This window comes from Ralstonia mannitolilytica, assembly GCF_905397375.1.
In the GTDB taxonomy this organism is placed as follows: domain Bacteria; phylum Pseudomonadota; class Gammaproteobacteria; order Burkholderiales; family Burkholderiaceae; genus Ralstonia; species Ralstonia mannitolilytica.
The window spans coordinates 276,838-504,090 of the sequence record NZ_CAJPVG010000002.1 but is presented as its reverse complement, the minus strand read 5'-3'; the positions used below and the strand labels follow the sequence as shown (position 1 = coordinate 504,090).

208 protein-coding genes, 11 tRNA genes and 4 pseudogenes (2 of these 223 cut by a window edge) are annotated in these 227,253 nt (G+C 65.6%); 83 read left to right on the top strand and 140 right to left on the bottom strand.

What is annotated here, in order from left to right; all coding sequences use genetic code 11:
- The 4 genes from KHN96_RS08070 to KHN96_RS08055 form a co-directional block, all read left to right on the top strand.
- On the top strand, window positions 1–103 hold the 3' portion of the coding sequence (locus KHN96_RS08070; RefSeq protein ID WP_062739246.1) for a hypothetical protein. 452 nt of this gene lie to the left of the window's left edge; only the last 103 of its 555 coding nucleotides appear in the window; the start codon falls outside the window, past its left edge; its stop codon occupies window positions 101–103.
- Between the two features lie 213 nt (window positions 104–316).
- Window positions 317–577, top strand: a complete 261-nt coding sequence (locus KHN96_RS08065; protein ID WP_045786549.1) for a type B 50S ribosomal protein L31 — start codon at window positions 317–319, stop codon at window positions 575–577.
- Window positions 578–746: 169 nt separating this feature from the next.
- Entirely contained in the window at window positions 747–2,534 is a 1,788-nt protein-coding gene (locus KHN96_RS08060) for an ArnT family glycosyltransferase (RefSeq protein WP_062739247.1), read from the top strand.
- 7 nt (window positions 2,535–2,541) lie between these two features.
- The gene (locus tag KHN96_RS08055; protein ID WP_115043968.1) at window positions 2,542–3,888 is read left to right on the top strand and encodes an MATE family efflux transporter; all 1,347 of its coding nucleotides are present in this window, start codon (window positions 2,542–2,544) and stop codon (window positions 3,886–3,888) included.
- 105 nt (window positions 3,889–3,993) lie between these two features.
- Here KHN96_RS08055 and KHN96_RS08050 read toward each other — a convergent pair.
- The 4 genes from KHN96_RS08050 to gltX all read right to left on the bottom strand — a co-directional run bounded on the left by KHN96_RS08050 (window position 3,994) and on the right by gltX (window position 5,916).
- A tRNA-Asp gene (locus tag KHN96_RS08050) sits at window positions 3,994–4,070 on the bottom strand.
- Window positions 4,071–4,135: 65 nt separating this feature from the next.
- A tRNA-Glu gene (locus KHN96_RS08045) sits at window positions 4,136–4,211 on the bottom strand.
- Window positions 4,212–4,329: 118 nt separating this feature from the next.
- Window positions 4,330–4,405: transfer RNA gene (locus tag KHN96_RS08040), tRNA-Ala, on the bottom strand.
- Between the two features lie 113 nt (window positions 4,406–4,518).
- Window positions 4,519–5,916 carry a glutamate--tRNA ligase gene (gltX, locus tag KHN96_RS08035; protein ID WP_062739250.1) on the bottom strand — a complete coding sequence of 466 codons (1,398 nt, stop codon included), beginning with the start codon at window positions 5,914–5,916 and terminating at the stop codon, window positions 4,519–4,521.
- Window positions 5,917–6,095: 179 nt separating this feature from the next.
- On the opposite strand from gltX, the gene KHN96_RS08030 reads away from it, so the two are divergent.
- Window positions 6,096–7,052, top strand: coding sequence for a patatin-like phospholipase family protein (locus tag KHN96_RS08030; protein ID WP_045786545.1), 957 nt, complete (start codon window positions 6,096–6,098; stop codon window positions 7,050–7,052).
- 65 nt (window positions 7,053–7,117) lie between these two features.
- Here KHN96_RS08030 and KHN96_RS08025 read toward each other — a convergent pair whose 3' ends face one another.
- The 5 genes from KHN96_RS08025 to KHN96_RS08005 form a co-directional block, all read right to left on the bottom strand.
- A complete protein-coding gene (locus tag KHN96_RS08025; RefSeq protein ID WP_045786544.1) occupies window positions 7,118–7,762 on the bottom strand; it encodes a C40 family peptidase in 645 nt (214 codons plus the stop codon).
- Window positions 7,763–8,004: 242 nt separating this feature from the next.
- A complete protein-coding gene (locus KHN96_RS08020; RefSeq protein ID WP_045786543.1) occupies window positions 8,005–9,660 on the bottom strand; it encodes an ABC transporter ATP-binding protein in 1,656 nt (551 codons plus the stop codon).
- Entirely contained in the window at window positions 9,657–10,781 is a 1,125-nt protein-coding gene (locus KHN96_RS08015) for an ABC transporter permease (RefSeq protein ID WP_045786542.1), read from the bottom strand. Before KHN96_RS08015 ends, KHN96_RS08020 begins: the two co-directional genes overlap by 4 nt.
- 14 nt (window positions 10,782–10,795) lie before the next feature.
- Entirely contained in the window at window positions 10,796–11,848 is a 1,053-nt protein-coding gene (locus KHN96_RS08010) for a microcin C ABC transporter permease YejB (RefSeq protein WP_062739251.1), read from the bottom strand.
- Between the two features lie 16 nt (window positions 11,849–11,864).
- Window positions 11,865–13,739 carry an extracellular solute-binding protein gene (locus KHN96_RS08005; RefSeq protein ID WP_115043970.1) on the bottom strand — a complete coding sequence of 625 codons (1,875 nt, stop codon included), beginning with the start codon at window positions 13,737–13,739 and terminating at the stop codon, window positions 11,865–11,867.
- A gap of 293 nt (window positions 13,740–14,032) precedes the next feature.
- Here KHN96_RS08005 and fabI point away from each other — a divergent pair, with 293 nt between their 5' ends.
- Window positions 14,033–14,827 (top strand): enoyl-ACP reductase FabI, encoded by a 795-nt coding sequence (gene fabI / locus KHN96_RS08000; protein ID WP_045786539.1) that lies wholly within the window; start codon window positions 14,033–14,035, stop codon window positions 14,825–14,827.
- A 459-nt stretch (window positions 14,828–15,286) separates the two neighbouring features.
- On the opposite strand, the gene KHN96_RS07995 is transcribed toward fabI, so the two are convergent.
- The 6 genes from KHN96_RS07995 to cysS all read right to left on the bottom strand — a co-directional run bounded on the left by KHN96_RS07995 (window position 15,287) and on the right by cysS (window position 21,564).
- A tRNA-Ser gene (locus tag KHN96_RS07995) sits at window positions 15,287–15,380 on the bottom strand.
- A gap of 137 nt (window positions 15,381–15,517) precedes the next feature.
- Entirely contained in the window at window positions 15,518–16,768 is a 1,251-nt protein-coding gene (locus KHN96_RS07990) for an aspartate kinase (protein ID WP_045786538.1), read from the bottom strand.
- Window positions 16,769–16,864: 96 nt separating this feature from the next.
- Window positions 16,865–18,271 (bottom strand): tRNA lysidine(34) synthetase TilS, encoded by a 1,407-nt coding sequence (tilS, locus tag KHN96_RS07985; protein WP_062739253.1) that lies wholly within the window; start codon window positions 18,269–18,271, stop codon window positions 16,865–16,867.
- On the bottom strand, window positions 18,240–19,208 hold the full coding sequence (locus tag KHN96_RS07980) for an acetyl-CoA carboxylase carboxyltransferase subunit alpha (protein WP_045786536.1): 969 nt from the start codon (window positions 19,206–19,208) through the stop codon (window positions 18,240–18,242). Before KHN96_RS07980 ends, tilS begins: the two co-directional genes overlap by 32 nt.
- A gap of 86 nt (window positions 19,209–19,294) precedes the next feature.
- Window positions 19,295–20,176 (bottom strand): DNA-3-methyladenine glycosylase family protein, encoded by an 882-nt coding sequence (locus KHN96_RS07975; protein WP_045786535.1) that lies wholly within the window; start codon window positions 20,174–20,176, stop codon window positions 19,295–19,297.
- The gene (gene cysS / locus KHN96_RS07970; RefSeq protein ID WP_045786534.1) at window positions 20,173–21,564 is read right to left on the bottom strand and encodes a cysteine--tRNA ligase; all 1,392 of its coding nucleotides are present in this window, start codon (window positions 21,562–21,564) and stop codon (window positions 20,173–20,175) included. The genes KHN96_RS07975 and cysS overlap by 4 nt, the downstream gene beginning before the upstream one ends.
- A 252-nt stretch (window positions 21,565–21,816) precedes the next feature.
- On the opposite strand from cysS, the gene KHN96_RS07965 reads away from it, so the two are divergent.
- Genes KHN96_RS07965 through KHN96_RS07950 form a run of 4 tightly spaced genes read left to right on the top strand, consistent with a single transcriptional unit; the run spans window position 21,817 to window position 24,440 of the window.
- Window positions 21,817–22,479, top strand: a complete 663-nt coding sequence (locus tag KHN96_RS07965; RefSeq protein ID WP_045786533.1) for a tetratricopeptide repeat protein — start codon at window positions 21,817–21,819, stop codon at window positions 22,477–22,479.
- 41 nt (window positions 22,480–22,520) lie between these two features.
- Entirely contained in the window at window positions 22,521–23,093 is a 573-nt protein-coding gene (locus KHN96_RS07960) for a peptidylprolyl isomerase (RefSeq protein WP_045786532.1), read from the top strand.
- Between the two features lie 25 nt (window positions 23,094–23,118).
- Window positions 23,119–23,625, top strand: a complete 507-nt coding sequence (locus KHN96_RS07955) for a peptidylprolyl isomerase (RefSeq protein WP_045786531.1) — start codon at window positions 23,119–23,121, stop codon at window positions 23,623–23,625.
- Window positions 23,622–24,440 carry a UDP-2,3-diacylglucosamine diphosphatase gene (locus tag KHN96_RS07950; protein ID WP_062739254.1) on the top strand — a complete coding sequence of 273 codons (819 nt, stop codon included), beginning with the start codon at window positions 23,622–23,624 and terminating at the stop codon, window positions 24,438–24,440. Before KHN96_RS07955 ends, KHN96_RS07950 begins: the two co-directional genes overlap by 4 nt.
- Before the next feature lie 16 nt (window positions 24,441–24,456).
- On the opposite strand, the gene cysE is transcribed toward KHN96_RS07950, so the two are convergent.
- Window positions 24,457–25,203 (bottom strand): serine O-acetyltransferase, encoded by a 747-nt coding sequence (gene cysE, locus KHN96_RS07945; protein ID WP_115043972.1) that lies wholly within the window; start codon window positions 25,201–25,203, stop codon window positions 24,457–24,459.
- Between the two features lie 145 nt (window positions 25,204–25,348).
- Window positions 25,349–26,221, bottom strand: coding sequence for an RNA methyltransferase (locus KHN96_RS07940; RefSeq protein WP_045786528.1), 873 nt, complete (start codon window positions 26,219–26,221; stop codon window positions 25,349–25,351).
- Between the two features lie 122 nt (window positions 26,222–26,343).
- On the opposite strand from KHN96_RS07940, the gene KHN96_RS07935 reads away from it, so the two are divergent.
- Window positions 26,344–27,156 carry an inositol monophosphatase family protein gene (locus KHN96_RS07935; RefSeq protein ID WP_045786527.1) on the top strand — a complete coding sequence of 271 codons (813 nt, stop codon included), beginning with the start codon at window positions 26,344–26,346 and terminating at the stop codon, window positions 27,154–27,156.
- A gap of 342 nt (window positions 27,157–27,498) precedes the next feature.
- Window positions 27,499–28,200 carry an MOSC domain-containing protein gene (locus KHN96_RS07930; protein WP_045786526.1) on the top strand — a complete coding sequence of 234 codons (702 nt, stop codon included), beginning with the start codon at window positions 27,499–27,501 and terminating at the stop codon, window positions 28,198–28,200.
- Here the strand turns inward: KHN96_RS07930 and KHN96_RS07925 are convergent.
- Window positions 28,197–30,041 carry a methyl-accepting chemotaxis protein gene (locus KHN96_RS07925; RefSeq protein WP_062739255.1) on the bottom strand — a complete coding sequence of 615 codons (1,845 nt, stop codon included), beginning with the start codon at window positions 30,039–30,041 and terminating at the stop codon, window positions 28,197–28,199. The genes KHN96_RS07930 and KHN96_RS07925 overlap by 4 nt on opposite strands.
- 266 nt (window positions 30,042–30,307) lie before the next feature.
- Here KHN96_RS07925 and mutS point away from each other — a divergent pair, with 266 nt between their 5' ends.
- Entirely contained in the window at window positions 30,308–32,956 is a 2,649-nt protein-coding gene (gene mutS, locus KHN96_RS07920; protein ID WP_062739256.1) for a DNA mismatch repair protein MutS, read from the top strand.
- 53 nt (window positions 32,957–33,009) lie between these two features.
- Window positions 33,010–33,999: a metallophosphoesterase family protein gene (locus KHN96_RS07915; RefSeq protein WP_238587595.1), complete on the top strand. Its 990-nt coding sequence runs from the start codon at window positions 33,010–33,012 to the stop codon at window positions 33,997–33,999.
- 45 nt (window positions 34,000–34,044) lie between these two features.
- Here KHN96_RS07915 and KHN96_RS07910 read toward each other — a convergent pair whose 3' ends face one another.
- Entirely contained in the window at window positions 34,045–34,572 is a 528-nt protein-coding gene (locus KHN96_RS07910; protein ID WP_045786522.1) for an FKBP-type peptidyl-prolyl cis-trans isomerase, read from the bottom strand.
- 11 nt (window positions 34,573–34,583) lie between these two features.
- Between KHN96_RS07910 and KHN96_RS07905 the strand changes: the two genes are divergently transcribed.
- Window positions 34,584–35,825, top strand: coding sequence for a ribosomal protein uL16 3-hydroxylase (locus tag KHN96_RS07905; RefSeq protein ID WP_062739258.1), 1,242 nt, complete (start codon window positions 34,584–34,586; stop codon window positions 35,823–35,825).
- 227 nt (window positions 35,826–36,052) lie between these two features.
- Window positions 36,053–36,301, top strand: a complete 249-nt coding sequence (locus KHN96_RS22770; RefSeq protein WP_045786520.1) for a hypothetical protein — start codon at window positions 36,053–36,055, stop codon at window positions 36,299–36,301.
- 133 nt (window positions 36,302–36,434) lie between these two features.
- Here the strand turns inward: KHN96_RS22770 and KHN96_RS07895 are convergent, their stop codons facing one another.
- From KHN96_RS07895 to KHN96_RS07860, 8 genes are all read right to left on the bottom strand, one after another.
- Entirely contained in the window at window positions 36,435–37,220 is a 786-nt protein-coding gene (locus KHN96_RS07895) for an MBL fold metallo-hydrolase (RefSeq protein ID WP_062739259.1), read from the bottom strand.
- Between the two features lie 34 nt (window positions 37,221–37,254).
- Window positions 37,255–38,463, bottom strand: coding sequence for an outer membrane protein assembly factor BamC (gene bamC, locus KHN96_RS07890; RefSeq protein ID WP_062739260.1), 1,209 nt, complete (start codon window positions 38,461–38,463; stop codon window positions 37,255–37,257).
- A 61-nt stretch (window positions 38,464–38,524) separates the two neighbouring features.
- Window positions 38,525–39,409: a 4-hydroxy-tetrahydrodipicolinate synthase gene (gene dapA, locus KHN96_RS07885; RefSeq protein WP_045786517.1), complete on the bottom strand. Its 885-nt coding sequence runs from the start codon at window positions 39,407–39,409 to the stop codon at window positions 38,525–38,527.
- 118 nt (window positions 39,410–39,527) lie between these two features.
- A complete protein-coding gene (locus KHN96_RS07880; protein ID WP_045786516.1) occupies window positions 39,528–40,094 on the bottom strand; it encodes a class I SAM-dependent methyltransferase in 567 nt (188 codons plus the stop codon).
- Between the two features lie 10 nt (window positions 40,095–40,104).
- Entirely contained in the window at window positions 40,105–41,307 is a 1,203-nt protein-coding gene (locus KHN96_RS07875; RefSeq protein WP_045786515.1) for a tryptophan--tRNA ligase, read from the bottom strand.
- Between the two features lie 21 nt (window positions 41,308–41,328).
- The gene (locus KHN96_RS07870; RefSeq protein WP_045786514.1) at window positions 41,329–41,994 is read right to left on the bottom strand and encodes a site-2 protease family protein; all 666 of its coding nucleotides are present in this window, start codon (window positions 41,992–41,994) and stop codon (window positions 41,329–41,331) included.
- A gap of 56 nt (window positions 41,995–42,050) precedes the next feature.
- Window positions 42,051–42,674 (bottom strand): L-threonylcarbamoyladenylate synthase, encoded by a 624-nt coding sequence (locus tag KHN96_RS07865; protein WP_062739261.1) that lies wholly within the window; start codon window positions 42,672–42,674, stop codon window positions 42,051–42,053.
- A gap of 13 nt (window positions 42,675–42,687) precedes the next feature.
- Window positions 42,688–43,548: a 3',5'-nucleoside bisphosphate phosphatase gene (locus tag KHN96_RS07860; RefSeq protein ID WP_045786512.1), complete on the bottom strand. Its 861-nt coding sequence runs from the start codon at window positions 43,546–43,548 to the stop codon at window positions 42,688–42,690.
- Between the two features lie 148 nt (window positions 43,549–43,696).
- Here KHN96_RS07860 and KHN96_RS07855 point away from each other — a divergent pair, with 148 nt between their 5' ends.
- The 3 genes and pseudogenes from KHN96_RS07855 to KHN96_RS07845 all read left to right on the top strand — a co-directional run bounded on the left by KHN96_RS07855 (window position 43,697) and on the right by KHN96_RS07845 (window position 45,700).
- The gene (locus KHN96_RS07855) at window positions 43,697–44,776 is read left to right on the top strand and encodes an NAD(P)/FAD-dependent oxidoreductase (protein WP_104609826.1); all 1,080 of its coding nucleotides are present in this window, start codon (window positions 43,697–43,699) and stop codon (window positions 44,774–44,776) included.
- Window positions 44,773–45,315, top strand: coding sequence for a DUF4166 domain-containing protein (locus tag KHN96_RS07850; RefSeq protein WP_045786510.1), 543 nt, complete (start codon window positions 44,773–44,775; stop codon window positions 45,313–45,315). Before KHN96_RS07855 ends, KHN96_RS07850 begins: the two co-directional genes overlap by 4 nt.
- A pseudogene (locus tag KHN96_RS07845) lies at window positions 45,312–45,700 on the top strand (thiol-disulfide oxidoreductase DCC family protein). The gene KHN96_RS07850 and the pseudogene KHN96_RS07845 overlap by 4 nt, the downstream one beginning before the upstream one ends.
- Window positions 45,701–45,709: 9 nt before the next feature.
- Here the strand turns inward: KHN96_RS07845 and KHN96_RS07840 are convergent.
- Complete coding sequence (locus KHN96_RS07840) at window positions 45,710–46,627, bottom strand: alpha/beta fold hydrolase (protein ID WP_045786508.1); 918 nt, start codon at window positions 46,625–46,627, stop codon at window positions 45,710–45,712.
- A 79-nt stretch (window positions 46,628–46,706) separates the two neighbouring features.
- A complete protein-coding gene (locus KHN96_RS07835) occupies window positions 46,707–47,537 on the bottom strand; it encodes a ferritin-like domain-containing protein (protein ID WP_062739263.1) in 831 nt (276 codons plus the stop codon).
- Window positions 47,538–47,651: 114 nt separating this feature from the next.
- Here KHN96_RS07835 and KHN96_RS07830 point away from each other — a divergent pair, with 114 nt between their 5' ends.
- The 3 genes from KHN96_RS07830 (at window position 47,652) to KHN96_RS07820 (ending at window position 49,695) form a co-directional block, all read left to right on the top strand.
- Window positions 47,652–48,179 (top strand): gamma carbonic anhydrase family protein, encoded by a 528-nt coding sequence (locus KHN96_RS07830; RefSeq protein WP_045786506.1) that lies wholly within the window; start codon window positions 47,652–47,654, stop codon window positions 48,177–48,179.
- Entirely contained in the window at window positions 48,176–49,189 is a 1,014-nt protein-coding gene (hslO, locus tag KHN96_RS07825) for an Hsp33 family molecular chaperone HslO (protein ID WP_062739264.1), read from the top strand. The genes KHN96_RS07830 and hslO overlap by 4 nt, the downstream gene beginning before the upstream one ends.
- A 101-nt stretch (window positions 49,190–49,290) precedes the next feature.
- A complete protein-coding gene (locus KHN96_RS07820) occupies window positions 49,291–49,695 on the top strand; it encodes a hypothetical protein (protein WP_045786504.1) in 405 nt (134 codons plus the stop codon).
- A gap of 36 nt (window positions 49,696–49,731) precedes the next feature.
- Here the strand turns inward: KHN96_RS07820 and ftsB are convergent, their stop codons facing one another.
- From ftsB to KHN96_RS07750, 14 genes are all read right to left on the bottom strand, one after another.
- A complete protein-coding gene (ftsB, locus tag KHN96_RS07815) occupies window positions 49,732–50,067 on the bottom strand; it encodes a cell division protein FtsB (protein ID WP_045786503.1) in 336 nt (111 codons plus the stop codon).
- A gap of 91 nt (window positions 50,068–50,158) precedes the next feature.
- The gene (eno, locus tag KHN96_RS07810) at window positions 50,159–51,442 is read right to left on the bottom strand and encodes a phosphopyruvate hydratase (protein ID WP_045786502.1); all 1,284 of its coding nucleotides are present in this window, start codon (window positions 51,440–51,442) and stop codon (window positions 50,159–50,161) included.
- 56 nt (window positions 51,443–51,498) lie between these two features.
- On the bottom strand, window positions 51,499–51,789 hold the full coding sequence (locus tag KHN96_RS07805; RefSeq protein WP_062739265.1) for a DUF1330 domain-containing protein: 291 nt from the start codon (window positions 51,787–51,789) through the stop codon (window positions 51,499–51,501).
- A gap of 73 nt (window positions 51,790–51,862) precedes the next feature.
- Complete coding sequence (gene kdsA, locus KHN96_RS07800) at window positions 51,863–52,717, bottom strand: 3-deoxy-8-phosphooctulonate synthase (RefSeq protein WP_045786500.1); 855 nt, start codon at window positions 52,715–52,717, stop codon at window positions 51,863–51,865.
- A gap of 22 nt (window positions 52,718–52,739) precedes the next feature.
- Complete coding sequence (locus KHN96_RS07795) at window positions 52,740–54,404, bottom strand: CTP synthase (RefSeq protein WP_045786499.1); 1,665 nt, start codon at window positions 54,402–54,404, stop codon at window positions 52,740–52,742.
- Window positions 54,405–54,483: 79 nt separating this feature from the next.
- The gene (locus KHN96_RS07790; RefSeq protein ID WP_045786498.1) at window positions 54,484–55,305 is read right to left on the bottom strand and encodes an alpha/beta fold hydrolase; all 822 of its coding nucleotides are present in this window, start codon (window positions 55,303–55,305) and stop codon (window positions 54,484–54,486) included.
- Window positions 55,306–55,322: 17 nt separating this feature from the next.
- The gene (locus KHN96_RS07785; protein ID WP_045786497.1) at window positions 55,323–56,225 is read right to left on the bottom strand and encodes a proteasome-type protease; all 903 of its coding nucleotides are present in this window, start codon (window positions 56,223–56,225) and stop codon (window positions 55,323–55,325) included.
- Between the two features lie 97 nt (window positions 56,226–56,322).
- Window positions 56,323–57,159 (bottom strand): transglutaminase family protein, encoded by an 837-nt coding sequence (locus tag KHN96_RS07780; RefSeq protein ID WP_045787834.1) that lies wholly within the window; start codon window positions 57,157–57,159, stop codon window positions 56,323–56,325.
- A gap of 57 nt (window positions 57,160–57,216) precedes the next feature.
- Window positions 57,217–58,167: an alpha-E domain-containing protein gene (locus KHN96_RS07775; protein WP_062739266.1), complete on the bottom strand. Its 951-nt coding sequence runs from the start codon at window positions 58,165–58,167 to the stop codon at window positions 57,217–57,219.
- Window positions 58,168–58,213: 46 nt separating this feature from the next.
- Complete coding sequence (locus KHN96_RS07770; RefSeq protein ID WP_045786495.1) at window positions 58,214–59,698, bottom strand: circularly permuted type 2 ATP-grasp protein; 1,485 nt, start codon at window positions 59,696–59,698, stop codon at window positions 58,214–58,216.
- A 104-nt stretch (window positions 59,699–59,802) separates the two neighbouring features.
- The gene (locus tag KHN96_RS07765) at window positions 59,803–62,325 is read right to left on the bottom strand and encodes a DNA internalization-related competence protein ComEC/Rec2 (RefSeq protein WP_115043974.1); all 2,523 of its coding nucleotides are present in this window, start codon (window positions 62,323–62,325) and stop codon (window positions 59,803–59,805) included.
- Window positions 62,326–62,333: 8 nt separating this feature from the next.
- Window positions 62,334–63,146, bottom strand: a complete 813-nt coding sequence (locus tag KHN96_RS07760; protein ID WP_062739429.1) for a TatD family hydrolase — start codon at window positions 63,144–63,146, stop codon at window positions 62,334–62,336.
- Between the two features lie 84 nt (window positions 63,147–63,230).
- Window positions 63,231–63,959 (bottom strand): lipoprotein-releasing ABC transporter ATP-binding protein LolD, encoded by a 729-nt coding sequence (gene lolD, locus KHN96_RS07755; protein ID WP_045786493.1) that lies wholly within the window; start codon window positions 63,957–63,959, stop codon window positions 63,231–63,233.
- Complete coding sequence (locus KHN96_RS07750; protein ID WP_062739268.1) at window positions 63,952–65,202, bottom strand: lipoprotein-releasing ABC transporter permease subunit; 1,251 nt, start codon at window positions 65,200–65,202, stop codon at window positions 63,952–63,954. The genes lolD and KHN96_RS07750 overlap by 8 nt, the downstream gene beginning before the upstream one ends.
- Before the next feature lie 83 nt (window positions 65,203–65,285).
- On the opposite strand from KHN96_RS07750, the gene KHN96_RS07745 reads away from it, so the two are divergent.
- The 7 genes and pseudogenes from KHN96_RS07745 to KHN96_RS07710 all read left to right on the top strand — a co-directional run bounded on the left by KHN96_RS07745 (window position 65,286) and on the right by KHN96_RS07710 (window position 71,404).
- Window positions 65,286–66,353: a hypothetical protein gene (locus KHN96_RS07745; RefSeq protein ID WP_062739269.1), complete on the top strand. Its 1,068-nt coding sequence runs from the start codon at window positions 65,286–65,288 to the stop codon at window positions 66,351–66,353.
- 12 nt (window positions 66,354–66,365) lie between these two features.
- Window positions 66,366–68,060, top strand: a complete 1,695-nt coding sequence (recJ, locus tag KHN96_RS07740) for a single-stranded-DNA-specific exonuclease RecJ (protein WP_062739270.1) — start codon at window positions 66,366–66,368, stop codon at window positions 68,058–68,060.
- A 170-nt stretch (window positions 68,061–68,230) separates the two neighbouring features.
- Entirely contained in the window at window positions 68,231–68,557 is a 327-nt protein-coding gene (gene fdxA, locus KHN96_RS07735) for a ferredoxin FdxA (RefSeq protein WP_062739271.1), read from the top strand.
- Between the two features lie 87 nt (window positions 68,558–68,644).
- A tRNA-Asn gene (locus KHN96_RS07730) sits at window positions 68,645–68,720 on the top strand.
- Between the two features lie 87 nt (window positions 68,721–68,807).
- A tRNA-Leu gene (locus KHN96_RS07725) sits at window positions 68,808–68,898 on the top strand.
- Between the two features lie 154 nt (window positions 68,899–69,052).
- The gene (locus KHN96_RS07720) at window positions 69,053–70,078 is read left to right on the top strand and encodes a tyrosine-type recombinase/integrase (protein ID WP_062739272.1); all 1,026 of its coding nucleotides are present in this window, start codon (window positions 69,053–69,055) and stop codon (window positions 70,076–70,078) included.
- Window positions 70,079–70,283: 205 nt separating this feature from the next.
- Window positions 70,284–71,404, top strand: a pseudogene (locus tag KHN96_RS07710) (acyltransferase family protein).
- A gap of 3 nt (window positions 71,405–71,407) precedes the next feature.
- Here KHN96_RS07710 and KHN96_RS22765 read toward each other — a convergent pair.
- Both KHN96_RS22765 and KHN96_RS07700 read right to left on the bottom strand, forming a co-directional pair.
- On the bottom strand, window positions 71,408–71,620 hold the full coding sequence (locus tag KHN96_RS22765) for a hypothetical protein (protein WP_238587596.1): 213 nt from the start codon (window positions 71,618–71,620) through the stop codon (window positions 71,408–71,410).
- Between the two features lie 279 nt (window positions 71,621–71,899).
- Window positions 71,900–73,003: a YeiH family protein gene (locus KHN96_RS07700; RefSeq protein ID WP_045786488.1), complete on the bottom strand. Its 1,104-nt coding sequence runs from the start codon at window positions 73,001–73,003 to the stop codon at window positions 71,900–71,902.
- Window positions 73,004–73,095: 92 nt separating this feature from the next.
- On the opposite strand from KHN96_RS07700, the gene KHN96_RS07695 reads away from it, so the two are divergent.
- Both KHN96_RS07695 and KHN96_RS07690 read left to right on the top strand, forming a co-directional pair.
- Complete coding sequence (locus tag KHN96_RS07695; RefSeq protein ID WP_062739275.1) at window positions 73,096–74,028, top strand: LysR family transcriptional regulator; 933 nt, start codon at window positions 73,096–73,098, stop codon at window positions 74,026–74,028.
- 39 nt (window positions 74,029–74,067) lie between these two features.
- Window positions 74,068–74,143 (top strand) — tRNA-Lys (locus KHN96_RS07690).
- A gap of 131 nt (window positions 74,144–74,274) precedes the next feature.
- Here KHN96_RS07690 and KHN96_RS07685 read toward each other — a convergent pair.
- From KHN96_RS07685 to gudD, 5 genes and pseudogenes are all read right to left on the bottom strand, one after another.
- A pseudogene (locus KHN96_RS07685) lies at window positions 74,275–75,208 on the bottom strand (aldose 1-epimerase).
- Window positions 75,208–76,410 carry a porin gene (locus KHN96_RS07680; protein WP_062739277.1) on the bottom strand — a complete coding sequence of 401 codons (1,203 nt, stop codon included), beginning with the start codon at window positions 76,408–76,410 and terminating at the stop codon, window positions 75,208–75,210. The pseudogene KHN96_RS07685 and the gene KHN96_RS07680 overlap by 1 nt, the downstream one beginning before the upstream one ends.
- A 92-nt stretch (window positions 76,411–76,502) precedes the next feature.
- Window positions 76,503–78,917 carry a glycoside hydrolase family 31 protein gene (locus KHN96_RS07675; RefSeq protein ID WP_062739430.1) on the bottom strand — a complete coding sequence of 805 codons (2,415 nt, stop codon included), beginning with the start codon at window positions 78,915–78,917 and terminating at the stop codon, window positions 76,503–76,505.
- A gap of 5 nt (window positions 78,918–78,922) precedes the next feature.
- On the bottom strand, window positions 78,923–80,227 hold the full coding sequence (locus tag KHN96_RS07670; RefSeq protein ID WP_045786484.1) for an MFS transporter: 1,305 nt from the start codon (window positions 80,225–80,227) through the stop codon (window positions 78,923–78,925).
- Window positions 80,228–80,297: 70 nt separating this feature from the next.
- A complete protein-coding gene (gudD, locus tag KHN96_RS07665) occupies window positions 80,298–81,650 on the bottom strand; it encodes a glucarate dehydratase (RefSeq protein ID WP_062739431.1) in 1,353 nt (450 codons plus the stop codon).
- A gap of 109 nt (window positions 81,651–81,759) precedes the next feature.
- Here gudD and KHN96_RS07660 point away from each other — a divergent pair, with 109 nt between their 5' ends.
- The gene (locus KHN96_RS07660; protein ID WP_045786483.1) at window positions 81,760–82,515 is read left to right on the top strand and encodes a FadR/GntR family transcriptional regulator; all 756 of its coding nucleotides are present in this window, start codon (window positions 81,760–81,762) and stop codon (window positions 82,513–82,515) included.
- Window positions 82,516–82,805: 290 nt separating this feature from the next.
- Here KHN96_RS07660 and KHN96_RS07655 read toward each other — a convergent pair whose 3' ends face one another.
- The 10 genes from KHN96_RS07655 to uvrC form a co-directional block, all read right to left on the bottom strand.
- Window positions 82,806–83,057, bottom strand: coding sequence for a GlsB/YeaQ/YmgE family stress response membrane protein (locus KHN96_RS07655; RefSeq protein WP_062739278.1), 252 nt, complete (start codon window positions 83,055–83,057; stop codon window positions 82,806–82,808).
- A 43-nt stretch (window positions 83,058–83,100) separates the two neighbouring features.
- Window positions 83,101–83,808, bottom strand: a complete 708-nt coding sequence (locus tag KHN96_RS07650) for a response regulator transcription factor (protein ID WP_045786481.1) — start codon at window positions 83,806–83,808, stop codon at window positions 83,101–83,103.
- 411 nt (window positions 83,809–84,219) lie between these two features.
- A complete protein-coding gene (locus tag KHN96_RS07645) occupies window positions 84,220–86,553 on the bottom strand; it encodes a CHASE2 domain-containing protein (protein ID WP_115043980.1) in 2,334 nt (777 codons plus the stop codon).
- Entirely contained in the window at window positions 86,546–88,225 is a 1,680-nt protein-coding gene (locus KHN96_RS07640) for a FecR family protein (RefSeq protein ID WP_045786479.1), read from the bottom strand. Before KHN96_RS07640 ends, KHN96_RS07645 begins: the two co-directional genes overlap by 8 nt.
- On the bottom strand, window positions 88,209–88,922 hold the full coding sequence (locus tag KHN96_RS07635) for a response regulator transcription factor (RefSeq protein WP_062739280.1): 714 nt from the start codon (window positions 88,920–88,922) through the stop codon (window positions 88,209–88,211). Before KHN96_RS07635 ends, KHN96_RS07640 begins: the two co-directional genes overlap by 17 nt.
- A 511-nt stretch (window positions 88,923–89,433) precedes the next feature.
- Window positions 89,434–89,507 (bottom strand) — tRNA-Cys (locus tag KHN96_RS07630).
- 93 nt (window positions 89,508–89,600) lie between these two features.
- Window positions 89,601–89,676 (bottom strand) — tRNA-Gly (locus KHN96_RS07625).
- 53 nt (window positions 89,677–89,729) lie between these two features.
- Window positions 89,730–89,805: transfer RNA gene (locus KHN96_RS07620), tRNA-Gly, on the bottom strand.
- Window positions 89,806–89,941: 136 nt separating this feature from the next.
- Window positions 89,942–90,517 (bottom strand): CDP-diacylglycerol--glycerol-3-phosphate 3-phosphatidyltransferase, encoded by a 576-nt coding sequence (pgsA, locus tag KHN96_RS07615; protein WP_062739282.1) that lies wholly within the window; start codon window positions 90,515–90,517, stop codon window positions 89,942–89,944.
- Window positions 90,518–90,585: 68 nt separating this feature from the next.
- On the bottom strand, window positions 90,586–92,559 hold the full coding sequence (gene uvrC, locus KHN96_RS07610; protein WP_045786476.1) for an excinuclease ABC subunit UvrC: 1,974 nt from the start codon (window positions 92,557–92,559) through the stop codon (window positions 90,586–90,588).
- 89 nt (window positions 92,560–92,648) lie between these two features.
- Here uvrC and earP point away from each other — a divergent pair, with 89 nt between their 5' ends.
- Both earP and efp read left to right on the top strand, forming a co-directional pair.
- Window positions 92,649–93,839, top strand: coding sequence for an elongation factor P maturation arginine rhamnosyltransferase EarP (earP, locus tag KHN96_RS07605; protein WP_062739284.1), 1,191 nt, complete (start codon window positions 92,649–92,651; stop codon window positions 93,837–93,839).
- A 124-nt stretch (window positions 93,840–93,963) separates the two neighbouring features.
- On the top strand, window positions 93,964–94,533 hold the full coding sequence (gene efp, locus KHN96_RS07600) for an elongation factor P (protein WP_045787830.1): 570 nt from the start codon (window positions 93,964–93,966) through the stop codon (window positions 94,531–94,533).
- A 69-nt stretch (window positions 94,534–94,602) separates the two neighbouring features.
- Here the strand turns inward: efp and nagZ are convergent, their stop codons facing one another.
- The 22 genes from nagZ to KHN96_RS07490 all read right to left on the bottom strand — a co-directional run bounded on the left by nagZ (window position 94,603) and on the right by KHN96_RS07490 (window position 114,361).
- Complete coding sequence (nagZ, locus tag KHN96_RS07595; RefSeq protein WP_062739286.1) at window positions 94,603–95,652, bottom strand: beta-N-acetylhexosaminidase; 1,050 nt, start codon at window positions 95,650–95,652, stop codon at window positions 94,603–94,605.
- Window positions 95,649–96,089: a holo-ACP synthase gene (gene acpS, locus KHN96_RS07590; protein WP_062739288.1), complete on the bottom strand. Its 441-nt coding sequence runs from the start codon at window positions 96,087–96,089 to the stop codon at window positions 95,649–95,651. Before acpS ends, nagZ begins: the two co-directional genes overlap by 4 nt.
- The gene (pdxJ, locus tag KHN96_RS07585) at window positions 96,086–96,877 is read right to left on the bottom strand and encodes a pyridoxine 5'-phosphate synthase (protein WP_062739290.1); all 792 of its coding nucleotides are present in this window, start codon (window positions 96,875–96,877) and stop codon (window positions 96,086–96,088) included. Before pdxJ ends, acpS begins: the two co-directional genes overlap by 4 nt.
- Window positions 96,874–97,695, bottom strand: coding sequence for a DNA repair protein RecO (gene recO / locus KHN96_RS07580; RefSeq protein ID WP_062739292.1), 822 nt, complete (start codon window positions 97,693–97,695; stop codon window positions 96,874–96,876). The genes pdxJ and recO overlap by 4 nt, the downstream gene beginning before the upstream one ends.
- 36 nt (window positions 97,696–97,731) lie before the next feature.
- Window positions 97,732–98,670 (bottom strand): GTPase Era, encoded by a 939-nt coding sequence (era, locus tag KHN96_RS07575; RefSeq protein ID WP_115043982.1) that lies wholly within the window; start codon window positions 98,668–98,670, stop codon window positions 97,732–97,734.
- A gap of 8 nt (window positions 98,671–98,678) precedes the next feature.
- A complete protein-coding gene (gene rnc, locus KHN96_RS07570; RefSeq protein WP_045786469.1) occupies window positions 98,679–99,449 on the bottom strand; it encodes a ribonuclease III in 771 nt (256 codons plus the stop codon).
- A 1-nt stretch (window position 99,450) separates the two neighbouring features.
- Window positions 99,451–99,819: a DUF4845 domain-containing protein gene (locus KHN96_RS07565; protein ID WP_045786468.1), complete on the bottom strand. Its 369-nt coding sequence runs from the start codon at window positions 99,817–99,819 to the stop codon at window positions 99,451–99,453.
- 65 nt (window positions 99,820–99,884) lie between these two features.
- A complete protein-coding gene (lepB, locus tag KHN96_RS07560) occupies window positions 99,885–100,778 on the bottom strand; it encodes a signal peptidase I (protein WP_062739297.1) in 894 nt (297 codons plus the stop codon).
- A 56-nt stretch (window positions 100,779–100,834) separates the two neighbouring features.
- On the bottom strand, window positions 100,835–102,631 hold the full coding sequence (gene lepA / locus KHN96_RS07555; protein ID WP_045786466.1) for a translation elongation factor 4: 1,797 nt from the start codon (window positions 102,629–102,631) through the stop codon (window positions 100,835–100,837).
- A gap of 173 nt (window positions 102,632–102,804) precedes the next feature.
- The gene (locus tag KHN96_RS07550; RefSeq protein ID WP_045786465.1) at window positions 102,805–103,110 is read right to left on the bottom strand and encodes a glutaredoxin family protein; all 306 of its coding nucleotides are present in this window, start codon (window positions 103,108–103,110) and stop codon (window positions 102,805–102,807) included.
- Window positions 103,107–104,615: a DegQ family serine endoprotease gene (locus KHN96_RS07545; protein ID WP_045786464.1), complete on the bottom strand. Its 1,509-nt coding sequence runs from the start codon at window positions 104,613–104,615 to the stop codon at window positions 103,107–103,109. Before KHN96_RS07545 ends, KHN96_RS07550 begins: the two co-directional genes overlap by 4 nt.
- Window positions 104,616–104,694: 79 nt before the next feature.
- Entirely contained in the window at window positions 104,695–105,801 is a 1,107-nt protein-coding gene (locus KHN96_RS07540) for a MucB/RseB C-terminal domain-containing protein (protein WP_045787829.1), read from the bottom strand.
- Between the two features lie 11 nt (window positions 105,802–105,812).
- A complete protein-coding gene (locus tag KHN96_RS07535; RefSeq protein ID WP_045786463.1) occupies window positions 105,813–106,445 on the bottom strand; it encodes a sigma-E factor negative regulatory protein in 633 nt (210 codons plus the stop codon).
- 106 nt (window positions 106,446–106,551) lie between these two features.
- A complete protein-coding gene (rpoE, locus tag KHN96_RS07530) occupies window positions 106,552–107,151 on the bottom strand; it encodes an RNA polymerase sigma factor RpoE (RefSeq protein WP_211888715.1) in 600 nt (199 codons plus the stop codon).
- Between the two features lie 606 nt (window positions 107,152–107,757).
- Window positions 107,758–108,990, bottom strand: a complete 1,233-nt coding sequence (gene fabF, locus KHN96_RS07525; protein WP_045786462.1) for a beta-ketoacyl-ACP synthase II — start codon at window positions 108,988–108,990, stop codon at window positions 107,758–107,760.
- Window positions 108,991–109,103: 113 nt separating this feature from the next.
- Window positions 109,104–109,343 carry an acyl carrier protein gene (acpP, locus tag KHN96_RS07520; RefSeq protein WP_008644813.1) on the bottom strand — a complete coding sequence of 80 codons (240 nt, stop codon included), beginning with the start codon at window positions 109,341–109,343 and terminating at the stop codon, window positions 109,104–109,106.
- 187 nt (window positions 109,344–109,530) lie between these two features.
- On the bottom strand, window positions 109,531–110,280 hold the full coding sequence (gene fabG, locus KHN96_RS07515; protein ID WP_045786461.1) for a 3-oxoacyl-ACP reductase FabG: 750 nt from the start codon (window positions 110,278–110,280) through the stop codon (window positions 109,531–109,533).
- A 14-nt stretch (window positions 110,281–110,294) separates the two neighbouring features.
- Complete coding sequence (gene fabD, locus KHN96_RS07510; RefSeq protein ID WP_045786460.1) at window positions 110,295–111,224, bottom strand: ACP S-malonyltransferase; 930 nt, start codon at window positions 111,222–111,224, stop codon at window positions 110,295–110,297.
- Window positions 111,225–111,264: 40 nt separating this feature from the next.
- Window positions 111,265–112,245 carry a beta-ketoacyl-ACP synthase III gene (locus KHN96_RS07505; protein WP_045786459.1) on the bottom strand — a complete coding sequence of 327 codons (981 nt, stop codon included), beginning with the start codon at window positions 112,243–112,245 and terminating at the stop codon, window positions 111,265–111,267.
- Between the two features lie 37 nt (window positions 112,246–112,282).
- Window positions 112,283–113,344, bottom strand: a complete 1,062-nt coding sequence (plsX, locus tag KHN96_RS07500; protein WP_045786458.1) for a phosphate acyltransferase PlsX — start codon at window positions 113,342–113,344, stop codon at window positions 112,283–112,285.
- A gap of 188 nt (window positions 113,345–113,532) precedes the next feature.
- Window positions 113,533–113,712 carry a 50S ribosomal protein L32 gene (gene rpmF, locus KHN96_RS07495; protein WP_003268823.1) on the bottom strand — a complete coding sequence of 60 codons (180 nt, stop codon included), beginning with the start codon at window positions 113,710–113,712 and terminating at the stop codon, window positions 113,533–113,535.
- Window positions 113,713–113,824: 112 nt separating this feature from the next.
- On the bottom strand, window positions 113,825–114,361 hold the full coding sequence (locus KHN96_RS07490; RefSeq protein WP_062739302.1) for a YceD family protein: 537 nt from the start codon (window positions 114,359–114,361) through the stop codon (window positions 113,825–113,827).
- A gap of 181 nt (window positions 114,362–114,542) precedes the next feature.
- Here KHN96_RS07490 and KHN96_RS07485 point away from each other — a divergent pair, with 181 nt between their 5' ends.
- Both KHN96_RS07485 and KHN96_RS07480 read left to right on the top strand, forming a co-directional pair.
- Window positions 114,543–115,139 (top strand): Maf-like protein, encoded by a 597-nt coding sequence (locus tag KHN96_RS07485; protein WP_045786456.1) that lies wholly within the window; start codon window positions 114,543–114,545, stop codon window positions 115,137–115,139.
- 3 nt (window positions 115,140–115,142) lie between these two features.
- Window positions 115,143–115,874 carry an SAM-dependent methyltransferase gene (locus KHN96_RS07480; RefSeq protein WP_062739309.1) on the top strand — a complete coding sequence of 244 codons (732 nt, stop codon included), beginning with the start codon at window positions 115,143–115,145 and terminating at the stop codon, window positions 115,872–115,874.
- Here KHN96_RS07480 and KHN96_RS07475 read toward each other — a convergent pair whose 3' ends face one another.
- From KHN96_RS07475 to KHN96_RS07460, 4 genes are read right to left on the bottom strand one after another with little or no spacing between them, the layout of a single operon-like run.
- Window positions 115,875–116,987 carry a S49 family peptidase gene (locus KHN96_RS07475; RefSeq protein WP_062739311.1) on the bottom strand — a complete coding sequence of 371 codons (1,113 nt, stop codon included), beginning with the start codon at window positions 116,985–116,987 and terminating at the stop codon, window positions 115,875–115,877.
- Between the two features lie 38 nt (window positions 116,988–117,025).
- Window positions 117,026–117,427, bottom strand: a complete 402-nt coding sequence (locus KHN96_RS07470) for a Rieske (2Fe-2S) protein (RefSeq protein WP_045786453.1) — start codon at window positions 117,425–117,427, stop codon at window positions 117,026–117,028.
- Window positions 117,420–118,079 (bottom strand): HAD-IA family hydrolase, encoded by a 660-nt coding sequence (locus tag KHN96_RS07465; protein WP_045786452.1) that lies wholly within the window; start codon window positions 118,077–118,079, stop codon window positions 117,420–117,422. Before KHN96_RS07465 ends, KHN96_RS07470 begins: the two co-directional genes overlap by 8 nt.
- Complete coding sequence (locus KHN96_RS07460; RefSeq protein ID WP_062739318.1) at window positions 118,060–119,088, bottom strand: RluA family pseudouridine synthase; 1,029 nt, start codon at window positions 119,086–119,088, stop codon at window positions 118,060–118,062. Before KHN96_RS07460 ends, KHN96_RS07465 begins: the two co-directional genes overlap by 20 nt.
- Window positions 119,089–119,833: 745 nt before the next feature.
- Here KHN96_RS07460 and KHN96_RS07455 point away from each other — a divergent pair.
- The 5 genes from KHN96_RS07455 to KHN96_RS07435 all read left to right on the top strand — a co-directional run bounded on the left by KHN96_RS07455 (window position 119,834) and on the right by KHN96_RS07435 (window position 126,555).
- Window positions 119,834–122,851: an Rne/Rng family ribonuclease gene (locus tag KHN96_RS07455; RefSeq protein ID WP_115043984.1), complete on the top strand. Its 3,018-nt coding sequence runs from the start codon at window positions 119,834–119,836 to the stop codon at window positions 122,849–122,851.
- A 183-nt stretch (window positions 122,852–123,034) separates the two neighbouring features.
- Window positions 123,035–124,165 carry a GTP 3',8-cyclase MoaA gene (gene moaA, locus KHN96_RS07450; RefSeq protein ID WP_045786449.1) on the top strand — a complete coding sequence of 377 codons (1,131 nt, stop codon included), beginning with the start codon at window positions 123,035–123,037 and terminating at the stop codon, window positions 124,163–124,165.
- Window positions 124,166–124,184: 19 nt separating this feature from the next.
- Window positions 124,185–124,799: a molybdenum cofactor guanylyltransferase MobA gene (mobA, locus tag KHN96_RS07445; protein WP_045786448.1), complete on the top strand. Its 615-nt coding sequence runs from the start codon at window positions 124,185–124,187 to the stop codon at window positions 124,797–124,799.
- 42 nt (window positions 124,800–124,841) lie between these two features.
- On the top strand, window positions 124,842–126,122 hold the full coding sequence (moeA, locus tag KHN96_RS07440; RefSeq protein ID WP_062739322.1) for a molybdopterin molybdotransferase MoeA: 1,281 nt from the start codon (window positions 124,842–124,844) through the stop codon (window positions 126,120–126,122).
- Window positions 126,123–126,276: 154 nt separating this feature from the next.
- Entirely contained in the window at window positions 126,277–126,555 is a 279-nt protein-coding gene (locus KHN96_RS07435; protein WP_045786446.1) for a hypothetical protein, read from the top strand.
- Window positions 126,556–126,620: 65 nt separating this feature from the next.
- Here the strand turns inward: KHN96_RS07435 and KHN96_RS07430 are convergent, their stop codons facing one another.
- The 5 genes from KHN96_RS07430 to pncB all read right to left on the bottom strand — a co-directional run bounded on the left by KHN96_RS07430 (window position 126,621) and on the right by pncB (window position 132,677).
- Entirely contained in the window at window positions 126,621–128,093 is a 1,473-nt protein-coding gene (locus KHN96_RS07430; protein ID WP_045786445.1) for a DNA recombination protein RmuC, read from the bottom strand.
- A 12-nt stretch (window positions 128,094–128,105) separates the two neighbouring features.
- Entirely contained in the window at window positions 128,106–129,110 is a 1,005-nt protein-coding gene (locus tag KHN96_RS07425) for a 2-hydroxyacid dehydrogenase (protein ID WP_062739323.1), read from the bottom strand.
- A 19-nt stretch (window positions 129,111–129,129) separates the two neighbouring features.
- The gene (locus tag KHN96_RS07420; RefSeq protein ID WP_062739326.1) at window positions 129,130–130,539 is read right to left on the bottom strand and encodes a sodium:proton antiporter; all 1,410 of its coding nucleotides are present in this window, start codon (window positions 130,537–130,539) and stop codon (window positions 129,130–129,132) included.
- 159 nt (window positions 130,540–130,698) lie between these two features.
- Entirely contained in the window at window positions 130,699–131,418 is a 720-nt protein-coding gene (locus tag KHN96_RS07415) for a LutC/YkgG family protein (protein ID WP_045786442.1), read from the bottom strand.
- A gap of 89 nt (window positions 131,419–131,507) precedes the next feature.
- Window positions 131,508–132,677, bottom strand: a complete 1,170-nt coding sequence (pncB, locus tag KHN96_RS07410; protein WP_115043985.1) for a nicotinate phosphoribosyltransferase — start codon at window positions 132,675–132,677, stop codon at window positions 131,508–131,510.
- A 167-nt stretch (window positions 132,678–132,844) separates the two neighbouring features.
- On the opposite strand from pncB, the gene prfB reads away from it, so the two are divergent.
- From prfB to KHN96_RS07390, 4 genes are all read left to right on the top strand, one after another.
- Window positions 132,845–133,949 (top strand): peptide chain release factor 2 gene (gene prfB, locus KHN96_RS07405; protein WP_096745095.1). Its coding sequence is split into 2 segments (ribosomal slippage): window positions 132,845–132,925 and window positions 132,927–133,949, totalling 1,104 coding nucleotides; the frame shifts between segments, so codons are not numbered across the junction.
- 17 nt (window positions 133,950–133,966) lie between these two features.
- Window positions 133,967–134,707: an SDR family oxidoreductase gene (locus KHN96_RS07400; protein ID WP_045786440.1), complete on the top strand. Its 741-nt coding sequence runs from the start codon at window positions 133,967–133,969 to the stop codon at window positions 134,705–134,707.
- A 37-nt stretch (window positions 134,708–134,744) separates the two neighbouring features.
- Window positions 134,745–136,283 (top strand): lysine--tRNA ligase, encoded by a 1,539-nt coding sequence (lysS, locus tag KHN96_RS07395; protein ID WP_062739329.1) that lies wholly within the window; start codon window positions 134,745–134,747, stop codon window positions 136,281–136,283.
- 236 nt (window positions 136,284–136,519) lie between these two features.
- Window positions 136,520–137,266: an outer membrane lipoprotein gene (locus KHN96_RS07390; RefSeq protein ID WP_045786438.1), complete on the top strand. Its 747-nt coding sequence runs from the start codon at window positions 136,520–136,522 to the stop codon at window positions 137,264–137,266.
- 78 nt (window positions 137,267–137,344) lie between these two features.
- On the opposite strand, the gene iscX is transcribed toward KHN96_RS07390, so the two are convergent.
- The 9 genes from iscX to iscR form a co-directional block, all read right to left on the bottom strand.
- Window positions 137,345–137,542 carry a Fe-S cluster assembly protein IscX gene (gene iscX / locus KHN96_RS07385; RefSeq protein ID WP_062739331.1) on the bottom strand — a complete coding sequence of 66 codons (198 nt, stop codon included), beginning with the start codon at window positions 137,540–137,542 and terminating at the stop codon, window positions 137,345–137,347.
- 31 nt (window positions 137,543–137,573) lie between these two features.
- On the bottom strand, window positions 137,574–137,912 hold the full coding sequence (gene fdx / locus KHN96_RS07380; RefSeq protein ID WP_045786436.1) for an ISC system 2Fe-2S type ferredoxin: 339 nt from the start codon (window positions 137,910–137,912) through the stop codon (window positions 137,574–137,576).
- A gap of 46 nt (window positions 137,913–137,958) precedes the next feature.
- On the bottom strand, window positions 137,959–139,824 hold the full coding sequence (hscA, locus tag KHN96_RS07375; RefSeq protein ID WP_045786435.1) for a Fe-S protein assembly chaperone HscA: 1,866 nt from the start codon (window positions 139,822–139,824) through the stop codon (window positions 137,959–137,961).
- 68 nt (window positions 139,825–139,892) lie between these two features.
- Window positions 139,893–140,420: a Fe-S protein assembly co-chaperone HscB gene (gene hscB / locus KHN96_RS07370; RefSeq protein ID WP_062739334.1), complete on the bottom strand. Its 528-nt coding sequence runs from the start codon at window positions 140,418–140,420 to the stop codon at window positions 139,893–139,895.
- Window positions 140,421–140,451: 31 nt separating this feature from the next.
- Entirely contained in the window at window positions 140,452–140,664 is a 213-nt protein-coding gene (locus KHN96_RS07365) for a DUF3565 domain-containing protein (protein WP_062739336.1), read from the bottom strand.
- Between the two features lie 4 nt (window positions 140,665–140,668).
- A complete protein-coding gene (gene iscA, locus KHN96_RS07360; protein ID WP_045786432.1) occupies window positions 140,669–140,989 on the bottom strand; it encodes an iron-sulfur cluster assembly protein IscA in 321 nt (106 codons plus the stop codon).
- A 25-nt stretch (window positions 140,990–141,014) separates the two neighbouring features.
- Complete coding sequence (iscU, locus tag KHN96_RS07355; RefSeq protein ID WP_045786431.1) at window positions 141,015–141,419, bottom strand: Fe-S cluster assembly scaffold IscU; 405 nt, start codon at window positions 141,417–141,419, stop codon at window positions 141,015–141,017.
- 67 nt (window positions 141,420–141,486) lie between these two features.
- Window positions 141,487–142,704: an IscS subfamily cysteine desulfurase gene (locus KHN96_RS07350; protein ID WP_045786430.1), complete on the bottom strand. Its 1,218-nt coding sequence runs from the start codon at window positions 142,702–142,704 to the stop codon at window positions 141,487–141,489.
- Window positions 142,705–142,786: 82 nt separating this feature from the next.
- Window positions 142,787–143,374: a Fe-S cluster assembly transcriptional regulator IscR gene (iscR, locus tag KHN96_RS07345; RefSeq protein ID WP_045786429.1), complete on the bottom strand. Its 588-nt coding sequence runs from the start codon at window positions 143,372–143,374 to the stop codon at window positions 142,787–142,789.
- 425 nt (window positions 143,375–143,799) lie between these two features.
- Here iscR and KHN96_RS07340 point away from each other — a divergent pair, with 425 nt between their 5' ends.
- Genes KHN96_RS07340 through rbsK form a run of 5 tightly spaced genes read left to right on the top strand, consistent with a single transcriptional unit; the run spans window position 143,800 to window position 149,405 of the window.
- Complete coding sequence (locus KHN96_RS07340; protein ID WP_062739338.1) at window positions 143,800–144,759, top strand: sugar ABC transporter substrate-binding protein; 960 nt, start codon at window positions 143,800–143,802, stop codon at window positions 144,757–144,759.
- 24 nt (window positions 144,760–144,783) lie between these two features.
- Entirely contained in the window at window positions 144,784–146,352 is a 1,569-nt protein-coding gene (locus KHN96_RS07335) for a sugar ABC transporter ATP-binding protein (RefSeq protein WP_062739341.1), read from the top strand.
- On the top strand, window positions 146,342–147,346 hold the full coding sequence (locus KHN96_RS07330) for an ABC transporter permease (RefSeq protein ID WP_045786426.1): 1,005 nt from the start codon (window positions 146,342–146,344) through the stop codon (window positions 147,344–147,346). Before KHN96_RS07335 ends, KHN96_RS07330 begins: the two co-directional genes overlap by 11 nt.
- Before the next feature lie 18 nt (window positions 147,347–147,364).
- Window positions 147,365–148,405: a LacI family DNA-binding transcriptional regulator gene (locus KHN96_RS07325; RefSeq protein WP_045786425.1), complete on the top strand. Its 1,041-nt coding sequence runs from the start codon at window positions 147,365–147,367 to the stop codon at window positions 148,403–148,405.
- Between the two features lie 37 nt (window positions 148,406–148,442).
- On the top strand, window positions 148,443–149,405 hold the full coding sequence (rbsK, locus tag KHN96_RS07320) for a ribokinase (protein WP_045786424.1): 963 nt from the start codon (window positions 148,443–148,445) through the stop codon (window positions 149,403–149,405).
- A 207-nt stretch (window positions 149,406–149,612) separates the two neighbouring features.
- Here rbsK and KHN96_RS07315 read toward each other — a convergent pair whose 3' ends face one another.
- Window positions 149,613–151,697, bottom strand: a complete 2,085-nt coding sequence (locus KHN96_RS07315; protein WP_062739344.1) for a site-specific recombinase — start codon at window positions 151,695–151,697, stop codon at window positions 149,613–149,615.
- A 167-nt stretch (window positions 151,698–151,864) separates the two neighbouring features.
- Window positions 151,865–153,955 carry an excinuclease ABC subunit UvrB gene (uvrB, locus tag KHN96_RS07310; RefSeq protein ID WP_045786422.1) on the bottom strand — a complete coding sequence of 697 codons (2,091 nt, stop codon included), beginning with the start codon at window positions 153,953–153,955 and terminating at the stop codon, window positions 151,865–151,867.
- A gap of 335 nt (window positions 153,956–154,290) precedes the next feature.
- Between uvrB and KHN96_RS07305 the strand changes: the two genes are divergently transcribed.
- Both KHN96_RS07305 and KHN96_RS07300 read left to right on the top strand, forming a co-directional pair.
- On the top strand, window positions 154,291–155,487 hold the full coding sequence (locus KHN96_RS07305) for an amino acid aminotransferase (RefSeq protein WP_045786421.1): 1,197 nt from the start codon (window positions 154,291–154,293) through the stop codon (window positions 155,485–155,487).
- A gap of 206 nt (window positions 155,488–155,693) precedes the next feature.
- Window positions 155,694–156,965, top strand: a complete 1,272-nt coding sequence (locus KHN96_RS07300; RefSeq protein ID WP_115043987.1) for a polyhydroxyalkanoate depolymerase — start codon at window positions 155,694–155,696, stop codon at window positions 156,963–156,965.
- Window positions 156,966–157,022: 57 nt separating this feature from the next.
- On the opposite strand, the gene KHN96_RS07295 is transcribed toward KHN96_RS07300, so the two are convergent.
- Window positions 157,023–157,718: a TetR/AcrR family transcriptional regulator gene (locus KHN96_RS07295; RefSeq protein WP_045786419.1), complete on the bottom strand. Its 696-nt coding sequence runs from the start codon at window positions 157,716–157,718 to the stop codon at window positions 157,023–157,025.
- A 124-nt stretch (window positions 157,719–157,842) separates the two neighbouring features.
- Between KHN96_RS07295 and rsxB the strand changes: the two genes are divergently transcribed.
- Together rsxB and nth are read left to right on the top strand one after the other, a co-directional pair.
- Window positions 157,843–158,676 carry an electron transport complex subunit RsxB gene (rsxB, locus tag KHN96_RS07290; RefSeq protein ID WP_254171184.1) on the top strand — a complete coding sequence of 278 codons (834 nt, stop codon included), beginning with the start codon at window positions 157,843–157,845 and terminating at the stop codon, window positions 158,674–158,676.
- Between the two features lie 11 nt (window positions 158,677–158,687).
- The gene (nth, locus tag KHN96_RS07285) at window positions 158,688–159,332 is read left to right on the top strand and encodes an endonuclease III (RefSeq protein ID WP_045786418.1); all 645 of its coding nucleotides are present in this window, start codon (window positions 158,688–158,690) and stop codon (window positions 159,330–159,332) included.
- Window positions 159,333–159,382: 50 nt separating this feature from the next.
- On the opposite strand, the gene KHN96_RS07280 is transcribed toward nth, so the two are convergent.
- Window positions 159,383–159,970, bottom strand: a complete 588-nt coding sequence (locus KHN96_RS07280) for a malonic semialdehyde reductase (RefSeq protein WP_045786417.1) — start codon at window positions 159,968–159,970, stop codon at window positions 159,383–159,385.
- Window positions 159,971–160,049: 79 nt separating this feature from the next.
- Window positions 160,050–160,985: a DMT family transporter gene (locus KHN96_RS07275; protein WP_045787826.1), complete on the bottom strand. Its 936-nt coding sequence runs from the start codon at window positions 160,983–160,985 to the stop codon at window positions 160,050–160,052.
- 106 nt (window positions 160,986–161,091) lie between these two features.
- Between KHN96_RS07275 and KHN96_RS07270 the strand changes: the two genes are divergently transcribed.
- Window positions 161,092–161,526, top strand: coding sequence for a DUF1841 family protein (locus tag KHN96_RS07270; protein ID WP_045786416.1), 435 nt, complete (start codon window positions 161,092–161,094; stop codon window positions 161,524–161,526).
- Window positions 161,527–161,602: 76 nt separating this feature from the next.
- On the opposite strand, the gene KHN96_RS07265 is transcribed toward KHN96_RS07270, so the two are convergent.
- Entirely contained in the window at window positions 161,603–162,001 is a 399-nt protein-coding gene (locus KHN96_RS07265; RefSeq protein ID WP_045786415.1) for a c-type cytochrome, read from the bottom strand.
- 11 nt (window positions 162,002–162,012) lie between these two features.
- Window positions 162,013–162,360, bottom strand: coding sequence for a c-type cytochrome (locus tag KHN96_RS07260; RefSeq protein WP_045786414.1), 348 nt, complete (start codon window positions 162,358–162,360; stop codon window positions 162,013–162,015).
- Window positions 162,361–162,648: 288 nt separating this feature from the next.
- Here KHN96_RS07260 and KHN96_RS07255 point away from each other — a divergent pair, with 288 nt between their 5' ends.
- The 5 genes from KHN96_RS07255 (at window position 162,649) to KHN96_RS07235 (ending at window position 166,227) form a co-directional block, all read left to right on the top strand.
- Entirely contained in the window at window positions 162,649–163,530 is an 882-nt protein-coding gene (locus KHN96_RS07255) for an AAA family ATPase (RefSeq protein WP_062739349.1), read from the top strand.
- Window positions 163,531–163,543: 13 nt separating this feature from the next.
- Window positions 163,544–164,149: a GNAT family N-acetyltransferase gene (locus tag KHN96_RS07250; RefSeq protein WP_045786412.1), complete on the top strand. Its 606-nt coding sequence runs from the start codon at window positions 163,544–163,546 to the stop codon at window positions 164,147–164,149.
- Complete coding sequence (locus tag KHN96_RS07245; RefSeq protein WP_045786411.1) at window positions 164,146–164,472, top strand: DMT family transporter; 327 nt, start codon at window positions 164,146–164,148, stop codon at window positions 164,470–164,472. Before KHN96_RS07250 ends, KHN96_RS07245 begins: the two co-directional genes overlap by 4 nt.
- Before the next feature lie 30 nt (window positions 164,473–164,502).
- Window positions 164,503–165,678 carry a vWA domain-containing protein gene (locus KHN96_RS07240; RefSeq protein ID WP_045786410.1) on the top strand — a complete coding sequence of 392 codons (1,176 nt, stop codon included), beginning with the start codon at window positions 164,503–164,505 and terminating at the stop codon, window positions 165,676–165,678.
- 150 nt (window positions 165,679–165,828) lie between these two features.
- Window positions 165,829–166,227, top strand: coding sequence for a nuclear transport factor 2 family protein (locus tag KHN96_RS07235; RefSeq protein ID WP_062739350.1), 399 nt, complete (start codon window positions 165,829–165,831; stop codon window positions 166,225–166,227).
- 71 nt (window positions 166,228–166,298) lie between these two features.
- On the opposite strand, the gene KHN96_RS07230 is transcribed toward KHN96_RS07235, so the two are convergent.
- The 4 genes from KHN96_RS07230 to KHN96_RS07215 all read right to left on the bottom strand — a co-directional run bounded on the left by KHN96_RS07230 (window position 166,299) and on the right by KHN96_RS07215 (window position 169,097).
- On the bottom strand, window positions 166,299–167,174 hold the full coding sequence (locus KHN96_RS07230; protein WP_062739351.1) for a spermine/spermidine synthase domain-containing protein: 876 nt from the start codon (window positions 167,172–167,174) through the stop codon (window positions 166,299–166,301).
- Between the two features lie 8 nt (window positions 167,175–167,182).
- Window positions 167,183–167,941 carry a tetratricopeptide repeat protein gene (locus tag KHN96_RS07225; RefSeq protein WP_062739352.1) on the bottom strand — a complete coding sequence of 253 codons (759 nt, stop codon included), beginning with the start codon at window positions 167,939–167,941 and terminating at the stop codon, window positions 167,183–167,185.
- 129 nt (window positions 167,942–168,070) lie between these two features.
- Window positions 168,071–168,580 (bottom strand): DUF1993 domain-containing protein, encoded by a 510-nt coding sequence (locus KHN96_RS07220; RefSeq protein WP_062739353.1) that lies wholly within the window; start codon window positions 168,578–168,580, stop codon window positions 168,071–168,073.
- 46 nt (window positions 168,581–168,626) lie between these two features.
- On the bottom strand, window positions 168,627–169,097 hold the full coding sequence (locus KHN96_RS07215) for an Lrp/AsnC family transcriptional regulator (protein WP_045786405.1): 471 nt from the start codon (window positions 169,095–169,097) through the stop codon (window positions 168,627–168,629).
- Between the two features lie 142 nt (window positions 169,098–169,239).
- On the opposite strand from KHN96_RS07215, the gene KHN96_RS07210 reads away from it, so the two are divergent.
- A complete protein-coding gene (locus KHN96_RS07210) occupies window positions 169,240–170,727 on the top strand; it encodes an aminotransferase class V-fold PLP-dependent enzyme (protein WP_062739354.1) in 1,488 nt (495 codons plus the stop codon).
- 44 nt (window positions 170,728–170,771) lie between these two features.
- Here KHN96_RS07210 and KHN96_RS07205 read toward each other — a convergent pair whose 3' ends face one another.
- The 4 genes from KHN96_RS07205 to KHN96_RS07190 all read right to left on the bottom strand — a co-directional run bounded on the left by KHN96_RS07205 (window position 170,772) and on the right by KHN96_RS07190 (window position 176,218).
- A complete protein-coding gene (locus tag KHN96_RS07205) occupies window positions 170,772–171,215 on the bottom strand; it encodes a thioesterase family protein (protein ID WP_045786403.1) in 444 nt (147 codons plus the stop codon).
- An 875-nt stretch (window positions 171,216–172,090) separates the two neighbouring features.
- A complete protein-coding gene (locus KHN96_RS07200; RefSeq protein ID WP_045786402.1) occupies window positions 172,091–172,594 on the bottom strand; it encodes a DNA-deoxyinosine glycosylase in 504 nt (167 codons plus the stop codon).
- A 16-nt stretch (window positions 172,595–172,610) separates the two neighbouring features.
- A complete protein-coding gene (htpG, locus tag KHN96_RS07195) occupies window positions 172,611–174,533 on the bottom strand; it encodes a molecular chaperone HtpG (protein WP_062739356.1) in 1,923 nt (640 codons plus the stop codon).
- Window positions 174,534–174,745: 212 nt separating this feature from the next.
- Entirely contained in the window at window positions 174,746–176,218 is a 1,473-nt protein-coding gene (locus KHN96_RS07190) for an aminotransferase-like domain-containing protein (RefSeq protein WP_045786400.1), read from the bottom strand.
- Between the two features lie 116 nt (window positions 176,219–176,334).
- Between KHN96_RS07190 and KHN96_RS07185 the strand changes: the two genes are divergently transcribed.
- The 7 genes from KHN96_RS07185 (at window position 176,335) to KHN96_RS07155 (ending at window position 182,703) form a co-directional block, all read left to right on the top strand.
- Window positions 176,335–177,054 (top strand): alanyl-tRNA editing protein, encoded by a 720-nt coding sequence (locus KHN96_RS07185; RefSeq protein ID WP_062739357.1) that lies wholly within the window; start codon window positions 176,335–176,337, stop codon window positions 177,052–177,054.
- A 10-nt stretch (window positions 177,055–177,064) separates the two neighbouring features.
- Window positions 177,065–178,006 (top strand): DMT family transporter, encoded by a 942-nt coding sequence (locus tag KHN96_RS07180; RefSeq protein WP_062739359.1) that lies wholly within the window; start codon window positions 177,065–177,067, stop codon window positions 178,004–178,006.
- Window positions 178,007–178,052: 46 nt separating this feature from the next.
- Window positions 178,053–178,523 carry a RidA family protein gene (locus KHN96_RS07175; RefSeq protein ID WP_045786397.1) on the top strand — a complete coding sequence of 157 codons (471 nt, stop codon included), beginning with the start codon at window positions 178,053–178,055 and terminating at the stop codon, window positions 178,521–178,523.
- 109 nt (window positions 178,524–178,632) lie between these two features.
- Complete coding sequence (locus tag KHN96_RS07170; RefSeq protein WP_045786396.1) at window positions 178,633–179,823, top strand: aminotransferase-like domain-containing protein; 1,191 nt, start codon at window positions 178,633–178,635, stop codon at window positions 179,821–179,823.
- 35 nt (window positions 179,824–179,858) lie between these two features.
- The gene (locus KHN96_RS07165) at window positions 179,859–180,500 is read left to right on the top strand and encodes a glutathione S-transferase family protein (RefSeq protein WP_062739362.1); all 642 of its coding nucleotides are present in this window, start codon (window positions 179,859–179,861) and stop codon (window positions 180,498–180,500) included.
- Between the two features lie 92 nt (window positions 180,501–180,592).
- Window positions 180,593–181,879, top strand: a complete 1,287-nt coding sequence (locus tag KHN96_RS07160; RefSeq protein ID WP_045786394.1) for an MASE1 domain-containing protein — start codon at window positions 180,593–180,595, stop codon at window positions 181,877–181,879.
- 2 nt (window positions 181,880–181,881) lie between these two features.
- Window positions 181,882–182,703 carry an alpha/beta hydrolase gene (locus KHN96_RS07155; RefSeq protein WP_062739363.1) on the top strand — a complete coding sequence of 274 codons (822 nt, stop codon included), beginning with the start codon at window positions 181,882–181,884 and terminating at the stop codon, window positions 182,701–182,703.
- Here KHN96_RS07155 and KHN96_RS07150 read toward each other — a convergent pair whose 3' ends face one another.
- The 3 genes from KHN96_RS07150 to KHN96_RS07140 form a co-directional block, all read right to left on the bottom strand.
- Complete coding sequence (locus KHN96_RS07150) at window positions 182,704–185,862, bottom strand: efflux RND transporter permease subunit (protein ID WP_062739364.1); 3,159 nt, start codon at window positions 185,860–185,862, stop codon at window positions 182,704–182,706.
- A gap of 2 nt (window positions 185,863–185,864) precedes the next feature.
- Window positions 185,865–187,046 (bottom strand): efflux RND transporter periplasmic adaptor subunit, encoded by a 1,182-nt coding sequence (locus KHN96_RS07145; protein WP_082062979.1) that lies wholly within the window; start codon window positions 187,044–187,046, stop codon window positions 185,865–185,867.
- A gap of 166 nt (window positions 187,047–187,212) precedes the next feature.
- Window positions 187,213–189,570: a patatin-like phospholipase family protein gene (locus KHN96_RS07140; protein WP_062739365.1), complete on the bottom strand. Its 2,358-nt coding sequence runs from the start codon at window positions 189,568–189,570 to the stop codon at window positions 187,213–187,215.
- A gap of 273 nt (window positions 189,571–189,843) precedes the next feature.
- Between KHN96_RS07140 and KHN96_RS07135 the strand changes: the two genes are divergently transcribed.
- Complete coding sequence (locus KHN96_RS07135) at window positions 189,844–191,520, top strand: L-lactate permease (protein WP_045786389.1); 1,677 nt, start codon at window positions 189,844–189,846, stop codon at window positions 191,518–191,520.
- Between the two features lie 66 nt (window positions 191,521–191,586).
- On the opposite strand, the gene KHN96_RS07130 is transcribed toward KHN96_RS07135, so the two are convergent.
- From KHN96_RS07130 to KHN96_RS07095, 8 genes are all read right to left on the bottom strand, one after another.
- Window positions 191,587–192,906, bottom strand: coding sequence for an MFS transporter (locus tag KHN96_RS07130; protein WP_062739366.1), 1,320 nt, complete (start codon window positions 192,904–192,906; stop codon window positions 191,587–191,589).
- Between the two features lie 112 nt (window positions 192,907–193,018).
- A complete protein-coding gene (locus KHN96_RS07125; protein ID WP_045786387.1) occupies window positions 193,019–194,401 on the bottom strand; it encodes an amino acid permease in 1,383 nt (460 codons plus the stop codon).
- A 327-nt stretch (window positions 194,402–194,728) separates the two neighbouring features.
- Entirely contained in the window at window positions 194,729–195,259 is a 531-nt protein-coding gene (locus KHN96_RS07120) for a chromate transporter (RefSeq protein WP_045786386.1), read from the bottom strand.
- Window positions 195,256–195,816, bottom strand: coding sequence for a chromate transporter (locus KHN96_RS07115; RefSeq protein WP_062739367.1), 561 nt, complete (start codon window positions 195,814–195,816; stop codon window positions 195,256–195,258). Before KHN96_RS07115 ends, KHN96_RS07120 begins: the two co-directional genes overlap by 4 nt.
- Before the next feature lie 4 nt (window positions 195,817–195,820).
- Window positions 195,821–198,163 carry a DNA topoisomerase IV subunit A gene (gene parC / locus KHN96_RS07110; RefSeq protein WP_062739368.1) on the bottom strand — a complete coding sequence of 781 codons (2,343 nt, stop codon included), beginning with the start codon at window positions 198,161–198,163 and terminating at the stop codon, window positions 195,821–195,823.
- Between the two features lie 49 nt (window positions 198,164–198,212).
- Window positions 198,213–199,106, bottom strand: coding sequence for a lytic transglycosylase domain-containing protein (locus KHN96_RS07105; protein WP_062739369.1), 894 nt, complete (start codon window positions 199,104–199,106; stop codon window positions 198,213–198,215).
- 16 nt (window positions 199,107–199,122) lie between these two features.
- On the bottom strand, window positions 199,123–201,108 hold the full coding sequence (locus tag KHN96_RS07100) for a DNA topoisomerase IV subunit B (protein WP_062739370.1): 1,986 nt from the start codon (window positions 201,106–201,108) through the stop codon (window positions 199,123–199,125).
- Between the two features lie 158 nt (window positions 201,109–201,266).
- Window positions 201,267–203,177: an ATP-binding cassette domain-containing protein gene (locus KHN96_RS07095; protein WP_115043989.1), complete on the bottom strand. Its 1,911-nt coding sequence runs from the start codon at window positions 203,175–203,177 to the stop codon at window positions 201,267–201,269.
- Window positions 203,178–203,356: 179 nt separating this feature from the next.
- Here KHN96_RS07095 and KHN96_RS07090 point away from each other — a divergent pair, with 179 nt between their 5' ends.
- Complete coding sequence (locus tag KHN96_RS07090; protein WP_045786380.1) at window positions 203,357–203,563, top strand: hypothetical protein; 207 nt, start codon at window positions 203,357–203,359, stop codon at window positions 203,561–203,563.
- A gap of 472 nt (window positions 203,564–204,035) precedes the next feature.
- The gene (locus tag KHN96_RS07085; protein WP_062739372.1) at window positions 204,036–204,947 is read left to right on the top strand and encodes an amino acid ABC transporter substrate-binding protein; all 912 of its coding nucleotides are present in this window, start codon (window positions 204,036–204,038) and stop codon (window positions 204,945–204,947) included.
- 61 nt (window positions 204,948–205,008) lie between these two features.
- Here KHN96_RS07085 and kdoO read toward each other — a convergent pair whose 3' ends face one another.
- A complete protein-coding gene (gene kdoO, locus KHN96_RS07080; protein ID WP_115043991.1) occupies window positions 205,009–205,959 on the bottom strand; it encodes a Kdo hydroxylase KdoO in 951 nt (316 codons plus the stop codon).
- A 163-nt stretch (window positions 205,960–206,122) separates the two neighbouring features.
- Entirely contained in the window at window positions 206,123–206,338 is a 216-nt protein-coding gene (locus tag KHN96_RS07075) for a hypothetical protein (RefSeq protein WP_045786377.1), read from the bottom strand.
- Between the two features lie 223 nt (window positions 206,339–206,561).
- Here KHN96_RS07075 and KHN96_RS07070 point away from each other — a divergent pair.
- Both KHN96_RS07070 and KHN96_RS07065 read left to right on the top strand, forming a co-directional pair.
- Window positions 206,562–207,974 (top strand): annotated as a pseudogene (locus KHN96_RS07070) (chloride channel protein); the annotation flags it as partial.
- Window positions 207,975–208,053: 79 nt separating this feature from the next.
- Window positions 208,054–208,128 (top strand) — tRNA-Arg (locus tag KHN96_RS07065).
- A gap of 114 nt (window positions 208,129–208,242) precedes the next feature.
- Here KHN96_RS07065 and KHN96_RS07060 read toward each other — a convergent pair.
- Window positions 208,243–208,431 (bottom strand): hypothetical protein, encoded by a 189-nt coding sequence (locus KHN96_RS07060; protein WP_045786375.1) that lies wholly within the window; start codon window positions 208,429–208,431, stop codon window positions 208,243–208,245.
- 482 nt (window positions 208,432–208,913) lie between these two features.
- Between KHN96_RS07060 and KHN96_RS07055 the strand changes: the two genes are divergently transcribed.
- Complete coding sequence (locus tag KHN96_RS07055; RefSeq protein ID WP_062739375.1) at window positions 208,914–210,728, top strand: DEAD/DEAH box helicase; 1,815 nt, start codon at window positions 208,914–208,916, stop codon at window positions 210,726–210,728.
- Between the two features lie 99 nt (window positions 210,729–210,827).
- Here KHN96_RS07055 and KHN96_RS07050 read toward each other — a convergent pair whose 3' ends face one another.
- Both KHN96_RS07050 and egtD read right to left on the bottom strand, forming a co-directional pair.
- Window positions 210,828–212,126 (bottom strand): ergothioneine biosynthesis protein EgtB, encoded by a 1,299-nt coding sequence (locus KHN96_RS07050; protein WP_045786373.1) that lies wholly within the window; start codon window positions 212,124–212,126, stop codon window positions 210,828–210,830.
- Window positions 212,127–212,189: 63 nt separating this feature from the next.
- The gene (egtD, locus tag KHN96_RS07045; RefSeq protein WP_062739376.1) at window positions 212,190–213,236 is read right to left on the bottom strand and encodes an L-histidine N(alpha)-methyltransferase; all 1,047 of its coding nucleotides are present in this window, start codon (window positions 213,234–213,236) and stop codon (window positions 212,190–212,192) included.
- A 501-nt stretch (window positions 213,237–213,737) separates the two neighbouring features.
- On the opposite strand from egtD, the gene KHN96_RS07040 reads away from it, so the two are divergent.
- Window positions 213,738–214,430, top strand: coding sequence for a TerC family protein (locus tag KHN96_RS07040; protein WP_062739377.1), 693 nt, complete (start codon window positions 213,738–213,740; stop codon window positions 214,428–214,430).
- Here the strand turns inward: KHN96_RS07040 and KHN96_RS07035 are convergent.
- Window positions 214,427–215,428, bottom strand: a complete 1,002-nt coding sequence (locus KHN96_RS07035) for a threonine dehydratase (protein WP_062739433.1) — start codon at window positions 215,426–215,428, stop codon at window positions 214,427–214,429. The genes KHN96_RS07040 and KHN96_RS07035 overlap by 4 nt on opposite strands.
- A 203-nt stretch (window positions 215,429–215,631) precedes the next feature.
- Between KHN96_RS07035 and KHN96_RS07030 the strand changes: the two genes are divergently transcribed.
- Window positions 215,632–216,426, top strand: coding sequence for a thymidylate synthase (locus tag KHN96_RS07030; protein ID WP_045786370.1), 795 nt, complete (start codon window positions 215,632–215,634; stop codon window positions 216,424–216,426).
- Between the two features lie 4 nt (window positions 216,427–216,430).
- Window positions 216,431–216,934, top strand: coding sequence for a dihydrofolate reductase (locus KHN96_RS07025; protein WP_045786369.1), 504 nt, complete (start codon window positions 216,431–216,433; stop codon window positions 216,932–216,934).
- A 68-nt stretch (window positions 216,935–217,002) separates the two neighbouring features.
- Here the strand turns inward: KHN96_RS07025 and pmbA are convergent, their stop codons facing one another.
- On the bottom strand, window positions 217,003–218,376 hold the full coding sequence (gene pmbA, locus KHN96_RS07020) for a metalloprotease PmbA (RefSeq protein WP_045786368.1): 1,374 nt from the start codon (window positions 218,374–218,376) through the stop codon (window positions 217,003–217,005).
- Between the two features lie 81 nt (window positions 218,377–218,457).
- On the opposite strand from pmbA, the gene yjgA reads away from it, so the two are divergent.
- Both yjgA and mog read left to right on the top strand, forming a co-directional pair.
- Complete coding sequence (gene yjgA / locus KHN96_RS07015; protein ID WP_274520127.1) at window positions 218,458–219,072, top strand: ribosome biogenesis factor YjgA; 615 nt, start codon at window positions 218,458–218,460, stop codon at window positions 219,070–219,072.
- Entirely contained in the window at window positions 219,069–219,707 is a 639-nt protein-coding gene (gene mog, locus KHN96_RS07010; RefSeq protein WP_062739379.1) for a molybdopterin adenylyltransferase, read from the top strand. Before yjgA ends, mog begins: the two co-directional genes overlap by 4 nt.
- Here the strand turns inward: mog and orn are convergent.
- On the bottom strand, window positions 219,704–220,357 hold the full coding sequence (gene orn / locus KHN96_RS07005) for an oligoribonuclease (RefSeq protein WP_045786365.1): 654 nt from the start codon (window positions 220,355–220,357) through the stop codon (window positions 219,704–219,706). The genes mog and orn overlap by 4 nt on opposite strands.
- A 64-nt stretch (window positions 220,358–220,421) precedes the next feature.
- On the opposite strand from orn, the gene KHN96_RS07000 reads away from it, so the two are divergent.
- Genes KHN96_RS07000 through KHN96_RS06990 form a run of 3 tightly spaced genes read left to right on the top strand, consistent with a single transcriptional unit; the run spans window position 220,422 to window position 222,967 of the window.
- The gene (locus tag KHN96_RS07000) at window positions 220,422–221,678 is read left to right on the top strand and encodes a M48 family metallopeptidase (protein WP_062739380.1); all 1,257 of its coding nucleotides are present in this window, start codon (window positions 220,422–220,424) and stop codon (window positions 221,676–221,678) included.
- The gene (gene rsgA, locus KHN96_RS06995; protein ID WP_062739381.1) at window positions 221,675–222,622 is read left to right on the top strand and encodes a ribosome small subunit-dependent GTPase A; all 948 of its coding nucleotides are present in this window, start codon (window positions 221,675–221,677) and stop codon (window positions 222,620–222,622) included. Before KHN96_RS07000 ends, rsgA begins: the two co-directional genes overlap by 4 nt.
- A 30-nt stretch (window positions 222,623–222,652) precedes the next feature.
- Entirely contained in the window at window positions 222,653–222,967 is a 315-nt protein-coding gene (locus tag KHN96_RS06990; RefSeq protein WP_045786362.1) for a hypothetical protein, read from the top strand.
- 21 nt (window positions 222,968–222,988) lie between these two features.
- Here the strand turns inward: KHN96_RS06990 and KHN96_RS06985 are convergent, their stop codons facing one another.
- The 6 genes from KHN96_RS06985 to rpsP all read right to left on the bottom strand — a co-directional run bounded on the left by KHN96_RS06985 (window position 222,989) and on the right by rpsP (window position 227,042).
- Window positions 222,989–223,930 (bottom strand): CobD/CbiB family protein, encoded by a 942-nt coding sequence (locus tag KHN96_RS06985; protein WP_045786361.1) that lies wholly within the window; start codon window positions 223,928–223,930, stop codon window positions 222,989–222,991.
- A gap of 96 nt (window positions 223,931–224,026) precedes the next feature.
- Window positions 224,027–224,713, bottom strand: a complete 687-nt coding sequence (locus KHN96_RS06980) for a CoA pyrophosphatase (protein WP_062739434.1) — start codon at window positions 224,711–224,713, stop codon at window positions 224,027–224,029.
- 104 nt (window positions 224,714–224,817) lie between these two features.
- Entirely contained in the window at window positions 224,818–225,204 is a 387-nt protein-coding gene (gene rplS, locus KHN96_RS06975; protein ID WP_045786360.1) for a 50S ribosomal protein L19, read from the bottom strand.
- A gap of 71 nt (window positions 225,205–225,275) precedes the next feature.
- On the bottom strand, window positions 225,276–226,064 hold the full coding sequence (trmD, locus tag KHN96_RS06970; RefSeq protein WP_062739435.1) for a tRNA (guanosine(37)-N1)-methyltransferase TrmD: 789 nt from the start codon (window positions 226,062–226,064) through the stop codon (window positions 225,276–225,278).
- A 23-nt stretch (window positions 226,065–226,087) separates the two neighbouring features.
- Window positions 226,088–226,696, bottom strand: a complete 609-nt coding sequence (rimM, locus tag KHN96_RS06965) for a ribosome maturation factor RimM (RefSeq protein ID WP_373994655.1) — start codon at window positions 226,694–226,696, stop codon at window positions 226,088–226,090.
- A gap of 91 nt (window positions 226,697–226,787) precedes the next feature.
- Entirely contained in the window at window positions 226,788–227,042 is a 255-nt protein-coding gene (gene rpsP, locus KHN96_RS06960) for a 30S ribosomal protein S16 (protein ID WP_045786359.1), read from the bottom strand.
- Window positions 227,043–227,187: 145 nt separating this feature from the next.
- On the opposite strand from rpsP, the gene KHN96_RS06955 reads away from it, so the two are divergent.
- Window positions 227,188–227,253, top strand: partial view of a PQQ-dependent sugar dehydrogenase gene (locus KHN96_RS06955; protein ID WP_062739382.1) — the start only. It continues 1,008 nt past the right edge of the window; only the first 66 of its 1,074 coding nucleotides appear in the window; its start codon is at window positions 227,188–227,190; its stop codon lies off the right edge, out of view.

Here is a 227,253-nt window from a genome sequence, read left to right as displayed (position 1 = left end):
CTGGACGCGCAACCTCGACACCTCGTTGCGTGTGGGCGACATGCGGACCATCGATATGGACGGCCGCGGCGTCCTGACCATCGAGCGCCTGGCCGCGCCCTGACGGCGCCCGCGCGGAAATATGCGCATAACGTCACTGCAAGGCGTCGGGAAACGGCGGATTTTATGGCCGGCGCGTTGCCCAAGCCTTTGTTTCTCTGGCATAATCGCCGTTTCTCCACCCGGCAAGTGATTCGACGGCTGGCCGCTCGACGCTCCTCGCAATTGAGCGCCTGAAGCGCGCCGCGAATTGGCTACCTCAACCCCAGGGCCCATCATGAAAGAAGGCATTCACCCGAATTACCGCGAAGTCGTGTTCCAGGACATGTCCAGCGACTTCAAGTTCATCACCCGCTCGACCATCCAAACCAAGGAAACGATCACGCTGGACGGCAAGGAATACCCGCTGGCCAAGATCGAAGTCTCGTCCGAATCGCACCCGTTCTACACGGGCCAGCAAAAAGTTCTGGACACGGCCGGCCGCGTCGAAAAGTTCCGCCAGAAGTTCGGCAGCAAGGCAGGCAAGGCCGCCAAGTAATGCCGGTGCCGGAGACGGCTCACTGCATGACTCGTCTCCCTGGTCCGAAAAAGGCAGCTCCGGCTGCCTTTTTTGTTTCTTGGCACAATGTCGGGTTTTTGCGCCCGACCCTCTCTCGATCGGCACGCTGTTGTGCAACCGCGGCCGGGTCCGCCCGGTCTGACACCCGATGAACACCACCCGCGTCTCGCGCATCCGCCTGACTGCCGCCGCCACCCGCGAACTGCCGCGCTGGCTGCTGCTCGCCATCTGCGTGATCTACGGTTTGTCCGGACTTTTCTCGCGCGACCCGTGGAAGAACGAAGACGCCGCGGGCTTCGGCGCGATGTGGACACTGGCCACCGGCAACGCCCAGGACTGGCTGATGCCGAACATCGTCGGGCGCCCGGTCGTGCAGGCCGGACCACTGGTGTTCTGGATCGGCGGCGCGTTCATCCGCCTGTTCGGGCAATGGCTGGGCCCAGCCGATGCCTCGCGCCTGGCCACCGCGCTTTTCTTTTTCGTCACCTGCGCCTGCATCTGGTATGGCGCCTATCTGCTGGGCCGCCGCGCAGAAGTCCAACCGTTCGAATTCGTGTTCGGTGGTCAGCCCAACACCCGGGACTACGGCCGGACGCTGGCCGACGGTGCACTACTGATCTTCCTGGCCTGCGTCGGTCTGGCGCAGCGGGGCCATGAAACCACCCCGCTGGTCGGCGCGCTGTGCTTCGTGGCGGTTGCCATCTACGGGCTGATCCGGGCGCTGGACAAGCCGCTGTACGGCAGCGTGCTGTACGGCATTGGCGTCGGCTGCCTGTCGCTCGCGGGCGGGCCCCTCCTGCCGCTGACCATCACGATCGCCGTGCTGATCACCGCGCATGCCACACGGGCGCTGCCGCTGAGGCCGCTGCTGACCGTGGCGCTTCCCATTTCCATGGTGCTTGGGCTGTCGTGGCCAGCATTGGCCTACCTGCTGGCAAGCAACCCGAATGACGCCGTCAGCTTCGTCCGCGACTGGGCGCGCTTTGACCGCCATCAGTATGCGGGGCCGACCGGCCACTCGCTCGGCTTTATCGCGCGCAACCTGCCGCTGTTCGCGTGGCCGGTGTGGCCACTGGCCGCGTGGGCGTGGAAGAGCTGGGGCGGCATGCGGACCGCGCCGCATATCGCCCTGCCGCTGGCCGTCCTGGCGCCGCAGATCGTGCTGCTGCTCATGCAGCCGCAACCCGGCGACGACGCCTTTCTGCTGCTGATTCCGCCCATGGCGATCATGGCCACGTTTGCGCTCCCCACGCTCAAGCGCGCCGCGATCAGCGCCATCGACTGGTTTGCCCTGCTCGCCTTCACCATCCTGGGCGGCACCGTATGGCTGCTGTGGATCGCCAAGATGACGGGCTTCCCGCCGCAGCTTGCGCGCAACGTGTACCGCATCGTGCCGGGCTACCGCCCCGAGTTCAGCTGGACGGCCCTGGCGTGCGCACTGCTGGTGACCGCCGCGTGGGTACTCATCGTCGTCTGGCGGACCTCGCGCGCGCCCAAGGCCATCTGGCGCGCGGTCGTGATCTCGGCGGCCGGCACCACGCTGATGTGGGTGCTGATGATGACGCTGTGGCTGCCCACCATCAATTACGCCAAGACTTACCGCGACGTTGCACAGTCGGCCGCGCTGGCGCTGCCGCAAACCTACACATGCGTGCAACCGATCCGCATGGGCGACGCACAGCTCGCCTCGTTCGCCTACTTTGGCCATATCCGCTTTGGCAACCCCGAGGACAACTGCGACATCCTCCTGCGCCATGATCCGTACGACTACGGCGCGCCGGCGAGCATCTCCAATTACGAATGGCGGCTCATCTGGGAAGGCCGCCGCCCGGCCGACCGCGACGAGCACTTCCGCATGTACCGTCTGACCGAGGCCGCGGCCGCCACACATCCGCCACCCGCGCCGGCCACGCGCCGTCGCAAGCTGCGCCAATAACGTTCCGATGTTCTTTGCCGATGTCCGTCGCATCGTCGCGCTCGCCTGGCCGGTGCTGATCGGCCAACTGGCCGTGATCGCCTTCGGCGTGCTCGACACGGCCATGGCCGGGCGCGCATCGGCCGCGGACCTTGCGGCGATCGGGCTGGGCGGGTCGATCTACGTCACGGTCTACATCAGCCTGATGGGCGTGCTGCAAGCCCTGTCCCCCATCGCGGGGCAACTGTATGGCGCCCGCAAGCACGGAGAGATCGGCGAGGAAGTCCGCCAGGCCGCCTGGCTCGGGCTGGCCCTCTCAGCCGTCGGCATGCTGATCCTCTGGTTTCCCGCCCCGCTGCTGCATCTGGCGGACGCAACACCGGAGCTGGCCGAGAAAGCGACCGCCTACCTCCGCTACGAGGCGCTGGCGCTGCCGGCGGCGCTCGGCTTTCGCATTTACTCGGCGCTGAACAATGCCCTGTCGCGGCCGGTCATGGTGACGGTGCTGCAGTTGGCGGGGCTTGTGCTCAAGTTTCCGCTCAATGCGGTGTTCCTCTACGGTGGCCTCGGGCTACCGGCGATGGGCGGCCCCGGTTGCGCGCTCGCCTCGATGATCATCAGCTGGTTGTGGTTCATCGCCGCAGCGGTCATCCTGATACGCAATCCAGCGTACGCGCCGTTCTCGATCTTCACGCAGTACTCGCCGCCAAACCGCGCGCGGCTGTGGGCGCTGATCCGACTCGGTGTGCCGATGGGGCTCACCTACCTGATCGAGATCACGTCGTTCACCCTGATGGCGATCTTCATTGCACGGCTGGGTACCGTAGTCCTGGCCGGACACCAGATCGCGGCCAACCTCGGCGCGGTGGCATACATGGTGCCGCTGTCCCTGTCGATCGCCACATCGACGCTGGCCGCGCAATCGATTGGCGCACGGGATCGAGGGGTAGCGCGACGCATCTCATTGAACGGCATCAAGCTGGCCGTGCTCTGTGCAGCCGTCGTTGGTGTGGCGGTGCTCGTCCTGCGCTGGGAGCTCGTCGGGCTCTACACGCGCGACGCAGCCGTCCTCGCGATCGCGGTGCCGCTACTGCCCTTCATTGCGTTCTATCAGATGTTCGACGCGCTGCAGGTGATGGCCGCGTTCATCCTGCGCGCCTACAAGATCGCGCTGATCCCGACACTGATCTATGCGCTCTCGCTGTGGGGCGTCGGCCTGGGCGGCGGGTACGTGCTGGGCTTCGGGCTGCTGGGCGATGCGGCTGCCCAGTTGCAGGGCGCTGCGGGCTTCTGGGCTGCCAACGGATTGAGCTTGATGGTTGCCGGCGCCCTGCTTGTCGGCTATTTCAACCACGTCAGCCGCATCCACGATTAATGCGGCGCCTTTAATCGCGCTTTAAAACTCCAGGGACACTTCTGGGACATTGCGCGGAAGTGAAGCGCAAAAGAAAAAACCCGCTGCAAGCAGCGGGTTTTGATTTGGCGGAGTGGACGGGACTCGAACCCGCGACCCCCGGCGTGACAGGCCGGTATTCTAACCGACTGAACTACCACTCCTTGTCGGCTTGCTCGACCAGCTAGAGACTGGCTTTGCGATTGAGCTTCTGGTTAAGCTCTTGTTTTGGCGTCCCCTAGGGGATTCGAACCCCTGTACTCACCGTGAAAGGGTGATGTCCTAGGCCTCTAGACGAAGGGGACAGAAACTGTTTTGCAACGTTTTCTGTCTTACGCTGCGAAGTCCGCTACTATAACGAACTTTTTAGCGTTTTGGAAGCTTCTTTTCAAATTTATTTTTGAATCGAATCTTCCGGCATTTTGGTGGAGCTAAGCGGGATCGAACCGCTGACCTCTTGCATGCCATGCAAGCGCTCTCCCAGCTGAGCTATAGCCCCAAGTTATTGCTTTTTACCGCGTTTTCGCTTCGTGTTGCAGCGAAAACAAGAGTATAGGGGAAGTGTTCAGCGCTTGGCAATACCCTTTCGAAAAATTTTTTGCGCGGCCGGCATCACGCGGCCAGGCGGCGCAGAACGACATCGCGACCGAACAGTTCGAGCACGGCGTCGATGGGCGGCGTCTGCAGTTGCCCCGCCACCAGCAGGCGCACCGGCATGGCCAGCTTGGGCATCTTCCAGCCGTGTGCGGCAAGGACGTCCTTGAAGGCCGCCCCGATCGCCTCGCGCTTCCACTCAGGCAATGCACCGAGCTTCTCTGCAAGGGCGGCAATGCCCGGGCGGACGTCGCCAGTGAGGTGCTGCGCAGCGAGTTCCGGATCGACGCTCAGGTCGGTCCGGTAGAACAGCAGCGCGGTCTGCGCAACTTCGCGCAGCGTGTTGGCGCGATCCTTCACCAAGGCAATGACGTCGGCCAACACCGGACCACCGTCGACCTTGCCACCGAGCTCTTCGATGAACGGCTTCACGAGGCCGGCCAGGCGCGCGTTGTCGGCCTGCTTGATGTAGTGGTTGTTCAGCCAGGCGAGCTTTTCGGGATTGTATTGAGCGGGCGATTTGCCGAGGTGCTCCAGGTCGAACCATTCGACGAACTGCTCGCGCGAGAAGATCTCGGCGTCGCCGTGGGCCCAGCCGAGACGGGCGAGGTAGTTGACGATGGCTTCCGGCAGGTAGCCCGCATCGCGGTAGCCGGTGACGCTCATGGCGCCATGGCGCTTGCTCATCTTCTCGCCCTGCTCGTTCAGCACGGTCGGCAGGTGCGCGTAGACGGGCGGCGTACCGCCCAGCGCACGCAGGATATTGATCTGGCGCGGGGTGTTGTTGACGTGGTCGTCGCCGCGGATGACGTGCGTGATCTGCATGTCCATGTCGTCCACGACCACGCAGAAGTTGTACGTGGGCGTGCCATCGGGGCGCGCGATGACGAGGTCGTCCAGCTCGTCGTTGGAGATCTCGATGCGGCCCTTGACGGCGTCATCCCAGACCACGCTGCCGCCGATCGGGTTCTTGAAGCGGATCACCGGCTGCACGCCTGCGGGCGGCGTCGGCAGAACCTTGCCGGGTTCCGGGCGCCACGTGCCGTCGTAGCGCGGCTTCTCACCGCGCGCGCGCTGCGCCTCGCGCAGGGCGTCGAGCTCTTCGGTGCTCATGTAGCACGGATAGGCCATGTCCTGCTCGACCATCTGCGCAATGACCTCGCGGTAGCGATCCATGCGCTGCATCTGGTAGAACGGGCCCTCGTCGATGTCCAGGCCGAGCCAGTCCATCGCTTCGAGGATCACGTCGACGGCTTCCTGCGTGGAGCGTTCCACGTCGGTATCTTCGATGCGGAGGATGAAATCGCCGCGCATCTTGCGGGCAAACGCCCACGGATACAGTGCCGAGCGGATGTTGCCGAGGTGAATGAAACCGGTGGGGCTGGGAGCGAAACGAGTGCGGACGCGCTGGGTCATAGGAATGGCTGAACGAAGAGGGCCACGCAGTCGGATGACAGGCGGCCCTGTAAAACGGAAATTATAGCAACCGCGCCCCGCGCAGCTGCCCGGCCCGCCGCCGAACTTTGGCACAATGGCGGCCGGCTGCAGCGCCCCTGACGCGACTGCGCCGATCTCTCACCGCCCTGACCGTCCCCATGCAACGCCGCTTATTCCTGGGCGCCACCGGCGCCTCCATGCTGTCCGCGTGCACCGTCACCGGCTTTTCCTCGGGCAAGACCGAAACACCGGTCACACCGCCGACGGCCGTGCTGCCGCCCACGGCACAACCGGCCACCCTGCCCGTACGCATCGGGCTGGCTCTGGGAGGCGGCGCCGCGCGCGGTTTCGCGCACATCGGCGTCATCAAGATGCTCGAAGCGCAGGGCATCCAGATCGATTTTGTGACCGGCACCAGCGCCGGCAGCGTGGTCGCGGCGCTCTATGCGTCGGGCATGTCGGGGCTTGAGATGAACCGCATGGCGCTCAAGATGGACGAGGCCCTGATCGCCGACTGGGCGCTGCCGTTCGGCACCCGCTTCGGCGGATGGCTCAAGGGAGAAGCGCTGGAGAAGTACGTCAACCGCCTGGTCAAGCAGAAGGCCATCGAACAGATGCGCACGCCGCTGGGCATCGTTGCGACGGATCTGGCCAGCGGCAAACCGATCCTCTTTCGGCGCGGCAATACCGGCCAGGCCGTACGCGCGTCGTGCAGCATCCCGGGCGTGTTTCAGCCCGTGACCATCGGCGGACGGCAATACGTGGACGGCGGGCTCGTCGCCCCGGTGCCCGTGACGTACGTCAAGCAGATGGGCGCAACGTTCGTGATTGCGGTGAACATCTCGGCGGACCCGTCCAGCCAGGCTGTATCCGGCCAGGCCAGCATGCTGCTGCAGACCACCGCCATCATGGGCCAGAGCATCAACAAGGCCGAACTCGCACAGGCGGATGTGGTGATCACTCCATCGCTGCCGTTCGTGAAAGGCAGCGACTTTGCCGCACGCAACGAGGCCATCCTCGCGGGCGAGCAAGCCGCGCAGGCCGCCATGCCGCTGCTGCGCGAAAAGCTGCACCTCACGCAGACGACCGCGGCCTCTCCGTCGTCGCCGCATTGAGCCCACCCGCGGCGGGCAACAAAAAAGACCGCCTCGGCGGTCTTTTTTCTTCGACACGTGCCAGATCAGCCACCGTACATGGCCAGCGGCTTGCCAGCGGCGTTCGGATCGATGCGCTTGAGCTGCTCGACAAAGTTGTCCGCACCATCCTTGATGGAGCTCGCGTTGCCATCGATACGGCGCGCACCGTTGTAGCGCGTCACCCAGTACGAGGCCGTCATGTCATCAACGCGGATCTTGCTGCCGGTGGACGGCGCATGCACGAACTTGTTGTCACCGATGTAGATGCCGACGTGCGAGAAGGTGTGGCGCATGGTGTTGAAGAACACCAGATCGCCGGGGCGCAACTCGGCCATGTCGACACTGGTGCCGACGCGGCTCATCTCAACAGCGCGGCGTGGCAGCAGGAAACCGAAGGTGTCGTTGAAGACGTAGCGGACAAAGCCGCTGCAGTCGAGGCCCGATTCAGGCGTGTTGCCGCCGAAGCGATAACGCAGGCCGATCATGCCCAGCGCGTTCATGACGACGTCGCCGGTTTTGCTCATCACGTTGGAGATGAGGCCGGGCTTGGCATCGGACTTGGCGTCGGCGTGAACTTCCGTGTCCTTGAAGACCGTATCAGCCTGTACTGCATTCGACACGATCACGCCGCAGCCGATCACAACCCCTACCGCCAGGCGCGCCATGGAATGAAGTACGAAGTGCTGCATTGGTTCTCCCTCGGAAACTCGTTATGGTCGGCCACACATACGCCAACCGAAATGAGAACAGTCCGAATCCTGTTAAAAACAATCTCGCAGGATGATAAAAGTGACACTTTGACTTGTCAAAGGTCGTTACAAATTTCCCTGAATCCATAGACGAATCAGGTACTTACACATGACTTTCGATGCGCATTCTTACAAATAGGACGCCCCAAAACTGCACCGCTTTTGGGAGCGGACGGCCGTCCTTACGGGTTATCCCGAGCAGGAATGAGTGACGCGGCGGCCATGAGTTTGCAGGTATACGGATGCGAAGGTGACGCCAGAACCGCCTCCGTGTCGCCCTCTTCGACCACTTTTCCGTCCTTCATCACGATCACGCGATGTGACATCGCCCGGATCACGGCCAGGTCATGGCTGATGAAGAGATACGACAAGTTGTACTTTTTCTGAAGGGCGGACAGCAGCGAAAGCACCTGCTGCTGGATGGAGACATCGAGTGCGGAAGTCGGCTCATCGAGCACCAGTACCTGCGGCTTGAGGATCAGCACACGCGCGATAGCAATGCGCTGGCGCTGGCCGCCCGAGAATTCGTGTGGATACCGCCCGAGCGCCGTGCGGTCCAGGCCGACTTCCCGCAGGGCTTCGATCACGCGATGCCGACGGTCGGCGGCGTTGATATGCGGCTGATGCAGCGCGAGGCCCTCCCCCACGATCTCCTCGATCGTCATGCGCGGCGACAGCGAGCCATACGGATCCTGGAACACGACCTGCATGCGTGCACGGACGGCGCGGCGTTCATCGCGCGAAATGCGCAGCACCGAGTTGCCGAGGAAACGCAGATCGCCGCCCTTCGGCGCCTGCAGCCCGAGCAGCGTCTGGGCAAGCGTGGTCTTGCCCGAGCCGGATTCGCCCACGATGCCAAGCGTCTCGCCTTCGCGCAGCTGCAGCGACACCGCATCGACCGCGGTAAATGGGTCGGAGCGGAACCACCCGGCAAAGCCCGGTCGATGGCGTTCGTACGTGACCGTGAGCCTGTCGGCTTCGAGCAGGACCGGGGCAAGCGGCACCAGGGGCAGCACGTCGCGTTGCGGGCGGCTCTCGAGCAGGCGCACCGTGTAGGGATGCTGGGGCGCGCTGAACACGTCGGCCGTATTGCCGCTCTCGACGAGCACGCCGCGCTCCATCACCCCGACGCGCTCGGCAAAGGCGCGCACCATGTTGAGGTCGTGCGTGATCAGCATGATCGCCATGCCGAACTCGGCTTGCAGTTCGCGCAGCAATTGCAGGATCTGCATGCGCACAGTGACGTCCAGCGCGGTGGTCGGTTCGTCGGCCAGCAGCAGCTTGGGCGAGCATGCCAGCGCCATGGCGATCATCGCGCGCTGGCGCTGCCCGCCCGAGAGCTGGTGCGGAAACGCGTCGAAGCGGCGTGGCGCCTCGGTAATCCCGGTGCGCTCGAGCAGCGCAATCGCGCGGGCCTTGGCAGCGCGCTTGTCCAGGCCTTCGTGCAGTTCCAGCGTTTCGACGATCTGGTTGCCGATCGTGTACAGGGGGTTGAGCGCCGTCATGGGCTCCTGGAAGACCATGGCGACGTCGGCGCCGCGCAGGCCGCGCATCTCGCGCTCGCTGGCGGCGAGCAGGTCTCGACCCTCGAACAGGATGCGCCCGCTGTAGTGCGCATCGGCCAGCAGCCGCATGATCGACAGGGCGGTAACGGACTTGCCCGAGCCGGATTCCCCAACCAAGGCAAACCGCTCGCCCGCCTGCAGGTCGAGCGAAACGTGCTTGACGGCCTCAGTCGTCTCGCCGTGCTCGGATTCGAAGCGCACGCACAGATCGTCCAGCCGCAGCAGCGGGCCGTCGTACCGCGGCGCGGGGGAGCGCAGATCAACGCGGCTCATTTCACCCCCGCCGGCTTTTGGCGCGCACGCAGGTGCGCGAATGACAGGCGCGTGTCGAACGCATCGCGCAGCGCGTCGCCCATGAACGTCAGCAGCACGAGGGTTAGCACGAGCACCACGAAGGTCGACAGCGAGATCCACCACGCATCGAGGTTGGCCTTGCCTTGGGCGAGCAGTTCGCCGAGGCTCGGCGTCGACGGTGGCACGCCCAGGCCGAGAAAATCAAGGCTCGTGAGGGCGAGGATGGCCGCGCTCATGCGGAACGGCAGAAAGGTGATCACCGGCGTGAGGCTGTTGGGCATGATGTGGCGCCACATGATCTGCCAGTTGGACAGGCCCATGGCCCGCGCCGCCTTCACATAGTCCAGCGAGCGGTTGCGATAGAACTCGGCGCGCACGTAGTCCGACAAGCTCATCCAGCCGAACAACGACAGCAGGATGATCAGCAGGCCGAGGCTCGGTGTGAAGATCGACGCGAAGATGATCAAGAGGTACAGCTCTGGCATCGAGCTCCAGATCTCGATCAGACGTTGCGACACCAGATCGAAGCGCCCACCGAAAAAGCCCATGAGGGCGCCGGTGAGCGTGCCGATCAGCACCCCGAGCAGCGTGAGCGCCAGCCCGAACAGCACCGAGACGCGAAAGCCATAGAGCAGCCGCGCAAACACGTCGCGCCCCCGGTCATCGGTGCCGAGCCAGTTTTCGGCCGACGGCGGCGCCGGATTGGGCTCCTTCGAGAAGTAGTTCAGCGTCTCGTACGAATACGGATTGGGCGGATAGATCGCGAAGCTGCCGGGCTCCTTGAACTTCTCGCGGATGTAAGGATCGAGGTAATCCGTGGGCGTGGGGAAATCTCCGCCGAACGCCGTTTCGGGGTACGTCTTCACGATCGGGAAGTACCACTTGCCGTGGTACCGCACGACCAGCGGCCGGTCATTCGAAATGGCCTCGGCCGCCAGGCTGAGCACGAAGAGCACGACAAAGATGACGAGGCTCCAGTAGCCCAGCCGATGCTGCTTGAAGCGCCGCCATGCACGCTTGAGCGGCGACGGCGAATGGCGCACCGCATGCGGCGCGGCGACGTTGGACGGATGTGCGGAGGTACGCGAATACTGGGTCATGATGCTCTGTCCGCCTAGCGCCCCACCGAGCCGAAATGGATGCGCGGATCGACAAGCACGTAGCAAACGTCCGAGATCAACCGCGCTGCCAGCCCGATCAGCGTAAACAGGTACAGCGTGCCGAGCACCACCGGATAGTCGCGCCGGACCACGGCCTCGTACGACAACAAGCCCATACCGTCGAGCGAGAACAGCTGTTCGATCAGCAGCGACCCCGTGAAGAACGCGCCGATGAACGCGGTCGGAAACCCGGTCACCAACGGCAGCAGTGCGTTGCGGAAAATGTGCTTCCACAGCACACGCCGCTCCGACAGGCCCTTGCTGCGCGCCGTCAGCACGTACTGCTTGCGGATCTCTTCGAGAAATGCGTTCTTCGTCAGCATGGTGATGACGGCAAAGCTGCCCACTACCGACGCCGTCACCGGCAGCGCGATGTGCCACAGGTAGTCCGTCACCTTGCCGAGCAGGCTCAGCTGATCCCAGTTGTCGGACGTGATGCCGCGGATCGGAAACCACTGGAAGAACGTGCCGCCGCCAAACAGCACCAGCAGCAGCACACCGAGCACGAACCCGGGGATGGCATAGCCGACCAGCACGACGATGCTGGTCACGAGGTCAAACCGGCTGCCCGCCCGGACCGCCTTCGCAATGCCGAGCGGCACCGCGATCAGGTAGGTGAGAAAGAAGGTCCACAGGCCGATCGATATCGATACCGGCAGCTTGGATTTGATCAACTCCCACACGCTGCGGTGCTGGAAGTAGCTCTCGCCCAGGTCGAATCGCGCAAAGCGCCCGAGCATCAGGAAGTAACGCTCCACGGGGCTCTTGTCGAAGCCGTACAGCGCCCGGATTTCCTTGATCTTCTCGGCGTCCACGCCACGCCGGCCGCGATAATCGAACGCGCCGCCGCCGCTGGCCTCGCTGCCGCCGCCGCGCGCTTTCATCTCCATCATCATCTGCTCGACGGGGCCGCCGGGCACGAACTGGATCACCACGAATGTGAGCGTGATCACCCCGATCAACGTCGGGATCAAAAGCAGCAGCCGTTTGATCAGGTAGGCAAACATGGCGTCACCGATGCGGTCATTGGGAGGCTTCCGGCTTGCGCCACCAGGCCGTCAGCACCCAGGTTTCCGCCGAGTAGTAGTACGGCAGGCGCTCCGGATACATCAGGTTCTTGTTGTAGGCCACGCGGTGCGATGCCGAATACCAGTGCGGAATCACATAAGACCCATGCATCAGCACACGGTCGAGCGCGCGCGAGGCGATGACGAGTTCGTCGCGAGTCTGTGCGCGCAGCACGTCGTCGATCAAGGCATCCACCGCCGGCGATTTGAGGCCGATCACGTTGTCGGAGCCTTGCTCGTCCGCCGCCGCGGAACCGAACCGGTCCTTCAGCTCATTGCCCGGGCTCTGTGAGTCGGGAAAGCGCAGCGAGATCATGTCGAAATCGAACTCTTCGAGCCGCTTCTGGTAGAGGGCAAAGTCGGTCATGCGCTGGTTGACCTGGATGCCGAGCTTTTCGAGATTGCGCGCGTAGGCTGCCATCACGCGGCTCATGGCGCCACCGTCGTCCAGCATCTCGAAGACGAAGGGCTCGCCCTTGGCGTTGCGCAACGCGCCGTCGGTATATGTCCAGCCCGCCTGGGCCAGCAGGCGGCGCGCCTGGCGCAGGTTGTCGCGCAATGAGCGTGGGGGGTCGGTGGAGGGCGGCGGCGAGAGCACGCCAAACACCTCGGGTTCGAGCTTGCTGCGCAGCGGTTCCAGCAGTGCGAGCTCGCCCTTGCCGGGCATGCCCGTGATCGAATCCGAGGCCGCGAGCTCGCTGTTGGCGAAGTAGCTGTCCAGCCGTCGATATGCGCCGTAGAACAGCTGCCGGTTGAGCCACTCGAAGTCGAGCGCAAGCCCCAGCGCCTGGCGCACCCGCAGATCCTGGAATAGCGGCCGACGCAGGTTCATCACGAACCCCTGCATGCCGGCGCCATTGCGGTGCGGGAACTCGCTCTTGATCAGCTCGCCGTTGCGGAACTTCACGCCGACGTAGCTCTTGGCCCAGTTCTTGGCACGGTATTCGACCATGGCGTCGTATTCACCGGCCTTGAACGCTTCGAGGCGGGCGGTCTCGTCCTTGTACAGCTTGTACTGGATGCGCTCGAAGTTGAACGAGCCGCGACGTACGTTCAGGTCGCGGCCCCAGTAGTTCGGGTTGCGCCGGAATGTGATGCCGCGCGACGGATCGAATCGCTCGATCACGTACGGCCCGCTTGCAATGGGGTCCTGGAAGGTCAGCTTGTCGAACGGGACATCCTTGCCGCCATCCGGGTCCTCCGCCTTGCCGCTGCCCTTGCCCCATTTGGGCGAGAACACCGGCAAGCCGCCTACGATGAGCGGCAGCTCCTTGTTCTTGCGCTTGAACTCATAGCGGATGGTGGCGGCATCGACGACCGTCACCTTCGATACGTCGGCCGTCATGCTGCGGTAGGCGGGGCTCGCGCCCTTGCCCATCAACATGTCGTAGGAGTACTTGACGTCGGACGCGCGTACCGGGTCGCCGTTGGAGAACCGCGCCTTCGGGTTGAGATGGAACGTCACCGACAGCTCGTCCGGCGCGACGTTGACGTCGTCGGCGAGCAGGCCATAGCCGCTGGCCGTCTCGTCCCAGCTTGAAATGAGCAGGCTTTCGAACACCAGCTGGTTCAGGCCCGGCGCGGACGTCCCCTTGATCGTGAACGGATTGAACTTGTCAAAACTCGTGCGCCGGTCGGGGTTACCCAGCAGCAGCATCCCGCCAATGGGTGCCTTCGGATTCAGATAGGCGAAGTTCGAAAAGCCGGCCGGATATTTCAGGTCGCCGTATTCCGCATAACCGTGTGCCGCCCAGGTTGGCGCCGCGCATGTGGCCGCCAGCAGGCAAGCCAGTGCCATCCATCGTGTGTGTGCCGCAGCGCGCACGCTCATTGCGCCCCTTGCCCCCGTTGTCCTTGCATGCGTTGATCCGATTGATCGGTGTGTAAAACAGTGTTTTGGACGATTCTAACGCCCTGCCGAGGCAATCCCGTCAAATCGGCCGGCAGGATCGTCCCGCATTGACAAGGCGGGCACAGCGTATGCACTACCGCGCAAAAGCGCAGCGGTACGGAGCTTTCCGGTATGATCGCGCCGACCCAATCACGTCGCGCCCGCAATCACGCCCGCTCCATGCCGCCGTGGCGTATCGGCGCGACGTTGCCCCACATCTGCACGGAGAAACCATGGGATTCCTCGCTGGCAAGCGCATTCTGATCACCGGCCTTCTGTCCAACCGCTCGATCGCCTACGGCATCGCCAACGCCTGCAAGCGCGAAGGCGCCGAACTGGCCTTCACCTACGTCGGTGAGCGCTTCAAAGACCGCATTACCGAATTCGCCAACGAGTTCGGCAGCAAACTGGTGTACGACTGCGACGTCGGTAGCGACGAGCAGATCGCCAAGGTGTTCGAAGACCTCGGCAAGCACTGGGGCCACTTTGACGGCCTCGTACATTCGATCGGCTTTGCGCCGCGCGAAGCGATTGCCGGCGACTTCCTCGACGGCCTGTCGCGTGAGTCGTTCCGTATCGCGCACGACATCTCGGCGTACAGCTTTCCGGCGCTGGCCAAGGCCGCACTGCCGATGCTGTCGCCCAATGCGTCTCTGCTCGCCCTGACCTACCTGGGCGCCGAGCGCGTGGTCCCGAACTACAACACGATGGGGCTGGCAAAGGCATCGCTGGAGGCCGGCGTGCGCTATCTGGCCAATTCTCTGGGGCCGAAGGGCATCCGCGCCAACGGCATTTCGGCCGGCCCGATCAAGACGCTCGCGGCGTCTGGCATCAAGGATTTCGGCAAGCTGCTCAAGTACATGGAAGACGTCGCACCGCTGCGCCGCAACGTCACCATTGAAGAAGTCGGCAACGTGGCCGCTTTCCTGCTCTCCGATCTGTCCAGCGGCGTGACGGGCGAGATCACCTACGTCGACTGCGGCTTCAACGTGACCGCCGGTGTGCCGGAGAGCGTCGGCCAGGGCTGACGCTGAACGGGCGTGCGGCCCACCTCCGTGTCACCGCACGTGAACGCACGAGCCAACGGGACCCAATCGGGTCCCGTTTTTCGTGGATGGCGACAGCCCTCTCCCGTACATAGCCGCACGTCCTCCGGGGCCAAGCCCCTCTCCCCTCTGCCATCCGCGCAACGTCACCACGTCTCCCAACCGGGCAAATCGCTCCTGATACCGGAGGCGCTCGGCATGACCCATCGCACTGCGCTGCCGCCAGGCTCCGTTGCTCACGTATCGCGGTGGGTATGGGCAACGCTGAACGCGGCTGTCACCCGCCCGTGCAAACGTCGCCCACTGCATGCAGCCCCGGCGTCATGCCCTGCCTCGTGCCAAGCAGGAAACGGCCGGCGAATATGGTGGCTTGCTCGTAGGGCGCGCGCCAAAAAGAAAACCCCGGAAGACCGCGATCTTCCGGGGTTGTTCCGCCATTGCTGGCGGAGACGGAGGGATTCGAACCCTCGATCCAGGTTTTGGCCCGGATGCTCCCTTAGCAGGGGAGTGCCTTCGACCTCTCGGCCACGTCTCCCAAACTGTCCGTCGCACGAAGGAGCCCGCGCGACGAAGCGCGTATTCTAGCCACTTCACCCCACCCGGTCAACGACAACTGCATGACAGCGGTGGGGAGCAGCAGCTCCGGGTCGCCACCCGGCAATGCTCAGGCGATTACGCCTGGTCCAGCTCGAACGCCTTGTGCAGCGCGCGCACGGCCAACTCCATGTACTTCTCGTCGATCAGCACCGAGATCTTGATCTCCGAAGTCGAGATCATCTGGATGTTGATGCCCTCTTCCGACAGCGTGCGGAACATCTTGCTGGCGATGCCCACGTGCGAGCGCATGCCCACGCCCACCACCGACACCTTCGACACCTTCGGGTCGCCGGACACGCTCGCCGCGCCAATGTGGCCTTTCACGCTGTCGTTCAGGATCGCCAGGGCGCGCTGGTATTCGCCGCGCGGCACGGTGAAGGTGAAGTCCGTCTTGCCTTCCACCGACTGGTTCTGGATGATCATGTCGACGTCGATGTTGGCGTCGGCGACCGGACCCAGGATTTGATAAGCGATGCCGGGCTTGTCCGGCACACCGATCACGGTGATCTTGGCTTCGTCGCGGGCAAAGGCGATGCCGGAAATGGCGGCGGCTTCCATGTTCGAATCTTCCTCAAAAGTAATCAGCGTGCCCGAGTTCATCTCGACGTCGAGCGGCATCAGCGGGTCGGTCAGCGACGACAGCACGCGCGTCTTCACGCGGTACTTGCCGGCAAACTCCACCGAGCGAATCTGCAGCACCTTCGAGCCCAGGCTGGCCATTTCCAGCATCTCCTCGAAGGTGATCTTGTCCAGCCGGCGAGCGTCGTCCACCACGCGCGGATCAGTGGTGTAGACACCGTCGACGTCGGTGTAGATCAGGCATTCCTCGGCTTCGAGCGCGGCGGCAACCGCCACAGCCGAGGTATCGGAACCACCACGGCCGAGCGTGGTGATGTGGCCTTCGCTGTCGATGCCCTGGAAGCCGGTGATGACGACCACGCGGCCGGCATCGAGATCGGCGCGCACGCGCTGGTCGTCGATCGACTGGATGCGGGCCTTGGTGTAGGCCGAGTCGGTCCTGACCGGCACTTGCCAGCCGGTATAGCTGCGGGCGTCAATGCCTTCGGCATGCAGCGCGATGGCCAGCAGACCCACGCTCACCTGCTCGCCCGTGGAGGCAATCATGTCCAGTTCACGCGGGTCGGGCTGGGCCGAAATCTCTTTGGCCAGACCCAGCAGGCGGTTGGTTTCGCCGGACATGGCCGACGGAACGACCACGATCTGGTGACCGGCACGATGCCATTTGGCAACGCGCTTGGCGACGTTCTTGATGCGTTCAACTGAACCCATCGACGTGCCGCCGTATTTGTGAACGATGAGAGCCATCTTGGGAAGATCGAGAGGAGGCAGTGCGGTGCAAAAGCTTTTGAAAATACAGCAAACTGCATTGATCGGCAAGCAAATCGCGCGAAGCGATGTGTCCTATCCCCCACGTAGGCCTGCCGGCAGCCAGGCAATGTCCCACGCGACACCCCGCTCCACGAGCGAGCGGTCGATGCCCAGACCCGCGGCGAAGACCAGCGTGTCGCCCGCGTACAGCAGCGGCAGCTTCGCCCGCTGCCAGGCGGGGATTCCCGCTTCCTGATAGGCCTGCTTCAGGGCGCGCGTAGGGCCGCCTGTGCGCAGCACGATGCGCTCGCCCCCTCGGCGCGGCACGAGTGAGAGCGGTCCCCGCAACGCGTGCGTCGGAATGCCGTTCGACACGGGCGAGAAAACGAGCACCCCCTTCCACGCCGCCACATCGACACGCTGCTCGGTACGCCGCGTCCCATCAAAGGGGATGACCTCGCCGGCAGCCTGTCGCGCGGGATCGACCTCGGCGCGTTCCATCCATGCCATCCCGCGGTAGCGCCTGACGCAGCGCCCGGCCGGCAGGTTGACGCACAGCGCGCCATCCTGGCGGGCCTCGACCAGTTGTGTGCGCAGATCGTCCAGCCGGCGCGCGGACAGAGCCCGCATGCCTTCCGACCCGAGCCACAGCCGCAGGGCCGCACGCTGGCGCGCGCGCGACAGCGCGGCCAGTCCTGCGACGCTGAGACCGTTCGCGGAAACGATCTGCGCGAGATCCGCCCGTGCGACTTCATCGACGAGCTCAGCCGCATGCGCGAGGTGCGCCGCGCTGCGCGCCAGTGCTTCGCGATACCCGGGAAAATGCGCGGCCATTCCCTTGAGCAGCGGCCGCAATGCATTGCGCGCGTAGCGCGTGTCATCGTTCGAGGGGTCGTCAACCCAAGTCAGCGCACGCGCGTGTGCATAGCGCTCGATCTCGCTGCGCGGCACATCGATCCAGGGGCGCAACAGCGGGAATGCGCCGGGGCGCACCATCGGCATGGCGGCGAGCCCGTCCAGGCCCGCACCGCGCATCAGCTGCAGCAGGACGGTTTCCGCCTGATCGTCCAGGTGGTGCGCCGTCAACAGAAGCGACGCGCCGGTCTCGGTGCAAAGCGTTTCCAATGCGGCATAGCGGGCCTCGCGCGCGGCTTCCTCGACGCCCTGTCCTGCACTGGCGCAGACATGGACGCGGCGCGCGTGGAACTCGACGGCGACGGCTTCGGCCATGCGGGAACAGGCGCGCTCCCAGGCGTGGGCATCGGCCTGCAGGCCGTGATTGACATGCAGCGCAACGAGCCGTACGTGCGCCCCTGCATCGCGCCACGCCGCGCACGCGTGCAGCAGCGCGGCGGAATCGCGCCCGCCCGACAGCGCAATGGCCACGGTCGGCACGCCGCCGGAAACGACAAAGGCCGCACACGCGGCAACGCGTTGTGCGACCTTGTCGACCAGCAGCGCAGACGAATCAGCGACCGTCGGTTTCCTTGAACTTGCCATAGGCCATCAGCCGTTCGTGGCGACGCGCCTGCAGTTCCGACGTCTTCATGCCCTGGAACTGGCGCAGCGACTCGGCCAGCGCGCGCTTGAGCATGGCGGCCATGGCCTTCGGATCGCGGTGGGCGCCACCCAGCGGCTCGTTGACGATCTTGTCGATCAGGCCCAGCGCCTTCAGGCGGTGCGCGGTCAGGCCCAGTGCCTCGGCGGCTTCGGGCGCCTTCTCGGCCGTCTTCCACAAGATCGACGCGCAGCCTTCCGGCGAGATCACGGCGTACGTCGCGAACTGCAGCATCAGGACCGCGTCGCCCATGGCGATGGCCAGCGCCCCGCCCGAGCCGCCCTCGCCGATGATGGTGGCGATCAGCGGCACCTTCAGGCCGGCCATCACGAACAGGTTGTGACCGATGGCTTCGGATTGGCCGCGCTCTTCTGCATCGATACCCGGGAAGGCGCCCGGCGTATCGACGAAGGTGAAGATCGGCAGGCCGAACTTGTCGGCCAGTTCCATCAGGCGCTTGGCCTTGCGATAGCCCTCGGGCTTGGACATGCCGAAGTTGCGCAGCGCGCGCTCCTTCGTGTCGCGGCCCTTCTGGTGGCCGATGACCATGCAAGCCTGGCCGTTGAAGCGCGCCAGACCGCCCACGATGGACAGGTCGTCCGCAAACGTGCGGTCACCGTGCAACTCGTGGAAGTCGGTGAAGATCTCGCGGACGTAGTCCAGCGTGTAAGGACGCTGCGGGTGCCGGGCGATCTGTGCGACCTGCCAGGGCGTCAGGTTGGCGTACAGATCCTTGGTGAGCTGCTGGCTCTTTGCGGCCAGGCGGGAGATTTCTTCAGAAATATCGACAGCGGAATCGTCTTGAACGAAACGAAGTTCTTCGATCTTCGCCTCAAGTTCTGCGATCGGCTGCTCGAACTCCAGGAAGGTTGTTTTCATGGATCTTCTGAAAGGCTCTTGAAGGCGCGCATTCTACCGGATTTTGGCCGCCCGGCGATGCGCGCCGTTTCATTGAAGTTGACAGCTCAATACGTGGTGGCCGTATCGAGGCTGCGCCACATGTACCACGTCGCCACGGTGCGCCACGGCTCCCAGTTGGCGGCCACTTCGCGCGCCTCACTGCGAGTGACGGGTTCGCCACTGAAATAGTTCTGTGAGATCGCGTTGATCAGCCCGATGTCGTCCAGCGGGAGCACGTTCGGACGCATCAGGTTGAACATGAGGAACATCTCGGCTGTCCAGCGGCCGATGCCGCGAATCTGGGTCAGCTCGGCGATGACGTCCTCGTCGTCCATCTCCGCCCACTTGGCCACGTGCACCGTACCGTTGCGGAAGTGCTCGGCCAGATCGAGGATGTACTCGGCCTTGCGCTTGGACAAGCCGCAGGCCGCGAGTTTCTCCTGCCCGGCCCGCAGGAACTGTGCAGGCACGAGTTTCGGGCACGCCATCACCACGCGCTCCCACACCGATTGCGCCGCCTTGACTGAAATCTGCTGGCCCACGATCGATCGGGCAAGCGTGACGAATGGATCGCCGCGCGATGCGAGGTGCGCCGGCCCGTACGTCGGGATGATCTTGCGCAGGATGCGGTCGCGCTTCATCAGGTCGGCGCACGCCTCTTGCCAGTACGCGGGTGGGCCCGACAGCACGACCTCGGCCGGCACGGGCACGGTTTCGTTGGTCGCGAGGGTTTCCGGCAGCGGCACCTTGGTTGCAGCGCGCTTGGCAGGACCGGCCTGCGTCACCTTGCCGGCCTTGATGGTCGTGCTTTTGGCGGCAACCGTCTTGCTCGGCGCGCCGTCGATCTTCTTGGCGGAGGCCTTCCGGGGGGCCGCCGTTTTCACGGCAGGCGCCTTCCTGGCGGCCGTGCCGCGCCCTGCGCTGGCTTTCTTGGCCACCGCGTTCATGCGCGTCTCCACTCGGTCACGCCGCCCGGCTTGTCTTCCAGGACGATGCCCGCGGCCAGCAGATCGGCGCGGATCGCGTCGGCGCGGGCAAAGTCTCGTGCGGCCTTGGCGGCGCGGCGCTCTTCGATGCGGGCTTCGACTTCAGCCGCATCCAGGCCATCGGCCGACACGCCGCCTTGCAGGAACGCGTGCGGATCGCGCCCCAGCAAACCCATCACGCCGGCCAGCGCCGCCAACTGAGTGGCCAGCTCAGGGGAGCGCGTCTTGTTGACTTCGCTCGCCAGCTCAAACAGCACCGACACCGCGACCGGCGTGTTGAAGTCATCGTTCATGGCCTCGCGGAAACGCTTGCCGTGCGGCTCGTTCCAGTCGGGCTGCGCATTGGCCGATGCGGGCACGTCCTTGAGCGCTGTATACAAGCGCGTCAATGCGTGACGGGCGTCGTCAAGGTGTGCATCGCTGTAGTTCAGATCGCTGCGATAGTGCGAGCGCAGGATGAAGAAGCGCACCACTTCCGCGTCGTACACCTTCAGCACATCGCGGATGGTGAAGAAGTTGCCCAGCGATTTCGACATCTTCTCGTCATTCACGCGCACGAAGCCGTTGTGCATCCACGTGTTGACGAAGGGCTTGCCGGTCGCGCCCTCGGACTGGGCGATCTCGTTTTCGTGGTGGGGAAACTGCAAGTCGGCGCCGCCACCGTGCAGGTCGAAATGTTCCCCGAGCAGCTCGCAGCTCATCGCCGAGCACTCGATATGCCAGCCGGGGCGGCCCTCGCCCCATGGCGAAGCCCAGCGCGATTCGGCCGGCTCGTCGGCCTTGGCGGACTTCCACAGGACGAAGTCGAGCGGATCCTGCTTGGCATCGTTGGCCGCAACCCGTTCGCCGGCGCGCAGGTCTTCGAGCGACTTGCCCGACAGCTTGCCGTAGCCGGGGAACTTGCGCACGGCGTAGTTCACGTCGCCGTCGGCGGCCTGGTAGGCAAGGCCATTCTGCTGCAGCTTGCCGATCATGCTCAGCATCTGCGGCACGTATTGCGTCGCGCGCGGCTCATGATCGGGGCGCTGCACGCCCAGCGCATCGGCGTCTTCGTGCATCGCCTCGATGAAGCGCGTGGTGAGCGCGCGCATCGTCTCGCCGTTTTCCACCGCGCGCCTGATGATCTTGTCGTCGATGTCGGTGATGTTGCGCACGTAGGTCACCTCGTAACCCGATGCACGCAACCACCGCTGCACCATGTCGAACACCACCATGACCCGCGCATGCCCGACGTGACAGTAGTCGTACACCGTCATCCCGCACACGTACATGCGCACGCGGCCAGGCTCGATGGGGACGAACGTCTGTTTCTCACGCGCAAGCGTGTTGTAGATCTTGAGTGATTCCATGAAGCGGTGTCGGGAGATTCAGCGCGCCGCGCATGCGAGATGCGCCGATGCAGGCGGACCAAATTGGAGGCAGTCGGCGCCGGTACAGCGCCCGAAAAACTAGCGGCATATCTTACCGGAACTGCGCCGACGAGTCGGGCGGCCGGCGCGCCGGCTTGCTCCCCGTCAAGCACCTTTCCCGATGCGCATGGCCGCTGCTGCGCACAAAGACGGTTTGTTAGAATGCGGCGGAGTATAACGGAACCGATTCTCATGAACAGTACGCTGCGTCTGCACGGTGCAACCCTGTGCGCTGCAACCCTGGCCTGCCTGCTTGCCGTGTCAGCCACGCCGGCCATCGCCCAGACCGCCGGCATTGCACTGCCGGCAGACCTGACGCCGAGCAACCAGCAACCGCCGCAGGTCGCACGCCAGAAGCGCATCGATGATGAACTCGCCGGCAAGCGATACGCCGAGGCGCTGGCCGAGTTGGACAAGGATGTCGCGGCGCAACCGCGCAACGCGCAGGCCCGTTTCCAGCGTGGCGTGGCGCTTGCCGGCCTGGGCCGCAGCGACGATGCCATCGTGGCATTCAGCCAGATGACGCAGGACTTCCCTGAACTGCCCGAGCCGTACATCAACCTGGCGGCGCTGTATGCCGAACGCGGCGAGCTGCTGCGTGCGCGGGACAGCCTCATCATGGCGAGCCGCGTGGCGCCCGAGAATGCGCTGGCGCAATCGAACCTCGGCGATATTTACGTCCGTCTGGCCGCCCAGTCATACCAGAACGCGATCAAGCTGAACCCGAAGAACGCCAACGCACGTGCACGCCTGGATGCGCTGCCCGACCTCCCGGGCGTGCATCCCGCTGCAGAGCCCGCTGCCGCACTGCCCGCCGCAAGCGGCGTCACCGGCAAACCGGCCAAGCGTCATTGAGGCGCGCGGCCATTCTCCTTTCCGATCCTTCCCTCTCGATCATGCTTCGTATTCGCTCTCTCTTTGCCGGGCTGGTGTGTGCGCTGGCCGTGTCCGCGGCTGCGGCAGCCGCGCCCGCGCCGCGCGTCCAGTTCAAGACGTCGATGGGCAACTTCACCGTGGAGGTCTATCCGGACAAAGCCCCCAAGACGGTCGCCAACTTCCTGCAGTACGTGAAGGATGGTTTCTACAAGGGCACGATCTTCCATCGCGTGATGGACGGTTTCATGATCCAGGGCGGCGGCTTCACGCCCGACATGAAGCAGAAGGACACCCGCCCGCCCGTCGAGATCGAATCGAAGAACGGCCTGAAGAACGACAAGTACACGATCGCCATGGCCCGCACCATGGATCCGAACTCCGCCACCGCTCAGTTCTACGTGAACGTGGTCGACAACAACATGCTGAACTACCCTGGTCAGGACGGTTACGGCTATACCGTCTTCGGCAAGGTGGTCGAGGGCACCGACACCATCGACAAGATCAAGGCCGTGGAAACCACGACCCGGTTCCCCCACCAGAATGTGCCCGTGAAGCCGATCGTCATCGAATCGGCCACCGTCGTCTCCAAGTAACGCTTTGCTCACCGAAGGAAACATCATGACCACTGTCAAGCTGCACACCAACCACGGCGACATCACGCTCGCCCTGGACGCCGAAAAGGCGCCCAAGACCGTCGCCAACTTCGTGAGCTACGTCAAGGACGGCCACTACAACAACACGGTGTTCCACCGCGTCATCAAGGGCTTCATGATCCAGGGCGGCGGCTTCGAACCGGGCAACGACATGAAACAGAAGCCCACCAAGGCCCCGATCGAGAACGAAGCCAACAACGGCCTGAAGAACGAGCGCGGCGCCATTGCCATGGCACGCACCAATGATCCGCACTCGGCCACGGCCCAGTTCTTCATCAACACGGTCGACAACGACTTCCTGAACCACACCTCGCCGACACCCCAAGGCTGGGGCTACGCCGTCTTCGGCAAGGTGACCGAAGGCATGGACGTGGTCGACAAGATTCGTGCCGTGCGCACCGGCAACCGCGGCTTCCACCAGGACGTGCCGATGGAAGACGTGATCATCGAAAGCGCCGAAGTCATCGAATGATCGACGCAGCGCACGCCTCCACGGCATCCGCGCTGAAGACACCGGTCCGGGTTTCCGGGCCGGTGTTTTTTATTTCGGATCTGCACCTGACGGCCAGCATGCCCGCCACCGCCGCCGCGTTCGAGCGCTTCATGCGCACGCGCGCACGCGAAGCACGCACGCTGGTCATACTGGGCGATTTCTTCGAGTACTGGGTCGGCGATGAAGAACTCGTCGACCCGTTCCACCAGCACATCGCCAGCCTGCTCGCCGAGCTGGCGAACGCCGGCACGCGCGTGCTGTTCATGCACGGCAATCGCGATTTCCTGCTCGGCGAGCGCTTCCTGGCGGCCGCACATGCCACGCTGCTGAGCGACCCGAGCGTTCTGGAAGTCGATGGCGAGCGCATCGCACTCGCCCATGGCGATGCGCTGTGCACCCGTGACGCGGCCTACATGCGCTTTCGCCGCTGGACGCGCAGGCGCTGGGTGCAACGGATCTTCCTGGCGATGCCGCTGCGCTGGCGGCTGAGGATCGCGCAGAAGATGCGCGCGGAGAGCGAAGCCGGCCGTGCCATGTCCGCCAACGTGGCAGGCGAACCACGCGCCGCCGCAATGATGGGCGACGTCGCGCCCGAAGCCGTCGATACGCTGTTCAAGGCCGCCGGCACCGCCACGCTGATCCACGGCCACACGCACCGCCCGCAGCTGCATCATGAACCGGCCGGCAGGCGCTGGGTGCTCTCCGATTGGGATTTCGATGCGCCGCAGCCGCGCGGCAGCTTCCTCAAATTCGACAAAGGCGCATGGACCGTCGAGCCGGTGACGGCGTCATGACCGTCACCGCCCGGCCCTACTTCAGCATCCGCTTCAGCTCGCTCGCATCGAACGGATCGTTCGGCGAGTTCTCGAGGTGCGCGCCCAGGCGGTCGAGTGCAGACAGGATCGACTCGATGCGCTCCTGCTGGAGCGCGCTGTGGTCGATCAACCGCTTGAGCGCCAGCGACACCGGATCATCGGCGTCCGGCGTGATCCCGTAGGCCGAGAACTCCTGCTTGAGCGCCGGCTGGGCCTCCTTGGGCGTATCGCGCTCGACGATGCGTGCCGGAATGCCCACGGCCGTGGCGCCCGGCGGCACCGGCTTGAGCACCACCGCATTGGAGCCAACCCGCGCGCCGTCCCCGATGACGAAGCCGCCGAGCACCTTGGCGCCCGCGCTCACCACCACGCCCTTGCCGAGCGTCGGATGCCGCTTGGCGCCCTTGTACAGGGAGGTGCCGCCCAGCGTGACGCCCTGGTAGATCGTGCAATCGTCGCCAATGTCGGCCGTCTCGCCGATCACCACGCCCGTGCCGTGATCGATGAACACGCGCCGGCCGATCGTCGCGCCAGGGTGAATCTCGATGCCGGTCAGAAAACGCCCGAGGTGCGAAAGCCACCGCCCCAGCCACTTGAAACCGCCGTTCCAACACGCATGCGCGACCCGATGGACGATGACGGCGTGCAGACCCGGATAGCAGGTCAGCACTTCCCAGCGACTGCGCGCGGCCGGGTCTCGCTCCATGATGGCGCGGATATCTTCGCGAATGCGTGTGAACATCTTGGTCGTGTGTGGATCGTTATGAAACTGCCGCGCATCGGTGTGCGCTGGGGGCAGTGTAAGGCATCCCTTACCGCGCGATGGCAAGGGTTTTAGCCCGACGGACAGACGCAGCGCGCCGCCGTGCAGGCGGCGATCAGGACGATCAGCGACAGTCGTCGGCTGCGCCCGTGGGCGGCGTGGCCGCATCGCCGCGGCGGCCCAGCATGCGCTTGGCGATCCCGCGCAGGATGTTGACCTCCTCGGTCTCCAGCTGGGTGCGGGCAAACAGACGCCGCAGGCGCGGCATCAGCTTCTTCGGCTGTGCGGGGTCGAGAAAGCCGATCTCGACGAGGCCGCGCTCGAGGTGCTCGAACATGCCGTCGATCTGCTCGGCGGTAGCCGGCTCGCCGACAAAGCCGACGCCCTCGACGCGCGTGTCGCCCGTGCCGGTGTCGGCCAGCAGCGCCATGCGCACCTCGTACGCGATCAACTGCACCGCCTGCGACAGGTTCAGCGAGGCATAGGCCGGGTTGGCAGGAATGTGCGTGACGACATGGCAGCGCTCCACCACCTCGTTTGGCAGGCCGAAGCGCTCGTTGCCAAAGACGAAGGCAACCGTCGTGTCCGGCGCGGCCAGCAAGGCGGCCACCTCGTCCGCGGCAGCGCGCGGGCCGATGCGGCGCGGGCCGAATTCACGCGGGCGCGCGGTCAGGGCGATGGTGAGCGAAGCCCCCGCCAGCGCTTCACCAATGTCCTCGACGACGCGCGCATTAGCAAGCACGTCGTCGGCGCCGCTTGCCATGGCAACGGCATCGGCATGCGAGGTGGCGTCGGCTTGGCGCGGGCGCACGAGCACGAAGCTGCCCGCATCGGCGAATCCCATCGTCTTGAGCGCACGTGCCGTCGAGCCGACATTGCCGGGGTGGCTCGTCTCCACCAGCACGAAACGGCAGCGGGCTGCGCGCTGGCGCAACGTTTCCGGGTCGGCGAGTGTGGGGTTCGGTGCGGTTTCCGGGGCGACGGAGGCGGGGTTCATATACAATACGGCCACTCTTTTGACGGCGGGCAGGATCGCGAGATTGGCCCGCCGCTCGTTCTTCTACAATTCGCTGTGTTGTTTCGCCTGCCGCCAAGGCGCGCCAGGCGCGGAGATCCGTCATGCATCCGATGCTCAATATCGCCGTCCGGGCTGCCCGCAAGGCCGGCACCATCATCAACCGCGCGTCCTTCGACGTCGATAGCCTGCGCGCCGAGCGCAAACAGCACAACGATTTCGTCACCGAAGTCGATCGCGCGGCCGAAGCCGCGATCATCGAAGTCATCAAGACAGCCTACCCCGATCACGCGATTCTAGCGGAAGAGTCCGGCCAGTCCTGGGCCGACGGCGAGACCGCCAGCGAAAACGTCTGGGTGATCGACCCGCTGGACGGCACCACCAACTTCATCCACGGCTTTCCGCAATACGGCGTGTCGATCGCGTTGATGCAGCGCGGCGTGGTCACGCAGGCCGTGGTGTATGACCCGACGCGCGACGAACTCTTCACCGCGTCCAAGGGCGCCGGCGCGTTCCTGAACAACCGCCGGATCCGCGTCACGCGCCGCGACAAGCTGGCCGACTGCCTGATCGGCACCGGCTTCCCGTATCGCGACATGGAGGGCCTGTACGACTACACGCGCCTGTTCGCCACCATGACGGAAAGCTGCAAGGGCCTGCGCCGCCCCGGCGCCGCCGCCCTGGACCTCGCATACGTGGCCTGCGGCCGCCTCGACGGCTTCTTCGAGCAGGGCCTGAGCAAGTGGGACATGGCCGCCGGCTCGCTGCTGGTCACGGAATCGGGCGGGCTGGTCGGCAACTACAGCGGTGAATCGGGCTACCTCGACCAGGGCGAAATCCTGGCCGGCAACCCGAAGGCCTTTGTGCAGATGATCAAGATCACGGCGCCGTTCTCGCGGGCGAAGGCTGAGGCCTGATCGCACGGCCATCCCTGCAGGCAGAAAAAACCCGCCCTCGCGCGGGTTTTTTCTTTCCGGCTGGAGACCGTGCGCGGCACACCGCCGGCCGAGCTTGACGATGACAAACCCACAGCGTGTGCCCGGGTTTTGCGCTGCTCGACCGTCATTCACAATGAGCGTCCTCTTTGTGCGACGCCTTGCCATGAACACTGTCCTCGACCTGCGCCACGTTCCGTCGGAGCCCATCGGCCTATTGCAGCCACATCGACGAAAGCCGGGCCACGCCCACACTGGGGCAACCCGTGCCTCGCAACACACCGGCAAAGCGATGACCTGCCGGGCCGACCGCGCGGAGGCCGCATGACGCTGCCCCGCCCCATCCGCATCGAGACCCTCCTCATCGGCCGCGCCGTCGACTACACCCGCCCCGGCTCGCGCAGCGCCATCGACAAACGCCCGGTAGCCGATGCCGTGCAGATAGGCATCAACGGCATCACCGGCGATGAGCAAGGCGACCTGCGCGTGCACGGTGGCCCGGACAAGGCGATCCACCATTACCCATTCGATCATTACGCGGCTTGGCAGGCAGACCTGGGGGCCCGGCCGCTGCTGGCGCAAGCCGGCGCCTTTGGCGAAAACTTCAGCACGATGGGTGTGACCGAGGCCGACGTCTGCGTGGGAGACCGGCTGCGCGCCGGCAACGTGGTGCTGGAGGTCTCGCAGCTGCGCCAGCCGTGCTGGAAGCTCAACGACCGTTTCGACACGCGCGACATGGCGCGCCGCGTGCAGCACACCGGCCGCACCGGCTGGTACTACCGCGTGCTGGAAGGCGGCACGCTGCGCGCGGGCGACACCCTGGAATGGCTCGAGCGCCCGTGGCCGCAGTGGCCGCTGGCGCGGGTGCTGGACGTGCTCTATCGCAACATGCTCGACCATGCTGCGTTGACCGACATGCTGGCGCTACCGCTCACGCCATCGTGGCGCAAGCTGGTGGAAGGCCGACTCGCGCGCGGCGAAGTCGAGAGCTGGGCCAAGCGGATCGATGGCCCAGCGGCCGGTTAGAACGTTTCCCAGTCGGAATCGTCTCCGGCGGCGACCAGGGGCTTCGCCTTGGCGAGACTGGCCGGCACCACCGGCGGCGCCGGTTTGTCTGCCGACGCGGCGACCGGCTTGTCGGCTGCCTTGCGCAGCACGGGCGCCTTGCGCGGAGTGAGCCGGGCCTTGGCAGCCTCGGCACTCGGTTTGGCCGGTTCGCGTTGCGTCTTCGACCCATCCTGAACGGCCGGTGCCGCTGCGGGCGCGACGGCCATCGGTTCGGCCTTCGCTGGCGCCAGCGGTGCCGCACGCAGGGCGTCTGCATTCAGGCGGAACTGCGCGACGATCTGCGTGAGGCTCGCCGCCTGTTCTTCGAGCGACTGCGCGGCCGCCGCGGCCTGCTCGACCAATGCTGCGTTCTGTTGCGTGGCGTCATCGAGCTGCGTGACCGCGTGGCTGACTTCTTCAATGCCGGAGCGCTGCTCCTGGCTCGCGGCCGTGATCTCGCCCACGATATCGGTCACGCGCTTCACGCTCGCAACGATTTCACGCATGGTCGTGCCGGCTTCTTCCACCAGCGCGCTGCCAGCCTCCACGTTGCCGACCGAATCGTCGATGAGCGCCTTGATCTCCTTGGCCGCTGCCGCGCTGCGCTGGGCGAGGCTGCGCACCTCGCCGGCCACCACGGCAAAGCCGCGGCCCTGCTCGCCCGCGCGCGCCGCTTCCACAGCGGCGTTCAATGCGAGGATGTTGGTCTGGAACGCAATGCCATCGATCACCCCGATGATGTCGACGATCTTGCGCGACGAGGCGTTGATCGAGCCCATCGTCTCCACCACGCGCGTCACCACCTCGCCACCGCGCAACGCCACGTCGGAGGCCGACGCGGCGAGCTGGTTGGCTTGCTGCGCGTTGTCGGCGTTCTGTTGCACGGTCGACATCAGCTCTTCCATGGCCGACGCGGTTTCTTCGAGCGAACTGGCCTGCTGCTCGGTGCGCGAAGACAGTTCCAGGTTGCCGCTGGCAATCTCGCGCGTGGCCGTGCCGATGGTTTCCGACGCGCCCTTGATGCGCCCGATGGTCTGCACCAGCGCGCCGCGCATGCGGCTCATGGCGTAAAGGAGGCTGTGCTGGTCATCCGGACGCGTGGCGATTTCCACGGTCAGGTCGCCCGCTGCAATGCGGTTGGCGACGTCTGCGGCATAAGCGGGATCGCCGCCCAGGGTGCGCTGCAGGCTGCGGTTGGCCACGCCCGCCAGCAGCACCAGCACCACGGCCACCGCCGCCAGCAGGCCGCCGGTCTGATACAGCGAGCGCATGAAGGCCGCATTGATGTCGTCGATGTACGCGCCGGTCGAAACGATCCAGTCCCACGGTTCATACCGCAGCACGTAGGCGAGCTTCGGCACCGGTTCCGTGCCGCCCACGCGCGGCCACACGTAACGCGTGAAGCCGCCATCCGGCTGCTTGGCCGCGTTGGTCATGTCGACGTAGATCGCGTTGCCCTGCGAATCCTTGAAATCGCTGCGCTTCTGCCCGATCAGGTTGGCCGCCACCGGGTGCATGACCACCACTTCCTGCGAGTTCGTGATCGTGAAGTAGCCGTCCTTGTCATAGCGCAGCGCCTTGAAGCGCTCCAGCGCCTGCTTCTGTGCCTCGTCCTTGGTCAGGGTGCCGGCACGTGCCAGGTCGTCGTACTGCTTGACGAGGTTGACGGCCTGCGTGGTGACGCTCACCAGGTTGTTCTTGCGCTCTTCCATGCGGATCGCGCGTGCCTGCCAGGCGTTGAATACCGAGATCAGCGTCAGCGCGATCAGGCTGAATACCAGCGGCAGCCAAAGCTTTTGGCGGAAGCTGAGCTTGTTCATTCCAGACTCTCCGGATACGGAGCACGCGCGGCATGTGCGGGCGGGCTCTTCCATGGGTTGAGGGTTCCAGAAGGACTAACGGCACGGCTGGCGCAGTTCTTGAGCGATTCGGGCGCGAGCGGCCCCACCCGCAGGTGGGCGATGACGCGTCCGGCACGCTGCAAAAGCCCGTCGCCCACCTGTGCAACAATTGCGCGATTCCAGATTCAACCCCCGGCGCGCGACCGCCCGATCGCACGCCGCGCCTCCGTCTTTATTTGCACCGCATGGCTGAACACTCCGCTCCGGCTCTGGAGATCGACCCGAAATACGGCCCCTTCGACAAGCACACGCCGATGATGCAGCAGTACCTGCGTCTGAAGGCTGGGCACCCGAACACGCTGGTCTTCTACCGCATGGGCGACTTCTACGAGCTCTTCTTTGAAGACGCCGAAAAAGCCGCCCGCCTGCTCGATATCACGCTCACCGCGCGCGGCAGCTCCAACGGCATGCCGATCCGCATGGCCGGCGTGCCGTTCCACGCTGTCGAGCAGTACCTGGCCAAGCTGGTCAAGCTCGGCGAGTCGGTTGCCATCTGCGAACAGATCGGCGACCCGGCCACCACCAAGGGCCCGGTCGAGCGCAAGGTCGTACGCGTCGTCACGCCCGGCACACTGACGGATGCGGCGTTGCTCTCCGACAAGGTCAACAACCACCTGCTCGCCATTGCGCACGTGCCGGGCAAGCGCGGTGCCGCGCCGCTGATAGGCCTGGCATGGCTAAACCTCGTCGGCGGCGAGCTGCGCGTGATGGAGTGCAGCCCCGACCAGCTCGAACGCGAGCTCGAACGCATCCGCCCCGCTGAAGTGCTGGCCGATGACGCCACGCTCAACACCATCCAGTACGACGCCGCCCGCACGCGCCTGCCCGACTGGCACTTCGACGTGGACGCCGGCGCGCGCCGCCTGCGCGAGCAGTTGGGCGTGACCAGCCTCGTCGCGTTCGGTGCGGAAACGTTGACCGCCGCGCTCGCCGCCGCCGGTGCGCTGCTGAACTACGCGGCGGCCACGCAGGGCCAGTCGCTGCGCCATGTCATCGGCCTGACGGTCGAGCACGAAAGCGAGTTCATCGGCCTGGACACCGCCACGCGCCGCAACCTGGAGCTGACGGAGACGTTGCGTGGGCAGGAGTCACCCACGCTGTTCTCACTGCTCGATACCTGCTCGACCAGCATGGGCAGCCGCCTGCTGCGGCACTGGCTGCATCACCCGCTGCGCGAACGGGCGGTGCCGCAGGCGCGCCAGCAGGCCATCGAGGTGCTGCTCGGCAGCGACTGGCGGACGCTGCGTGCGACGCTGCGCACGCTGTCGGACGTGGAGCGCATCACCGGGCGGCTGGCGCTGCTCTCTGCGCGCCCGCGCGACCTGTCTTCGCTGCGCGATACGCTTGCCCGCCTGCCCGAGATTCGCGAAGCACTGCCGCAAAGCGATGCCGCCCCGCTGCTAGCGGAATTGCGCGCCGCCCTGGCCGTGCCCGAAGACGCCCATGCGCTGCTCCAGCGCGCCGTGATGGCCGAACCGGCCGCGATGGTGCGCGACGGTGGCGTCATCGCACGCGGCTACGACGCCGACCTGGACGAGTTGCGCGACATCTCCGAAAACTGCGGCCAGTTCCTCGTCGACCTGGAAGCCCGCGAGCGCGAGCGCACCGGCATCGCGAACCTGCGTGTCGAATACAACCGCGTGCACGGCTTCTACATCGAAGTCACCAACGGCCAGGCCGACAAGGTGCCCGACGACTACCGCCGCCGCCAGACGCTCAAGAATGCCGAGCGCTACATCACGCCCGAGCTGAAGGCGTTTGAAGACAAGGCCCTCTCCGCGCAGGACCGCGCGCTCTCGCGTGAGAAGCTGCTCTACGAAGAGCTGCTCCAGAAGCTGCTGCCGCACCTGGCCGAGTTCAAGCGCATTGCCGCGGCGCTGGCGCAGGCCGACGTGCTGGCCACGCTGGCCGAACGGGCGCACGCGTTGTCGTGGTCCCGTCCGACGCTCACGGATGTTCCGGGCATCGAACTCACGCGCGCCCGCCATCCCGTGGTCGAGCAGCAGGTCGAACAGTTCGTCGCAAACGACTGTGTGCTGCAGGACACGCGCAAGCTGCTGCTGATTACCGGCCCGAACATGGGCGGTAAATCGACCTTCATGCGGCAAACCGCGCTGGTCGTGCTGCTCGCCTACGTGGGCGCCTTCGTGCCGGCCGAAGCGGCCACCATCGGCCCGATCGACCGCATCTTCACGCGCATCGGCGCCGCAGACGACCTCGCCGGGGGGCGCTCGACCTTCATGGTGGAGATGACCGAAGCGGCCGCCATCCTGCACCGCGCGACGCCCAACAGCCTGGTGCTGATGGACGAGATCGGCCGCGGCACCAGCACGTTCGACGGCCTGGCGCTCGCATGGGCGATTGCGCGACATCTGCTGTCGCACAATCGCAGTCACACGCTGTTCGCGACGCACTACTTCGAGCTGACGCAACTGCCGCAGGAGTTTGCCCAGGCGGCCAACGTCCACCTGTCGGCGGTGGAACATGGCGATGGCATCGTCTTCCTGCATGCGGTGCAGGAAGGGCCGGCCAGCCAGAGCTACGGTCTGCAGGTTGCGCAGCTGGCTGGCGTGCCGCAGGCGGTCATCCGCGCGGCGCGCAAGCGGCTGGCCTGGCTCGAGCAGCATTCGGCCGACACGGGCGCCACCCCGCAACTGGATCTGTTCGCCCTCGCCGAGTGCCCGGACGATGAAGACGACGCGGCATCCACCGAGGCGCCCGACACTGCCCTGGCCGAAGCGCTCGCCGGCCTCGACCCTGACGACATGACGCCGCGCGAGGCGCTCGATGCGCTGTACCGGCTCAAGGCGCTCGCCGGATCTGGGGCCGGATGATGCAGCCCCGCCCGGCTCTTCGTCGCTGCATCGGCGCTGCCCTGGCGGCAGTCATGCTGCTTTGGGCGCCGGTTCAGGCCGCGCCCGGCAGGCAAGCAAAAGCGCCGGGCGGGTTCAGCTTTGCCGTCATCGGCAACGTGCCGGAACGCCCGGAAGACGTTGCGCCCGCGCGCGCCTTGCTTGACGCCGTCGATGCCGAGCACCCGGCCTTCGTCGTGCACCTGGGCAACCTCAAGGGCCGTGATGAATCATGCGCGGACGAGCTCCTCGAAGCGCGCCACGAACTGCTCGACAGCCTGATTTCGCCCGTCGTCTATATTCCGGGCGACCACGATTGGAGCGATTGCCAGCGCGCTGCCGCCGGCCGCTTTGACCCGCTCGAACGTCTGCTGCGCCTGCGCGAGCTGTTCTACCCCGACGACAACGCGCTCGGCCAGCGCACGATGGCCGTCATGCGCCAGTCCGATCAGGCCAAGTTTCGCAGCTACCGCGAGAACGCCCGATGGATCGTCGACCGTGTGCTGTTCGTCACCCTCAACGTGCCGGGCGACAACAACAACTACAAGACGGCCGGCGGCCGGAACGGCGAATACGAAGACCGGCTCGAAGCGAATCGGCAATGGCTGGCCCGTGCGTTCTCGCTGGCGCACCAGCGCAAGATGGAAGGCATCGTGATCATGATGCAAGCCGATCCGCTGTTCGAAGACGGCTGGGAACATCGCCGTGCTCCGAACCTGCTGGATGGCCTGCTGCGGCGCTCGCACGACGGGTATCTCGCGCTCAAGCGCCAACTGCGCACGCTCACGCGCGACTATGACGGCGCGGTACTCATCATCCATGGGGCCAGCCAGACGCTGCTGCTCGATCGCCCACTCAAGGACGATGAAGGCCGGCCCGATCCGCACGTCATGCGCGCGCGGACTTACGGCTCCCCGGTGCTTGACCAGTGGCTGGAGGTGTCCGTCACGCCGGGCCGGACACCGCTCTTCCACGTGCGCGGACGCCGCGTCGAGGGCGCGCCGCCGTCGCAGACCGCGCAATAGAAAACGGGAGCCGAAGCTCCCGTTCTCGTATCGGACCGATGACGATCAGTGCAGCGTGTGCGGCTTGTCGTCGTCTTCGTCTTCGTCGACGACTTCCAGGCCGTGGTCACCGTGCACGTGGCCGTGCTCGATCTCTTCCGCCGTGGCCTCGCGCACATCGGTCACCTTCAGCTCGAAGCGCAGCGCCATGCCTGCGAGCGGATGATTACCGTCGAGCACGACCTTGTCTTCCGCCACATCGGTGACGGTGTAGACAATGGCGTCTTCCTCGTCTCCGTCTTCGGGCACGCCCTCGAACTGCATGCCAACCTCGAGGGGCTCGGGAAAACGGTCACGCGGCTCGATCTTGATCAGCTCCTGATCGTATTCGCCGAACGCATCGTCCGGCTCGAGCTGCAGCTTGGTCTCGAAGCCTTGCTCATGGCCGTCCAGCGCTTCCTCGATCTTGGGGAACGTGCCATCATAGCCGCCGTGCAAATACACCATCGGCTCATCGGATTCCTCGATGACGTTGCCCTGCGCGTCGGACAGTTTGTAAGCCACCGACACCACCGTATTCTTCGCGATTTTCAATTGCGCACTCCATGAACGAAGTCCCATTATACGCTGCGGATGGCGGCGTCCAACCCGCCCTGGCCCCAGCGCACCCGGCACAGCTGCTCGGCGGCCTGTCGCCACGCGATTTCATGCGCACGCACTGGCAGAAAAAGCCACTGCTGATCCGCCAGGCGCTCTCTGCCGAAGAGATGCGCTCACTGCACTTTCCGCTCTCGCCCGAGCGGGTGCTGGCCCTGGCGCAGCGCCCGGATGTGGAATCCCGGCTGATCGCGCAATCCCGCGGGCGGTGGTCGTTCAATCACGGCCCATTCGACGAGCGCCCGCTGCCCTCACGCAAGACGCGCAACTGGTCGGTGCTGGTGCAAGGCGTGAACCTCGTGGAGCCCGCGGTCGAAGCACTGATGCGGCGCTTTCGTTTCATCCCGGATGCGCGGCTCGACGATGTGATGATCAGCTTTGCCACCGACGGCGGCGGCGTCGGCCCGCATTTCGATTCGTACGATGTGTTCCTGCTGCAGGCGCATGGCAAGCGCCGCTGGCGCATTTCGGCCCAGGACGACCTGTCCCTCGTGCCCGATCTGCCGCTGAAGATCCTCGCGAACTTCCAGCCGGAGGAAGAGTTCGTGCTCGAGCCGGGCGACATGCTGTACCTGCCTCCGCACTACGCCCACGACGGCGTGGCAGAAGGCGACTGCATGACGTACTCGATCGGCTTCCGTTCGCCGTCGTATCGCGAGCTGGCGGGCCACTTCCTGGGCTTCCTCTCGCAGACGCTCGAGGACGATCCGAAATTCGACGGCCGCTACGCCGATCCGGACCAGAAGCCCACGGACCGCCCGGGCGAGCTGCCCGCCGCCATGGTCAAGGCGCTCGCGCAAAAGCTCAATGCGCTGCGCTGGACGCCCGAGCTGGTCGGCGAGTTCCTGGGGGCGTATCTCACCGAGCCGAAGGATCACGTGGAGTTCGTCACGCAACCCCGCTTGCCGCTTGCCCGCTTTGCCGCCCGCGCGCGCAAGGAAGGCATCGTCCTCGACGCTCGCACGCAGGCGTTGTACGACAGCCAGCGGTTCTGGATCAACGGCGATACGTTCGAGCCTCCGGGTACGCTGCTTGCGTGGCTTGCCGCGTTGGCAGATGCCCGCGGTGCAAGCGCTGCGTCGGTGGATGCGGCGGCTGATCTGCCGGACCTCATGGACACCCTGCACGCGTGGTACGAGGAAGGCTGGCTCAGACTTGCAGACCCAGCCCGGCGTTCATTCCGCGGCTGAAACACATCGTTACAAAAGTGGCGGAATCGAGCGTGCGTCCCGCCCCACTCAGCTACACAGGGTAGGTAAAGGCCGCTATAATCCGACGCTAGCTTGCAGCCAAGCAGCTCTTGTGCACTCTGGCTGCCAGCGCAGAAGAAGGTGTCGTACCAGAGCGATAATTACCGGTAATTATTCATCGCCCTTTCTGTTGTTCGCTTTCCATATTCAGTTTAAGGATCGAAAAAATGAAAAAGTCTCTCCTGATCGCCTCGCTGATGGCTGCTGTGGCTCTGGCTGCTTGCGGTAAGAAGGAAGAAGCTGCTGCTCCGGCAGCTGCTCCTGAAGCTTCGGCTCCGGCCGCCGCTGCTCCGGAAGCCTCGGCTCCCGCCGCTGCTGCTCCGGCTGCTTCGGATGCCGCAGCTGCTCCGGCCGCTTCGGACGCTGCTGCCTCGGCTCCGGCTGCCGACGCTTCGGCCCCGGCCGCCAAGCAATAATCGCGTTTCTCGCGAGACAAAAAAGCCGACCTCGGGTCGGCTTTTTTCATGGGCGCATGACCGGGCAAACACCGCCCCGCCCGACCGCCAATCAAAGTTGTTTCTGATTCTTACAAGGCTGCCGGCGACGCGCTCAAACGCTGTGCCATGGCAAGCCCTCTTCCTGGTCCGCAATAGGCACCGCCTCCACCCCGATACCCAACGGGACCGCTATGGCCTCGGCGGCGAGCTGCGGCGTGTTGTTCTGCCTGGACAGATGTGCCGCCACAACCGTATGCAGCGCGGCATGGTGTACGCGGGTCAGGATCGCCGCGGCAATGTCGTTCGCCAGGTGACCGAAATCCCCACCGATACGGCGCTTCAGTGACCACGGGTAGGGCGAGTTCTCGAGCATCTCACGATCATGATTGCATTCGAGCACAAGTGCGTGCATGCCTTCCAGATGCGAACACAGGTACTCGGTCGACATGCCAGCATCGGTCAACACGCCCAGACGCCGCGCACCATCGCTGAAGACGAACTGCAGTGGCTCGCGCGCATCGTGCGGCACCGTGTACGGCAGGATCTGCAGATCGCCGATGCCGAAGACGTCGTCGGCACGACAGAACCGCACGGCTGCACGATCGGCACCGCGCAGTTTCTCGGTCGCGCGATACGTACCGTGGCTGGTCCAGACAGGGATATCGAACTTGGCGGCGAACGCATACGCGCTGCCGACGTGGTCGCTATGCTCGTGGGTGACGAGAATGGCGTTGAGGGATTCCGCCGTGCAACCGAGCCGTTCGAGCCGGCGCACGGTTTCGCGGATACCAAAGCCGCAGTCGAGCAGGATGCGCGTGCAGGTCGTGCCATCGCTGGATTCGACCAGCAGCGCATTCCCCTCGCTGCCGCTGCCGAGGCTGGCGAATCTCAGTGTCATCGCCCACCCAGGCAGCTGTACTGCATGATGCCGATCAGCGCAGTTGTTCGTCGAGCAGCGACAGGATGCGCTTGCCGATGTCGCCCGTCTGCGACGAGCCGTCGTCGTTCTGCACGGTCACGGTCGACGAATTGCCGCCGTCCTTGACCACCACGCGATAGCGCTTGGCACGCTTGAGGTCTTCGATCTTCGTGCCCGAGAACAGGCGAGAGAAGAAGCCCGGCGCATTCGCTTCCGCCTTGGTGTCGGCGTAGCGGACGAAGTACACGCCTTGCGAGCGGTCGCGGTCATCCACGGTGAAGTTCACGCGGTCGAGCGCCAAGCCCACGGTGCGCCAGGCGCGGTCGAAGGGTTCCGGCACCTGCAGAGCGGGCTGGCCATTCGATTGCGTCAGCAGCGACGGGCCTGCGGTGCGCGCAGCCTGGACGCCCTCGGTCGCCTTCGCACCCTGTTCCACCGGATGCGCGGCCTGCGTCTGCGCGAGCTTCTGCTGCGCGGCTTCCTTGCTTGCGCCCAGTCGCTGCATCAGGCGCGAGAGGAATTCGGCCTCCAGCTCGGGATCGGCAGGACGCGGCGTCCACACGGTCTGGTCCTTGGCCGAGCCGACCAGCTGTTCTTGCGCGCCGCGGTGCGAGATGTAGACCTCGACCGTGCCGTTCGGGCCTTTCTCGATGCGGGTGCGGAACTTGTCGCGCTCGCCCGTCGAGTACAGGCCGTCGAACACCTTGCCAACGGTGCGACGGATGATGTCCTGCGGAATCTTCGCGCGGTTCTCGGCCCAGTCGGTTTCCATGATGCCGGTCTCGGGCGAATCAATCACCAGCAGAAAACCGAGTTCTTGCCAGAACGTGCGCAGCTGCGGCCAGAGGGCGTCGGGCGTGGTCTTCACGACGAGCCAGCGCTGGTTGCCGTCGCGCTCGATGCGCATGTCGGACACGGAGGGGAGCACGTTGTCGGCACCCGAGCCCGGCGCCGTCACCTTCGGTGCCGTCGACGTGTAGGCCGACAGCGTAGTCGTGCCCGTGTCCGGTGCGGCGTAGCGGCGATCTGACTGGATGCTGGTCAGGTCGGGCGGGACTTCGAGCGTCGGCCCCTTCTTGGCCTGCGATTTGTAGTCGATGCGGTCCGGCTGCATCACCTCATTGACGGTATCGCAACCGGAAATCATGGCAACCGACAGCGCGGCCAGCAACAGGTGAGCAGACGTCGCCACAGCCCCGCGACGGGTTTGGTGCAGTTTCATTGACTTGCGATCCTTCGGATGAGAACGATGGCCTTAAGTGCCCAGACTGGGCCTTGAAACATCAGGAGAGCAGTCCTGCATCCTTGAGGGATGCGCGTACCACCTCGTGATACTGGGGTGCCAGCGGCGTCAACGGCAGGCGGATGCCACCTTCCATCTTGCCCATGGCCTGGAGCGCCCACTTGACAGGAATCGGGTTCGATTCGACAAACAGGTTCTTGTGCACCGACAGCAGCTGCATGTGGATGCGGCGAGCCGTTTCCACGTCGCCGCGCATGGCAGCGGCGCACAGTTCGTGCATGGCGCGCGGCGCCACATTGGCCGTCACCGAAATGTTGCCGTGACCGCCCAGCAGCATCAGCGCGATGGCGGTCGGATCATCCCCGCTGTAAATCTTGAACGAGGTCGGCGCGCCCTTGATGAGTTGCGCGGCGCGGTCGATGTTGCCGGTCGCTTCCTTCACGCCGATGATGCCCGGCACTTCGGCCAGGCGCAGCATCGTTTCGACCGTCATATCGGCCACGGTGCGGCCCGGCACGTTGTACAGAATGACCGGCAGATCGACCGACTCGGCCACCTTGCGGAAGTGCAAATACATGCCTTCCTGCGTCGGCTTGTTGTAGTACGGCACGACCTGCAGGGAGGCATCGGCGCCCACCTGCTTCGCGTAGGCCGTCAGCTCGACGGCCTCGGTGGTGGAGTTGCCGCCGGTGCCGGCAATGATCGGGATACGCTTGTTCGCCTGCTCGACCGCCACCCGGATCAGCTCACGGTGCTCTTCCACCGACACGGTCGGCGATTCACCACTCGTGCCGACGATCACGATGCCGTCGGTGCCCTCGGCGATGTGCCAGTCGATCAACTTGCGCAACGACGGGAAATCAAGGCTGCCGTCCTCGTGCATGGGCGTGACGATGGCGACGAGACTGCCGGAAATCTGGGTCATGGTTTCGAAAGCAGACAAAAGCGTGAACGTAAACAGTCGGATTGTACCGGATCGTCAGAACGGATTCGCCACATCTGAGACCCGTCAGGAGACGGGTAAGGCCCTGCCCTCAGCAAGTTCAAAGTGCGTAGCGCACGGCCGTCACGCCGCCAGGCTCGCGCACCGCGCAAATGCGCTGTACATAAGCGTTTTTTGGCGACGCGACAAACCCGTCTTCGTAGGCAATCACGCGCAGCCGGCCCCGTACGGCGTCGAGCAGCTCCCCCGGCGCCAGCAGGAATGCCGGATTGGACGGCTTGCCCACGGTTTCGTTTCCGACGGCGAACGTTTCATAGATAAGGCGTCCGCCCGGGGCGACGGCCGCGAGCAGTTGCGGCCACAGCGGCCGGTGCAGATAGTTCGTGACGACGACGGCGTCGAACACCGCACCGGCTGACAGCGGCCAGGGGCCACCCTCGATATCGGCAACGAGCGTCGTGGCGACGCCGGAAAGCCCGGAGAGCGCCGTTGCATCCCGGTCGATGCCCGTCACGCGCAGAGCGCGGGCGGCCAGCCACCGGACATGCCGGCCGCTGCCGCAGGCAACATCCAGCACCGATGCACCGGCCGGCAACCCGGCCGCCCATCGCACCACCCAGGGCGACGGCGCGGCAAGCGTGTGCAGGTCGGTCACGACTGGCAGCATCTGCGGCGTATCAGCTGTAGGCCAGGCCCATCGCCTCGCGCACCTCGCGCATGGTCTCCTGCGTGACCTTGCGCGCGTTGTCGCAGCCGTCAGCGATGATGGCGCGCAGCAACGACGGGTCGTCCATGTACTTCTGGGCACGCTCGAGCATCGGCTGCTGCTCGCGCAGGATGCCTTCGATCACCGGCTGCTTGCACTCCAGACAACCGATGCCGGCGCTGCGGCAGCCCTTCTGCACCCATTCCTTGGTGTCCGCATCGGAATAGACCTGGTGCAACTGCCACACGGGGCACTTGTCCGGGTCGCCCGGGTCGGTGCGGCGCACGCGGGCCGGATCGGTCGGCATGGTGCGGACCTTCTTCTCGACGGATTCCTTGTCCTCGCGCATGCGGATCGTGTTGCCGTACGACTTCGACATCTTCTGGCCATCAAGACCGGGCATGCGCGAGGCCTCGGTCAGCAGCACCTGCGGCTCGGGCAGGATGATCTTGCGGGCGCCTTCCAGGTAGCCGAACAGGCGTTCGCGGTCGCCCATCGAGAGGCTCTGGGATTCAGCCAGCAATGCGCGGGCCTGCTCCAGGGCTTCGTCTTCGCCGCGCTCCTGGTAGGCGGTGCGCAGTTCCAGATACAGCTTCGCGCGCTTGCCGCCGAGTTTCTTGGCGGCTTCGAGCGCCTTCTCTTCGAAGCCGGGCTCGCGGCCGTACAGGTAGTTGAAGCGGCGGGCGACTTCGCGTGTCATCTCGACGTGCGGCACCTGGTCTTCGCCCACCGGCACGAAGCCGGCGCGGTAGATCAGGATGTCGGCTGCCTGCAGCAGCGGGTAGCCGAGGAAGCCGTACGTGGAGAGGTCCTTCTCCTTGAGCTTCTCGATCTGATCCTTGTACGTCGGCACGCGTTCGAGCCAGCCCAGCGGCGTGCCCATCGAGAGCAGCAGGAACAGTTCGGCGTGCTCGGGCACACGGCTCTGGATGAACAGCGTGGCCTGCGTCGGATCGACGCCGGCGGCCAGCCAGTCGATCAGCATTTCCCACACAGATTCCTCGATCACCTCGGGCGACTCGTAGTGCGTGGTCAGCGCATGCCAGTCGGCGACGAAGAAGAAGCACGGGTATTCGGCCTGCAGCCGGACCCAGTTTTTCAGCACGCCGTGGTAGTGGCCCAGGTGCAGGGCACCGGTCGGACGCATGCCAGAGAGAACGCGTTCAGGAAACATGTGGGGAATGGAGTTGAAGACTCAGGAAAACAGCATCTGCAGCGGGCTCAGAATCCACTGCAGCAATTGAAGCAGCAGCGCCATGATCGGGCGCATCCAGACATTGGTGATGACGTTCGACAGGATCAGCGCCATCACGATAAAAAAGCCGAACGGCTCGATGCGGGCCAGCACCATCGCCGCGCGCGGCGGCAGCAGCGCAGCGAGCACGCGCCCGCCGTCGAGCGGCGGCAGCGGAAACATGTTGAACGCCGCCATCACCATGTTGACCAGGATACCGGCGCGGGCCATGCCAGTCAGGAACGGCTCGGTGACGCCACCTACGACGAGCGCCACCGCCAGCACGCCCCAGAGAATCGCCTGGACGAAGTTGGTGGCGGGCCCGGCCAACGCCACCCACATGCCGTTCCAGCGCGGATCACGCAGGCGATCGAAACGCACCGGCACAGGCTTCGCATAACCGAACACGAACGCGCCGCTCGTGGCGAAATACAGCAGCAGCGGCATCGCAACGGTGCCGATCGGGTCGACATGCCGCAGCGGGTTGAGACTGATGCGGCCCATGACAAAGGCGGTGTCGTCGCCGAAATGCTTGGCAACGTAACCATGCGCGGCCTCATGCAGCGTGATGGCAAGCAGGACGGGGATCGCGTAAACCGCGATGTTCTGGATCAGCGTGGGGTCCATAAGCCGGCTATTGTAGCAAGCGCGCGCCACAGCACGCCGGCCAGGTATGGCATCGACTACAGGCCCACGCGGGCCGCATCGCCGCGGCCCTTGCGAACGAGTTCCGGCTCGCCCCTGGTCAGGTCGATGACGGTGGTGGGCTCCGCCGGCGCCGGCCCGCCATCGATGACGAGTTCCAACTGCTTCTCCAGCCGCGCGCGAATGGCTTCCGCTTCGTTCAGCGGCACGTCGTCACCAGGCAGCTGCAGCGTGGCCGAGAGCAGCGGCTCGCCCAGCTCGGTCATCAATGCCAGCGGAATCGGGTGCTCCGGCACACGCAGGCCGATTGTCTTGCGCGACGGATGCGATAGCCGGCGCGGCACTTCCTTGGTCGCTTCGAGCAGGAACACGAACGGCCCCGGCGTGGCCGCCTTCAGCACGCGGTATTGCTTGTTGTCGACGCGCGCAAACGTGGCCAGCTCGGAGAGGTCGCGGCACATCAGCGTCAGGTGGTGCTTTTCGTCGATGCCGCGCACGCGGCGCAGGCGCTCCACCGCGGCCTTGTCGTCCAGGTGGCAGGCGAGCGCGTAGCAGGAATCGGTCGGCAGAGCGACCAGGCCGCCGGCGCGGATGATCTCGGCTGCCTGGCGGATGAGCCGGCCTTGCGGCGTGACGGGGTGAATCTGGAAAAACTGGGACATGCTCGGCCGGCGCTCAACTCATCCACCGGTGCCAGACCGGCGTGAGGTTGTCGGGCAGCGGCGGCAGCCCGCCGAGCTCGACACGCCCCTCTCCCGGGCCGTGGAAGTCCGAGCCTCGCGAGGCCAGCAGCCCGTAGCGGCGTGCGACGTCTGCGTACAGCGCGTATTGGTCAGGCGTGTGGCTGCCGGTCACCACCTCGACGCCCTCGCCGCCCAGTTCCTTGAACTCATCGAACAGCGCGTTGTGTTCGACGAGCGACAGACTGTAGCGCCCCGGGTGCGCCATCACCGCGACGCCACCGGCGCCCTTGATCCAGCCGATGGCTTCTGCCAGACGCGCCCACCGGTGAGGCACATAGCCCGGCTTGCCATCGCCGAGGTAGCGCTCGAACACCTCGGAAATGTCGCGGCAATGGCCTTGCTCGACCAGGAAGCGTGCGAAGTGCGTGCGCGAGACCATGTCCGGATTGCCGGCATGGCGCAGCGCGCCTTCGTAGGCCCCCTCGATACCAAGCTTGGCGAGCGCTGCAGCGATGTCTTCGGCGCGCGCGCAGCGGCCCGAGCGCGTGCGTTCCAGGCCTTGCACCAGTGCGGCGTTCTCCGGGTCGATGCCCAGACCAACGATATGCAGCGTGCGCCCCGCCCACGTGACGGAGATCTCCACACCGGCCAGATACGCCATGCCGAGCGACGTCGCGGCTTCACGCGCGGCGGCCTGGCCTCCCACCTCATCGTGGTCGGTCAGCGCCCAAAGCGTCACACCGTGGGCGGCGGCACGCGCGGCCACTTCGTGCGGCAAAAGCGCGCCGTCGGACACTGTGGAATGACAGTGCAGGTCGGCGTTGCGGGCGGAGGCGGCGGAGAGATTCGACATTCCGCCATTTTACTGCTGCGGCGCGAGATCGGGGCGGGTACCCTGCCGCCGCGCGCGCTTGGGAAGACCCGACTGCCCGTGCCGGTGTTCGCGGTGCGCCGCTGGCTGCGCGCTATAGTGGCCGCATCGCTTTATCCACGTGCTTGCCATGACTTCCGCCGCCCGCCCCACCGACTCGACCTCCCCAGTGGAACAGCGTATCGACGTGCTCGTCGTCGGCGCGGGCCCCGTGGGCCTGTTCGCAGCATTCCAGGCGGGTGTGCTCGGGTTGTCGTGCGTGCTGGTGGACGCCCTGGACCGCCCTGGCGGTCAGTGCACCGAGCTCTACCCTGAAAAGCCCATCTATGACATCCCCGCGCTGGTGTCGTGCACCGCGCAGGAACTTGTCGACCGCCTCATGGCGCAGTGCGCGCCGTTCAACTATCCGATCCTGTGCGGCCGCCGCGCCGAAGCCGTCGAAACACTCGAAGACGAGCACGGACGGCGCTTTCGCGTCACCACGAGCGCCGGTGATGTGTTCCTCTGCGCGGCCGTGCTCATCACCGCAGGCAACGGCGCTTTTACCCCGCAGCGCGTGGCCTTGCCCGAGGCCGCCGCCCTGGAAGGCCGCCACCTGCACTACGCCGTGCGCGACACGGCACGCTTCGCGGGCAAGCGCGTCGTCATTGCGGGCGGCGGAGACTCGGCGCTGGACTGGGCGCTGGCATTGCGCAAGGTCGCGGCGCGCGTGACGCTCGTGCACCGGCGCGAAGGCTTTCGCGCGGCAGATGCCACCGTGGCCGAGATGCGCGCTGCCGTGGCCGCCGGCGAGATGGATTTCGTGCTCGGCATGCTTTCCCGCCTGGACAGCACCCCCGACGGCACGCTCACCGGCGTGGCCATCCGCGGACGCGACGGCGAGACCGTCCTGCCGTGCGATGAACTGGTCGCCCTGTACGGCCTGGTGTCTGAGCCGGGGCCGATCGTCAACTGGGGCGTGGAAATGCGCGCAGGGCGCATCGTCGTGGAAACCACCGCGTACGAAACCTCGCGGCCCGGGGTATTTGCAGCCGGCGATATCGCCCTGTATCCGAACAAGCAGAAGCTGATCCTCTCCGGCTTTCATGAAGTCGCGATGGCGCTGCGCCGGGCCTACCGCTATGCGTATCCCGATAAGACGCTCGTACATACGCACTCGAGCAACGACACCGGGCTGCAAACGAAGCTGCATGTGGCGACGGCAGGATGACCACCTCGCTTTACGAAACCGTGCTGGGCACGCAGTACGCGCAGCTGGCGCCGGCGGTCCAGTCGTTCCACCGCATGGCGGGCCGAGTGCGCCTGCACGGAGAAGTTGAAACCGAACCGCCCGACTCCCGTGCCGCGCGCTGGCTCGCGTGGTGCATCCGCACGCCACGCATGCCGACGCAGGGCCCGATCCACTTCGCGCTCCACGCTACCGCCCGTGAGGAAACCTGGACGCGTCATTTTCCGCGGCACACGATGCGCTCGACGTTGACGCTGCATCGAGGGCGCATTATGGAGCGGCTCGGCGCGGTGCACCTGTTCTTTGCGCTGGAAGCGCAGGACGGTCTCTTGCGGATGCGCCTGGAAGCCTTGCGCTTTCTCGGTATCCCGTGCCCCGCATGGCTGCGGCCCACCGTGCTCGCCGAGGAAACGGGCAACGGCGAGCGCTTGCACTTCCACGTGCGCGCCAGCGTGCCGCTGCTCGGCCTCGTTGCGGCGTATCGCGGCTACCTGGACCTGACGACGCTGGAGCTGGCATGATCGTCGTCTATGACGCGCACTGTGGCTATGCAGCGGGGCAATCCAGTTTCTGCTGCGGCATGATCGACGCCGCCTGCTGCGCTTCGCGTCCATGCAAGGCGATACGGGCCGGCAACTGCTCGCACAGGCCGGCGTGAAGGCGGACGACGTCGATACGATGCTGTTCGTGCGAGAGGGCCGTGCGTGGCGTGACAGTGCTGCGGTACTACGTATCGCACATGTGCTCGGTTGGCCATGGCGCCTGGCATGGATGGGCTGGTTCATTCCGGTGACCCTGCGCGACGCGCTTTACCGCTGGGCCGCACGCAACCGCTATCGGTGGTTTGGACGTTCGGCTACCTGCATCCTGCCGCCACCGGACGCGGCCCACCGGTTTCTCGCTTGAACCGCGCCCTCAGGGCTGCCGGCAGAATTCCTCGATCAGCGCGGCCACCTGCTCGGGCTGGTCGTGATGCAGCATGTGCCCCGCATCGGCGATCAGTACCTCACGAAAATCGGGAAATGCGGCAAAGCGCGCCTTGAACTCGGGCAGCGGCACGTCGCCCGCAATGGCCTTGAGCGTGGGCGAGTCGACGGCTTCGACATGCAGCACGGGCGCGGTCACGCGTCGCCAGACTTCCATCACTTCATCCAGCCGATACAGCTGCGGGTTGACGATCTTGTGCGCCGGATCGCCGAGGATTTCCCAGCGGCCGTCGGCGTTCTGGCGCGACCAGTGCCGCGCCAGGAACGCTGCCTTGTCGGCCGGCAGGCGCGGATTGGTTTTCTGCAGGCGCGCGGCGACATCGCCCTCGGTGGCGTAAGTGCTCAGGCTCGGTTTGTCCTTGAGCTCGTCGAGCCAGCGCGCATAGCGGCGCGGTGCCTGGGACGGCTTTGACGCGGCCATGCCGAAACCCTCGAGATCGACCACGCGCCGCACGCGCTCCGGCCGGATGCCCGCATACAGGCAGACCACGTTGGCGCCCATGCTGTGCCCCACCAGAGTCAATTGGCCTTCGGGCTGGTAGTGGTCGGCGATGGCCTCGAGATCGGCCAGGTAGTCGGCAAACCAGTAGCACTCCACGCCAGGCGCCTCGGTCGGCCGCGCCGTCAGCCCGTAGCCGCGCCAATCGGGCGCCACGATGTGCCAGCGCTCGCGCAAGGCATCCACGAGAAACTGGAACGATGCCGACACGTCCATCCACCCGTGGAAGAGAAACAGGATCGGCGCGCCCGGCTCACCCCACTCGCGAATGTGGTAGCGCAGGCCGCGAACCGGCAGGTAAGTGGAGCGGGAGGCCTGGCGCACTGCCGGCTGCGTGGAGGAGTCCATGGTTTCCGTCACCGAATAGAAATCGAACGATCGTTCTTTTTCCGGCGATTATAGCGGCGGGCCGCTCCGCCCGTGGCGCTTAGAACGACGCTTCGAGCGCCGCGATTTCGTCGTCGTCGAAACCGGCCTGACGGCGGGCGTCGAGGTTGAACGGCCCGCGCAGGCGCGGTGCCCCGTATTGCTCGGCCAGTTGGCGATAGGTCGACACGGGGTCGAGCCCCACCCGCTCGCACAGCCAGCGGTACCAGCGGTTACCAACGGCCACGTGGCCGATTTCGTCGCGCAGGATGATGTCGAGGATGCCGGCTGCAGCCATGTCCCCCACGGCTGCAAGCTTGGCGCGAATGGGCGGCGAGGCATCGAGGCCCCGCGCCTCCAGCGTGCGCGGCACCAGGGCCATGCGCGCGAGCGGGTCGGCGGCAGTCTTCTCGGTCATCTGCCACAGCCCGTCGTGGGCGGGATGGTCGCCATAGCGGCAATCGAGCGTGGCCAAATGTGCCGACAACAGCGAAAAGTGCGTCGCCTCCTCAGCGGCCACGCGCGTCCAATCCTGGTAGAACGCAACCGGCATGCCGGCAAAACGCCACACGGCGTCGAGCGCGAGATTGATCGCGTTGAATTCGATATGGGCGAGCGCGTGCAGCAGCACGGCTCGGCCATGCGGCGTATCGATCGCACGGCGACGCGGCACTTCAGCGGGCGGCACCAGGACCGGCGCGCACGGCCGACCGGGCACGCTTCCCGCAGGCGCCGTAATGACGGCATCGATGCGCCAACTGGCGTCGTCCGCGCTCTTCGCGCGCTCGCCGAGGCGCAACGTGGCGTCGACCTTGCTGACAGGATCGGTGAGGCACAAGGCGGCCAGAGCGGCGTGGCGCAACGAATCGGCGGGCGTCTGGAGGGCGGTCATCAGCGTACAATTCGGACTTTCCGCCATTTTAAGTCGACGTGTCGCGGCGGCCGCGGGGCCGGCTTGAAGACGCGCGCCATTCCCCCATCTACGCAGATTCTGGAGACCGATCGCATGGCCCTCTACCAACTCGGCGACATTGCCCCGACCATCGACGACAACGCCTACGTGGCCCCCGAAGCGACCGTGATCGGCCGCGTGGAGCTCAAGGCGCGCGCCAGCGTGTGGCCGGGCGCGGTCATCCGTGGCGACAACGAGCCGATCACCGTAGGCGAGGCCAGCAACGTGCAGGAAGGCGCCGTGCTGCACACCGACCCGGGCTGCCCGCTGAACATCGGCGACCGCGTGACGATCGGCCATCAGGCCATGCTGCACGGCTGCACGATCGGCGAAGGCTCGCTGATCGGCATCCAGGCGGTGGTGCTCAATCGGGCGGTGATCGGCAAGAACTGCCTGGTGGGCGCCGGCGCGATCGTCACCGAAGGCAAGGTCTTCGAAGACGGCACGCTGATCCTGGGCGCGCCCGCGAAGGCCGTGCGCAAACTGACGGAAGACGACATCGCGAAGATGCACCTGAATACGGAAACGTACGCGGTGCGCCAGGCGATGTACAAGCAGCAACTGAAACGGATCGATGGATGACTGACGAGCTCAAGAAATTTGTATTCGACGCCGCGCCCGTGCGCGGTGAACTGGTGCGCCTGGAAGCGACCTGGCAAGAGGTGCTGCGCCGCCGCCGCTATCCCGCTGCGGTGCAGACGTTGCTGGGCGAAATGATGGCCGCCGCCGCGCTGCTGTCAGCCAACCTGAAGTTCAATGGCGCGCTGGTCATGCAGCTGCACGGCGATGGCCCAGTGCGCATGCTCGTCGTAGAGTGCAACTCCGACCTGTCGATGCGCGCTACCGCCAAGATCGTCGAAGGCGCAGAGATCGCCGAAGACGCCACGCTGGCCTCGATGGTGAACGTGCAGGGTCATGGCCGCTTCGCCATCACGCTCGATCCGCAAGACAAGCTGCCGGGCCAGCAGCCGTACCAGGGCATCGTACCGCTGTCGGATGAGAACGGGGCGCTCGCCAGCATGACCGAGGTGCTCGAGCACTATATGCAGACGTCTGAGCAGCTCGACACGCGCCTGTGGCTTGCCGCCGACGAGAAGGTGGCCTCCGGCATGCTGCTGCAGCGCCTGCCCTCGTACGGAGGCGCCATGGAGGGGCGCCCCGATCGCGAACCCGCGCAGGTGGGCGAGACCGGCCAGCCGCTCCATGAAAACGCGCCCGAGCAGGACCTCGACACGTGGGAGCGCGTCTGCCAGCTCGGCAAGACGCTGCGCCGCGAAGAGCTGCTCGAGCATCCGATCGACACGCTGATCAAGCGCCTGTACTGGGAAGAGCTCGAGGCCGCCGGCATCCGCATGTTCGAGCCGCAGGCACCGCACTTCCGTTGCTCGTGCTCGCGTCTGCGCGTGGGTGCGATGCTGCGCACGCTGGGCCAGCCCGAAATCGACAGCATCCTGCAAGAGCGCGGCAAGGTCGAGATCGACTGTGAATTCTGCGGTCAGCACTACAGCTTCGATGCGGTGGATTGTGCACAGCTCTTCGCGCAGGACACTGTCGCACAAGGTATTCAGGGCGCGCCGGACCAGCGCCACTGAGCGCGGCGACATAGTATGAAGATGCGTGAATAGCGGCACTTCCGCACGCCGCCCACACTCCAAGCCGCCAGTTCCGTCATCCGCCCGTTGCGGGGTCCACCATGCCAGAGCTCATCAACCGGTCATCCAACGTTCGTCGTACCGCGAGGCTCGCGCTGCCGATGGCGGTGGCCTTGCTGGCGTCCGCCTGCGTCGCCGTGCCGCGCGGGCCCGGCGGCACGCCTTATACGGCACGTTTGCCGGCCGATACACAGCCTGCCGAACCCGCACCGCTGTCGCCGGAAGATCGCAAGAAGCTTGATGAACTGAACGCCAAGGCGCTGCGCGAATCCGACCAGGCCGTTCAGCGCGAAGCCCAGGCGCGGGCCTATGCAGCCACGCCTTACTATGCGCCGTATCCGTACTATGGCAGCTACTCGGTCTACTACGGCAGTGGATGGCGCCACCGGGGTGGCTGGGGTTTCCGCTATGGCGCGCCCGTCTGGGGCTATCCGTACTACTGGTGAAGCGGGTCGATGCCGGGGGGCATCCACCCGGCGTTGTCAGTGCCGACTCTGCTGGCCCGCCGGGGGCGGAGGCGGCGGGGGAGTCTGGCTGGACTTGGGCGCCGGCGCCACGAATTGGACGAAACCCTCGTCGTCCTTGACCATGCCAAGCTCGTAGCGCGCGCGCTCTTCAATGGCGCCCGTGCCGTCCTTCAGGTCTTTCACTTCGCCCTCGAGCTTGGTGTTGCGCTGCTTCAGTTCGCCATTGCGCTGATTCTGCGCGCTCACCTGCTTCTGCATGTCCCACACACGCAGCCAGCCGCCCTTGCCGAGCCAGAGCGGGTACTGGATGGCAAGCAACAACAGCAGCAGGAACAGCGTGATCAGGCGCATGCGAACGTCGGGCGTGGAAGGTGCAGCCCCAGATACCACGCGACCGCCACATCGGCGGTCGCACGGTCATGCGGGGCGAAACTGCGAAGGATTATCGCAGGTTATAGAACGCCGACTTGCCGGGGTAGCTGGCGATATCACCGAGGTCTTCTTCGATGCGCAGCAGCTGGTTGTACTTGGCCATGCGGTCCGAGCGCGACAGCGAGCCCGTCTTGATCTGGCCAGCGTTCGTCCCGACAGCGATGTCGGCGATCGTGCTGTCCTCGGTTTCGCCCGAGCGGTGCGAGATCACGGCGGTGTAACCGGCGCGCTTGGCCATCTCGATGGCCGCGAACGTCTCGGTCAGCGTACCGATCTGGTTGATCTTGATGAGGATCGAGTTGGCGATGCCCTTCTCGATGCCTTCCTTCAGGATGCGCGTGTTGGTGACGAACAGGTCGTCGCCCACAAGCTGCACCTTCTTGCCGAGCTTCTCGGTCAGAATCTTCCAGCCGGCCCAGTCGCTCTCGTGCATGCCGTCTTCGATCGACACGATCGGGAACTTGTCGGCGAGGTTGGCCAGGTAGTTGGCGAACTCTTCCGAGGACAGTTGCAGGCCTTCGCCTTCCAGGTGGTACTTGCCGTCCTTGTAGAACTCCGAAGCGGCGCAGTCGAGTGCCAGCAGCACGTCTTCACCGGCCTTGTAGCCAGCCTGGTCGATGGCCGACAGGATGGTGTTCAGGCACTCTTCGTTGCTGGCGAAGTTCGGTGCGAAACCGCCTTCGTCGCCCACGGCGGTGCTCATGCCCTTGTCGGCCAGGATCTTCTTCAGCGCGTGGAAGATCTCGGCGCCGCAGCGCAGGGCTTCACGGAAGCTCGACTGGCCGACCGGCATCACCATGAATTCCTGGATGTCGAGGCTGTTGTTGGCGTGCGCGCCGCCGTTGACGATGTTCATCATCGGCACCGGCATCTGCATCGCGCCCGAACCGCCGAAATAGCGATACAGCGGCAGGCCGGCCTCTTCGGCGGCAGCCTTTGCCACGGCCATCGACACGGCCAGCATGGCATTGGCACCCAGGCGGCTCTTGTTCTCGGTGCCGTCCAGGTCGATCAGGGTGCGGTCCAGGAACGCCTGTTCCGACGCGTCCAGGCCCATGATGGCCTCGGAGATTTCGGTGTTGATGTGCTCGACGGCCTTCAGCACGCCCTTGCCCAGGTAGCGCGACTTGTCACCGTCGCGCAGTTCGATGGCTTCGCGCGAGCCCGTCGAGGCGCCCGACGGCACCGCGGCGCGACCCATCACGCCCGATTCCAGTAGCACGTCGCATTCGACGGTGGGGTTGCCGCGCGAGTCCAGCACTTCGCGACCGATGATATCTACGATGGCACTCATGAAAATCCCTCTTGGTGTCTTAAAGCAGGTAACGCTACGAAGTCGACCGGCGCCGGTTAAACGCCTTCGACCACGATCATGTTCATCTTGGCAGCCTTGGCGCGCGCGTCGCGGGCGGCGCGATATTCCTCGCTGTCATAGAAGACCTTGGCTGCGTCATAGCTCGGGAACTTGAGCACGACGACGCGCGTGGGAGCCCACTCCCCTTCCAATTGCTCGGTCTTGCCACCGCGCACCAGGACTTCGGCGCCGTGGGCCTGCATGGCCTTGGTCGACAGCACCTTGTATTGCTCGTATTGCACCGTGTCGGTCACGTCCACGTACGCGAGGATGTAGCCAGCGGCCATGTGTCTCTCTCCGGAAGCAGCAACAAACGACGACGGCGGCTAACAGCGCCGCCGGTCGGGTGGGGTCAAGCGTTCAATCGAACTGATTTTCCAGGAAACCGCTGCGCTTCGTGAGCGCATCCAGTTCTTTCAGTACTGACAGCAAGTCTTTCATGCGGCGCAGCGGCACGGCATTCGGGCCGTCGGACTTGGCGCATGCGGGGTCCGGATGCGTTTCCATGAACACGCCCGCCACACCCGTCGCAATGGCTGCGCGGGCCAGCACCGGCACGAATTCGCGCTGGCCGCCCGAGCTGGTGCCCTGGCCGCCCGGCAATTGCACCGAATGCGTCGCGTCGAACACGACCGGTGCGCCCGTCTCGCGCATGATCGCGAGCGAGCGCATGTCCGACACGAGATTGTTGTAGCCAAACGAAGCGCCACGCTCGCAGGCCATGAAGTTGTCTTCCGGCAGGCCGGCATCGCGAGCCGCATGCCGCGCCTTGTCGATGACGTTCTTCATGTCGTGCGGCGCGAGGAACTGACCCTTCTTGATGTTGACGGGCTTGCCGCTCTGCGCACAGGCGCGGATGAAATCCGTCTGGCGGCACAGGAAGGCCGGGGTCTGCAGGACGTCCACGACTTCGGCCACAGGCTTGATCTCGTCGATCTCGTGCACGTCGGTCAGCACGGGCACGCCCACCTGGCGACGGACTTCCGCCAGGATGCGCAGCCCCTCTTCCATACCGAGCCCGCGGAACGAGGCATCCGAGGAACGATTCGCCTTGTCGAACGACGACTTGTAGATGAACGGAATGCCAAGCGCGCCCGTGATCTCCTTGAGCGTACCGGCGGTGTCGATCGCCATCTGCTCCGATTCGATCACGCAGGTGCCGGCAATCAGGAAGAACGGTTTGTCGAGGCCGACTTCGAAATCGCAGAGTTTCATGATGTTCCTGTGCGCCGACGCCCTAGGCGACAGCGCGTTGCGCGTTCTGCTGGTGGTGCGCAAGCGCAGCTTCCACGTAAGCCTTGAACAGCGGATGGCCGTCACGCGGCGTCGAGGTGAATTCCGGGTGGAACTGCACGCCGACGAACCAGGGGTGCATCGAGCTCGGCAGCTCCATCATTTCCGGCAGGTTCTCCGACGGCGTGCGCGCCGAGATGATCATCCCGGCCTTCTCGAGCTGGGGCACGTAGTGGTTGTTCACCTCATAGCGGTGACGATGGCGCTCATTGACTTCCGTGCCATAGATCTGCGCGGCCTTGGTGCCCGGCTGCACCGGCACGCGTTGCGAACCGAGGCGCATCGTACCGCCCATGTCGGAATCGGCGGAGCGCTTCTCCACACGGCCATCGCGGTCCAGCCACTCGGTGATGAGGGCGACCACCGGATGCTCGGTCTCGTCATTGAATTCCGTGCTGTTGGCGTCGGTCATGCCGGCCAGATGGCGCGCGAACTCGATCACGGCCAGCTGCATCCCCAGGCAGATGCCGAGGTACGGCACGCCGTTCTCGCGGGCGTACTGGATCGCACGGATCTTGCCTTCCGTACCGCGCTTGCCGAAGCCGCCCGGCACCAGGATGGCGTCCAGCGACTTGAGCACATCCATGTGGCCCGACTCCAGTTCTTCGGAGTCGATGTACTCGATGTTGACGCGCGTCGAGGTATGCAGGCCAGCGTGGCGCAGCGCTTCGATCAGCGATTTGTACGATTCCGTCAGGTCGACATACTTGCCGACCATGCCGATGGTGATCTCGTGCTGCGGGTTTTCCAGCGTGTGCACCATGCGCGCCCACACGGACAGGTCCGCGGGCGGCGCCTCGATGCGCAGCTCTTCGCAAATGATGCGATCCAGCCCCTGCTCGTTGAGCATCTGCGGGATCTTGTAGATGGTGTCGACATCCCACACCGAGATGACGGCGTCCTGCGGCATGTTGGCGAAGAGCGAAATCTTCGCGCGCTCGTCATCGGGAATGGGGCGGTCGGCACGGCACAGCAGCGCGGTGGGCTGCACGCCGATCTCGCGCAACTTCTGCACCGAGTGCTGGGTCGGCTTCGTTTTGAGTTCGCCGGCGCTGGCAATGAACGGCACCAGCGTCAGGTGCACGAACGCCGCCTGGTTGCGGCCCAGGCGCAGGCTCATCTGACGCGCCGCTTCCAGGAACGGCAACGATTCAATGTCACCCACCGTACCGCCGATTTCGACGATCGCCACATCCGCCTTGCCGTCGTGCGATGCCTTGGCGCCGCGTTCGATGAAAGCCTGGATTTCGTTGGTGATGTGCGGAATGACCTGCACCGTCTTGCCGAGATACTCGCCGCGACGCTCCTTGCGGATCACGGATTCGTAAATCTGGCCGGTGGTGAAGTTGTTGGCCTTGCGCATCTTGGCCGAGACGAAGCGCTCGTAGTGACCAAGATCGAGGTCGGTTTCTGCGCCGTCCTCCGTCACGAACACCTCGCCGTGCTGGAACGGGCTCATCGTGCCCGGGTCGACGTTGATGTAGGGATCGAGTTTGAGGAGGGTGACTTTGAGGCCGCGCGACTCAAGAATGGCCGCGAGCGAGGCGGCGGCGATGCCCTTGCCGAGTGAGGACACTACGCCACCGGTAACGAATACGAACTTGGTCATGACCTAGCTTGCCGGGGAAAGCCGGATTATACCAAAGGTGCCCTCCACGATCCGTGACAGAACGGAGGATTTCGTCGGCTCAGGCGGCGTGCCGCATGGCGCCTGCTTCAGCACGCATGTCGTTGATCAGCTGGCGCACCAGCGCGGCCGTTTCCAGCGGTTTTTCCATCGGATACAGGTGGCTGCCTTCGATCCACCGCAGGCGGCTGCCCACGATGCGCCGCGTGGCCCCGAGGCCGACCTGCCGGATTTCGCGCGAACGCGTGCCCGCCACGAAGCTGACCGGGAACGGCGTACCGCCAGCCACCTTGCGGCCCATGTTGGTCGGCAGTGTCCGGTAGATCTGGTATTCGACCTCGCGCGAAAAGCGCAGTGTGCGCTCCGTGTCACGCCCCGTGGGTTCGGTGCCATGTTCGACGTAGTCGCGCAGCACGTCTTCGTCCCAGCGGTCGAATTTCTTCTTGGCCTTGAAGTGGCTCCAGACCGAATCGAGGTCGGGCCACACATTGCGCCGGTTCTTGGTGGCAGCGGCCGGCGACTGGCGCTCGTCGATGTCCAGCCACTGCGCCACGCGCAACAGCTTGGCGCGCCACCCGGCAATGATCGGGGAATCCAGCATCACGACACCGCGCACCCGCTCCGGCCGGCGCAGAGCCGCCATCAGACTGAGGAAGCCACCCAGCGAATGGCCCACGAGCCACACGGGCTCGGGCTGCGCATCGATCTCGGCCAGCAGCTCTTTCACGAGCCCCGGCCACGACCGCGTGACGGGAAAGCGCGGGTCATGCCCGAAACGCTCGACTGCCCGGATGTCGAATTCATCAGCCAGCACGCCCAACATCTTCCGGTAGGTGCCCACCGGAAATCCGTTGGCATGCGAAAAGAGCATCACGTCGCGCATATGCCGCTCCCGGCGCCTCAGTGAGGTTTCTGCGATCCGCCGGCCACGCGCTGGATCGTGGACACCTGCTCCAGCGTCGGCTCCGGCGCGCGTTTCGGCGCGGGCGGCGCATCGGCGGCCGGGGGCGCAATGCGCACCGGCTCCACGGCGATGGACGGGTGCCCTTCGCGGCGCAGCGGATGCGCCGCCTCGGGATGGGCCTCCCAGTCCGGATCGTCGATTTCGGCAAAGACCTGACGCAGCCGCTTGCCCCATGTGCTGCGGATCATCGCGAAATACGGGTTCTCCTCATCGATGGCGACAAACCGCGTCACCCGCAGCGAGTCCGCCTCGTAAACCAGCAGATCCAGCGGCAAGCCCACGGAGATATTCGACTTCAGGGTGGAGTCCATCGAGATCAGCGCGCATTTGGCGGCCTCGTCGAGCGGCAGGCTCGGGGTCACCACGCGATCGATGATCGGCTTGCCGTACTTGGCCTCGCCGATCTGGAAATAGCAGTTCTCGGGCGTGGCCTCGATGAAGTTGCCGGCCGCGTAGACGTTGAACAGGCGCGGGCGTTCGGCACCGATCTGCCCGCCAAAGATGATGCTCACATTGAAATCGATGTGGGCCTTGGCCAGCGCGGCGGCGTCACGGTCATAGACCTCGCGCACGGCTTCGCCGACGATGGTGGCCGCTTCGAACATGTCGCGCGCCGTCCACAGCGAACGTGGGTTGTCGCGCGCCTCGGTCAGCACCTGGCGCACGGCCTGGCTGATGGCGAGGTTGCCGGCAGTGAGCAGCACCATGACGCGATCGCCTTCCCGCTCGAAGACGGTCATCTTGCGGAAGGTGGAAATGGCGTCCACCCCAGCGTTCGTGCGGGAATCAGACAGGAAGACAAGGCCAGCGTCCAGGCGCATGGCAACGCAATAAGTCATCGGCGAAGCACGTACGGAAACAGTCGATCGAACGCATTCTAGCGCGCCAGCGGCAACGTGCCGGCACGCTTGGAAGGGATGCTCGATTCACCCGGGCTCAGGAAGGATCGGCCGGCAGCGGTTCGATGGAAATGCTGACGTCCATGGTCTCGGCGCCACCGCCCTGACGTACGCCGCGGATAGGCGCGGCTGACTGGTAGTCGCGCCCGACGGCCAGCCGGACATGGCGCTCGTCGGTAAAGCACTGGTGCGTCACGTCGATGCTGCACCACGTATGCGATTCGGCATCGAGGCACACGTCTGCCCAGGCATGGCTGGCGAGTTCCTCTTCGCCAATCGCGTGGAAATAGCCGCTGACATACCGCGCCGGCACGCCGAGCGCGCGGCAGCACGCCACCATCACCTGCGCCTGGTCCTGGCACACGCCGGTGCCGAGGCCGAACGCTTCGGCGGCGGTGGTGCCGACATGCGTCGTGTTCGACTTGTAGCGCACACGCTGGGCAATGGCCTGCGCAAGACGCAATGCGGATTCGGCATTGCCTGGCACGAGCCCGTGCTGCCGGGCGAAGGCGGTCATGTCGGCCGGCGCTGAAGTCAGCGGCGTGGTGCTGAGAAAGTACAGTGGCGACACGCGATAGCGCCCTTCCCCCGGCGCATCGGTAAAGTGCCGGCTGCCCGGCGCGGCGGCGGGAAAGGCCTCGACGATGCCGCGCGCGTCGATGGTGACGTCGTCCGTGCGCGCCCCCAGCGTGAAGTGGTGCACGACGTTGCCGAAACCGTCCGTGGCGCGCGTGAGGTTGCCGGGCGCATGAATCTGCCAGCTGTCCACCTGCTGGAGCGTGCCGCTGCGAGGCGTGAGCCGCAGCTCATGCACGCTGTGGCGCAGCGGCTCGGCATAACGGTAGACCGTCGTATGTCGAATTTGGTATTTCACGATAACGCGGGCGCCGCACATGAGCGACGGCCCGATAGGTACGGAAGGCCCCGCGCGTTACGCCACATCGAGCGGCACCAGGAAGTCTTGGCTGATCCCGTTGCCCAGATCGTTGATGCGCTCCAGGAAGTTGGTCAGCCATGCGTGCAAGCCCACGGCAAAAATGTCTTCGATGCGCGCGTACCGCAGGTCGGCGTGCAGTTTACCAGCGCGTCGTTCGGTTTCCGCCGACTGGCTGTTGCGCACGACCGAAAGAATCGCCACGACCTCGTCCATGCTGGCGAGCAGCGAGCGCGGCATATCGCTGCGCAGGATCAGCAGCTCGGCCACGCGCGTCGGCGTGATGACGTTGCGGTAGATCTTGCGGTAGACCTCGAAGCCGGAAACCGAGCGCAGCGTGGCCGCCCAGTGATAGAAGTCCCCCTGCTCGGCCGCAGCTTCGTCGCGCGTGGGCGTGGACTGGAATTTCACGTCGAGCAGCCGCGCGGTGTTGTCGGCGCGCTCGAGGAACGTGCCGAGACGCATGAAGTGGAATGCGTCGTCGGTGAGCATGGTGCCAACCTGCACGCCGCGCGAGAGGTGCGAGCGGAACTTGACCCACTCGAAAAACTGCGACGGATCATCGCGCAGCATGCCTTCGGCAATGAGGCGCTGCACATCGAGCCACGTCGTGTTGATGGTTTCCCACACCTCGGTCGTGATGGAGCCGCGCACGGCCCGGGCGTTCTCGCGGGCCCCGCGCAGGCAGCTCATGATCGACGACGGATTGGTCATGTCGCGCACCATGAAGTCGATCACGTCATCGCGCGAGAGCAGCCCGTAGCGCTCGTCAAACACCTGTGTGAGTTCCGAGATGTCGAGCATCGCCCACCAGCCCTGCTCGGCCACTTCCGCCGACTGCGGCAACAGCGAGGTCTGGTAGTTCACGTCGAGCATGCGGGCGGTGTTTTCGGCGCGTTCGGTGTAGCGCGCCATCCAGAAAAGGTGGTCTGCGGTGCGGCTGAGCATGGCGTTCCCTGTCGTGTCCGGTTATGTCGATGGTCGCGGCGGTGCTTCAGCGCTCCAGCACCCACGTATCTTTCGTGCCGCCGCCCTGCGACGAGTTGACCACCAGCGAGCCCGCCCGCAGCGCCACGCGCGTCAGGCCGCCAGGCACCATGCGCACATCCTGGCCCGACAGCACGAACGGCCGCAGATCGATGTGGCGCGGCGCGATGCCGGCCTCCACATAAGTCGGACACGTAGACAGCGCCAGCGTCGGCTGGGCGATGTACTGGTCGGGGCGCGCCTTCACCACCTCGCGGAATGCGGCGATCTCTTCCTGCGTGGCAGCGGGGCCCACGAGCATGCCGTAGCCGCCGGCGCCGTGCGTTTCCTTCACGACCAGCTCGCCCATGTGATCGAGCACGTATTGCAGATCGTCCGGCCGGCGGCACATGTAGGTGGGAACGTTGTTGAGGATCGGCTCCGCGCCCAGGTAGAAGCGGATCATGTCGGGCACGTACGGATAGATCGACTTGTCGTCCGCAACCCCCGTGCCGATGGCATTGCAGATGGTGACGTTGCCCGCGCGGTAGACCGACAGCAAGCCGGCCGCGCCCAGCGTGGAGTCCGGTCGGAACACCAGCGGGTCGAGGAAGTCGTCGTCGACCCGGCGGTAGATCACGTCGATACGCTGCGGCCCTTGCGTCGTGCGCATGTACAGGTGGTCGTCCTGCACGAACAGGTCTTTGCCTTCTACGAGTTCCACGCCCATCTGTTGCGCGAGGAAGGCGTGCTCGAAGTACGCCGAGTTGTACATGCCGGGCGTGAGCACGACCACCGTCGGCTCGGCAATGTTCTGCGGCGACACACTGCGCAGCGTGTCGAGCAGCAGGTCGGGGTAATGCGCCACCGGCGCGACCCGATTGCGCGCAAAGAGCTCAGGAAACAGCCGCATCATCATCTTGCGGTTTTCCAGCATGTACGACACACCCGAGGGCACGCGCAGGTTGTCTTCGAGCACGTAGAACTCGCCCTCGCCGGCACGGACGATGTCGATGCCGGCCACGTGCGCATAGATGTCGCGCGGCACGTTCACACCGAGCATGTCGGGGCGGTACTGGGCGTTGTTGTAGATCTGGTCCGGCGGAATGACGCCGGCGCGCAGGATGTTCTGCTCGTGATAGATGTCGTGCAGGAAGCGGTTCAGTGCATCCACGCGCTGGCGCAGGCCGCGCTCCAGCGTGGCCCACTCGCTTGCCGGAAAGATGCGCGGGATGATGTCGAACGGGATCGTGCGCTCGGTGCCGCTGTTGGTTTCATCCTTGTCGCCGTACACGGCAAAGGTGATCCCGACGCGGCGGAAGATGAGGTCGGCTTCGGCACGCTTGTTCTGTAGCGTGGTGGCGGATTGCGCGCCCAGCCATTCGGCGAAACGTCCGTAGTGGCTGCGGACCTCGCCCTGCTGGACGAGCGCTGCCGGGGCCGGTTCGGCGGCATGGGGGCTGCGGTCGCCATCATGCCAGTTGAGCATTTCATCGTAGAACCGGACTGCCATGCTTTTCTCCCCTGACGGCGCCGCGCGATGTACGCGGCACGTGGTTTTTATAGCACGGCGGTTTTGCGCGCCACAATGGGGCGAACCCGCCGTGCAACCGAGTTTTACGGCAGCGCATCATTTGCGTCCGTGGCCGTCGCCAGGGTCTGCACCTCGTGTGCGGAAGACCAGTACCGCGGCCGCATCGAGCGCGCGGTCCGGATATCGAGCCCATCACCGTCGGTCTGGATGACCACGGCGCCGGTCCGGTCGGTGCGCAAGCCTTCGATGCCGCGCGTCTCGTAGCGCTGCCACACCCGGGGGTGCGGGTGCCCATACCGGTTACGGTAGCCGACCTGGAAAATCGCCACTTGCGCGGACAACGCGTCCAAGAACGCGCCGCTGGAGCTTGTCTTGCTGCCGTGATGCGGTACAAGCAAGATGTCTGCCATCAGGCGCTCGGGCGCCTCGGCTTCCACCAGGGCCGCTTCCTGCTCGGCTTCGATGTCGCCCGCCAGCAGCGCTGCGTGGCGGCCGTTGCCGATGCGCAGAACACAGCTGCGGCCGTTGCTGGACACGCGCGCATCGTCGGCCGGCACGCGCAGGGGATGCAGGATTTCGAAGTCCACGCCGTCCCAGGCCCAGGCCTGCCCCGCCACGCAATCAGCAAACGCAGTACCCTGGGCCCGCGCCACGTCACGCAGCCGGTGCGTTTGCGGCAAAGACGCCAACATGGTGCGCACAGGCACCGCGTTGATCACCGTTTCGGTGCCCCCGGCGTGGTCGCTGTCTGCATGGCTGACGACGAGCGTGTCGAGCGCCTCCACCCCGTGCGCGCGCAGGTACGGCGTGATGACCCGGGCGGCGGCATCGGCGTTGTCCCCATACCGGGGGCCGGTGTCGAACAACACTTGGTGCCGGGCCGTCTCAACCAGCACGGCGGCACCCTGGCCGATATCGAAAGCCACCAGGCGGAACTCGCCCACCGCCGGCACGGGATTGCGCGCCAGCACCATCGGCAAGAGCAGCATCGTGCCCTGTGCCCGCCCTGCCCACGCGCGGTGCGCGCCTGGCACGAGCATCAGCGCCACGCCACCTGCCGCCAGCGACAGCGCCCAGGCAGGCGCCACCGGTGCCACCCAGACGGCCCAGCGCGGTTGCGCCACCCATTCGAGCCACGCCGCCAGCCACCGGAAGGTCGCTTCAGACGAGGCCAGCACGGGCTGGGCAAGCGGATCGGGCAGCGCGGTGCCGATCAGCGCCAGCGGCGTGGTCACGAAGCTGACCAATGGTATCGCGAGGCCGTTGGCCGCGGCAGAGACCACTGATGTCTGCTGAAACAGCAGCAAGGTCGCCGGCAACAGCCCGAACGTGACGGCAAGCTGGACACGCGTGGCACCGGCAACGCTGCGCAGCATGCGCGCGCCCCACCCTTCCGGCTCGGCATGGCGCGGGTGGCGCAGTGCGATCTGCGCCGCGATGAAGATGACCGCCACCGCGCCGAATGACAGCCAGAACCCCGCTGACATCACCGCCCACGGATCCACCACCGCCACCACGGCGGCTGCCCAGCATAGCGACAGGCTCGCCGGCACGCTGCGATCGGTCAGCCGGGCGACGGCGACGGTGGACAGCATCAGCAGCGTGCGCTGTGCCGGCACGCCCATGCCGGCAAGCAGGCAGTAACCGAGGGCCGCGAGCATGGCGGCGATGGCGCCCGCACGCGGGGTCGGCATGCGCAACGGCAGCGGCGTGCGCAGCCAGCGTGCGAGCCCGAACGAGCGGCGCCACAGCGCCATCCAGAGCGCAGCAAAGAGCCCGGCAATCATGGTGATGTGCAGGCCCGAAATACTGACCAGATGACTGATGCCGGTGCGGCGGAACAGCTCCCAGTCTTCGCGGGCGATGCCGCTCTGATCGCCCACCACCAGCGCGACGATCACCGGTGCGTAGCGCGCCTCCGGCAACGCGTCGAGGATGTGGCGCCGCACTGCGGCCCGCCAGCGCTCGACGCGCATTCCGAAGCCGCCATCCGCCTCGCCCAGCGCAACGTTCTGCGTGCGCTTGCCGGTGCGCACGTAGCCGGTGGCGCGCACGTTGTCGGCCAGCATTGCGTATTCACCGTCGAAGCCTCCCGGGTTCATCAGCGTGTGCGGGCGCTTGAGACGCAGGGTCAACTTCCAGCGCTGGCCGGGTTGCAGGTCTGGAATACCGGCGCGCCGGTCGACCTCGGCGGTGTCCTCGCCGGCGGCAGGCCAGCTGCGCATGCCGTACCACGACAGGCGCACGCGCGGCGGCACGGCGTCCGCTGCATTACTGGATTCGATCTGGAACAGGAACCGCGTGGCGTCCTCGCCGATCTGCGGCAACTCGGCCACGATCCCCGTGGCGATGATGTCCTTGCCTTCCCACGCGGGGCTCAACACCACTGAGAGTCGCTGCTGTGCCCGCCAGTCGCTCCAGCCGAAACCGGCCGCGACGGCGCTGGCCGTCAAGAACACGCACGCCCACACCGGCCGCCGCTGCACGCGCGCACAGAGCAGCAAGCACAGCATCAGCACCGCGAGCGGTTGCCACAACGGCGCGAGCGCCGGCTGCATCTGCAATGCCATGCAGCCGGCCACGAACCCGATCAACACGAAGCGCATCGCGCGCGTCAGGCTTGCAGCAGTGTCGCCAGGCGGGGAATGGCCTCGATGCTGTTGCGCCGCGCCTGCTCGGCGAGCACGTCGATGGCGATGCCGCGCAGCTGCGCCATCGCCTCGGCAATGCGCGCGACTTGCGCGGGCACGTTACGCACGCCGCCCTGCTCGCCGAACTGGTCGTCAGACAGCCAGGACGGGGCCAGGTCCGGCGCATCGGTTTCGAGCACGATCGATTCGATCGGCATTTCGTCCGCCAGCCGGCGTACACGGTTCGCACGCGAGAAGGTGAAAACGCCGCCAAAGCCGAGTTTGAAGCCCGCATCGACGAAACGCCGCGCTTGCTCGGGGCTCCCGTTGAAGGCATGCGCAATGCCGCGCACGCCGGCCTTGATTGCCGCGCTGCCGACCTGATCCTGCGATTTGCGCACGTGCATCAGCACCGGCAGATCGAACTCGCGCGCGATGCGCAGTTGTGCGCGGAAGACGGCGTTCTGCCGTTCGACATCGGGGTCCGGAATGAAGAAATCGAGCCCGATCTCGCCAATGGCGACAAAGCGTGGGTCGCCCATGGACGCCGCCACCTGACGGCGCAGTTCGACGAGGTCGTCATCGCTGGCCTGCGCGGCGTGGATGGGATGGATGCCGAGCGCATAGCTGCAGCCGCCGTGACGGTGTGCCAGTGCGCGCACGGTGTCGAAATTCCAGCGCGCCACGGCCGGCACGACGATGTGGCCAACCCCCGCCGCACGTGCCTGCGCAACGACGCCGTCACGATCGGCGTCGAAGTCTCGGGCATCCAGATGGCAATGGGTGTCGATCCACATGGTCGGTTCTGCGTTGGCAAAAGCACGCAACGTACCCGAAACGGCGGTGCGCTGGAATCCGCCGTTTCCGATAATGCCGCGCGCTCAGCGCTCCTGGTGCAGATGGCCCTCGCGCAGCCGGAAGATGCGGTTGCAGCGGCCCGCCAGCTCGATATCGTGCGTGACGATGACAAAGCTGGTGCCGAGCGTGCGCGTGAGTTCCAGCATCAGCTCGAAGACTTCTCCGGCGGTGTGGTCGTCGAGGTTGCCGGTGGGCTCGTCGGCGAGCACGCAGGCCGGCGAGCCCACCAGCGCGCGGGCGATCGCCACACGCTGCCGCTCACCGCCGGACAGCTCGCCCGGGCGATGCGCGGTGCGGGGCCCCAGGCCTACGCGCTCGAGCATCGCCTGTGCGGTATGGCGCGCCTGCGCCTCTTCCACGCCGCGAATGCGCAGCGGCATCGCCACGTTGTCCAGCGCGGTGAATTCGGGCAGCAGGTGGTGAAACTGGTAGACGAAACCGAGCGCCTGGTTGCGCAGCGTGTTGCGCTCGCGCTCCTTCATGGCGGTAAACGGCTTGCCGAGCAGCGACACGCGGCCGGACGTCGGCTCGTCGAGCCCGCCGAGCACATGCAGCAGCGTGCTCTTGCCGGAGCCCGACGCGCCCACGATGGCGACCTTCTCGCCAACCCCGATGCGCAGGTCCACGCCCTTCAGGACGTCGACGTTCAACCCGCCCTGGCGGAACGATTTGGCCAGCCCCTCGGCCTGCAGCACCACGCCCTGCGGCGCGGCGGCCGGCGCTTCCATGGAAGTCATGACGGCCTCACTCATAACGCAGCGCCTCCGCCGGATTCACGCGCGAGGCATGCCAGCTCGGATACAGCGTCGCCACCGACGCCAGGATGAAGGAAATGATGCCGATGGTCGCAATGTCGTTCACGCGCGGGTCCGAAGGCAGTTCACTGATGAAGTAGATGTCGCGCGGAAGGAATTGCACCTGGAACAGCCGCTCGATGAACGGCACGATCACGTCGATGTTGTAGGCGATGAGCGTGCCGAAGCCCACGCCCAGCAGCGTGCCGATGAACCCGATCGCCACGCCCTGCACGATGAAGATTTTCATGATCGAGCCCGGCTGCGCGCCCATGGTCCGCAGGATGGCGATGTCGGCCTGCTTGTCCGTCACCGTCATCACGAGCGTGGAAACCAGGTTGAACGCCGCCACGGCAATGATGAGCGTCAGGATGATGAACATCATCTTCTTCTCGGTCTTCACGGCGGCAAACCAGTTCTTGTTCTGGCGCGACCAGTCGCGGATGTAGAGCTCGCCCGACAGTGTGCGCGACAGCGCCTCGGCCACCTGCGGCGCGCGGTCCATGTCGACCAGCTTCAGGCGCACGCCGGTCGGGCCGTCGAGACGGAACAGGCGCTCGGCGTCTTCCATATTGACCAGCGCCAGCGAGCTGTCGAATTCATAGTGGCCCGATTCAAAGACGCCCACCACGGTGAACTGCTTCAGGCGCGGCAGCACGCCAGCCGGCGTGATCGTGCCCTGCGGCGCCACCAGCGTCACCTTGTCGCCCTGCTGGACGCCCAGGCCGCGCGCCAGCTGGCTGCCCAGGGCGATACCGAATTCGCCGGGTTTCAGATCGTCGATGCTGCCCGATTTGAAATCCTTGGCGATGTCGGACACCTTCGGTTCGTCGGCCGGCGACACGCCGCGCAGCAGCACGCCGCGCACGGCTTCGTCGCGCGTGATCATGGCCTGCGCGCCCACATACGGCGCCGCGCCGGTGACTTCCTTGTTCTGCATGGCCTCATTGGCGGTGCGCTGCCAGTCAGGCAGGCTGCCGGGCGCCATCACCTCGATGTGCGACAGCACCGAGAGCATGCGGTCGCGCACTTCCTTCTGGAAGCCGTTCATGACCGACAGCACGATGATCAGCGCCGCCACGCCCAAGGCAATGCCCAGCATCGAGATGAGCGAGATGAAGGAAATGAAGCTGTTGCGGCTGGCGCGCTTGCTTGCACGCGTGTAGCGCCAGCCGATCTGCCATTCATATGGAAATTTCAAAGGGGGTTCCCCGTGGGTGTGCGATTCGATGTGATCCTGCCGGCTCGCTGGCCAACGAGCCGGAAGTTTACAATCTCGGAGCCATGATTCCTGAACTCACCCTGATTGTCCCGTTTTGCGCTCCGGCCGCCGAGGTGGCAGACGACGCGTACCGTCAATTGACCTTGCCGGGCCTGGAAAGGTTGCTCGCGCGTGCGCGCGAGGCCGAACGCGAGCGCCACGACGACGCCTACCTGCCCACGCTGCCGCACGAGCGCTGGTTGGCCGCACATGCGGAGCTGCCCGTTGCGCCGCTTCCCTCGGCGCCGTACATGCGGCTGGCCGACGGCGGCACCGCCGACACCCGCACCTGGGCCTGCCTGCAGCCGGTGCACATCCATGCCGCGCGGGACCACCTGGTGATGCTCGACCCCGCCCAGCTCCAGCTCGAAGCCGCCGACGCCGACGCCCTGCGCGCGGCCATCGCGCCCCTCGTCGCCGAAATGGGCGTCACGCTCGACGCGACGCACGCGGCCCGCTGGTACGTCGCCGACGCGCCGTTCGGCGACCTGGTCGCCGCCGCCCCGCAGCGCGCCACCGGCCACAACATCGACATCTGGATGCACAAGGGCGAGCAGGAACGCGCCTGGCGCAAGTTCCAGAACGAGATCCAGATGACGTGGCATGACCATCCCGTCAATCAGGCGCGCGAGGCGCGGGGGCTGCTGCCCGTGAACTCGGTGTGGCTGTTCGGCCAGGGCGCGCTGGTCGATACGCGCCCGATTGCCGAACGCATGATCGGCAACGACGCCTTCTTCGCCGGCCTGTGCCACGCCGCAAACGCCACGGAACTGTGCGCCGCGACACTCGCCGCCGTGCCCTTCGACGACACCAGCGCCGCCGCCTTACTCGATGCAGCCACGCGCCCCTACCTGTCAGCGGACTGGTACGACTGGATCGAGACCCTGCGCGCGTTCGACCGCGACTGGTTCACCCCCGCCGCCGATGCGTTGGCCGATGGCCGCATCGATGCGGTTTCGCTCGTGCTGACCGGCGATTCGCACTATGCCCGCTACCGCGCCACCCGCAAGGACCTGACCGGCTGGCTGCGCCGTTTCAGCCGCGCCCGCACGCTGCGCGATGCGCTGTCCCTTCTCTCGATGGCTGCCTGAGCCTGATCCCGCATGACCCGCATCGCTGTCCGTTCGCACTCCGCCGAAGCCGCCACCACGCTGGCCGGCCACGGCATCCACCCCGTTCTCGCGCGCATCCTGGCCGCCCGTGGCGTCGCCCGGCCCGATGAACTGTCGACCGAGCTGTCCGACCTGCTGCCGCCGTCGCAACTCAAGGGGATCGACGACGCGGCCCGCTATCTGGCCGACGCCATCGCCGCCAGCAAGCGCCTGCTCATCATTGCCGACTACGACTGCGACGGCGCCACAGCCTGCGCCGTCGGCGTGCGCGGCTTGCGCATGCTCGGCGCGCAGGTGAGCTACATCGTGCCGAACCGCTTCGAATACGGCTACGGCTTGTCGCCGGAGATCGTGGCGCTGGCGGCGCGCGAAAAGCCCGACGTGCTCGTTACCGTCGACAACGGCATCGCCGACGTGGCCGGCGTGGCTGCGGCCAATGCGCTCGGGATCGACGTCGTCATCACCGATCACCACATGCCGGGCGCACAGTTGCCCGACGCGCGCGTGATCGTCAATCCGAACCAGCCGGGCTGCGGCTTTCCCAGCAAGAATCTGGCGGGCGTCGGCGTGATGTTCTACGTGCTGCTGGCATTGCGGGCGGAGCTGCGCAACCGGGGCGTCTTCACGCTGCAGGACCAGCCTCGCCTCGATGCGCTGCTCGACCTGGTGGCGCTCGGCACCGTGGCCGACGTGGTCAAGCTCGACGCCAACAACCGCCGGCTCGTGGCGCAAGGGCTCAAGCGCATGCGCGCGGGGCGGATGTGTCCCGGCATCGCCGCGCTCTTCCGCGTGGCCGGCCGCGAGGCCCGCCGTGCGTCCACGTTCGATCTGGGCTTCGGCCTCGGCCCGCGCCTCAACGCCGCCGGGCGCCTGGCCGACATGACGCTCGGCATCGAATGCCTGCTCACCGACGACTACGACCGCGCCCTGGCCATCGCCGCGGAACTCGACGGCATGAACCGCGAGCGCCGCGAGATCGAAGCCGGCATGCAGCAGGAGGCGCTGGCCATCCTCGACACCATGCACGCCATCGACGGCGGCGGCCGCCACACCATCGCGGTCTACAACGAGACGTGGCACCAGGGCGTGATCGGCATCGTCGCCTCGCGCATCAAGGACAAGTTTCACCGCCCCGTCTTCACCTTCGCGCCCGGCGACGACGGCGTCATCAAGGGCTCCGGCCGTTCGATTCCCGGCTTTCACCTGCGCGACGCGCTGGACGCCGTCCACAAGCGCTGCCCTGGGCTGATCGTGAAGTTTGGCGGCCACGCGATGGCGGCGGGGCTGACGCTGCGCGAAGACGGCTTCGATGCATTCGTCGCCGCCTTCGAGGCCGTCGGCCGGGAGTGGCTGACCGAGGCGCTGCTCTCGCGCGTGCTGGAAACCGATGGGGAGGCCGACCCGGAATGCTTCACGCCGCAATTCGTTGAGTTGCTCGAAACCCACGTCTGGGGCCAGGGCTTTCCAGCGCCGAGCTTCTGCGGCGAGTTCGACGTGCTGTCGCAGGCCGTGCTGAAAGACAAGCACCTCAAGCTCAAGCTCGGCCGCGGCAAACAGCAATTCGACGCCATCTGGTTCAACCACGCCGAGCCGCTGGGCGCGTCCGCCTATGTGGCCTACCGCCTCGACAACAACACCTTCAACGGCATCACCCGCGTGCAGATGGTGATCGAGCACGCGCAATAGACTCCGCGCCGAACCTTGCGCCAGCGCATAAACACATGCCAAAACTGTCTGACGGCGCGCCAACGACGCAGCCGTCGGCCACGGCGGCTGCGTTACAATGCGTGTTTGCCGGCTGGGCAGCAGCCACGCCCGCGCACCCCACGAATTCCTAGCCTCTTCTTCCAAGCGAAATGACTCACGTCGTTACCGAAAGCTGTGTCCGCTGCAAGTACACCGACTGCGTGGACGTCTGCCCCGTCGACTGCTTCCGCGAAGGCCCGAACTTCCTGACCATCGATCCGGACGAGTGCATCGACTGCGCCGTCTGCGTGGCCGAGTGCCCGGTCAACGCCATCTACGCCGAAGAAGATGTGCCCGCCGATCAGCAGAAGTGGATCGCCATCAATGCCCAGCTCGCGCAGGCCGGCTGGCCGTCCATCACCAAGACCAAGGCCCCGCTGCCCGACGCCGACGAATGGAAGGACGTGAAGGACAAGGAGCAGTACCTCGAACGCTGATCGCTCGCCTTCATCGTCACCGCAAAAAAGGTGTTGACGGCGAGAACAGAAACTAGTTAGAATTCATTTCTTCGCTGATGCAGCGATTCCCCGATAGCTCAGTCGGTAGAGCGCCGGACTGTTAATCCGTAGGTCCCTGGTTCGAGCCCAGGTCGGGGAGCCAAAATACAAACGCCTCGCTTCGTGCGGGGCGTTTTCATTTGTGGCGGCGGCGTCGTGTATCGTCTTGCACCGGCGGATCACCGCCCAAGCCCGAGTGGTGAAATTGGTAGACACCGCGGACTTAAAATCCGCTGCGCCCTAATCGGCGCGTGCCGGTTCGATCCCGGCCTCGGGCACCATCCACAAATTACGCCGGTTACCGCCCTCTGTAAACCAGCGTAATATCAAAGGGTTACAGCCGAAGCACTGTATATCCGAACAGCCATCGTTTACCGCCTCGCGTCGCATTGCGTAGAATGTTCTACGCAAAAATTACGCAAGCGGCTCCCCACGATGGCCTCCTTCTCCCAGAGTGCAAACGGCTGGCGGGCACAGATCTATGTGGCCGGCGAGCGAGACTCCAAAACCTTTCGAACGAAACGCGAGGCACAGGCATGGGCGTCAACGCGTGAACAGGAACTGCGAGACCGGCTCACCAAGGGGGAATCCCATACCCGCACCGTGGCTGAGATGCTTAACCGATACTCTGCTGACGTGTCGACCAAGAAGCAAGGCGCTCGAGCCGAGCAACTACGCATTCAAGCGTTCTTACGGGACTTCCCCGCCCTCGCAGCAAAGACGCTGGCCAACGTGAAGACGCCAGACATCGCCGCATGGCGCGACGCCAGGCTGTCGGGTCACCTGCCGGATGGCAGGAAAATCCGCCCCAACGCCCCCTCCTCGGTGCTTCGCGACATCAACTGGCTACGCAATGCATTCTTGACCGCGCGGGACGAGTGGCACTGGATTGACCACAACCCGTTCACCGGCCTTACCATGCCGAGCGAGGGCCCACCAAGGTCGCGCCGCGTTACTCCACGTGAGGTCAAGTTGATCTGCCGCCGGCTGCACTACAGAACCGGGCAAGCCCCCGCAACAAAGAGCCAGGAAGTTGCGCTCGCATTCCTGATCGGCCTCCGCACCGCTATGAGGGCGGGAGAGATACTGAGCCTGGGGCGCGATACGCTAGATATGAAACGGCGAGTCGCCACCGTGCGACACAAAATGCAGTACATAACGAAGCGGCCGCGCGAAATCCCTCTGTCACGCCACGCCCTGCGCCTATTGCGGCCTGTGGCGGACCGCCAGCACTGCTTCACGATCTCATCGAAATCGCTTGATACCCTGTTCCGCAAGGCCCGCGATCAACTGATGATCGAAGACCTGCACTTTCACGACACCCGCGCCGAAGCGCTCACCCGCCTGTCACGCAAGGTGGACGTAATGACGCTGGCCAAGATCAGCGGGCATACCGATCTGCGGATTCTGCGGGAGGTGTATTACCGCGAGGCAGCCGAGGACATTGCGGCTCGCCTTTAATCCACTCCCGGCTCGCGCTCATACCCGTCGCACGGGTAGCTCGTATTCGGCAGACCTCGATCGCAACCAATGACAACGGCGTAGTGCCTCAGGCTGGGGTGAAACTCGAAGCCCCAGACAGCGTGTGCCTTATCGAGCACGAAAAATTAAAGAAAGACCGGTGGCAGTGTATAATCTTAAACAGCCTTACGAATCACAAATTACTATGCGAAAAAAAATAGAGCACACAGGGCCGGAGACAGGGAGGCTCGCATTTCTAGACTACCTTAGGATTATTGCCTTCGTCAGTGTGCTGGTGGGACATGAATTCTACAAAAGCGTCACAGACCTAATTCAGAACGAACAAGCTCACGCCACGTTCAGAATGTTTGCGCGCCTTCTTGAGCCTTTAGTCTTTGGAGGAGGCACAGGTGTCGTTTTGTTTTTCATGGTGTCCGGCTACGTCAACACGCATGTCCTGCAGAAAGAACAGTCAGTTGTTTTTTTATCAAGAGGATCTTCAGAATATATCCTCTCTTCGCTTTTGCTGTCCTGCTGCAGTATGGGTTGGATCTGCATCACGGCGTCGTCAGAGACAAGCTCGAGCTGCTGATGCAGCTTACTCTGCTGGGAGACTTTTTCGGGACACCAGGGACTCTAGGCTGGGTCGACTGGTCGTTACGTATCGAAATTGTGTTCTACGCCTTTATGACACTACTTGCTGCTTTCGGGATACCTAGACGCGAAGGAAAATTTTTCCCCTGCATAATCGTCGCCTCGACAGTCGCGTTAGCAGAACTGCCAGCATTTCCAGATAATTCTTTCACCATCGGTTATCTGAACATATTTGCCCCCTTTCTGTTTCTTGGGGCAATGTTTTATTTGGCAGAGAAGGGGCGAGTCACCGGTGGCGTCTTGTTTTGGTTCACTGTGCTTGTTCTAAGCCAAAGTTGCACACTCGTTGAAATTCATCGCCCGAACTTAGTCGGCGCACAGTTTTCAATCTACGCCTACCTGATCTTCTTGGTAGCTTGGCTCGGCAGGAAATTCTTGCAACCGTCGACGTTGTTTCAGGGACTTTCCGAACTCACGTTCTCCATCTATCTCTTCCACACGTGGCTCTTCGAGTCCATCTTGGCACGTATTGGGCGCTTCAAATGGACTCTGTTTGGAAAGGAAAATGATGCTCTTTTCATTCTCTTCGCGTTCTGTCTCGTCTGTGTCTTCGCCATCGAGCGCCCGGGAATCGCCGTGGGAAGGCGCGTTGCCGCCTTCGTACAAGAAAGGCTAGCACGCCGTAGACAGCCGCCTGCCGCCATGCAGCCGGATTCAAGGGCTGCCATTTAACACCTACGCCAATGCCTGGATCACTCGCGCCAGCTTGTGGTCTTCAACGTTGGGCACCGGCCAAGCTGCGTGCCCGATCTTGATCAGTGGCGCCGGGTGCTGCCATGCGCGGATCAGGCGCGGCACCAGAGGCACGACGTCCTGGCCGTTGCGATACAGGTTGACCTGCACGCCGTGCGCGGCCAGTAGCGCAGCCAACGTACCGTCGGCGCTCACTCGCGGCGGCTCGAAGCCATAGACGGCCCGCGGCGCCCGGCCCCACTAGGCAGAGTAGCGCGGCGAAGAGGATCGCCAGCGCAGCCCCTTCGCTGTGGCCCACCGTGACAGCCGGCGTCGGGAGCGCGAGGAGCTGCGCGTGCGATCGGTGCGTCTTCGTATTCATCGTGACGCACCACCGGTGCATGTGCCGGTCCGGTCGCGGCCCAGCGGCGCGATCAAACAACAACAGCGCGCAGGCCTCGCTTGCACCCGCGCGCATCCATCCAGTACGTCGAATCAGCCCACCAGCCAGCGCACGCCGATGTTGATGAGCGCGCCGGCGGCGACGAGCCCGACCCACAACACGGCTGCACACAGCAACGGACGCACCCCTGATTTCAGCAACATCGGCACGTGGGTCTGCGTGCCGATGGCGAACATCGCACAAGCCAGCATGGCGGTATCGATCGCGTCGATGGGCGCATGCCATACCGCCGGAATCGCGCCTGCAGAATTGGCCAGCGTCACGATCAGCAATCCCACCGCGAACCACGGCATCGCCCTCCAGGCGTGCCCTGCGGCCTTGCGCACCGCCTGCTGGCGCGAGACGGCCACGTGCGCCCGCCCGTCTGCGGCCGTCGTGCACGCCAGGATCACCAGCAGCGGCGCCAGCGCCAGCACGCGCACCATCTTGCTGACGACGGCCGCGTTGGTGGCGTCCTCACCCAAGGGGCGCGCGGCCGCAATCACCTGCGCCACTTCATGGATGGTCGAACCGATGTACACGCCAAAGTGCTCAGGCGCCACCGCCACGCCAGCATGCGCAGCCAGCGCATACAGCCACGGGTACAGAAAGATGCCGGCGGTGCCGAACAGCACCACGCTTGCGATCGCCACCGCCGTTTCGCGCGGGGAGGCCTTCACGGCGGGCGCCACTGCCAGCACGGCGGCGGCGCCGCAGACCGCACTGCCGGACGCCACCAGCAAGGCCTGCGCACGCGCCAGACCAAACCAGCGCGTGCCGATCCACGTGCCGGCCAGCATGGTCGCTGCCAGCACCACGAGCGGAATCACGACGCCCGACGTCCCCAGCTGGTGAATCTGCGCCAGCGTCAACCGGGCACCATAGAGAATCACGCCGGTGCGCAGCAGCGTGTGCCGCGCAAACTGGATCGCACCTGGGGTGAGCCAGCGCTGGTGCCCCGGCACATGCCCCACGGCCATGCCCAGCAGGATGGCCAGCGTGAGCGCGCTCAGGCCGAGATGTCCGGCCCAGGGCATTGCACCCAGAGCCACCGCCACGCCGGCACAGCTCAACAAGACCGCCACGCTGGCCAACGTGCGCCCGTCAAACCCCGCTGTCGCGCTGGGGGCCGCCAATTGCTTCTGTGCAGTCGTCATCACGCTCGCCTTGCTTATTCGTTGTGCGCATAACGATATGCACATCGTGATAACCTGTAAAACAGGTAATTTTTGTCATTACAACCACTTTTATGGATATGAAAGCGCCGCGCGTAACCCTTCGGCAGTGGGCCGTCTTCGCGGCCATCGCCAAGAGCGAAACGACGACCGCTGCTGGCGAAGCTCTCGGCCTCTCGCAATCAGCCGTGAGCGCGGCGCTGGCCGAGCTGGAGTCGGCGCTCGGGCATCCGCTGTTCGACCGGCATGCACGGCGGCTGCACTTGAACGCCTTGGGCCGGCAACTGCTGCCGCAGGCCCAGGCGCTGCTCGATCACGCCGATGCGCTGGAGCACGCCACGGCGCAGCCCAATGTGCGGCTCCGGCTTGCAGCCAGCAGCACCATTGGCAACTACGTGCTGCCTGCCCTGCTCGCCGATTTCCGGCACCAGATCGCGCCAGGCAGTCAGCTCGACGTGCTGATCGGCAACACGCAGGACGTGGTAGACGCCGTGCAGCGCTTCGAAGTCGACATCGGGCTCATCGAGGGCACGTGCCGCGGCGAGGCGCTGGAGATCGAAACGTGGATCGACGACGAAATGGTCATCGTGGCCGCGCCAGGGCATCCGCTCGCGCGCGGAGCCGGCCCCGTCTCGCATGCGGCACTGCGCGAGGCGGGCTGGCTGATGCGCGAGCCGGGCTCCGGCACCCGTGAGCTTGTCGACAGCCGCATCGCATCGGTGGTGGGGCCGCTGCATGTCGCCCTGGAGCTGGGCCACTCGGAGGCGATCCAGCGCACGGTGGCGGCGGGCTACGGCATCAGTTGCCTGTCGCGCCACGTGGTTGCCGACGCGCTGCGCGACGGACGGCTCGTCGAGGTGGATAGCGGCCTGCCGCGCATCGCCCGGCCGCTGCTCATCGTGCGTCACCGCGACAAGCACCCGACGCATGGCCTGACGCAGTTCATCAGCACCCTGCGCCGCCACGCCACCGCGCCGGATTCGAAAAAAAATCGCGCGGGGGACTAGCGCGATCCGAAAAAGGTTGTTATAGTCTCGTTTCTTCGCGGGGCGTTAGCTCAGTTGGTAGAGCAGCGGACTCTTAATCCGTAGGTCGAGTGTTCGAGTCACTCACGCCCCACCAGAACTCGCGTAAAAAGCCCAGTCCTCACCGACTGGGCTTTTTGCTTTTGTACTCGAAGACATTGCCGCCCCTTCCCTTCTCTGGGCCATGGCGCGGAATGCCACGCGGTGCACCACAGAGGTGGCGCGCCACTAGTCGGCAAGGTCGATGCGCAGGCGCATGCGCAGGCTCAACGTCTGACCGGGCTCCAACGCGCGCAGCCCTGTGCCCTCCCACCCCTGCGCCGCCAGGTTCACCGCATCGGCCACGTGCGAAACCGGCTCCAGACAGAAATAGGACTGGCCGCCCGGCGCATGCAGGATGCAATGGTCCAATGCTCCTTCTGCGTCCAGCGTGAGCGTGCCCTCTGCGCGTGCCAGCACGGCCTGCTGCTGCCAGTCGCTGTAGTAGACGCTGAGGGCTTCGGGCAGGGCGCGCAGCTGTCGAAAATCTTCGCGGGGCGCGACACGCTCGCGGCGCAGGGCGACTTCGCCGGCGTCGGTCGGCCACATGGTTCGCGCATCAAACTGCACTCGCGTATCGGCGGTCCGGGTGAAGTACGGATGAAAGCCGCCGCCGGCCGGCATGCTGCTGTCGCCGTCGTTACAGAGCGTCATGACGGCGTCGAGCCCTTGCTCACTGAGTACGAACGTCTGGGTAGCGGTCAAGGGCCACGGCCAGTTGCCGGGCTCGGGCGCGTATCGCAGGCCCAGCACGATGGACGAAGCGGTGTGCTGCTCCACGTCCCATGCGCGCGCATGCGCCAGCCCGTGCATGGCATGGGGCTGGCCCGGGTGCGGGGCGAGATGGACGGTCCGCCCATTCCATGGGAAGCGCGCATCCCGGATGCGGTTGGAAAACGGCAGCAGCGGATAGCAGCCCGCCTTGGGCCAGGCCAGCCCGTCGAACCCGTCACGCAGGCACTCTGCTGACATCGGGGCCAGCCAGTCGATGCGCTGCCCGCCAGCGCCCACCGAAGCCAGCGAAGCGATGCGGCCCCCGGGCGGCCGGCGCGACGGCCATCGTCAGTGCGCCGGCCTGCAATGTGTGCACCGGCCCCGGTGCCAGCCACGACGTACCCGCCATCAGAACGAATGCCGGATGCCGACCATGCCCACGAACTGGCTACGCCCGTTCGACGGCGTGCCGTTCTGCGAATCGCCCACCGACGCCACGGCGTCAACCATGCTCGTGCCGGCGCCGCTCGCGCGCAACGTCTGTCCGCTGGCCCGCTGGTACGCCTCGATCGCGTAGAAGGCCGTACGCTTGGACAACGAATAAAGCTGTTCCATCGAGAACTGGTTGTACTTGGCCGGCGACGTGATGCCGTTGCGCGCCTTCTCGGCGGTATAGCTGTAGCCGAACGCGAGTGTCAGCGCGGGCGTGGCTGCATACGTGGCAATGGCGCCCACGGTGTTGAACGTGGCCGATTGCGTGAACAGCGACGTGGCGCCCGGCTTGTACTGCACGTTCGAGTAGTTCAGCCCGACCATCACCTTGCCGAAGGTGTAGCGCGCCGCGGTGGCGATGAGCTGGGCGGTATCCGCCGATGCATAGCCCGCGTTGACCGGCGAGTTGTTGGCGAACGTGCCGACGTTGCTGAAGTTGCCGGCGGTCGCGCCGTTCGACACGTTCTTCAGGCGCGTATAGCCGGCGCCCCACGAGAACGCCTGGTAGTCGTAGCGCAACGCCGCACTGACGCTGCTGCCGTGGGAAATGCTGCCCGCCTGCTCGCCAAAGCCATACTGCACGCCAGCCTGCAGGCCCCCGAACACCGGTGACGTATACGTGATGGAATTGTTGAAGCGCAGCGTGGTGTCCAGCGCATCGACGTCACCCGGGTGGGCGCCGGTGGCGCCGGTCAGGACATTGGTCGGTCCGAGCGATGCCACGTACTGGAAGTACGGCGTGTACTGACGACCCAGCGTGACCTGCCCGTAGTTCTTGTTGTTCAGGCCCACGTAGGCCTGCCGGTTGAAGAGGAAGCCGGCCTGGCTCTGCTGGCCCGTGTCGGCATTGAAGCCGCTCTCCAGCCGGAACAGTGCCAGGTTGCCGCCGCCCAGATCTTCGGTGCCATACAAGCCGAACTTGCTCGCCAGGAGCGCGCCCGAGTTGATGTAGGTATTGGAGTGCCCGCCCTGGTTGCTCGAATACGCGAACGCGTTGTCCACCACGCCATACAGCGTGACCGATGTCTGCGCAGACGCATGCATTGAAGCGCCCGCGCACAGCAGCGCCGCCGATACATAGAGCGGGGTGAGGGAATGTTGGGCTCGTGTGGTTTCCATCGTTGTGATCTCGGTTGTCTCCTGCACCAAGGAAAAACCGCGCGCCGCCGGGCTCTCCGGATCCCGATGCCGGCACGCGATCGGATGCGGCACTAGGCCTGCAACTGCAACGTCAGGCGGCGCCAGCCACCCTCGACAGCGGTCTCCAGCACGCGGGCTTGCGGCGTTTGCACGGTTCGCGCATCGCCTGCGGGCAGGAGAATTTCAACGGTATCGGCCCGCGTCGGCATGCGGCCTTCGCGTGAAACATGCAGCGTGACGGTGTGGGCGTCTGAGACGGCCCGCACATGCCAGCGGCCATGCTGCCCTTCCCGCCACGCTTCGGTTTCGCCGTCGTCTTCGATGCAGCCGCCGACAGCCTCGCCCGCACCTCGCACGGGCACGAGGAGAAAGCCGCGCTGGTCGGCGCGCCGGTCGAAATGCTGCTCGGCCACGTTCAGCGCGATGACGCCGCCTTCGCGGATCAGCATCACCGGCTGATCCCACGGTGCGGGCAGGGTGACGCTCCGGCCGCCGTCGAACGCTTCGCCGCTCCAGTACGACACCCAGCGTGCGCCGGCGGGGAGATACACGGTGCGCTCGCTCTGGCCTGGGTCCACGACGGGCGCGGCCAGCAGCGATGCGCCGATCATCATGTCGTCGCACTCGTCGTAGCAGCGGCGATCTTCCGGGAACTCGGCAAAGGTCGGCTTGAGCACCGGCTCGTAAGCCTGCGTCGATTGCCACAGCAGCTCGTACAGATACGGAATCAACCGGTAGCGCAGCTTGATGAGCGAGGCAATTTGCGAGGTGACCTGCGGATACATCCACGGTTCGTTGACCGTCTTGTCGTCGTTCCACGAGTGGATGGAGAAGCGCGGCAGGAACACGCCAAAGGCCACCCAGCGTACGAGCAGCTCGGGCGACGGCGCCGGGCCGGCAAACCCGCCGATGTCGTGGCCGATATTGGAGACGCCCGAGAGCGCGAGCCCCAAGCCCATCTTCAGGTTGTAGCGCAGCGTCTCCCACGACGTGTAGTTGTCGCCGGACCACGTCTGCACGTAGCGCTGCATGCCGACGCTGCCCGAGCGCGAGACCAGGAACGGCCGCCGCTGCGGTGCGTACTCCAGTTGCGCTTCGCGCGACGCACGCATCATCAGCATGGTGTGCAGCACCTTGGCCTCGCGGATCGGCGTCTTCTTGCCGAAGCCGTGCGCGAACGCGTTGGGCGTCCAGACCTCGAACTCGTTGTTGTCGTTCCAGGTGGCGGCCATGCCGTAGTCAAGCAGCGCGCTCTTGACGTTGGCCTTCCACCAGTCGAGCGTCTTGGGGTTGGTGAAGTCCAGATATGCACCGACCTCGTCCCAGAACTGCACCCACGCCGGTTCGCCATTGGCATCGCACACCAGCAAGCCGGCGGCTTTGGCTTCGTCAAACTTCGGGTGGTCGCGCAGCAGGCACGGCTTGATGTTCGGACACAGGCGGATGCCTGCATCCAGGTAGCTCTGCACAAAACCGCGCGCATCGGGGAACTTGTCAGTGTTCCAGTGGAAGACGTAGCGCTTCGGCCCGATGGACGTGTAACCCGACGACAGATGGAACGAATCGCACAGGATGTCGTGCTTTCGGCAGCCGTTGATGAACTCGGCCATCTGCTCCTGCGCGTTGGGCGCGTCGGTGTACGTCATGGTCGAGCCGGAATAGCCCAGGCCCCACTTCGGCATCCACGCCGGGCGGCCGGTCAGCCATGTGAAGCGGCGCGTGGCATCGAGCGGTGTGTCGGGCGAAGCAATGAAGTAGTAGTCGAGATCGCCAAACGGTGCAACGAAGTAACGATAGTGGCCGTGGTAGTTGTCCAGCTCGCGGCCCATGTCGAAGCTGCAGTCCGACAGCGTGTCGTAGAACAGCCCGAAGCCGGTGCGGTTTTCCGGGTGCCACGTCACGTAGAACGGGATGTGCTTGTACAGCGGATCGGTCGTGCGCGCGCTGTAGCCCATCGCGTCGATGTTGCGCATCTCATAACGCTGGTGTGCGCGGTTCATGTCGCCGGCGCGCTCGCCCAGGCCGAAATACATCTCGCCGGGCTCGCGGCGCACGTAGTGATAGACCTGCTCGTCCCAGTAGCCGAAGTTGTAGGCCTGCGTGGCGCGGTCGGCCAGCACGGTCTGCCATTGGCCCGATCGGCCGCGCGTCTCCCAGGTGCAGAAACCACCTGCGAGCGCAATGCTCAGGCGGATCTTGGTGGTCTGCACGCGCAGCGTGTCGGCGTCGGCGTGCAGCGCAAACGCCGGCAGGCTGAAGCCGCTCATGTCGCGCCGGTCGCGCCCCTCGAGCGGCGCGTCTTCCGCGCCGGGCGCAATCGACCACGTGGCCGGGCCACGCAACTCTCCGTGCGGCAGCACGAGCACGCGCAGGATGTCGTCTTCCAGCACAAAGACTTCAATGGCGGCGCCGGTGCCGCTTGCCAGGCGCAGGCGATTGCCTTCGCGCGCCTGCAGGTCAAATCGGGGGGGATGCAGCAAGGACATCGTCTTCAACTCAGCTTTGAAACAGGAAGGGAGGACTGCGCCTGACGCGCCGCGCGCTCCTCATGGGATTGTCCGCGGATCAGCACGATCAGAAGCACGGCGCCGGTCAGGTCGAATGCGCCGAGCATGCCGAACAGCGGCCCATAACCGATCTTGTCAGCCAGCGCCCCGACCAGCAGCGAGAAGCCCAGGCCGCCGATCCACGCCGACATGCCCGCAAAACCGCTGGCGGTACCGACCTCTTCCGGGTCGAACACATCGGCGGAAAGCGTGTTGACCAGGCCCGAAATCATCTGGTGCGCAAAGCCGCCCACGCAGAACAGCACGATGGCCGTGTACGGCGAAGCGACCAGCCCCACGCACGCCGGGCCGATCATCATGACCGCGCCCAGCACGACGCCGCACACGCGCGACCACACCAGAGGAATGCGGAAACGCTTGATGAGGAACGGCGACAGGTAGCCACCGGCGAGGCCGCCGAGGTCGGCCGCCAGGAACGGCAGCCACGCAAACATGGCGATCGCCTTGAGATCGAGGTGGCGCTCATTGACGAAGTACAGCGGGATCCAGAAGCTGAACGTCTGCCAGGCCGGCTCGGCAAAGAAGCGCGCGAGCGCGATGGCCCAGAAGCGGCGCGACGTGACGACGTCCTTGACCGGCCGCTTGCCGCGCTCGGCAGCCACGGGGCGCAGCTGTCCGCCGATGATCTTTTCGCGTTCGACGCTGGAGAGCGCGGGATGGTCCTTCGGCGAACGATAGAACGCGAACCACAGCGCCGCCCACAGGAAGCCGATGGCGCCCGTCACCACGAACGCGGACTGCCACCCATATCGCAGATGCAGGAAGATCACCAGCGGCGGCGCCAGCATCGCGCCAAGCGAGGTGCCCGAATTGAACCAGCCGACGGCCACGGACTTTTCCTTGTCGGGAAACCATTCGGCGACGGCCTTCATGCCCGACGGAATGGCCGCGGCTTCCGTCAACCCCATCAGCGCGCGAAAACCGGCAAGCGAGAGCCAGCCGCTCGCGCCCGCATGCAGCACGCCCGCAAACGACCAAAGCACGCCGAACAGCGCAAAGCCGATGCGCAGTCCGACCAGATCGACAATGAACCCGCACACCGGCTGCATGATCGTGTAGCCGACCTGGAACGCGGCGACCACGTAGGAGTACTGCTGGGTGCTCATCCCCAGTTCGTCCTTGAGCGTGGGCGCGAGCACGCCCAGCGAGTTGCGCGCCAGATAGTTGATGATCGTGCCCAGGCACACCAGCACGATGATCCACCAGCGCAGTCCCTTGATGGTCTTCACGGTTTGTCTCCGGATCTTTTTATATTGGGTAAGACACGGGCAGCGCAGACCGCCCGCGGGTGTTGCCTGCTCAGCGGACCATGCAGGGCCGCTTGTTGTCGAACTGCCAGTCGGGGATCAGCTGGCGCATGGCGATGGCATCGTCCCGCGCGCCCAGGCCATGCTCCTTGTAAAGCGCATGCGCCTTTTCGATCTCGGCCATGTCGAGCGTGACGCCCAGGCCCGGCGCGGTCGGCACATCGATCTCGCCGCCGACGATCTGGAACGGCTCGCGCGTGAGCCGCTGGCCGTCCTGCCAGATCCAGTGCGTGTCGATGGCGGTGATCTTGCCGGGCGCGGCGGCCGCCACGTGCGTGAACATCGCCAGCGAAATGTCGAAGTGGTTGTTGGAGTGCGAGCCCCACGTGAGGCCCCAGTCGTCGCACATCTGCGCCACGCGCACCGAGCCCTGCATCGTCCAGAAATGCGGATCAGCCAGCGGAATATCGACCGAATGCAGCTGGATGGCGTGACCCATCTGCCGCCAGTCCGTGGCGATCATGTTGGTGGCGGTGGGCAGGCCGGTCGCGCGCCGGAATTCGGCCATCACCTCGCGGCCGGAGTAGCCGTTCTCGGCGCCACACGGGTCTTCGGCGTAGGCCAGCACGTGGTGCTTGTCGCGGCACAAGCGGATGGCTTCTTGCAGCGACCACGCCCCGTTCGGGTCGAGCGTGACGCGCGCCTCCGGGAACGCTTCGGCCAGCGCGGTGGTGACGACCATCTCCTCGTCGCCGCTCAGCACGCCACCCTTGAGCTTGAAGTCCTTGAAGCCGTAGCGCGCATGCGCTGCCTTGGCCAGCCGCACCACGGCTTCGGGCGTAAGCGCCTCCTGGTGGCGCAGGCGTGTCCAGTCGTCGGTGGCGTCGCTGCCGTCGGCGTAGTCGAGGTCGGTGCGCGTGCGGTCGCCCACGAAGAACAGGTAGCCCAGCGCCGGCACCTTGATGCGTTGCTGCCCCTGCCCCAGCAGCGCGGCCACCGGCACGCCCAGATGCTGGCCGAGCAGGTCGAGCAGCGCGCTCTCCAGCGCGGTGACGGCATGCACCGTGGTGCGCAGGTCGAACGTCTGCAGGCCGCGCCCGCTGGCGTCGCGGTCGGCAAACTGCCGGCGCACGGTATTGAGCACATTGTTGTAGGCGCCGATCGGTTGTCCGACCACCAGGGGCGTCGCGTCTTCAATGGTCTTGCGGATGGCCTCGCCGCCCGGCACCTCACCCACGCCGATATGGCCGTCGGAATCTTGCAGGATGGCGATGTTGCGAGTGAAGAACGGGCCATGCGCGCCGCTGAGGTTCAGCAGCATGCTGTCGCGGCCGGCCACGGGAATGACCTGCAGGCGTGTGACGCGCGGGCCGTGCTTGGCGGCTTGGGGGGGTTGGTGATCCATCGTCATCGGTGATATGTCATCAGTCGTCGTACAACATGGACGACGACTATAATGGACACTTCCCAACGGGGTCACCCTGGTAAACCCGCAATCCGCCGCCGGAGACCGCATGCCCGACACCAGCCCGCCCGCAACGCTCGTGCGCCGCACCCAAAGCCTCGCAGACGTTGTGGTGGACCACATCAAGGGGCGCATCGCCATGGAATCCCTGCGCCCCGGCGACAAGCTGCCCACCGAATCCGCGCTGATGGAAACGCTGGGCGTGAGCCGGACCGTCGTGCGCGAGGCGATCTCGCGCCTGCAGGCCAAGGGGCTCATCGAAACGCGCCACGGGATCGGCAGCTTCGTCCTGCCGCCGCGCACCGACAACAGCATCCCGCTGGGCGAGGCCTCCACGCTGCACGACATCCTGTCGATGCTGGAACTGCGCATGGCCATTGAAACGGAATGCGCCGGACTGGCCGCGCAGCGCATCAGCGCTGCGGAAATCGACGCGCTGCGCGCCGCGCTCGACGCCATCGAGCAGGACCAGGCCGAGGGCCGGGACAGCGCGACCTCCGACCTGCAGTTCCACCTGAGCATTGCACGCGCCACGGGCAACGAGCACTTTGTCGGCGCCCTCGCCCAGCTTGGCAAGACGCTCATCCCCCGCACCCGCATGGACCTCGCGCAGGTGGGCTACCTCAACGCGCCCGAACTGCGCGCGACGGTCAACCGCGAGCACCACAGCATCTTCGACGCCATCGCCCGCAAGGACCCGGAGGCCGCGCGTGCCGCCATGCGCATGCACCTGTCCAACAGCCGCGAACGCCTGCGCAGTGCGCACGAGGATGCCGGCCGGCTCGCCGCACAAGCGTCGGCCTGAGCGGTCAACCGAAATCCGCGAGAGTTGTCTGACGTCTTACGAAAAAACCGGCGCCGCCTGGGGCCCGTTGATAAACATTTGCATTCCCGGCCGCTCAGCCACGTAACCTGAGCCTGCACCGACCCCTCGTGGGTGCGCTTTGGCCGCGGAAGAGAGAGCTGCGGTCACTTGGCCCTGATGCTCCCGTCCTGAGCGTCAGGGCATTTCTTTTGGGCAACCGGTTCGCACGTCGGCTGCCGGCAACAAAAAAGCCCCGATCTTCGGGGCTTGGCGCCATGGACCGCAGCGCTTCAGCGCTCGCGCATCAGGAGGTGGTGGCCCGCCAGGAGGATGACGGCGCCCATCATCGCGCCGATCCAACCCGCAGACTGGCCGGGCTGGTACCAGCGCAGCAACTGGCCCAGAAAGCTCGCGGCCAGCGCGCCTGCCACGCCTAGCATCGTGGTCAGAGTGAAGCCCGTGAGGCCGCATCCCGGAGTGATCCGCCGCGCAACGAGCCCTGACAGGAAGCCGATCAGGGCCGTGAGAATAAGCAGATGCATGACGTCGACTCCGCGGCTCGAACGCGCTGCGGACGCATGGGCGTCAGTTCGGGCCCACGGTTTCCATCACGCGCTCCAGGCAGAAGCCCTGCCCGTAGATGGCGCGCAGGCGCAGGCCGTTGTCGGGACCGAGCAGCAGCTTCTTGCGCAACCGCGAGACATGCGTATCGAGCGTGCGCGAATACGGGCTCAGTTCGCGCCCCCACAACGCCAGTTCGATGTCGGCGCGCGACAGCACGCGGCCCGCATTGGCGAACAGCAGCAGGGCGAGCTCGAACTCGCGCGCATGTACCGATACCAGCGTATCGCGCAGGCGGATGGCGCGGTTCTGACGATCGATCGTGTAAGGCCCCAGCTGAATTTCAGAAGCGCGCACGGCACGGCTCACGGCAAAGCGGCGGATCAGCGCATCGAGCCGCGCGAGCAGCTCGGGCGGACGGATCTCGCCCTGGAAGCACAGGTCTGCGCCGTGATTGAGCGCGTCGGCGGTTTCGGAGTCGGCATGGCCATCGGCGAGGTAGACGATGGCCATGCCCGGCCCCACGCGCTCGCGCACGGTGCGCACGAGCGACAGGCCTGGCATGTCGTGCGCATGGGAACCGACCATCAGCAGGTTGATGCCCTGCAGGTCAATGGCCTCGAAGACCTGGCGTGAGAGAAACAGGGGCACGCATTCAAAGCGCGTCGGCTGCAGCGCAGAGTGGATCGCCTGCTGACGGGCGAGATGCGTGTCGATCAGACCGATTTTCATGGCTCGGTTTCGTGGTTGGCTACGCGTGGCGTAGTCGCGCGACGGTTTGATGGCGGTGTTGCATGTCTGGAGCATCGTCAGCCTCGCTATGCCACTTGGGTTCACGCCGCCCCGCCAGCCAGGACCGCTCGCCCTGTGGCGGGTTCCCGCTGCCGTGCAGAGCGCGGTGCAGTTCGGCACGAACGCGTTCGTACTCGCATTCGGTCAGAACATCGGGGGCGGTCTGGCTCAACATGCTTGGCGGCTCGGTGGATCTGTACGCCGTTTTGCCCGGACGCCATCGTCTCTCGACCGGTGTTTTTCACCAGTGCATGTTGTGCGGGTCGGCCAATGAACTGTAGGGTGGCCGCAGCGCCCAAATGCAAATGATTGAAAAAGAGAAGCGACCGAAGCCTCGCCCCAGGGCGGGTTTCAGGCGTCAGGGTAATGTGGCGCGCGCGGCAGCCACAGCGTGAAGGTCGAGCCCAGACCCGGCGCGCTCTGCACGGCAATGCGGCCGCCGTGCCGGTCCACCACGGTCTTCACGAAGACCAGGCCGAGGCCGCAGCCTGAAGGCGCATTGGGCGCGCCCTCGTGCAGCCGATGAAATGGCTGGAACAGCCGGGGCTGATCCGCCAGCGCGATGCCGGCGCCCTGGTCTGCCACGGACACCGCAAACATCGCGTCGTCCGCCGCAACCGACACCGTCACCACCGAACCCGGCGAACTGAACTTGATGGCGTTATTGAGCAGGTTCACCAGCGCGCGCACCAGCAGCCGTGGTTCGCCGCGCACGGAAGCCTCGATGTCAGCCGCCACGCGCACTTCCACCTGATGGCGATTCGCCAGCGGCCAGACCTCGTCGGCGGCATCGAGCACGAGGCCCAGCAGGTCCACGTCGACCAGCTTGAGCGCCTGCGATTCGGCGCGCGCCAGGTCGATGAACGCATCCGCCAGCTCCAGCGTGCGCGAAGACAGCTGCTCGATGCGCGAGAGCAGCACCTCGCGATCGAGCGCACGCGAACCGTCGCGCTGCAATTCGATGAGCGCCAGGATCGCGCTCTGCGGCGAGCGCATGTCGTGCGAGATGAAACGCAGCGCGTCTTCGCGGCGGCGTTCGGCTTCGCGAACCGGCGTGATATCGGCAAAGCTGACGATGATGTCGACCGGGCGCCCTGCCTCGTCGCGCAGCGCCGCTGCGTGCATCAGCATCGAGCGGCCGTCGTGCGTACGCAGCTCGACGGGCTCCAGTCCCGCGGGCTCGGCGAGCCAACGCGCCCAGTAGTGCTGGCCTGCCGCCGGGTCGGGAAACGCGCGCACCAGCAGGCTTGGCAGATCACGCAGTGCGGCAGCGCGATTCTGCCCCGGCGACGGCGACTGCCCCGCCAGCTCGGCGCTGCGGCCGTTGGCCAGGCGGATCGTGCCGTCTACGGTGCAGATGACGGTGGCATCAGGCAGGCTTTCCAGCGCATCGGCCAGGTAGCGTCGCAGGGCTCGGAGCCTGTCTGTCAGCGCGGCAACGGCATCCATGTGTGCGCCCAATGTGCGGCCGGTACGGGCCAGCGGCGTGGCTTCCGCCAGCAGGCCCGGCTCACGGGTCAGGCGCTGCATCTCGCCACGCAGAAAGCGCAGCGCGGCTTCCTGCTGGCGCCAGCTCCACAGCGGATACAGCACCAGCGGCCCGACCATTGCCGCGAACGGCGGCAGCCAGCGATTGGCAAACACCAGCGCGCCGATCGAACCGACGAGCAGCACCATCGCCCCGGCCATCGACACGGCGAGCGCCATGCGCGGCGTCCACCAGCGCACGGCGCATGCCGTCATCAGCAGCGGCAGCAGCGTCATCGCCCAGAAGACGCCCGTGGACACGGGCAGGATGGCGCTGCCGTCCAGCACCGTCTGCGTGGCATTGGCGAGCACTTCCACGCCGCTCATCGTGCGCGAGGTGGGCGTCGCAAAAATGTCCGACACACCGGAGGCCGTAGCGCCGATCAACACGAGCTTGCCGGCAAACGCGTCCGCCGCCACGCGCCCGTTGAGGACGTCGAGCGCCGGCACGTGACGGAATGTACCGGCGGGCCCGGCAAAGTTCAGGCGGATGTTGGCCTGGCGTGTCCAGCCCTCGGCATCGGTCTGCACGTCACGCGAGGCCGGCAGCGAAGCCGGTGGCTGGGCCGCCTGCCGTGCCAGTTGGAGTGCGAGGTGGTCGAGTACATGCCCGCGCGGCCCCTCTGCAAGGTAGACGCTTCGCACCACGCTATCGGCGTCGGCGGCCGCATTGATGTGCGCAACCGCCGCGCCGATGCCGAGAAACGGGTAGTGATACACGCGCCCCTGCTCCGTACGCTCGGGCAGCGCCGGCAAGATGACACGCCCGGCCTGCGCGATGGCGGACGACAGCGCGCGGTCGCCTTCCGGGTGCGCAAGATCGGGCTCGATCAGGAGGATGTCCACGCCGAGGGCGCGCGGCCGCGCCTGCCCGATCCGCGCAACGAGATCGGCGAGGCGGCTGCGCGGCCACGGCCAGCGACCCACGGCATCGAGGCTCTGGTCATCAATGGCGACGATCACGATGTCGTCGCGCACCGCATGGCCGTGCAGCGTCAGCACCGTGTCGTACAGCGCCGCATCAAGCCGTGCCACCACGTTCCAGCGCGCGGCGCCCAGCGTGAGCAGCACCGCCAGCGCCACGAGCACGGTCCACTCCAAGAGCGCACGCAGCCCCAGGCGGGGCGCGGGCGACGTGGCCGGTGCCGGATCAGTCATTGAGCAGCAGACTGCCGCCGCCGCTCTGCACCGGGCTGCGCGAAGAATCGCCGACGAAGCTCCCGACGTCGATGCGCTGCGGCTTGCTGTAGATCACCGACGCCGCATCGCCGAGGTCCACGCCTGTGCGGATGTAATACACGCCGGCCGGCGGCTTCGACATGGCTGCTTCGCTCCCCTCGCTGACGATATCGACGATGGGCTTGGTGAAAGTCGACTCGCTGGCCAGTTGCACGCGCGTACGTGCGCCAGAGGCCGTCAGTTCGGGCGCCAGCGCGGGCCAATGCGCATGCAGCTTGCCGTCGTTGCCCGCATTGACTGCGGCTGCTGGCACCGATTCTGGCGGAACATCCAACAGGCGAAAGCGCAGTGCGTCGCTCCACGGGCCGGTCTTGCCATCGGGTGCCACCGAGCGCACGCGCCACCACCATGTGCCTGCGCCGAGCACCTTGCTCAGGCGCACGTCGATGCCGTGCTGCCGAATGAGCGGCGATGCAAAGCTCTGCGCATCGGCGACTTCCATGTCGTAGCTCGCGGCGTCAGACACGGAGGCCCACGCGAACGCCACCTCGCCGCTGCGGTACACCTTGCCGTTGGCGGGCTCGGTCGTAAACGGCGCTTCCGGATGCAGGCGAACCGTAAAAACACGCGTGGCCGATACGCTCGTCAGGCCCAGCGCGTCGATGCTCTGGACGACGAGCGTGTAATCGCCGTCCTCATCTCCGCAGATGTTGGCGCCCGGTGCCTGGGTCGATTGATACGGGCCGAGTTCGGTCAGCGCCGAGTCCCGTGCGACGGCCGCGCGATACGCCGCCGCGCCCTTGGCGGGCTGCCACGTCGCGCGAAAGCACGGCGTCTGCACCAGTTCCGGAATGGCACCGAGCCGGGGCGCAGCCGGCAGCGCAGCACGCTGGAGCCGTCCGCCCGAAGCCTGCACGCCAAACCCGGCCTTGATGCCCTGCGCTCGTCGGCCGGCCTGTGCCGTCACCTGGCCCTCCAGCACCGAACTGGTCGACACGGAGTCGCTCGCCTGCACCCGGAAACGGGTACCGCGCACACCCGTCACCAATGCCGGCGTCGAGATTTCATACCGACCGACGCCGGTCTTCTTCGGCGCGACATTCGATTCGGCCTCGCCCTGCTTGACGTGCACGCGCACGTCGATAAGTCCGGCGTGCGCGAACGCACGCACACGCGACAGCGCGACGTGGCTGCCCGGCGGCACGGTCATGCGTGTGCCGTCGTCGAAGGCCAGCGTGACGGCGCCTTTGTCGCCCGTATCGATCTGCGCGTCTTCGGCGAGCTTCATGCCAGCTTGCAGCGGCTTGCCGTCGGAGTTCGCGTCGCGCGCAAACACCACTTGCGCCGTCGCACGCACAACGGGAATGCGATCGAACGGAATGCGCAGAATGGACCCCGGCTGCAAGCGGTACGGATCGGCCACGCGATTGCGGCGCTGCAGCACGCGCCAGCCGTCGATGCCGTCCATATAGCGCTCTGCCAGGTTGATGAGCGTATCGCCCTGCTGGACCCGATACAGGAAGTCCCTGCCGTCCGCCCCCGAAGGCTGGGCCACGGCCGCCTGCCACCCGCCCCCGAAAACGACAAACGCGCCGACAAACGCGGCGCGCCCCATCCAACCGTCCCACCGCTTGTCAGTTTGTTTCGCCATCTTCTTGCGTGGTTTCGAGCCGATAGCCATGCGAATACACCGAGACCAGGCGGACCCCATTCTTCTGGTTGAGGTCGAGCTTGAGCCGCAGCTTGGAGATATGCGTGGCCAGCGTGCGCGAATCGGGGCCGATGCTGCGCCCCCAGACGGCCTGCTCGATCAACTCGCGCGGCACCAGCTTGCCGACATTGCGGAAGAGGTACAGCGCCAGGTCAAACTCCCGCGGCGACAGTTCGACCTGCACGCCATGCAGCGTCAACACACGGCCGAGCGGATCCACCGCGTACGGCCCCACGCGTATGCGCTCGAGCGACTCGCCCGTACGCGGAGCCGCCCGGCGCAGCAGCGCACCCACACGCGCGACGAGTTCTGCGCGGCGCACCGGCTTGATCACGTAGTCGTCGGCGCCGGCGGCCAGGCCGCGGACCACATCATCTTCGAGGGAGCGGTTGGTCAGGAACAGGACCGGCAACGCCGGCCCCACCGTCTGCCTGACCCAGCTGACGAGCTGGATACCGCTGATGTCCGGCAGTTGCCAGTCAAGCAGCAGCAAGTCGAACGTGCGATCGCGCAGCGCCTTGACGAAGGCATCGCCGTTGCTGAAACACTCGCATTCGTATCCGGACGAAACCAGGATCTCGCGAATCAACTGTGATTGCGCCTGGTTGTCTTCTACCGAGGCAATTCGTATCGCCATCTGGACTGCCTTTTCCCCACACCGGGCCCGGTCTTCACTACGCGGGATGCCGGCTCACTCCCTCTGTCGTTGTGATGGGGTCCCGGGCCGGCGTCGCTGTTCAACGTGCCGGCCGCCTCCGGCGCGGCACCGGCTCCCGCGCAAGACCTTTCTCCGCCCGCCGGCATGCCGACTTGGGCCCAGGTCATCCTAAAAGGACACCCCGGTCATATTGCAAACAATTGTGAAAACCGAGAGGCAACGCCATGTCTTTGTATCGTTCTATCACTTTTTGTGACGTCTGCACAGGGCGCCCTCCTACGGTGGAGCCGCCCCATTTCCCAGGCATCGATCGCCACGAACACAGGTATCCGCGACCCGCGTTGCGAAGTCGGCGGCGGCCACGCTCGACCTTTCGAGTGAAAGTGGATCAGAACTGGTCCCGCGGCGAAAGGCGGAAGCGACTCCATCGCGCCCTGCATGCGTGCGCCAAAAGAAAAAGCCCCGAACCAGTCGGGGCTTTTCTGCATTCTGGAGGCGGAGGCCGGAATCGAACCGGCGTACACGGCTTTGCAGGCCGCTGCATAACCACTTTGCTACCCCGCCTTAGGGTTCAGCACCGCATTGTAGCAATTCGTGGAAAACCACGTATTGGCCGTGCCGATAAAGAAAAAGGGAAGCAAGGCTTCCCTTAGGGATTGGAGCGGGAAACGAGGCTCGAACTCGCGACCTCAACCTTGGCAAGGTTGCGCTCTACCAACTGAGCTATTCCCGCGTAACCGGTCATGCCGCCGCACCATCACCTCGGTACGGCCACACATTCAAAACTGGAGCGGGAAACGAGGCTCGAACTCGCGACCTCAACCTTGGCAAGGTTGCGCTCTACCAACTGAGCTATTCCCGCAATTTTGGCTACCAGCACTGCCGTACAACCTGTGTGCTGCAAGACCGTTTGCGTCACATCACTGCAACGCGAGAACGAGATTATGGCAAAAAAGAATCGCGCTCGTCAACAGGTTTGCGCAAGAGTTTTTGCGGGCTCATTTTGCGCGTTCGCGAATCTGCGGCCAGGCAAGCTTCATGTAATACGCCATCGACCACAGCGTGAGCACCGCCGCCACGTAGATCAGCCACGTCCCCCACACCTGCGCGTCGATCACGCCGAACAGCCGGCCTTTGAACAGCAGCAACGGGATGGCGATCATCTGGAACGTCGTCTTCAGCTTGCCGAGGAAGTTGACGGCCACGCTCTTCGAGGCGCCGATCTGCGCCATCCACTCGCGCAGCGCCGAGATGGTGATCTCGCGGCCGATGATGACCAACGCGATGACGTCGGACACACGGCCCAGCGCCAGAAGCACCAGCAATGCGGCGGCGACCATCAGCTTGTCGGCCACCGGATCGAGAAACGCGCCGAACGCCGACGTCTGGTTCCAGCGGCGTGCGAGAAAGCCGTCAAACCAATCGGTGAGGCCGGCGACGATGAAGAACACCGCGGCCGTCAGGTTCTTGGCGGGCAGCGCCATCCAGGTGTCCGGCACATAGAACACGCCCACCACCAGCGGGATCATGGCCACACGCAGCCAGGTCAGGAGGATCGGGAAGTTGAAAGGCATGGCAGATCGAGAGGACGACCGCCGCGCAGGCCTGGGCCGGCGCGGCAACGATGCGGCATTGTCGCCGATCAGTGCAGCTGACGGTAGATTTCTTCGGCCAGCGTCTGAGAGATGCCTTCAACGGAGGCCAGCTCGTCGACGCTGGCGGCCATCACGCCGCGCAGGCCGCCGAAGCGCGCCAGCAGCCGCTGCCGGCGCTTGGCGCCAATGCCTTCGATCTCTTCGAGCCGCGAGGTGTTGCGCGCCTTGGCCCGCTTGGCTCGCATGCCGGTGATGGCAAAACGGTGCGCCTCGTCGCGGATCTGCGCGACCAGCATCAGCGCCGCGCTGCCCTGCCCCAACTCCAACGAGGGGCGGCCATCGGCAAAGACCAGCGTCTCCAAGCCGACCTTGCGGCCTTCGCCCTTGGCCACGCCGACCAGCAGGCCGATGTCGAGACCCAGTTCTTCGAACACCTGGCGCGCGACTTCCACCTGCCCCTTGCCGCCGTCGATCAAGACGATATTGGGCATGTTCGGCGCGTCTTCGCCGGCCTGCTCGACGATCTTCTGATAGCGGCGCGTGAGGACCTGCCGCATGGCTGCGTAGTCGTCGCCAGGGGTGATGTCCTGGATGTTGTAGCGACGGTATTCGCTGTTCTGCATGGCGTGGCTGTGGAACACCACGCACGACGCCTGCGTGGCCTCGCCGGCGGTGTGGCTGATGTCGAAGCACTCGACGCGCAGCGCGGCCAGGTCTTCGAGATCGATGCCGATGGTCTCGGCCAATGCGCGGGTGCGCGCCTGCTGGCTGCCCTGTTCGGAGAGCCGCCGCATCAGCGAAAGCTCGGCGCCCTTCTCGGCCATCTCCAGCCAGGCGCGGCGCCCACCCTGCGGTTGACGCACGACCGAGATGCGACGCCCTGCCTGCTCGGCCAGCGCATCGATCAGCTCGGTGGCGTGGATCGGGTGGCTCACCACCAGCACCGGGGGCACGAACTGGTCAAGGTAATGCTGCGCGATGAAGGCCTCCAGGATGTCGCTGGCCATGCGTTCGGTGTCGCGCGGCGCTTCGGTTGCCGCTTCGCCATCCGCTTCCACATCCACGCTGACGATGGCAGCCCCTTCTTCGACGTGCGCTGGGAAGTAGGCCTTGTCGCCCAGGTGCCGCCCCCCGCGCACCATCGCGAGGTTCACGCACGCGTGGCCGCCCTTGATCGCCACGGCCAGGATGTCGATGTCGCTGGCGTTGCCGACCTCCTCCACCGACTGCTGCTTGAGCACCGTCGACAGCGCCCCGATCTGATCGCGCACGACGGCGGCCTGCTCGAACTCGAGCGCCTCGGCATAGCGCTGCATCTTGTCCTGCAGCGTCTGCATGACCTCATCCTGACGGCCTTGCAGGAAACCGGCGGCGTTGGCGACGTCGCGGGCGTAATCCTCGGGGCTGATCGCCTGCACGCACGGGCCGCTGCAGCGGTGGATCTGGTGCAGCAGGCACGGCCGCGTGCGGTTGTTGAAGACGGTGTCTTCACACGTGCGCAGCTGAAACACCTTCTGCAGGATCTGCATGCTCTCGCGTACCGCGTGCGCGCTCGGGAACGGGCCGAAGTACTGGTGCTTGCGATCCGTCGCGCCGCGGTAATACGCCATGCGCGGATACGCATGCTGCGTGAGCTTCAGATACGGGTACGACTTGTCGTCGCGAAAGAGGATGTTGTAGCGCGGCGCCAGCGCCTTGATGAGGTTGTTCTCCAGCAGCAGCGCCTCGGCCTCGCTGCGCACGACGGTGGTCTCGATGCGCGCGATCTTCGCCACCATCATGGCAATGCGCGGCGACAGCAGCGTCTTGTTGAAGTAGCTGGAGACGCGCTTCTTGAGGTCGCGCGCCTTGCCCACGTAGAGCACGTTGCCCTGCGCGTCGAAATAGCGGTACACGCCCGGCAGGTTCGGCAGGCGCGCGATGTGGGCCTTTGCATCGAATTCCGGCACATTCGCGGGCACGGCAGGCTCGACGCTCTCGGGCGTCTTGGCGGTATCGGATTGCGTGGGGTCGGACGGCATGGCGTTCGCTGGGTCAGAGGCCGTCAGTGTAGAACAAGCGGCCGACTACAATGGCGGCCGGTCACCGTCTTCGCTCTCTCGCCTGCCGCATGCGCACCATCACGTCCTGGGACATCTTCTGCCGCGTCGTCGACAACTACGGCGACATCGGCGTGTGCTGGCGCCTGGCCCGCCAGCTCGCGCAGGAGCACGGTCACACGGTCCGCCTGTGGGTCGATGATCTGCGCGCGTTCGAAAAACTCTGCCCTGCAGTGGACGTCAAGGCCGAGGCGCAGCGCGTCTCGGGGGTCGACATTCGCCATTGGGGCGACGATGCACAGGTTGCCGCACTCCTTGCCGCCGATGCGCACCCTGCGCCGCATGACGTGGTGGTCGAAGCCTTCGCCTGCGCGGCGCCGGGACCCATGCTCGGGCACATGGCGGAGTTGGCCGCGCGCGGTGCTGCGCCGGTGTGGATCAACCTCGAATACCTCAGCGCGGAACAGTGGGTGTCCGAGTACCACGCGATGCAGTCGCCACATCCGCGCCTGCCGCTGGTCAAGCATTTCTTCTTTCCTGGCTTTGCGCCGAACACCGGCGGCGTGCTGCGCGAATCGCACCTCGGCGCCCAGCGCGCAGCTTTCGACGCCAGCCCGGCGGCCCACCACGCGTTATGGCATCGACTCGGGGTGGATGACCTGACGCGCGAACAGCCCGATGCGCTGCGCGTCAGCCTGTTCGCGTACTCCAATGCGGCGCTGCCGGCGCTGGTCGCCCAGTGGGAGGCATCGCCCCAGCCGGTGATCTGCCTGGTGCCCGAGGGCCTCGCCGCAACGCAGATCGCCGACCTGCTGGGCGGTACCGCGGCCAGGACCGGGGCGCGGTGGACGCGCGGCAACCTGACTGTCGCCGTCGTGCCGTTCGTTGCGCAGGAGCACTACGATCCGCTCCTGTGGGCGTGCGACATCAACTTTGTCCGCGGCGAAGATTCGTTCGTGCGCGCCCAATGGGCGCTGAAGCCGTTCGTGTGGCACATCTACCCGCAAACCGATGGCGTCCACCTGGCCAAGCTGGACGCCTTTCTGACCCGCTACACGCCGGCCCTGTCCGAGCCCGACGCGGCAACGCTGACGGCTTTCTGGCACGCCTGGAACGGCACGCCGGCCCGGCTCGACTGGAGCGGCCTGGCAGCCGCGGCCCCGCGCCTGCGCGCACGTGCCGCCACGTGGGAGCGGTCTCTCGCGCAACTTGGCGACCTCGCCGCGAATTTGGTGGCTTTCTGCGAAAAACAGGTAAAATAGCGGGCTGTTCACCATGCGGCCCCGGCTCTGACCTGGTTCGCGCGACCTGAGGGACTCGCGCGGTTGCATCGTTGCTTGGCGCGCATCGACCCCTCTTACTTTTCAGGAAGATTTAGAAATGGCCTTGAAGATCGCGCAAGAACTCCGCGCAGGCAACGTGTTCATGATCGGCAACGACGCCATGGTCGTGCTCAAGACCGAGTACAGCCGTTCGGGCCGTTCGGGCGCCGTGATCAAGATGAAGTACAAGAACCTGCTGACGGGTGCAGGCAGCGAATCGGTATTCAACGCTGACGACAAGTTCGAGCAGGTCATCCTCGACAAGAAGGAAGCCGAGTACTCGTACTTCGACGGCACGCGGTATGTCTTCATGAACATGAGTACCGGCGAGCAGTACGAAGTCGACGCCGAGAACATGGGCAACGCACTGAACTACCTGCAAGACGGCATGCAGGTGGAAGTGACGCTGTACAACGACAGCCCCATCTCGGTCGAACTGCCGACCACGGTTGTCCGCGAAATCGTCTACACCGAGCCGGCCGTGAAGGGTGACACCTCGTCGGGCAAGGTGCTGAAGGCCGCACAGATCAACGACAACAAGGATTTCGTGATCCAGGTGCCGCTGTTCTGCAACACGGGCGACAAGATCGAAATCGACACGCGTACCGACGAGTACCGCAGCCGCGCCAAGTAAGACGGCGCCGCAGCGACAAAAAAGGCAGCTTCGCGCTGCCTTTTTTGTTGCCGCCAGTTTGGCGTGGCGTCATGCAATGAGCCTGGCCTCGCGTAGCGTACGCAGCGCCTGCCGGTAGGCGGATTGCTGCTGCAGCTTCGCCCAGTCCTTGGCCGCCTTGCCACCAAACAACCGCCGCACGCGGCGCTGTGAAGTCTTGTCCATCTTCACGTCGAGCTCATTCAGCAGCCGATCGGCCTTGTCCGGTGCGTTGCAGATCAGCACCATGTCGCAGCCGGCGGTAAGCGCCGCGCGCGCACCGTCCACCACCGAGCCTGCGACGCTTGCGCCTTCCATGCTGAGGTCGTCGCTGAAGATCACGCCGTCGAAGTTGAAATGCGTGCGCAGCATGTCCTGCAGCCAGAAGCGCGAGAAGCCCGCCGGGTTCGGGTCCACCGCCGAGTAGATCACGTGCGCTGGCATCACCGATTGCAGACCGATGCCCATCCAGCCGTAGGGCTGGGCGTCATCCGCGAGGATCGCCTCGAGCGGGCGTTCGTCCACCGGCACGGCAATGTGCGAATCGGCCTGGACAAAGCCATGACCGGGGAAATGCTTGCCGCAGTTCGACATGCCCGCCAGTCGGAGGCCCAGCGTCAGATGATTGGCCAGCATCGTCACCACGCGCGGGTCACGGTGGAAGGCGCGGTCGCCAATCACGCTGCTGTTGCCATAGTCGAGATCCAGCACGGGCGTGAAGCTGAGGTCGATATCGCAGGCGCGCAGTTCGGCGGCGAGCACGTAGCCGCAGGCCGTGGCGGCGCGCGTGGCGGACAGCACGTCGGCATCCCACAATCGCCCGAGCGCGCCCATGGCCGGGAGGTGCGTGAAGCCGTCGGTCTTGGCACGCTGCACGCGGCCACCTTCGTGGTCGATGCAGATGAGCACGTCGTCACGTACCGCGCGGATCGCTCGCGTGAGCGCCGTCAACTGGGCGCGCGATTCAAAGTTGCGCGCGAACAGGATCACGCCGCCCGTCAGCGGGTGAGCGACGCGGCGGACGTCGTCCGGGCCCAGTTCAAGACCGGCGACATCCAGGACGATCGGGCCGGGGCGCTTCTGCTTGTTGGTTTGAGTCATGCGGTGGGTTTCGTTTGCAACTCGGCGACGGCAAAGGCGACTGCGTAGTCGCGCTCGTCCGTCACGCTGATCTGGATATGGAGGCCGTGCTGCGCGATCCAGTCGGCCAGTTCGCCGCTGTAGCGCACCACCGGCTGGCCGGAGGGCAAGTTGAGCGTCTGCACCGCGCGCCATGTCATCGGCCAGCGCATGCCAAGGCCAATGGCCTTGGACACGGCTTCCTTGGCAGCAAAGCGCGTGGCCAGAAACGCGAGGCCCCGGCGCTCAGAGCGTGCCTTGCGGGCGTGATAGACGCGCAGCTCATCGGGGCCGAGCACCTTTTCGGCAAAGCGGCCGTTGGTCCGCTGCATCACGCCTTCCACGCGCTCGATCTGGATGATGTCGGTGCCGATGCCGTAGATGGCACCGGATACCGAAGCCGCGGCCGGCGCGTTCATACCGGCACGCCTGGATGTGCCGCCGCGGGCGTCGTCGACGACAGCCGCGCCGCAACCATGATCGCCTTCATCTCGCGCACGGCGTTCTGCCAGCCGGCAAATACGGCATGCGCGACGACGGCGTGGCCGATGTTCAGTTCATGGATACCGGCAATGGCCGCGATCGGCTGCACGTTCGTGTAGTGCAGGCCGTGCCCGGCATTGACTCGGACGCCCCACCGAATGCCCTCTTCCACGGCCGTTTCGATGCGCACGAGCTCTGCCTTCACCTCGGCGGGATCTGTGGCTTCGGCGTAGCGGCCGGTGTGCAGTTCGATGACGGGCGCGCCGGCGGCGGCAGCGGCTTCGATCTGCTCCGCATCCGGATCGATGAACAGCGATACGCGGATGCCGGCGTCTGCCAGCTGCTTGCACGCCGCCTGAACCTTGGCAAAGCCGCCCACCACATCGAGACCGCCTTCAGTGGTGACTTCCTGGCGACGTTCCGGCACGAGACAGACATCTTGCGGACCGATGTCGCAGGCGATATCGAGCATCTCCTGCGTGACCGCGCACTCCAGATTCATGCGCGTGCGCAGTTGCGGGCGCAGTGCGCGGACGTCGGCGTCCTTGATGTGGCGACGGTCTTCCCGCAAATGCAGCGTGATGAGGTCGGCGCCGGCCTCTTCGGCAAGCAGCGCCGCGGCGATCGGGTCCGGGTAAGTGGTGCCGCGCGCGTTGCGCAGCGTGGCGACGTGGTCGATGTTGATGCCCAGGTCGATGACCCCCGGCGAGGCATGAAAGATCATAGTTTCTGCAAGTCGATCAGGATCTGGCGCGTCGAAAGCGGCGTGCCGTGCAAATGATAATGCAGCAGGAATCGCATCAGGCTGCGGCTCTGCTGGGCGGTCGTGGGGCGCGAGGCGTAATCGTCGCGTTCCATGTCGATCAGCGTCTGGCCGCGCAGCACGGGCCACGACGACGGATCACTCGGCAGCGCGCGCCGGATGCCGCGCTCGGGGTGATAGACGTATTCGCCATCGGCCTGCACCGGTTCTCCGTCGATGCAACGGTCGAGCCGGGCGGCAAAGCCGGTCTCGCGCAACAGCACGCGCTCAAATGCACGCAGCGTAAAGGCGGCCGGCTCGCCATGGGCGAGCTTGTTGAGCGTTTCAACGTAATGCGCGAACAACACAGGGTGCCCGTCTTCGCGCGCCACGAACTTGACGAGCAATTCGTTCAGGTAGAAGCCCGAGAGCAGCCCCTCTCCGCCCAGCGGCACCATGCCGCCAACCCACTCGGCGCGCGTGAGCGTGCGTACCTCGCCGCGGCCGCTCCATGACAGCGACAGGGGCTGAAACGTCTGCAGCACTGCACGCAGCGCAGAATGCGGCCGCTTCGCGCCCTTCGCAACGAGCGCCATCCGTCCGTAGTCGGGCGTAAAGACGTCGATGATCAGGCTGGTTTCACGATACGGATAGCTGTGCAGCACGAACGCCGGCTGCGCCGCCACGCGGGTCTCCGAGCGCCCGGCGGGAAAGCTCTTGCGCGGCGCGGCGCCGGCAATGCCCTCCTCGGCGAGCCATTCCGCGGCTTCATCCGGAATCGGATCGGATCGTCCCGCCATCGACTGTGTGTGGAAAACGGCTGAGGGCTCGCGCCGTTACTCGTAGCCGTAGGCGCGCAGGCCGGCCTCGTTGTCCGCCCAACCGCTCTTGACCTTGATCCAGACCTCCAGATACACCTTGCCGTCGAACAGCTTTTCCATGTCCATGCGGGCTTCGGTGGAGATCTGCTTGAGCTTGGCGCCCTTGGCGCCGATGATCATCGCCTTGTGCGCATCGCGGTCGACCAGGATGGTGACGAACACGCGCCGCAGGCGGCCTTCGGTCTCGAACTTGTCGACGACGACGGTGCTGGAATACGGCAGCTCGTCGCCGGTCCAGCGGAAGACTTTTTCGCGGACGATCTCCGCGGCGAGGAAGCGCTCGCTACGGTCGGTAAGCGCTTCGGGGTCGTACATCGGCTCGCCTTCGGGCAGATGGGGCCGCACGATGCCGAGCAGGCGCAGGATGTCGTCGCGGTTCTTGGCCGACATCGGCACGATCTCCCGGAACGGAAACACCTGCGACATCTCCTGCAGGAATACGGCGACCATCTCCGCACGCGTGTAGGCATCGAGCCGGTCGACCTTGTTGACGATGAGGATGACAGGCGTCTCGCGCGGCAGCAGCGAGAGCACTTTCTCATCGTCCGGGCCATAGCGGCCGGCCTCGACCACGAACAACACCGCATCCACCGACGTAAGCGTGGCCGTGACCGCCCGGTTCAGCGAACGGTTCAGCGCGGTGGCATGGCGCGTCTGGAAGCCCGGCGTATCGACGAAGACGAACTGGGCGTCATCCGTCGTCTGAATGCCCGTGATGCGGTGGCGGGTGGTCTGCGCCTTGCGCGATGTGATGCTGACTTTCTGGCCCACGAGGGCGTTCATCAGCGTGGATTTGCCGACGTTCGGTCGCCCAACGATGGCGACCATGCCGCAGCGGAACCCCTCCGGCACGCCAGACTCTGGCTGCGGAGGCTGCAATGGGGTGTCGCTCATTTACCTGATTATTCCTTCAACCTGAGAGACAACTGCGGATCGGGCGGCGTGGCCTGCTTGCGCGTCTTGCCGGTGCGCTCGGCGCGGCTGCGCTTGAGGAGCTGCGGCACGAGGCGATGCGCTTCTTCCAGGGCCAGCTTGGCCGCCGATTGTTCGGCCGCGCGGCGCGATGCCCCGCTGCCGGAGACGCGAATCTCCAGCTTCGGGATCGTGCACTCGACTTCGAATTGCTGATTATGCGCCGCGCCGTGGGTGGCGACCACCGCGTAAAGCGGAAGCGCAATCTTGTGGCCTTGCAGATACTCCTGCAGCAGCGTTTTGGCGTCCTTGCCCAGTGTGCGCGGATCGACCTGCTCCAGGATGGGGATGTACAGCTTGCGGATCAGCGTACGGGCGGCATCAAAGCCGCCGTCCAGGAAGACCGCTCCAAAGATAGCTTCCAGCGCGTCGGCAAGAATCGAAGGCCGGCGGAAACCGCCGCTTTTCAGCTCGCCCTCGCCCAGCCGCAATGCGTCCGGCAGCTGCAGCATCTGCGCGATCTCGTACAACGCCTGCTGCTTGACCAGGTTGGCCCGCACGCGCGAAAGATCGCCTTCATCCAACTTGCCAAACATGCCGTAGAGCATGTCGGCAACGGCGCAATTCAGGATCGAATCGCCAAGAAATTCCAGGCGCTCGTTGTGCATCGCGCTGTGGCTGCGATGCGTGAGCGCCTGCTGCAGCAACTCCGGTTTGCTGAAGCGGTAGCCAAGGCGTTGCTGCAATGCATCCAGACTCATGTCAACGCTGGGTCCCCGAATAGGTGATCACCAGACCGATGGGGCCGTACAGCGGCACCTCGCGCTTGTACGAGAAGCGCACCGCCTGGATCGACCCACCGCCGTCCAGCACTTCCAGATCGTCGCCCTTGATCGAGGTGATGTCGTCAATGGCGGCCTGCTTGTCGAACGCTGCCACGATGTCTTCACGCGTGGCAGCACGCTCGCGCGCCTGCTTTACGGCACGGGTGATCGCCTGGTATTCCATCAGGCTCGGAATAGACCGAACCGCCGGTAACACGAACGTGATCAGCACGATGATGCCGATCAGGATGCCAAACATGGTAATCCCGCGCGACTGGCGTTTCAGACCGGCCTGACGATTCCGCATTGCATGTCCCCCGTTGTGCAATTGCTGCGTGCTGGAATAAGCGGCGAAAAAATCACTTATCTGGATCAATGAAAGCTGCCGATCCGCTTGAGATCGCCCAGATTCATCCAGATGAAAAACGCCTTCCCGACGATGTTCTTATCCGGCACGAACCCCCAGTAACGGGAGTCCGCGCTATTGTCGCGATTATCGCCCATCATGAAATAGTGACCTGCAGGTACCTTGCAGGTGAAGCCGGCCTGATTGTAAGTGCAGTTTTCGCGGAACGGAAAATCGTCCGGGCCGGACACGTAGGCCGGGCGATCGGCATCGTTCAGGATGTTGTGGGTGACGTTGCCGAGCGTCTCCTGATACTGCTTCGAGTACGTCAGTCTTTCACCGTCGAGATAGTCAGGCTGCGCGGCATAGGTGGCAGGCTGGCCGTTCACCGTCAGGCGCTTGTTGCTGTACGTCACGACATCACCCGGCACCCCGATCACGCGCTTAATGTAGTCCATCGATTCATCTTTCGGATAGCGGAAGACCATTACGTCGCCGCGCTGCGGCTGGTTCAGCTCCACGATCTTCTTGTTCATGATGGGCAGGCGGATCCCGTACGTGTACTTGTTGACGAGGATGAAGTCGCCGATCTGCAGCGTGGGGATCATCGAGCCCGACGGAATCTTGAACGGCTCGATCACGAACGAGCGCAGCAGAAACACCGCGGCGATCACCGGGAAGAAGCTCGCGGTGTACTCCAACCACCAGGGCTGGCGCAGCTTCTCTTCAGCCAACTGCAGGCGTGCCGTGCCGATATCGCCGGCGCCCCCATACTGCATCTGCGCCTGCGCGCGCGCATCGAATTCGGCCAGCGCGGCGGCGGCCGCTGCCTGCCGCTGGCGCTGGAACACAAGCTTGTCGGCCACCCACGCAATGCCGGTGATGATGACAAGAACAAACAGGATCAGAGCGAAGTTCATGGATGAGAGAGGCGCAGGAAGCGCTGCTTGTCTGAACGGTCCGAGCGGTGTCCGGGTTATTTTTCTTCGACCCGCAGGATGGCGAGAAACGCCTCCTGCGGAATCTCAACAGTACCGACCTGCTTCATGCGCTTCTTGCCCTCTTTCTGCTTCTCGAGGAGCTTCTTCTTGCGGGAAATATCGCCGCCATAGCACTTGGCCAGCACGTTCTTGCGCAACGCCTTGACGTTCTCGCGCGCAATCACGTTACTGCCGATGGCGGCCTGGATGGCGACGTCGTACATCTGGCGCGGGATGATCTCGCGCATCTTGGCGGCGACTTCGCGGCCACGGTAGGCGCTGTTGGAGCGGTGCACGATGATGGAAAGCGCATCGACCTTGTCGCCGTTGATGAGCATGTCGACTTTTACCACGTCGGACGGGCGGTATTCCTTGAACTCGTAGTCCATCGAGGCATACCCGCGCGATACCGACTTCAGCCGGTCGAAGAAATCGAGCACGATTTCCCCCATCGGAATCTCGTACGTGAGCTGCACCTGGCGACCGTGGTAGCTCATGTTGATCTGCGTGCCGCGCTTCTGCTCGCACAGCGTGATCACCGCGCCCACGTACTCCTGCGGCATGTACAGGTTCACCGTGACGATCGGCTCGAGAATCGCCTCGATCTTGCTCGGGTCGGGCATCTTCGCCGGGTTTTCGACCTGCACTGTGGTACCGTCGCGCTGCACGACCTGGTAGACCACCGTTGGCGCGGTGGTGATCAGGTCCATGTCGAATTCGCGCTCCAGGCGCTCCTGCACGATCTCCATGTGCAGCAGGCCGAGGAAGCCGCAACGGAAGCCAAAGCCCAGCGCCTGCGACACTTCCGGCTCGAACTGCAGCGAGGCATCGTTCAGCTGCAGCTTCTCCAGCGATTCGCGCAGCGCTTCGTACTGGTTGGCCTCCACCGGATACAGGCCGGCAAACACCTGCGGCTTGACTTCCTTGAAGCCGGGCAGCGGCGCCTCGGCCTTGCGCGGCGCGACGTGGGTGATCGTGTCACCCACCTTGGCCGCCTTCAGTTCCTTGATGCCGGCGATGACGAAGCCCACCTGCCCCGCGGACAGCGACTCCCGCGTAACCGACTTCGGTGAGAACACACCCACCTGCTCCACGAGGTGTTGCGCGCCCGTCGCCATCAGCAGCACCTTGTCCTTGGCGCGCAGCGTGCCGTTGACCACACGCACCAGCATCACAACGCCAACGTAATTGTCGAACCACGAATCGATGATGAGCGCCTGCAGCGGTGCGTCGGGATCGCCCTTGGGCGCGGGCACCTTGGCGATCAGCGCTTCCAGCACGTCGGCCACGCCCACACCGGTCTTGGCGGAGCAGCGCGTCGCGTCCTGCGCGTCAATGCCGATCACATCTTCGATTTCCTGGATGGCGTTGTCCGGATCGGCCGCAGGCAGATCGATCTTGTTCAGCACCGGCACCACTTCCACGCCCAGCTCGATGGCGGTGTAGCAGTTGGCAACCGTCTGCGCCTCCACACCTTGCGACGCGTCCACAACGAGCAGCGCGCCTTCACAGGCGGACAGCGAGCGGCTGACTTCATAGCTGAAGTCGACGTGCCCGGGGGTATCGATCAGATTGAGGTTGTAGACCTTGCCGTCCTGCGCCTTGTAGGACAGCGCGGCGGTCTGCGCCTTGATGGTGATGCCGCGTTCTTTCTCGATGTCCATCGAGTCCAGCACCTGGGCTTCCATCTCGCGGTCGGAAAGCCCGCCACACAACTGGATGATGCGATCGGCCAGCGTCGATTTGCCGTGGTCGATGTGGGCGATGATCGAAAAATTGCGGATATTGTCCATCGAATGCGTCGAAAAGCGCCCATCCCGGGCGCGTGTACCGGGGCGCGAAGCGGTTCCGGCACGGCCTGCGCAAATTGACAGCGCGGGCGGAGGTATTGAGTTCCAAGCCGAGTTTGCTGCACGAACCATCGTGCACTGCAAAAATCGGCGCTAACCGGCGATTTTACCGGATTTCAGGGGGTTTCCCGCGGCTCTTTTTGCGGCGCGGCTGGGGCGGTCTGCGCGGCCAGCCACGCCTGCACGACCGGCGCGTCGAGGAAGTAATGGCAGAGTTCGTGCGCGTCGTCCGGCCGCGCGTTTGGGCCGCCAGTCATCAGCACGGGCACCCACTCGCCAAACCGGTCTTCGAGTGCGGGGTCGCTGTCCACATCCACTTCGTGCAGCACAAATGAAAAACGGCGCTGGAGCGGCTCCAGCGCGTTCTTCATGTCGTCGCACAAATGGCAATACGTGCGGCCATAGAGCGTGAGCTCAATCACTGGCCGCTACCCGAACGGGCCGTGCTGGGGCGCATCGTCACCACCTGGGTGGCGTCCCCGCGGCGGACGAACACGGCCACCATGCGGTTCTTGTCGAGCTTGGCCACCACTTCGTTGAATTGCTTCGCGCTCGTGATATCGGTGTCGCCCACACGCAGGATCAGATCGCCTGGGCGGATGCCCACCCGTGCAGCCGGGCCCTCGGCGACCTGCACCTCGACACCGGCCTTCGTCTTGAACTCGCGATGGGCGCCTTCCGACAGATCGGAGACGACCAGCCCCAGTGCGTTCGGTTTGCCCGGGCCCTGCTGGCTGTTGTCGGGTTGCGCGCCCTTATTGCGCTGGGCTACCTTGGTATCGGAGGGCAGCTCCGCCACGGTGACGGTCAGATCGCGCGTCGCGCCCTTGCGCCAGACCTGCACGGTGGCGCGGGTGCCGGGCTTCGTTTCGCCGACCTGGCGTTGCAGGTCGCCCGCCTTCTCGATGTCGCGGCCGTTGAACTTGAGGACGATGTCGCCCGCCTCGATGCCGGCCTTGTCGGCCGGACCACCTGATTCGACGTTGCCCACGTAGGCGCCGCGAGCGCGGCCGAGGCCCAGCGATTCCGCCGCGTCCTTCGGCACATTGTCGATGGCCACGCCGATGCGTCCGCGCGTCACGCGGCCCTGGGCCTTCAGCTGCTCAGCGACACGCATCGCTTCGTCGATCGGGATCGAGAACGAAATGCCCATGTAGCCGCCGCTCTGGCTGTAGATCTGGTTGTTGATACCGATGACCTCGCCACGCAGGTTGATCAGCGGCCCGCCGGAGTTGCCGGGGTTGACAGCCACATCAGACTGGATGAAGGGCAGGTAATCGCCCGTATCGCGCCCCTTGGCCGACACGATACCGGCCGTGACGGTGTTATCCAGGCCGAACGGCGAGCCAATGGCCAGCACCCACTCGCCCACGCGCACCTTGTCGGAGTCGCCCAGTTTCAGGCTGGGCAGGCCGGCCGCGTCCACCTTGACGAGCGCCACGTCGGTCCTCTTGTCCAGGCCGATGAGCCTGGCCTTGAACTCGCGTTTGTCGATCAGCGTGACATAGATCGTCTCGGCGCCCTCGACAACGTGCGCGTTGGTCAGGATGTAGCCATCGCCGGAAATGATGAAGCCGGAGCCGACGCCCCGGCTCTGCTCCTCTTCTTGCTGGGGCGGTGCGTTGCGGCGCTTCTGGCCTTGCCCAGGCATTCCGGGCATCGGTACGCCAAAGAAGCGGCGGAAGAACTCCGCCATGTCGTCATCGCTCGGACCGCCTTGCATCCGCACTTTTTCGGTCGTGCGGATGTTGACCACGGCGGGGCTGACCTTCTCGACCAGATCGGCAAAGTCGGGCAAGCCATAGGTGCCGGTCGCCACGCTGCCCGTGGCGTTCTGCGCATAAGCCGGTGTCAGCGCGCTGCCAAGCGCGAGCGCGGCGGCAACGCAAAGCAGACGCAAACGGTGAACGGATCGAGCGGTACGCATGAGAGCTCCCCGAAACAAAGACACGTAGAGAAATGGCGCTGCGGAACCTGCGACGCAGCCAAGATGATGCCAGCGAACGCTATTGCGGCGCGCCGGCCGGCTTACCGGCCGCGCTGGCCGCGTTGGCGGAAACCGGTTTGTATTCCACAGCCGAGCCGAATTGCTTGATGGTAGCAAACGGCACTTCGCCGACTACCGTCAGCCAGAAGTCCCCGATGCGGCGCACCATCACATGGGTCGCACCCTGCGAGATGAAGCCTTCGCGCCGCGCACGTTTTTCAGATACGGGTTCGATGAACAGCGACAACCCGGCCAGCCCGTCGCTGAATACCACCTGCTGCACTTCGAAGCTCGGGCTGTTCTTTCCGGCGGGCGCAATATCGCCGAGCGGGCGACGCACTTCGCGGATCTTCTGGAACCCCTTGACCGGATTGCCGATCGTCCAGCCTTGCTCGGCCAGATTCGTCGGCTGCGTGACCACCTCGTACTGATTCCAGCCGCTCAGGTTCTTGAGCGCGGAGACAATCTTCTGCTTTTCCGACGGCACGCCCAAGGCAATCTGCGAAAAGGCCACCTGCTCAAGAACCTTTCCGTCCTCGCCGATCGTCTGGGCGCGCATCAGCAAACCGCTGTTGCGCTCCGCCCAGATGCGATAGGCATAGCGAAACCCATCCTTGGGATCAAGCTGGAAGACTTCGCAGTCCATGCCCGCCACCCGCTCCGGGGACAGCTGGCGCATGTCGTACTGGTCGAGCACGTCGCCATTGGTAGTGGCCAGAAGCGCAGGGAAGCTGTCCTTGTGCTCCTGCCGCTCTGTGACGACCAGCTTGACGTCATAGATGAGGTTACGAACGACATCGTTCTGCCGCAGCATCTCGCGCTGCTTGCCGTCCAGCGCCTCGATGCGCTCGAACTCGTTATTGAAGAGGTCGGCGTAATGCTGGATGCGCGTGGAATGCATGCCAGTGCCACGTTGATACGTGAGCGTGCCGACATAGTTCTGCTTGAGCGCCGCGCGATGAATCTTGGCCAGCCAGGAAGCGGCCTCCTTGCGCGGCATGGGCTCAAGTTGCTGCTGAGCCGCCGTCGCGAGCGCGGAAACACACAGGAGAAGAAAGACGGACCGACGAACGGCTTGGAGCTTGCGGGCGCCTGCCCCGGCAACGGGGTGCCACACCTTCGACATGGATGCCCGCATTATTCCTGATTGGAGTCCTGGGTGTTTGCCACCCCATTGGCCACTGCGCGCAGATATGGAACCACCATGCCGTTGGTCGCCGACTGACGATGCGCACTCAGATACTCGTCCAGGCGGGCATCGCGAATCATCGGCGTGGCATCGGCAGCAGCCAAGGTCACAGCCGGGGCATCGGCACCTTGCGCGGCCTTGGCCACCAGCGCGGGGGAGCCGTCTGCGCCATCCGCCGGGCCGCGCAACTGCGGCACGACGACCCAGCTAACGGCCGCCACCGCCGCCGCCACAGCAGTCGAGGGCACGATCCGGCGAACCCAGGCAGGGCTGACCAGGAAGCGGTGCCTCTCTTGCGCTTGCGCCCGCTGCGCCACTGCCGGCACCAGCAGATGGGGCTCGGCCTCGAGCTTGGCCGAAAACCGCTTGAGGAAGTCTTCTGAAGAACGGGTGTGGAGCAAGTCCTCCGATCGGAGCACATCGCCGATCAACTGATACTCGCGCCAGTGCACGGCGCCCTCTCCGTCCTTCGCGAGATCCACGGCAGACGACACTTCGTGCGCTGCGATTTCACCGTCCATCAAGGCGGAGATGCGTTGCGCGAACTCCGCTTCTGCCGTCTGCATTTGAGCCTGACCCATTTCCCGACCCCAAAAACTCCAACGTCCAATCAACGATCCGAGAGAAGACTTCCCGAGGTTTCGCCGTTTGCAGCCATTCGGGCCGCCGGCTTTTCATATCGGCTGGCTACCACCGTTTGCCCTCCACCGTTCCAAGCAGAGGACGCAACTTCTCGGCAATCGCCTCGCGCGCCCGGAAGATGCGGGACCGGACGGTGCCGATCGGGCATTCCATCGCCTCGGCGATTTCCTCATAGCTCAGACCCTCGATCTCCCGCAGCGTAATTGCAGTGCGCAATTCCTCGGGCAGCGCTTCCATTGCACGGTTCACCGTTTCGGCGACCTGCTTGGTATGCAGCATGGAGTCCGGCGTATTGATATCCCTTAGTTGTTCACCATCGGCAAAAGTTTCAGCCTCTTCGGTGTCGATGTCGCTGGACGATTCGGGGCGCCGGCCCTGCGTCGCCAGGTAATTCTTGGCTGTATTGACGGCGATGCGATACAGCCACGTGTAGAACGCGGATTCGCCCCGGAACTGGGGCAGTGCACGGTAGGCCTTGATAAAGGCATCCTGCGCCACATCCTCCACCTCCGCCGGGTCTCGGATCAGGCGTGAAACGAGACGGATGATCTTGCGATGGTACTTGACCACCAGCAGCTCAAACGCCCGCTTGTCGCCTTGCTGGACGCGCTCGACGAGGATCTGGTCGGCTTCGCGCTCGCCCACGGATTCTTCACCTGCAGTGTATCGCCTTGAATTTTTATGACTGGGAAACGTTGTATTTTACCTACGACACACTGCCTGCCCCAGAAGCTGCTGATGGCGGCCCGAGGCGCAACAGACTTCGCGTACGACGTAATTGCCTGGCAGCACACCATGGCGGCGACAGCACCAGGATCTGTGGGCACCACCCACCGTGGGCGACACCCATCACCAGAACGCGCTCGCCAAGCGGCCAACACCATAGCAGAAGCGCATTTCGGAGCGCTTTGCCGGTCTTCAAGCGGACCTGCCACACGGGCGTTCCCGGCTCCCCGCCTTCTTTGAGGCGGGCGCGCCACATCAGTTCCATCTCGAGCGGCGTCCGATTGACAATCAGCGGGACGCAAGCCGCCACTGCGAGACCACCAATGCAGAGCCATACGGGAAACGGCAGCGCTTCACCCCACGCGCATGCGAGCCACGCCACCACAGACAGGATCGCACTCGCCAGAGCGAATCGGCTCGCCGCAGTCAAGTGCCGATACCGCGCTGAAAAAACGAAATGCTGAACAACCAAGGGCAGATCGCTCCGCGGCAGGCAATCACCCGGTGACCGCGTGCCGAGGCGCCTTAAGGACGCTTGAACACCAGCGTGCCGTTGGTGCCGCCGAAGCCGAAATTGTTCTTCACGGCCACGTCGATCTTCATGTCACGCGCGGTGTTGGCGCAGTAATCGAGATCGCACTCCGGGTCCTGGTTGAAGATGTTGATGGTCGGCGGCGACACCTGGTGGTGAAGCGCCAGCACCGTGAACACCGACTCCAGGCCGCCCGCACCGCCCAGCAAGTGGCCGGTCATGGACTTGGTCGAGTTCACGACGACGTTCTTGGCATGGTCGCCAAAGGCGGCCTTGATGGCGTCGCTTTCGTTCTTGTCACCGAGCGGCGTGGAGGTGCCGTGCGCGTTCAGATACTGCACCTGATCGGCGTTGATGCCGGCATCACGCAGAGCTGCCACCATGCAGCGGCGCGGGCCGTCCATGTTCGGCGCCGTCATGTGGAACGCGTCACCGCTCATGCCGAAGCCCGCGACCTCGGCGTAGATTTTGGCGCCCCGCGCCTTTGCCGCCTCGTACTCTTCGAGCACCATGACGCCAGCGCCCTCGCCCAGGACGAAGCCGTCGCGATCCTTGTCCCAGGGGCGAGATGCCGTCGCAGGATCATCATTGCGGGTAGACAGCGCCCGCGCTGCGGCAAAGCCACCGATACCCAACGGCGACACCGTGGATTCTGCGCCGCCGGCCACCATCACGTCGGCATCGCCGGCCTGGATCAGGCGCGCCGCCAGGCCGATGCTGTGCAGGCCCGTCGTACACGCCGTAACGGCTGCCAGGTTCGGGCCCTTCAGGCCGAACATGATGCTCAGATGGCCCGAGATCATGTTGATGATTGAACCCGGCACGAAGAACGGTGAAATCCGGCGCGGACCACGCTCCATGTATGTGGCATGCGTGTCCTCGATCATGGGCAGACCGCCGATGCCAGACCCAACCAGCACGCCAATGCGCTCGGCATTGGCCTCGTTCACCTCCAGGCCGCTGTCCTTGAGCGCTTGCACGCCGGCAGCAATACCGTAGTGGATGAACGTATCCATCTGGCGGGCGTCCTTGGCCGAGATGTAGTCCTCGACGTTGAAACCCTTCACTTCACCAGCGAAGTGCACGGCCAGGTTGGAATGATCGAATTTGGTGACGGTGGCGATCCCGGACTTGCCGGCGACCAGATTGGCCCACCCCTCGGCGACCGAGTTTCCTACCGGAGAAACCAGCCCCAGGCCGGTTACGACGACGCGACGACGGCTCACTATGCTTTCCTGCAACTCTGTATCAGCGACAAAGGCCACAGAAAGCGCGCCACCCGGTCAAGCCGGACAACCGCCCTTTCTGTGGCCCGCGATGTCAAGAGATCGATTGACGCTTAGGCCTTGACGTGGGCGGTAGCGTAGTCGATGGCTTGCTGCACCGTGGTGATCTTTTCAGCTTCTTCGTCCGGGATTTCCATGCCGAACTCGTCTTCCAGCGCCATCACCAGCTCAACCGTATCGAGCGAATCCGCGCCCAGATCGTTCACGAACGACGATTCATTCTTGATGTCAGCTTCGGCCACGCCGAGTTGTTCCGCGACGATCTTCTTGACGCGTTGTTCGATGTTGTCCATGTAAACCCTCCAGGGAAGTATTCGACAAAAAGTGCGCGCATTCTAGCAGGTTTGCGTGGCGAAAAACCGCGCCGGAAACCATGCAAGAACTGCGCCCAATATGATGCTAAAAGCCTGTTAATTCAGTGATTTTGCACGAACCTGCGCATGCGCAAGGCCCCGCACAACCACCGCCGGGACGGCTTCCTTATCCCATGTACATGCCGCCGTTGACGTGCAGCGTCGAGCCCGTAATGTAGCCCGCCGCCGGCGACGCCAGGAAGGCGACCGCGCTGGCGATGTCCTCGGGCGCACCCAGGCGGCCCAGCGGAATCTGCGCCTTCAGCGCGGTATGTTGCTCCTCCGACAGAACCTTCGTCATGTCGGTATCAATAAAGCCCGGCGCGATGCAGTTCACCGTGATATTGCGGCTGCCGATCTCGCGGGCCAGTGCGCGCGCCATGCCCTCCACACCAGCCTTGGCCGCCGCGTAGTTGGCCTGGCCCGGGTTGCCCGCCGACCCTACCACCGACGTGATGTTGATGATGCGACCGCCGCGCGCCTTCATCATCGGGCGCAGCACGGCGCGCGAGAGGCGGAACACCGCGGAGAGGTTCGTATCGATGACGGAGACCCACTCCTCATCCTTCATGCGCATCGCAAGGTTGTCCTGCGTGATGCCGGCATTGTTGACGAGGATGTTGAGCCCGCCATGCGTCTTGATGGTTTCGTCAATGACGCTTTCACAGCGCGCGGCGTCGTTCACGTTGAGCACCACGCCCGCGCCCTTCAGGCCGGCTTCGGCAAAGTAAGCCGTGATGGCCTGCGCACCGCCCTCCGACGTGGCCGTGCCGACCACCGTCGCACCCTGGCGCGCCAGTTCCAGCGCAATGGCACGGCCAATGCCGCGCGAAGCGCCCGTGACGAGCGCGACCTGGTTGTTCAATGCTTGGGTCATACGGATCCCGTTGATTATTTGAGTTGGCCCAGCACAGCTTCCAGCGAAGCCGGATCGAAGATCGCATCGCCGACGATGTCGCCGTCGATACGCTTGGTCAGGCCCGCCAGCACCTTGCCCGGACCGCACTCGACCACGCGGGTGACGCCGTCAGCCTTCATCTTCTGCACCGTCTCGACCCAGCGCACCGGCGAAGCGGCCTGGCGCACCAGCGCGTCCTTGATGGCAGCCGGATCATTCACGATGGCCACGTCTACGTTGTTGATGACCGGAATGGCGGGCGCACTGACCGCCACGTTGGCCAGATACTCGCGCAGGCGATCGGATGCCGGCTTGAGCAGCGACGAATGGAACGGCGCCGACACCGGCAGCGGCAGCGCACGCTTGGCACCCTTGGCCTTGGCGATTTCGCAAGCCTTTTCGACGGCGGCCTTGGCACCGGCAATCACGACTTGGGCCGGGGCGTTGAAGTTCACCGCCTCGACCACGCCTGCGGCAGACGCTTCAGCGCAGGCGGCGCGCACATCATCATCCGACAAGCCGAGAATCGCGGCCATGCCGCCCTCGCCCACCGGCACGGCTTCCTGCATCGCCTTCGCGCGAAAGCGCACCAGCGGCACGGCATCCTTGAAGGCGATGGCGCCCGCCGCAACTAGTGCCGAATACTCACCGAGGCTATGGCCGGCCACGACGGTGGGCGCCGGGCCGCCCGCCGCCTGCCACGCACGGTAGACGGCCACTGCGGCCGTCAGCATGACCGGCTGCGTGTTGGTCGTCAGGTTCAATTCTTCGGCCGGACCTTCGGCAATCAGCTTGCCGATGTCTTGGCCCAGCGCGTCCGAGGCTTCAGCCAGCGTTTCCTTGACGGCGGCGTGGTCGGCAAAGGCATTCAACATGCCGACCGATTGCGAACCCTGGCCGGGAAAGACGAAAGCGAATGTCATGGCTCGTATTGTGTGTTCTGGAAATTCGTCGATCGGGAGATCAGAAGCGCAGCAACGCAGCGCCCCACGTAAAGCCGCCGCCCACGCCTTCGAGCATCACGTGATGGCCGCGCTGGATACGGCCGTCGCGCACGGCGACGTCGAGTGCAAGCGGAATCGAAGCGGCTGACGTATTGCCGTGCTCATCCACCGTCACGATGAGGCGCTCGTTCGAAAGACCCAGCTTCTTGGTCGTGCCCTGCATGATGCGGATGTTGGCCTGGTGCGGAATGAGCCAGTCAACCTGCGAAGCGTCCAGTTCAGCCGCTGCCAACGCCTCGCGTGCGACCTTGTCGAGCACGGTCACGGCCAGCTTGAACACGGCCTGGCCGTCCATGTACAGGAAGGCGCTACCCTGAATCGCACCTGCGGCCACGTTGCCCGGCACGCAGAGGATGTTTGCGTGGCTGCCATCGGCATGCAGGGCGGTCGACAGGATGCCCGGCTCGTCGGACGCTTGCAGCACGACGGCGCCGGCACCATCACCGAACAGCACGCACGTGGTGCGATCGTTGAAATCGATGATGCGCGAGAAGACCTCGGAGCCGATCACCAACACGTTGCGGTACGCGCCCGAGCGGATGAACTTGTCGGCTGTCGACAGCGCGTAGACGAAGCCGGAACAGACCGCCTGCACGTCAAATGCGGCGCAACCGTTGCTGATGCCGAGCTTCTGCTGCACCAGGCAAGCGGTGCTCGGGAAGACGAAATCCGGCGTGGACGTCGCCACCAGGATCAAATCGAGTTCGGCGCGATCGATGCCGGCTGCTTCGATGGCGCGCTCGGCTGCCTTCACGGCCAGATCGCTGCACGCGACATCGGGCTCAGCAAAATGGCGTGCGCGGATGCCGCTGCGCGAGACGATCCATTCATCGCTGGTCTCGATGCCCTTCTCGGCCAGCTGGGCCGCCAGTTCGTCATTGGTGACCCGCTTGGGCGGCAGGTAGCTGCCCGTACCGATGATCCTTGCGAAACGTGTCATGTGCGGTGGGGTGAAATCTGACTCGGAGGCGACGCGTTCAGGCGGCGTCGGCGGCCGGAGTGGACGTAGAGACGAGCGCAGCACCGGCTGCGTCGTGGTGCGATTCGAAAGCCTGCGCAATGCGGGCGATCACGCCGTTGGCCGCGGCGTCGTAAGCCCGCTTGATGGCCCATTCAAACGCGTAGGCATCGGCCGAGCCGTGGCTCTTGATGACCAGACCACGCAAGCCGAGCAGCGCGGCGCCATTGTAGCGCCGATGGTCCACGCGGCGTTTGAAGCGTGACAGCACCGGGAGCGCCACCAGGGCAAGCAGCTTGGTGAACCAGGAGCGGCTGAACTCCTCACGCAGCATCTCGCCGATCATCTTGGCGAGACCTTCGGTGCTCTTGAGCGCGACGTTCCCGACAAAACCGTCGCAGACGACGATGTCGGTCGTGCCCTTGAAGATATCGTTGCCTTCGACGTTGCCGAAGAAGTTCAGATCGGAGGCGCGCAGCAGCTCACCGGCCTGCTTGACCACCTCGTTGCCTTTGATGACCTCTTCGCCGATGTTGAGCAGGCCGACCGTCGGGCGCGGCTTCTGCTCGACCACCGACACCATCGCCGACGCCATCTGCGCAAATTGCAGCAGGTGCGCGGGCTCGCAGTCGGCATTGGCGCCAAGATCGAGCACCGTGGTGCCGGCGCCCTTCTCGTTCGGGATGGCGGTGGCGATGGCCGGGCGATCAATGCCGTCCAGCGTCTTGAGGACGTAACGCGACACGGCCATCAGCGCACCGGTGTTGCCGGCAGAAACACACGCCTGCGCAGCACCGTCCTTGACCTGATTGATGGCCACGCGCATCGACGAATCTTTCTTCTTGCGCAGCGCGATCTCGACGGGGTCATCCATCGACACCACCTCGGAGGCGGCAACGACATGGACGCGCGGGTTCGCGGTGGCGTGTAGGCGCTTGAGCTGCGCCGCAATGGCATCGGGCTGCCCGACGAGCAGCATTTCGACGTCTTCGTGTGCGGCGAGGAATTGGATCGCTGCAGGGATCGTCACGCCAACGCCGTGATCACCACCCATGCAGTCGATGGCAAGCTTGATGGTCATGCGAGTCTGAGTTGCGGTTTCACGTGCGGCTCCGGCCGTTGGCGCGCGTATGGTACACAAACCCGTACGCTCTGCCGGACTCCGTTCAGCAAAAAAGCGGCAAATTCGCTTGCCGCTTTTTTGTTTGCATCATGAATCTTCGCGTTCAGACCAACCGGACACGCTTGCCAGAGGACTGGCAAAACGCATCAGTCGTTCTTGGTCTTCACAACCTTGCGGCCGCGATAGTAGCCGTTCGGGCTCACGTGGTGACGCAGGTGCACTTCGCCGGTGGTCGGCTCGACAGCGATCGGGGCCGTCGTCAGGAAATCGTGCGAACGATGCATGCCGCGCTTGGACGGCGACTTCTTGTTTTGTTGAACAGCCATGACTGACTCCTAAGCAATTTGATCGATTTTATCACATCACACGGAGCCGGAGCGTAGCCATTCCGGTAGGCGTGTGAAACGGACTGCCATCAGCCCGCGCAATTGCGCGCGCCTAATGTTTGGTTTTCAGGTTGGCCAGCACCGCGAACGGCGACGGCTCTTTCTCGGGTTCGACGTCTTCCGGCAGGATTCCTTCCGGACAGACAGCATGACGCGGCGACACCGGCAGCGCCAGCAGCAGTTCGTCTTCGATCTGCGTGATCAGATCGAAGGTGCGCGAACCGACGATGACATCCGCCTCGTCGTCGTCCAACGGAGCCGCATCGGCCTCCGCTTCGGAGCGAACGACTTCCAGACGCGTGCGCACTGGCAACGGCTGCCCATAAGCCTTCAGGCAGCGCTGGCACTGCAGCCAGACCGAGCCATCGACTTCGAGATCGACGAAGAGACGCTGACGGGCCGACTCGCCCGCCGTGGCTTCTTCGCGGATCGCGCCCTGCATCTGCCAACGGAACCGCGTATCGGCGTCAACGGGGGCGTCTGCCGCCTGCTCAGCCAGCAGACGCGGCATTTCAGTCAGATTGACCGTGCCGCTCGCCCGCTCACCACTGCGGATGAACGCGAAAAGATCGAATGCACGAAAATCCACGGATCGAACCTGCCAAACGCGTTGCTGTTGATGCACGGAACCGGATGCGCGCCGCACCTTGCGCCACGGCGCCCGGTTTGCGACACTGCGCGGCCAAACCGCGAAACGCGGGATTATAGCGATCAAAAACCTCTGCCGTCAAAAGGTTTTCGCTCGAAATCCACTGCATCTTCAAGCACTTATGACTTCTGCCTCGCGCCCGCCGCTGATTCTCGCCTCCAGTTCCCCTTACCGGCGGGAGCTGCTGGAACGCCTGCGCCTGCCGTTCGAGATCGTGGTGCCGGACATCGACGAGACGCCCGCGCCAGGCGAATCACCGGATCAGACCGCCCTCCGACTGGCCCGTCAGAAAGCGGAGAAAGTTGCCGCCGTGCATCCCGGCGCGCTGGTGATCGGGTCGGACCAGGTCGCCACGCTGGACGGCAAACAGGTCGGCAAGCCTGGCGATCACACCCGAGCGCTGGCACAACTGCGCTGGATGCGTGGCCGCACCGTCACATTCCATTCCGCGTTGTGCCTGTACGACGGCCGCACCGGCCAGCACCAGAGCGACGATATTCGGACGCTGGCAACGTTCCGTAACCTCTCCGACGAGGAACTCGACGCGTACCTGCACCTGGAGCACCCGTACGACGTAGCCGGCAGCGCGAAATCCGAAGGGCTGGGCATTGCCCTGCTGGAACGCGTGGAATCGTCGGACCCGACCGCCCTCGTCGGCCTGCCGCTGATCGCGCTGACCAGCATGCTGCGCAACGTGCATTACCCGCTCTTCGTATAAGCCATGGCCGGCACGCTGTACCTCATTCCAAACACGCTCGGCGCGCGCGATGCAGCCGACCCGCTGCCCGACGTGATTCCCCCTGGTGTTCAGCAGATCACTGCGCGGCTCGATTATTTTGTTGCCGAACACGCCAAGACGGCGCGCGCGCTGCTCAAGAAACTGAGCGAAACCACGCCGCTGGCGCGACCAATGCAGGACATCACGATCCGTGAACTGAACGTCAAGACGCCTGATTCGGAGCTCGAAGCGCTCCTGGCGCCGGTGATTGCGGGGCAGGATGCAGGGCTCATGTCAGAAGCCGGGGTACCGGCGGTGGCCGATCCGGGCGCGAATCTCGTGCGCCTTGCGCATCGGCACGGCGTCCGCGTCAAACCACTGGTCGGGCCGAGCTCCATCCTGCTCGCGGTGATGGCGTCCGGTCTGAACGGCCAGAGCTTTGCGTTCAACGGCTACCTGCCTGTCGATGCCGGCGAACGCAAGACCCGGCTGCGGGCGCTCGAACAGTTGTCCCGCTCGGTGGGGCAAACCCAGGTGTTCATCGAGACGCCGTACCGCAACGGCGCGCTGCTCGACGCCATCCAGGCGGCCTGCGCGCCCGGTACGCTCTTGTCGATTGCCGTGGACCTGACGCTGCCCAGGGAGCAGGTCGTCACGCTACCCGTGAGCGACTGGCGCACCGACCGCATCGACCTGCACAAGCGGCCGGCGATCTTTTCGCTGCTGGCGCGCTGATTACTCCTTTATCAGCAGCTTGAGCTGACCCGTGTTGGCCAGCGCCTTCACCGCGCCGGCGCCGATCGCGGTGCCGAGCTTGCGCGCCACACGCGAGGCGAAGTTCTCCTTGACGGTGTAATCGACGACATCCGGGGCCTTCAGGATGCTGCGCGCGACAAAATCGGCGCTGCCGATGGCATCGGCGAGCCCCAGGTCGACCGCCTTCGCACCGGTCCAGAACAGGCCGGTGAACAGGGTCGGATCATCCTTCAGGCGGTTGCCGCGCCCCTGCTTGACCACGTCGATGAACTGCTGGTGCACCTGGTCGAGCATCTCCTGGGCGTACTGTTTCTGCTGCGGCTGCACGGGCGAGAACGGATCGAGCATCCCTTTGTTTGAACCGGCAGTGAGCAGACGGCGCTCTACGCCCACCTTGTCCATCAGGCCGGTAAAGCCGAAGCCATCCATCAGTACGCCGATCGAGCCGACGATACTCGCCTTGTCGACATAGATCTTGTCGGCAGCCGCCGCCACGTAGTACCCGCCGGAGGCGCACATCTCTTCCACCACCACATACAGCGGGATGTTCTTGTGCTTCGCGCGCAGGCGGCGGATCTCGTCGTTGATCATGCCGGCCTGCACGGGCGAGCCGCCCGGGGAATTGATCTTCAGGATCACACCGACCGTGTTGCTGTCAGCAAAGGCAGCCTGCAGCGACGCGTTGATGTTTTCTGCGCTCGCGTTCGTATTGGCGGCGATCTCGCCGTCGAGCGTCACCAGCGCCGTATGGCGGCCGGTGCTGACGGTCTCGCCCTCGAAGCTTGCGAAGGCGTAGAGGAGCACCCCGATGATCCCGAGCGTCACGAATCGGAAGAAGATCCGCCAGCGGCGCGCGGCGCGTTGTTCACGGATGGTCGCCATCAGGACCTTTTCCAGCACCTCGCGCTCCCAACCGCCCGCCTGCGACGATGCGGCGCCCGCAGAACCGGCTGCCGGCTTTCCCGCGGCCGGATCGCGTAGTTCGGCTTCCAGCGGGTGATCGGCGTGCTGAGTGATTTCTAGGGCTTCGGGCTTGCCCGCACCGTCATCCGGTGTGCGGTCGGGCCCTTTCGTGGGAATCGGGTCGTTCATAGGCAGCAAGAAAAATTGAGCAAGAGTCGGTCACGGCGTCATGCCTGTGGCAGCGGTGCCGGGGTCGGGGCAGGCGCGCGGAACAATGCACCGGGCTGCCACCAGACCGCGCCATCGCGCTCGGCCACATCGAGCTTGGACAGATGCGCCCCACGGCACGGACCGCCCACGCAGCGGCCCGAGTCCGGTTCGTAGATGGCGCCGTGCGTGGCGCACATCAGATACAGGCCCGAGCTTTCAAAAAACTGACCTTCCTGCCAGTCCATCTCCATCGGCACGTGCGCACATTGGTTCAGATAACCGTGCACCGCGCCGGCGTAGCGGACAACGAAGGCACTCACGAGGCGGCCGCGCACATCCACCTGGAACCGCACACCCCGGCCTCCGTCCTCCAGCGCGCCGCTGTCGCAGATACGAACCGGTTCAGCGATGTCAGGCATGTTGCGAGAGCCATTGGTGGAGGTCGGAGACGGACTTCGCACAGTACAGCGGCGTGAGCGCATGCAGCACGTCCGCCGGGTGTGCGCCATAGGTGACAGCGACCCCGGCAGCACCGGCATTGAGGGCCATCTGCAGGTCGTGCGTGGTATCGCCGATCATCAGCGTGCGCTCGACATCCATGCCGAGATCGCGCGTGAGCTCCAGCAGCATGGCCGGGTGGGGCTTCGAAAACGTCTCATCGGCGCAGCGCGTGTTGTCGAACACGCCGGTGAGGCCGGTGACCTCGAGCGCACGCTGAAGCCCCACGCGCGACTTCCCTGTTGCCACCGCAAGCAAATAGTTGTCCCGGCGCAGTGCATCGAGCATCTCGCGCACGCCCGGAAACAGCACGAGATGGGCGTCACGACTCAGGTAGTGAAAGCGGTACCGCTCGGCCAGCTTGCCATAGTCGGCCGGATCCAGCGTGGGTACGGCGTATTCGAGGGCATCTCGCAAGCCCAGCCCGATCACGTGGCTCGCGCGCGTATCGTCCGGCACCGGCAGGCCGAGGTCCCGGCACGCAAGCTGGATCGACCGCGTGATGGCTGGCGTCGAGTCCATCAACGTGCCATCCCAGTCGAAGACGATCAGATCAAAGCGCTGCTGCGGCATCGGAATCAGAGTCGGAAGATTGGAAAGCGTTGAGGAAGGCGGCGCACTCGGCTGGCAACGGCGCGCTGAAAGTGACGACTTCCCCGCTTTGCGGATGTGTGAGTTGCAGACGGTGTGCGTGGAGGAACATCCGCGCCAGCCGTGGCGACGCATTGGCGCGGGATAGCGCCTTGTTCAGCGCAAAATCGCCGTACTTGTCGTCGCCCAGGATCGGGAAACCGGCATGCGCCAGATGCACACGAATCTGGTGCGTGCGACCGGTCTTCAGTTCCGCTTCGAGCAACGTGTACGACCCGAACACCCCCACCTTGTTGAAGATCGTGTGCGACGGCTGCCCGTCTGCCTGCACGCGGACGCGCCGTTCGCCCTCAGGCGTCGTGAATTTGTGCAGCGCCGCCTTGATGTGCTGGCGCTTGTGCGGCCACACGCCCTTCACCGCGGCAAAGTAGCGCTTGTCGAGACGCCCTTCCCGGATCTGCTCATGCAGCGCCACCAGCGCCGAGCGCTTCTTGGCCAGCAGGAGCACGCCAGAGGTTTCGCGGTCCAGACGATGCACGAGTTCGAGAAACTTCGCTTCCGGCCGGGATTGACGCAGCTGCTCGATCACCCCAAACGCCACGCCCGACCCCCCATGCACGGCGACCCCGGCGGGCTTGTCGATCACGAGCAGATGGGCATCTTCGTGGAGGATCGTGAATTCGGCGGCAGGAATCGCACGCGGCGCTTCGGCCTGCCGGGCCACCCGCAGCGGCGGAATACGGACCAGATCGCCGTGCTTCAAGCGATATTCGGCGTCGATGCGGCCCTTGTTCACCCGCACCTCGCCGGAGCGCAGGATGCGGTAGATATGGCTTTTAGGCACACCCTTGGCCAGGCGCATCAGGAAATTGTCGATGCGTTGCCCTTCGGCGTCGTCTCCGATCTCGACATAGGCGACGGATTTGCCGTCGAGTGCGTCACGTACCGCCTGTTGAATGCGGCCATCAAATGGATGGCGTAACTCATTCATTTTCAATATAATTTTCTCGCTGGACAGTCGTTTAAGCGCCAGCAAGAGCCGGTCGGGACGAAACAACAGGTATTGTACACAGCCACCGTTTCCGTCCGGAATCTGCCGATCCGAGGCCCACTTGTGCTACAAAGCTAGTCACGTGGCCGGCCCGATCGGCACGAAAGCAGCACGCACCGCTGTCCCACCGCGCAAGATGTGAACCAAAGATCACGTCGGCAACGTCGGTCAGCGTAGAACGAGCAGCTGGTAGAACAGAATTCAAAGGCGGGCGCCAATGGAACTCCATACGGCGCCCGCTTGGTGAAAGAAGCCCTTGCCGCACCAAGTTTGGTGCCGGCCGGCTGAACATCCGGTTACCGCATTGCCATGGCGGTCCGGCGGCAAAACTCCAACAAGCAGCACGCCGCCCGATTCGCCCGCCGCGGGTTTCGCCCGGACAGGCCGTCCGTCAATTCGCTCTTTGTGGTCGCTTCACGCGACTCGCCGCCGCCGGCCCGCCCGCCCCTACAAGGAACGCACTGGGCCCGAGGCTCGAGTGACAGGACGCGCAACTCGGCGCCGACCGCGCCGTTGCATTCCGCCCCTGGCATCCATGGTGACGCGTGTAACGCCCTCATTTCTTTCGCCCGTGCCCCGTCGCGCTTGTGTGCCGGCCGACACCTTGGCAATTCGTTGACCACCCGCTCCGCCTTCGCGTGCTCCATGAAGCGCCGTGCACGCACGGCATTGGAGTGAGGTAGCAATGAAACGCATGTTGTTCAATGCGACGCAGCAGGAAGAGCTGCGCGTCGCGATTGTCGACGGTCAGAAACTGATCGACATCGACATCGAAACCGCCGGACGCGAGCAGCGCAAAGGCAACATCTACAAGGGTGTCATCACCCGCATCGAACCGTCGCTGGAGGCATGCTTCGTCAACTACGGCGAAGAGCGGCACGGCTTTCTCCCCTTCAAGGAAGTCGCCCGCGCCTACTTCAAGGATGGCGTGGACGTGCGTTCGGCGCGCATCCAGGATGCGCTCTCCGAAGGCCAGGAGTTGATCGTCCAGGTGGAAAAGGAAGAGCGCGGCAACAAGGGCGCGGCCCTGACCACGTTCATCTCGCTGGCCGGCCGCTACCTGGTGCTGATGCCGAACAACCCGCGCGGCGGCGGCGTATCGCGCCGCATCGAGGGCGAAGACCGCCAGGAACTGCGCGAGACGATGGCGCAGCTGCAAGTGCCGGACGGCATGAGCATCATCGCCCGCACCGCCGGTATCGGCCGCTCGGCCGAAGAACTGCAGTGGGACTTGAACTACCTGATGCAGCTGTGGAAGGCCGTCGACGGCGCTGCGCAGGAGAACAAGGCTCCGCTGCTGATCTATCTCGAATCGAGCCTGGTGATCCGCGCGATTCGCGATTACTTCCAGCCGGATATCGGCGAAATCCTGATCGACACGGACGATATCTACGATCAGGCCCGCGCCTTCATGAGCGTGGTGATGCCCGACAACATGAATCGGGTGAAGAAATACCGCGACGACGTCCCGCTGTTCTCGCGTTTCCAGATCGAACACCAGATTGAATCGGCGTACTCGCGCATGGTGATGCTTCCTTCGGGCGGCGCCATCGTGATCGACCATACCGAGGCGCTGGTCGCCATCGACGTGAACTCGGCGCGCGCCACCAAGGGCGCCGACATCGAGGAAACCGCGCTGCGCACGAACCTCGAGGCGGCCGACGAGATCGCCCGCCAGCTCCGTCTGCGCGACCTGGGTGGCCTGATCGTGATCGACTTCATCGACATGGAGTCGAGCAAGGCCCAGAAGGATGTCGAGACCCGCCTGAAAGACGCGCTGCGCCACGACCGCGCCCGCGTGCAGATGGGCAAGATCAGCCGCTTCGGCCTGATGGAGCTGTCACGCCAGCGCCTGCGTCCGTCGCTGTCGGAAGGCTCGCACGTCACCTGCCCGCGCTGTAACGGCACCGGCCACATCCGCGATACCGAATCGTCCGCCCTGCAGGTGCTGCGCATTATCCAGGAAGAGGCGATGAAGGAAAACACCGCCGCCATCCACTGCCAGGTGCCGGTGGAAGTGGCTGCGTTCCTGCTCAACGAGAAGCGCCCGGACATCAACCTGATCGAGACGCGCTTCAAGGTCAATGTGCTGCTGATCCCGAACAAGCATCTGGAGACGCCGCACTACAAGCTCGAGCGCCTGCGCCACGACGATCCCCGCCTGGACGACAACAAGGCCAGCTACAAGATGGCCGAAGAGGCCGCCAAGGAACTGGAAGCCGACACCGCGTACAGCACCCGCAAGGAAGCGGCCAAGCCGCGCCAGGAAGCGGCCGTCAAGGGCATCACGCCGGAGCAGCCCGCTCCCGTGTCGGTGCCACGCGCCGAGCGCCCGGCCCGCGCCGAGGCTGCCCCGGCTCCGCAGGCACCCGCTCCGGTGCCTGCCCAGGGTGGCTTTGTGTCGTGGCTGAAGTCGCTGTTTGGCGCCAAGCCGGCCGAGCCCGTGGTGGCTGCGCCGGTCCAGGCACCAAAGCAACGTGCGGAAGACGGCAACCGCCAGGGCCGCGGCAATCGCCAGGAGCGCGGTGCGCGTAACGGCCAGCGTGGCGAACGTGGCGAGCGCCAGGGCCAGAACGGCCGCGACGCCAACCGTCAAGGCCGCGACCGCAACGAGGCCCGCGAGGGTCAACAAGCGGGCCAACAGCAGGGCCAGCGCGATGGACAACGCGACAACCAGCGGGGCAACCGCGACCGCAACCGCCAGCCGGCTCAAGCGGACAGTGCTGCACGGGAGACTGCGGACGCCCGCCAGCCGCAGCAGGGCCAGGAGGTCCGAGGTGAAGGCCAGGGCCGTCGCGAACGCAATCAGGAACGTCGCGAGCGCCAGCCCCGCGAGGGCCGTGAGCCGCGTGAGGCCCGCGAAGGCCGCGAGCCGCGCGAAAACCGCGATCGCGATCAGCAAGCCAAGGAAGCTGCCCACGCCGCAGCCGCCGCCACCGTGGAAGGCCTGATCGACCCGACGGGTACCGCTGAGGTGCCGCAGCCGCCCGTGGAAGCAGCGGTGCTGGCAGAAGCCGCGGGCCTGGAAGGCGCCGCACCGGCGGAAGGCACGGGTGAGGGCGAAGAGCGCCGCCGCCGCGGTCGCCGTGGTCGCAACCGCTATCGCCGTGACCGTGAAGGCGCGGAAGGCGTGCGCGCAGAGGGCGAAAGCGCGGAAACCGCAGACGAAAGGGAAGCGGTTGGCGAAACCTACACCGAGCCTGCCGTGCCCGCCACGGTGACGGAACCGGTGCAGCCCGCCTCGTTGGCGCCCGTAGAAGCGCCGGCGCCGGTGGTCCACGAGCCCGTGCAGGCCGCAGAAGCCGTGGCGCCTGTGTCCGCGATGCCGAGAACGCAGCCGGTCGAACCGGTCGCGACACCGGCACCGGCACCGGCACCGGCACCGGCACCGGCACCGGCACCGGCAGCCGACGTGACGCACGAGGCGATCGTGACGGCGTTTGCCGAAGTGCCCGCGCCGGTGAGCACGGTGGCCAAGGCCTCGCCGCTGCCGATCGAGACGCTGCAAAGCGTGCTGGCCAACGCCGGCATGACGTGGGTCCACACAGACGCGCAAAAGCTGCAAGCCGCGCAGGAAGAAGCCGCGCGTGCCGTCACACCGCCGCGTGTGCCGCGCGAACGCAAGCCGCTGCCGCCGATCCAGCAGGGTCCGATGATCCTGGTCGAGACCAACCGCCCCGCGGGTGGCGCAGACCAGCAGTAAGCAGGTGATGTTTCCGGCGGTTGCCGCCGGCGCATGACCCTGGGGCGGCTTCGGCCGCCCTTTTTCCTGTGTGCTGCGCGTGCGGGGGCATCTGTACTCCCCCGCGCGAAACAGGGGCTGCGCTACACTCGAAGCTGTATCGGGCGCAATCCGCTTCGGTGGATTGACGCACTGCACCGCACCATGACCGAAACCGTCATTCCCCTCTACGATCTGCGCGATATCCGTGATGGCCAGCACCACCGGGCCACGGTGCCTTCGGTGCCGGACGTGCTCGTCCCGGCGCAGGGCTGGCTGGCGGATACGCGCGGCCGCCGCTTGCACGACCTGCGCATTTCGGTGACAGACCGCTGCAATTTCCGCTGCGTGTACTGCATGCCGAAAGACGTGTTCGACAAGGACTACCGCTTCTTGCGGCATTCCGAGCTGCTGTCGTTCGAAGAGATCGAGCGCATGGCGCGGCTGTTCATCGAGCACGGCGTCGAAAAGATTCGCCTTACCGGCGGCGAGCCGCTGCTGCGCAAGAACATCGAGCGCCTGGTCGAGATGCTGGCCCGCCTGACCACCGCGGAAGGCAAGCCGCTCGACCTGACGCTCACCACCAACGGCGCCCTGCTCGCGCGCAAGGCGCAGTCCCTCAAAGACGCTGGCCTCACGCGCGTGACGGTCAGCCTCGACGGCATCGATGACGCGACGTTCCGCCGCATGAACGACGTGGACTTTGCCGTCGGCGAGGTGCTGCACGGCATCGAAGTCGCGCAGCGGGTCGGCCTGGCGCCGATCAAGGTCAACATGGTCGTCAAGAAAGGCGACAACGATGACCAGATCGTGCCGATGGCGCGCCACTTCCGCGCAAGCGGCGTCGTCCTGCGTTTTATCGAGTACATGGATGTGGGCACGACCAACCACTGGGACATGCGCTACGTCGTGCCGTCGGCCGAGGTGATCCAGCGCCTGTCAGCGGAGTTTGCCCTGGAACCGCTGTCGGCCAACTACAGCGGCGAGACGGCCGAGCGGTGGCGCTACGCCGATGGCGCGGGCGAGATCGGCGTGATCTCCAGCGTAACGCAGGCGTTCTGTCACGATTGCACACGCGCGCGCCTGTCCACCGAGGGCAAGCTGTACCTGTGCCTGTTCGCGACCGAAGGCTTCGACTTGCGTGCGCTGCTGCGGGGCGGGGCCAGCGACCTCGAACTCTCCAACGCCATTCGCGGCATCTGGCAAGGCCGCGCCGACCGCTATTCCGAACTGCGCGCGAGTGGCCAAGCCCAGCCGGCCGGGCGACGCATCGAAATGTCCTATATCGGCGGCTGAGCCCGCCCGCATCCAACACATGATTCCGACTTCCGACATCACCGGCCTGGTCCTCGCCGGCGGCCGGGGCAGCCGCATGGGCGGCGTCGACAAGGGGCTGCAGACGTTTCGTGGCGCCCCGATGGCGATGCACACGCTGCTGCGCCTGTCGCCGCAAGTGGACCACGTGCTCATCAATGCTAACCGCAACCTGGCTGCGTACGAGTCGTTCGGTGTCCCGGTGGTGGTGGATTCGGTGCCGGACTTTGCCGGCCCGCTGGCGGGCATCCTGGCCGGGCTGGAGCAGTGTCAGACGCGCTACCTGCTCACCGCGCCGTGCGATTCGCCGTTCGTGCCGACCGATCTGGCGGCGAGGCTGTCGGAGGCCATCGAAGCCAACGACGCGCGCATCGCCATGCCGGTCACGACGGAGCCCGACGCGCAAGGCGAGCCGCGCCGCCAGGTCCAGCCCGTCTTCTGCCTCATCGATACGCTGCTCGCCGACGACCTGATCGCCTATCTGCAAGGCGGCGGCCGCAAGATCGAAAGCTGGGCGGCGCGGCACGCGACGGTGGAAGTGCCGTTCGACGACGCGTCCGCCTTCGCCAACATCAATACGCTGGAAGAACTGCATCACCTGGCCGGGCGCCGGTAGCACGCCCCTACCGCCTGACGGCCATCGATCTTCACCGACGTCATGACCACTCTTGCCTCCGTCGTTTCCTGCCTCTCCGACTACGACCCGAACGCGCTGCCCGTGGCGCAGGCGCAAGCCATCATGCGCGACTTCGTGCATCCCGTGGGCGGCGTGGCGCGCGTGCCGATCCGCAGCGCCCTCGATCGTGTGCTTGCCCAAGACGTGCTGTCGACCATCGACGTGCCCGCGCACGACAACTCCGCCATGGACGGTTTCGCCTTTGCCGGCGCCGAACTGGCGCGCGGCGACGGCGACGTTGCGTTGCGCGTGATCGGCACCGCGTACGCAGGCATTGCGTTCGACGGAACGCCCGGCGCCGGTGAAGCGGTGCGCGTCATGACCGGCGCCGTCATGCCCAGCGGCTGCGACACGGTCATCCCGCAGGAATTCACGCAAGGCGATGCCGACACCGTCCGCTTTGCGCGCGACGCCGTGCGCGTGGGCGACAACCGCCGCCTGCGCGGCGAAGACCTCGCCAAGGGAAGCGCGGCATTGTCCGCGGGCCGGATCCTCCGCCCGGCCGACCTCGGCCTGCTCGCCTCGCTCGGCATTGCCGAGGTGCCAGTCCGCCGGAAGCTGCGCGTGGCGTTCTTCTCGACCGGCGACGAGCTGCGTTCCATTGGTGAACCGCTCGATGCTGGCTGCGTGTACGACTCGAACCGGTACACGCTGCACGGCATGCTCTCGCGCCTGGGCGTGGAGCTCCTTGACATGGGCGTCGTGCGCGACGACCCGGCCGCCCTGGAAGCCGCGTTTCGCACGGCCGCGGAAAACGCCGACGCGATCATCACCTCCGGCGGCGTCTCGGTCGGCGAGGCCGACTTCACCAAGCAGATGATGGCCAAGCTCGGCGACGTGACGTTCTGGAAGATCGCCATGCGCCCCGGCCGGCCGATGGCATTCGGCCGGATCACGTCAAATGGCCACAGCGCCTTTCTGTTCGGCCTGCCCGGCAATCCGGTGGCGGTGATGGTGACGTTCTATCACTTCGTGCGCGGCGCCCTGCTGCGCATGATGGGCGCCAACGAGCCCGGCGCGCCGCTGGTACCGGCGATCAGCGCGGCGCCCATCCGCAAGCGCCCCGGCCGCACGGAATATCAGCGCGCGATCGCCGCCCTGAACGATCGAGGCCAGCTCGAAGTTCGCCTGACCGGGCAGCAAGGTTCTGGCGTGCTGCGCTCCATGAGCGAAGCCAACTGCTTTGTCGTGCTTGGTCATGATCAGGGCCAGGTCAACGCCGGCGACGCCGTGCAGGTGCTGCTCTTCGACGGCCTGGTCTGAGCGGCGTGGCCGCAACGACCCTTGCGCCGCAGGCAATGCGGCATGCTGTCGGTTTTTTGCGTCACCCACAGGGCGCGGGTATCGGCGCATCGGTCGATTCGCTACACTTTGCGCCAGTTTGATTGTTCGGATTTGCCTGAGCTTGAGTAATGCCATGATGACCAAGGAGATTGCCTACCTTCACCCGGCCCACACCGCGCGCGCGCTGGTGCTGGTGTATCTGTGTTTTTCGCTGCCGGTCGTGGGGCTGTTCTTCTTCGTCGGCTTCGTGCGCTACGGTGAACTGCCGACGGTCGTTGTGCTCAGCGGCCTGATCTTGAATGCGCTCGTCGGCTTCGGTGCCCTGTGGCTCGCCTGCCGCGCCTACAACTGGGTGGCGGCGCGTTTCGGCGGTATCGAAATCGTGCTGCGCGACGTGCCCGAAGAAGCCTGATCCCAGGTGTCTGGCCAGACAAGAAGGGGCGGAAATTTCCGCCCCTTTGCTTTTGCTGACGCGCGTTACTCCGCTTCGGTTTCGTCGTCGACCGGCGACGCGGTTCCCAGGCCCAGTACGTTCTGCGCCGAGTCGCTCGGCAACGCTTCCACTGCCTTGAGCTTGCGGTTCATCTGGCGCGTACGCACTTCGGCTTGCTCGATGTTGCTGACGGCGCGCTCGAGCGTTTTCTTGGTCGCGGCCAGCACGTCACCGAACTTGCCGAATTCGCTCTTGACCGCGCCGAGGACCTGCCACACCTCGCTGGAGCGCTTTTCCAGCGCCAGCGTACGGAACCCCATCTGCAGGCTGTTCAGGATGGCGGTCAGCGTGGTCGGCCCTGCCACCGTCACGCGGAATGTGCGCTGCAATGCGTCCGTCAGGCCCGGGCGGCGCAACACCTCGGCATACAGGCCCTCAGTCGGCAGGAAGAGGATCGCAAAGTCGGTGGTGGCGGGCGGCGCGATGTACTTCTCGTGGATGGTTTGCGCTTCCTTGCGGACCGCCACCTCGAGTTCGCGGCTGGCAGCCGCGGCGGCTTCCGCGTCGGCGCGTTCCTGTGCGTCGACCAGGCGCTCGTACTGCTCCTTCGGAAACTTGGCGTCAATAGGCAGCCAGACGGTGGCGTCGCGGTCGGCATCGGTCTTGCCAGGCAGGCGGATCGCAAATTCGACGCGGGCGCCGGTACCACGCACGGTCTCGACGTTCTTGTCGTACTGCTCGGGCGTGAGCATCTGCTCGAGCAGCATCTCGAGCTGGACTTCGCCCCACGTGCCGCGCGTCTTCACGTTGGTCAGCACCTTCTTCAGGTCGCCCACGCCCTGGGCCAGTGCCTGCATTTCGCCCAGGCCGCGGTGCACCTGTTCGAGCCGGTCCGACACCAGCTTGAACGATTCGCCCAGGCGCTGTTCGAGCGTGGCATGCAGCTTCTCGTCCACGGTGCGGCGCATCTCGTCGAGCTTGATCGCGTTGTTGGCCTCGATGTCCTTGAGCTTCTGCTCGAGCGTGGCCCGCACCTCCGACAGGCGGCGCTCGTTGCCTTCGGCCAGCTGGGCGAGCTGCTGCTGCATCGTGTCGCCAAACCGGCGCAGCGCGTTGCCCTGCTCTTCGCGGGCCTGCTGGGCCTGCTGCTGCAGGCTCTGGCGCACGGCTTCGAGCTGCTGAGTATTCGTCTCGGTCAGCTTCGTGAGCTGCTGGGCGAACGTGTCGATCTGGTTGTTCTGCAGCGTGGCGACGCTGGTCAGCTGCGTGGCCAGCACCTGCTGGAACTGCCCGAGCTGCTGGGTCACGTCGCTGCGTCCGATGCGCGCGGTCTCGCCGATCTCGCCGCGCAATTCGCGTTCAATGCGCTCGTTGCCACGCGCCAGCTCTTCGCGCAGCGCATTGAACATCGGCGACACATCATGCGTTGCCGGGCGTGACACACCGCGCCAGATCAGCACACACAGCACGGCCACCACGGCCACGCCAAGCAAGGTCAGAAGAGCCATCCAATCCATACGGGCGTTCGATCAGGCAGAGGTGCGCCGCACGGCCAGCGCATCCGGGTTCAAAAGGTTGGGCGGCTGCCCGGCGTGCGGCCCAAAGCCGAGCGCCGCGATCAGGTTGTCCGCCGCGAGGTTCGCCATGCCCAGGCGCGTGCCATGCGTGGCACTGGCGATATGCGGCGTGAGCGCGACATGCTCGGCCTCCAGCAGCGCCGGATGCACCTTCGGCTCTCCCTCGTATACGTCGAGGCCCGCTGCGAAGATGCGCTTCTCGGCCAGTGCCTGCGCCAGCGCCGCATCATCGACGATGCCGCCACGCGCGAGGTTCACCAGCGTCGCGCTCGGCTTCATCTGCGCCAGCTCGGCCGCGCCGATCGCGTGGTGGCTTTCCGGCGAATACGGCAGCACGAGCACGAGATGGTCGGCCTGCCGGAGCAGCGCTTCCTTGCTGACGTAGGTCGCGCGCGTCTGCTGTTCGATCTCGGGCGCGAGGCGGCTGCGGTTGTGGTAGAGCACGCGCATCGAAAAGCCGCTCGCCCGACGCGCCAGCGCCTGGCCGATGCGGCCCATGCCCAGGATGCCCAGCGTGGTGCCATGCACTTCGGCGCCGAGGAACATGTCGTACGTCCAGCGCTTCCAGCGCCCCGCACGCAGCCAGCGCTCGGACTCCGACACACGGCGTGCAGCGGCCATCAGCAGAGCCCACCCGAAATCGGCCGTCGTCTCGGTCAGGATGTCGGGCGTGTTCGTGGCAAGGATGCCCGCACGCGTCATCGCCGGCAGGTCCAGGTTGTTGTAGCCGACCGCCATGTTGGCGACGGCGCGCAGTGTCGGCACGCGGGTGATGAGATCGGCGTCGATGGTGTCGGCCGCGTTGGCGAGCAGCCCGACCCGGCCCTGCAGGCGCTCGGCCAGCGCTTCGGGCGGAAACACCGCATCGGCCTGGTTGTCGACCACGTCGAAAACTTCGCGCAGCCGCTCCAGCACTTCCGGAAACAGCGCACGCGTCACGAGGATTCCAGGTTTCATTGGTTGCAACCCCGTTCGGTTAGCGGAAGAAGAGGAAGGTCATCAAGACGAAGATCGGTACCAGGATGCCCACCGACCACAGCATGTAGCCAAAGAAGCTCGGCATCTGCAGCCCCCGGCTTTCGGCAATCGCCTTGACCATCAGGTTGGGGGCATTCCCGATGTAGGTGTTGGCCCCCATGAACACGGCGGCCGCTGAAATGGCCGCCAAGGTGGCCGCGCCCTCGCTCATCAGCATCTGCGCATCTCCGCCGGCAGTGTTGAAGAACACGAGATACGTCGGCGCATTGTCCAGGAACGACGACAGCAGGCCCGTGGCCCAGAAGTACATCGCGTTGTTGGGCTGCCCCGCACCGTCGTTGACCATGCGCACAATGCCCGCGAACGGGCCGTCCACACCTGCCTTGAGCATGGCAATGACGGGCCCGATGGTGATGAAGATGCCGGCGAACAGCTTGCCGACCTCCAGAATGGGCTCCCAGTTGAACTCGTTGCCGGCGCGTGCCCCGGCGGGCGTGAGTCCCAGCGACAGCAGCGCGACCACCACCAGGCCGATGTCGCGCACCGCGTTCTGCAGCAGCACCTCGGTGCCCATGACGTGGAAGGCGATGCCGGGCTTCCACAGGCCGCTCATCAGCACGAGTGCCAGGATGCCGGCCAACAGGACGAAATTGACCTTGCCCTCGAAGCGCAGGGGGCCCGCGTCGTCGGGTGTCGGGTCGGTGATGCCGGGCAGCTCCTCCTTGCCGGCACGGTAGAAGTAGCTGTCGAGCACAAAGAAGATGGCCAGCAACAGCAGCCACATCATCAAGGTCTGGCGCCAGAGATGCTGGGTCGTCCAGAAGAAGTCGACGCCCTGCAGGAAGCCGAGGAAAAGCGGCGGGTCGCCCAGCGGCGTCAGCGCCCCGCCGGCGTTGGCCACCAGGAAGATGAAGAACACGACGACATGGGTGCGATGGCGGCGCGCATCGTTTGCGCGCAGCAGCGGACGGATCAGCAGCATGGCTGCGCCCGTCGTTCCCATGATGCTGGCAAGCCCCGTGCCGAGCGCGAGCAGCCCCGTGTTGAGCTTGGGCGTACCGTGCAGGTTGCCCCGAATGCAGATGCCTCCTGCCACCACGTACAGCGCGGCAATCAACGCGATGAACGGGATGTACTCGGCCAGCGCGGCATGCACGACAGATGCGACAGCGGCTTCCCCGCCAAACGCCATCCCGAACGGCACAAGAAACAGCACGGCCCAGGCGGCTGCGATCTTGCCGTAGTGGTCGTGCCACAGCCTGGGCGCCAGCAGCGGGGCGATGGCGATCGACAGCAGAATGCCGGCGAACGGCATGCCCCATGCCAAGGACAGCTGCGCACCGTTGACATCGGCTGCACGCGCCAGGCCACATACAAACAGGAAGACAAGGGGCCAGAGGCGTTTCACGTAGGCGTTCTCCTAAGCACTGGCGCGCTGCGAGGCCACGCGCCGAACAAGCAAAGACGCCAGTGTAAACGCCTGGGGCCTGCCGCCCCGCAAACGTCCATCCAGGTTTGAGGAAACGGCAGGCCCCCGCGAACAAGGCCCAGCAGGCCGACGCGAATGTCAGGCGCCCGACACAACGATCACATGCACGCGATACGGGCCATGTGCGCCCAGCACGATCGTCTGCTCGATATCACCCGTGCGCGACGGCCCGCTGATGACGTTGGTGGCGCGCGGCAGCTCGCCCCGCTCTGCGCGCATCAGCGCATAGGCGTCTTCCAGCGTGGCGACGATGCGCGACTGCGGAACCACGGCGATATGCGTCTCGGGCAGCAGCGCCGTGGAGGCGACGTTCTCCGGCCCCGATAGCAGCATCAGCGAGCCCGTCTCGGCAATCGCGCAGAAGCAGCCCGTGATGCCGACAAGGTCGCCGTGCGCCTGATCGGCTTGCGGCTCGCGGATGGGCGGACGGAACTCGACCGCAATGCCTGCCGCGGCCCAGTCGAGCGACTGCAGCGTCGTCCAGGCCACGGCGCGCGGCGCCAGCCCCAGACCGGACAGATAGCGCGCCGCCGCAGCCGGCACATCGGCCAGCGTGGCAACTGTGTCCAGCGTGGAGGCCATCTTCGTCGCCTGCCCGGCAAAGTGGCCGGCAAGGTTGTCGGGCATCGGCGGGCGCGGACCGGCCGGATGGCGCGCCAGATAATCCGCCACGGCGTCGCGCTCGCCCTGCGTCGGCTGCTCGGGACGATGCTGTGCATTGCGGATGCGCGCGAAGATGGCGTCGCGGGCGCGACTCGTGTCGAGCGGGTCGGCTGGGGTGTCCGGTCGTGTATCCATGGCGGCTCCGAAAGATCGGTCGATTATACGAGCCGTGCGCGCGCCCACCCGGCCGCTCCATTGAAACTTATTCGGCGCCCGCGTGAGCCTTATTGCACGCCGAAGACCTGTTTCAGATAGGTCAGATAGGCCGGGTCGTCGCACATCGTCTTCTCGGGTGCGTCCGACAGCTTGGCCACGGGCTGGCCATTGCAGCGGACCATCTTGATGACGATCTGCAGCGGCGTGTACCCGAGGTCGTTGGTGAGGTTCGTCCCCACGCCGAACGCGAGCTTGCAGCGGCCCCGGAAGCGCTCGTACAGGCCGATGACCTTCGGCATGTCAAGGCTGTCGGAAAAGATCAGCGCCTTGGATTTCGGGTCGGTGCGCATGCCTTCGTAGTGCTGGAGCATGCGTTCGCCCCATTCGAACGGGTCGCCCGAGTCATGCCGCACGCCGCCGAAGAGCTTGCAGAAGAACATGTCGAAATCGCGCAGGAAGGCGTCAAAGCCGTAGGTGTCCGACAGGGCGATACCGAGATCGCCGCGGTATTCCTTGGCCCACGTTTCCAGAGCGAACGTCTGGGAATCGCGCAGCCGCGGGCCGAGCGCCTGGCAGGCCTGCAGGTATTCGTGCGCCATCGTGCCCAGCGGCGTCATGCCGTGCTTCATGGCGAAATAGACGTTGCTGGTGCCCGCATACTGGCCGCCGAGCTGCGCGCGCGTCTCGAGCAGCACGTGCTCGTGCCAGGTATGCGAGAAGCGGCGGCGCGTGCCGTAATCGGCAATGCGGCAGTCTTCCAGGCCGGGACGCTGGAGCGTGGCGAGCTTGTCGGTCAGGCGGCGCTTGCCCTCCTCCCACTGCGGATGCGTCTGCGTGCGGCTGAAATAGACCTCGTTGACGATCGCCAGCACCGGCACCTCGAACATGATCGTGTGCAGCCACGGCCCGGCGATGACGATCTCGATCTGCCGGTCGTTGCCGGGCGCAGGGCGCACGTCGATGTATTTTTCGTTGAGGTGGAAGAGGCCGAGAAAATCGACGAAATCGCTCTTGATGAAGCGCAAGCCGCGCAGGTAGTCGAGCTCCGCCTCGGTAAAGCGCAGCGTGCAGAGATGGCGGATTTCCGCACGAATCTCTTCGATGAAGGGCACCAGGTCCACGCCGGTATTGCGACACTTGAAACGGTATTCAACGTGCGCACCGGGAAAGTGGTGCAGCACCACCTGCATCATCGTGAATTTGTACAGATCGGTGTCGAGCAGCGAGCGGATGATCATCGGATGGCTAAAAAACCCAGGGACTGGGCGTCATGCTAACCGAAGCCCGCCGCAGCGCCAGGTGGGGCGCACAAATCTCCTCCAAAACGCGGCCTTTAGCCGGCGGCGCGGGCGGAGAACCCCTTGATTCCGCTATAATTTCCGGTTTCCGACCGGATTTTTGCACCATGGAAGCAGAACGCCTCAATGCCATCCAGAACACGTTGGCCGACCTGAAGTCGCGCGCCGACGAACTTCGGAGGTATCTTTGACTACGACGTCAAGTCTGAACGTCTAGCCGAAGTCGACAAAGAGCTCGAAGACCCCGAGGTCTGGAACGACCCGAAACGCGCCCAGGAACTGGGCCGCGAGAAGAAATCGCTTGAGAACGTCGTGCTGGCGCTGACCAAGCTGGACGCAGACCTCACCGGCGCCGCCGAGCTGTTCGAGCTGGCCCGCGAGGAAGGCGACGACGACACCATCGAAGCCATCGAGGCCGACACCGCCGGCATGCGCGCCATCGTCGAAGACATGGAATTCCGACGCATGTTCTCTGGCCCGATGGACGCCGCCAATTGCTTCATCGACATCCAGGCCGGCGCCGGCGGCACCGAGGCGTGCGACTGGGCGTCGATGCTGCTGCGCCAGTACCTGAAGTACTGCGAACGCAAGGGCTTCAAGACCGAAGTGCTGGAAGAGTCCGAAGGCGACGTGGCCGGCATCAAGAGCGCATCGATCAAGGTCGAAGGCGAATACGCGTTCGGCTTCCTGCGCACCGAGACCGGCGTGCACCGCCTGGTGCGCAAGTCGCCGTTCGACTCCGCGGGGGGCCGGCACACGTCGTTCTCGTCGATCTTCGTGTATCCGGAAGTCGACGACTCGATCGAGATCGAGATCAACCCGGCGGACCTGCGCGTCGATACGTACCGCGCATCCGGCGCCGGCGGCCAGCACATCAACAAGACCGATTCTGCCGTGCGGATCACGCACATCCCGACCGGTATCGTCGTGCAGTGCCAGAACGACCGCTCGCAGCACCGCAACCGCGCCGAGGCGATGACGATGCTGAAGTCTCGCCTGTACGAGCACGAGCTGCGCAAGCGCCAGGCCGAGGCCGACAAGCTCGAAGCCTCCAAGACCGACGTGGGCTGGGGCCACCAGATCCGCTCGTACGTGCTGGACCAGAGCCGCATCAAGGACCTGCGCACGAACGTGGAAATCTCCAACACGCAGAAGGTGCTGGACGGCGATCTCGATGCCTTCATCGAGGCGAGCCTGAAGCAAGGCGTCTGACCTCCAAGGCGAGCACCATGGCTGACACGTCCCTGTTCATCGTGACCGGCGCCTCCCGCGGCCTCGGCGCCGCGCTGGTCCAGGCGCTGATGCAGCCCGGCAATCGCCTCGTCTGCGCGGCGCGCGGCGACAACGCCGAACTTCGCGCGCAGGCGTCGGCAGCCGGCGTGGCGCTCGACTGGCATCAGGTCGACCTCTCCGACGCGCATGCCGCGGAGGCGTGGATGACCAAGACGCTGGCCGCCCTGCCCGCCCATCAGAACGTGACGCTGGTGCTCAATGCCGGCGCCGTCGAGCCGATCGGCGCGATCGACATGCTGCGCGCCGACACGCTGCTGCCGCACCTGCAACTGAACCTGGCCGGCCCCATGGCGCTGACGGCCGCCCTGCTGCGCGGCACCGCCGGCTGGAATGCGCAGCGCCGCGTGCTGGCGATCTCGTCGGGCGCCGCGCGCCGCCCGATCGCCGGCTGGGCTGCGTATTGCACCGGCAAGGCGGGGCTCGACATGTTCGTGCGCGCCATCAACGCGGATGGCGATGCCAGCGTACGGGCCGTGGCACTGGCCCCCGGCGTCATCGACACCGACATGCAGCGCACGATCCGCGGCGCAAGCTTTGCCGGCGTGCAGCGCTTCCGCGACCTGCATGCGCACGGAGAACTGGTTTCGCCACAGGACGCTGCCGCGCGCATCGCCGCTTACCTTGCCCGCCCTGACTTTGGTGCGACCGAACTCGACGACCTGCGTCACTACGCGTAACCCGCACGCCTGACCCGACTTTCCTCTCTTCCTCATCATGACCGAACAGAACAACGCGGCCGAATCGAACGCCGCCGTGCCCGCGCAGGACGACAACAAGATCATCGCCGAGCGCCGCGAGAAGCTGGCCGAGATCCGGCAGCAAGGCGTCGCCTTTCCCAACGATTTCCGCCCGACGCATCGCGCTGCCGAGCTGCACGCCCAGTACGGCGCGCTCGAGCAAGCCGCGCTGGAAGCCGAGCCGGTCCAGGTTGCCGTGGCCGGCCGCATGATGCTCAAGCGCGTGATGGGCAAGGCCAGCTTTGCCACCGTGCAGGACAGCACCGACCGCATCCAGTTCTACATCAGCCGCGACGCGGTGGGCGAAGACGTCTACGCCAGCTTCAAGAAGTGGGATCTCGGCGACATCGTAGCCGCGCGCGGCACGCTGATGAAGACGAAGACCGGCGAACTGTCGGTGGCGGTGACGGAGCTGCGCCTGCTCTCCAAGAGCCTGCGCCCGCTGCCCGGCGACTACTACGGCCTGGCCGACCAGGAGCAGAAGTACCGCCAGCGCTACGTGGACCTGATCGTCTCGAAAGAAACGCGCGAGACGTTCCGCGCCCGCACAAAGGCCATCGCCTCGCTGCGCAACTTCATGGCCGGCAACGGCTTCATGGAAGTCGAGACGCCGATGCTGCACCCGATTCCAGGCGGCGCGGCAGCCAAGCCGTTCATCACGCATCACAACGCGCTGGACATGCAGATGTTCCTGCGCATCGCGCCCGAGCTGTACCTCAAGCGACTGATCGTCGGCGGCTTCGAGCGCGTGTACGAGATCAACCGCAACTTCCGTAACGAGGGCGTGTCGCCGCGACACAACCCCGAGTTCACGATGATGGAGTTCTACGCGGCCTACACGGACTACCGCTGGCTGATGGACTTCACCGAGCAGCTGATCCGGCAGGCCGCCATCGACGCCTCGGGCACCGCCACGCTGACTTACCAGGGCCGCGAGCTGGACCTGTCCAAGCCGTTCCATCGCCTGACGATCACGCAGGCCATCCAGAAGTACGCCCCGCAGTACACCGATGCGCAACTGGCCGATGCCGACTTCCTGCGTGCCGAACTCAAGAAGTTCAAGATCGACACCAACGCCCCGCAGTTCCTGAATGCCGGCCTAGGCACGCTGCAGCTCGTGCTGTTTGAAGAAACCGCCGAGTCGCAACTGTGGGAGCCGACGTTCATCATCGACTACCCGGTCGAAGTGTCGCCGCTGGCACGCGGCTCCGACACGCTGCCCGGCATCACCGAGCGCTTCGAGCTGTTCATCACCGGCCGCGAAATCGCCAACGGCTTCTCCGAGCTGAATGACCCGGAAGACCAGGCCGAGCGCTTCCGCAAGCAGGTCGAACAGAAGGACGCGGGCGATGAAGAAGCCATGTTCTATGACGCCGACTACATCCGCGCGCTGGAATACGGCATGCCCCCGACCGGCGGCTGCGGCATCGGCATCGACCGCCTCGTGATGCTGTTGACCGACAGCCCGAACATCCGCGACGTGATCCTCTTCCCGCACCTGCGCCGCGAAGATTGATCGCCGCGACGACGCACCGCCAACGCCCCTTCAGGGGCGTTTTTGCTGTGCTTTCACCCCGCCATTTGTAACATCCGCACCGGTTCACACTGTGAGCTGAAGTGCGGCATCCCCTTGATTTTCCAGAGGAAAATGGTGCTACAGATGCTTACAAATTAAAACGGCATCCGTTCGGGCGATCGACCAAACTGTGATCATCGAAGGGCCGCACCGATCACGGCCGCAGGAGAACGATGATGAACAACAACATCCAGCCGAACGCAGGTCAAACATACGGTGGCACGTCCCCGGGGCAGGTGCCTCCGTCGCCGCGCCGCATGCACCCGCTGATGACGACGGCCGCCGTGGCCGTGATCATCGCCAGCCTGACGGCGGTGGCCGCCATCACCGGTGTGCTGCCCACGTCGAAGGCGACCCAGGGCAGTACCGATCCGAACGTCGCTGCGCAGTCGACGACGGCGGCCCCCGGCGCTTCCACGACGCCGATGGCGCTCGCAGCACCGGGCCAGACCACGCAGCCGAACCAGGCTGCGCCGTACCCCCCTCAGACCGTGGCCACGCCGCCGTCGCCGACACACCAGCCGGCCTATGCCGAACGCGCTCCCTCGGCGGCACCCCGCTACGCACAGACGCCACCGCGTCCGGCCGCCAGCCCGTATACCGGTCACGTGACGTCGGTGACGCCGATCACCACGCAGGGCAAGGAGACCGGCCTGGGCATGATCGGCGGTGCGGTGGTGGGCGGCCTGCTGGGCAACCAGATCGGCCGCGGCAATGGCCGTACGCTGGCCACGGTGGCCGGCGCAGTGGGCGGCGGCTATGCCGGCCACGTGGCGGAAAACCACTACAGCCGCGATACGCAATACCGTGTGAACGTGCGCATGGACAACGGTACGAGCCGCAGCTTTACCTACAAGGCCGCCCCGGGCTTCCAGCCTGGCGACCGTGTGCATATCGAGAACGGCACGCTGGTGGCAGGCTGATCCGCGCTCCGCTTCATCCCAAAGAAAAACCGGCCTTCGGGCCGGTTTTTTCATGTCCGCAAAAAGCGAGGCGAGCGTTCATTCCGCCGCTTCGTCAATCCACGCCTGCTGGATCGCTTCAAGAAACTTTTCGCCGCCGCGCTTGTGGTCGTCGTCAAAGCCTTCCAGGCCGACGACCTTGTTGTGCAGGTCCACGAAGTTCAGGCGCGTCGGATCGACGTCGGGGTACTTGTCGTACAGCGCTTCGGCAATCTGCTGAATGTCGTTCCATTTCATGATGAGCTCCCTCTCCACGGCGCCGTACGGCTTAGTGGTTTTCTTTGGCGTGGTTGATCGTGTATTTCGGGATCTCGATGGTGAGATCCTCGTCTGCCACCCTCGCCTGGCACGACAGGCGCGAATTGGGCTCCAGGCCCCAGGCCTTGTCGAGCAGGTCCTCTTCCTTTTCCGAAGCCTCCTCCAGCGAGTCGAAACCTTCGCGCACGACCACGTGGCACGTGGTGCAGGCACATGACTTTTCGCAAGCGTGCTCGATCTCGATGTCGGCGCCCAGCAGCGCATCACAGATGCTCGTGCCGGTCTTGGCTTCGATCACGGCGCCCTCGGGGCAGTATTCGACGTGGGGCAGGACGACGATTTGTGGCATGAAAAACTCGGTCGATGAATGGGGTTGGGGAGCCGGCTGCCAGCGATCAGCCGAGCTCTTCGATACGTTTGCCGGAAAGCGCCGCGCGGATGCTGCGATCCATGCGGCGCGCGGCGAATTCGTCGGTGCCGTGCGAGAGCGCGTCGACGGCGTCCTTGATGGCGCGGTGGTCTTCGCCCTGCATGGTGGTGCGCAGCGCGGCCATTTGGGCATCGACCGCGGCGCGCTCCTCGGCCGAGAGCAGATCGCCGTCGGCCTCCAGCGCATGCGACAGCGCCTCGAGCAGGCGCTCGCCTTCGACACGCTCTTCCGCCAGCGCACGCCGGCGCATGTCGTCTTCGGCAGACTGGAAGCCCTCCTGCAGCATGCGGGCGATGTCGTCATCGGCCAGACCATACGACGGCTTCACGGTGATCGATGCCTCCACGCCGGAGACCGTCTCGCGCGCCGACACCGACAGCAGGCCGTCCGCATCGACCTGATACGTCACGCGGATGCGCGCGGCGCCGGCCACCATCGGCGGAATGCCGCGCAGCTCGAAGCGCGCAAGCGACCGGCAGTCGCTGGCCAGTTCGCGCTCGCCCTGCAGCACGTGGATCGCCATCGCCGTCTGGCCGTCCTTGAAGGTGGTGAACTCCTGCGCGCGCGCCACGGGAATCGTGCTGTTGCGCGGGATGATCTTCTCGACCAGGCCGCCCATCGTCTCGACGCCGAGCGACAGCGGGATCACGTCGAGCAACAGCCAGTCTTCGCCCGGTGCGCGATTGCCCGCCAGCAAGTTGGCCTGCATGGCCGCGCCGATGGCGACGACCTGATCCGGGTCGAGGTTCGTGAGCGGCGTACGGCCGAACAACTGCGCCACCGCCCGCCGGATGATCGGCATGCGCGTCGCCCCGCCCACCAGCACCACGCCCTTCACGTCGTCCACCGTGACACCGGCATCGCGCAGCGCGCGGCGCACCGGTGCGATGGTTTTCTGCACGAGGTTGGCGGTCAGTTCAGCGAAGGTCTCGGCGGTCAGCACGAGGTGCACGGTCTCGCCAGTGGAGAGCATCGCGTCGATCTCCGTGCTGTCGGCGGTGGAAAGCCACTCCTTGGCCGCACGCGCCTTGTTCAGCAGCAGGCGGGTGTCTTCGGCAGACAGTGGCTGCAGACCGGCCTGCTCGACGATCCAGCACACGATGCGCTGGTCGAAATCGTCGCCGCCGAGCGCCGAGTCACCACCCGTGGACATCACCTCGAAGACGCCCTTGGTCAGCTTGAGCACGGAGATGTCGAACGTGCCGCCACCGAGGTCGTAGACGGCATAGACGCCCTCGGCCGCGTTGTCCAGGCCATAGGCGATGGCGGCGGCGGTCGGCTCATTGAGCAGGCGCAGCACGTTCAGGCCGGCCAGTCGGGCGGCATCCTTGGTGGCCTGGCGCTGCGCATCGTCAAAGTAGGCCGGCACGGTGATGACGGCGCCGACGAGTTCATCGCCGAGCGTGTCTTCCGCGCGCTGGCGCAGCGTCGCGAGGATTTCCGCCGACACCTCCACGGGGCTCTTCACGCCCGCCACGGTCTTGAGCTGCACCATGCCCGGCGCATCGACGAAGTCGTACGGCGTGTTCTCGATGTGGGACACGTCCTTCAGGCCGCGGCCCATGAAGCGCTTGACCGAGACGATGGTGTTCTTCGGATCGCGCACGGCTTCGGCCTGCGCCTTGTAGCCGATGTGCGCGGTGCCGTCAGCCAGATAGCGCACCACCGACGGCAGCAACGGGCGGCCCTGATCGTCGGGCAGCACCTCCGGCACGCTGCTGCGCACGGAAGCCACCAGCGAGTTGGTCGTGCCCAGGTCGATGCCGACCGCCAGACGGCGCTGGTGCGGTGCGGGCGATTCGCCGGGTTCGGAAATCTGCAGTAAAGCCATGGGAGTGTCTCGATTGCGCGGGGCGGATGCCGGGCAGGCAAACCCGGCATTGTCGCAAATTCTGGGTTCTAGTCTTCCAGCCGGTCGATCGCCTCGGCGGTGTCGTGTTCGATCTTTTCGATGAACATCAACTGGCGCACCGCATCGGCCGCCGCAGCGTCATTGCCACCGCCGTTGAGCAGACCGGCCAGCGCCGCATAGCGGCCGCGTTTTTCCTTGCGCAGCATGCAGAGCAGCGCGTCGAGCGCATCCACGTCACGGCCAGCCTTGGCGTCGTCCAGCGATTCGCGCCACTCCATCTGCTGCATCAGGAAGCCAGGCGGCATGGCGGTGTTGTTCTCCGCCTGCACGTCGATCCCGCGAAGGTGCAGCAGATACGTCGCGCGCTTGAGCGGATCACGCAGTGTCTGATACGCCTCGTTGGCACGCGTGGCCCACTGCATCGCGACACGGCGCTCGGCGTCGCCCGCGTGTGCATAGCGGTCCGGATGCGCCTGCGATTGCACAGTGCGGTACGCAGCGTTCAGCGCGTCGTCGTCGACCTCGAAATGCTCGGGCAGGCCGAAGAGGGAGAAATGCGTATCGCTCGGATTCATGAATAAAAAAAGCGGCCGCGCCGCCTTGTTGCTACTCGATCGGTTGACCTGGCGGTTCACCCCGATCGCACTTCAGGCATTCCACCACCACGCCGATCCTGCCCGCGCGCCCCGCCTCGGTCTGAGTCCAGGGCCGCTGCTGCCAGGGCGGGTCGTGGCGCATGTGCTGCCCGTGCCCGCAGGCGAGACGAACGACCCAGTGGCCTTCCTCGTCGCGCTCGAACCCGACAATCGCCTGCTTCAATGCCTCACACGCGGAAGGACTCGCCGCAGCCGCACTCGTCCTTCACGTTCGGGTTGTTGAAGCGGAAGCCCTCGTTCAGCCCTTCGCGTGCGTAGTCCAGTTCGGTGCCATCGATGTACGGCAGGCTCTTCGGATCGACGATCACCTTGATGCCGTTGGATTCGAAGACCTGATCTTCAGCGGCGATCTCATCCGCATATTCGAGCTTGTATGCCAGGCCCGAGCAACCGGTGGTCTTCACGCCCAGGCGCAGGCCCACGCCCTTGCCGCGGCGGGCGAGGTAGCGGGACACGTGCTGTGCAGCTTTATCGGTCAGGGTGATCATGCGACTTCCTTCCAATCAGTGGGACTCAGGCAACCTTCTGCTCGGCGGCGGCGCCGTGCTTTTCCCTGTAGTCGGCCACGGCCGCCTTGATGGCGTCTTCGGCCAGGATCGAGCAGTGAATCTTCACCGGCGGCAGCGCGAGTTCTTCGGCGATCTGCGTGTTGCGGATCTCCAGTGCCTGGTCCAGCGTCTTGCCCTTGACCCACTCCGTCACCAGCGAGGACGAGGCGATGGCCGAGCCGCAGCCGTACGTCTTGAACTTCGCGTCTTCGATCACGCCCTGCTCGTTCACCTTGATCTGCAGCTTCATCACGTCGCCGCAGGCCGGTGCGCCGACCATGCCCGTGCCGACCGTCTCGTCGCCCTTCTCGAACGAACCGACGTTGCGCGGGTTTTCGTAGTGATCCAGAACCTTGTTGCTGTAAGACATCTCACACCTCTTTCAATCGTTGGCTGGCGCGCAAGCGCCGTGATCCGTTGTCCGTCAAACGCCGCGCTCAGTGCGCCGCCCATTGAATGCTGTTCAGGTCCACGCCGTCCTTGTACATCTCCCACAGCGGGGACAGGTCGCGCAGCTTGCCGATCTTGCTCTTGAGCAGCTCGACCACGTAGTCGATTTCCTCTTCCGTGGTGAAACGGCCGACCGTGAAGCGGATCGAGCTGTGCGCCAGCTCGTCGTTGCGGCCCAGCGCACGCAGCACGTAGGAGGGCTCAAGCGATGCCGATGTGCAGGCCGAACCCGATGACACGGCCACATCCTTGATCGCCATGATCAGCGACTCCCCTTCCACGAAGTTGAAGCTGATGTTCAGGTTGTGCGGCACACGGTGCTCCATGTCGCCGTTCACGTACACCTCCTCCATCGTGTTCAGGCCGCGATACAGGCGATCGCGCAGCATGCGGATGCGCTCGTTCTCGGTCGCCATTTCTTCCTTGGCGATGCGGAAGGCTTCACCCATGCCGACGATCTGGTGCGTCGCCAGCGTGCCCGAACGCATGCCGCGCTCGTGGCCGCCGCCATGCATCTGTGCCTCGATGCGGATGCGCGGCTTGCGACGCACGTACAGTGCACCGATACCCTTCGGGCCATACGTCTTGTGTGCCGAGAACGACATCAGGTCCACCTTCAGCTTCTGCAGGTCGATCTCCACCTTGCCGGTGGCCTGCGCAGCATCGACGTGGAAGATCACGCCCTTCTCGCGGCAGATCTCGCCCAGCGTCTCGATGTCCTGGATGACGCCGATCTCGTTGTTCACCATCATCACCGAGGCGAGGATGGTGTCGGGGCGGATGGCTTGCTTGAAGACTTCGATGTCGAGCAGGCCGTTGTCCTTCACGTCGAGGTAGGTCACCTCGAAGCCCTGGCGCTCCAGTTCGCGCATCGTGTCGAGCACGGCCTTGTGCTCGGTCTTGACCGTGATGAGGTGCTTGCCCTTGGTGCTATAGAAATTTGCGGCGCCCTTGATCGCCAGGTTGTCGGATTCCGTGGCACCGGACGTCCACACGATCTCGCGCGGATCGGCATTCACTAGCGCGGCGACCTGCTCGCGCGCCGTTTCGACGGCCTTTTCAGCTTCCCAGCCAAACGGGTGGCTGCGCGAGGCGGGGTTGCCAAAGCTCTCACGCAGGTACGGGATCATCTTGTCGACCACGCGCGGGTCCACCGGCGTCGTCGCGGAATAGTCCATGTAGATGGGAAGTTGCAAGGTGCTCATATCTTGTCTGCCTTATGTGGGGGCGATGTTCTATGTGCGGGACCGGCTTCGTGGCCAGCCTCACGCCTGCGCAATCAGGCAATCACGATTGCGCCAGGCTGAAGACGGAGTTGACCAGCGGCGCGCGCTTGACCGGCTCGGCCGGCACGGCAGCAGCCGGCGCCTCGGCCGACCGTGCGCGGGCCGGTGTGCGCTCGCGGCGCGCCGGACGCGCATCACGCATATCCTGGATCACTTCGGGCTGACGTTCGCGTTGCTGGTCGACGAGGTTCTGCAGCGATACCGAATCGAGGTACTCGACCATCTTCTGGTTCAGCGTGGCCCACAGGTCATGCGTCATGCAGCGGCCCGCGTGGCCGTTGTGTTCCTCGCCGCCGCAGTTGCCCTTGCCGCCGCACTGGGTGGCGTCGAGCGGTTCATCGACCGCAATGATGATGTCGGCCACGGTGACGTCGTCCGCGCGGCGCGCCAGGCTGTAACCGCCACCCGGACCGCGCACGCTCTCAACGATCTCGTGGCGGCGCAGCTTGCCGAACAGCTGTTCCAGATACGACAGCGAAATCTTCTGCCGCTGGCTGATGCCGGCCAGCGTGACCGGACCCTGCTCTTGGCGCAGCGCCAAGTCAATCATGGCGGTGACCGCAAAGCGGCCTTTGGTGGTCAATCTCATGGGCGTCGGGGAAATACCTGATCGTTTTGCTCAAGTATAAAGGAACCCGACAAAATCGGTCAACTAAGGTGTCGGGGGAATGCCGCGTCGCAGCAAGGGGATTTGCCGGACCCCACAAACGGGGCAACCGCGCGGCAGGCCGTATTGTGGACCAAAACAATCAACTACGTCGGATAGGGCTATCCCGCCACATCGTGCACCGCAGCTTGCGATTGCCATGCGCCAGCGCCGTGCACCTCGGGTTTTTCCTTAGGTGGGCACAACACAAATTCATTGACTTTTGTTACCCGGCGCCCGAGACTCTCTGATGCGCAAACGTTTGCGAACGACGCGGCGCGATTGCCCTTTAAGAACGCCTTACGGCGCACGGGCGGTCGACGACCGCACCCACCGCCCAAGACAGGCCTCTTCCTGGAGGAGACACCATGGATATCCGCCGTCGCCGCGCCTTGCAACTTGGCGCGGGCTCTGCCGTAGCTCTTGCCCTGCCGCTGCCGTTTTCGCTGGCCCGCGCTGCCAACCAGCCGCCCAAGGTCGCGCTGGTGATGAAGTCGCTGGCCAACGAATTCTTCGTCACGATGGAGAACGGGGCGCGCAAGCACCGGCAGGAACACGCATCGGAGTACAGCCTGCTGTGCACCGGCATCCGCGACGAGACCGATACCGGCGGCCAGATTCGCCTGGTCGAGCAGATGATCGTTTCGCGCGTGGATGCGCTGGTGCTGGCACCCGCCGATTCCAAGGCGCTGGTGCCAGTCATCAGGAAGGCCGTGGACGCCGGCATCCTGGTGATCAACATCGATAACCGGCTGGACCCTGAAGCGCTCAAGGAGAAGGGGCTGAATGTGCCGTTCGTGGGGCCTGACAACCGCAAGGGCGCGCGGCTGGTCGGCGACTTCGTCGCCAAGTCGCTCAAGCCGGGCGATGCGGTGGGCATCATCGAGGGCATTCCGACCACCACCAACGCACAGCAGCGCACCGCCGGCTTCAAGGACGCCGCACAGGCCGCCAAGCTGAAGATCGTCAGCGTGCAGTCGGGCGAGTGGGAGATCGACAAGGGCAACCGGGTCGCCGCCGCCATGCTGCGCTCGCAGCCGGACCTGAAGGCACTGCTGTGCGGCAACGACAACATGGCGATTGGGGCTGTGTCTGCGGTGCGGGCGGCCGGCAAGACCGGCAAGGTGTCGATCGGCGGGTATGACAACATCGCGGCCATCAAGGCGATGCTGGCCGACGGGCGCGTGGCCGCGACCGCTGACCAGCACGCCGATCAGCAGGCCGTCTACGGCATCCAGACCGCGTTGAAGGCGCTGGCCGCGAAGACGCCGCAAGCGCAGCTTGGCGGCGTGATCGAGACGCCGGTGGACCTCGTGACCCGCAGCTAAGAGACAGGCCAGCCGCCGCCAGCCATGCTCTCCGTGAACGAAGCCCATCCGCCGCTGCTGCGCGTTTCCGCTGTCAGCAAGCACTACGCCGGTCCTGTGCTGCGCGAGATCGATCTGGACGTGCGCGCGGGCGAAGTGCTCGCGCTCACCGGTGAAAACGGCGCGGGCAAGAGCACGTTGTCCAAGATCCTGTGCGGCCTCGAGAAGGCGACCACGGGCTCGATGACGCTGGGCGGCATTGAATACGCGCCGTCCTCGCGCAGCGCCGCCGAAGCGCTGGGCGTGCGCATGGTCCTGCAGGAACTCAGCATGGTCCCCACGCTCACGGTGGCGGAAAACCTGTTCCTCGGCGCGTTGCCGCGTCGGCTCGGCTTCGTCGACCGCGCAGCGCTGCACCGCCAGGCCCGGGACGCGCTGGCACGCGTCGGCCTGAACCTCGACCCCGCGACCCCCGTGCACACGCTCGGCATCGGCCATCGGCAGATGATCGAGATTGCGCGCGCGCTGGCCGGCGCCTGCCGCGTGCTGATCCTCGATGAACCGACCGCGATGCTGAGCGCCCACGAAAGCGCGACCCTGTTCGAGCGCATCGACGCGCTGCGCCGCGAAGGCGTGGCCATCGTGTATATCTCGCACCGGCTGGACGAACTGGCGCGCGTTGCCGACCGCATCGTCGTGCTGCGCGATGGCAAGCTGATCACCGATGCGCCCGCCGCGAGCGTCACGCAGGACGCGCTGATCCAGGCGATGGTGGGGCGAGACGTCTCGGCTGCATCGGACGCCGACCGCGCCGCACGCGGCCCGCGGCCGGGCAACGGTGCGCCGGCGCTGCGCGTGAACGGCCTGACGCGTGCGCCGGCCGTGCGCGACGTGAGCTTCGACGTGGCGCCCGGCGAGATCTTCGGCATTGCCGGCCTCGTGGGCGCCGGCCGCACGGAGCTGCTCCGGCTGATTTTCGGCGCGGACCGCGCGGACGCCGGCACCATCGAAGTGGGCTCGCCGCCCACGCCCGTGCGCATCCACTCCCCCCGCGATGCGGTACGCCACGGCATCAGCCTGCTCACCGAAGACCGCAAGGATGAGGGCCTGCTGCTGCCTCTGCCGATCACCGCCAACATTGCGCTGGGCAACATGCCCGCCGTGACGCAGCGCGGGCGTCTGCAGCCCGTGCGCGAACGCGCGCTGGCGCAGCGGCACATCCAGGCACTGCGCATCCGCTGCGCGGGGGCCGATCAGCCCGTCGGCGAACTTTCCGGCGGCAATCAGCAGAAAGTCGCGATCGCCCGCTGGCTGGAGCGCGACACGCCCGTCATGCTCTTCGACGAACCCACGCACGGCGTGGACGTCGGCGCCAAGTTCGACATCTACGCCCTGCTCGAGGCGCTCGCCGTGCGCGGCAAGGCGCTCGTGGTGGTGTCCAGCGACCTGCGCGAGCTCATGCAGCTGTGCGACCGCATTGGCGTCATGCGCGGCGGCCGTCTCACACACATCTTCCAACGCGGCCAGTGGAGCCAGGACGCTCTGCTCGCCGCCGCTTTCGGTGAAGCCGATGCATCGATCACCCCTTCCCCGGAGACCGCCGATGCGCTCTGATTCCACCGTGCCCAACGCGCCCGAACCGACGTCCGGCACACGCGCCGCATTCGGCATGTCGCTGGGCACCATCGGCGGGCTTCTGCTCGCGCTGGCGGCCATGCTGGTGCTGTTCAGCACGCTGTCGCCGACATTCTTTTCGCTACCGACCTTCACCACCATCGCCAACGAGATTCCCGACCTGCTCGTGATGGCCGTCGGCATGACGTTCATCCTGATGATCGGCGGCATCGATCTGTCGGTCGGCTCGGTGCTGGCGCTGGCGGCATCGGTGCTGTCGGTCGCCATGACCCAGCTCGGCTGGGGCGTGTTGCCGGCGGCGCTCGCCGGTGTGTTGCTCGCCACCGCGGCCGGCTCGCTGACCGGCGCGGTGACGGTGCACTGGGGCATCCCTTCGTTCATCGTGTCGCTGGGCGTGCTCGAGATGGCGCGCGGCCTCGCCTACAGCCTCACCGATTCGCGCACGGTGTACATCGGCAGCGCGGTCGACTGGCTGGCGAGCCCCGTGGCACTGGGCGTGGCGCCGTCGTTCCTGATTGCGATTGCGGTGACGGTCGTCGGCCAGATCGTGCTGACGCGCACGGTGTTCGGGCGCTACCTCGTTGCCATCGGTACCAATGAAGAAGCCGTGCGGCTGGCCGGCGTGAACCCGCGGCCCTACAAGGTCGCCGTGTTCGCGCTGATGGGTCTGCTCGCGGGCCTGGCCGCGCTGTTCCAGGTGTCGCGCCTGGAAGCGGCGGACCCGAACGCCGGCGTCGGCATGGAGCTGCAGGTGATTGCCGCGGTGGTCATCGGCGGCACGAGCCTGATGGGCGGCCGCGGGTCGGTCTTGCGTACGCTGTTCGGCGTACTGATCATCTCGGTGCTCGAATCCGGCCTGGCGCAGATCGGCGCGACGGAACCCACCAAGCGCGTCATCACGGGCGCCGTCATCGTCGCGGCCGTGGTCATGGACACCTATCGCAGCCGGAGCAACCGGACCAAGCCACACTGAGAGACAGAGGAGCACGACATGGCAACCATCAAGGACGTAGCCGCACTGGCCGGGGTTTCGTTCACCACCGTCTCGCACGTCATCAACAACACCAGACCGGTGAACGCCGAAACTCGCAAGCGCGTGGAAGACGCCATCCGTGCGACGCGCTACGTGCCCAGCGCCGTGGCGCGCTCGCTCAAGCACCGCACCACGCGCACCATCGGCGTGCTCGTGCCCACCGCCACCAACCCGTACTTTGCGGAACTGGCGCGCGGCATTGAAGACGTGTGCGCGGCCGCCGGCTACAGCGTCATCCTGTGCAACTCCGACGACGACCCCCGCAAGCAGCGCGACTACCTGCGCGTGCTCATGGAAAAGCGCGTCGACGGCATCATCGTGAGCAGCGCCGGCCCCGACAATGCGCTGACCGATGCGCTGGGCGAATCGTCCCTGCCCGTGGTGATGGTCGACCGCCCGACCGAAGGCATCCAGGCTGACCAGGTGCAGATCGATCACGAGGAAGGCGCGTACCTGGCGACCCGACACCTGCTGGAACTCGGGCACCGGCGCATTGCGTGCATCAGCGGGCCATCGGAGCTGAGCGTGACGGCGGGCCGACTGGCCGGCTTTCACCGTGCGCTGCGCGAAGCGGGCGTGCCGGAAGCCTCGGCCCGCATTGCCGAGGGCGATTTCACCAGCCCCGGCGGCTATCGCGCCGCGCGCCAGCTGCTGACCGAGGGCGAGATGCCCACCGCCATCTTCGCCAGCAACGACCTGATGGGCATCGGCGCGCTGCGCGCCGCGGCGGAGCTCGGGATTCCGGTGCCAAAGGCGCTCTCCGTGATCGGCTTTGACGACATCGAGCTCAGCCGCTACGTCTACCCGGCGCTGTCTACCGTCGGCCAGTCGATCCGCCAGCTTGGCGAGACCACCGCCCAGACGCTGCTCGAGCACCTGGGGGACAACGCCCTGCGCCATCCGCTGGATGAGCGGCACGCGCGCCGCATCGTGCTGCCGCCGCGCCTGTCGCTGCGCGAGTCGACCGCCGAGCCCGAGCGCCCGGCCCGCGCCGCCTGACGCCGCATCCCTTTCACGCCTTCAGCGTAGTACAGCCATGGTGGCCAAGCGCCCTTCCGCCTCTTCCGCTCACCCTGCGGCCGACGTGCTGATCGTCGGCAGCATCAACATGGATCTGGTGATCCGCACGCCGCGCCTGCCGTGCCCCGGCCAAACGGTGGCAGCGCCCGCGCTGGAGACGATCCCGGGCGGCAAGGGCGCCAACCAGGCTGTAGCGGCCGCGCGCCTGGGGGCCCGTGTCGCCATGCTCGGCTGCGTGGGCAGCGACGCCTACGGCGCCGCCCTGTGCGAGGGCTTGCGCCGCGAAGGCGTGGACACGTCCATGGTGTCGGCGCATGCCGATGCCGCCACCGGCATCGCGTGCGTGACGGTGGCCAACAGCGGGCAGAACACCATCGTCATCGTGGCCGGCGCCAACGAGCTGCTCACACCCGCCATGATCGAGGCGCAGCGCGCGGCGTTCGAACGCGCGCGCGTGATTGTCTGCCAGCTGGAATCCCCGCCCGATGCCGTGGAGTGCGCGCTGAAGCTCGGGCGGCAGCTCGGCAAGACGGTCATCCTGAATCCCGCCCCCGCCGTCGGCCCACTGCCCACGCCATGGCTGGCGGCGTGCGATTACCTGATCCCCAACGAAACCGAGGCGGCGCTGCTGACAGCCCGCCCCGTCGACTCGCCCGACGCGGCCCTGGACGCCGCCGCCGACCTGCACGCACAGGGGGCGCGGCACGTGATCGTCACGCTGGGCGCGCGCGGCGTCGCGTATGCGGATGCCGACACGCGCCGGCTGATGCCCGCGCGCATCGCCCAGGCCGTCGACACGACGGCGGCCGGCGACACGTTTGTCGGGGCATTGGCGTCGTCTCTGGCGGAGGGGGCGCGCCCGGAAGCGGCGATCGAATTCGGCCAGGCCGCGGCGGCATTGTCGGTCACGCGACTGGGCGCGCAGCCGTCGATCCCGTTTCGCAGCGAGATCGCGGCGCCTGTTCCGCACGGCCTGTAGCGCGCCTTTGCGCAGCACGCCGGCGTTTCTTACTGGGGCGTCGGACTTCAGCACTCCGGCTTTCGACCGCAAACCCTCGCGCGCCGACCTCGAATGTGCAGCCCCCGGAGCACGACAGGTCCGCTGCCGGACCTTTCTGCTCCGCTGTCGAAGCCTAGACCTGCGGCGCCGGAGTCGCGAGCCCGGCCATCGTCGCCTGACGCCGCGCTAGGCCGCTGTGCTGGTGCCCGGCGGAGTCGTCACGGTCGGCGCGCGCGGCACCAGCAGGCACAGCGGATCGCGCAGGATGCGGCGCCAGACCGCGCCCGTCACGCGCTTGCGATCGACGCCTCGCAGATTGCGCGAGCGCATCGCCATGTTGAACGCCAGCGCGAACGACACCAGCACGTTGAGCACACCCATCAGTCCAATGCCCGCCACGGCCAGCCAGAACGGCGACGTCTTCATGACGCCGGGCCCCAGCACGCCCACCGCCGTGGCCACCGCGCCGGTCGACAGCGTGACGTGGCGCACCTCGATGTGCGGCCCAAAGAACGACACGATCTCCGGCCCTAGCCCGAGCATGAAGCCCAGCGACACGTTGGCCACGATGCCGGACAGATTGCGCTTCCAGAAGCTGGCAATGCGCTGCGCGCCGCGCGTACCGACCATGAAGCGCAGGCGGCGGTGGTAGGCGATCACATCGTGCACGCGGTGCAGCGCAAACCAGTTGTCGGCCCAGCCCGCCGCCAGGCTCGAAGCCCACAGCAGCACGCCGGTGAAGACCGCGTACAGCGGCGTCGGCCCCAGGATCGAGAACGAATCGATCGTCGCAACCGCCTTGGCTGGCGAGATCAAATCGGCGTGCAGGAACCGCCCCGCGAGCCATTGCACCGCGAACGCCACGGGCGCGACCGCCAGCAGGTTGCCGGCAATGGCGGCCGCGTTGGAGCGGATCATCGCGACCGTATCGTCGACGAAGCGGTCCAGGCCTTCGGGCCGGCCGACCTGATCAAGCCGGTGCGCCAGCGCGGGCGCCGTCATCGCCGGCTGCTTGGTCGCCAGCGTGAAGTGCGCGAAATGGATGCCGAGGAAGCTGACGGCGTAATTGAGCGACGCAAGCAGCCCTTCGGTAAACCGCGACAGGTGCGCCGCGGTGATGAAGAACTTGACGTACACCGTGACCGCCGTGATGACGCCGCCGCCGGCCGCGGCCTTGACCATCGCAGCGTATTCCTTGCCGTCGCGGGTGATGTAGTGCTCGCCGGTTTCGGCGGAGCGTTCGACCACCTTGCGTGCCAGGTCGGCAAACGTGGAGCGGATCAGATACCCGACGCTGCGCCGGTGCTGGCTGGCTGACACCAGTTCCGCGGTCATGTGCACGAAGCGGCGCGAACCGCGCGTGTCGGCCCAGGCGGTCAGCAGCAGGTCAATGCGGCCGAGCCACGCCTTCATGCGCTCGACCTGGAACACGATCTCCACGGAGACGCCGTTCTCGTCCAGATGCTGGTACACGCCTTCCGTGGCCGCGCGGCACTGGTCCAGCACGGCGCGGAAATAATTGAGCTCCTGCACGAACCGCTCGGGGCTCGCCGGCTCGGTATTCGGGCGTTCGAGAAAGATGGCGTTGGCCGCATCGGCCAGCAGGTAGAACGGTGAATCGGTCAACTCCGCATAGGCCATGCGGCTGCGGATGCCGCGCGACAAGCCCGCCGCCCGCACCTGGCTGATGAGGATCTGGATGCTGATGCCCAGGCTGCGCTCCAGCCGCGTCTGTCCGGCCGATGCCTCGGCGTCGGTCATGCCGGCCCGGAACAGCGCGTGCAGCCGCGCGACGAGCTCGTCGTCGAGCCCGTCGACCCATGCCGCATCGTTCGGGCCGACAAACAGCAGTGCAAACAGCGACGCCAATTGCGGCGCATTGGGCGCGGGCGGCAGCAGGCGCGCCTGCCAGCGGTCGATCAGCTCGCTCCAGAAACCCGCGCGTGAGGACAATCCCGTATCGCACAGCAGCGACACGGGATCGTTGTCCTGCACGATGGCGCGCAGGGTCTGCCCCACCCGCTCGGCCAACGACGGGTTGTTCTCGAGCACCTGCAGCAGATAACGCAGGCGCGCATAGCGCCACGATTCCGACACGGCACCCTCGGGCCGGTCGGCACGGCGCAGCCAGTAGGCCAGCTCGATCAGCCATTCGTTGCGTTCGGCCAGACTGCGCGTCGGCTCGAACTGCGCCAGGATGGCGTCGAGTTGATGGCTGGCGTGCCGGGAGGCGCGCCACTTGCGCCACGGATTCAGCAGAAAATTGAACATCGAACTCCCTTGATGACGGCCACGTATGCCGACTGCATGACAACGTGCCGGTTCCCCGCTCAGACGACGCGCAGCGCCTGAGAATGATCTGAAATTGTGTCAACAGCCCACCACCCCGCGGGCAGCCACGCGGGGTCGCATGGCCCAGGCGGCAGCGGCCGCGCAGCTCAGGCGGTCGGGACGATGTGGTCTTCGCCGCTCGCGCCGAACAGTTGCGACTTCAGCTTGGCCAGCTGATCGCGCACCTGCGCCGCCTTCTCGAATTCGAGGTTCTTGGCATGGTCGAGCATCTGCTTCTCGAGGCGCTTGATTTCCTTGGACGCCTGCTTCTCGCTCATGTCCTCGTACTTGGCGGCCTCTTGCGCGGCCCGGAGTTCGGCGCGCGCCTCGTCGACGTTGTACACGCCGTCAATGATGTCCTTGATGCGCTTGACCACGCCGCGCGGCGTAATGCCATGCGCCTCGTTGTAGGCGATCTGCTTGGCGCGGCGGCGCTCGGTCTCGTCGATCGCCTTGCGCATCGAATCGGTGATGCGGTCCGCATACAGGATGGCGGTGCCGTTCACGTTCCGGGCCGCGCGCCCGATGGTCTGGATGAGCGAGCGCTCGGCACGCAGGAAGCCTTCCTTGTCGGCGTCCAGGATCGCCACGAGCGACACCTCCGGAATATCCAGCCCCTCGCGCAGCAGGTTGATCCCGACCAGCACGTCGAACGTACCGAGGCGCAGGTCGCGGATGATCTCCACGCGCTCGACGGTGTCGATGTCCGAGTGCAGGTAGCGCACCTTGATGCCGTTTTCCGACAGGAATTCCGTCAGCTGCTCGGCCATGCGCTTGGTCAGCGTGGTCACCAGCACGCGCTCGCCGGCCTCGACGCGCAGATGGATTTCCGACAGCAGATCGTCGACCTGCGTCGTGGCCGGGCGCACCTGGATGACCGGGTCGACCAGCCCCGTGGGGCGCACGACCTGCTCGACGACCTCGGTGCCGGCCTTCGCCTTCTCGTAATCGCCGGGGGTGGCCGAGACGAACGTCACCTGCCGCATCTTGGTCTCGAACTCGGCGAACTTGAGCGGCCGGTTGTCCAGCGCGGAAGGCAGGCGGAAGCCGTATTCGGCCAGCGTTTCCTTGCGTGCGCGGTCGCCGTTGTACATGCCGTTGAGCTGGCCGATCAGCACGTGCGATTCATCCAGGAACATCAGCGCATCGGGCGGCAGATAGTCGACGAGCGTCGGCGGCGGCTCGCCCGGCGCCGAGCCCGACAGGTGCCGCGAGTAGTTCTCGATGCCCTTGCAGAAGCCCAGCTCCTGCAGCATCTCGAGATCGAAGCGCGTGCGCTGCTCCAGCCGCTGCGCCTCGACGAGCTTGTTCTCCTTGTAAAAGAAATCGAGCCGCTCGCGCAGTTCGGCCTTGATGGTCTCGATGGCGCGCAGCACGGTCTCGCGCGGTGTCACGTAGTGGCTCGACGGGTAGACGGTGAAGCGCGGAATCTTCTGCCGCACGCGGCCCGTCAGCGGATCGAACAGCTGCAGCGATTCGACTTCGTCGTCGAACAGCTCCAGGCGCACAGCCATCTCCGCATGCTCGGCGGGAAAGATGTCCACCGTATCGCCGCGCACGCGGAAGGTGCCGCGCTGGAAATCCGTCTCGTTGCGCGTGTACTGCATGGCGATCAGGCGTGCGATCACGTCGCGCTGGCTCACCTTGTCGCCCGCGCGCAGCGTCAGGATCATCTGGTGGTATTCGCTCGGGTTGCCGATACCGTAGATGGCCGAGACGGTCGCCACGATCACCACGTCGCGGCGCTCCAGCAGGCTCTTGGTGGCCGAGAGCCGCATCTGCTCGATGTGCTCGTTGATCGACGAATCCTTCTCGATGAAGAGATCGCGCTGCGGCACATAGGCTTCAGGCTGGTAGTAGTCGTAGTACGAGACGAAGTACTCGACCGCGTTGCGCGGGAAGAACTCGCGGAACTCCGAATACAGCTGCGCCGCCAGCGTCTTGTTGGGCGCAAACACGATCGCCGGGCGCCCCACGCGCGCGATCACATTGGCCATGGTGTACGTCTTGCCCGAGCCCGTGACGCCCAGCAGCGTCTGGTACGACAGGCCGTCCTCGATGTTCTCGACAAGCTTGCGGATGGCCTCGGGCTGGTCGCCGGCCGGTGGATACGGCTGGTACAGCTGGAACGGCGAGCCCTCGAACGTCACAAATTTCGATTCGTCGTACGGGCTGGGGACTTGGCTCAGGTCGGTCATGGCGGCGGAGTGGGATGGCAGCGCAAACAGTCAGCAAAGTGACGCACACGCCCGCAACAGATCGGGGCGGCGCGGCCAATTGCAACCAATCATGTAGTGTAGCGCGCCGCCCCGGCGATCGTTTGCGCGCCCGGACTCCGAAATCTGTACCGCCCGCCCAACCGCTTTAGGCGCCTGTTCTACAAGGATTTTTCGGGCGATTAGAGCCTGTATTCGGTACAATCCGGCTTTGTGCCCGCTGGATCCAACTGCCGCCGACAGCCCTGCCGGCCGCTTGCGGCGCACCGCCTGCAGCATCCCACCGCATTCTGAAACCAACCGAACGCAGAGACATCATGTCGCTTTTTTCCGCCGTCGAACTGGCCCCGCGCGACCCCATCCTGGGCCTGAATGAAGCCTTCAACGCCGATACCCGCAGCACCAAGGTGAATCTGGGCGTGGGCGTGTACTTCACCGACGAAGGGAAAATCCCGGTGCTGCGCGCGGTTCAGGAAGCCGAAAAGGCCCGCCTGGCGACCGTCGCCCCGCGCGGCTACCTGCCGATCGAAGGCATTGCCGCCTACGACCAGGCCGTGCAGAAGCTGCTGTTCGGTGCCGACTCCCCGCTGATCGCCGAAGGCCGCGTCGTCACGGCGCAGGCTCTGGGCGGCACCGGCGCGCTGAAGATCGGCGCGGACTTCCTCAAGCGCCTGGCCCCGAACGCCAAGGTCGCCATTTCCGATCCGAGCTGGGAAAACCACCGCGCGCTGTTTGAAGGCGCCGGCTTTGAAGTCGTCAACTACACGTACTACGACGCCGCGTCGCACGGCCTGAACTTTGGCGGCCTGCTCGATTCGCTCAACAGCTACGCACCGAACACCGTCATCGTGCTGCACGCCTGCTGCCACAACCCGACGGGGGTCGACATGACGGCCGACCAGTGGAAGCAGGTCGTGGAAGTCATCAAGGCCAAGAACCTGATCCCGTTCCTCGACATGGCCTACCAGGGCTTTGCCGACGGCATCCAGGAAGACGGCCTGGCCGTGCGGCTGTTTGCGGAGTCCGGCCTCTCGTTCTTCGTGTCGAGCTCGTTCTCGAAGTCGTTCTCGCTTTACGGCGAGCGCGTCGGCGCGCTGTCGATCGTGACGGCCAGCAAGGACGAAGCGGCCCGCGTGCTGTCGCAGGTCAAGCGCGTGATCCGCACGAACTACTCCAACCCGCCCACGCACGGCGGCACGGTGGTTGCCACGGTGCTGAACAGCCCCGAACTGCGTGCCATGTGGGAGCAGGAACTCGGTGAAATGCGCGACCGCATCAAGTCGATGCGCAACGCGCTGGTCGACAAGCTGGCCGCCAAGGGCGTGAAGACGGACTTCTCGTTCGTGAAGGCGCAGCGCGGCATGTTCTCGTACTCGGGGCTGACCTCGGCACAGGTCGATCGTCTGCGTACGGAGCACGGCATCTACGCCGTGTCGACGGGCCGCATCTGTGTGGCGGCGCTGAACACCCACAACATTGACGCCGTGGTCAACGCCATCGCCGACGTGCTGTAAGGTGACGCGTGTGCCACCCACCGTGGCGCAATTGCAAAAAGAAAAGCGGCTTCGGCCGCTTTTTTGCTGCATGGTCCTAGACTGACACGGGCGCATCATATGAGGCGCGCAACACTCGGGTATCAGGGTTTGTGCTGCATCGCAGTAATATGTGCGTCGGTGCATAATCGTTTGCGTCGCCCCCGCCACCACAGAACGGTCCAGCCATGCTTTACCAGCTCCACGAATTCCAGCGCGCCCTGCTCAGCCCCATGACGGCCTGGGCGCAGGCCACCGCCAAGACCTTCACCAACCCGCTGAGCCCGCTGTCGCTGCTGCCCGGCGCACAACGCTACGCCGCGGGCTACGAGCTGCTGTATCGCCTCGGCAAGGAATACGAAAAGCCGGAGTTCGGCATCCGCTCGGTCAAATCCAACGGGCGCGACATCCCGATCGTCGAACAGACCATCATCGAGAAGCCGTTCTGCCGCCTGATCCGCTTCAAGCGCTACGCCGACGACGCCGAGACCATCAAGCTGCTCAAGGACGAGCCGACCGTGCTCGTGTGCGCGCCGCTGTCGGGCCACCACTCCACGCTGCTGCGCGACACGGTCCGCACGCTGCTGCAGGACCACAAGGTATACGTGACGGATTGGATCGACGCCCGCATGGTGCCGGTCGAGCAAGGGGCCTTCCACCTCTCCGACTACATCAACTACATCCGCGAGTTCATCAACCACATCGGGGCCGAGAAGCTGCACGTGATCTCGGTGTGCCAGCCGACGGTGCCGGTGCTGGCTGCCATCTCGCTGATGGCGTCGGACGGCGAGCAGACGCCGCGCACCATGACCATGATGGGCGGCCCGATCGATGCGCGCAAGAGCCCGACGGCGGTCAACTCGCTGGCGACCAACAAGTCGTACAGCTGGTTCGAGAACAACGTGATCTACACGGTGCCGGCCAACTATCCGGGCCACGGTCGCAAGGTCTATCCGGGCTTCCTGCAGCACGCCGGCTTCGTGGCGATGAACCCGGACCGCCACCTGTCGTCTCATTACGACTACTACCTGAGCCTGATCGAAGGCGACACCGAAGACGCCGAAGCCCACGTGCGCTTCTACGACGAGTACAACGCCGTGCTCGACATGGCCGCCGAGTACTACCTCGAGACCATCCGCGACGTGTTCCAGGAATTCCACCTCGCCAACGGCACGTGGGTGGTGGAAGGCAAGCCCGTGCGCCCGCAGGACATCCGCAACACGGCGCTCTTCACCATCGAAGGCGAGCTGGACGACATCTCCGGCAGCGGCCAGACCGAAGCGGCGCACGGCCTCTGCACCGGCATCCCGAAAACGCGCAAGCAACACCTCACGGCGCCGAAGTGCGGCCACTACGGCATCTTCTCGGGCCGGCGCTGGCGCGAGCAGGTGTATCCGCAACTGCGCGATTTCATCCGCCGCTACGACCACAACGCACCGCGCATCAAGGCCGTGGCCTGAACGCCGCGCAATGAAAAAGCCTCGCAACTGCGAGGCTTTTTTGTTAGGCGGTGCGCGTCAGCCCTTCGGTTTCTCGAGGTACGCCAGAAGCATCTTGATGTGGAGCTGCGCGAACGCTTCGTGCTCATCGGCCGAGGCAATGTCACGCCCGACCACTGCGCTGATCGTGTAACGGTTGGACAGCACGTAATAGCCCAGCGCCGAAATCGTCAGGTACAGCCGCGGCACGTCGACATCGTCGCGGAAGACGCCCGCCCGCTGGCCGCGCTCCACCACGCCGCGCAGCACGTCAATGACCGGATTGACGAGCTCGCCGAGGTGCGCAGACGTCTTCAGATGCCGCGCCTCGTGCAGGTTCTCGCTGTTGAGCAGGCGGATGAACTCGGGGTTCTCGTAATAGAAATCCCAGACGAAACGCGCAAGCTGGATCACCGCCTCGCGCGGGTCGGACGACTCGATCTGCACCTGCTCTTCCGCCTCCTTGAAGCGGAAGTACATGTGCTCGAGCACGGTCAGGAAGAGCTTTTCCTTGCTGCCGTAGTAGTAGTACAGCATGCGCTCGTTGGTTTCCGCCCGGCGCGCAATGGCATCGACGCGGGCGCCCGCAAAGCCGCCGCGCGCAAACTCTTCGATGGCCGCGGCAAGAATGCGTCGACGCGTGCCGGCAGGGTCGCGACGGGCACGAGGGGCGGCGGATCCGCCCTGGGCATCGACGTCCAGGTCGGGGAGCGGCGCGGCGGGGTAAGACGGCATGGCACGTCGGTCCGTTGGAACGCAGGGATTATGTCATAGGGATAAGACATGCCCGCCGCACACGATGTCAGGGCATGCACGCCTTGCGCGACGGACAAATCGGCGATAATGCCGGGCTATTCAAATGACAGATCCCATCGTGGTTTCCTTGCCCCCCACATTGGCCGCATCCCTGGCCGACCGGCTCGAAAACCTCCTGCCGCAAACGCAGTGCACGAAGTGCGGCTACAACGGCTGCCGCCCGTACGCCGAAGCCATGGCCAGCGGCGAAGCCCTGCCCAACCGCTGCCCGCCGGGCGGCGCGGAAGGCATCCGCCGGCTCTCCGAAGCCCTCGGCCGCCCGGGCGAGCTGCTGCCGCTGGACCCGGCCAACGGCGTCGAGCAACCCCGGGCGGTGGCCGTCATCGATCCGGAGCGCTGCATCGGCTGCACGCTGTGCATCCAGGCGTGCCCGGTTGACGCCATCGTCGGCGCCCCAAAGGCGATGCACATGGTGCTCGAAGACTGGTGCACCGGCTGCGATCTCTGCGTGGCGCCCTGCCCGGTCGATTGCATCGACATGGTCACCGTTACCGGCCAGCGCACGGGCTGGGATGCCTGGAGCCAGCAGCAAGCCGACGTCGCCCGGGACCGCTACGTCTTCCGCAACGCGCGCCTCAAGCGCGAACAGGCCGAGAACGAAGCACGCCTCGCCGCCAAAGCCGCGGCCAAGCTCGCCGCCGTGAACGCCGAGCAGCCCGCAGATGAGGCTGAGCTGGCCGCGCAGGCGCGCAAGAAGGCGATCATCCAGGCCGCCATCGAGCGTGCCCGGCAGAAGCAGGCCGAAATGGCGGCGCGCGGGCAAGGTCCGCGCAATGTCACCAACGTGCCGGCCGATGTACAAGCTCAGATCGACGAAGCCGAAGCCCGCCGCAAGCGCATCGCCGCGCTCTCCAAACCCGACGCCGACAACACCTGACACCGCCGCCGATGAATGCCGCCCGCCGCCGCGCCATCTTCGAGACCCTGCGCGAGAACAACCCGACGCCGACCACCGAGCTGGAATACACCACGCCGTTCGAGCTGCTGATTGCCGTGCTGCTCTCGGCACAGGCGACCGACGTGGGGGTGAACAAGGCGACGCGCAAGCTGTTTCCTGTGGCCAATACGCCGGCCAAGATCCTGGCGCTGGGCGAGGACGGGCTGACCGAGTACATCAAGACCATCGGCCTGTACCGCACCAAGTGCAAGCACATCCTGCAGACGTGCCGCATCCTGCTCGACCAGTACGGCGGCGAGGTACCGCGCGATCGCGCCGCGCTTGAAGCGCTGCCGGGCGTGGGCCGCAAGACGGCCAACGTGGTGATGAACACCGCATTCGGTGAGCCGACGATCGCCGTGGACACGCATATCTTCCGCGTGGCCAACCGCACGGGGCTGGCGCCGGGCAAGAACGTGCTGGAAGTCGAGCTGAAACTGCTGAAGGTGGTGCCGGAGGAATTTCGCCAGGACGCGCACCACTGGCTGATCCTGCATGGGCGCTACGTCTGCAAGGCCCGCAAGCCGGAATGCTGGCACTGCGCCATCGAGCCGCTGTGCGAGTTCAAGCCGAAAACACCGGCGCCGAAGGAATGAAAAACGGGGACATCGCGTCCCCGTTCTTCTTTGCGTCGGTCGCCCTCCGATCAGACGATCTTGCAGGCTTCCTCAAACGTCAGGCGCGGGTTGCGCGGATGCAGCTTTTCCACGTCGCCGTAGCCGATGTTCATGATGAAGTTGACCTTCCACTGCCCGTCCGGGAAGAACGTTGCGTTGACCTTGTCGGCGTCGAAGCCGGCCATCGGGCCGCAATCCAGGCCCAGCGCACGCGCGGCTATCACGAGGTAGCCGCCCTGCAGCGAGCTGTTCATCAGGGCTGCGGCGTTGATCTTGGCCTGGTCCCCGGCGTACCACGAACGCGCATCCGTGTGCGGAAACAGCTTGGGCAATTGCTCGTGGAACTGCGTGTCGTACGCAACGATGACCGTCACGGGCGCCTGGCGCGTCTTCTCCTGGTTGCCCGCCGACATGCACGGCACGAGGCGCTCCTTGGCCGCCGCGCTCTTGACGAACACGAAGCGCGCCGGGGTGCTGTTGGCGGCGGTCGGGCCGTACTTCACGGTGTCGTACAGCGTGTGCAGCAGTTCGTCGTCGACTGGCTTGTCGAGCCACACGTTGTGGGTACGGGCTGCGTGGAACAGTTGGTCCAGCACGGACGGTTCAAGCATGGGCATTGCAAAGCGCTCCAGAAAAGAGTCAAGGATCGCATTGTAATGGCGGCGCCCGCCTTGCGTCAGGCCACCGGGCGGCGGATCACGCCATGTCGTCGGCGCGGTGTCCGGTGGGCTTGGCGTCGGCGCGGGTGAGCCACAGCACGCCGGCCAGAATGAGCACGCCGCCGGCCATCTGCATGGGAGCGATCGACTCGCCGAGCAGCCCGGCCGCCAGCAAGACCGTCACCACCGGTTCCAGCGTCGACAGCATCGAGGCCTGCGCCGCCCCAAGCTTCTGCAGCCCGGCAAAGAAGCTCAGGATGGCGACCACCGTCGACAGGCCGGCAATCGCCAGGGCGGCGGCCCAACCCGCAAACGTGCCGGGCAGTTGCGCCGGCGCGCCCAACAGTGCCATCCCGGTGTAGACGACCGCCGCGGCAGTGCAGATGACGGTCGTGCAGGCGAGCGGATCGAGCCCGCGCGTCACGCGTGCACCGACCGTGATGTAGACGGAGTAGATCGCCGCCGACGCCACGCCCAGCGCAATACCGAGCGTGCTGCCGCCCGAGAGGCCCGCGCCGCCCACGGTGAGCCCGGCGCCCACCGAGCACAGCACCAGCGCAATGATGGCCGTCGTCGTCAGTCGCTCGCGCAGGAAGATCGCGGCCAGCACCGTCACGAACATCGGATACAGGTACAGCAGCAGCGCCACCAGGCTGGCCGGGGCGTAGTTCAACGCCGTAAAGAACGTGAACGACTGGCCCGCATAGCCGATGCCGCCCATCGCGGCCAGCCCGGCCACGCGCGACCACGGCGGGATGCCGATGCCGCGCACGCGCATCACCACCATCAACGTGGCCGCCGCGATGACAAAGCGCACCATCAGCAGCCCGACCACGTTGGCGCCGCTCGCATAGGCGTAGTGCGTGAAGATGGCCATCGCGCCGAAGGACGCTGCCGATATGGCAATCAGGAAGACGCCGAGGAGCTTGTCGCCCGCGCGTGCGGCCAGGGTGGAATCGGTGCGTTGTCTCATGGTGTGCGGCGTTGGTTGCGGGATCGCCGTCTGCGGTGTGGCGCGCCATTGTAGCGTTGGCGCCGCACCGGCACGTGCCGCAGCGCGCCGGTACAATGGTGGCATCATGTTCAATCCCTCCCGCGACGAAGTTCGCCAATTCTTTTGCGGCGCCTGGCGCAAGCATTGCCAGGCGGAAATCCTCACGCCGCTCGAAGCCATGGCGGTCGACTGGATGCTGCAGCATCCCGAATACCACGACACGCTCGAAGCCGGCGATGAGGCCCTGGCCCGCGACTACACGCCCGAGAGCGGGCAGAGCAACCCGTTCCTGCACCTGTCGATGCACCTGTCGATCAGCGAACAGGTGTCGGTGGACCAGCCGCGCGGCATCCGGGCCGCCTATGAAGCGCTGGCCCAGCGGCTCGACTCGCCGCACGAGGCGCAGCATCAGGTGATGGAATGCCTCGGGCAGATGCTGTGGACCGCCCAGCGCACCGGCCTGCCGCCCGACGGCGACGCCTACATCGAATGCGTGCGCAAGCGCGCCACCGCCCGATAAACGCCTTCGCGCCAGCCCAACAAAAAACCGCTCCGGAGAGCGGTTTTTTGTTGGTGGCTTTTGCCGATGCAGCAGCTTACTTCTTCAGCACCAGCGAGCCCGGCAGCGATTCGATATAGGCGGCGATATCCTTCAGCTCGGCCTGCGTGAACGGGCGTGGTTTGCCGTCTGCGCCGATGGTCGCCGGGTTGCTGTTGACCTGACCCGCCATGATGGCGTTGCTGCGGCCGACCAGCGGGTTGTTGCTGGTCTGATAGGCCAGCAGCGCATGATAGATGTAGTCGCCATGCTGGCCGGCGAGCTTCGGGTAATCCGGCGAGATGGGGGCGTTCAGGCCAGCGCCGTGGCAGGCCGCGCAGGCGCCCTTCTCCACCAACTGCTTGCCCTTTTCCAGGTCCGCAGCCTGCGCCGACACGGCGACACCCAGCATCCATGCGCCCAGACCGGACGCGATTGCGAGCGAGATCTTGTTCATGTTCTTCCTCGTCACTTCTGCGGGTTGTTGGGCGTGGCGGGCGTCTGCTGCGAGTAGTACGCGGCCAGGTTGGCGATGTCCTGGTCCGTCAGCGAGCCGGCGATGGCGCGCATGGTCGGGTGCTTGCGGTCACCCTTCTGGTATGCATGCAGTGCGGCCTCGATGTACTTCGCGTTCTGGCCGCCCAGGTAGGGCACGCGATACACCTCGGGGAATGACGTCTTGTAATCGGGGATGGCATGGCAGCCGATGCACATGGCGACCTTGCTCTCGGCGGCGGCCGCGTTGCCTTGGACGTCGGCTGCGGAGGCTGACGCGGCCAGCGCGGTCAATGCCACCATGGTGAGGATCTTTTTCATCTCGTTCTTAAGCGTGGAGTTTCAGAATCCTGCTCGCCCTGCCTGCTGGACCTGTCAGCCGGCCGTCTCTCTGGGCGCCTTCACCGACTACTGGCAAGAGGCCACCAGGCGGTCATTTGAGGTGCGTCAAACCGGCGCATTGTAACGCACGGCATTTTTTCCAGTCCAGTTAGGGGTCCCGTGACTTGACAGCGTGCAATGGCGCGCCCGCCAACGCCCGGCGGCAAACGGCCAAATGCTCTTATACTGGCCGTTTCCCAATCTTTTACCGCTCAGTAGGCTTGCACGATGAACACCACCACCTCGCCTGCCGCACCCGACCAGCGCGCGCGTTTCGAAGGCTCCGCCCAGTACGTCGCCACCGATGATCTCAAGCTCGCGGTCAATGCCTCGATGACACTGCAGCGCCCGCTGCTGATCAAGGGCGAGCCCGGCACGGGCAAGACCATGCTCGCAGAGGAAGTGGCCGCCGCGCTGGGCATGCCGCTGCTGCAGTGGCACGTGAAGTCGACCACCAAGGCCCAGCAGGGGCTGTACGAGTACGACGCCGTCTCGCGCCTGCGCGACTCGCAGCTCGGCGACGACAAGGTCCACGACATCCGCAACTACATCGTCAAGGGCGTGCTGTGGCAGGCGTTTGAAGCCGACCAGCCTGTCGTGCTGCTGATCGACGAGATCGACAAGGCCGACATCGAATTCCCGAACGATCTGCTGCGCGAGCTGGATCGCATGGAGTTCTACGTGTACGAGACGCGCGAGACCATCCGCGCCAAGCACCGCCCGCTGGTCATCATCACGTCAAACAACGAGAAGGAACTGCCCGACGCGTTCCTGCGTCGCTGCTTCTTCCACTACATCAAGTTCCCGGATGCAGAGACGATGCAGGCCATCGTCGATGTGCACTACCCCGGCATCAAGCCCGCGCTGGTCAAGGCCGCGCTGGACGCGTTCTACGAGATGCGCAACCTGCCGGGGCTGAAGAAGAAGCCGTCGACGTCCGAGCTGATCGACTGGCTCAAGCTGCTGCTGGCCGAAGACATTCCGCCGGAATCGCTGCGCAGCCACGACAAGAACGCTGCGATTCCGCCGCTGCACGGGGCGCTGCTCAAGAACGAACAGGACGTGCACCTGTTCGAGCGCCTCGTGTTCATGAACCGCGCCAACCGCTGAGCGGAGCCGCAAGATGTCGCGCCTGATCGAGCCCGTCACCCTGTCCGGCCAGCACGCCTGGCTCGAGCCGCTCGGCCCGGAACATGCGGATGAAGTCCGCGCCGCAGTCGCCGACGGCGAGCTGTGGAAGCTGTGGTACACGTCCGTGCCCTCGCCCGAGAAAGTCGGCGACTGGCTGGCGATCGCGATGGACATGCGCGAGCGTCTCGGCGCCATGCCGTTCGTCGTGCGGGAGATGCGCGACGGGAAGCCGGGCAAGGTCGTTGGCGCCACGCGGTTCTTCAACGTCGACGAGGCCCATCGCCGGCTGGAGATCGGCCACACGTGGTATGCCAAATCGGTGCAGCGCACCGCCGTCAACACCGAATGCAAATTGCTGCTGCTGACGCACGCGTTTGAAGCGCTGCGCTGCATCGCGGTGGAGTTCCGCACGCACTGGATGAACCACCAGAGCCGCTCCGCCATCGCCCGCCTGGGCGCCAAGCAGGACGGCGTGCTGCGCAATCATCAGCGCATGCCCGACGGCAGCTTCCGCGACACGGTGGTCTTCTCGATCATCGAATCGGAATGGCTGACCGTGAAGCGGCATCTGCAGTACAAGCTGGAGCAGCATCCATGAACCCGTGGCTGCTGCTGGCCGGCACCATCGTCACTGAGGTGATCGGCACGTTGTGCCTGCGCCTGTCGGAAGGGTTTTCCAAGCCGGCGTGGATCATCGGCACGGCCGTCTGCTATGGGCTCGCGTTCTGGGGCCTGGCGATCGTCATGAAGCGCATCGACATGAGCATCACCTATGCGGTGTGGTCAGGCGTGGGCACGGTGCTGACGGCCATCGTCGGCATTCTGCTGTTCAAGGAAGGCGTGTCGATGGCCAAGCTCTCGGGCATCGGCATGGTGGTGGGCGGCGTGGTGCTGCTGAACATGAGCGGCGCCTCCCATTGAAGGCACCGGGCGCACGGAGCGGAGACAGACATGCTCATCGATTTCTTCTTCACCCTGCGGCAGGCCAAGCTGCCGGTCTCGGTCAAGGAATACCTGACGCTGCTCGAAGGGCTCAAGCAGCAGGTCATCGCGCCCTCGCTCGACGAGTTCTACTTCCTGGCGCGCATGACGCTGGTGAAGGACGAGAAGCACTTCGACAAGTTCGACCAGGCCTTCGGCGCATATTTCAAGGGCGTGGAAGGCGCCGTCGACTGGCGCGCGGACATTCCGCTCGACTGGCTCATCAAGAAGCTCGAACGCGAGCTGTCGCCCGAAGAGAAAGCCAGGATCGAGGCCATGGGCGGCCTCGACAAGCTGATGGAGCGGCTCAAGGAGCTGCTGAACGAACAGCACGAGCGGCACGAAGGCGGCAATAAATGGATCGGCACCGGCGGCACGTCGCCGTTCGGGCACGGCGGCTACAACCCGGAAGGCATCCGCATCGGCGGCCCATCCAAGGGCAACCGCACGGCCGTGAAGGTGTGGGAAGCCCGCGCCTACAGAGACTACGACGACACCGTCGAACTGGGCACACGCAACATCAAGGTCGCGCTGCGCCGCCTGCGCAAGTTCGCGCGTGACGGTGCCGACATCGAACTCGACCTCGACGACACCATCCACTCGACCGCGGCCAACGCCGGCCTGCTCGACATCAAGATGCGCCCCGAGCGGCACAACAACGTCAAGGTGCTGATGCTGATGGACGTTGGCGGCTCGATGGACGACCACATCAAGCGCGTGGAAGAACTGTTCTCAGCCGCCAAGACCGAGTTCAAGCACCTCGAGTACTACTACTTCCACAACTGCGTGTACGAATGGCTGTGGAAGAACAACCGGCGCCGCCATGCGGAGCGCTTCTCCACGTGGGACGTTATCCGCAAGTACCCGCCCGACTACAAGCTGATCTTCGTGGGCGATGCGACGATGAGCCCATACGAGATCCTGCAGCCCGGCGGCTCGGTGGAATACAACAACGCCGAGGCGGGTGCCGTGTGGCTGAACCGCTTGATCGAGCAGTTTCCGAAGTTCGTCTGGCTGAATCCGGAGCCGGAAGCGCTTTGGCAGTACCGGCAGTCCATCTCGGTCATCAACCAGATCGTGAAGACGCGCATGTATCCGGTGACCATCGCCGGGCTGGAATCGGCGATGCGGCTGCTGTCGAAGTAACGCGCCTTCCCGCATTCCTCCGGGCCTGGATGCGGTCATTACCTGCCGCGTAATCGACACCGTCCACGCCAGCATCGAAGATGAAGCCATGCAGCACGGAACGCGGATCACCGTGCCATGCAGCTTCCTCGACTCCCACGGAGAAATGCCATGACCATCACGCAACTCGCCGTCAACGAAAACCTCGCCGATACGCTGGTCGAGCGTTACATCGCCGCCTGGAACGCGACCGACGCCGCACAGCGCCGCACCCTCGTCGCGCAAACCTGGACGGAAAGCGCCACCTATGTCGACCCGCTGATGCAGGGCACGGGCCATGACGGCATCGACGGGCTCATCGCCGGCGTGCAGGCGAAGTTTCCGGGGTTCCGCTTTGCGCGCGACGGCGGCGTGGACGTGGTTCAGGACACGCTCCGCTTCCGCTGGACGCTGGGCCCCGACGGGCAGGCGCTGGTCAAGGGCACGGATTTCGTCCGCATCGCAGACGGCCGCATGCAGGCGGTCACCGGCTTCATCGACCAGATGCCCGGCATGGGCGATGCGGCCTGAGCACGTGCCTTCGCCACAAGCAAACGCCCCGGCATGCCGGGGCGTTCTGCATTGACGCGGGACCGTGGCGCTCAGATCGTCAGCATGGCTTCCTGGCCGGCGTTGGCATTGCGCAGCCCCTGCGCCCACCCCTTGGTCGGCAACTTGAGCGATGCCTGCAGCACCGCCGCCCGCGCCTGCACGGCTCCCCAGCTCACCTGCAGCGGCGGGCCGTTGAACGCCAGCGCAATCACGTTGCCATCGTGCACTTCGGGGAAGACGAGCACGCGGTTGTCGAACGCATCGCAGATGCGCTCGATGTTGCGCGGGAAGCTGGTGTGGTCGCCGAACAGGTTGATCGTCATCACGCCCGGGGCGCGCAACACCTGTCGGCAAGCCTTGTAGAACGCCGGCGTATCGAGGACCGGACCACGCGCGGTGGCGTCGTACAGGTCCACCTGCAGTGCGTCCACGGTGCCATGGTGGTTCGCATCCGTGACCCAGTCATAGGCGTCCTGCTCGAGCACGCTCAGGCGCGCGTCGTCGAATGGCATGTGGAACATGCTGCGCGCGGCGACGATGACCGACGGGTTCAGCTCCACCGCCGTGACACGCGCCGGCGCGAGCTGGCGATGGCAGAACTTGGTCAGCGCCGCAGCGCCCAGCCCAAGCTGCACGACATGGAAATCCGGGCGGGAAGCCGGATCCAGAAACAGCAGCCACGCCATCATCTGCTGCGCATATTCCAGCTCGATCGCGTCAGGCTTGGACAGCCGCATGGCACCCTGTACCCACTCGGTGCCGAAGTGCAGATAGCGCACCCCCGACAGCTCCGAGAACGTGACCGGCGCAAAGCGCGGCGCCATGCGCTTCGGTGCATCGCCGTGGTCGGCACGCTCTTCGCGCTTGGCGCGAGCCGGACGGCGCGAGGCCACGGCCTCGATGGATTTGCGTTTCAACAGCGTCATGAATGGGATCAACGGGAAGAGGACTGGGCGGCGGCCGCACGCTGCAGCCATTCGCGATTGTGGTCTTTGGCGTAGCGTGTCCAGTGTTTGGCGTCGCGCAGGATGTCATCGAACAAGGCTTGCGCGCGCTGCTTGTCGGCATCGTTGTCCTGCGCGCGCAGCCATTCGCCGAAGAGACAGCGGGCGGCCGCGTCGTTGGCACACGTGAGCGCCTGCTCGAACGCTTCGCGGGTATTCGGCGCGCCGGTGGCGGCCAAGGCACGTGCGTACAGCAACGTGGGATCGGGCTGCTGGCGTGCAATGCGATGGACCTCGAACAGCTTCTCCAGCGTGTCCTTGGCGAGTGCCGCGTCGCCGGTGGCGGACTGGGCGCGCGCCAGGCAGAGCAACAGAGCCGGGTCCGAGGCAAACGGGCCCGTGGCGGCCTGCTCGAAATGCTCGCGCGCCTCCTTGGCGTTGCCGGCTTGCAGCAACGCCTCGCCCAGACGCAGGCGGTGCTGCACGGTCGGCGCGCGATCGAAATCAATGCGCGCTTCGCGCACGGCGCGGTTCGGGTCGATCAACTGGGTGACGGCGCGGCCGGCCACGCGGGCGCCGCGCGAATGGCGAATCTCCGGCAGGTAAATGGCGAAGAAATACACCACACTGCCCAGCAGCGGAAACACAAACAGAATGAACAGCCAATACATGTTCTGGTTGCTGCGCACACAGTGCACGGCAAAGAACAGCGCAACGATGACGTGAAACCCGATTCCGAAGAACGACATATCAGGAGCCCGATGACAGAACACGCCGACGCACCGCCGGCCACGGGCGCGATTGTGACAGATGAGCCGATGAAGCAGAAAAACGCTGCCCGGGCTTGCGCCGCCGGCGTACTGCCACCGCCGGGTGATTCACTCGCGGCCGAGATAGTCGAACTTGCCGATCTCCACGCCGTTATGACGCAGCAGCGCATACGCCGTGGTCACGTGGAAGTACAGATTCGGCAGCACGAAGCCGCGCAGGTAGTCCAGGCCGTTGAAATGCAGTTCGCGCGTCGGGCTCTTGAGCGTGATGGCGCGGTCTTCGCTGCCCTCAAAGGCTGCGCGGTCGATGCTGTTGACGAAGGCCAGCGTCTTGGCGATGCGTGCCTTCAGTTCGGGAATCGTCGCCTCGTCATCCGGATACGAAGGCACCTCGGTGCCGGACAGGCGCGCCGCCCCACCCTTGGCCATATCGCACGCAATCTGTACCTGGCGCGTGAGCGGGTGCATGTCGGGCGCCAGGCGCGCGTTCAGCAGGTTGGCCGGGTCGAACTTCCGGGCCTCGGCATGAGCCGCGGCCTTGTCGAGCAGGGCCGACAGGTTGCCCAGCATGCGATTGGCGGTTGGCACCAGAAACGCATACATCGACGGGGTCGTCATCAGGTTCTCCTCGGGTAGCAAAAACGGGGACAGCGGCGGACGCGCTTCAGCCCGCGTTGGCGTCGTCGCGCACCGGCAGTGCGGTCGAATACTTGATCTGCTCCATCGCGAACGAGGCGCTGACGTCCGACAGCGGCACGGCCTTGATGAGTTGCTTGTACACGCGGTCATAGTCTTCGATGCCGGTGACCGCCACGCGGAGCAGGTAGTCGATATCGCCACTCATCCGGTAGACCTCGACCACCTCCGGCATGTCGCAGACCACCTGTGTGAAACGCTGCGCCCATTTCTCCGTGTGCTGGTCGGTGCGCACGGCAACGAACACGGTGGTGCCGACGCCGAGCTTGCGCGCGTCGCACAGCGCCACCTGCGCGCGGATGACGCCGGTCTCCTTGAGCCGCTGCACCCGCTTCCAGCAAGGCGTCTGCGAAAGATTCACGCGCTGCGCCAGTTCGGCAATGGGCAGCGTCACGTCGGCCTGCAACAACCTCAGCAGTTCGCGGTCAATGGCGTCCATGGGCTCTCAAAAATGGTTTCTTCAGATGGCACATTCTAAGGAATTATTTTCCTGACAAGCCGAATTCTGCAGGGCATTTTGAATTATTTTTCCCGCGTGCCCGCCGTATCATTTCCTCGACCGAATGCCTCCAGAGAACGAAATGACCGATCGCAACACCAACACGCCGCACTACCTCGACTACGCCGCCACCACGCCGGCTGACCCGCGCGTGATCGCCGCCATGATGGCGTGCCTCGGCATCGATGGCGCCTTCGGCAACCCGGCATCGAGCTCGCATGCAACCGGCCGGCTGGCGCGCGACAAGGTCGAGCGCGCCCGCGAACAGGTGGCCGCGCTCATCGGCGCGGATGCGGACGAGATCATCTGGACGTCCGGAGCCACCGAATCCAACAACCTCGCGCTGAAGGGCTACGCAGACACCGCGACCGCGAAGCGCCATCTCGTCACCAGCCGGATCGAGCACAAGGCCATCCTCGACACGATGGCGAACCTGTCGACGCGCGGCTGTTCCGTCACGTACGTGGCGCCGACTTCTTCCGGGGAAATCACGGCCGAGGCCGTCGCCGCGGCCATCGGCCCGGACACAGGACTCGTCTCGCTCATGCTGGTGAACAACGAGCTCGGCACCCTGACGGACATCGGCGCCATCGCGCAGATCGTGCACGCCGCGGGCGCGCTGCTCCATGTCGACGCGGCGCAGGCGCTCGGCAAGACGCCCATCGACGTACGTGCGCTCGGCATCGACATGATGTCGATATCCGCCCACAAGGTGTACGGGCCCAAGGGCATCGGCGCGCTGTATGTCCGGCGCGACATCGCAGCGCGCATCGCACCGCAGATGCACGGCGGCGGACACGAGCGCGGGCTGCGCTCCGGCACGCTGGCCACGCATCAGATTGTCGGCATGGGCGTCGCGTGCCAGCTGGCGGCAGAAGACCTTGCGAGTGAGACGGCTCGCATTGCCGCGCTCAGCGAGCGGCTGAAAACGTCGGTGCTGGCGCTCGGTGACGTGGTGCATAACGCTGGCACGACGCAGCGCATTCCGCACACCTTGAGCCTGACGGTCAATGCGCCGGGCTTCTTCCCGTTCATGCTGGGTGACACGCTCGCGGTGTCGTCCACCTCGGCGTGCAATTCCGCAGCCGGTACGCCATCGCATGTGTTGTCGGCCATTGGCCTGGACGCAGCGGCCGCGGGCCGCACGGTGCGCATCAGCCTCGGCCGCTTTACGACCGGGCACGACATTGACGCGGCCATTGCCTGCTTCCGCCAGGCCATCGAGCAATGCCGGGCCACGGCATCGAGCGGGTTGGCCGCCTCGCGGCAGATCGTGCCGGCAGACCTGAAAGCCATCCGCGATGCGGGGTTCCGCTCGGTCATCTGCAACCGCCCCGACGGCGAAGGCGACGACCAGCCGGCCTTCGCGGAAATCGCCGCGGCTGCCCGCGAACTGGGGCTGGAAGCGCGCTACCTGCCCGTGGAGCCGAACCGCATCGGCGATGCGGAAGTCGATGCGTTCGGCGCCTTGGTCGATGCATTGCCGAAACCGATCCTGGCGTACTGCAGAAGCGGCAACCGCGCGAGCGCGCTGTGGAACCGGCTGGCGGATCAGCGCCAAGCCCGGTAGGCGCAGCGGTTCACACTCGATGCGCGCTGTCCGCCCGGCGCCGTTTACTCCACCCAGTTGACTTTCGGGAAACGGCCGGCGAACGCCTGTGGCATCGGCACGACCTTCTTTGCCACGTAGTCGAAGAACACGAAGCCGGACTTGGCCATGGCGATCAGCGTGTCGTCGGCCGGACGCGTGATGCGGAAGATGATGTCGCCGCCGTACTTGTTGAAGTCCATCACGCCAACCTCGAACAACAGCTGGTCGCGCGCATGCGCTTCGTTGCGGTACATGGTGGCGAGATCGGTCACGATGATGCCGGCGCCCTCATGGTTCACGTCCTCGCTGGCAAACTCGTAAAGGAACCGCGCCCGCGCCTCGGAGATCATCGAGATCATCGAGTCATTGGCAAGATGGTTGGCCGCGTTGATATCGGTCACGCGCACGGTGAGGTGGGTGCCATAGCAGAATTGGTCGGCGGGCAGATCGAGCTTGAGACGGGCCATCGTGGAATCGGCAGGAACGAAATGAGCGCCGCCCTGACGGGGCGGGCGGCAAGGCGCTCATCATACGCGCCGGCCTGCGCGTTGCACGATGCGCTGCCGACGCAACCGTGCGAAGCCCCCGCCGCGATCCCTGCATGCGCTCGAACGTGTCCGCGTTCGTCATCACAGCGGGCGACAAGGCCCGACGACGTGCCACACCGTCTGCATCTTGCGGTGGCGCAGCCCCCCCCCCCGTGAACGCGCATACCATGTCGCCCTTGGGATGCGTGCAAAAAAAAATCGGGCCTGTTTTGCAAATGCTTCCCGGCCCGTCGATGAACAGTTGTGCAAAGGTCGGTGTCGCTTAGCGCGGGCTCGTGCTCGTGGCGCCCGTGCCTGCTCCGCTCGCGCTGCCGCTTGAGCTCGTGCCGGTGCCATATCCCGGTTGAGACATCGAGCCCGTCCCTGGCGTCACGCTCCCGGAGCCTGCAGCCGAGCCCGTTCCGCTACCGGCGGCAGTACAGCCGGCGAGAACGCCTGCGATGACGAATGCGAGCGCACTGATTGAAGTTGTCTTGCTCATGTGGTCCTCCATCTTTCGGGTGATCAGCCTTCCCCAGAGCACGCACGTGCAACGCCTGGAGGGCTGTGACGACCGACGAGCAAACGACGTTCCAACGCACCCGCACGGTACGTAAAGACGACCTCGCCCCGTTGGAGGAGTGAGGACGAACATCGAGGGTTGGACATGCTGATGGAACATGCACTGCACCCGCGCACGAGGTGGCTCGGCATGACAGGGCAACACGGGCGGCCCGTTGCGATGGCGACTGCGCTCGTTGCCTTGGCTGTACTAGCCCAGACGCCGCTGCATCGATGACAGCGTGCCTGGATCGTCAGCCCGGCATATCGAGCCATCGCCGCAGCGTCCGCCAGACGTGCAGCTTCTCGGCGTACGGAACGGTATAGGCGGGGCTACTGGAAGGCAGCCGCAGGATGTGATGCCGATCACCATGCCGCCCGAGCGCCTTCACACCCATGCGCTCGGCCGTCCCGCCATTGAAGGCAATCGCAACCAGGTTCGGTAGCGATTCGATCAAGCCCACCAGATCATTGCCGGCGTGGTCGCGGATCTTGCTGTCCAGGCTGCCCTCGCGCTTGGCTTGCGCCACCACGTCCCACAGGCCGATGCGATGTGCCAGGAGCGTTTGCAGGCGCGCGGCGTAGTCCATGCCCGGCAGATCTTCGCCGATGACGTCACCGACGAGCCGCCAGAACTGGTTGTGCTTGTAGGCGTAGTACTGCGATTGCGCAAGCGATGCCTCGCCGGGCAGGCTGCCCAGGATCAGCACGCGCGTGTGCGCGTCGACCACGGGCGGAAAGCATCGCTTGAGCGTCACTGCGACAGTACGTCGATCAGGCCAGCAGGCGGTTCACGCGCTGCACATAGGCAGCCGGATCGGCCAGCGCGCCGCCTTCGGCCAGCAACGCCTGGTCGAACAGCACATGCAGGCGATCCTCGAACGCGGCGCGGTCCTGCTCATTGCCGGTCACGGTTTCCAGCAGCGCCAGCTTGCGCACCAGCGGATGCGTCGGGTTCAGCTCCAGCACCGGCTTGGTCTCGGGCGCCTTCTGCCCGGCCTGCTTGAGCAGGCGCGCGAGCGTGCCGCTGATGTCGCCTTCATCGGCTACGAGGCACGACGGCGAGTCGGTCAGGCGGTGCGTCACGCGCACGTCCTTGGCCTTGTCGGCAAGCACTGCCTTGGCGCGCTCGACCAGCGCCTTGAACTCGCCCTCCACCTTGGCGTGCTCGGCCTTCTCGGCTTCGTCTTCCATGGCGCCGAGGTCCAGATCGCCGCGCGCCACCGACACGAGTTCCTTTTCTTCAAACTCGTGCAGGAACGAGAGCATCCACTCGTCCACGCGATCGGTCAGCAGCAGGACTTCGACGCCCTTCTTGCGGAAGATCTCGAGGTGGGGGCTCGATTTGGCGGCCGTCCAGCTCTCGGCGGTCACGTAGTAGATCTTGTCCTGGCCTTCCTTCATGCGGCTGACATAGTCGGCCAGCGAGACGGTCTGGGCGCTGTCTTCGTTGTGCGTGGAAGCAAAGCGCAGCAGCTTGGCAATGCGGTCCTTGTTGGCGTGGTCTTCGCCGATGCCCTCCTTGAGCACCTGGCCGAAGTTCTGCCAGAACGTGGCGTACTTTTCCTTCTCGGCGGCGTCATCCGACTCGGCCATCGATTCGAGCATGCCCAGCACGCGCTTGGTCGAGCCCTCGCGGATGGCCTTCACGTCGCGGCTTTCCTGCAGGATTTCGCGCGAGACGTTCAGCGGCAGGTCGGCCGAATCGATCACGCCCTTCACGAAGCGCAGGTAGCCCGGCAGCAGCTGCTCGGCGTCGTCCATGATGAAGACGCGCTTGACGTACAGCTTCAGGCCGCTGCGGCGCTCGCGGTCCCACAGGTCGAACGGCGCGTTGGTCGGGATGTACAGCAGCTGCGTGTATTCGCTGCGGCCTTCCACGCGGTTGTGCGTCCAGGCGAGCGGCTTGCCGTTTTCGTGCGCGATGTGCTGGTAGAACGCGACGTACTGATCGTCGGTCACGTCGGCGCGCGGGCGCGCCCACAGCGCGCTGCCCTGGTTGATGGTTTCCCATTCGTCCTGGGCAACCATCGCCTTCTTTTCTTCGTCCCACGTTTCCTTGCGCATCTGGATCGGCAGGGAGATGTGGTCCGAGTACTTCTGCACGACCGACTTGATGCGCCAGGCATTGAGGAAATCGTCCTCGCCCTCGCGCAGGTGCAGCGTAATGGTGGTGCCGCGCTCGGCGCGCTCGATCGTGTCGACGGTGAATTCGCCGTCGCCGGCGCTTTCCCAGCGCACGCCTTCATTGGCAGGCACGCCCGCGCGGCGCGATTCCACCGTCACGCGATCGGCCACGATGAAGGCCGAATAGAAGCCCACGCCAAACTGGCCGATGAGGGCAGCGTCCTTCTGCTGGTCGCCCGAGAGCTGGCTGAAGAACTCGCGCGTGCCGGAACGGGCGATGGTGCCGAGGTTGCGGATGGCCTCGTCGCGGCTCATGCCGATGCCGTTGTCGGCAATGGTGAGGGTGCGCGCGGCCGCATCGAAGCCGATGCGGATGCCGAGCTCACCGCCGCCCTCCAGCAGCTGGGGGTTGGCGATGCCCTCGAAGCGCAGCTTGTCCACGGCATCCGAAGCGTTGGAAACCAGCTCGCGCAGGAAGATCTCCTTGTTGCTGTACAGCGAGTGGATCATCAGGTGCAGAAGCTGCTTCACCTCTGCCTGGAAAGCCATCGTCTCGTGCGGTGCGCTCATGTGTGTGATGTGCAAAAAGTCAGTGAAAACGAAAGCGAAGCGGGCTCCACGTCACGTATGCCCGCGTGAATTTGTGTCGCTAGATAGGGCGTCCGGCCTCAATTTCAAGAGCGGCGTTCGGTTTGCTGCGGTCCTTCTGCCTGGTCTGTCTGGTCATGTTCGTGGCACTTGCTGCCTGGAACGGGCGAAAGCACCGGCGTACATATGCAACTTCAGCCCTTTTCCAGCTGCTCGGCCAGGAAGCGCAGCATGTCGGGGTCCCCGCTGGTGGCGATGTTGAAGCGCATCCACGTGGACGGCATTTGCGACGGCGAAAACAGGCTCCCAGGCGCAAACACGTAGCCTTGTTCGTGCCCGGCGCGGGCGATGGCGTTGGTGTCCTGCCCTGTGTCGGCCCACAGGAACATGCCGGCGCCCTGCTGCGCAAAGAGTTTCAGACCCATGCGCTCCAGATTGCGCTGCACGCCGTCGCGGGCCCGATCCAGTCGGCCACGCACCCGTTCGACATGCTTGCGGTACTGCCCTTCGGTCAGGATCTTGTACAGCACGCGCTCGTTGATCTCGGGCGTGGCAAACCCGGTGAGCAGCTTGGCATCGGTCAGGTTCTTGGCCAGTTCCGGATGGCAGGCGATGAAGCCCACGCGCAGGTTCACCGCCAGCGTCTTGGAAAAGCTGTTCAGGTAGATCACGCGGCGCAACTGGTCAAGGCTCGCCAGCCGCGTGGCCTGATAGCCGGGCGGGGCAAGGTCACCGTAGATGTCGTCTTCCACGATCAAGAAGCCGTATTGCTCGGCCAGCCGCAGCAACTGGAAGGCCTTGGCCGCCGACAGCGACGTGCCGGTCGGGTTGTGCAGGATCGAGTTGATCACCAGGAGCTTGGGGCGGCGCGCCTGCACCAGCCCTTCCAGCGCGACGAGGTCCGGCCCCTCGGTGGTGTAAGGCACGCCGATCACCTGCGCCCCCTGCGCAGCGAAGCGGCCGAACATCAGGAACCACGCCGGATCGCCCACGAGCACCGTGTCGCCCGGCTGCACGTACTGGCGAGCGATGAGGTCGAGCGACGCGGTGATCCCCGAGGTCACGACGATCTGTTCGGGCCGCGCCCCGATCTCGAGTTCCGCCAGCCGGGTCTGCAACTGCTGGCGCAGCGGCAGAAAGCCCTGCGGCGTGCCGAGCGACAGAAACTGGTTGCCGTTCAGCCGTCCGAGCGAACGCAATGCATTGGCGATGAGTTCGCCGTCCAGCCAACCGTTGGGCAGGAAGCCGACGCCCGGGGCCTTGCGCGGCTCGGCCGAGTGGAACATGTTGCGCAGCAGCCAGGTCACGTCGATCTTGCGCGCCGTCGCCGGCGGTGGGGGCGGCTCCTCCGGCAGCGGCGTGTGGCGCTCCTTGACGTAGAAGCCGGACCCGCGACGCGACTCCAGATACCCCTGCGCCACCAGCCGCTCATAGGCCTCGACCACGGTGAAGCGCGAGATGCTCTTCTCCTGCGCCAGCTGCCGGATCGACGGCATGCGCATGCCGGCCCGAAACACACGCTCGTCGATGCGCATGCGGGCCCATTCGGTCAGCTGGTCCACCAGCGTCATCTGCGCCGAAGGAATCGGGTCGGGCAACTGCTCCGCGGCCGGACGTGCCGCCGGACGGCGGGCGTCCAGGCTGATGATGTGAGAGGAACCGGTCATGATGGAAGGGCCGAAAACTGTACCGAAAGCGCCACGATAAAGTGTACAGGTACTGTACAGACGCACTTCGTTACCATCAAGGTCGGACTTTCGCCCCCACGCTACGGAGCACCGCCATGCCGACGCTGAAGCGCTTTGACGAAGACGCCTACCGCACCACCTGCGACGCCACCGTCGTCGCCGTGCATGCCGATGGCATCGAGCTGGACCAGACCGTGTTCTACGCCCGCAGCGGCGGCCAGGCCGGCGACACCGGCGTGCTGGTGCTGAGCGACGGCCAGACCGTGGCGATTGCCGACACGGTCTACAGCCCCGATCGCCAGACCGTGCTGCACGTGCCGGCCGAAGGAACAGACCTCGCCCGGATGGCGCCCGGCACGGCCGTCACCGCCACCATCGACTGGGAGCGCCGCCACCGCCTGATGCGGCTGCACACGTGCCTGCACCTGCTGGGCTCGCTGATTCCGGTGCCGGTCACGGGCTGCGGTATCTCGCCGGATTCCGGCCGCATCGATTTCGACCTGCCCGAATCGACGCTCGACCGCGACACGCTGACCGCGCAACTGAACGAGCTCATCGGCCGCAACACACCGGTGCGCATCGACCTCATCACACCCGAGGAACTGGCCGCGCAGCCGGAGCTCGTGCGCACCATCGGCGCGGCGCCCCCGGCGGGCGCGTCGGCCATCCGCATCATCCACATCGGCGGCATCGACCGCCAGCCGTGCGGCGGCACCCACGTGCGCGCCACCGGGGAAATCGGCCGCGTGGTCGTCACGAAGATCGAGAAGAAGAGCCGGCAGAACCGCCGGGTGGCCGTGGCGTTTGCCGATTGAACAGCACGCCATGACCAGGCCCGCCTCCCTGCCCCTCGCGCGTGCCCCGGACCACGCTGAACGCCGCGGCATGCTGCTCGGCTTCATCGGCGTGGCCATCTTCAGCCAGACGCTGCCGTTCACGCGCATGGCCGTCGCCGAGCTGGACGCCACCTTCGTGGCGCTGGCGCGCGCGGTGCTGGCGAGCGCGCTGGCGCTGGCGCTGCTGGCCGCAACGGGCGCCTTCTCCGTCGCCAGACGCCCGCGGGGCCGCCAATGGTGGCAGCTGGCCGTGACGGCGATGGGCGTGGTGGTGGGCTTCCCGCTGTTCTCGTCGCTGGCGATGCAGGACGTGCCGGCCGCGCACGGCGCCATCATCACCGGCCTGCTGCCCCTGGCCACCGCCGTGTTTGCGGTGTGGTTCGGGCGCGAGCGGCCGTCCGTCGCGTTCTGGCTGTGCGCGGTGATGGGCAGCGCGCTCGTCGTTTCCTTTGCGCTGCTGCAAGGTGGGGGAGCCCTGCACCGGGCGGACTGGCTGCTGTTTGCCGCCATGGTGACGGGCGCGCTCGGCTATGCGACGGGCGGCAGGCTCTCGCGCGAGCTGGGCGGCATGCAGACCATTGCCTGGGCGCTGGTCATCTCGCTGCCCGTGCTGTTGCCGATGGTGGGCGCGCTGGCGTGGCTGCCGTCCACGCACCAGGCCGAGGCGCTGGCGCACGCATCGGCCCGCGCATGGATGGGGCTGGCATACGTGTCTGCGTTCTCCATGTTCGTCGGCTTCCTGTTCTGGTATTCGGGCCTGGCCGCGGGCGGTGTGGCCCGGGTCGGCCAGATACAATTGCTGCAACCCTTCATGACGCTCATTGGCGGCTGGCTGCTGCTCGGCGAGTCGCTGGATGCGCCCACGGCGCTGTTTGCGCTGGCAGTGATTGCCGTGGTCGGCATCGGCCGGCGGACGTCCGTGCGCCGCTAGCGTCATCCGTCCGATTTTGCTCACTGCTTCAACACAAGGAGTCTTCATGTCCGCCACGCACGACGCCCAGGCCAAGCTCAAGCAACTGGGTATCGAACTGCCCGCCGCCGGCGCCCCCGCCGCCGCCTACGTCATGGCCGCGCAGACCGGCAACCAGGTGTTCCTGTCGGGCCACATCGCCAAGAAGGACGGCAAGCCGTGGGTCGGCAAGCTCGGCGCCGACATGACCACCGAAGAAGGCAAGGCCGCCGCGCGCGCGATCGCCATCGACCTGATGGCCACGCTGTCGGCCCACCTGGGCGGCGACCTTTCCCGCGTCAAGCGCATCGTCAAGGTGATGAGCCTGGTCAACTCCACGCCCGACTTCACCGAGCAGCACCTGGTCACCAACGGCGCGTCGGAACTGCTCGCCGAGGTGTTTGGCGAGGCCGGCAAGCACGCCCGCAGCGCGTTCGGCGTCGCGCAGATTCCGCTGGGCGCGTGCGTCGAGATCGAGCTGATTGCAGAAGTCGCCTGAGCACCGCTTCGGCCCGGCAAGGCCGGGCCGTTGCCTGCTATCCTACCCGTTTTGCCCACCTGTGGCGCCTGCTCACGAGGTGGGCGCTGCGCAACACTAGGACCACACCATGGACCACGCTTCCTGTACCTTCTCCAGCCGCGCTCAGAAGCTCACGAGCTCGGCGATCCGGGAAATCCTCAAGATCACCGAACGCCCCGAGGTGATTTCGTTTGCCGGCGGCCTGCCTGCCCCCGTCACCTTCCCGGTCGAAGCGATTCAGGCGGCGTGCGCCCGCATGTTTGCCGACAACCCGCAGGCGTCGCTGCAGTACACGCCCACCGAGGGCCTGTCGACATTGCGCGAATGGATTGCCCAGCGCCACGGCACGACGGCCTCGCGCGTGCTGATCACCACGGGATCGCAGCAGGGCCTGGACCTGCTGGGCAAGATCTTCATCGACCCGCAAAGCAAGGTGCTGGTCGAAACGCCCACGTATCTGGGGGCGCTGCAGGCGTTCTCGCTGTTCGAGCCGGCCTATGCGTCCGTGCCGACCGACGACAAGGGCCTGCTGCCCGACGCCCTGACGCCCGAACTGGCGGCCGGCGCACGCTTCTTCTACACGATCCCGAATTTCCAGAACCCGACCGGCCGCCGCCTGCCGCTGGACCGCCGCCACGCCCTGGTGGCCCGTGCGAAGGAACTCGGCGTGCTTCTGGTGGAAGACGACCCATACGGCGAACTGAGCTATACCGGCGACCAGCTGCCCTCGCTGCGCTCGCTCAACCCGGACGGCGTGATCTACATGGGCTCGTTCTCGAAGATCCTCGCGCCGGGTATGCGCCTGGGCTACATCATCGCGCCCGAGCCCATCCACTTCAAACTCGTGCAGGCCAAGCAGGCTTCCGACCTGCATACGCCCAGCTTCACGCAGCGCGTGGCATACGAAGTGCTGAAGACCGGGCTGCTCGACTCGCATATCCCGACGATCCGGGCGCTGTACGGCAAGCAGTGCGAAGCGATGCTCGAATCGCTCCAGCGCCACATGCCGGCCGGCGTGCACTGGAACCGCCCGGAAGGCGGCATGTTCATCTGGGTGGAAGTGCCCGAGGGCATCGACACCATGACCTTGCTGGAAAAGGCCGTCGCGCGCAATGTGGCGTTCGTGCCCGGTGCGCCGTTCTATGCCAACGCGCCGCGTCGCAATACGCTGCGCCTGGCATTCGTGACGGTGCCGCCGGAGCGCATCGAACAAGGTATTGCGGTGCTGGGCGAACTCATCCGCGCAGAAATCGCGGCGCTCACGCCGAAGGCCGCCTAAATTTACGTCACGACTTGAGAAAGGAGCCGTCGTCGATGTTGCGGATCTGGGGAAGACTCTCTTCGGTCAACGTGCAGAAAGTGGTCTGGTGCGCGCATGAGCTGTCGCTGGACCACGAGCGCATCGACGTCGGCGGCGCCTTCGGAGGCGTCAACACACCCCAATTCCTGGCAATGAACCCCAACGGCATGATCCCCGTCATTGAAGACGGCGTGGACGATGCCGGCGACAGCCGCTTCGTGCTGTGGGAATCGAACGCCATCGTGCGGTATCTGTCGGCGCGCTACGGCCCGGGCACGCTGTATCCGCTGGAGTTGCACGAACGCGCCGATGCCGACCGCTGGATGGACTGGCAGACCACGTCGTACAGCCCGGCGATGGTCGACGCGTTCATGCAACTCGTCCGCACGCCCGAGGATGAGCGCGACGCCGAACGCATCGAGCGCTCGCGCAAGTCGGCCGAACGCGCAACGGCCATCCTAGACACGGTGCTTGCCAAGCAGCCCTACGTAGCCGGCCAGCGCTTCACCATGGCCGACATTGCCTGCGGCTGCGCCACGCACCGCTGGCTGGGCTTGCCGATGGACCGCCCGTCCCGTCCCAACCTCGAACGGTGGATGGCCGAGCTGCGCGATCGGCGTGCAGCGCGTTCAGTGCTCGCGCTGCCGGTCGTGTAAGCGGCCCCCAAAGCAACTGCGGTAGCATCACCCACCGCGCACGGCACCCGGGCCGGCGCGGTTTTTTTTCGTTTTCACCGAGGGAAACCCGGATGCCACTGAACCGCCCTTCCACCACCGTCGCCACCGTCCTGTGGGGTGCGCTGTACCTGGTTGCCGCCATCGTGTCGCATCGGCTGAACGGGCCGGTCGACATGACGGGCTATCTCTGGCTGCCGGCCGGCGTGACCATGGCTGCGTTCATGCTGCGGCCGTACCGCGAATGGCCGGGACTGGGCGCCGCGTTTGCCGTGGCGCAGTTGGCGCTGGCGGCCATCGAGCGGACCAACCCCGCACACGCAATGCTGTTCGTGCTCGACGAGGCCGGCAGCGCAGCCCTGGCCGTGGCCCTGGTGCGGCTGGCGCGCGTGCCGCTCGAGGGCCTGTACTTCCTGCGCGCGATGCTGGCGGCCGGTGCGTTCAGCGCCCTGCTCGGTGCGCTGTTCGGCGCGGCATGGTTTGCGTGGTCGCAGGATGGCGCGTTCGGGCACGTGCTGCGCATCTGGGCGGCCTCGGACTTCCTTGGCGTGCTGATCGTCACGCCGGTGCTGGCCGCGTGGTCGCGCTTCCGCGCCTTCCGCTCGGGCGGCACGGACCGCACCGACTTCCTGCTCGGGCTGGCAGCGTTCATCGCGCTGGCGCTGTCGGCCTACCTGATCTTCGATGGCAACAGCGTCATGAAATTTGGCGCCGGCGTTGGCTTTGCGCTGACGTACGTGCCGCTGTTCTTTGCCGTGGTGGTGGCGCTGCTGTGGGGCGGACGCGGCGGCTCGCTGGCGGTGCTGCTGCTGACGTTGACGGCGCTGACGCAAACCGCCGAGGGCGACGGCCCGTTCGCCGTGCTGGACCAGCATTATGGCCAGTCGCTGCTGGAAGCGCAGCTGTATCTGGGCATCGCCGCGCTGCTGGTGCTGCTGGTGAGCGCGCTCAAGACCACGCGCGAGCAACTGCACGAGCAAAGCGCGCAATGGCAGAACCGTGTGGAACTGGCGCTGGCGGCATCGAGCCAGCTGGTGTACACCATCGACCCGGCCAGCGGCCGCATCGACTGGGGCGGCGACGTGGTGCTTGCCTTCGGGCACGACGCGGCCAGCATGGCCTCGGTGTCGACCGTGCTGCAGCTCGTGCATCCGGACGACCGTGATGCGCTGCGCGCACGCTGGCTCGGCGCGGCACCGCTGGACGATGAAGCGGCGACGCCCGCCCGCCGCCAGACGCTGCGCATCACCGCCCGCGACGGCACGCTGCACACCGTCGTCGATACCGGCGGGCCGCTCACGGATGCAATGGGCAATACGGCGCTGGTGGCCGGCACGTGGTCGATTGAGACGGCGCTGTGACGATGCAGCGTGGCAGCACGGCGGTGCTGCTGATCCACGGCCTGGGCGGTACGGCCTATGACCTGGGCGTGCTACAGAAAGCGCTGCGCAGTGCCGGCGCGGCAACGCACGCGCCGACCCTGCCCGGACACGGCACGCATCCGCAGGACCTCGTCGGCACGGGGGCCGAAGCGTGGCTGGAAACACTCGCGCAAGCGTACCGCGAGCTCATTGCCGAGCATGCAACCGTACACATCGCGGGCATGTGCATGGGGGCGTTGCTGGCGCTCGTGCTGGCGCACCGTGTCCGCCACGGCATCGACCGGCCGCAGGACCGCCTCGCCTTGCTGGCCACGCCCATCCATATCGACGGCTGGTCGACGCCGTGGTATCGGGAGCTGCGGCACGCGGTGTATCGCATTCCCGGCATGGCAGCGCGCATGCGCGTGGAAGAAGACGAGCCGTTCGGCATCAAGAACCCACTGTTGCGGCGGATCATCAAGGCCAAGCTCGCGCGCGGCGACAGCTTCCACTACCCCTGGGTGCCGCTGGCCTGCATCCGGCAGGTCGACCGCCTGCGGCGCTGGGCACGGGACGCGGCGCCCGGCACGCGGTGCGAGACGCTCATCATCCACGCGCGCGAAGACGAACTCACCAGCCTGCGCTCCGCGCAGACGCTGCAGGCGGCGCTGCCCCGCGCGCGCACCGTGGTGCTGGAAAACAGCTACCACATGATCTGCGTGGACAACGACCGCGATCAGGTCGCAGCGGAGGTTCTCGGCTTCTTCGGCTTCGACCCAGCTGTAGGCACAGCCAGGTGCAAGAGCATCGCCACTGCCGAGTGATCAGGCCGCGGGCCCGCGCCCCGTCACCTCGTGCTCGTGTGCCGCATCGAGCCGGCGCTGCCGCTCGCTGCCCTTGAACACGCGCCGCACGACCACGAAGAACACCGGCACCAGGAACACCGCCAGCACCGTTGCCGTGATGATGCCGCCCAGCACGCCCGTCCCGATGGCCCGCTGGCTGGCCGATGCCGCGCCGCTCGCCATCGCCAGTGGCACCACGCCAAATGTAAATGCCAATGACGTCATCACGATCGGTCGGAAGCGCAGCCGCGCGGCCTCCAGCGTGGCTTCAATCAGGCCCATGCCTTGCGCCACCAGATCCTTGGCCACTTCGATGATTAGGATCGCGTTCTTGGCCGACAGGCCGATGGTCGCAATGAGCCCGACCTTGAAGTAGATGTCGTTGGGCAGGAAACGCAGCGTGGCGCCCAGCAGCGCCCCCAGCACGCCAAGCGGCACGACCAGCATGACGGCCAGCGGAATCGACCAGCTTTCGTACAGCGCCGCCAGGCACAGGAACACCACCAGGATCGACAACGCAAACAGCGCCGGCGCCTGCGCACCCGACAGGCGCTCTTCGAACGATTGGCCCGTCCACTCGTAGCCGAAGCCGTCGGGCAGCGCGCGTGCGATCGACTCCATCGCCGCCATGGCCTCGCCGGAGCTATGGCCGGGCGCGGGCGAGCCGGTGATCGTCATGGCGGGGAACCCGTTGTAGCGGTCGAGCTTGAGCGGCCCGACGACCCACTTGGACGTGGTGAAGGCGGAGAGCGGCACCATCGCACCGGCCGCGTTGCGCACGTGCATGCGGCCGAGCTGCTCGACCGAGACGCGCTGCTTGCCGTCGGCCTGCACGATGACGCGGCGCACCTGGTTGCGGTAGACGAAATCGCCCGCATAGTCCGAGCCGAACATCACTGCGAGCGTGCGGTTGATGTCCTCGATCGACACGCCCATCGACAGCGCCTTCTTGCGGTCTACGTCGATCAGCACCTGCGGCGCATCGCCCTGGCCTGCAAACGTGACTTCGGCCAGCGCCGGGTGCTTCGCGGCTTCGGTGAGCATGCGCTCCCGTGCCTGCACGAGGCGCTCGTAGCCGGCGCCGCTGCGGTCCTGCAGGCGCAGGTCGAAGCCGGGCTTGCTGCCCAGCTCTGGCAGCGCGGGCGAGTTCATCGCCATGACGGTCGCGCTCTTGATCTTGCCGAAGGCGGCATTGGCGCGCTCGACCACGGCATCGACGTGCTGGTCAGCGCCGTTGCGTTGCTTCCAGTCCTTGAGCGTCAGGAACAGCATGGCCGCGTTCTGGCCGTTGCCGTACAGACTGAAGCCCGTGATGGCGAGCGTGGACGCCACCGCCGGCTCCTGCGTCATGAAGTAATGCTCCGCCTGCCGCACGACGTCGAGTGTCTGCGCCTGCGTGGCGCCGGTCGGCAATTGCACGATGGTCATGAACTCGCCCATGTCTTCCTCGGGCAGGAAGGCGGTCGGCAATCGCATGAAGAGCAGCACCGCCACGCCGATGACGGTTCCGTATGCGATGAGCGCGCGCCCCGTGCGGTTGAGCAGCCTGGCGACGCCGCCCTGGTAGCGGGCCGTCAATCGCGCAAAGCCGCGGTTGAACGCGCCAAAGAAGCCCTTGCGTTCGGCGCCATGCCCGCGCACGGGCTTGAGCACGGTCGCGCACAGCGCCGGCGTCAGCGTGAGCGCCAGGAAGGCCGAAAACACCATCGACACCGCCAGCGACAGCGAAAACTGCCGGTAGATATTGCCCACCGCGCCGCCAAAGAACGCCATCGGCACGAACACCGCCGTCAGCACCAGCGAGATGCCGACGATGGCCCCGCTGATCTGCCGCATCGCCTTGGCCGTCGCCTCGCGCGGAGAAAGCCCCTCTTCATGCATCACGCGCTCGACGTTTTCCACCACCACGATGGCATCGTCGACGAGGATGCCGATGGCCAGCACCAGGCCGAACAGCGTCAGCACGTTGATGGAGAAGCCCAGCGGGAGCATCACGGCAAACGTGCCCAGCAGCGCGATGGGCACCACCAGCGTCGGGATGAGCGTCGCGCGCAGGTTCTGCATGAACAGCATCATCACCAGGAACACCAGCACCACGGCTTCGAGCAGCGTCTTGAGGACCTGCTCGATCGCGATGCCGACGAAACGGGAGCTGTCATAGGCGACCTCGTAGCGCACGCCGGGCGGGAAATGCGCCTGCGCTTGGTCCAGCACCGCGCGCACGCGCTTGGCGACGCCCACCGCATTGGCACCCGGCGCGAGCTTGATGCCGATGGTCGTCGCCGGCTTGCCGTTCAGGCGCGAGAGGTACAGGTAGTCGCTGCCGCCCAGCTCCACGCGCGCCACGTCGCGCAGCAGCACCATGCGGCCCTGCGCGTCGGCACGCAGCGGAATCTCGCCGAACGCCTCCGGTGTGGTCAGGCCGTCGTCGCCCGTCACGCTTGCGTTGATCGGCGCGCTGTTCGGCACCGCGCCACTGCCGATCTCGCCCACGGTGATGCGCGCGTTGTAGCGGCGCACGGCATCGCTCACATCCCCGGCGGTGAGGCCGAGTGCAGTCAGCTTGTCCGCATCGGGCCAGATACGCATGGCGTATTCGGCATCGAACAGCTGCGCGGTGCCGACGCCCGGCACACGGCGCAGTTGCGGGATCAGGTCGGACGACGCAAGGTCGCCCAGATCGATGCCGTCGAAGCGCCCGCGCTCGGCCGACAGCGACAGATACATCATGTAGTTCTCGGCCGCCTTCTCGATGCGGATGCCGTTGCGGCGCACCACTTCCGGCAGCCGTTCCTCGACGATCTTCAGCCGGTTCTGTACCTCCACCGCGGCAAGGTCAGGGCTCGTACCCTGCTTGAACGACAGGTTGATCGACACATTGCCCGCCGCATCGGACGACGACGACATGTACAGCAGCCCCGGCGCGCCGTTCATCTCGCGCTCGATGATGGCGGTCACGGCGCTTTCCACCGTGCGCGCGGAGGCGCCCGGATACGTGGCCGAAATGCTGACGTTGGGCGGCGCGATGTTCGGGTACTGCGCCACCGGCAGGGTCGGCAGCGCGAGCACGCCGGCCAGGATGATGGCCAGCGCAATCACCCAGGCAAAGACCGGGCGGTCGATAAAGAAGCGTGCCATGGTCAGCCCTTCTGCGGCTTGGCGCCCGCGCGCTCGCCTGTCGGCACCGGCTTGACCGCCATGCCAGCCTCCAGCGTCTGCATGCCGGGAATAGCGATACGTTCGCCGCCGGAGAGGCCGCTGGTCACGAGCCATTGGTCGCCGGCCAACGTTTGCGCAGTCACCGCGCGCATGGCCAGCGTGTCGTCGGCCTGCACGACGAACACCGATGCGCCGTGGCGATCGCGCTGCAACGCGCCCTTCGGGACCGCCACCGCGCCCTGCTGCACGGCATGCGACAGCCTCACGCGCACGTACATGCCCGGCAGCAGCAGGCCATCGGGGTTCGGCAGCACGGCGCGCATCGAGACGTTGTCCGTCGCGCGGTCCACAGCCAGGTCCGAGAACAGCAGCTTGCCCGGGCGCTCATAGGCCACGCCGTCGCTCAGGATGACCTGCACGCCGATGTCCTTGGCGGCCAGCGCGGCGGCCTGGCCGGTCTTGAGAGCGCGTTGCAGGGCCAGCACCTCGGCGGCGGGCTGCGCGAAATCGACGTAGATGGGGTCGATCTGTTCGACGGTGGTGAGCGGCGTGGCCGCGTCTTCCTTGACGAGCGCGCCTTCGGTGACCTGGGCGCGACGCGAACGGCCCGTGATCGGTGCCGTCACGGTGGCGTAGCCGAGGCGCAATTGCGCCGTTTCCAGCGCAGCGCGCGCCGAGATGACTTCCGCCGCAGCCTGGCGCTCGGCGGCCTGCGCTTCGGCGTATTCGAGTTCACTGACGGCGTGCGTGGCAGCGAGGCCCTTGTAGCGCGCCGCCTTGTCACGGGCGATGGACAGCTGTGCCTGCGCACGGGCCAGCGCCCCTTGCGCGGCATCCACCTGCGCCTTGAGCGGTGCGGGATCGATGCGGAACAGCACCTGCCCGGCCTTGACGACCTGGCCTTCGTCATAGGTGCGCTTGAGCACGATGCCGTCCACACGCGCACGTACTTCGGCGGTGCGATACGGCTCGATGCGGCCGGGCAGTTCCGTCACCAGCGGAGCATCGGCGCGCTGCGCAACGGCAAACTCGATTTCCGGCGTGCCTGCCGGCCTGGCGGCTTCATCGGCATGCCTGCCGCACGCCTGCAGCGTGGCCAGCGCGCATGCGCACAGCAACGACGTGGACGAACGGACACCACGGGACAACACGGAGAACATCATGGGAGGGGGGCTGGGCGCGTCCGCGCCCGAGGTCTTGAGAAGCGAAGCGGAAGGCTAGCACGCACACCTGCCCCTGGCTGTCCGATTGATTTGCCAATCTGAACAAGACCTTACGATTGTCCACAATCAGGCAATGCCCGCCCGTTCCGGGGCGTCACGGCTTGCGTCAGAACACGCGGCCGAGCTGCAGATAGACGTTCCACACACCTTGCGGCGCCACGGCAAAACCGAAGTACAGCGGCCCGATCGGGCTGTTGCCGCCAACGAACAGGCTGCCACTCTTAAGGTAAGCCCCCCGGCCGAAGTTGTTGCGCAGCTGCCAGACGTTGCCGGCCTCGGCACTCGCTCCGAACACCGGCGCCCGCAAGCCGAGCAGATCGTTGATGCGCAGATCGTACAGATACGTCAGCCGGCCGTAGAGCAGGTACTGACCGTTGAACTGATCCTGCGCATAGGCAGAAAGGTGCTGGAAGCCGCCGAGATAGAAGCCTTCGTTGGCACCGCTGCCGCTGTTGCCGCCGTTCTCGCGCGTGGGGCTGTTCGCCCCGAACTGGCCGGCGCCCTCCAGCGCCACGTTGAAGGTATGGCGCCCGTAGCTGGTGGCCCACAAGCCCTTGGCCTGCGCGGTGTTGTACTTCTTGTCCAGCGAGCCGAAGCCGGCTTCCACGCTGCTGTACAGGTAGTAGCCGCTGCGCGGGAACAACGGATCGTCAAGTTGATCGAGCGTGAGCTGGGCGCGGAACGCCGGCTGTTTGGCGCGCACCGTCGGCAAGTCCATCGCACCCATCGGCACACCGGTTTCGTCGGTTTCCAGCAGCAGGTAATTGAACGTCGCGCTCTTGCCCACGTAGTTCACGCCCAGGCGCAGTTCGCCCTTGCGGCCCAGCGGAATGCCGAGGTCGACGCCAGCGCGCGCCGTCTCGATCGTCAGGTTGTTGAACGGCTTGACGTCCTTGGTGGGCGGCAGGTCGTCAAAGTAGATGTCCGAGCGGCGGCGCGAGTATTCGGCGTACGGCGCGATGTAGAAGCCGCGCGCCTGCCACAGCGGCTGCCGCAGCTCCGTGTGGACGCTCGCGCGGTTGCTGCCCAGCACGAGGTCGTTGCGCCATTCCAGCCCGCTCTGCGTGAGCCACGGATACCGATGCCCAAGGTTGACGTTGAACGCGCCGCGGCCATCGAAGTTGGTCGACATGCCGAGCCCGAACAGGAAGAATTGGTTGCCCCACGATTTCTCGTGCGCGTCGATCCGCAGCGTGTGCACGCCGTTCTCTTCCACCAGCCGCTGCGTCACGCTCTCGAAGTCCCCCGTGGTGGACAGCGCCGAGAGGTCGCGGTTGAGCTGTTCGGCGTCGTACGGGTCGCCCTCGTGCACGTTGAGCATCTGCCGCACGCGCGCGGCCGGCACGCGGCCGTTGGTGGTCACCGCAATGGCATCGATGCGCGTGCCGCTCGCCAGCGTGCCGCGCGGAGTGTGCTCGGCCCGGTAGGCGGCATAGGCCTGCGGCGAGAGCGACAGCGCGGCCAGCCGCGCCTGCACGCCCTGCGCGGCCTTCTCGCCCTGCAACACGCCCTGCGGGCCCTTGGCGAAATCGGTGAATGACAGATCGCGCAGCTGCGGCTCGATCAGCACGTCGTCGCCGCGCAGCAACGCCTTCTGTGCGCGCACGTTCTGGCCCACGAGGATGGTGATCATCTGCTGCGTCACGGCCGCTGGCGAGGCGAGGTCTTCCGGCCGCAGCAAGTCCGAGCCGATGTTCACGGCGATGATGATGTCCGCGCCCATGTCGCGCGCCAGCTGCACCGGCAGGTTGCTCACCAGCCCGCCATCCACGAGCGTGCGTCCGTCCACCTCGATCGGCGCGAACAGGCCCGGCACCGCCATGCTGGCGCGCATGGCCAACGGCAGCGAGCCGTGGTCCAGGATCACGGCGTCGCCGGTCGCAAGATCGGTCGCCATGGCCTTGAACGGAATCGGCAGGCGCGCGAAGTCCGTGTTGTCTGGCCACTGCGCCGTCCAGTTCTTGAGCAAGGCAAGCAGCCGGTTGCCCTGCACGAGCCCCGTCGGCAGCTTCAGGCGGCCGTCGCCGTAGCCCGCCGACAAGCCGATCGGATACTGGAAATCGTCTTCCCGCAGCGATTGCGGCAGCTTGGCGCGCTCGTTGCGGTCGAAGGCGATGTCGCTCAAGTCCACCTGCGAGAGCTTCTGCTCGAGTTCATCGGCGCGCAGTCCGCTGGCATACAGCCCGCCTACCACGGCGCCCATGCTGGTGGCGGCAATCACGTCCACGGGGACGTGCATGCGCTCGAGCATCTTCAGCACGCCGATATGCGCGTAGCCGCGTGCGCCGCCACCCGACAGCACCAGCCCGATGCGCGGCCGTGCGGCCTGTGCCCGGCTGCCGGCGGAGTCGGCCGCCTGCGCATGCACCGCCGGCGACAGCGCAATCAGCATCGCCAACATGGCGAGCGCCGCGGCGGCCCGTCGGGACGCGCAGCGGCAAAGCGAAAGAGCCAGGAAAGCCATAGACCGGGTGCGATGTTTTCTTGTTGGGCGACGTTGCAGGCGCAATGATTCCACAACCCGGATTTACCCGGTGCAATCGCGTGCGCCGCGCCACGGCGCCCTCGGGCACCGATGAATACTTTTCAGTATGAAAGTGACAGAATATTGCCCGGACCCGGACACGCTTGTTCCTACAATCCGCGATTGTCCTTTTCACGGGGCAACAGAAGACGTTCGGTGACCGAAGCACCTTGCTCAAGAAACTGAAACGCCCAGAACCAGGAGGAGATCAAGATGTGGAATCAAGTCTATGACCCGCTCGGTAACGCGGTGTGGTCCACCATTGCCGCCGGGATACCGGTCGCGGTACTGCTGTGCTCGCTGGCATTTTTCCATGTGCAGGCCCATCTGGCCGCGGGGCTCGCGCTCATCGTCGGGGTGGGCATCGCCTCGTTCGTGTTCGGCATGCCGGCTGCCATGGCGGGCAAGGCGGCGGGGCTGGGCATCGTCTCCGGGCTGTTCCCGATCGGCTGGATCGTTCTCAACATCATCTTCCTGCACCGGCTCACGACGCTGAATGGATCGTTCAAGGTCTTGCAGAGCTCCATCTCGGGCATCACCGAAGACCGCCGCCTCCAACTGCTGCTGGTGGCGTTCAGCTTTGGCGCGTTCTTCGAGGGCGCGGCGGGCTTCGGCACGCCGGTGGCCGTGACGGGCGCCATCCTCATCGGCCTGGGTTTTTCGCCGCTGGCCGCATCGGGCCTGGCACTGATCGCCAACACGGCGCCGGTGGCCTACGGCGCGCTGGGCGCACCGCTGATCGGGCTGGCCTCGGTCACGGGGTTGGACCTGCTGCAGCTCTCGGCCATGGTGGGCCGGCAGCTGCCGTTCTTCTCGGTGCTGGTGCCGTTCTGGCTGATCTGGGCGTTTGCGGGCTGGCGCGGCATGCTGCAGATCTGGCCCGCGATTCTGGTGGCGGGCGTGTCGTTCGCCATTCCGCAGTATCTGGTCTCGAACTTCCACGGGCCGTGGCTGGTGGACGTGATAGCGGCGCTGGTGTCGATGGGCTCGCTCACGCTGTTCCTCAAGGTGTGGAAGCCCAAGACGATCTGGACGTCGACCGCCCTGCGCAACCGCGAAGACAACTCCCGCGTCGACCCCGAAGCCGCCGCGGAAGCCCGCGAAGCCACCACCTCCACCGACGGCAAGATCACGCGCGTGCAGGCGTGGCTGCCGTGGGTCATCCTGACCGTGTTCGTCTTCATCTGGGGCGTGCCGCAGTTCAAGGCGTTTGCCGACGGCCTGTGGGCGTTCAAGTTCGCCATCCCCGGCCTCGACAAGATGGTGCTCAAGGGCCCGCCGGTGGTGCCCAAGGTGATTGCCGAGGGCGCGGTGTTCAACTTCAACGTGCTGTCGATGGCGGGCACGGGCATCCTCGTGTCGGCCATCGTGGGCGGCCTGCTGATGGGCTATTCGGTGCCGCGCCTGCTCAAGGAGTACTGGAACACCATCAAGCTCACGCGCTATTCGCTGCTGACCATCTGCGCGATGTTCGGCATCGGTTATCTCACGCGCTATTCGGGTCTGGACGCCACGCTCGGGCTGGCCTTCGCCCACACGGGCGTGCTGTATCCGCTGTTCGGCACGATGCTGGGCTGGCTGGGCGTGGCGCTCACCGGCTCCGATACCGCATCGAACGTGCTGTTCGGCGGCCTGCAGAAGACCACGGCGGAGCAGCTCGGCCTGTCGCCGATCCTCATGTCGGCGGCCAACAGCTCGGGCGGCGTGATGGGCAAGATGATCGACGCGCAGTCCATCGTCGTGGCCTCCACCGCCACCAAGTGGTACGGCCACGAGGGCGACATCCTGCGCTACGTGTTCTTCCACTCGATCGCGCTGGCGTTCCTGGTGGGCCTGCTGATCACGCTGCAAGCCTACGTGGAGCCGTTCACGCGCATGGTCGTGCATTGACTAGGCCCCGCCTCACGGCAAGAGCCCCGCTCCACGCGGGGCTTTTTCTTTGCCTGGAAGCAGGGCTTAGGCCAAGCGGCGCCCCAGCGTTTCCGGCACCATCGCCAGGCCGATCAGCGACACCAGTCCGCAGCCGATGACATAGAGCGCCGGCGCATTCGCGTTGCCCGTCAGGTGGATCAGCTCGGTCGAGAAGAACTGCGCGAAGCCGCCAAAGATGGCGATGGCGACGCAATAGGCGATCGACAGCCCGGTCGCCCGCAAACGCTGCGGCAGCACCTCGCTCACCAGCACCATCGACGCGGGCGAGGTCATCGACATCGGCACCGAGAGGCAGCCGACCACGACCAGCAGCCGCGCAAGCGAGGGCTCGGCGTTGATCAGCGCGAAGGCCGGATAGATCATCGCCAGCAGCGCAACACGCGACCACAACACCACCTTCCGGCGCCCGATACGGTCCGCCAGCCTGCCGGCAGACGGCGACAGCAGCACCTGCACCAGCGCCGCAATGCACGCCGCCCAGATGCCCAGCGACAGCGGCATGTGCAGCACGCTCACGGCGTAGTTGCTGAGGTAGTAGACGATGATGTACGTCGACGAAGCCACGCCGATCATCAGCAGGATGCTGGCCACCAGCGCGCTGCGGTGCTCGCGCAGCAGCGGCAGCATCGCCCCGGTCTCATGCGTGCTCGGCGGTGCGGCCGTTTCTTCCAGCCGGCGGCGGATCACGAGGCCGACCGGAATGACAAGAATGCCGATCAGGAAGGCGAGCCGCCAGCCCCACGACTCCAGCGACGCCGGCGCCAGCACGTTGCTCAGCAGCAGGCCCACCAGCGCGCCGAAGAGCGCCGCCAGGCCCTGGCTGAACGGCTGCCAGCTCGTGTAGAAGCCGCGCGAACGGTCATCCGCGTATTCGAGCAGCAGCGCGGTCGAGGCGCCCATCTCGCCGCCGATCGCAAACCCCTGCACGAGCCGCGCCAGCACGACGAGCACCGGCGCCACGATGCCGATCTGCGCATACGTCGGCGTCACGACAAAGATCAGCGACGACAGGCCCATCAGCCACAGCGTCAGCGCCACGGCGGGCTTGCGGCCGGCGCGGTCCGCATACATGCCGATCAGCAGGCCGCCGAGCGGCCGCATCAGGAAGCCCACGCCAAATGTGGCGAACGACATCAGCAGCTGGCCGGTCGCGTTGCCGACCGGAAAGTACAGCCGGCCGATCAGCGTGGCAAAGAAGCTGTACACCACGAAATCGTAGAACTCGAGCCCATTGCCGATCGTGATGGCGGCAATGGCGCGCGTGCGCGAAAGTGGCCGAGCAAGCGCCGGCGCCCGAACATTGTCGGGGGCGCCGTAGGACGGGGCGGTCGTGTGGTTGGGCATGAGTGGTCTCCGGGCGTGCTTTCTGATGGGGCCGGCCGCGCCCCCCCGGCCTGGCGGGATGAAAAAGACATCGCGGCACGGCTGTGATGACGGTTGCGTCGACGGGGCCGATTCAGGCGCCGCGCGGCTCTTCGGCGAGGCTGTCCGTTGCGGCCGGCCTCACGCGCACGTACCAGGCCGCAGACATGAGCGCGACCCAGCCGGCGCCGACGTACAGGGCCACGCGGGTGTCTTGCATGTAGCCGAGCACGCCGATCACGAACAGCATGAACGCGATGGCCAGCGCCGGGCCCACCGGCCACAAGGGCACCTTGAACTTGAGCGCGCGCAACTCTTCGGCCGACAGGCGGCGGCGCATGGCCACCTGCGACAGCAGGATCATCAGCCACACCCACACGGTCGCGAACGTGGCGATCGACGCGATGATGACGAAGACGTTCTCGGGAATCAGGTAGTTCAGCACCACGCCACCCAGCAGCGCGCCGGCCATGGTGAGTACCGTGACCCACGGCACGCCGTGGCGCGACGTCGCCGCAAAGACGCGCGGCGCCTGGCCTTGCTCGGCCATGCCGTACATCATCCGGCCCGCGCCGAAGATGTTGCTGTTGATGGCTGAAATGGCCGCCGAGATGACGATCAGGTTCAGCACCGCCGCCGCAGACTGGATGCCCAGTCCCGAGAAGATCTGCACGAACGGGCTGCCCTGCCCGTCGATGCCGGTCCAGGGGAAGATCGCCATCAGCACGCACATCGTCAGCACGTAGAACAGCAGGATGCGCGCCGGCACGGCGTTGATCGCCTTGGGGATGACCTTGTCGGGGTCCTGCGCCTCGCCGCCGGTAATGCCGATGATCTCCACGCCGCCATAGGCGAACATGACGACGGCGAACGAGGCGATCAGGCCGCCCACGCCGTGCGGCAGGAAGCCGCCGTGCGACCACAGGTGGCTCAGGCCGGGCGCATGGCTGCCGTTCAGTTGCACGCCGAGGAAGAGGATCACGATGCCGCCGGCAATCATCGCGCCGATCGCCACGATCTTGATGAGCGCGAGCCAGAACTCCATCTCACCGAACACCTTCACGTTGCACAGGTTCAGGCCGCAGATGAGCAGGACGATGCCCAGCACCCAGATCCACTGCGGCACCTCCGGAAACCAGAAGCCCATGTAGATGCCGAAGGCGGTCACGTCGGCCAGGCAGACGATGACCATCTCCAGGATGTACGTCCACCCGGTCAGGAAGCCCGCAAGCGGCCCGAGGTTGTCCCGCGCGTAGCGGCCGAACGAGCCTGAGACCGGCTGCCGCACCGCCATTTCGCCCAACGCCCGCATGACCATGTACACGGCCGCGCCGCCAATGATGTACGCGAGGATGACCGCCGGCCCGGCCAGCTGGATGGCCGATGCGGACCCGTAAAACAGGCCCGTACCAATGGCCGAGCCGAGCGCGAGAAAGCGGATATGCCGCGCGCGCAGGTTGCGTTGCAGGTGGTTCAAACTGCCTCCTCTCTGGATGGGAGCCCCCCGGGGGGCTCGTCGCTGGGGCGTGCGGATCTGCGTCCGGTGATGCCGGGGCGACGTGGGGCGTGAGCTGCGGTACGGCTGCGGGCGGCATGGCCTCCAAGCGATCGCTCGCCGTACATACAACACATCGATAACTACAATGTTCTTGTATATACATATCGAGACAAATTAGGGCATTCCCGAAGTTGCGCGAACGGCAGCCCACTTCGGCCCTGCTGTCTGAGGGCCATGCATGCGGAAAAAGCGAAAGGAAATTGCCGCCCGGGAAGCGTCGGCGGCGCGGACGTCAGCCGGCCGTTGTCACACCCAGCCCAGCCCGCCGGCCAAGGCGCCAAGGCCTACCAGAATCAGCGGATGGACGCGGGTGAAGGTGCACGTCAGAACCGTGGCGACCGTCAGGGCGATGGTGCCGAAGCTGTTGTCGGCACCGCGCGCGAGGATCCAGCCGGTGGAGAACAGCAGCCCGATGGTGAGCGGCGCAAGGCCACGGCGCACCAGCGCGATCCAGCGCGCATCGGGGGAGCGGTGCATGACGCGCGCGATCACCGCCGCAATCACGCACGACGGAAGGCAGATGCCCACCAGCGAGGCGATCGCCCCCGCCAACCCCGCCGCCTGCCAGCCGAACAGTTCGACGAACAGCACGTTGGGGCCCGGTGCCGCCTGCGAGATGGCATACATGGCGCTCAACTGCTCGCTGGTCATGTAGTGGCGGGTATCGACCAGAAACCGGTGCATGTCGGGCAGCGTCGAACTGGCCCCGCCGATGGACAGGAACGACAACACCAGGAAGTGCCAGAACAGGTCGAAGGCGGTGGCGAGATGGCTCATCGCATCGCCCTCCACTCGAGCACGAGCGCGAGCGGGATCAGCACCAGCATCACCCACACCAGCGGCCACTGCAGCACGCCGATCGTCAGAAACACCGCCAGGCCGACACCGATGGCGCGCCACGTGCGCGACTGGCCCTGCGCCAGCTTGACGGCCGTGGACAGCACCAGCCCCGCCGCCACGGCCGCCATGCCCTTGAGCAGGTTCTGCACCAGCGACAGCCCGCTGAAATGGTCATACAGCAAGACGATCAGCAACAGCAGTACGGCCGGCGTGAACACCAGCCCGCTCAGGGCCGCCGCCGCACCGCGCACGCCGTGGTAGCGGTAGCCGAGCATCACCGAGAGGTTGACGACATTCGGGCCCGGCAGCACCTGGCCCAGGCTCAGCAACTCGGCGAACTCGGCATTGGAAAGCCAGCGGTTGCGATCGACGATGCCGGCGCGCGCAAACGGCAGCACGCCGCCAAAGCCCGACAGGCCCATGCGCGCAAACTCGGTGAAGAGCTTGCGGCAGGAAGGAACATTGGCCGCCGGCTCGGCGTGCGCATCGCTCATGGCGTCAGGCCGCTTCCGGTGCAGGCTTGGGCAGCGAGAGCTTCGGATCGCGCAGCTTCGGCTCGAGCACCTTGCCTTTGCGTGCGCGCTTGCCGGCGTACGGCTCCTGGGCGCGCGTGGTCATCGTCGTTTCGCTGACCTTGCCGCCCCGCGGGCCGGCGCCCGTCAGCACGAACCCGGCTGGGCCGAAGGCGAGCGCCTGTGCGAGCGTTTCGTTCTTCTCGAGCTCCATCAGGATCACGCCGCGGCCGCCGCTGGAGAGCGTCTTCAGCTCGGCAATCGGGAACAGCAGCAGGCGCCCGTTCGCCGACAGGCACGCCACGCCGTACGCGTCTGCGGGCACCGGCGCCGGCTTGTTCGGCTGGTCGCCTTCGTCCAGCGTCAGGAACGCCTTGCCGGCCTTCTGACGGCCGACCATGTCGCCCACCTTGGCCATGAAGCCGTTGCCGCCGCGCGTGGAGATCAACACGTTCTGCTCGACGTTGCCGGCGAAGGTGTGGGCGATGTGCGTGCCTGGCGCGAGCTCGATCAGCGTGGTCAGCGGCACGCCATCGCCACGGCCGCCGGGCAGGTTCGCCACGGCCACGGAGTAGACGCGGCCGGTGCCCTTGTCGTCGCGCGTGCCGAAGATGAGCAGCGCATCGGTGGTTCGGCACTCGAAGGTGTCGTACAGCGCATCGCCCGCCTTGAAGCCGAACTGCGTGGCGTCGTGGCCATGGCCCTGGCGCGTGCGCACCCAGCCCTTCTGCGAGACGATGACCGTGACGGGTTCGTCGATCACCTTCACTTCGGCGGCGGCGCGGCGCTCCTCCTGGATGAGCGTGCGGCGGTCGTCGCCGTATTGCTTGGCGTCGGTCTCGATCTCTTTGATGATGCGACGGCGCATCATGGTTTCGGACTTCAGCAGCACGTCGAGGTCGGCCTGTTCTTCGCGCAGGCTCTTCAGCTCCTGCTCGATCTTGATGGCTTCCAGGCGCGCGAGCTGGCGCAGGCGGATTTCCAGGATGTCCTCGGCCTGACGCTCGGTCAGGTTGAAGGCCTGGATGAGCGCAGCCTTGGGCTCGTCGCTCTCGCGGATGATGTGGATGACCTCCTCGATGCGCAGCAGCACCATCTGCCGGCCTTCCAGGATGTGGATGCGGTCTTCCACCTTGCCCAGGCGATGGCGCGTGCGGCGCGTGACCGTGGCGAAGCGGTAGCTGATCCACTCGCGCAGGATCTCGGCCAGGCCCTTCTGGCGCGGCCGGCCGTCCATGCCGATCATCACCAGGTTGATGGCCGCCCCCGACTCCAGCGACGTGTGCGCCAGCAGCGCGTTGGCAAACTCCTGCTGGTCGATGTTCTTGCTCTTGGGCTCGAACACGAGGCGCACCGGCGCATCCTTGCCCGACTCGTCGCGCACCGCATCGAGCAGGCCGAGCATCGTCTGCTTCATCTGCAACTGGTCCGGCGACAGCGACTTCTTGCCCGCGCGCACCTTCGGGTTGGTCAGCTCTTCAATCTCTTCGAGCACCTTCTGCGACGAGGTGTTCGGCGGCAGCTCCGTCACCACGAGCTGCCACTGGCCGCGCGCGAGGTCTTCGATCTTCCAGCGCGCGCGCACCTTGAGGCTGCCGCGCCCGGTCTCGTACACCTGTGCAATATCCGTCGCCGACGAGATGATCTGCCCGCCGCCCGGAAAGTCCGGGCCCGGCATGTACTGCATCAGGTCGGTGCTGGTGAGCTTGTCGTCGCGGATCAGCGCCACGGCAGCATTGGCGACTTCGCGCAGGTTGTGCGACGGAATCTCGGTGGCCATCCCCACCGCAATGCCCGATGCACCGTTGAGCAGCACGAACGGCAGGCGCGCCGGCAGCAACTTCGGCTCTTCCATCGAGCCGTCGTAGTTCGGCACGAAGTCGACCGTGCCCTGGTCGAGCTCCTCGAGCAGCAGGCGCGAGATGGGCGTGAGGCGTGCTTCTGTGTAGCGCATCGCCGCCGCGCCATCGCCATCGCGCGAGCCGAAGTTGCCCTGGCCGTCGATCAGCGGATAGCGCAGCGAGAAATCCTGCGCCAGGCGCACCAGCGCGTCGTAGGCCGACTGATCGCCGTGCGGGTGGTATTTACCGAGCACGTCACCGACCACGCGCGCGGATTTGACGGGCTTCGCGTCGGCGCGCAGGCCCATCTCGTGCATCGCAAACAGGATGCGGCGCTGCACCGGCTTCTGGCCGTCGGCCACCTCGGGCAGCGCGCGGCCCTTGACCACGCTGATGGCGTAGTCGAGGTAGGCGCGCTCGGCATAGGCGCCAAGGGTGAGCGCTTCGGCCGGCTCGCTGGGGTCGAAGAGGATGTCTTGTTGTTCCATGGAGGCTCAAGCGAAAGCGGCGCGCTTCAACGTGGCGGCGCCGCCAGGATCAATGTTGGGGAATGTTCTTGGCCACGCCGGTGGCCGGGTCGAGTACGAGTTCGATGCGCGCCGGGCGCCCCGTCCGGCCGGGCTTGCGCGTGGCCATGACGCCGTCGGCGCTCGCGTTCATCATCCCGGGCGCGGCGCCCACCGGGTTGTAGTAACGATAGAACTGCAGCACCGTCTTCACGTAGTTCTGCGTCTCGGCGTACGGCGGGATGTCGTTGCCATGCTTCTGCACCGCGCCCTCGCCGGCGTTGTAGGCAGCGAGCACGAGTTCGAGGTTGCCCGAGAACATGCGCAGCAGGTCGCTCAGGTAGCGCACGCCGGTGGTGATGTTGGTCTTGGGGTCGGCCAGCTTCTGTGCGGCGCTGCGGCGCGCGTCGCTCGTCACGCCGTAGCGCGCGCCGGTGTCCGGGATCACCTGCATCAGGCCGATCGCGCCCTTGGGCGACACGGCCTGCGGGTTGAAGCCGGATTCGGCGGCAATCACGGCCTTCACCAGGGCGGGATCGACGCCGTGCCTGCTTGCGGCTTGGCGAATCAGCGGCTCGACCGTCGGCACGTTGGGGTGCTGCAGCACGGCGCGCACGAGGCGCTGCCGCATGCCGGTGCCGTTGTCGAGCGCATCGCGCTTGCTGGCGTTGAGGTAGGCGTCGGCATCAGGCAGTTCCGTGGCGGGCAGCGCGATGGCGGTGTCGGCCTTGTCGCCGGCCTTGTCAGCATTGCCGGCCACGGCGGCGCCCTTCATGAACAGCACGTAGCGGTCGTCCAGCCGCTCGGACGCGAAATGCGCAAGACCGTTTTCGTCGATGTAGCCGTAGACGTCTGCGCGCGCCGGCTGGCCGGCCAGCAGGGCCAGCGCCGTGAGCACATAAGCGAAACGTCGGAACAGCATCATCGTTCTCAATTGGCTGTCAGATATCGGCTTCGACCTCGTTGCCGCGTGCCTCGAGCCATGTGCGGCGCGCGCCGGCTTCACCCTTGCCCATGAGCATGTTCATCACGCCCACGGTCTGCTCCATGCCCAGGTCGCCCAGCGACACGGGCAGCAGGCGGCGCGTATCGGGGTTCATGGTGGTTTCCCAGAGCTGCTCGGCGCTCATCTCGCCCAGGCCCTTGAAGCGGGAGATCTGCCAGGCGCCTTCCTTGACGCCATCCTTGCGCAGCTTGTCTTCAATGGCTTCGAGTTCGCCGTCGTCCAGCGCATAGAGCTTCTGCGCGGGCTTCTTGCCGCGCGCCGGGGCATCGACACGATACAGCGGCGGACGGGCCACGCACACGTGCCCGCGATCGATCAATTGCGGGAAGTGCTTGAAGAACAACGTGAGCAGCAGCACCTGGATGTGCGCGCCGTCCACGTCCGCGTCGGACAGGATGCAGATCTTGCCGTAGCGCAGGCCCGACAGGTCGACCGCCTCGTTCGGACCGTGCGGGTCCACGCCGATGGCGACTGCAATGTCGTGCACTTCATTGTTGGCGAACAGGCGGTCGCGCTCGGTCTCCCAGGTGTTCAGCACCTTGCCGCGCAACGGCAGGATGGCCTGGAATTCCTTGTCGCGGCCCATCTTGGCCGACCCGCCGGCCGAGTCGCCTTCCACCAGGAAGAGCTCGTTGCGGGTGACGTCGTCCGATTCGCAATCGGTCAGCTTGCCCGGCAGCACGGCCACGCCGGAGCCCTTCTTCTTCTCAACCTTTTGCGCCGCGCGCGTGCGCGCCTGCGCCTGCTTGATGACGAGTTCGGCCAGCTTCTTGCCGTGGTCGACATGCTGGTTCAGCCACAGCTCCAGCGCCGGGCGGCTGAAGGTCGACACGAGCCGCACCGCATCGCGGCTGTTCAGGCGCTCCTTGATCTGGCCCTGGAACTGCGGGTCGAGCACCTTGGCCGAGAGCACGAACGAGGCACGCGCAAACACGTCTTCGGGCATCAGCTTGACACCCTTGGGCAGCAGCGCGTGCATCTCGACGAAGCTCTTCACGGCCTGGAACAGGCCTTCGCGCAGGCCGGATTCGTGCGTGCCGCCGGCGGGCGTCGGGATCAGGTTGACGTACGACTCGCGCACCGGCGAGCCCTCTTCCGTCCAGGCCACCACCCACGACGCGCCTTCCCCGTAGGCGAAACCTTCTTCGCCGGGCTTGTCGGGGTCGGCAAAATGTTCGCCCTCGAACAGCGGGATGACGGGCTCGGCGCCGCTGCCCTGTGCCAGCGATTCAACGAGGTAGCCGCGCAGGCCTTGGTCGTATTGCCATTCGAGCGTCTCGCCGGATTTTTCCAGCGTGAGCGTGACCTTCACGCCCGGCAGCAGCACGGCCTTGCTGCGCAGCAGGCGCTGCAGCTCGGCTTGCGGGATGTTCTCGGAATCGAAGTACTTGGCGTCGGGCCACACGCGCACCCGGGTGCCGCTCTTCTTCTCGCCGCGCTCGGCTTTGCGGGTCGTCAGCTTCTCGATAACGTCACCGCCCGAGAACGCAAGCGTCGACACATTGCCGTCGCGCCACACCGTCACTTCGAGCCGCGTCGACAGGGCGTTCGTCACCGACACGCCCACGCCATGCAGGCCCCCGGAGAACGCGTACGCGCCGCCACGGCCCTTGTCGAACTTGCCGCCCGCGTGCAGCCGCGTGTAGACGATCTCGACCACCGGCACGCCCTCTTCCGGGTGGATGCCGACGGGAATGCCGCGCGCCTCGTCTTCCACCGTCACGCTGCCGTCCTTGTGCAGCGTCACGGCGATCAGCTTGCCGTAGCCGCCCAACGCCTCGTCGGCGGCGTTGTCGATCACTTCCTGCACGATGTGCAGCGGGTTGTCGGTGCGTGTGTACATGCCCGGCCGTTGCTTGACCGGTTCCAGGCCCTTGAGGACCTTGATCGACGATTCGCTGTATTGGGAGGTTTTGCTCATGGAAGGCGGAAAGACAGGCAGGCTCAGGGTTGCCCCGAGCACCGGAATGCAGCGCGCATTGTAAAGGAAGCTGTCTTTGACAATGCGGAGGGATGGTCAGCGCCCAAATGCGACCCCGAGCCGACATTGGGCCGACATCCCGCTGACATCCAGGCGGTTTACACGTTGCCGGCGCGCTTGCCTTCGAGAGCTTCCCAGCGCTCCAGCGCCTCCAGCAGTTCCAGCTCGATGGCTTCGTGGCGTTCGGCCAGCTTCTGTGCGCGTTCCGGGTCGCGGGCGTAGATCGTGCCGTCCTCGAGTTCGGCGCCGACCTGCTTCTGCTCGGCTTCCAACGACTCGATCCGTGCCGGCAGCGCATCCAGCTCGCGCTGCTCCTTGTAACTGAGCTTGACGGTGGCGCGCTCGCGCGGCTTGGCGGCCTCGGGCTTCTTCTCCTCGGCGACGGGCCTGGCGGCCTGCACGATCTGCGCCGAACGCGCCGACTGCGTCTGCCAATCCGAGAACCCGCCCACGTATTCGCGCCAGCGGCCTTCGCCCTCCGCCGCAATCACCGACGTGACGACGTTGTCGACGAACGCGCGGTCGTGCGAAACCAGAAACACCGTCCCGCTGTATTCCTGCAGCAGTTCTTCGAGCAGTTCGAGCGTGTCGATGTCCAGATCGTTGGTCGGCTCGTCCAGCACGAGCACGTTGGCCGGCCGCGCAAACAAGCGCGCGAGCAGCAGCCGGTTGCGTTCACCGCCCGACAGCGATGCCACCGGCGAGCGCGCCCGTTCCGGCGGAAACAGGAAGTCGCCCAGGTAGCTCATCACGTGCTTGCGCTGGCCGTTGACTTCGATCCAGTCGCTGCCTGGGCTGATGGTGTCGGCCAGCGAACGGTCGAGATCGAGCTGCGCGCGCATCTGGTCGAAATACGCCACCTGCAGGTTGGTGCCGTTGCGCACCGTGCCGGAGTCGGGCGGCAATTCGCCGAGGATCAGCTTGAGCAAGGTCGTCTTGCCGACGCCGTTGGCGCCCAGGATGCCAACCTTGTCGCCGCGCAGGATGGTGGCGGAGAAATCGTCGACGACGGTCTTGTCGCCGTAGCGCTTGGTCACGTCGATCAGCTCGGCGACGATCTTGCCGGAGCGATCCCCCTGCGAGACCTCGAGCTTGACGTTGCCCTGCACCTCCCGGCGCGCGGCGCGCTCGACGCGCATCTGCTCCAGGCGTGCCACGCGGCCAACGCTGCGCGTGCGCCGCGCTTCCACACCCTTGCGGATCCACACCTCTTCCTGCGCGAGCAGCTTGTCGAAGCGGGCATTTTCGAGCGCCTCGGCTTCGAGCTGCTGCGCCTTGCGCGTCTGGTACGCCGTGAAGTTGCCGGGATACGAGCGCAGCTTGCCGCGATCGAGCTCGATGATGCGCGTGGCAACGCGGTCGAGGAACGCGCGATCGTGCGTGATGAACAGCACGCTGCCGCGAAACGCGAGCAGCAGGTCTTCGAGCCAGCGGATGGACTCGTAGTCGAGGTGGTTGGTCGGCTCGTCCAGCAACAGGATGTCGGGCGCGCCCACCAGCGCCTGCGCCAGCGCGACGCGCTTGGTCAACCCGCCCGACAGCGAGCCGATGCGTGCGCCAGGCTGCAGGCCGAGTTGCGCGATGGTGGTTTCGACCCGCGTACGCAGTTGCCACGCGTCGGCGGCTTCGAGTTGCGCCTGCAGGGCATGCAGCGTGTGCAGCGCGGCTTCGTCGTGCGAATCGCCCATCGACGTGATGAGGGCTTCGTATTCCGCCAGCAGGCCCGCCGCATGCGGCACACCCATCGCGACGGCTTCGGCCACGGTCTGGTCCGGATCGAACACGGGCTCCTGGGGCACGTAGGCCGAGGTCACGCCGCTCTGGCGGGCGATCAGGCCGTCGTCGGGCGCGGTCGTGCCGGCCACGATCTTGAGCAGCGACGATGTGCCCGTACCGTTGCGGCCGATCAGGCCAACACGCTCGCCAGCTTCCAGCGAGAAATCGGTGTGATCGAGCAGCGCCACGTGGCCGAACGCCAGTTGCGCATCGGTAATGGAAAACAGGGCCATGCCGGATAGAAGAAAGATGCGGGCCGTGTGCGGCCAGAAGGCGCGTATTGTAGTCGCCCCGCCCGGTATTGGGCCGGTGGCGCATTGCGCTCGGACATCGCGGTGCTATAACGCTTGTGCCGCCGGGCGCGCTTTGCCGCTCCGGCCGAGGCCACCCACTCGTCATCCAAGGAAACACGATGCGCGGACTATTCGGCTTGTTGATCGCCCTGATCATCGTAGGCATTCCGGTGCGGCAGATCCTGTTGCGGACCGGCTTTTCACAATGGTGGGCGCTGCTGGTGCTGGTTCCGGTGGCCAACCTGGTCGGCCTGTGGATCTTCGCGTTCTCCAAATGGCCGCGGCAGTCTGCGCAGCCGAACGACGTGCTGCCCCACCAGGGCTGAATCCGGGATACCAAAGAAAACGGCCCGCTTTCGGCGGGCCGGAAGAGTCTCTCCTCGATGCCTTGCGAACAAGACATGGGCGGAGCATAGCGCCCCTTCTCCATCTCGGGCAGTCAGGACAAACCCGGTAAGGACAAACGCGTAACGCCAAGGCCGGCGCGGCTTCGCACCGCAACAACGCATGCTGCGTCAACGATGCGCAGCATGCACCGCAGGGCTCGCCTGCGCAGCGGGTCGATGGTGCAACCCATCCCGATACGCACATCGGGTGTGCGTCGCGCACCACTAGAATGCACATCCGCGCGGCGGCATCTCAGCGCAAACGATCCGCACCTGCTGCCTGCTTACAACACCCCGGCCAGGCCCGGCCTCCACATGGCCCCATCGCACCGTATCATGCGGCAGGCCCTTCCGGTCACGAGCCGGACATAACGATAAGGCGGGCCGCGATTTTTCTCCGGGGGATACAACCATGCTGTTCTTCAAGCGCACGCTGCCCGCCGCAGCGCTGCTCTCTGCCGTGCTGTCCACGCTGGTGCCGGGCACTGCCCTGGCCTCTTCCACACCGGTGCTGGACCGCATCCGCGATACGGGCACCGTGCGTGTCGCATATCGCGAAAGCTCCGTGCCGTTCTCGTTCTACGACGCCGACAGGAAACCCGTCGGCTACGCGATGGACCTCTGCCTGCGCGTGGTCGACAAACTGCGCGCCGACCTCAAGCGGCCCGACCTGAAAGTCCAGTACGTGATGGTCACCTCGTCCAACCGCATTCCGACGATCACCGAAGGCAGGGCCGACCTCGAGTGCGGCTCGACGACGAACAACCGCGAACGCCGCGAAAAGGTGGCCTTCACCATCCCGCACTACATCGCCGGTATCCGCATGATCGTCAAGACGTCATCGGGCATCCGCAAGTGGGAGGACCTGCGCGACAAGACCATCGTCACCACCAAGGGCACCACCAGCGTGGCCGAGCTGCGCAAAATGAACGACGTGCGCGTGCTGAACATGAAGTTCATCGAGGCGAAGGATCACGCCGAATCGTTCGCGATGGTCGAGGCCGGCAAGGCCGATGCCTTCCCGATGGACGACGTGCTGCTCTACGGCTTTCGCGCCAACGCCAAGAACCCCGGCGACTACGCCGTGGTGGGCGACATGCTGACGGTCGAGCCCTACGCGATCATGCTGAGCAAGGACGACGCCGAGTTCAAGCGCCTCGTCGATCGCGCGATGACCAACATCATCCTCGACTACGAAGCCGAGAAGCTCTACAAGAAGTGGTTCCAGCAACCGATTCCGCCGCATGGCGCGAAGCTGGACATCCCGATGAGCTTCCTGCTGCGCGATTCGTTCAAGTACCCGAGCGACAAGGTCGCCGACTGATCGAGAACGTCCGAAGCTTCACGCCGCCGTCTTGAACGGCGGCGTTTTTGTTTGCGGTCGGTCAGTGCCGCGGAAGCATCGGTCTGCCGAGCATGCGCGAGAGCACGGCCTCCGGCGAGTGCGTGCGGTCGGCAATCGCGGCCGGGTCCAGGTAGAACGTCTGCTCCACCATCGCGCGGCCGCGCATGGCCGCGTGCAGCGCCTGATCGCTGAAGACGACCCACGTGGCACCCGGCGCGAACTCGAAGGTCTGCTGCGGGGCGCTGCGCTGGTATTGCAGGTCGGCCTTGGCCAGATCGTGCAACTGGAGCATGCGATGGTCGTATTCCGAGCGCGGGCGCTTGGTGATGTGCAGCTTGTCCATCAGCCACGACTGGCCCGGCCACATCCCATGCGTCTTCGGCACGAAGCGCTGGGCAAAATCGGCAAACGGCTCGCCGATGCGCCATACGCGCGGCGCATCCGGGTCGACGTTGTGAAACACGCGCAAGAGCCGCTGGCCGTGCAGCGGGTTCGACGGAAAGGAATCGACATGCAGGCGCGTATCGTCCTTGCGCCAGCTCACGGGGCGGCCGGCAATCTGCGCCGGGCGCAGCGACGTGCCCGCCCGCTTCAGGTGCGGGCCGTAGTCCGGAAACAGCGTGAGGACGAGGCGCTCCGCGGCATCGGCATAGCGGCGGATCAGCGCTGCGAGATCGGCCAGGTCTGCCGGTTCGCCCACCGCGCCGCGCACGGCGGTCTCGTTGGCGCGCACGTTGATGTACTTGGTTTTGCCGTCAGACCAGCGCGCGTCGAGAAAGCGCTGCTCGCGCGCATCGAGCGGAAAATCCAGATCGGGAAAATGCAGCACGTTGCCGCGCTCGAGCGCAGCGCGCATGGCAACGGCTTCATCGGCCGTGACATGGGGCGCCCATTCCCGCACCGGCCAGGGCACCACCATGTCGATGGCCGGCGGCTCGGCGGACGTTGCCTGGGCGGGATGGCGATGCTGTACCGACGCGTCCGTCGGCATCAAACCCTGCTGCGTGCTTCTCATGACTGATCAATCGCTGATTGAAATAATCGCGAATGATAGAACGGCGGCCCGCTCAGCACATCGTCAGCGAATGCAACGTCGTATGTCATACGGCCGTATTGGGCGGCCGGGGTTTAGGTCAACAGTAAAGCCGGAGCCGTTACAGGAAGTGCTTGACGACCTGTTCTTCCAGCCCGACAAACCGCACGAGCTGGCGCGAGCCGTCGGGAAACTGCTTGATGACGTGGCCGTCCGGCGTGTCGGTGTGGCGGAAGTAGATGGGGCGATCGACCGTCGCTGCGCGATGGGCCGGCAGGAAGCCTTGCAGCGATGATTCCACCGTCCACGGATCGTCCCGTTCTTCGGAAATCAGCATGTTGGTCGCCTGGAGGTTTCTTGCTTGGGAAAGGAAGCATAACGTTCGGCCACAATCGTGCAAAGTTCGTAATACTTAAATCTGGCTTCTTCGACCGATCGTTCGTTCGATTTACCGTTTGCGGCGGGGCGCGCCCGCGCACATTGTGGGGCGCGCCCGACAAAACCCATGCCATCATCAATGTTTCACAGTGTTCTGATCGCAGCCCGCGCCGGCGGGCTTGCCGCCCTCGATGCGTGACGCCTCCCGCTCCTGGTTTTCCGCCGTGCGTGTTCGCATGTTGCGCGCGTTCGAGCGCAAGCTCCGGCAAGCGTCGCGCATGTCGCGCAATGGACTGCGGTTCACGATCTTCCTGGCCGGCGCGATGGCCGTCGCGGTGTTTTCGCTCGTGTTTTCATGGCTGGCAGACACTGCGCTGGCGTGGCAACGCGCGTTGCACACGCACACAGCGTGGGTCGCGTGGGCCTTGCTGCCGCCGGGCCTGGCCGCGGTGCGTTGGCTGACGCTCCGGGTGGCGCCGCAGGCGCGCGGCAGCGGCATTCCGCAGGTCATCGCCACCCAGCACCTGCCGCCGTTTGGCCTGGCGCAGACCACGCTGGCGTCCTTTCCGCAGGCGCTCTGGAAGATCGCGCTGACAGCCGTGGCGCTGTTCCTCGGGGCCTCGGTGGGACGCGAGGGGCCGTCGGTGCAGGTCGGCGCGGCGGCCATGCTGGCGTGGGGCCATTGGTGGCAGCACCGCGCCGGCGTGCGTGTCGGCTTCCATGCCCAGGCGCTCCTGACGGCCGGTGCGGCCGGCGGCCTGGCGGCGGCGTTCAATACACCGCTGGCCGGGGTGGTCTTTGCCATCGAGGAGCTGGGCAAGGGCGCTGCGCTGCGGTGGGACCGGCTGGTGCTGGCCGGCGTGCTGGCCTCGGGCTTCCTGTCGCTGGCGGTGGTGGGCAACAACCCGTACTTCCGCGTGCACGAACCGATTCTTTTTCTGCGCGAGGCGTGGCCGTGGATCGTCATGGCGGCGCTCGTCTGCGGCGTGTTCGGCGGGCTGTTCGCCAAGCTCTTGCTGAGCGGCGTGGCGGGTGTGCTCCCTGTGGCCATCGGCCAGCGCGCGCAGCGTCATCCGGTCTGGACGGCGTTCGGATGCGGTGTGCTGATCGCCTGCATCGGCGCCGCCACCCACGGCGACACCTACGGCACCGGCTACGAGCAGGCGGCCGCGCTGCTCAACGGACAGCCGATCGAGACCCACTGGTTTGGCGTGGCCAAGCTCGCGGCGGCGGTCGTGTCGTACTTTGCGGGCATTCCAGGCGGCATCTTCACGCCGTCGCTGGCGATTGGTGCGGGCCTCGGCCAGCATCTGTGGCTGCTCACGGGCGGCCTGGCCGATGAACGGGTGCTCGCGCTGGTGTCGATGGCAGCCTTCCTGGCCGCCGCCACGCAGGCCCCCATCACCGCCAGCGTGATCGTCATGGAAATGACGCGCAGCCAGAACATGATGTTCCATTTGCTCGCCGCCACCCTGCTCGCTTCGTTCGTGGGCCGCCAGTTCTGTCCGCGACCGTTCTATCACGCGGCGTCGCGCGGTTTCCGGCGGGAAGCGCTGGCCGTCGAAGCCGCCTCCGAAAAGGCCACCAAGGCCTAGCCCGGCTGGCCTTGGCGGCCCAAATTGCGTAGAATCGCCGCTCGCTCGGGCGGCCGTTGGCGTCACCCGGCACAGGTCACTCGCCGTAGCACAATGGATAGTGCACGCGCCTCCTAAGCGTGAGATACAGGTTCGATTCCTGTCGGCGGGACCACCGGATGCGACAAAGCCAGGCAGCGTGCTGGCTTTTTTGCTTGCTGGGTGCACAACGAACGACGAGGCCCGCCACCAGCGGGCGGGCCTATGGCTGCGGATGGTCCCGGGCCGTCTAGGTCAGCACCGGCAGAGCTTCGAGCACGAGCAGCCCGATCAGCACCCCGATGACCGTCAGCAGCACGCGGATCCCTACCCGCGCGCCTCGGATCACCAGTGGCGCAGACGCCAGTCCGATCACGCCCGCAACGCACACGGCGAGCAACAGATAAAGGTTGGAGAAGGCCATCGGGAATTCCATCATCCGCCCCTTTCCCGGCCGTGAGCGTGGCCGGTGTTTCGAGTATAGGACGCGACCCCGATCCGGCAAGCGGTGTCACGGCGGTTTGACGCACTGCAAAAAATCGTGCTATAGTCCGTGACTTGGCTGCTTACTGCCCATTGCGGTTGGCCGATGTGCTGGCTCAGGCCTGCGTCCATCGCCCATGACTCCGCCCCAAAAGCATGCGCAGCCGATTGCCATTGTGCTTGGCATCGTCTCCGATCTCCCGCGTGGATTTACATCACGCCGAAGGGACCGCCGCCCCACCTCGCTGATCCATGTGATCCACATTCAGCTTGAGGCCGGCCCACTCCCCCGCCTTGTCCGTTCTGCAGCCCGTCTGTCGAACCGGCCTTATTCGATTGGCGCCGACGCCCGTGATTAACCGGTCGCCGTATCCCCTTTCCGTCGTTCGCGTCAGTTGATGCGGCCGGCGCGGCAGCCTTACTTAAAAGCTATTCGACATGACGCAGCCTCAAGACGGCAGCGGCGCCATTGCGCACGCTGAAACCGCCACCACCACCGATCTCATCGCCAACGCCGCCACCCGTGCCAGCGCTTTTGCAGAGCTGGGCCTGGACGAACGCATCGTCCGCGCGCTGGGCGAAGTGAACTACACCACGCCGACGCCGGTGCAGGCGCAAGCCATTCCGGCCTGCCTGCTGGGCCGCGACCTGCTGGTCACGAGCCAGACCGGTTCGGGCAAGACCGCAGCCTTCATGCTGCCGGCCATCCAGCGCATCAGCGAGCAGCCCGAGCCGCACCGTCCGCGCATGGACGGCCCGCCGCAGCGCATGAAGGGCCGTCGCCCCCGCCCGGCCCCAGCCAAGCCGTCGCTGCTGGTGCTCACGCCCACGCGTGAACTGGCCCTGCAGGTGACGACCGCCGCGTCGCAATACGGCCGCCACATGCGTCGGATCGTCTGTGCGAGCATCCTGGGCGGCATGCCCTATCCGAAGCAGCTCGACATGCTGGCACGCATGCCGGACATCATCATCGCCACGCCGGGCCGCCTGCTCGACCACATCGACTCGGGCCGCATCGACCTGTCGGCGCTGAACATGCTGGTGTTCGATGAAGCCGACCGCATGCTGGACATGGGCTTCGCCGACGACATCGAAGCCATCGTCGGCGCCACGCCGCAGTCGCGCCAGATGCTGATGTTCTCGGCCACCATGGACCGCCGCATCGAGCAGCTCGCCGAACGCATGATGCGCGACCCACAGCGCATCGAGATCGCCGCCGCCAAGGTCGACCAGAGCCACATCGAAGAGCGTCTGCACTTTACCGACGACGTCTCGCACAAGGAGCGCCTGCTCGACCACCTGCTGCGCGATGCCACGCTCAAGCAGGCGATCGTGTTCACGGCCACCAAGCGCGATGCCGACTCGCTGGCCGAACGCCTGACCGAGACGGGCTTCTCCGCCGGCGCGCTGCATGGCGACATGCACCAGGGCGCCCGCAACCGCACGCTGACGGCGCTGCGCCGCGGCCAGCTGCGCGTGCTGGTAGCCACCGACGTGGCAGCACGCGGCATCGACGTGCCCGACATCACGCACGTGGTGAACTTCGACCTGCCCAAGCAGGCGGAAGACTACGTGCACCGCATCGGCCGTACGGGCCGCGCCGGCCGCAGCGGCATCGCCATCAACCTGGTGAACCACAACGACACGTTCCAATGGCGCCGCATCGAGCGCTTCGTGGACCGCCGCATCGACGCCAGCGTCATCGAAGGCCTCGAGCCGAAGCGCACGCCCAAGCCGCGCACCGGCGGCCCGCGTGCCGGCGGCGACCGTGGCGGCTATCGCGGTGGCAACGGCGGCGGCAACTGGCGCGGCCAGCGCGACGGCCATGCCGCGCGCCAAGGCAGCGGCGGCAGCAACGAAGGCCGCTTCCAGCGCAGCTTCGGTGGCGACCGCGATGGTTTCGCACCGCGTCGCGACGATCGCGGCGACCGCAACGGCGGCTACCAAGGCGGCCAGCGTGAATGGAACCGCGACGACCGCGCCCCGCGCCAAGCGTACGGCCAGCAAAACCGCGGCGACTGGCAACAGCGCCCGGCCCGCACGCAAGACGGCAACCGCGGCTACGGCAACGGTGGCGGTTATGGCAGCCGCGACGGCAACCGTGACGGCGCACCGCGTCGCTTCGGCGACAGCAACGGCAACCGCTTCGGCAACGACAACGGCAGCGGCGCCCCGCGTCGCGGCTACGGCAATCGCGATGGCAACCGTGACAGCTACGGCAGCAAGGGCCGCTCGCGCGACTTCGACCGTTGATCGGCTGAACACACCGCCGCCATGAAAAAACCCCACGTTCTTGAACGTGGGGTTTTTGCTTTCTGGGACGAGACCGATCTCCCTGCCGCGCGACCGCGCTCAGAGCGCACAGGTTCGGAAGCCGACAAAGATGTCGTCACGCTCAGGCAGCAGGAAGCCGCGGAAGCGCGGATGGCGTGCACGCTGCGGCGTATGCGCGGCGGCCCCGCGCACGGTCTGCATCGTCATGAAATGCGGCGCCGACAGGCTCGCCACGCGGCCGCGCGGCACGCCGGGCACGAAGTCCGGATACGGCTCGAATGGCGATGACGTCCATTCCCACACCTGGCCCCAATGGAAGCCGGCCCGGCCCTGCACCGCGGCCATCTCCCATTCGTCTTCGGTCGGCAGGCGGCGTCCGGCCCAGCGGCACCACGCCTGCGCCTCGTACAGGCTCACGTGGCGCACGGGTTCGTCGCGGTTGAGCGTGCGCGCCTGGCCGTAGCGCTGTACCTGCCACGCACGCGTGGCCGGTTCCCGCTGCCAGCCTAGAGGCGCGGAGCGCTCCTGCATCATCAGCCACTCCATGCCGGCTGGCGACCACCATTGCGGATGGTCATACCCGCCATCCTCGATGAACTCCAGATACTGGCCGTTGGTGACCGGCTGCGCGTCGATCTCGAACGCGGGCACATACGTCCGATAGGGCGGGCACTCGTTGTCGAAGAAGAAGCCGTCGGCATCCGGCCAGCCCATCTGGAATCGACCGCCGGGCAGCGACAGCATCTGCGCGGCCGGCACGGGAACGGCAGCCAGCGGCGGCTGCCCCGCCGGTTGCAGGCCAAGTATCTGCAGCAGGCCGTGCAGGTGCTCGGCGCGCAGGTCTTCATGGAAGACCGCCCACCGGAACGGCTCCAGCGCCGCATCATCGTCGGTGCCGAGCGTCGCGAGCTTGCGCAGCACGCGGTCGAGCACGTCATGTGCGTATTGCTTGACCGCGGCGATGCCGGGCAGCGTGAGTTCCCAGCAAGCGTCGGGCGGCATGCGGTCCATGTCGAAGAAGGTATCGGCGCCGTCCAGTGCGGCGGGCAGCGTGGCCTGCCAGCGCGCGAGATCCCACTCCGTACCGGCACCGTCTTCGATGGTGTCGCTGCCGCTGCGGCGCGGCTCGCGCAGGCACCAGAATTCGGCAAACCAGGCCAGTTGGCCCAGTGTCCAGAGCGGCGGCGCGTGGTGCGGCACGCGCTCGATCTGCCAGCCGCGCTGCGTATCGCCGAAGGCCGACAGCAGCGCAAGCGTGCGATTGCGTGCATCGACCAGGCTGTGCGCGATGCCCTGGCGTGGCAGGCGGCGGCCGTCGGTCCAGTCGGGAAGCGATCCAATGAAGGTCGGATCGGGAAGCATGAAGAATTCAGCCATCGCGGCACACCTCGGGCGGGAATCGATCCATTATCGCACCGCCCTCCGGGCTCGCGAGCCGCGCTAGCGGCTGATGCTCGCATGGCACACGGCAAAGTCGCTGGCGGCATCGGTCCATGCGTGCAGGTCGTCGAAGCCGGCATCCGCAAACAGCTTGCGCAGGCGGGGCAGATCGTATTTGACCGAATTCTCGGTATGGATGCGCTCGCCGGCGGCAAAGGCGCGCGTGTGCTTGCCCCACCGCACCGTCACATCGCGACGGGCTTCGAGGTGCATCTCGATCCGGTGCACGTCGTTGCGGTACAGCGCGAGATGGCGCCAATCCCGCACATCAAAGTCGGCACCGAGCAGCCGGTTCAGGTTGCGCAGGATGTTGAGGTTGAACGCGGCCGTCACGCCCAGCGGGTCGTCGTACGCGGCTTCCAGCCGGCGTGGATCCTTGATCAGGTCGATCCCGATCAACATGCTGTCCCCCGGCGATGAAGCCTCGCGCAGGCGACCGAGGAAGGCGCAGGCTTCGTCAGGCGTGAAGTTGCCCAGGCTCGATCCCGGATAGAACCACACGCGCCGGCCCGAACCCACGGCGTCGGGCAGGGTCAGCGGCGCGCACAGGTCTGCGCCGATACCCACCATCGGCAGATGCGGATGCTGACGCGCCAGCGCGCGCAGCGTGTCGCGCAGAAAATCCGCCGAGATGTCGATCGCCACATAGCGCGAGGGCGCCAGCGTGCGGAACAGGCGCGCGGCCTTCTCGCAATTGCCGGCGCCCAGGTCGACGAGCGTTGCGCCGCGCCCCACGCGCAAGGCGATCTCGGCGGCATGCAGGCTGAAGATCGCGGCTTCGGTGCGGGTCGGGTAGTACTCCGGCAGATCGGTGATCGCCTCGAACAGGCGCGAACCGAGCGCGTCGTAGAAGAACTTCGGGCTCACGCTGGCCGTGGGCGCGAGCAGGCCGGCTTCGGCCTCGGCACGCAGCGCAGCATCGTCTTCGGTAAAGAGTTGGTAGAACGTCAGGCCTGCGCCGACGGCGTCGACGGTGGCCGGCGGCTGGATCAGTCGGGCCAGCGCGCGGCGGGCATAGGCATCGGCGGACGGCTTGGTGGCCTGCATGGTGTCTCCCGTTGGAGTGGAACGGCACGGTGCTGCATGGTCTGAAAGCCGTAGGCAGCGAGAAATGTGCCATGGGCTCCGCCCTGGTGACGCATCGACGAGTTTGCAGCGTAGACGCCGCTTTGTGACGGCGCCACCGTTCTTTCACCCGAGCCCCTGGCAATGCCGCATCCCGCCGAACGTAAAAATCACCTGCCTCGCTGAAAAAACCGCGCATGTGGCGATGCGACGCCATGGCTACGCTTGCGCACCGCAACATGGCAGGAGTGCGCTACAATGCGGGCTTCCTCAAAGGGGAGTAGCTCGGGGGTTCTTCAGCCCCAGGCACGATCGTCATGACGAAGCATGCGCTTCCGGTCGTGCCGGCATCGGCAGGTTGCCAGCCTGCCCGTGTCGAGCAAGACCTTTGCAACCGGATTCATGGTCTGCAAAGCGTCTCGCCCCAGCATTCCATGCGGTTCGGTCCACCGGTTTTTCACTGTTGTTTGACCTGGAGCCACCATGGAATGGTTGTCTGACATCTTCACCATGCAGTTTGCAGCGGCGCTGGCATCGATCATCGTGATCGACCTCGTGCTTGCAGGCGATAACGCCATCCTCATCGCGCTGGCCGCGCGCAACCTGCCGGCCGAGTTGCAGAAGAAGGCCATCCTCTGGGGCGCCGCCGGTGCCATCATCGTGCGGGCGCTGATGACGCTGGCGGTGGTGTGGCTGCTGAAGATCCCAGGCCTGATGCTGGTGGGCGGCCTCGCGCTGGTATGGATTGCGTGGAAGCTGCTCGCTGACGAAGGTCAGGGCGATGGCGAACACGGCCCCGGCAGCACCACGCTGATGGGTGCCATGAAGACCATCATCATCGCCGACGCCGTGATGGGCATCGACAACGTGCTCGCCATTGCCGGCGCATCGCACGGCAGCTTCCTGCTGGTGGTGCTCGGCCTCCTGATCAGCGTGCCCGTGGTCGTGTGGGGCAGCGGCGTGGTACTGCGCCTGATCGAGCGCTTCCCGATCATTGTCTACGGTGGTGCGGCGGTGCTGGCCTATACCGCCGCGCACATGATCGTGGCGGAGCCCGTTCTCAAGCCGTTCTTTGCGGAACGGCGGCCGCTGATGTGGGCCGTGTACGCGCTGGTGTTCGCGATCGTGCTGGGCGGCGGCTGGCTCGTCCAGCGCCGCCGCCAGCAGGCCGCCTAAGCCTGGATCGGCTGGCCGGCGAGGACTCGCGCCAGCATGGCGCGGTCGATGTTGCCGCCGGTCAGCGGCAGGCCGATGCGCAACCCGGCCAACTGGTCCCGCTGCTGCCATGCGCCCGCCAGGGCCGCGGCGGCAGCTCCCTCGGCCACATTGTGCGTGGTGGAGAAGTACAGGCGGATGGCCGCGGCCACTGCATCGTCCGTCACGGAAACGACCGCGTCGACGCCGGCCCACATCACCTCCAGCGCCTGGGCGTCCGGCGTGCGGACGGCCAGCCCATCTGCGAGCACCGTCGACACTGGCGCCGAGACCGGGGCGCCACTCGCGAACGAATGCGCATAGCACTGCGCGTGCGCAGACACCACGCCCACGATGCGGGTCGACAACCCCAGCGCATCGCGCGCCCGCACCGCCGCGCAAATACCCGAGCCCATGCCGATCGGCACGTAGACGACGTCCAGCGGCACGGCCTCGAAGAACTCCAGCCAGTAGCTCGCCACACCCACGACCAGGTCTTCGTGATACGAAGGCACGTAGTGCAAGCCTCGCTCGGCCGCGAGTTGCGCAGCCACCTCGCGGCTGGCCTGGAAGTCCTCGCCCACCTCGATCAGCTCGGCACCCAGGCCGCGCATGGCGGCGTTCTTCTCGACGCTGTTGCCATGCGGCACGACGATGGTGGCGGCCAGGCCGCTTCGGCGTGCGGCCAGGGCGATCGACTGACCGTGATTGCCACGCGTTGCGGCAATCACACCGCGCAGCCTGGGCTCGCGGCTGCGCAAGGCGTGCAGATAGGTCAATCCGCCGCGCACCTTGAACGCACCCACCTCCGTATGGTTCTCGTGCTTGACCCACACGGCGGCTCCCAAGGCTTGCGACAACAGAGGCCAGCCATATTGGGGCGTCGGCGGAATCACCGCGTGGACGACACGTGCGGCGGCGCGCAGGCGACGCAGTTCAGCGGCACGGTCGAGCGAGGGGGCGGGGTTCACGGGCGACATGGCAATCTCCGGCAGACAGTTGGCAGCGATGAGCGCATCTTCCCAGGCGATTCTGCCCCGCAACATCGACAATTCCGCGGTTTGTCAGTCCAACTGTTCCGCCCCGCCAGCCGGGCCAGTTTGCGGACACCGCCAGTACAGTCGGGCCGTGGCCGCCCACGTTACAATGCGGCTCAACCGATTTCCGACGCCCTGCTCCACGAATGCAGCCCTATCTCGATCTGATGCGCCATGTCTACGAACATGGCACCGACAAAGCCGACCGCACCGGCACCGGTACGCGCTCCGTGTTCGGCTACCAGATGCGCTTCAACCTGCAGGACGGCTTCCCGCTGGTGACCACCAAGAAGGTCCACATCAAGTCCATCGTGTATGAACTGCTATGGTTCCTCCAGGGCGCGACCAATGTGCGCTGGCTGCAGGACAACGGCGTGACGATCTGGGACGAGTGGGCCGATGCCGACGGCGAGCTGGGCCCCATCTATGGCTATCAGTGGCGCTCGTGGCCGACGCCCACCGGCGAGCACATCGACCAGATCGCCGAGCTGATCGCGCAGATCAAGCGCAATCCGGATTCGCGCCGATTGATCGTCTCGGCCTGGAACGTGGCCGACATTCCGCGCATGAAGTTGCCGCCCTGCCATGCGTTCTTCCAGTTCTACGTGGCCGACGGCAAGCTGTCGTGCCAGCTGTACCAGCGCAGCGCCGACATCTTCCTCGGCGTGCCGTTCAATATCGCCAGCTATGCGCTGCTCACGCACATGATCGCGCAGCAGACCGACCTGGACGTAGGCGACTTCGTCTGGACCGGCGGCGACTGCCACCTCTACAACAACCACTTCGAACAGGTCGAAACGCAGCTCGCGCGCGAGCCGCTGCCGCTGCCCAAGCTGCACATCAAACGCAGGCCCGAGAGCATCTTCGATTACCGGTACGAAGACTTCGAGATCGTCGGCTACCAGAGCCATCCGGCCATCAAGGCGCCTGTGGCGGTGTAACGGCATGACGATCCTCACGCTCATCGTCGCCCGCGCCCGCAATGGCGTCATCGGCCGCGACAACGCCCTTCCCTGGCGTCTGCCCGAAGACCTCGCGCATTTCAAACGCACCACCATGGGCGCGCCCATCGTGATGGGCCGCAAGACGTACGAATCGATCGGCCGACCGCTCCCGGGCCGCCGCAACATCGTCGTCACGCGCAATGCCAAGCTGGAGTTGCCGGGCTGCGAGATCGCATATTCGATGGAAGACGCGCAGCGCCTGTGCGTGGGCGCCGAGCAGATCTTCCTCATCGGCGGCGCGCAGCTGTATGCGGATGCCCTGCCGAGCGCCGATCGCCTGATCGTGACCGAGATCGACGCCGACTTCGAAGGCGATGCGTACTTTCCGGCGCCCGATCCCAAGGTGTGGCGCGAAGTCGCGCGCGAGACGCACCACGCCACACCGCCCAACGATTTCGACTACGCCTTCGTGACATACGAACGGCCTCCCTCGGACGAGCAATAAGCCAGTAGCGGCCACAAAGAAAAACGCGCTCAGTTACGAGCGCGTTGTTTGTTCCTCGCTGCGGCAATTCACTCGCCGGCAATCGTCATCTGCTCGATCAGGATGGAGCCGGTTTCCTTCGTGCCGCGCACCAGTGCATCCGCGCCGATGGCGACAATCTGGCGGAACATGTCACGCAGGTTGCCCGCGATGGTGATCTCTTCCACGGGGTATTGGATCACACCGTTCTCCACCCAGTAGCCCGACGCACCGCGCGAGTAGTCGCCCGTCACGTAGTTCACGCCCTGACCCATCAGTTCAGTCACCAGCAGGCCCGTGCCCATGCGGCGCAGCATGCCTGCAAAGTCGTCTTCAGGCCCGGTCTTGTCGGAGAACAGCGTCAGGTTGTGCGAGCCCCCCGCGTTACCCGTCGTCTGCATGCCGAGCTTGCGCGCGGAATACGTCGACAGGAAGTAGCCCTCCACCACGCCGTTCCTGACCACATCGCGGCGCTGGGTACGCACGCCTTCCTCATCGAACGGCGCGCTGCCCATGCCGTTCAGAACGTGCGGGTCTTCCTTGATCTGCACGTGCGGCGCAAAGACTTCCTTGCCCAGCGAATCGAGCAGGAACGTCGATTTGCGATACAGTGCGCCGCCCGACACCGCCTGCACGAACGCACCCAGCAGGCCCGCCGCCAACGGTGCCTCGAAGAGCACCGGGCACTTGCGGGTGGTCAGCCGGCGCGCGCCCAGGCGTGCCAGCGCACGCTCCGCGGCGTACTTGCCGATGGCCTCCGGCGCAGCGAGATCCTTGGGCGATCGCTTGGAGGAATACCAGTCGTCGCGCTGCATATGCGCGCCCGAGCCGGCAATCGGCGCGGCCGAAATGAAGTGCCGCGAATACGGATAGCCGCCCATGAAACCACGCGAAGTGGCCAGCACGAAGTGCGAATGCTGCGCCGAAATGCTCGCGCCGTCGCTGTTGCGGATCTTCGGGCTCACGGCAAAGGCGGCGGCCTCGGCGGCGCGGGCGATCTCGACGGCGGCTTCGGCATCGATCGTCCACGGGTGGTAGAGCTGCAGGTCTTGCGGGTGCTTCTCCAGCAGTTCCTCTTCTGCCAGGCCCGCGGCATCGTCATCGGCCGTAAACCTAGCGATGTTGTAGGCTGCTTCCACCGTTGATCGCAGTGCGGCCGGCGAGAAATCCGACGTGCTGGCGTTGCCGCGCTTCTTGCCCAGCATGACCGTCACGCCGACGACCTTGTCGCGGTTCTGTTCGATGGTCTCGATCTCGCCCTTGCGCACCGTGACCGACAGGCCCTGCCCTTCGGAGATTTCCGTTGCGGCGTCGGTGGCGCCGAGCTCGCGTGCAATGCGCAGCACATCGGTGGCCATCTCCTGGAGCTGTTCGCGGCGATACGCGAAAACGGAACCGGTGGTGGAATCGAGCGTTTGAGACATAGGCGAAGAGGAGAGAAACTTGGGCCCGTGCGGGGCCGTTTTTGGCGGAAACGCCCATCATAGCAAGATACAATGCGCGCCATGAGCCGAGCATCCCGACACAACCCCACGTATCTGCAACCTGTCGTGCGCACCGACATCGGTGACGAGGACGACCCGGATACGCCCAAGAGCAAATCGCAGCGCAAGCGCGAGGTCAACGCCCTCCAGGACCTCGGCACCGCACTGGAAGCGCTGCCCAAGGACAAACTCGCCAAGGTGCCGCTGCCCGAAACGCTGGCCGACGCCCTGCGTGAGGCCAAGCGCATCACGAGTCACGAGGGCAAGCGCCGCCAGATGCAGTACATCGGCAAGCTGATGCGCGCTCTCACCGACGAAGACGTCGAAGCCATCCGCCGCGTGATGGCCACGTTCGTGGGTGCTTCCAAGGCGGAAACCGCGCGCCTGCACGCCATCGAGCGCTGGCGCGACCGGCTGATCGCAAGCGACGATGCTGTCACCGAGTTCATCGCCGCGCATCCAGATACCGACGTGCAGGCTCTGCGGACACTGGTGCGCAACGCGCGTAAGGAAGCGCAACTGGCCAAGCCGCCCAGGTCGTCGCGCGAGTTGTTCCAGATGGTCAAGCAGACGCTGGCCGGCAATGACCGCGAAGACGAATCCGACCAACCCGAAGCCGAAGACGACCGCGCATGACTGCCTCCGCCCCGCTCACCCGCCGGCACGCCGACGAACTGATCGTCGGTTTTGTATCGATTTCGGACCGCGCCTCAGCCGGCACGTACCAGGACGAAGGGATTCCGGCACTGCGCGACTGGTTTGGCACCGCGCTGTCGTCGCCATGGCAAGGGGTGGAACGACTGATTCCGGACGATCGGGCGACGATCTCCGAAACGCTGATCGAGCTCGTCGACCACGCCGGCTGCGACCTGGTGCTCACCACTGGCGGCACCGGCCCCACGCGCCGCGACGTCACGCCCGAGGCCACGCTCGCTGTCGCCACGAAGGAGATGCCCGGTTTCGGCGAGCAGATGCGCCAGATCAGCCTGCAGTTCGTACCGACGGCGATCCTGTCGCGGCAGGTGGCAGTCATCCGCGAAACGCCGACCCGCGCAGCGTTGATCATCAACCTGCCTGGCCAGCCGCGCGCCATCAAGGAAACGCTCGAAGGCCTGAAAGATGTGGAGGGCCGCGCTACGGTGCCGGGCATCTTTGCCGCCGTGCCGTACTGCATCGACCTGATCGGCGGCCCGTACATTGAAACGTACGACAGCGTGGTCAAGGCCTGGCGACCCAAGCACGCCGTCCGCGCGAAGCCGCTGCAGGCTTAAGGCGCGACCGACGAGGCCAGCGCCTCGGCCTCCGGCGTCTGGCGCTCATCGCGGATGAAGTGCTCGCGGTAGTAGCGCAGCTCCTCGATCGACTCGATGATGTCCGCATACGCGGTGTGCTGCTGACGTTTCACGAAGCCCTTGGCAATGGCCGGCTGCCAGCGCTTGCAGAGCTCCTTGAGCGTGGAGACGTCCAGATTGCGGTAATGGAAGTACGCCTCGAGCTTGGGCATGTAGCGCGCCATGAACCGGCGGTCCTGGCAGATGGAGTTGCCGCACATCGGCGATTTGCTTTTCGGCACCCACTTCTTGAGGAATTCGAGCAATTCGGCTTCGGCTTCGGCTTCCGTCGTGGTCGAAGCCTTGACCTTGTCGATCAGGCCCGAGCGGCCGTGCGTGCCCTTGTTCCATGCGTCCATGCCGTCGAGCAGCTCGTCGGACTGGTGAACCACGAGCACCGGACCTTCCGCGAGCACGTTCAGTTCCGAATCGGTCACCACCACGGCCACTTCGATGATGCGGTCGTTCTCGGGGCTCAGGCCGGTCATCTCCATGTCGACCCAGACCAGGTTGTTGTCGCTCTTGGCGGCAATCCTGGCGGGGGCGGCGCTGGTGGAGGATGCAACGGGCTGGGAAACAGGGTTACTCACGCGAAGGCCTTGAGAAAATGACTGAAGGCTATAATTTTCGCATATTCGATAGGGTTTCCCCCACATGCCAGCCTTTACCGTTGTCTTTCTGGTCGCTCTCGCCCTGATGTCCGCCACACGCCTGTGGCTCGCGGCCCGGCAGATTCGCCACGTGGCGCGTCACCGCAACGCCGTGCCCGCGCAGTTTGCCGAGGCGATCACGCTCGACATGCACCAGAAGGCCGCCGACTACACCATCGCCCGTACCCGCCTGGCGATGCTCGAAGTGCCGGTGCAAGCCGCGCTGCTCATCGCGCTGACCCTGTTCGGCGGGCTGAACTGGATCAACCAGGCCTGGCTCGGCGTGTTCGGCCCCGGCTATGCGTATGCGGTCGCGCTCATTGCGTCGGTCATCGTCATCAGCAGCGTGGTCGAGCTGCCGTTCTCGCTGTACGCACAATTCGTCGTCGAGGAACGCTTCGGCTTCAATCGCATGACGTGGAAGCTCTGGGCGGTCGACCTGATCAAGGGCATCCTCATCGGCACCGTGCTGGGCCTGCCGCTGCTGCTCGCCGTCCTCTGGCTGATGGACAAGATGGGCGCGCACTGGTGGCTCTACACCTGGATCGTCTGGATGGCGTTCATGCTGTTCGTGCAGGCCATCTACCCGAACGTCATCGCCCCGCTCTACAACAAGTTCACCCCGCTGCAGGACGAAGAGATGCGTACGCGCATCGAAAGTCTGCTCAAGCGGTGCGGGTTCGCCAGCAAGGGCCTGTTCGTGATGGATGGCAGCCGCCGCAGCGCGCACGGCAACGCCTACTTCAGCGGCTTCGGCGCGACCAAGCGCATCGTCTTCTTCGATACGCTGCTCGAGCGCCTGAATGCTTCCGAAATGGAAGCCGTCCTGGCGCATGAGCTCGGGCACTTCAAGCGCCACCACGTCACGAAGCGCATCGCCGTCACGTTTGTGTTGAGCCTCGGTGCGCTCGCGCTGCTGGGCTGGCTGATGACGCGGACGTGGTTCTACCTCGGCCTTGGCGTCGCCCCCAATCTTGGCGCCGACAACCACGCGCTGCCGCTGATGCTGTTCTTCCTGGTGCTGCCGGTGTTCACGTTCTTCGTGTCGCCGCTGGCGAGCCTGTCGTCGCGCAAGGACGAATACGAGGCCGACGCGTTTGCCGCCGAGCACGCGGATGCCAAGCAACTCGTCTCGGCCCTCGTCAAGCTGTTCCAGGACAACGCCTCGACGCTGACGCCGGACCCGGTGTACTCGACCTTCTACTACTCGCACCCGACCGCGTCGCAGCGCGTGGCGCGTCTCGTGCAGGCCGGGGCATGACGCGCGGCAAACCGGGCCACGCCCACAAGCAGGCTGCCACGGGCGAGCGCGGGCTTGTCATCGCCGCGCACGGCCGTCACTACCTGGTCGAACGCGAAGGCGGCGGCTTGCTGCAGTGCTTTCCGCGCGGCAAACGCAGTGAATGCGCCGTCGGCGATCACGTCATCTATGAGGCGACCGCGGTCGACCAGGGTGTCGTCGTGCGCGTGGAAGAGAGGCGCAATCTGCTCTATCGGTCCGACCAGTTCAAATCGAAAATGCTGGCGGCCAACCTGGACCAGGTCATCATCATGCTCGGCACCGAACCGAGCTTCTCCGAAGACCTGCTCGGCCGCGCGCTCGTTGCGGCGGAGTCCCTCGGCATCGCGCCGCTGATCCTGCTCAACAAGATCGACCTGACGGCGCGGCTCGAGACTGCACGCTCGCGGCTCGCGCTGTATCGGGAGCTCGGCTACACGATCGTGGAACTGTCCGTGCACGGTGCCGCCGAAGCCGCACACGCGGCACTGCAGCCGCATGTGGCCGGGCGCGCGTCCATCCTCATCGGGCAATCCGGGATGGGCAAGTCATCGCTGCTGAATCTGCTGATTCCGGGCGTCGATGCGCAGACGCGCGAGATCTCCGAAAAGCTCGATTCCGGCAAGCACACGACCACGTTCACGCGGCTCTACCATCTCCCTGCAGACTGGGGCCGCGACGGTGTGCTGATCGATTCGCCCGGCTTTCAGGAATTCGGCCTGCACCACCTGACCGAAGGCATGCTCGAGCGGGCCTTCCCGGAATTCCGCCCGCATCTGACCGCATGCCGCTTTTACAACTGCCGCCACCTGCAGGAACCTGGCTGTGGCATTCTGGGAGCGATGGAGGAAGGCAAGATTGATCCGCGCCGACACCAGCTCTACGCGCAGTTGCTGCACGAATCGGAGCAGCAGAAGCCCTGGTAGCGGCAGATGGACGTTCGGGGAGGCTGTGAGATGAAACTGTTGATCAGCAGTCCGTCGCTCGGCATGGCCGCGCATTGGCAGAACGTGCTGACCGCGGCCGGCATCCGCACCGAACTGCGCAACATTTACCTCAGCAGCGTGGCGGGTGACGTTCCGCCGCAGGATTGTGCGGCCCAGGTGTGGCTCGTGAACCCGGCGCAGGAAGCCCAGGCGCAGGCAGTGCTCGACCAGGCGCAACATCCGCCCCCCGGCTCGGCCTGGCGCTGCACGCACTGTGGGGAAATGCACGAACCGCAGTTCGCCCAGTGCTGGCGCTGCGGAAAAGACCGCGAGGACGCGGCCTGACGGGTCAGGCACCGTGCCCGGTCAGCCGAGCCACACGGCTATCGACAGCATCGCGAGCAGCAGCATCCACAGCACCACCGCACGCCACACCAACCCCACCGCGGACTGCAGGGTACGCACGTTCGGCTCTTGGCCGACTTCCATCGGATACGCCGCGTCTTCGTCGGCGAGGCTGTCTGCCGAATCGCGTTGCGGAATCGGCGTGCCAAGGCGTACGCCCAAGGCCCCCCCGCCAGCGGCCAGCAAGATACCGTTGACCTCGTCGCTCCATTTGGCCGCCCGGTTGCGCCAGGCGTAGATGGCGTCTTCAAAATTACCGACGATGGCGAAGCCGATAGCGGTCAGGCGCGAGGGAACGTAATCGATGACGAAGAACGCCTGGCGCGCAAACAGGCCAAGGGCGGGGCTGCGCGTCGACGAGGTATCGCTCCAGTGGCGGGCAAGATATTCTGCGCCGCGATACAGCACGACACCCGCCGGGCCGATCGGCACCAGAAACCAGAAGAACACCCCAAACACATGGCGATGCGCCGCCACGATCGCGCATTCGAGCGTGTGACGGACGATCTCGTTTGCCGGCATATCCGTCGTGTCGCGCCCCGACCACTCGTTGAGCAACAGGCGCGCGGTGACCACGTCATCGCTGCGCAGCGCCTCGTGGATATCCGTGAAATAGTGGCTGAACTGGCGGAAGCCGAGGGTCAGGTAGACCATCAGCACGTTCCACAGAAAGGCGAGCACGAGGCTGATCGACGACAGCAGGTAATGCACCAGCGCAACCACCACCACGGCAGGCAGCGTGACCACACACCAGGCCAGCACAGCATCGCGGCGATTGCCGGTATCGAACCATTCTTCCGCCCGCGCGGCCAACGCACGCACGACATCGTAGATGGGGTTGTCGCGGCTGAGCGCACGGAACTGTTCGACGATCAGCGCGCAGAGTACGGAGAAGAAAGTCATTGGAGGGGCGTTGCGAAGGCGTTGATCACGCCGTGAAGGCGATGTGCAAGACGATAGCACACAGCGTGCGCGCAACAGCGCACCGTGACACGGACGCTACGCCGCCAGCAGGTGATACAGGTTGCGGAGCATGCCCGCCGTCGCGCCCCAGATGAAGTGGTATGCGCCGTCGGGCCGACGATATGGCATGGCATAGAAGCGGCGCACGCGGTCTTCCCAGCGCAACTCGCGCACCTCGTGGTTGGCCGGGTCCATCAGGAAGGCGAGCGGCACTTCAAAGACTTCGGCGACTTCACTCGGATCCGGCCGCAGCACAAAATCCGGTGTGAGCAGCCCCACCACGGGGCTCACGTGAAAACCCGTGCCGGTGATGTAGTCCGGCAGGCGGCCGACCACCTCGATGTGGTCGCCCGCGATGCCCACTTCCTCGTCCGTCTCGCGTAGTGCGGTATCAACGGCGTCACGGTCAATGGCTTCGCGCCCGCCGCCCGGAAAGCTGATCTGCCCCGCATGCTGGCTGAGCGACGCATTGCGTTGCGTCAGCAGCACCGTCAATCCCGCGTCACGCTGTACCAGAGGCACCAGGACGGCAGCCTCGCGCAGCTTGAGCGACGCGTCGATCAGACGCGACTCGTCCGTATGCTCCGGCTCCCAGTCGGGCGGCGTACGCAGACGATCGCGCACGAACTCGGCCGTCAGCCGCTCCGCCCCGAGCGCCGGCAACGACGATGCCTCGGACGGCACCACGGGCAACTGCTGGGGATCGAACACGGGACGGCGCATGAAGGGAAACAATGAGTGGTGGGCAGAAGGCAGCCAGCGCGTCCATCTTCCACCCCGAAAGAGAAAAAAGGCACCCGAAGGTGCCTTTTCGCAATGCGCGCAGATTACTCCGCAGCGGCTTCCTTGCGCTTGAAGGTCAGCTTCTCCTTGATGCGTGCCGACTTCCCCGAGCGCTCGCGCAGGTAGTACAGCTTGGCACGGCGAACATCGCCGCGACGCTTCACTTCGATGCTGGCCAGCAGCGGCGAGTACAGCTGGAATGTACGCTCCACGCCTTCGCCCGAAGAAATCTTGCGAACGATGAACGACGAGTTCAGGCCGCGATTGCGCTTGGCAATCACCACGCCTTCATACGCCTGCACACGCTTGCGGTTGCCTTCCACGACGTTCACGTTGACGATCACGGTATCGCCAGGGGCGAACGGGGGGATCGTCTTGTTGGCCGTCAGGCGCTTGATTTCTTCCTGCTCGATTTGCTCGATGAGATTCATCTTTTTCTCCTTGACCATCATGCCGGCGTTTTGCCCGGTACCAACCGTGGCCCCGGTAGAGGATGGGAACTTCAATCGGCCGAGGCTTCCGGTGTGGAAGCTTCCGACCCCTTTGCCGTTATCGCCGCGGCAGCGAGGAAAGCCTCATCGCTGCGGGACAACAAACCTTGCCTGCGCGCAGCGTCGATCAGATCGGGCCGCTTGCGCATCGTATTCAACAGCGCCTGCTGGCGGCGCCACTTCTCGATCTCGGCGTGGTGGCCGCCCAGCAATACATCGGGCACACGCACACCTTCGTACTCTTCCGGCCGTGTGTAGTGCGGACAGTCGAGCAGGCCGTTGACGAAACTGTCCTGCACCGCCGACTGCGCGTCGCCCAGCACACCGGGCAACTGCCGCACGACCGCATCGATGATGGCCATCGCCGCGATCTCGCCGCCAGACAGCACGAAATCGCCGAGGCTGATTTCCTCATCGACCCGGCGATCGACCAGGCGCTGGTCAATCGCCTCATAGCGCCCGCACAGCAGCGTGAGGGCCGGCAGCTGCGCCAATTCCATCACTCGCCGGTGCGTGAGCGGCTTGCCTTGCGGCGACAGCAGCACCACATGCGGAGCTACCGGTGCCTGCGCGTCACGGATCGCATCGAGCGCGGCTTCCAGCGGCTTGGCGAGCATCACCATGCCCGGGCCACCGCCATAAGGCCGGTCATCCACGGTACGGTAATTGTCCGTCGTGAAGTCGCGCGGGTTCCAGGTACGCAACGTGTACACCTGCTGCTTGGCTGCCCGGCTGGTGATACCCCAGTCGGTCAGCGCCCGGAACATCTCCGGGAACAGCGAGATGACATCGAACTGCATCGCCGAATTCTCCGGCCGCATGTTCAGTAATCCAGACCCCAGTCGACGACGATGCGCTTGCCCGCAACATCCACCGACTTCACGTAGACCTCGACAAACGGCACCAGCCGCTCGACGTCGTCTTCTCCAACGACCCGCAAGATCTGATGCGCGCCGTTGTCGATCAGGCCAGCCACCGTACCGAGCGTTTCCTGCTGTTCGTTGACGACAGTGGCGCCGATCAGGTCGACCCAATAGAACTCGTCGTCATCCGGCTCGGGAAACTCTGCCCGGCTGACCCACACGGCACAGCCACGCAGCGCCTCGGCGACATTGCGGTCCGGCACCGCAGGCGAACCTGCCACCACCGTACCGCTGTGCTCGCGCGATGTGCCGACCGAGAACACCCGCCATTCCGCAGATGCAGCCGGCACAGCAGCGGCCGGCTTCAGCCACCACGTACGCGCATTCAGCAACGCGTCGGCATCCCCATGCGGCTGCACCTTGATCCAACCGCGAATGCCATAGGCACCGCCCACATAGCCGACCTCGACAAGATCATCGGGCAGCGCCGGGTTGCCGCCGACCTGCGGCCGCAGGGCCTGCAAGCGTTCGGCCACCTTTTGCGAGGCGGTCTCGGCAGCTTTGGTCACGGGGCTTTTACGTGCCCCCGACGGTGTCGATACCGGGCGCGTCACGGCAGGAAGTGCTCGGACGGCACCGTCGATCGACGCATGCTAAAACTCAGGCAGCCGCCTTCTTGGCGCCCTGCTTCACCAGACGGGCGACCGTCGGCGACAGTTGCGCGCCCACGCCTTCCCAGTAGCTCAGACGGTCTTGAGCAATGCGCAGACCTTCTTCGCCTTCGGAGGCGAGCGGATTGTAGAAACCGACGCGCTCGATGAAACGGCCATCACGGCGGTTACGCGAGTCGGTCGCGACGATGTTGAAGAACGGGCGCTTCTTGGAGCCACCGCGGGCCAGACGGATCACGACCATGGATCTTTTCCTTGAAAAACTGGGTATGCGTACAGAGAAACACGCGATTATAGCTCAATTTTCCAGACCAAACAAACACTTAGGAGCATCGCAACCACGCTGCTGTCGGCGCGACCTGGTACAGAGGTTCGCCGGCTGGGCGATTATGCTTGCCGCGTGGCTTGGCGCCGGGTCCTCAGCGGGAGCCAAACCCTTGCTGGACACGCTGCGC

Bases quoted from the DNA above. Each gene is read 5' to 3' on its own strand.
- rplS (WP_045786360.1), bottom strand. From the start codon at position 225,204: ATGAATCTCATCGAGCAAATCGAGCAGGAAGAAATCAAGCGCCTGACG.
- KHN96_RS07135 (WP_045786389.1), top strand. From the start codon at position 189,844: ATGTGGAATCAAGTCTATGACCCGCTCGGTAACGCGGTGTGGTCCACC.
- KHN96_RS08015 (WP_045786542.1), bottom strand. From the start codon at position 10,781: ATGACCCAGTATTCGCGTACCTCCGCACATCCGTCCAACGTCGCCGCG.
- KHN96_RS07965 (WP_045786533.1), top strand. From the start codon at position 21,817: ATGAACAGTACGCTGCGTCTGCACGGTGCAACCCTGTGCGCTGCAACC.
- KHN96_RS07130 (WP_062739366.1), bottom strand. From the start codon at position 192,906: ATGCCCAACCACACGACCGCCCCGTCCTACGGCGCCCCCGACAATGTT.
- KHN96_RS07060 (WP_045786375.1), bottom strand. From the start codon at position 208,431: ATGATGGAATTCCCGATGGCCTTCTCCAACCTTTATCTGTTGCTCGCC.
- KHN96_RS08025 (WP_045786544.1), bottom strand. From the start codon at position 7,762: ATGCAGCACTTCGTACTTCATTCCATGGCGCGCCTGGCGGTAGGGGTT.
- KHN96_RS07040 (WP_062739377.1), top strand. From the start codon at position 213,738: ATGGAATGGTTGTCTGACATCTTCACCATGCAGTTTGCAGCGGCGCTG.
- KHN96_RS07925 (WP_062739255.1), bottom strand. From the start codon at position 30,041: ATGAACAAGCTCAGCTTCCGCCAAAAGCTTTGGCTGCCGCTGGTATTC.
- KHN96_RS07940 (WP_045786528.1), bottom strand. From the start codon at position 26,221: ATGAACCCCGCCTCCGTCGCCCCGGAAACCGCACCGAACCCCACACTC.
- uvrC (WP_045786476.1), bottom strand. From the start codon at position 92,559: ATGCCGTCCGACCCCACGCAATCCGATACCGCCAAGACGCCCGAGAGC.
- KHN96_RS07425 (WP_062739323.1), bottom strand. From the start codon at position 129,110: ATGAAACCTGGAATCCTCGTGACGCGTGCGCTGTTTCCGGAAGTGCTG.
- KHN96_RS07795 (WP_045786499.1), bottom strand. From the start codon at position 54,404: ATGACCAAGTTCGTATTCGTTACCGGTGGCGTAGTGTCCTCACTCGGC.
- hscB (WP_062739334.1), bottom strand. From the start codon at position 140,420: ATGAATCCGAGCGATACGCATTTCTCCCTCTTCGGCCTGCCCGAGCAT.
- KHN96_RS07835 (WP_062739263.1), bottom strand. From the start codon at position 47,537: ATGACCGCCCTCCAGACGCCCGCCGATTCGTTGCGCCACGCCGCTCTG.
- KHN96_RS07640 (WP_045786479.1), bottom strand. From the start codon at position 88,225: ATGGCGAAACAAACTGACAAGCGGTGGGACGGTTGGATGGGGCGCGCC.
- rsgA (WP_062739381.1), top strand. From the start codon at position 221,675: ATGACGCGCGGCAAACCGGGCCACGCCCACAAGCAGGCTGCCACGGGC.
- nagZ (WP_062739286.1), bottom strand. From the start codon at position 95,652: ATGACTCAAACCAACAAGCAGAAGCGCCCCGGCCCGATCGTCCTGGAT.
- KHN96_RS07765 (WP_115043974.1), bottom strand. From the start codon at position 62,325: ATGCGCTTCGTGTTGATCGGGTTCGTGGCCGGCTGCATGGCATTGCAG.
- KHN96_RS07025 (WP_045786369.1), top strand. From the start codon at position 216,431: ATGACGATCCTCACGCTCATCGTCGCCCGCGCCCGCAATGGCGTCATC.
- KHN96_RS07300 (WP_115043987.1), top strand. From the start codon at position 155,694: ATGCTTTACCAGCTCCACGAATTCCAGCGCGCCCTGCTCAGCCCCATG.
- KHN96_RS07955 (WP_045786531.1), top strand. From the start codon at position 23,119: ATGACCACTGTCAAGCTGCACACCAACCACGGCGACATCACGCTCGCC.
- era (WP_115043982.1), bottom strand. From the start codon at position 98,670: ATGAGCGACACCCCATTGCAGCCTCCGCAGCCAGAGTCTGGCGTGCCG.
- KHN96_RS07170 (WP_045786396.1), top strand. From the start codon at position 178,633: ATGGACCACGCTTCCTGTACCTTCTCCAGCCGCGCTCAGAAGCTCACG.
- pgsA (WP_062739282.1), bottom strand. From the start codon at position 90,517: ATGCCTTTCAACTTCCCGATCCTCCTGACCTGGCTGCGTGTGGCCATG.
- rnc (WP_045786469.1), bottom strand. From the start codon at position 99,449: ATGAGTCTGGATGCATTGCAGCAACGCCTTGGCTACCGCTTCAGCAAA.
- KHN96_RS07030 (WP_045786370.1), top strand. From the start codon at position 215,632: ATGCAGCCCTATCTCGATCTGATGCGCCATGTCTACGAACATGGCACC.
- KHN96_RS07475 (WP_062739311.1), bottom strand. From the start codon at position 116,987: ATGAACGACCCGATTCCCACGAAAGGGCCCGACCGCACACCGGATGAC.
- KHN96_RS07270 (WP_045786416.1), top strand. From the start codon at position 161,092: ATGTTCAATCCCTCCCGCGACGAAGTTCGCCAATTCTTTTGCGGCGCC.
- KHN96_RS07105 (WP_062739369.1), bottom strand. From the start codon at position 199,106: ATGATGCTGTTCCGACGTTTCGCTTATGTGCTCACGGCGCTGGCCCTG.
- KHN96_RS07950 (WP_062739254.1), top strand. From the start codon at position 23,622: ATGATCGACGCAGCGCACGCCTCCACGGCATCCGCGCTGAAGACACCG.
- KHN96_RS07390 (WP_045786438.1), top strand. From the start codon at position 136,520: ATGAACAACAACATCCAGCCGAACGCAGGTCAAACATACGGTGGCACG.
- KHN96_RS07855 (WP_104609826.1), top strand. From the start codon at position 43,697: ATGACTTCCGCCGCCCGCCCCACCGACTCGACCTCCCCAGTGGAACAG.
- KHN96_RS07655 (WP_062739278.1), bottom strand. From the start codon at position 83,057: ATGCATCTGCTTATTCTCACGGCCCTGATCGGCTTCCTGTCAGGGCTC.
- KHN96_RS07115 (WP_062739367.1), bottom strand. From the start codon at position 195,816: ATGAGCGATGCGCACGCCGAGCCGGCGGCCAATGTTCCTTCCTGCCGC.
- KHN96_RS07540 (WP_045787829.1), bottom strand. From the start codon at position 105,801: ATGTCGAAGGTGTGGCACCCCGTTGCCGGGGCAGGCGCCCGCAAGCTC.
- KHN96_RS07255 (WP_062739349.1), top strand. From the start codon at position 162,649: ATGAACACCACCACCTCGCCTGCCGCACCCGACCAGCGCGCGCGTTTC.
- earP (WP_062739284.1), top strand. From the start codon at position 92,649: ATGCGCACCATCACGTCCTGGGACATCTTCTGCCGCGTCGTCGACAAC.
- KHN96_RS07840 (WP_045786508.1), bottom strand. From the start codon at position 46,627: ATGGACTCCTCCACGCAGCCGGCAGTGCGCCAGGCCTCCCGCTCCACT.
- fabD (WP_045786460.1), bottom strand. From the start codon at position 111,224: ATGACATTCGCTTTCGTCTTTCCCGGCCAGGGTTCGCAATCGGTCGGC.
- KHN96_RS07545 (WP_045786464.1), bottom strand. From the start codon at position 104,615: ATGCGTACCGCTCGATCCGTTCACCGTTTGCGTCTGCTTTGCGTTGCC.
- KHN96_RS07770 (WP_045786495.1), bottom strand. From the start codon at position 59,698: ATGGCAGTCCGGTTCTACGATGAAATGCTCAACTGGCATGATGGCGAC.
- KHN96_RS07140 (WP_062739365.1), bottom strand. From the start codon at position 189,570: ATGGCTTTCCTGGCTCTTTCGCTTTGCCGCTGCGCGTCCCGACGGGCC.
- KHN96_RS07790 (WP_045786498.1), bottom strand. From the start codon at position 55,305: ATGCGCGACGTGATGCTCTTTTCGCATGCCAACGGATTTCCGGTGGGC.
- mutS (WP_062739256.1), top strand. From the start codon at position 30,308: ATGGCTGAACACTCCGCTCCGGCTCTGGAGATCGACCCGAAATACGGC.
- KHN96_RS07250 (WP_045786412.1), top strand. From the start codon at position 163,544: ATGTCGCGCCTGATCGAGCCCGTCACCCTGTCCGGCCAGCACGCCTGG.
- KHN96_RS07265 (WP_045786415.1), bottom strand. From the start codon at position 162,001: ATGAACAAGATCTCGCTCGCAATCGCGTCCGGTCTGGGCGCATGGATG.
- mobA (WP_045786448.1), top strand. From the start codon at position 124,185: ATGATTCCGACTTCCGACATCACCGGCCTGGTCCTCGCCGGCGGCCGG.
- KHN96_RS07215 (WP_045786405.1), bottom strand. From the start codon at position 169,097: ATGGACGCCATTGACCGCGAACTGCTGAGGTTGTTGCAGGCCGACGTG.
- pncB (WP_115043985.1), bottom strand. From the start codon at position 132,677: ATGATCATCCGCTCGCTGCTCGACACCGATCTGTACAAATTCACGATG.
- cysS (WP_045786534.1), bottom strand. From the start codon at position 21,564: ATGGAATCACTCAAGATCTACAACACGCTTGCGCGTGAGAAACAGACG.
- KHN96_RS07180 (WP_062739359.1), top strand. From the start codon at position 177,065: ATGACCAGGCCCGCCTCCCTGCCCCTCGCGCGTGCCCCGGACCACGCT.
- KHN96_RS07095 (WP_115043989.1), bottom strand. From the start codon at position 203,177: ATGGCCCTGTTTTCCATTACCGATGCGCAACTGGCGTTCGGCCACGTG.
- KHN96_RS07820 (WP_045786504.1), top strand. From the start codon at position 49,291: ATGCCAGAGCTCATCAACCGGTCATCCAACGTTCGTCGTACCGCGAGG.
- hslO (WP_062739264.1), top strand. From the start codon at position 48,176: ATGACTGACGAGCTCAAGAAATTTGTATTCGACGCCGCGCCCGTGCGC.
- recO (WP_062739292.1), bottom strand. From the start codon at position 97,695: ATGGCGGGACGATCCGATCCGATTCCGGATGAAGCCGCGGAATGGCTC.
- KHN96_RS07230 (WP_062739351.1), bottom strand. From the start codon at position 167,174: ATGACGCTGTTGAAACGCAAATCCATCGAGGCCGTGGCCTCGCGCCGT.
- KHN96_RS07870 (WP_045786514.1), bottom strand. From the start codon at position 41,994: ATGGACCCCACGCTGATCCAGAACATCGCGGTTTACGCGATCCCCGTC.
- KHN96_RS07535 (WP_045786463.1), bottom strand. From the start codon at position 106,445: ATGGGTCAGGCTCAAATGCAGACGGCAGAAGCGGAGTTCGCGCAACGC.
- KHN96_RS07240 (WP_045786410.1), top strand. From the start codon at position 164,503: ATGCTCATCGATTTCTTCTTCACCCTGCGGCAGGCCAAGCTGCCGGTC.
- plsX (WP_045786458.1), bottom strand. From the start codon at position 113,344: ATGACCATCAAGCTTGCCATCGACTGCATGGGTGGTGATCACGGCGTT.
- KHN96_RS07000 (WP_062739380.1), top strand. From the start codon at position 220,422: ATGCCAGCCTTTACCGTTGTCTTTCTGGTCGCTCTCGCCCTGATGTCC.
- KHN96_RS07505 (WP_045786459.1), bottom strand. From the start codon at position 112,245: ATGACACGTTTCGCAAGGATCATCGGTACGGGCAGCTACCTGCCGCCC.
- KHN96_RS07635 (WP_062739280.1), bottom strand. From the start codon at position 88,922: ATGGCGATACGAATTGCCTCGGTAGAAGACAACCAGGCGCAATCACAG.
- KHN96_RS07775 (WP_062739266.1), bottom strand. From the start codon at position 58,167: ATGCTCAGCCGCACCGCAGACCACCTTTTCTGGATGGCGCGCTACACC.
- mog (WP_062739379.1), top strand. From the start codon at position 219,069: ATGACTGCCTCCGCCCCGCTCACCCGCCGGCACGCCGACGAACTGATC.
- nth (WP_045786418.1), top strand. From the start codon at position 158,688: ATGAATGCCGCCCGCCGCCGCGCCATCTTCGAGACCCTGCGCGAGAAC.
- KHN96_RS07190 (WP_045786400.1), bottom strand. From the start codon at position 176,218: ATGACCGGTTCCTCTCACATCATCAGCCTGGACGCCCGCCGTCCGGCG.
- trmD (WP_062739435.1), bottom strand. From the start codon at position 226,064: ATGCAGTTCGATGTCATCTCGCTGTTCCCGGAGATGTTCCGGGCGCTG.
- kdoO (WP_115043991.1), bottom strand. From the start codon at position 205,959: ATGCCGACGGACGCGTCGGTACAGCATCGCCATCCCGCCCAGGCAACG.
- KHN96_RS07305 (WP_045786421.1), top strand. From the start codon at position 154,291: ATGTCGCTTTTTTCCGCCGTCGAACTGGCCCCGCGCGACCCCATCCTG.
- KHN96_RS07805 (WP_062739265.1), bottom strand. From the start codon at position 51,789: ATGGCCGCTGGCTACATCCTCGCGTACGTGGACGTGACCGACACGGTG.
- KHN96_RS07330 (WP_045786426.1), top strand. From the start codon at position 146,342: ATGCGCTCTGATTCCACCGTGCCCAACGCGCCCGAACCGACGTCCGGC.
- yjgA (WP_274520127.1), top strand. From the start codon at position 218,458: ATGAGCCGAGCATCCCGACACAACCCCACGTATCTGCAACCTGTCGTG.
- KHN96_RS07260 (WP_045786414.1), bottom strand. From the start codon at position 162,360: ATGAAAAAGATCCTCACCATGGTGGCATTGACCGCGCTGGCCGCGTCA.
- KHN96_RS07175 (WP_045786397.1), top strand. From the start codon at position 178,053: ATGTCCGCCACGCACGACGCCCAGGCCAAGCTCAAGCAACTGGGTATC.
- KHN96_RS07205 (WP_045786403.1), bottom strand. From the start codon at position 171,215: ATGGCCCGTCTCAAGCTCGATCTGCCCGCCGACCAATTCTGCTATGGC.
- KHN96_RS07120 (WP_045786386.1), bottom strand. From the start codon at position 195,259: ATGAGCCATCTCGCCACCGCCTTCGACCTGTTCTGGCACTTCCTGGTG.
- KHN96_RS07035 (WP_062739433.1), bottom strand. From the start codon at position 215,428: ATGTCGCCCGTGAACCCCGCCCCCTCGCTCGACCGTGCCGCTGAACTG.
- KHN96_RS07760 (WP_062739429.1), bottom strand. From the start codon at position 63,146: ATGTGGATCGACACCCATTGCCATCTGGATGCCCGAGACTTCGACGCC.
- recJ (WP_062739270.1), top strand. From the start codon at position 66,366: ATGACCCGCATCGCTGTCCGTTCGCACTCCGCCGAAGCCGCCACCACG.
- iscA (WP_045786432.1), bottom strand. From the start codon at position 140,989: ATGATCACCCTGACCGATAAAGCTGCACAGCACGTGTCCCGCTACCTC.
- iscX (WP_062739331.1), bottom strand. From the start codon at position 137,542: ATGAAATGGAACGACATTCAGCAGATTGCCGAAGCGCTGTACGACAAG.
- KHN96_RS08030 (WP_045786545.1), top strand. From the start codon at position 6,096: ATGCAACGCCGCTTATTCCTGGGCGCCACCGGCGCCTCCATGCTGTCC.
- KHN96_RS07220 (WP_062739353.1), bottom strand. From the start codon at position 168,580: ATGACGACCCCGTCGATGTATGCGTTTCTGGTGCCAACCGCCAATCGC.
- rpsP (WP_045786359.1), bottom strand. From the start codon at position 227,042: ATGGTCGTGATCCGTCTGGCCCGCGGTGGCTCCAAGAAGCGCCCGTTC.
- KHN96_RS07485 (WP_045786456.1), top strand. From the start codon at position 114,543: ATGACTTCTGCCTCGCGCCCGCCGCTGATTCTCGCCTCCAGTTCCCCT.
- rsxB (WP_254171184.1), top strand. From the start codon at position 157,843: ATGACAGATCCCATCGTGGTTTCCTTGCCCCCCACATTGGCCGCATCC.
- KHN96_RS07975 (WP_045786535.1), bottom strand. From the start codon at position 20,176: ATGAACGCGGTGGCCAAGAAAGCCAGCGCAGGGCGCGGCACGGCCGCC.
- KHN96_RS07350 (WP_045786430.1), bottom strand. From the start codon at position 142,704: ATGAGCACCTTGCAACTTCCCATCTACATGGACTATTCCGCGACGACG.
- KHN96_RS07785 (WP_045786497.1), bottom strand. From the start codon at position 56,225: ATGACTTATTGCGTTGCCATGCGCCTGGACGCTGGCCTTGTCTTCCTG.
- uvrB (WP_045786422.1), bottom strand. From the start codon at position 153,955: ATGACCGACCTGAGCCAAGTCCCCAGCCCGTACGACGAATCGAAATTT.
- KHN96_RS07435 (WP_045786446.1), top strand. From the start codon at position 126,277: ATGATGACCAAGGAGATTGCCTACCTTCACCCGGCCCACACCGCGCGC.
- KHN96_RS07085 (WP_062739372.1), top strand. From the start codon at position 204,036: ATGCTGTTCTTCAAGCGCACGCTGCCCGCCGCAGCGCTGCTCTCTGCC.
- KHN96_RS06985 (WP_045786361.1), bottom strand. From the start codon at position 223,930: ATGACTTTCTTCTCCGTACTCTGCGCGCTGATCGTCGAACAGTTCCGT.
- fdx (WP_045786436.1), bottom strand. From the start codon at position 137,912: ATGCCACAAATCGTCGTCCTGCCCCACGTCGAATACTGCCCCGAGGGC.
- KHN96_RS07905 (WP_062739258.1), top strand. From the start codon at position 34,584: ATGAACGAAGTCCCATTATACGCTGCGGATGGCGGCGTCCAACCCGCC.
- KHN96_RS07700 (WP_045786488.1), bottom strand. From the start codon at position 73,003: ATGACGACTGCACAGAAGCAATTGGCGGCCCCCAGCGCGACAGCGGGG.
- KHN96_RS07935 (WP_045786527.1), top strand. From the start codon at position 26,344: ATGCATCCGATGCTCAATATCGCCGTCCGGGCTGCCCGCAAGGCCGGC.
- KHN96_RS07860 (WP_045786512.1), bottom strand. From the start codon at position 43,548: ATGTCGAATCTCTCCGCCGCCTCCGCCCGCAACGCCGACCTGCACTGT.
- KHN96_RS07185 (WP_062739357.1), top strand. From the start codon at position 176,335: ATGCCGACGCTGAAGCGCTTTGACGAAGACGCCTACCGCACCACCTGC.
- iscR (WP_045786429.1), bottom strand. From the start codon at position 143,374: ATGAGATTGACCACCAAAGGCCGCTTTGCGGTCACCGCCATGATTGAC.
- KHN96_RS07055 (WP_062739375.1), top strand. From the start codon at position 208,914: ATGACGCAGCCTCAAGACGGCAGCGGCGCCATTGCGCACGCTGAAACC.
- KHN96_RS07160 (WP_045786394.1), top strand. From the start codon at position 180,593: ATGCCACTGAACCGCCCTTCCACCACCGTCGCCACCGTCCTGTGGGGT.
- KHN96_RS06980 (WP_062739434.1), bottom strand. From the start codon at position 224,713: ATGCGCCGTCCCGTGTTCGATCCCCAGCAGTTGCCCGTGGTGCCGTCC.
- moeA (WP_062739322.1), top strand. From the start codon at position 124,842: ATGACCACTCTTGCCTCCGTCGTTTCCTGCCTCTCCGACTACGACCCG.
- KHN96_RS07415 (WP_045786442.1), bottom strand. From the start codon at position 131,418: ATGGATACACGACCGGACACCCCAGCCGACCCGCTCGACACGAGTCGC.
- rpmF (WP_003268823.1), bottom strand. From the start codon at position 113,712: ATGGCTGTTCAACAAAACAAGAAGTCGCCGTCCAAGCGCGGCATGCAT.
- KHN96_RS07335 (WP_062739341.1), top strand. From the start codon at position 144,784: ATGCTCTCCGTGAACGAAGCCCATCCGCCGCTGCTGCGCGTTTCCGCT.
- KHN96_RS07295 (WP_045786419.1), bottom strand. From the start codon at position 157,718: ATGCCGTCTTACCCCGCCGCGCCGCTCCCCGACCTGGACGTCGATGCC.
- KHN96_RS07645 (WP_115043980.1), bottom strand. From the start codon at position 86,553: ATGACTGATCCGGCACCGGCCACGTCGCCCGCGCCCCGCCTGGGGCTG.
- parC (WP_062739368.1), bottom strand. From the start codon at position 198,163: ATGGAACAACAAGACATCCTCTTCGACCCCAGCGAGCCGGCCGAAGCG.
- KHN96_RS07465 (WP_045786452.1), bottom strand. From the start codon at position 118,079: ATGCCGCAGCAGCGCTTTGATCTGATCGTCTTCGACTGGGATGGCACG.
- bamC (WP_062739260.1), bottom strand. From the start codon at position 38,463: ATGAAACTGCACCAAACCCGTCGCGGGGCTGTGGCGACGTCTGCTCAC.
- KHN96_RS07400 (WP_045786440.1), top strand. From the start codon at position 133,967: ATGGCTGACACGTCCCTGTTCATCGTGACCGGCGCCTCCCGCGGCCTC.
- KHN96_RS08055 (WP_115043968.1), top strand. From the start codon at position 2,542: ATGTTCTTTGCCGATGTCCGTCGCATCGTCGCGCTCGCCTGGCCGGTG.
- KHN96_RS07675 (WP_062739430.1), bottom strand. From the start codon at position 78,917: ATGTCCTTGCTGCATCCCCCCCGATTTGACCTGCAGGCGCGCGAAGGC.
- KHN96_RS07650 (WP_045786481.1), bottom strand. From the start codon at position 83,808: ATGAAAATCGGTCTGATCGACACGCATCTCGCCCGTCAGCAGGCGATC.
- KHN96_RS07155 (WP_062739363.1), top strand. From the start codon at position 181,882: ATGCAGCGTGGCAGCACGGCGGTGCTGCTGATCCACGGCCTGGGCGGT.
- KHN96_RS07930 (WP_045786526.1), top strand. From the start codon at position 27,499: ATGACGCTGCCCCGCCCCATCCGCATCGAGACCCTCCTCATCGGCCGC.
- KHN96_RS07280 (WP_045786417.1), bottom strand. From the start codon at position 159,970: ATGCCCATGCTTGAACCGTCCGTGCTGGACCAACTGTTCCACGCAGCC.
- KHN96_RS07695 (WP_062739275.1), top strand. From the start codon at position 73,096: ATGGATATGAAAGCGCCGCGCGTAACCCTTCGGCAGTGGGCCGTCTTC.
- KHN96_RS07865 (WP_062739261.1), bottom strand. From the start codon at position 42,674: ATGTCCCAGTTTTTCCAGATTCACCCCGTCACGCCGCAAGGCCGGCTC.
- KHN96_RS07745 (WP_062739269.1), top strand. From the start codon at position 65,286: ATGATTCCTGAACTCACCCTGATTGTCCCGTTTTGCGCTCCGGCCGCC.
- gltX (WP_062739250.1), bottom strand. From the start codon at position 5,916: ATGACCCAGCGCGTCCGCACTCGTTTCGCTCCCAGCCCCACCGGTTTC.
- lepB (WP_062739297.1), bottom strand. From the start codon at position 100,778: ATGAACTTCGCTCTGATCCTGTTTGTTCTTGTCATCATCACCGGCATT.
- KHN96_RS07340 (WP_062739338.1), top strand. From the start codon at position 143,800: ATGGATATCCGCCGTCGCCGCGCCTTGCAACTTGGCGCGGGCTCTGCC.
- KHN96_RS07720 (WP_062739272.1), top strand. From the start codon at position 69,053: ATGGCCTCCTTCTCCCAGAGTGCAAACGGCTGGCGGGCACAGATCTAT.
- gudD (WP_062739431.1), bottom strand. From the start codon at position 81,650: ATGGATCACCAACCCCCCCAAGCCGCCAAGCACGGCCCGCGCGTCACA.
- KHN96_RS08065 (WP_045786549.1), top strand. From the start codon at position 317: ATGAAAGAAGGCATTCACCCGAATTACCGCGAAGTCGTGTTCCAGGAC.
- dapA (WP_045786517.1), bottom strand. From the start codon at position 39,409: ATGACCCAGATTTCCGGCAGTCTCGTCGCCATCGTCACGCCCATGCAC.
- KHN96_RS07830 (WP_045786506.1), top strand. From the start codon at position 47,652: ATGGCCCTCTACCAACTCGGCGACATTGCCCCGACCATCGACGACAAC.
- ftsB (WP_045786503.1), bottom strand. From the start codon at position 50,067: ATGCGCCTGATCACGCTGTTCCTGCTGCTGTTGTTGCTTGCCATCCAG.
- KHN96_RS07150 (WP_062739364.1), bottom strand. From the start codon at position 185,862: ATGGCACGCTTCTTTATCGACCGCCCGGTCTTTGCCTGGGTGATTGCG.
- KHN96_RS22770 (WP_045786520.1), top strand. From the start codon at position 36,053: ATGAAAAAGTCTCTCCTGATCGCCTCGCTGATGGCTGCTGTGGCTCTG.
- lysS (WP_062739329.1), top strand. From the start codon at position 134,745: ATGACCGAACAGAACAACGCGGCCGAATCGAACGCCGCCGTGCCCGCG.
- KHN96_RS07165 (WP_062739362.1), top strand. From the start codon at position 179,859: ATGTTGCGGATCTGGGGAAGACTCTCTTCGGTCAACGTGCAGAAAGTG.
- eno (WP_045786502.1), bottom strand. From the start codon at position 51,442: ATGAGTGCCATCGTAGATATCATCGGTCGCGAAGTGCTGGACTCGCGC.
- acpP (WP_008644813.1), bottom strand. From the start codon at position 109,343: ATGGACAACATCGAACAACGCGTCAAGAAGATCGTCGCGGAACAACTC.
- KHN96_RS07455 (WP_115043984.1), top strand. From the start codon at position 119,834: ATGAAACGCATGTTGTTCAATGCGACGCAGCAGGAAGAGCTGCGCGTC.
- KHN96_RS08005 (WP_115043970.1), bottom strand. From the start codon at position 13,739: ATGAGCGTGCGCGCTGCGGCACACACACGATGGATGGCACTGGCTTGC.
- pmbA (WP_045786368.1), bottom strand. From the start codon at position 218,376: ATGTCTCAAACGCTCGATTCCACCACCGGTTCCGTTTTCGCGTATCGC.
- fabG (WP_045786461.1), bottom strand. From the start codon at position 110,280: ATGACCCAAGCATTGAACAACCAGGTCGCGCTCGTCACGGGCGCTTCG.
- KHN96_RS07245 (WP_045786411.1), top strand. From the start codon at position 164,146: ATGAACCCGTGGCTGCTGCTGGCCGGCACCATCGTCACTGAGGTGATC.
- KHN96_RS07225 (WP_062739352.1), bottom strand. From the start codon at position 167,941: ATGTCGTTCTTCGGAATCGGGTTTCACGTCATCGTTGCGCTGTTCTTT.
- KHN96_RS07480 (WP_062739309.1), top strand. From the start codon at position 115,143: ATGGCCGGCACGCTGTACCTCATTCCAAACACGCTCGGCGCGCGCGAT.
- KHN96_RS08010 (WP_062739251.1), bottom strand. From the start codon at position 11,848: ATGTTTGCCTACCTGATCAAACGGCTGCTGCTTTTGATCCCGACGTTG.
- KHN96_RS07275 (WP_045787826.1), bottom strand. From the start codon at position 160,985: ATGAGACAACGCACCGATTCCACCCTGGCCGCACGCGCGGGCGACAAG.
- KHN96_RS08060 (WP_062739247.1), top strand. From the start codon at position 747: ATGAACACCACCCGCGTCTCGCGCATCCGCCTGACTGCCGCCGCCACC.
- tilS (WP_062739253.1), bottom strand. From the start codon at position 18,271: ATGGCAAGTTCAAGGAAACCGACGGTCGCTGATTCGTCTGCGCTGCTG.
- KHN96_RS07960 (WP_045786532.1), top strand. From the start codon at position 22,521: ATGCTTCGTATTCGCTCTCTCTTTGCCGGGCTGGTGTGTGCGCTGGCC.
- KHN96_RS07980 (WP_045786536.1), bottom strand. From the start codon at position 19,208: ATGAAAACAACCTTCCTGGAGTTCGAGCAGCCGATCGCAGAACTTGAG.
- iscU (WP_045786431.1), bottom strand. From the start codon at position 141,419: ATGTCTTACAGCAACAAGGTTCTGGATCACTACGAAAACCCGCGCAAC.
- acpS (WP_062739288.1), bottom strand. From the start codon at position 96,089: ATGAACGCGCCGGCCGCGGCTTCGGTATCCGGTGCCATCTACGGCATC.
- KHN96_RS07470 (WP_045786453.1), bottom strand. From the start codon at position 117,427: ATGCCTGACATCGCTGAACCGGTTCGTATCTGCGACAGCGGCGCGCTG.
- KHN96_RS07565 (WP_045786468.1), bottom strand. From the start codon at position 99,819: ATGCGGAATCGTCAGGCCGGTCTGAAACGCCAGTCGCGCGGGATTACC.
- fdxA (WP_062739271.1), top strand. From the start codon at position 68,231: ATGACTCACGTCGTTACCGAAAGCTGTGTCCGCTGCAAGTACACCGAC.
- KHN96_RS07460 (WP_062739318.1), bottom strand. From the start codon at position 119,088: ATGAATGAGTTACGCCATCCATTTGATGGCCGCATTCAACAGGCGGTA.
- KHN96_RS07315 (WP_062739344.1), bottom strand. From the start codon at position 151,697: ATGTTCAATTTTCTGCTGAATCCGTGGCGCAAGTGGCGCGCCTCCCGG.
- KHN96_RS08020 (WP_045786543.1), bottom strand. From the start codon at position 9,660: ATGAGCCGCGTTGATCTGCGCTCCCCCGCGCCGCGGTACGACGGCCCG.
- htpG (WP_062739356.1), bottom strand. From the start codon at position 174,533: ATGAGCGCACCGCACGAGACGATGGCTTTCCAGGCAGAGGTGAAGCAG.
- KHN96_RS07210 (WP_062739354.1), top strand. From the start codon at position 169,240: ATGACCGATCGCAACACCAACACGCCGCACTACCTCGACTACGCCGCC.
- KHN96_RS07880 (WP_045786516.1), bottom strand. From the start codon at position 40,094: ATGCTGCCAGTCGTGACCGACCTGCACACGCTTGCCGCGCCGTCGCCC.
- KHN96_RS07145 (WP_082062979.1), bottom strand. From the start codon at position 187,046: ATGATGTTCTCCGTGTTGTCCCGTGGTGTCCGTTCGTCCACGTCGTTG.
- hscA (WP_045786435.1), bottom strand. From the start codon at position 139,824: ATGGCTTTACTGCAGATTTCCGAACCCGGCGAATCGCCCGCACCGCAC.
- lolD (WP_045786493.1), bottom strand. From the start codon at position 63,959: ATGAGTGAGGCCGTCATGACTTCCATGGAAGCGCCGGCCGCCGCGCCG.
- KHN96_RS07050 (WP_045786373.1), bottom strand. From the start codon at position 212,126: ATGGCTGAATTCTTCATGCTTCCCGATCCGACCTTCATTGGATCGCTT.
- rbsK (WP_045786424.1), top strand. From the start codon at position 148,443: ATGGTGGCCAAGCGCCCTTCCGCCTCTTCCGCTCACCCTGCGGCCGAC.
- pdxJ (WP_062739290.1), bottom strand. From the start codon at position 96,877: ATGATCTTTCATGCCTCGCCGGGGGTCATCGACCTGGGCATCAACATC.
- moaA (WP_045786449.1), top strand. From the start codon at position 123,035: ATGACCGAAACCGTCATTCCCCTCTACGATCTGCGCGATATCCGTGAT.
- lepA (WP_045786466.1), bottom strand. From the start codon at position 102,631: ATGGACAATATCCGCAATTTTTCGATCATCGCCCACATCGACCACGGC.
- KHN96_RS07990 (WP_045786538.1), bottom strand. From the start codon at position 16,768: ATGGCTCTCATCGTTCACAAATACGGCGGCACGTCGATGGGTTCAGTT.
- KHN96_RS07875 (WP_045786515.1), bottom strand. From the start codon at position 41,307: ATGTTTCCTGAACGCGTTCTCTCTGGCATGCGTCCGACCGGTGCCCTG.
- kdsA (WP_045786500.1), bottom strand. From the start codon at position 52,717: ATGAAACTCTGCGATTTCGAAGTCGGCCTCGACAAACCGTTCTTCCTG.
- KHN96_RS07325 (WP_045786425.1), top strand. From the start codon at position 147,365: ATGGCAACCATCAAGGACGTAGCCGCACTGGCCGGGGTTTCGTTCACC.
- KHN96_RS07660 (WP_045786483.1), top strand. From the start codon at position 81,760: ATGCCCGACACCAGCCCGCCCGCAACGCTCGTGCGCCGCACCCAAAGC.
- egtD (WP_062739376.1), bottom strand. From the start codon at position 213,236: ATGCAGGCCACCAAGCCGTCCGCCGATGCCTATGCCCGCCGCGCGCTG.
- KHN96_RS07075 (WP_045786377.1), bottom strand. From the start codon at position 206,338: ATGCTGATTTCCGAAGAACGGGACGATCCGTGGACGGTGGAATCATCG.
- fabI (WP_045786539.1), top strand. From the start codon at position 14,033: ATGGGATTCCTCGCTGGCAAGCGCATTCTGATCACCGGCCTTCTGTCC.
- KHN96_RS06990 (WP_045786362.1), top strand. From the start codon at position 222,653: ATGAAACTGTTGATCAGCAGTCCGTCGCTCGGCATGGCCGCGCATTGG.
- KHN96_RS07430 (WP_045786445.1), bottom strand. From the start codon at position 128,093: ATGGATTGGATGGCTCTTCTGACCTTGCTTGGCGTGGCCGTGGTGGCC.
- KHN96_RS07090 (WP_045786380.1), top strand. From the start codon at position 203,357: ATGCGCGGACTATTCGGCTTGTTGATCGCCCTGATCATCGTAGGCATT.
- KHN96_RS07895 (WP_062739259.1), bottom strand. From the start codon at position 37,220: ATGACACTGAGATTCGCCAGCCTCGGCAGCGGCAGCGAGGGGAATGCG.
- KHN96_RS07915 (WP_238587595.1), top strand. From the start codon at position 33,010: ATGCTGCTTTGGGCGCCGGTTCAGGCCGCGCCCGGCAGGCAAGCAAAA.
- KHN96_RS07235 (WP_062739350.1), top strand. From the start codon at position 165,829: ATGACCATCACGCAACTCGCCGTCAACGAAAACCTCGCCGATACGCTG.
- KHN96_RS07850 (WP_045786510.1), top strand. From the start codon at position 44,773: ATGACCACCTCGCTTTACGAAACCGTGCTGGGCACGCAGTACGCGCAG.
- KHN96_RS07100 (WP_062739370.1), bottom strand. From the start codon at position 201,108: ATGAGCAAAACCTCCCAATACAGCGAATCGTCGATCAAGGTCCTCAAG.
- cysE (WP_115043972.1), bottom strand. From the start codon at position 25,203: ATGTTCACACGCATTCGCGAAGATATCCGCGCCATCATGGAGCGAGAC.
- KHN96_RS07680 (WP_062739277.1), bottom strand. From the start codon at position 76,410: ATGGAAACCACACGAGCCCAACATTCCCTCACCCCGCTCTATGTATCG.